We start from the raw sequence: 230686 nt of genomic DNA, 5'->3' as shown, positions 1-230686 counted from the left end.
AGCGTATCGTGCTGGATGTCAATCCAGCTTTTGAGCAGATGTACGGCTGGACGAAGGAGGAGCTGGTAGGCAGGAAGCTCCCCGTTGGCCCGGCCCATCTCTATAAGGAGTTTGCCAGGCTGTACGATCAGGTGATTGAGGGCAAGAAGGTAGCCGCAGCAGAATACCCAAAGCTGTGCAAGAACGGCAAGCATCTGCATGTGAGCATTACCTTATCCGCTGTTCGCGACAGCAGCGGCAAGACGACCGGAATCGTTGCTATTGAGCGGGATATTACGAAACGCAAGCAGACCGAGAAGGCGCTTCGGGAGACGGAGCAGCTATACAGCCACCTGACGCAAAATGTGCTAGCCGGCGTTTTTGTGAGGCAGGATCGTAAAATCGTTTATATTAACTCGTATATGTCCGCCATGCTCGGCTACACGAGAGAGGAATTTGTTACGCTGCGTACCGCCGACTACATTGATGCGATTGAGCTGTTCACCATTAAGCGGCAGGTGGCGGAAATTTTGATCAAAAAGCGTGAGCCCCGCTATACCGTTACCGTACGCGGCAAGAAGAAGGATGGCGGCTTCGTCTATTTGGAAGTCAATCTCTCGCTCATTATGTACAAAGGCAGAACGGCGATGCTAGGCTCAGCCAAGGATGTGACCTCATCGGTTGCACTTGAGCGTTCCTTGCGGGAAAGTGCCGAGATGTACCAGCGTGTCATGAAGCTGCTGCCCGAGCCGATTGTGCTTAGCGACCATGGGAAAATTATTTACGCCAACAATTCGGCAATCAAGCTCGTTCAGGCCGATGACAAAAACGAAGTAATTGGACATTCGGTATTTGAATATATTCATTCTGACCATCATGAGGATTCGCTTAGGAAGATGGATCTGATTATGTTTGATGAAGAGCCGAGCCAGTTTGAGGAGCGGCAAATTATTTGCAGGGATGGGCAGACGATAGATGTTGAAATGTCGAGCATCCGCATTAACAACTATATGGGCAAGCGGGTTATTTTAACGGTAATCCGGGATTTGACCGATCGCAAGCGATCTGAGGATATGCTGGTGCGTTCCGAGAAGCTGTCGGTTATTGGCCAGCTTGCTGCGGGCGTTGCCCATGAAATTCGCAATCCGCTAACGGCACTCAAAGGTTTCACGCAATTGCTCAAAACCAAAAACGAAGGTTATGGCTCCTATCTCGATATTATGTCCAACGAGCTGGATCGAATTAATTTAATCGTAAATGAATTTATGACTTTGGCGAAGCCGCATTTTACCAGATTCAACGATGAGAATTTGGTACATATTTTGCGCGGCGTTATTTCGGTGCTGGAAACACAGGCGATAATGACGAACGTGGATATTGAGACGCAGGTGGAAGACTGCTTAATGATCATTCATGCAGATGCCAATCAGCTCAAGCAGGTATTCATTAATGTCATCAAAAATGCGATCGAGGCAATGCCTGACGGCGGCCGCGTTACGATTGCGATTCGTTCAAACTTTCCTGATAGCGTTTGCTTGACGATTCGCGATGAGGGGATCGGAATGACCGACTCCATTATCGGGAAAATCGGGCAGCCCTTTATTACGACAAAGGAAAAAGGCACGGGCCTTGGGCTGATGATCAGCTCCAGAATTATTGAGGCCCATCATGGTACTCTACATATCGTTAGTCGACATGGCGAAGGCACGGAAGTGCAAATTACGCTGCCGCTGGCTAAGCCTGCAATGACAGAATTAAATTAATTTTGCCCTGTTCCCTCATTTACCTTCATCCCAGTAGCGTATCCATTTTAGAGTGAAAAGCCTTCAGTTTCGCGCCTACCCGCGAAGTGCTGAAGGTTTTTATCTATTTGTGTGCGAAACGGGCAAATTAGACTGATCAGACTTAAATGTTGTTAAATGTACTTAAGATAGAATGAATAAGCAGCAAAAGGAGTGTCACATAGATGAAGGCTCATTTCGCAGATCGCATTAAAATCCCGCCTGGATTTTGGGAAGGATTGCGTCAACTAGGGATCGCCGCCCACGACGCAGCTCGCAAAGCACGGCTGCCGCTCACCATTATTACTGAGCCAGCAGTCACTACCGCCCAATACTTCGCGATTTGGCAGGCTTATTCCGATCTTATAGGTGAAACCGCCATAGGGATCATCAAGCTTGCGACTGTCTTTGACACAGTGAAGTATCCACCAACTGTCTTAGCCACTTACCACGCTCGTAATTACCGTGACGCTCTGAACCGCATGGCCCGCTACAAACAGCTATGTCCCCCCGAAAGCTTACAGATTACGGAGGAGGGCGAGCACTGTACAATCGAACTAGGATGGCTGAATACCGAACAACCTGGCCCTTCGATGCTGGTTGGTATTACGCTGGCCTTTCTTCTGGAGCTTGGGCGCCGGGGCACGGGCCAGCCTTTGACGGCGAAGTTCGTCGAATTTTCACACCCAATGGGCGATTTACAAGCCCTTGAAGCTTATTTCGGATGCCCGGTACAGATAGGGGCAAAAGGCAACCGATTGATACTGCATCGAAGAGATCTGGAGCTCCCTTTTGTCACATACAACGAAGAGCTGCTGGAAATTCTGACGCCTGCTTTGGACCGATCGCTCAATGACCAGCAGCGCAGCCGTTCAATGGCCGATACGGTCAAATGGATCATAAAACGCAGCCTCACAGGAGGGCAGGTCGACATTCAGGCAGTGGCGAAGGAAATAAGCATGAGCGATCGTACGCTGCAGCGCCGGCTTACTGAAGAAAACACGAGCTTCAAGCATCTATTGACACAAGCTAGACATGAGCAGGCACGACAGTACTTGGCAAACCCCTCGCTCGATATTAAAGAAGTGGCTTTCTTGATTGGCTATGAGGACCAGAACTCGTTTTACCGCGCCTTTCGACATTGGGAAGGAGATACGCCCTCCAATTGGCGCAAGAAACAGTTAGGTGCAAACTCGCTATAAGATGGACGGCAACGATGTACTGCGTTTTATGATTTGGCGTATGAAACAAGACCTTTGGCGCAACAGGCTAGTTACTGAGCAGGCCGGACAAGGTAATATAAGTACTATTCCGAGCAATGGACTGTTGGATAAATGACTGCTAATAATCTTGCCAATACGTTAAGTAAATGAAACGGAGAAATGTATGATGGAAATGGGATTAACCAATAAAACAGCTTTAGTTACAGGATCAACGAAAGGCATAGGCAAAGCCATTGCCATGGAACTTGCCAAAGAAGGCGTTCATGTCCTTATTAATGGACGAAATCATGATGAGGTAGAACAAACAGTACGCGAAATAAAGTCGGAATTTCCTGCTACCTCTCCTCAAAATGCTGCAGCTGATATTGTGGATAGTGGGCAAAGGGAAGCTTTATTTGAAAAATATCCCGAAATTGATATTCTGGTTAATAATACGGGCATATATGAAATCATGAAATATGAGGATGTCGACGACGACGTATGGGAAAAATATTTCCGTACGAATGTTCTTGCCGCAAACGGCTTAACAAAATTTTATTTGCCTAAAATGTTGAAAAATAATGATGGCCGCATTATTTTTATTGCAAGTGAAGAAGCCATGATGCCATCTGGACTAATGCCACAGTATGGAATGACAAAGTCCATGCTGTTATCCTTGGCAAAAAGCTTATCTAAATTAACGATAGGAACAGAGGTTACAGTCAATACGATTATGCCCGGACCGACACTTTCTGAAAAAGTGCATCAAATCATCGAGGGCATGTACTCCGATGAAGACATGGCTTTTTCAGAAAAAGAGCAAAAATTTATGGCTGCAAACCTGCCTCAATCGGAAATACAGCGATTTATCAGGCCTGTTGAAATAGGAAGACTAGCCGCATTTGTATGCAGTCCTTATGCATCCGCATTTAAAGGCTCTCCCATCCGTATGGATGGAGGTATGGTGCCGACTATTTTTTAATCTTGTTTTCGTGTAAAATAAAATTATTCTTTTGAAAGTGAGCTGAAGATGGATGATGTGGTCGCCACTTTTTGAAAATGATGTACCTGTAGTTATTCTCCCTTAACGGCAGAAAACTACAACTCCGTTAAGGGCAGGAATGTTCTGGATAAACGGAGGGTACTCAATGAAAAACACTTGGTTAGGTTCTTTGTATTTAGCGCTCGCAGCTAGCATTTGGGGCGGGATGTATGTTGTAGTGAAACATGTGGTAGACATTGTGCCACCACTTGAATTAGTATGGATTCGCTATGTCATTGCTTTTTTTGCATTGCTGATTATTGGCGTTGCAACCAAACAATCATGGCATATTGAAAGACGAGACTTGCTGTTAATCTTCCTAATTGGACTTATTGGAAATACAATTTCCATCCTGACTCAAGAAGTGGGTACGATGCTTTCTACAGCCCAAATGGGTGCGATTATTACGTCAACGACACCTGCATTCATGGTACTGTTTGCGCGTATCCTCTTAAAAGAAAAAATAACGTTTAAAAAGGCAAGCTCGATTATTTTAGCATCCATCGGTGTCGGCATTATTGTCGGAAAATCCGAAATTGATCCATCTATTCAACTTGGTGGGGTATCCCTGCTTATTGCAGCGCTTACATGGGCGCTTATGTCTGTTCTTATTAAACGGGTACCCGGGCAATATTCACAAATTGTCATAACGTGCTATACAACACTAGCAGCCATAGTTTTACTTACACCTTTTACAATAAGCCGGTTGCCTGAGCTTGATTTTCAAGCCATGATGCATCCATCGATTTGGGGCGGCCTTTTGTACTTGGGGGTTATTTCGACAGCATGCGCCTTTTTATTGTGGAATCGTGGACTGCAAATGCTCAATGCTTCAAGTGGCGGATTGTTTTTCTTTTTCCAACCTATTGTCGGCACTTTTTTAGGGTGGTTATTGCTAGGCGAGCAAATTGGTTTGTCTTTTTGGATAGGTACGATATTGATTTTTATCGGTGTACTATTCGTTATTCGAGATGAATGAGCATTGAAAAAAAGTTGGTCGGCGTCATTTGCCGATCAGCTTTTTTTATACATGTCATTTGATCGCTTGACTTGGAGTTAACTCCAGAGGGTAAACTACATTCGAAGGCAATCGTACTTAACCGAAAGCGAGGAACGATCTAATGGAATATGTGAAACTTGGAAATACGGGCTTGGATGTATCTCGGCTTTGTCTTGGCTGTATGAGCTTTGGTGTAGCAGAACGTTGGGTTCATCCATGGGTGCTTGATGAAGAGCGCAGTCGTCCTATTATAAAAAAAGCGCTGGAGCTGGGAATTAATTTTTTTGATACAGCAAATGTGTATGCAGATGGAACAAGCGAGGAAATCGTTGGACGGGCTCTAAAGGATTATGCGAACCGTGATGAAATTGTGCTCGCAACCAAAGTGCATTTCCGCATGCATGAAGGGCCGAATGGTGCGGGGCTTTCCCGGAAAGCCATTATGAGCGAAATAGACAAGAGCCTTAAGCGATTGGGAACGGATTATGTAGACCTTTATCAAATTCATCGCTGGGACTATAATACGCCTATTGAAGAAACGATGGAAGCTTTGCATGATGTCGTGAAGGCTGGAAAAGCAAGATACATTGGCGCTTCCGCTATGTATGCATGGCAGTTCCAGAAGGCGCTGTATACAGCTGAGAAAAATGGATGGACCAAATTTGTGTCCATGCAAAATCATATGAATCTCATCTACCGTGAAGAGGAAAGGGAGATGCTGCCGCTTTGCAAGGAAGAAAAAATCGGTGTCATTCCTTACAGTCCGCTGGCATCAGGAAGATTGACGCGTGATTGGTCGGAAACGACGCACCGCTCCGAAACCGATCAAGTGCAGAAATCGAAATACGATGCGACTGCGGATACGGATCGATTGATTGTGGAGCGCGTTGCAGCAATCGCTGAAAAACGCGGCGTTCCTCGTGCTCAAATCGCACTTGCCTGGGTAGCGCAAAAGGAACCGGTAACAGGTCCGATTGTCGGCGCTTCGAAAATATCCCATCTCGAGGATGCGGCAGCAGCGCTCTCCATTAAGCTTACAGCTGAAGAAGTTGCGTCGCTGGAGGAGCCGTATGTTCCTCATCCGGTCATTGGCGCCGTATAATAGGAAGATAGGACAAGAACGCCCCGACCAGTCCCTGGGCGTTCTTTATTTTAAATGTGGTGGTGACACGAGCATGTTTATAGCAGAAGTAAGTGAAAAATATGATTTGTCACAGGATACGCTTCGCTACTATGAACGAATTGGGCTTATTCCACGAGTGAACCGCAATAAAAGCGGGCTCAGGGACTACACCGAAGAAGATTGCCGGTGGGTTGAATTTGTTAAGTGTATGCGAGGCGCCGGTCTTCCTGTTGAGGTATTGATTGAGTACGTTGGGCTGTTTCAACAGGGTGATGAGACACAAGAGGCCAGAAAAGAGCTCCTAATCGATCAGCGCAAGCTGCTTAGAGCACGAATGGAAGATATGAAGAAGGTGCTTGAACGCATGGATGATAAGATCGAAAGATACGAGCAGACCATCGTAAAAAAAGAAAAAACACTAAATAGAGCTCAAGATTAGAGCATATAGGCAAACGAGAGTCGGCCTGCTGCTGCTTCTTACTTAACCCTTATGCGGGGCCAATCTCTTCAGATGATTTAAGGCAGGGGGGAGCACAGCAGTCAATTGTTGCAGAGACTGCTGTAGTTGAGGCCGCTGTTGCAGAGAGCACTGTTGCAGAGAGCACTGTTGCAGAGACCGCTGTTGCAGAGACCGCTGTTGCAGAGACCGCTGTTGCAGAGACCGCTATGGCTGAGGCCACTCTGGCAGAGACTACTCTTGCTGAAGACATGTTGCTCGGACGCTCCTAAATTTTTTGAAGGACTGAGGTTCCGCTATTTTGGCTTTTTCTACAATTTCGGGCGGTAAGCGGACAGGAAATCCGTTATTACCCTCATTATCCCGTCAAAATGGCTGTTGGCAGCGCATTAGCTGCTGCTGAGTCCGCCAAGTCCATCATCGAGTCGAGTCGAATGATTAGGCCAACCAGAAATTCTTGGTTGGCCTTTTTTTCTATGTGTTCTCATTGCTTGCTATGACCACGTTAGAGCTGCTTGACGGAGCTTCTTGCGATGAGCTCCGCAGGCAGCACGACTTTCCGCCACGGGCCGGAGGCGCTGCCGTTCTGGATGCGGTCAATGAGCATTTGCATGCCGAGATAGCCGAACTGGTAGGCTTGCTGGGCGACAACGGTAATAAACGGATTAATGTCCGCATAGGGGCCAAAATCGTCAAAGCATACGATGGAAATATCGTCAGGAATGCGCAGTCCGCGCTGCTGAAGCAGGCGAATCAGCTCTATGGCGATGACGTTGTTTCCGGCAATGATGGCGGTCGGAAGCGGGTTTATGCTGTCGAGCCAAGCATTCATGGCGGACAGATCATTTTGCGGGCCGAAGCTGGTCTCGAATAAATATTCCGGCTCATAGTCCAGCCCATTGAGCTGAAGTGCCTCTCTGTAGCCTTGCAAGCGGAGGCGGGCGCTGGAGCTGGAAAGCGAGCCGTTGACCATCATAATCCGCGTATGACCCAACCCCACAAGATGATCGACGAGCTGGCGGGCGCCTTCCTTGCTGTCCCCAAGGACGATGTCGCATTCAATGCCCGGTACTTCGCGGTCAATCAGCACGAACGGAGTCTGATGATGGAGCAGCGACTCCAGATTGGACAAGGAGGGGTCGCCAGTCGGCGCCATCATCACGCCGTCAACCCGCGTCGTCAAAATCGTATGGATATAATCCGATTCCTTAGCTAAATTTTCATCGCTGTTGCCGAACAGCAGCTTGTAGCCATTTTTCGTAGCGGCATCCTCTGCCCCCCGTGACAGTGTCGTATAAAACGGATTCGTAATATCGGCAATAAGCAAAAACAGCAGGCGGGTATGCTGAAGCACCAGACTTCTCGCCATCTGGTTCGGCACATAGTGCATTTCCTCCATCACTTTCTTGACCTTTGCCCGCGTTTTGTCGCTTATTCTGCCTGTGTTATTGATAACTCGCGATACGGTCATCGCTGAAACGCCAGATCGCTGAGCGATATCGTAAATCGTAACCATGCGGCTTGCTCCTTATCTATTTCGTCCCACTCGTTTGCTATCTTACCATCTTACAAAAGTGAGCCATTGACAGCAACCCTCAAGCTTGATAAATTAGAGTTATCGGTAACTCTACACTAACTCAAACAGCTGGTTATGCACTTTATTTTAAAATATAAGAAATGATAAGTTTCACTCTTATCATTTCTTATATTTCATCGCGAAACGGAAGCTTTGCCGCCAGAGGACGGCAAAAGCCGTTTACGCTTGTATTGGAGGGATAATAGTGACACAAGAAAAGCATCGTTTTGAAAGCGGTTTCCCTAAAATAGGTATTCGTCCTACGATCGATGGACGCCGTAAAGGCGTTCGCGAATCGCTCGAAGAACAGACAATGAATATGGCAAAATCGGTAGCCGCGCTCATTGGCGAGCATTTGCGTTATCCGAACGGCGAGCCAGTTGAATGCGTCATTGCGGACAGCTGTATCGGCGGTGTAGCGGAGGCGGCAGCTTGCGCGGACAAATTTTCCCGCGAGCGCGTAGGCGTGTCCATCACCGTAACGCCATGCTGGTGTTATGGCACCGAGACGATGGATATGGACCCGTCCATTCCGAAAGCGGTATGGGGCTTTAACGGCACAGAGCGCCCAGGCGCTGTATATTTGGCGGCTGTACTGTCCGGCTATGCGCAGAAGGGTCTTCCGGCCTTCGGCATTTATGGCGAGGAAGTTCAGGACTCTGGCGACACGAGCATTCCTGAAGATGTGAAGGGCAAGCTGCTGGGCTTCGCGAAAGCAGGACTTGTTGTAGCTTACATGCGCGGCAAATCGTATTTGTCGATGGGCTCCGTATCGATGGGAATCGCGGGCTCGATCGTAAGCGATGCTTTTTTCCAGGAATATTTGGGCATGCGTACCGAGTATGTGGATATGTCGGAATTCGTCCGCCGCTTCGAAGAGGAAATTTATGATGGCGAAGAATTTGCCCGCGCGCTGGCATGGGTAAAGGAAAACTGTCCGGAGGGCGCAGACAACAACCCGGCGCAAATCCAGACCTCCAGAGAGCAGAAGGACAAGGATTGGGAAACCGTTGTGAAAATGACGATGATTGCCCGTGACCTGATGGTCGGCAACCCGCGCCTTGCCGAGCTTGGCTTCGGGGAAGAGGCGATGGGCCACAATGCGATCGTATCCGGCTTCCAGGGGCAGCGCCAATGGACGGATCATTTTCCAAACGGCGATTTCATGGAAACGCTGCTTAACTCCTCGTTCGACTGGAACGGCATCCGCGCACCTTACATGGTAGCAACGGAAAATGACAGCTTGAACGGCGTTGCCATGCTGTTCGGTAATTTGCTGACGAATACGGCGCAAATTTTCGCCGATGTGCGGACGTATTGGAGTCCAGATTCGGTGCAGCGCGTAACGGGACATAAGCTGGAAGGGCACGCAGCGGGCGGCATTTTGCACCTGATCAACTCTGGTTCGGCTACGCTTGACGGAACGGGCGAGCAGCAGCTTGCTGGCAAGCCTGCGCTTAAGCCGCATTGGGAAATTACCGAGCAGGAGGCGGCGGACTGCCTGAAGGCAACGTCGTGGCGTCCGGCATCAGTTGAATATTTCCGCGGCGGCGGTTATTCCTCCGACTATTTGACACGCGGGGGCATGCCGATGACGATGTCCCGGATCAATTTGGTGAAGGGCATTGGCCCCGTTCTACAAATTGCCGAAGGTTATTCGGTTGATCTGCCTGAAGACGTGCATGATGTGCTCGACAAGCGGACAGATCCGACTTGGCCGACGACGTGGTTCGCTCCGATTTTGACAGGCAGCGGCGCGTTCCGCAGCGTTTATGAAGTGATGGACCAATGGGGTGCGAATCACGGCTCTATCAGCTACGGGCATATTGGCGCGGATTTAATTACACTTGCGTCGATGCTGCGTATTCCAGTCAATATGCACAATGTGGCAGAAGAAAAGCTGTTCCGTCCACGTGCTTGGGGCCTGTTCGGCACGAGCAATGCGGAAAGCGCAGATTACCGGGCTTGCGACAACTTTGGGCCGTTGTATAAATAATAACCATTTGACAAGCTGCCGTTCCAATTTTTTGGGGCGGCAGCTTCATGGGTTCAATAACATAGAGGAGGAAGAGAGAAATGAGCAGCTTGGAAATTAGAGAGGAACTATGTAAATACGCAAAAAAGACGGTCGCGAACCGTTTGGTAGTTGGTCCAGGCGGCAACATTAGCGCGAAGCATGAGGGCAAAATGTATTTGTCCCCAAGCGGTTTTGCCCTTGATGAAATTGAGCCGGAGCAGTGGGTAGAGGTCGATATTGAGACGGGAGCTGTAACGGATACAGGCTTCCGTCCGTCTTCTGAGGTGCTGATGCATCTTTATGCTTACCGTGCGAATTCGAACATCGGAGCGATCGTGCATACGCACCCGCCTTATTGCATCGCCTTTACACTTGTGGAGCAGGAGCTGCCGATTATGTTCCCCGATCAGGCGGCGCTAGTAGGCAAGACAGTATATATTCCGTATGTACTGCCTACTACAGACAAGCTTGCAGATGCGCTAGTTGAAAAAGTAAATGCTGCGAGCTCAATATTGCTAGGCAATCATGGACTCGTAACGACAGGGCGCAATCTGCGCGAAGCCTATTATCGTACGGAAGTGGTAGAAGAAAGCGCAAAAATTTTCCTGATCGCCAAAGCGATCAAGGAGCCAAAAGTGCTGACGAAGGAAGAATTTGAAGAAATCGCATCGCTGGAGAGCGAGGCCTACCGCATCCAGCTGCTGCAAAAAATGCAGTAGTTTTGCGTTGAATCCGCTAGGAAGAGGAGGAATGCAGGGATGGCAAATGCAGCGAAAACGGCGGCGACGGTCCTTGCCTTTGATCTGGGCGCAAGCAGCGGCAGGGCGCTGATCGGCAAGCTTGCTGCAAGTGCAGAGGGCGGCCGCAAGCTTGAGGTGACTGAGCTTCATCGTTTTCCCAACTATGCGGTACAAGTAGGGCAGCATCTGCACTGGGATATTTTGCGACTGCTGCAGGAGATGAAGGTTGCCATTCGCAAAGCGTTCCAACAGGGCTATCAGCCGTCCACCTTTGGCGTGGATACATGGGGAGTGGACTTTGGCCTGCTGGATTCGCAAGGCGAGCTGCTGGGCAATCCCTATCATTACCGCGACCCGCAGACAGAAGGCTTGGTCGAAGAGGTGGAGCAGCTGCTGAGCCGCGAGGAGCAATACCAGCAGGGCGGGCTCCAGTTTATGCCCTTTAATACGATTTATCAGCTGTATGCGATGAGCAAGGCAGGCTCGCCGAAGCTGGCGGCCGCCGAGACGCTGCTGCTGACGCCGGATTTGCTCGTTTATTTTTTGACGGGCAAGAAGGTATGCGAATTTACGATGGCGACTACGACGCAGCTGTTTCATCCAGAGCGGCAGCAGTGGAATGAGCCGCTTATGCAGCAGCTCGGCATTCCAGCGAAGCTGTTCCTTGCGCCGATTCATCCGGGACAGCGCATTGGGCCGCTAACAGCGGAAGTATGCGAAGAGCTGGCTGTACCGCCGATTGAAGCGATTGCCGTAGGCACGCATGATACGGAATCAGCGGTTGCTGCTGTGCCAGCGGCAGGCGGGAAAGCTTTTGCCTATTTGGTGTGCGGCACTTGGTCGCTGCTTGGCACTGAGCTAGCGCGTCCGCTGCTGACGCCAGAAGCGCTTGCGCTCGATTTTTCCAATGAAGGCGGAGTCGGCGGAACCTACCAGCTGCTCAAAAACATTATGGGCCTGTGGATTTTGCAGGAATGCCACCGTGAATGGGAGGCGCAAGGGCAAGAGCTGTCATTCGCACAGCTTGCGGCCGAAGCGGAGCAGGCGGAACCTTTCCGCAGCCTGATCCATCCGGATGATCTGCGTTTTTACAGCCCTTCGGGCATGATTCGAAATGTGCAGCAGTATTGCGAGGAGACAGGGCAGCTTGTGCCGCAGTCGCGGGGCGAAATAGCGAGATGCATTCTCGAAAGTCTGGCGCTGAAATACCGTTACGCGCTGGCGCAAATGGAGCAGCTGACCGGAGAGGCTTATTCGGGCCTGCACATGGTTGGCGGCGGTATACAGAACAAGCTGCTCTGCCGCTTTACGGCGAATGCAATTGGCCGCTCGGTATGGGCAGGACCGGTCGAAGCGAGCGCCATCGGCAATATGCTCGTTCAGCTCATTGCCCAAGGGGAATGTGCGGATTTGCAGGAGGCGCGGCAGCTGTCGGCGGCATCGTTCGAGGTGGATACCTATGAGCCGGCGCAAGCGGAGCAGCAAGTATGGGAGCGGGCTTACGAGGCTTACCTGCGGTTAGTCGCTTTGCAGGCGAAGTCTTAAATTTTAATCTTACTTAAGGAAGTGTTTGAGGTGCTGCATGGCATATCCAAATTGATTTCACCGGAGCTTCTGAAAATATTAATGGAAATGGGACACAGCGACGAAATCGTGCTGGCCGACGGCAATTTCCCCGTCATGAGCCACGCGCAGCGCGTTGTTCGGGCAGACGGCCACGGCATTCCTGAGCTGCTGGAAGCGATATTGCCGCTGTTTCCCTTGGATCAATATGTGGAGCGTCCAGCGGCGCTCATGCAGGTTGTTCCTGGCGATACCGTCCAGACGCCAATCTGGGAGCAGTATCAGCTCATCATTGAGCAGCACACGCCAGTACGCGAGAAGCCTGAGGAAGTGGAACGCTTTGCTTTTTATGAGCGGGCGAAGAAGGCTTATGCGATTGTAGCTACTGGCGAGCAGGCGCTGTATGCGAACATTATTTTGAAAAAAGGCGTTATTAAATAGCCTATTCAGACGTTAATACGGCACGGGAATGGTTCGTTACATTCCCGTGCCGTTTTTTGTTGGGAAATTAGCTATAATTAATGATAAGTAGGGGCAAGTTTTTTAATTATTTTTCTTGAGTCAGCATGATTGAAGGGCAGGGGGCGAAATTTTGATTGGAGAGAAGAAGGTTAAGCGGATTGAAAGTGTTCGTGGTCTTGTTCAAGAAATGCTCTTAAATATAGGGGAGACTGGCTATAAAAATAAAACCGGGGTACATCTTTATGGGGTATCAAATTTCGCTTCGATGCTTGCTATGAGAAGAGGACAAGATCCGGAAATCGCCGGGATCGCCGGGTTGCTTCACGGTTATTATTTCTATAGAACCGGCATTAAAAACTTCCTTGGTCCAAACAGTGCAGATGCGGTAAGACCTATACTGCGCAGCACACAGCTCTTTTCTGACGAAGAGCAGCATGTCATTCTTCGAGCGATCTTTTATCAAGAAGCTATACATCGAACGCAGGACCCATACGAGGAAATAATTAAAGATGCTATATTATTGCAGATGTGCTTTCAGCATACAGGTAACTATTCATCCAAGGCGGTTATACATAGACTGCAAAATGTGTTTATAGAACTGGGGATTCCTGTTGAGTATGCAGGGGCGGAAGCTAACGTCGACACGGAAACGATAGAGACTAATGCGGAAGACAGACGACTTAGGCTGGCAGATTTTTCGGAAATTTTTGCAGGGCAAAATATTATTGGCATCCCGGAGGATGAACGCTACCGGGAAATTTGCAAGTATTGGCCGGACACGGATATCTATAAAGTGCTGGAAGGGAATTGGTGTGCTGCATTCGTTTACTACTGCTGTATGGCGGTGGGGATACGACTGCCCATTCGCTATCCGAATCGCATGTATCGATTAGCTGGAGTTGGCGCATGGTTGGATTGGGCCCAACTGCCTGAAACGGGGTTTTTCTATCGAGATAAACAAGATGGATTTAATCCAGAGCGTGGGGATATCGTTATTTATGAGAAGCTTTTAAGCGATCACTCTCACGATCATATCGGAATTGTTATAGCTTGTGAGGACGACAGAATTAGGGTTGCAGAAGGTAACCAAGACAATAAAAACGGCTCCGGTGTTTTATATAGGGATAGAGACCATTGTATTTTCGGATATATCCGTATAAACAACGGTTATTTTTTTAATTTTGATGGGGAATATAAGCCTATCCGTTAATTTAAAATGTAGGTCACATAGTTATTCAACAAATAGTTAAGTTCAATATTCTAAATAAAGAGCCATCCCGCGAAAGATGGCTCTAAAACTTGCCGTTACAGACAGTGCGGAGAACCGTATCACAAATAGTGGTAAAGCGGAACTCACCAAAGGAGCGAACAGGTAATTGTCTATTGGCTCTTTGGTTGGGAAGCTCATTCCCAAGTGAACTAGTTTGATCCATATAAGAGTTTAAAGACTTCATCGCTGCCAATAAGGCTCTCTGCCAGTTGAGCTAAACTGCACGGTATTGGTGTTAATAAAATTCATTTTGGGTGTATTAGGTGAATTTCCATATAAGTTGTACACTTCCCGCACTACTTGCCATCCTCTTTAGGTGTGACTAAGAAACGAGTCCCGTCAATCTTCTTCCGTAACCATAGATTTCACATTTGGCTTAGCATTTAAGCCAAAATACATTATTTTTACGACGATACACAAAAGGGACAATACTACAAAAAGTAAACCGCTCCAAACGACTTCTCCTACTCCCAATCGTGATATAAACCAACCACCTATAGCCGCACCCATCGTGACGCCTAGGTTTGAAAAAGACACATATAAACTGTTAGCAAATTCCGGGGCTTCTGAAGCTTCCGATGTCAGCCAAATTTGACTTACAATAAGTCCACTAGTATGAACAGCTCCCCACACAATGATAATCCCACTTATGAGAATAAGGGGTATTTCCACATAATAAAGAAGTAAATAGCATATTCCTAAAGCGACAGGATAAAGCAGCACTGTTTTCAACATACGATGGCTTAATAGCTTTCCAGCATACCAATTTCCTGCCACACCGCTAATTCCGAAAATCACAAGCATCACGCTAATAAGTTTCCCACTCATGTCAGACCTCTGTCCTAAATATTCCGCAAAATAACTATATACAGAAAACATAGCAGCAAATATGAAGCAAGCAGCACCGCTATTTAACCATAAAGCGGGTTTTCGTAATATCGCAAGCTGTCTTCCAAAAGAGGTTTTCTCCTTCCCCGACATGGTTGGAACCATTACTCCTATTCCAACACACGCAACGACATTCACAAGGGCAGAAAATAAAAATGAGGTACCAAGTGAAAATTGATTGGCAATATAGGAAGTGAGCGGGATTCCGAGCACCATGCCCATGCTTACCCCAAGAAATACCTTTGCACTAGCCTTCGCGGCTTCCTCCTTTACTGATAATTCAGTGGCTAGTACAAAAGCAATGGAGAAATAAACCGGATGAAAGAAAGCTGGAATCATTCGGAGAGCCATAAGCATATAAAAATTCGGAGCAAAAACTGACATCAAATTGGAAGCGGCAAAAATAATCAGAATGCCAATCAATGTAGTTTTACGATTTAATCTTGACAGCAACAGCGTCATCCATGGACCAAAAAGGGCAATAATAAGTGCAAACGAACTAACAAGCATTCCAGCTAGTCCTGCGGTAACGTTATACTTCTCCATGACCATTGGCAAAATTCCGACTACACCAAGTTCGGTATTTATAATGCCAAATATACCTAGTGCAATAAAAAATAGTGGACTGATTCTGTTCATGATTCTTTTCTCCTTATAACACAATCTTTTTTCTTATTTCTATATATCTATAATTATAGATATATAGAATCAAAAAATGAGCAGGTAACCCTATAATTGTGGCTACCTACATTTTATTCTTGATATAGTCGGCAAATTTACGAATGGTTTCTTCATTTCTCCGATAATAGGTCCACTGTCCAAATCGCCTTGATTCTAAAAGTTCAGCTTTCTTCATGATCATTAAATAGCTGGAAATCACCGATTGTGCCAATCCCGTTTTTTCCTGAATGCTTCCTACACAAATCCCTCCTTTAAAGTCAGCATCCGTTGGTAAATACAATTGCGGTCCAAAATTTTCATCCGGCTTTTTTAACCATTCCAAAATTTTCACACGGGTGTCATTAGACAAAGCTTTAAAGATCATCATGGTTTCCATAGCATCATTATATCTAATTATATAGATATGTCAATTTTTATATGCAATAATTTCAGTTCCGACGAATAGGTGATGAAAGGCTCGAATCGGACGCACTTCTATGGATCGTCCATTCATTTCTCGGCATTTCGTCGCCACGCAGCTTCACACGTGAGATGGCCGCCGATGGCAGGCGGCTCTAACGCTCTCGGCTTACTTCGCCAATGTCCTACATAAATATCAGTCGGAGTGGGCTGCACTTGACAGTGGCTAAGTAATTGTCCTAGTCAAGTTGTCGAAGGCTGCGAACCAGTCGGTTGTGATGATGCTTCCGATGTAACCGTCTGGCCGGATTAGAACCAACGCGTCGCCAGTAACGCCGTAGATGCTGGTCAGCTTGCCGTCGGTGTCGTTGAGGCCATTGTGATCGACTTCGCGGCTGCTATTGACGGTGTAACGGTGCAAATCGGCGCCGCCGTTTGGCCAGCTCAACTCGGGAAGTGCCTTTGCGGCGTTCACGCCGAAGGCCAGCATGGTAAAGTGTGGTCCCTGATAGACGTCGAACAGACGTCGTATCCCGCCGGGGCCGTTGCAGGGCGCGTCCGGTGCACGATCACCGACATGCAGGGTTTTGGTGGCTGGCGCGTCGGCAGGGGCGAGCGGTCCGCGATGGTATGAAAGTCCGAGCTGCCGCTCCTCGTCTCCGCGTTTGAGGGTCGAGAGACGTTGCTGGTCAAGCCGGGAGTACAACTCGCTGGACTTGCCGAGGACGCGTGCTGCAACGGGCTGACGCTCAGCCTCATAGCTGTCGAGGAGGCTGTCGGGAGCGCCGGCGATGACCTGAGCGAGTTTCCAGCCGAGATTGTAGGCATCCTGCACACCAGTGTTGAGGCCCTGCGCACCAGCTGGGGTGTGGACGTGGGCGGCATCGCCTGCGAGAAAGACGTTGCCCGCCCGGTAGTGCTCGGCGAGCCGGACGTTTGGCCGGAACACCGAGGTCCAGGTGATGCTGTGGAGCCGGAAACCGGTGAGCTTATGGAACTGGGCGGCCAGGGCGGCTTCGTCGAGGTCAGGCGTCTCGTCTGGTGTCAGCCGGATCATGACCTGGAACTGGTCGGAGTGGGGCAGCGGGCATGCTCCGACAAACTTGCCGTGCGTCCGTGGCCACATATGCCACCGGTTGCGTGACAGTCCGTCGATCATGCAGTCGATGATAAGCGTACGGTCGGAGTCGGCGGTCTCTCCGATAAACCGAATTCCAGAGGCCTTGCGGACCGTGCTCGAGCCGCCGTCGGCCCCGACCAGATACCTGCTGCGGACCTTCTCTCCCGTTGAGAGAGTCGTCGTCACACCATCGGTATCTTGTTCGAAACCCACCACTGCTGTGTCGAACTCGATGCCCAGCCCGAGGCGATCGAGCAGGCGGTGCAAGATGGCATCGGTGCGGTGCTGCTGCAGCAGCAGGATGTTCGGATACGGCACGTTGGGTGTCGGCCTGTTCCGCTGCTGCATCCGCCACGGCACAGTGATGGGTCCGAAATGAAGACCCGCGAGCGGGTAAGGGCCGCCTTCCGCGAGAGCCTCACCCAGAATGCCGAGGTCTTCGAACACCTCCAGAGTTCGCGGCTGGACCCCCTTGGCACGGGAGCCCTTGAAGGCATGTGGTGCTTTGTCGACCAGTCGGACACGAAGGCCGCGCCGCAGAAGGTCGGCCGCTAGCGTGGAGCCGGTCGGGCCGGCTCCGGCGATGAGTACGTCAACGTTCATATATATTCCTCCATTATCATTTTGGTTTCCTAGAAACAATAATAGATGCAACTCCCTCCTTTGTCAATATTGTTTCCAGGAAACTTTAATTTTGGACTATCCACTGCTATACTGGTATTAAGCTAATCATCGGAGGAGAAATGAATGATCAACCATTTGGAAGTGCAAAATAAAGATCGTCTAATCAAGGGATTGTTGGAAGTTGTGAAAGACATACAGCTTAGATACCAAGCGGAAGATGATGAAGAGAAACAGTGGCTGATCCAAAATAGCCCTAATCCTGCTGTTGCAGAGTTGGTAAAAGAAATGACAGTCATGATGCTGCATGTGTTGGATGCGATTGGAAAGCTTGAGCCTGTAAATGGCATAACGATTTCAAAGCAGTACGGCTATTCCAAAGGGAGTATTTCTAAAATTACGAGAAAACTGGTTGATAAACAAATCATCCGTTTTGAATACCTTCCGGATAACAAAAAAGAAGTTCTGTTCCGTACCACATCACTGGGCAAAGAGATTTATCGTCTGCATGAAGCCCTGCATCATCAAATTGATATCGGAGTCAATCGTTTCTTGCAACGGTATAACGAAGATGAATTAAGCTTTCTCGTCAATGCCCTTAGCGAAACGTTGCATACATCATGGGTTTATTCGGAGACAAAAGAGGAATCAATCGCACCGAGTCAGAGCGCTGCGCGCACAAAAGAAGAGATAGACAATGACAAGACCCTTCGTACTTTATCAGATACCGAGGAAATGAACGAAATCATGGTGATGCTTAATAAGTTGGATTCCCACAACCTAAAGAAAGCTAAAGCGATTCTTAACGATACTTTTTTTAATTCCTCGAAATGATCCAATTTTCTCACTCAGACTCATGAATTCACAGGATTCGTAAGTTGCCTGGTTCTTAGGAAGAGGGAATGTGCAGATTTGCAGGAGACGCGACAGCTGTCGGCGGCATCGTTTGAGGTGGATAGTCAAAACGGCACGGAATGTTTCATTACAATCTGAGCCGTTTTTTTATTTAGAAAGCCTATATACAAGTCATGGGTAGTTAAGTTGAGGAAAAGTTTTTACTTTTTATTTGCGAATACGGTGAACGTTGAATTGTGGTTTTGAGCAGCTACGCTTCGCCTCTATATGTCAAACCCACAACTGAATCAGATTTTGGGTTTAGGCTCCAATATTGGAATACTTCCAAATGAGGATGCGAAATGGTTCTGTTTCTGGCAAAATGATGGAGAGTGGACAAGTTATAATTGTGAAGAGGAGACGGTTATTTCATGGTCAAATTATCAATGATACATCAGATTTCTGTAAGGGAAAAGGCAGTGGCCTTCACATTTGATGATGGTCCGAATCCGGTATATACGAGCCAATTGCTTGATATTTTCCGCAGTGTGGGAGGACGAGCAACTTTTTTTATGATTGGCCAGGAGATGGAAGCGCACCCAGAAATGGCGGCTGCTGTGCATCAGGAGGGCCACGAGCTCGGGAACCATACTTATTCCCATCCAGACCTTACCAAACTGACGTTGGAGGAAGCTAGTGGGGAATTGCAGCGAACGGATGTCCTTATCCGGAAGGTTACGGGGCAAGAGGTACGTAGCTTCAGACCGCCATTCTTTGGTGTGAATGACAACATTCTGTCTCTGGCTGCAGAGTACGGATACCGGACAATCGGCACGGTAAATGGAGCGGCCAAGGACTGGGAAACTCCAGGCGTCGATTATATTCTGGAGCATACACGGCAGGCGGTCGCGCCCGGCAGTATCTTGCTGTTCCATGACGGGTACGGGGACCGCTCCCAGACCATAGAAGCGGTTCGGGTGCTGGTGGAAGAACTGGCTGCAGAAGGATATCGTTTTGTCACCACCAGTGAACTGCTGGACATGGCCGTTCCGGATGAGAGCGGCCTGACGATGAGCCCAGAGGAGTTGGAAGGATAGACCTGAAGCTCAGGGCCTTCCGTTGTCATCGAATCATGGTATACTCCATTGACGGACACCAGCGAGGTGTCCGTTTTTCTTGCATCCACAGAAAACTACCTAATTGTTCATGAATTTTGCACCTTGCTCTAAACTACTCTATAATAGCAGCCTGCGTTATTATGGATTTGCTAAACTATTATAAACCGGACTGTTTCCTAAATGTTTTTACAGGAGGAGGGATCAAGTGAGGAAAATTCTGGTGATCGATGATGAGGCGGCTATTAGAGACTTGGTCGAGCTTGTACTTCTACGGGAGAATTTTCAGGTGAAAACCGCAGAGAATGGCCGGATTGGCCTTCAAGAGCTGGATGCGTTCCAGCCGGATTTGGTGCTATTGGATTTGATGCTGCCGGACTATTCCGGTTATGATCTATGCAAAGAGATTACGAAGAAGCAAGTGGTTCCAGTTATTATGTTATCCGCCAAAAATGAAACCATTGATAAAGTATTGGGGCTTGAGCTTGGAGCAGAGGATTACATGACCAAGCCTTTCGATAACCGCGAACTCATTGCCCGTATTAAAGTGGTGCTAAGACGATATGAACCTAACCCTATGAACAAACCGAATGAAGAACAACCAATCAATTACGGGGAACTGGCGTTTAATCTGGAGACCCGAGTCGTGCTGAAGAATGGTGAGCCGATTTCTCTGACGGCCAAAGAATTCAAAATTCTAGAGACATTATTGAGAAGGCCCAATAAAATTTACACAAGAGATGAGCTTCTGGAAATCGTATGGGGATACGATTATTTGGGTGACAGCCGCAGCGTAGATATGACAATCATGAGGCTCAGAAGAAAGCTGGAGGACGATGCCGAAAAGCCGAAATATGTAAAGACGGTCTATGGATTCGGCTATCAGCTTGGCGGTGATTCCGCCTGAAATATGCAACCCGGCTCTTGTTGAATTATTTATTTTTCTCTATATTATCCTTTGCCGTCATCATTATATCGGTGGATAAAGCGATTGATTATTATAGCTTCGTAACCATTGAGAAGCAAATGATTGAAAAGGCTGATTTGAGCGAACTGTCATTCCGGGAAATACTCGCTAAATATGATGAAGAACCGTCAGATCAGGGGCAAACCCCAGACGTATTCAGAACGGCTCTGGAAACGTTAAAGGCTACGGGCAAGGAAGTGCGGATTTATGACAGCCAGTTGAATCTTTTGGGACACGCGGAGAATGGCATTATCGTCAACGACGGGACGCCTGTCATTTTCAAGAAAAATATAGAAAGTGCGCTGCAAGGAAATTATTCGTATTCGGTTACTGAAGATAAAAGGCTCTATTTCTCAATTCCCATTCAGGATAAATATTATCAAAATGTGTTTGTGTTCGAGTTTGTGGAAGACCTCTCTTATTTTTACGATATTATGAATCGAATCCGTTCCATCTTATTTATGGGCGCAGGCGGATTCCTAATTTTGATGACGTTCTCAAGCCTATATATTGCCCGTACAACGACCAAACCGATTAAATATCTGCTGGCGGCTACAGAACAATTCTCCAAGCAGCAATTTGAGCAAGTCCATCTGAACAGAAAAGATGAGCTGGGAATGCTTGCGGCAGGATTGAACCAGATGGGCATTCAACTGAACGATTATATTCAATATCAGAAGCAGTTTGTCTCTAACGTATCTCATGAGCTGAAAACACCGCTCGCCGCAATCCGGGGATTTTCCCAGTATTTATATGAGGGAGAGAATGAGGACAAAGATTTGCAGAAGATCTATTACCATCTTGTCAATGAATCGGAACGGCTCACCGCGCTCATCAATGAGTTGTTAATGTTGGCCAGATTCGACAAAGCTGGCCCCAAAGAGATAGGTATCGAAAAAATAAATATATCGGATCTGACGGAGCGAGTGGTTGCCGACCTGAGACCCAGAGCGGAGCAGAAACGAATGACAGTGGAAGTAAAGCTGGCTAAAGCGGCTTTTGTATATGCCAATACGATATTGCTATCACATGCCATTGCGAATATTCTCGATAACGCCATCAAGTATTCGAATACCGACACTCATATCCGGGTAGAGACCTTCATCCGGCAGCAGGAAGCGGTCGTCCAAATCACTGACCAGGGAATTGGGATTTTCATGGAGGATATAGCACGGGTTCAGGAAAGATTCTACCGGGCGGAAAATACCAATGTGGCCAAGGGTTCAGGGTTAGGACTGTCCATTTGCAAGGAAATTGCCGAAAAGTTCGGCGGATATATCGTTATTGAGAGCAAAGTGAGTGTTGGAACCACCGTGTCCATCGTTCTGCCTTCGTTGTGAAAGGTGAAGTTACAAGAATGTTACAAGACTGCTATGACAATACTAAATGGTTTTCCTATAATGACCTCATAAGACGTAGACAATAACTCTTGGAGGGATAATGATGAAAAAAATGAAGAAATCAGCAACCATAGCGTTGACAACGGTATTGGCAATGACACTACTGGCAGCATGCCAGGAGAACCAGGCGGGGACTACTGCCGTCGACCCAGCTTCTCCGGCAGCAAGTGAAGCATCCGGCTCCAATTCGAAGGTTATTAAGGAAGGCACCATTAAGAAAGAAGGCAATGTGGTTCTGAAAGAGCTGTCTTTTGTGCATAATGACCATACCATTGCCCTCTCTGACATCGTAGACGATGCTAAGCTTGAAGGCATGCTGGGCAAAGCCACAGCGATCAAGTCCCACACCTATGCCGCGGGAGATGGCACGAATATGGATAACCTGATTGGATTCACGGAGAAACAGTACACCTATCCAGGCGTTGTCATTAAAACTATTGATTCAGCGGAAGGGAAGCAGTTCAAGATTTTCAATATCAAGATAACCGATTCTAATTATACGACGGTCCGCAATATCAAAGTCGGCGACAGTATCGAGAAGCTGCAAGAAGCCTATCCCGAAGGGAACCTGCTTGGAGGAGAGGTGTCCGATGAAGAGGATGATTACCGCTATTCGCCGGCCAACTATGTGGATGTCATGAATTTCCATATCGTAAATAAGAAAGTCGAGAGCATTCAAATCTCCTCCCTACTGGACTAACGTATGGTCCCCATAGATTGGCCATTTAAAATGGTCCAGCTGTGGGGGCTTTTTTTCTGTACCTAATTTTTTCTCCTTCGCCCATTGACACCTAGGTAGATGTGGATTACCATTATCACAACATAATTCCAAGTTAACAAGTTGGTTAAGTTGTATTTTGCGAGGAGGCTCTTCCGGTGAATATCGAAAATATAGAAGCATTCGTCTATGTCATTTATTACGGCAGCTTCAATAAGGCAGCGGAAAGCCTGTTTCTTTCCCAGCCGTCCGTAACGGCGAGAATTCAGTCGCTGGAGCGGGAGCTTGATTGCAAGCTATTTGACCGGATGGGCAAGCAAATTCAATTGACCGAGGAAGGCAAGCGATTCCTTCCTTACGCTCAGCAAATTTTGCAGACGCTGGAAAAGGGGCGCAAGCAGCTGCATCAGAAGCAGGAGATGCCCGCCCAGCTGAGAATTGGCTGTACCGTGTCGACGGCGAACTATTTGGTGCCGAGGCTGCTGCCAGCGCTGAAGGAGAAGCATCCCGGCATTCGCTTCAAGACGGTGACTGCCAAGACGGATGATATTGTGGAGATGGTGCTGAACAAAGAGGTCGATATCGGCTTTGTCCGTCAAACGACTCATCCCGGCTTGCGCTCGGTTAAGCTGCTGGATGATGCGATTCGGCTGCATGTGTATGAAGGCCACCCCTTTCTGAAGGAGAAGCAAATTACGCTGAGGGCGATAGGCAACCAGCCGCTTGTGTTTTTTGAATGTGGGGCGCTTGACTGGGTAAGGCTGCAGCGGGTTTTTGAGTCGCTCAATGAACCGCCGGAAATGTCCTGCCACACAGATAATTTGGAAACCGCGAAGCGGCTCGTGCTGCAAAAGCTGGGGATCTGCTTCCTGCCAAGTCTGTCTGCCTATGACGAGGTTCAGGCAGGACAGCTTTTTCCGATTACGATTCCGGAGGTGGATGGCTTGTCGCTTGATACGAACCTGATTATGCTGAACGGCGAGAGCAGCCCTTTTTTCGATAGCTTGGTGAAGCTTGTCAAAGCGCTGCCTTTCGTCAGCCGGGCCTAAAACAAGCGAATGCAACAATAGGAACAGCTGCCCAGAGGCAGACCTATCGAATGTTTAGATAAGAGAATAGAAAAACCCTATTATCCGGGGCATTGACGGTTTGATGAGCGGATGATAAATTAGTGACAGAACAATTCTTACTTAGTAGGTAGGAATTATAGGTATTATAAAAATGATCATGACATGGGGGAACGATTTTTATGAAAAAAAGAACTTTTTTAGCTACGCTGCTTGTTTTGTCCTTTACGCTGACGGCGTGCGGAGCTGCAAATAATGGCACGAAAGAAACGGCGGACAGCGGTGCGGGAGCAAGCGCGAGCCCAGCTCAGGAAGTGAAGAAAATTATTGTCGGCACGGGCACCCAGTTTCCGAATGTATGCTTTATCGATGAGGATGGCAAGCTGACAGGCTTCGACGTTGAGCTCGTTAGAGAGCTGGATAAACGCCTGCCGGAATATGAGTTTGAATTCCAAACGCAAGAATTTTCCAGCTTGCTGCTAAGCCTGGAGACGAAAAAAATCGATTTTGTCGCTCACCAAATGGAGAAAAATCCAGAGCGTGAAGCTAAATTCCTTTTTAATAAAGAGCCGTACAGCATTTTCCTTTCGAAAATAGCGGTGTATAGAGACAACACAACGATTAATTCGATCGACGATCTGACAGGCAAAAAAATATTTACATCGCCAACGAGCAACCAGGCCTTTTTCCTAGAGCAATACAACAAGGAGCATAACAATCCTTATGAAATTGTTTACTCCAGCGGCGCAGCCAATGACCGTATTGCTTTGCTCAAAAGCGGACGCGTAGATGCAACGCTCGCTACCGATTTCTCGCTTCCTTTCTACCCTGATACGGATGGCAATCCTGCGATGAAGACGGTAGGCGACCCGCTTATTCAATCCGATGTGCTGTTCGTGCTCCGCAAAGACAGCCAGGAGCTGGCTGACAAACTGGATGCCGCAATTAAAGAGGTTAAAGCTGACGGAACGCTTTCGAAGCTGAGCATCGAGTGGCTTGGCGAAGATTATACAAAACCGCTTGATGAAGTTGTAAAAAAATAAATGGTGCTACTAACTTGCTGGTCAAGGGTGTAAGACGGAGGGAAACATATGGGCAGAAAATTTGATATTCATTACTTGCTGGATTTCTTACCCAAATTGCTGTCTTACCTGCATATTACCTTGTTTATTGTGGCTGCATCCATTTTGCTGGGGCTCGTCGTTGGTTTTATCATCGCGCTGCCCCGGCTCTACAAAATTCCCGTATTGCAGCGTGCTTCGCAGGTATATGTATCCTTTTTCCGTGGAACGCCGATATTGATTCAGCTCTTTCTCATTTATTACGGCCTCCCGGAATTGCTCAAGCTCGTTCATATTGATGTATCGCGGGCCAATGTGCTCGTTTTCGTTATTTTGGCTTATGCTCTCCACAGTGGCGCTTTTATATCCGAGGCGATTCGGGCAGCGGTCAATGGGGTGGATCGTGGTCAGGTAGAGGCGGCTTATGCGATTGGCATGAGCGGCTATCAGGCGTTTACCCGTATTGTGCTGCCGCAGGCGCTGGCGATATCGATACCGATATTAGCGAATCTCGTCATCGGCAACTTGAAGGATACATCACTGGCATTCACGCTGGGAGCGATGGAAATGACAGGCAAGTCGCAGACGCTCGCCTCGGCGACCCAGCATTTTATTGAAACCTATATCGCTTTGTCGCTCATTTATTTTGTAATCAGCACTGCTTTGGAACGGACCTTCCATTATTTGGAGCGCAGGCTGCTGCGTCATGAGAAGCAAGTGGCTGAACCGGTTGTGCGTTATGGAAAAAGAAGGCTGTGGAAGCGGACGCTCATTACGCGCTTGGAGAAAGGAGGCTGAGCTTGATGTCACTAGACCCCGGATTTATATGGACGGCCTTTCTCAGCTTGTTCAAGGCGCTGCCGAATACGCTTTATATTACGATCGTCTCCGTGCTCGTCGGTTTCATTATTGGTACTGCTGTTGCCCTCATTCGGATTTATCGGATTCCCGTCTTATATCCGCTGGCTAGCGCTTATGTGCTATTCATTCGCGGCACGCCGATGCTTATGCATTTGCTGCTGATCTATTTCGGCCTTCCGATCATCATCGATGGGTTGGCTAGCGCACTGGGACTTGGCTTTAATTCAACGGTCATTCCGTTAATCGGCTTTGCTTATATTTCTTTCTCGATTACAGCAGGCGCCTACATGTCGGAGGTTGTGCGCGCAGGCATTCTTGCTGTGAACCGCGGACAGATGGAGGCTGCCTATTCCATTGGGATGACGACGCCGCAGGCACTGCGCCGCATCGTACTACCGCAGGCGCTCGCCGTCTGCCTGCCGAATTTATCCAACAATTTGATCGGCATGCTGCACGGTTCAACGCTTGCTTTTACCGTATCTGTCGTTGAAATCAACGCCCAGGCGCAAATTGTCGCGGCGACCAATTGGAAGTTTCTTGAGGCCTACATTGCAGCTGCGGTGCTGTTCTGGGGCATGACGATCTTAATCGAGCAGGCGACAGCTTGGCTGGAGCGGAGAATTAATAAATACAATCGAGGTGGCGTAGCATGATTGAACTGAAGCAAATTTCCAAGTCGTTCGGGAAAAATCAGGTGCTTCAATCCATCGATTTGACGGTGGAAAAAGGCGAGGTCGTTGTTATTTTGGGCCCAAGCGGTTCAGGTAAAACAACCTTGCTGCGCTGCATCAATTATTTGGAGAAGCCCGATAATGGGCAAATCCGCATTGGCGAATTCGAGCTGGACTTCAAGGCAGCAGGGAAAAAAGATATTCACAACCTGCGCCAGCGCTCCGCAATGGTGTTCCAGCATTACAATTTATTCAAGCATAAGACGGCGCTGGAAAATGTAATGGAAGGGCTGCTCATTGTGCAGAAGCTGCCCAAAGATGAAGCAAGGCGGCGCAGCACGCAAATGCTCGAAAAGGTAGGGCTTGCGGCGAAGCTTGACGCCTACCCAAGCGAGCTGTCCGGCGGGCAGCAGCAGCGGGTAGGCATCGCCCGGGCGCTTGCGCTGAACCCGGAAGTGATTTTGTTCGATGAGCCGACGTCGGCGCTTGACCCGGAGCTTGTGGGCGAGGTGCTTGACGTCATTCGCAAAATCGCTGGAGAAGGCATTACGATGATCGTCGTCACGCATGAAATGGGCTTCGCCCGCGATGTCGCAAACCATGTCGTCTTTATGGATGGCGGCGTCATCGTCGAGGAAGGCAAGCCGAGTGAGCTATTTGGCAAGCCGAAGGAAGAGAGAACGAAGCAGTTTCTGAAGCGTATCGCGCCGGAACCTAGCTACAGCATATAAACGAGCGTTACGAGGCAATCGACGATGGGAGAGAATGAATATGGCGATTAAGCTTAGCATTTTAGACCAAAGCCCTGTTTTTCCAGGGAGCACCCCGGCAGAGGCTTTTCAAAATACACTTACACTGGTGAAAAAGGCGGAGCAGCTCGGCTACAACCGCTTCTGGGTATCCGAGCATCATGATTCGGCGCAAGTTGCAGGCTCCTCCCCTGAGGTGCTGATCTCGTTTTTGCTTGCTCAAACAAAAAGCATTCGCATCGGCTCAGGCGGGATAATGCTGCAGCATTATAGCCCTTATAAAGTAGCGGAAAACTTTAATTTGCTGGCGACACTTGCTCCAGGACGCGTAGATTTGGGCATTGGCCGGGCGCCAGGCGGGCTGCCCCGTTCCACGCAGGCTTTGCAGAAAGGCATTTCACAGGAGCAGTCCTTGCAGGATAAGCTGGTGGAATTAGAGCATTTTGTGCAAAATACGCTGCCTGCGGATCATGCGCTTGCTGGCCTTCAGGCTTCTCCTGTGCCTGAGCAGCCGGCCGAGATTTTCGTGCTTGGCGCCAGTGTGGCTAGTGCGAAGCTGGCAGCGGAAGCGGGTTATCCGTATGTGTTTGCCCAATTTATTAATAGCGATGCGGCTGTTGCGGAAGAGGCGCTAACTGCCTATCATGCGGAGTTCCGCTCGGATAAAGGCAAGCAGCCGCAGGCGATTTTGGCGTTGTCGCTCATTGCTGCAAATACCGATGAGGAAGCCGCGCATCTGGCCTCTGACCATAAAAACGTCAAAATTCATTTGGAAAACGGTAAGACGCTGACGGTCGGAACCGTCGAACAGGCGGAAGAATTCGGCAGGCAATCGGGCCAGACCTATACCGTTGAAGTGAAGGAAGCGGAAATTACGAAAGGCTCGAAGGAGACCGTTCGGAGGCGGCTGCTGGAATGGCAGCAGAAGCATCACGTTAATGAATTTATCGTCACGACAGCGGTGAAGGATTTTGAAGCTAGAATTCGTTCCTATGAGCTGTTATCTGAGGCATTCGCTGAGCTTGCTGTAGAAAGCTAGAAAGATGAATAGCAGGGCAGGCAGCATGAATAGGCTGGAGTAAAAGGCGAAGGGAGGTCTTTAGCATGGCAGATACACAGGCGGCTGAGAGGACGCAGCAGCTAGGCGCAAAGCTAATTGAAATACGGCGCCAGCTTCACCAGCATCCCGAATTATCAAATGAAGAGTTTGCTACGACGAAGGCCATTCAACAATGGCTCACGGAAGCGGGCATTCGCGTCGTCGATTATGGACTGAAAACGGGTGTAGTTGCCGAAGTAGGCGGCAAACGCAGCGGGCCTGTACTTGCTTTGCGGGCCGATATTGACGCGCTGCCGATTCAAGAGGAAACGGGACTGCCCTATGCATCGCAGGCCGCTGGGAAAATGCATGCTTGCGGGCATGATTATCATACCGCTTCGCTCATCGGTGCAGCCTTGCTGCTGAAGCAGCGCGAGGAGACGCTGGCGGGAACGGTGCGCCTTATTTTTCAGCCGTCGGAGGAAAAGGCGACGGGAGCGCAGGCGGTCATTGCAAGCGGCGCGCTTGAAGGTGTGGGGGCGATTTATGGGATTCATAATAAGCCGGATTTGCCCGTCGGCACGGTTGGGATTAAGCCGGGACCGATAATGGCAGCAGCCGATGGCTTTGTTGTTGAGGTGACAGGCAAGGGCAGTCATGCCGCTGTGCCAGAGGCAAGCATCGATCCGATTGTGACGGCGGCGCATATTGTGACGGCACTGCAATCGATCGTCAGCCGCAATGTCAGCCCGCTGCTCAGCGCGGTCATTAGCGTGACGCGCATTCAAAGCGGCACTGCCTGGAATGTCATAGCGGAAAAGGCCGTCTTCGACGGGACGATTCGCACCTTTGACGAGCAGGTGAGGCAGCATGTGCTGGAGCGCTTTAAGCAGGTGGCGGAAAATGTAGCGGCAGCGTTCGGCGCAACTGCGGCGGTACGCTGGATTAAAGGGCCGCCAGCGGTTCAAAATGACACTGCTTTAGTAGAAGCCGCAATCGCAGCAGCCCACGATACGAAGCTGAATGTTGTAGAGCCGCTTCCGTCTTCTGCGGGCGAGGACTTCGCTTTTTATCAGAAGCAAGTGCCGGGATTGTTTTTCTTCATGGGAACAGCGGGCCCGCAGGAATGGCATCATCCGGCCTTCGATATTGATGAGCAGGCGCTGCCGCTGACTGCTGCGTATTTTGCCAATCTCGCAAGCCGTTATTTGGAATCGTTCGGCGAAGCGAATGAACAATAAACGTACGGAATAACTCAGGAGCGAGTAGACGTCGCCTTATAGATGTAGCGGTCAAAGCTCTTTTTTAACCTATAATTCCGATAAAAATCATGCGAAAGGTGTGTATAGTGTGGCGAAAATCAAAGTTGAAGTTCGGGATGCGGTAGCGGAAGACCGCGAGGCGATTTTGCGTATCGTCGTAGCTGCTTATTCGCAGTACGAGGCTGTTATGTCACCAGATCGCTGGCTAGATTATAAGGCGTCTATTATTGAATCGGTTGATAAGGAAGGTCCTCAGGCGCGCATTATTGCGGAGGTTAATGGGGAAATCGTCGGCAGCGTGCTGCTGTTCACTTCTTCGGCTATCGCCTATGGGCGTCCAGAGCTGGAAATTGAGTCGCCGATTATCCGTTTGCTTGGGGTAGCGCCGGAGGCCCGAGGGCTTGGCGTTGCGACTGAGCTGATCAAGGAAAGCATTCGCCGCTCGCTCGCACTAGGAGCTTCCACGCTGCATTTGCACACCTCGGATTTAATGGCATCGGCGATCAAGCTTTATGAGAAGCTTGGCTTTGAACGGGCGAAGGACAAGGAAATGTACAATGGCGATGTTTTGGTGAAATGCTACAAGCTGCAGCTTCAGGAAACGGCATTATTGTCTTCATAAAAATCCGGAGGAGGAATCGGTTATGGCTAAGCGTAAAAAAATCAAATTAGGTGCGATTGTACATGGGGTTGGCGGTCACGTTGGGGCTTGGAGACATCAGGATGCGGTGACGGATGCTAGCGTTAATTTTGAATTTTACAAGCAGCAGGCACAGAAGGCGGAAGCAGGCAAGTTCGATCTTGTATTTATTGCCGATGGACTCTATATTACCGAGCATTCGCTGCCTCATTTCTTGAATCGCTTTGAGCCGCTGACGATTCTTTCCGCGCTCGCGGCGGTCACGTCGAAGATCGGCTTGGTCGGCACACTGTCGACGTCCTACAGCGAGCCGTTCACCGTAGCGCGGCAGTTTGCTTCGCTCGATCATATTAGCGGCGGGCGCGGCGGCTGGAATGTCGTAACCTCTCCGCTTGAAGGCTCGGCGAAAAACTACAGCAAAGCGGATCATCCGACGCATCCGCAGCGCTACCGCATTGCCGAGGAATATTTGGAGGTAACACGCGGCCTCTGGGATTCGTGGGAAGATGATGCTTTTGTGCGGAATAAGGAGTCGGGCGTATTTTTTGATCCGGAGAAGCTGCATCGTCTGAATCATAAAGGCGAGTTTTTCTCCGTTCAGGGGCCGCTTAATATCGCCCGCTCGAAGCAGGGCCATCCGGTTGTATTTCAAGCGGGGTCCTCGGAGGATGGACGCAATTTGGCAGCGAAAAGCGCCGATGCTGTATTTACGGGGCATGAATCGTTGGAGGAAGCAAAAGCCTTTTATCTCGATGTGAAAACTAGAGCGGCAGCGTACGGTCGGTCGGCCGATGAAATTGGCATTTTCCCTGGCATTTCTCCGATTATCGGACGCACACAGGAAGAAGCAGATCGCAAATACGAGGAGCTTGCAAGTCTCGTATCGATTGATAAGGCGCTGCAATTTTTGGGCCGGTTTTTCGAGCATTTCGACTTCTCGCAATTTCCGCTCGATGAGCCGTTCCCGGACATTGGCGATCTCGGCAGCAACAGCTTCCGCAGCGGCACAGACAAAATCAAGAGCAAAGCTCGGGAGCACGGCTTGACGCTGCGCCAAGTCGCGCTCAGCGCAGCAACGCCGCGCACCGACTTTATCGGTACGCCGGAGAAAATCGCTGATTTAATTCAGCGCTGGCATGAGGAAGAGGGCGCCGATGGCTTCATTATCCATTCCTCCGTGCCTAAAGGGCTGGATGACTTCGTTGATCTAGTCGTGCCGATTTTGCAGGAGCGGGGCATCTACCGGACGGAGTATGAGCATGATACGCTGCGTGGCAACCTAGAGCTACCGATTCCTGAAAATCGTTATGCCGCAAAGGCACTAAGCGAAGCTTAAAACCGCATTTATGAGCAGTTGACAGGACAAGAAAGAATAGTAAAAGCGTTTGTATTATACACGAGTACCCGCATGCTGGACATTTTAGAAGTGTTCACTGTACGGGGACTCGTGTATTTGCTATTTACACTCATTCCTTCAACGATCCCCGGTATGACTTCCGTTCACTAGAGGATCATTTGGTTAAGCATGTGTGGGCCTTGCCGTTCAATGCAGGCTTATGCCTGATTCATTTATTATGAGCTGAACTTGCTTAGCTGGGTTTGGAGGTCTTGGATCAATTGCTGTCTATAATCCGCACGAAGATCAATCTCCGTAGTAGAATCGCCTGACCACTCATCGGCATCCAGATCTACATCCGCATCAGCAGCTATTTGCCATGCAAAGGGAGGCAGCACACCGCTCAGCGATCTAAGCATGGGAGGCAATCCAACGCTTGCTTCCGTGATTTCACTTGCAGCTTGCTTTAATTAACTCAGACCTGTCTGGAAGCGGTGGCGGCTCTGGGCGATTGCTTTCCAATAGTTCCGTAATCGTATCAAGCAGATTCAAAATCTCCTCATCCGTAGCGCTAGATATATCCACTTCAGACACGGCATTTTTAATAGCGGTGAACAATATACCATCTGTATGATCATTGCTATTTTCGTCGTCCTCATTCTCATCGGTTAGATCGATATTCCCAAGCTGAGTTTGTAAATCCGTCAGCAAGGAGCGGATTTGCTCGGTCGTCAGCTCTTTCGCTGAAAAAGCTTCCTCAGAAGGGGCAGGCGGAGGCCCCTGTGGAGGAGCCGGCCTATTAGCATTCATGGTTTGCTTCATTTCGTCGAACAAATTCGTAATTTCCTCATCGGTAGCTGTGGACAGGTCGATGCCGGACAACGCATCATTCATCAGTCCTAATGGGCCGCCGTCTGTATCCGTCCCGAGTGTCGAACCATCATCGCCCTGTTGGAAGGCAAGAGATGCATGCAACTGCCACTGCAAATGGACCAGAATGGATTTTTTCTGTTCAGTCGTTAACTCGCTTACGCTGGAGTCTGGGCTGTATATTTCTGTTGTACGGGCATATTGCTGCTGATAACCGCTCATATAACCCAGCATTTCTTGGCTGAGCTGCAGGGAGTCGGCTGATTTCTTTTTATCATCGCTTTGAAGGTGGGATTGCTTGGCTGCTGTGCTGGATTGATCAAGCAACGATGGCTGCTGCAACGAATTTTTATAATACGTATTAATGGATACAGACATATTCCATTCTCCTTTATCATTATCACTGCCGGCAGGCCCACGATTTACGTATCGGCTAGAAAGCTGAATAGAAGCTGAAGCTCCGCTGAATGGCAGCTTAGCGTTTTAGAAAATAGCACGTTAGCTAGTCCCCTAGTTAAAGCAAGCACGCCTATTAAACGACCGTTTTTTGGAGAGGGAGACTGCTTTTTCTGTTAATGAGGCACCTTGCAAAAAACGGAAATAGTGATAAAATAGTAGCGTTTACAATAGGGGCGTTAAAGCCATATTGGGGAGGCAAAGCATGTCCAGATTATTTCAGACCAATACGATTCGAAAAGTAAGAGAGCTCGGCGGTATGTGGGATTTTGTTACGGTGCCGGATGGGGAAATTCAGCTGGAAGCATTGGAATATCGATATAAGCTAGCCGTTCCGGGCTGCTGGGAAACCCATCCGGAGCTGCTGACATACAGTGGCAGAGGCGTTTACCGCACGAAGGTGACCGTAGAAAAAAGGACGTCGCTTCGCCTTATTTTTAAAGGCGTCAGCCATACAGCTAATGTGTTTTTTGATGGGAAGCCGGTTGCCCGCCATTATAATGCATATACGGCATTCGATGCCGTCATTCGCGATGTTGAAGCGGGCACACATGAGCTTGCCGTGCTCGTGGATAATTCTTTTAGCGAAGCGTCGTCGCTCCACGTTCCAAACGATTATTATACATACGGCGGAATTATTCGTCCTGTCATGCTGGAGGAAATTCAGGAGCTGTTTGTTGAGCGCCTATCATTTACCCCATTGAAAGGGTTAACTGCAAAAACAGAAACAAAAACAAAGATAGGATCAGAAACAGGATCAGAAATGGAAATAGAATCCGAATCGGAAGCAGAGCAGCAAAGTGCTGGCAGCTGGCAGGCAGACATTCGCGCTTGCGTCCGTTATCCGGCGCTATCGAAGAAGCATACGCAGGTGCAGCTGACTGCTAAGCTGACGGCATTAATTGCAGGGCAGACGCTGGAGCTTGGCAGTGTAAGCTTGCAGCCGGGAGAGACGGTCACAGTAGGCGGCGTTTTCAGCATTGATCAGGTGCAGTCTTGGTCGCAGGAAAATCCGGCTTTGTATCTGCTGCAGGTTTTGCTGCAAATTGAAGGGCAAACGGCTCCTGTCGATGATTTGGTGGAACGCGTCGGCTTCCGTACGGTTACGACGGAGCGTGGACGCATTCAGCTGAACGGCGAGGATATCGTACTTCAAGGATTTAATCGCCATGAGGATCATCCGCTGACGGGGTCATCATTCCCGCTGCCGCTCATGGCACAGGATTTGCAGTTGATGCTGGATATGGGCGCTAATGCAGTGCGTACGAGCCATTATCCGAATGATGAGCGATTCCTCGATTTATGCGATGAGCACGGCGTGCTCGTATGGGAAGAAAATCATGCCCGCGGCTTGTCGATTGAGCAAATGCGCAATCCAAATTTTATTTGGCAGTGCGAGCAGGTTAATCGAGAGATGGTCGAGCAGCATTATAATCATCCCTCGATTGTCATTTGGGCAATTCTGAATGAATGCGCCAGCGACTTGGAGGAAGGACGCATTCACTACAAACGGCAGCTGGAGCAAATTCGGGCCATGGACAGCAGCAGGCCGCTAACGTTTGCCTCCCATCACCGCGAGAAGGAAATTTGCTTTGACCTGGCGGACATTGTGTCATGTAATTTGTATCCGGGCTGGTACGGCGATGAAGATCCAGGCGAGCTGTGCGATGCGGCGCGAGGCTGGGCCGATGCCGCAGGCGGTGCGGGCAAGCCGATGATTATGAGCGAGTTCGGCGGCGACGGCCATTATGGCTTGCGCGACCCGAACCGGGTACGCGGCACGGAGGAGCGCCAGGCGGATATTATAGAAGCGAATTTGCAGGCGTACACCTCTCGGGAGTACATGTCCGGCATGTTCATCTGGCAGTTTTGCGATTGCCGGGTAACCGAGGGCACGGGCTGGCTGCTCGCCCGCGCTGGTACGCAGAACAGCAAAGGCATTGTAGACCGCTATCGCAGGCCAAAGCTGGCGTATGAGGTTGTGAAGAAATATTTTCGCGGGAAAGCTAGCTTATAAGGCAAGAGAGACTAGTAAATGAAAGTGATTTAGCACAGGTATGGAGACATCCAGCTAAATAGGATCACCATTAAAGCGATGGAGTTAAACGGCGTGCTGCCGTTTGCTCCATCGTTTTTTTATGTGATTAGGGCGTGTATGTGAACGTAAGCGAGCCAGATGCTGATTGATTTTAGCGTCAAACGCATTCCCGCCGCAGTATCGCAACCGAATCCGGTATACTCCCTGCCCAATGATGGACTTGGCGGACACAGCAGCCGCTATTTCAACAAAATCACGGGTTATGGCACAGTCCGCGGACTCAGGAGCAGCTAATGCGCTGCCAACAGCCAATTTGACGGGATAATGAGGACGATAACGGATTTCCTGTCCGCTTACGGCCTGAAATCGGAGCAAAAGCCAGAATAGCGGAACCTCAGTCCGCCAAAAAAAGGGAGCGTTCCCGAACTGCGGGGTCTCAGCCACAGTGGTTTCAGTAATAGTAATCTCAGCAACGCACCTATCCGGCTGTCCCCAGCCTTAACTCGGTATACGAGGTTTGTCTTGAATAAGCAAGAAGTAAGCACTAAGTAAGCACTAAGTAAGCACTAAGTAAGCACTAAGTAAGCAGCAGGCCAACTCTGGTTTGCATACACATCCTAGTCAAATACTTAGTTTTAGTTAGGATGTTCAGCTTCCCTTTTTCAAGTTTTCACGCGAGTTTTAAGTGATTGTTAAGAGGGATTTATTATATTGGAGGTGTAATGGCGAAATTGTAGAGAACTTGATAACTTGAGATTTCAATTGGGCGTTTGAAGCTTTTCAGGCGGCATCTATGTTTTAGGAGTCTGTTCTCCACGCCTTTTGTCCTCACCAACTCAGGGGCAGGCGGGATTTCATCGTTGTGCAAGCTGTAATCAGCGGCGGCGGATGTTTTAAAGGATAGACAGGGCAATTCGAGAATGAGAAAATAAAGGAAGCACAGCCTTAAATAGATACGAACGCTATGAAGTTAACCTATGACCGTAAAAATAAACGATTATCGCAAGCAAGGGGGGCTGAGGTGCGCCACATCAGAACAGATCGCTTTCTACTGGGACTTGGCATCATGACGCTGCTCCTCGCGCTAGTTTTATTGCAGCAAATGATAGGCTTCCGCGAGACGCTCACGGCGAAGCAGGGCATTTTAACTTTGCCTAGCGTGGAATGGCTGGATAAGCGAGTCGTTTCCTTGGATGGGGAGTGGGCGTTTTATCCGAATCAGCTGTTGTCGCCAGAGGAAATTAGGCAAGCAAAGGCGAGGCCCGTTATCATTCATGTGCCAGGCAACTGGAACGAAGCGCAGCATAATAATGGTGATTTAATGACTGGGAAAGGCTATGGAACGTACCGGCTGCTTGTGCGAAATGTGCCGCCGAATGAGCCGCTGGCGATAGCCAAACGTTATGTTCGTTTTTCCGATGCGATGTATGTCAATGGACAGCTGCTCGGGCGATCTGGCCAGCCAGGGAGTTCTGTTGAAACCTACCAACCGCGCAATGTGCCTTATACGGTGTATTTTCACTCGGAGGGTACGGAGATTGAAATTGTGCTGCAAGTGGCTAATTTTGATTTTCATAGCGGCGGTATTAACGGTGCCATTGATCTGGGCCTTAGTCAGCGTATCGAAGCGAGAACGACCCTGCAGTCTGGGCTTGAGTTATTAACGATAGGAATTGTCCTGATTTTGGGGCTTTTGTTTTTTTATTTGTACTTTCGTCTGCATCGAGATGGGCTTCAATTGCTGTATGGGCTGTTCTTTATTGGTTTCGCACTCATTGTATTTACAAATGGGGAGCGGCTGCTGCTGCAGTTTTTTCCGGAAATGCCCTTTGAGGCTGCCTTCAAGCTGAAGTATATCGCGGTGTATAGCGTACCTGCTATTGTATTTGTTATTGTATCGCGAATTGCAGCACGGCTAATGATTCGGAGATGGCTGCAGGCTGCAAGTGCTTTATTAGCTCTATATGTGACTTTGATTGTGCTACTGCCGTTTCACATTTATTCGTATGCTCAAGACAGTATTTATTTAGTTATTCTGTTTACCTATGTAGCGGCCTCTGTCATGCTCCTGTCCCAGTATGTGCGGGGCGAATATGGGAGCATCAGCAAAGCGCAGTTTCAATTGCTTATTACATGCGTATGGATGATGCTTATCAACAGCGCACTGGCGATCGTAGTGGTATGGAACCCGATAAGCCAAATTTTGCTCAATGGAGCGACTCTGCTGCTTCTCGGTGCTTTTGCCATGCTGATCGTTTATCAATATGTCAGCGCTTATGATTCCATGCAACAGCTTGCTCATCAATTACAGCTGGCAGATAAGGCTAAGAATGAGTTTTTACTGCTAACCTCCCATGAGTTGAACTCGCCGCTGCACAGCATCCTTCATTTATCGAAATCGCTTCTGGGGTCGCCGCTGCGTCAGACGGACGAGATTGGCATACGTGAGAAGCTGCAGCTCATACGCAATACTGCCCACCGAATGTCGAATCACGTAAATGATTTGATCGACATGTCGCGCTTTAAAGATGGCAGCATGAAGGTGGCAATGGGCACGGTTGATCTCATGTCCTCCATCTCAGTCGTTGTTGAGGTGCTTGGCTTTCTAGTTAATGGAAAAGGGATCGTCCTCATGCGGAAAATCGAGCCCGAAGCCCGCTATATTATGGCCGACGAGAGCAGGCTGCAGCAGGTGCTATACAGCATCGTTTATCACATGATTGGCCGGCGGAGCCATAGGGAGCTTATATTCGAGTGTTTAAAGCAGGATGAAAACGTGCGAATCATTCTAAGGTACAAGCCTCGCTTAACGGAGCCAATAGGCGATAGGATGGAGGAGGGTTTTTCTGCAAAGGAGTCAAGCAGTGTTGCGGCAGGATTGTCTTTTGCCTCAGAGCTTATCCGCTTAATGGGTGGGACGCTTCTCATTCATGATGCGGAGGAATACATTCAAATCGAACTGAAATCTGCAAAAATAGTAGATGGGAAGGCCCTTTCAGAGGTTGCCGCTGCCCGAGCCAAACATGAATGGCATGGGGAACGCAGCCATGGTGGAGCTTCGGCAGTGATACTTATTGCTACCGCAGATCTCGCAGATATGGAGCATTTGAGTACATTGCTTTCTACAGAAGGCTTTCAGATGATGTTCGCGGGCTCCGATACGGAGGCGCAAAAGCTTCTGGAGCGGCAGCGGAAGCCAGATTTGGTTATTGTGGATGCGCTGCTTCCGCCTGCAACAGGCTATGTGCTGTGCAAACGAATTCGAAATGACTTTACCCAAGCCGAGCTTCCGGTATTATTTATTAATATGCGCGGCACACCCGCAGATGTTGAAGCATGTCTGAGAGCGGGTGGAAATGATTTTATTACGCGCCCGCTTGATGCGGGAGAAATTCTCGTACGTGTACATACGCTGCTTGGGATGAAACGGTTGGTCAAGGAAGCAGCGGGCAATGAAATGGCGTTTCTGCGATCGCAGATCAAGCCGCATTTTTTGTATAATGCCTTGGGCACGATTATGTCATTATGCTTTACAGATGGTCCGAGAGCAGGCGAGCTGCTGGGCAGCTTCAGCCGTTATTTGCGCATTCTTTTTCATCTGGATAATTCAGAGGAAACGATTCCGCTCAGCAAAGAAATGGAGCTTGTCCGGGCTTATGTAGAAATTGAACGGGAGCGATTTGGCAGCCGGCTTCAAGTGGAATTTGATGTAGATGACACGCTCCATTCCTGCAAAATTATGCCGCTTCTCATTGAGCCGCTGGTGGAAAATGCGATTCGCCATGGGGTGTCCAAAAAAATTAGCGGGGGAACCGTACGCCTGTCGATTCGAAGGCTTGAGGACATGGTGCAGGTTGTAGTCGAGGACGATGGCGTTGGCATGCCACAGCAGCAGGCACAAGCCTTATTGAATAAAAGGGCTGGAGGGCAGGGCATCGGTTTGCAAAATGTACAGCGGCGGCTGAAGCATCTGAGTGGACAAGAGCCTGCCATTACCAGTGAGCCAGGCGCAGGTACAAAGGTAACGATTATGTTTCCATTCCAGTAGTGGAAGGAGAGGAGTATCGCGGTGCTGCAGGCGTATTTGGTAGATGATGAGCTTCATGCGTTAAACATTTTGGAAATTTTTCTTGCTCGCACCGAGAAAGTGACCGTCGCGGGACGATACATCAACGGCTTTGAGGCGCTGGAAGCGCTTCGGCACAAGCGGCCGCATATTTGGTTTCTGGATATAGAAATGCCGGAAATGAGCGGCTTGGAGCTGGCCGCCTACATAAATGAGGCTGATCCCGATGCAGCTATTGTTTTTACAACCGCTTACGATCATTACGCTGTAGCGGCTTTTGAACACGAGGCGATTGATTATTTGCTAAAGCCGATTGAAATGGAGCGTTTGTCCCGAACCATTGAACGACTGACAAGGGACAAGGGCGTGAGGGTGCAATCCGCTGCACTTGATCTGGTAGCTGGCTGCAAGGAAGAACTTATCGTACATATGCTCGGTGTATTTCATGTCCAATCTGCAAACGGCATGCAGCTGACGTGGCGGACGGCCAAGGAGAAAGAACTGTTTGCTTATTTGCTGCTGCATGGTCATATGACGTCGGGCGTTCACCGTGATCGCATCATTGCAAGCCTCTGGGCTGACGAACCGTACGAGAAAGCTAAAATCTATTTGCACACCTGTGTCAGCCTGCTGCGGAAAGGCTTGCGGCAAATCGGCATTGAACAGATGGTCAGCTATAAAAACGAGCAATATCGTCTGGATATGAAAAGGATTAAGGCGGATGTATTTGCTTTTATATCCGCTTCTTTAGAGCTGCAGCCTCCTGCAGAGACATCTATTGTGCAGATGGAGCAGACGTTGCAGATGTATGGGCAAGAGCTGCTTGCCCAAGAGGATTATGATTGGGCTGTAGAATGGCATCAGCGGCTGGAGCATTTTTCAATGGAGTGGCTGCTTAAGCTTTCATCCCAATATCTCGCTCAAAAAAATGGGAAAAAGGCAGCTGAGGCTGCGGAGAGCGCAATTATTCAATCGCCGTATGAAGAAGAAGCTTATCGCTGTGCGATGCACGCCTATTTGTTCATGGGCGAGCACCATCAAGTGCATCGCGTCTATCGCAAACTAAAGGAGCAGCTGGCTGAGCTGAACATTCAACCCTCTGCGCTCTCGCGGCAATTGTATGAGCAGATCGAGGTGTGACGGTCGTAAGAGGGGCGTAGTTTTTTTAATATATGTTTGGAGGATTACGATGATATGAAAAATAAAACGTTGATTCTTTTCAGTATAACTATACTTATTATCCTGATTGCTTTTTTTGGCTTTGGCAATCGCAATGCGCCAGAGCAAGTTGCTGTTCCTGCTGATCCCGTACCAACTACAACTGCAACTGCAAAAGCAAATGCAGCCTCGACAGCAGCAAGCATTCAAATGACGGAGAGTGTGGATCAGGCGGCAAGCGCAATATCTTACAAAAAAGAACTGATTGCCCTAACTAATCAGAGTGGTCAAAGCGCCTATACGGGGTCGCTTACAACGATGCCGGCGGACGGCAAGGTTTTGAGCATTTCCGTAGAAAACAAAGGGGACTCTACGATTTATTTGAATATTAAACGGAATGAAGAAGAGACTGTGACGGCTAAGCCTATCCGCAAAGGCGAGCAAATTACGCATACCTTTGAACAATTAGAGGCTGATGGCATGAGCGGGGATTGGTCCATTTATGCCTATAGTAAAATTGGCGCGGCTATGAATGTGAGTGTAAGGGCAGGACAGCTCTAAGGCTTAAGCCTACAGCTGCTGCAAATCCTTCATCAACCACTCGTCTGATCCATCGCGAGATAAAAACCATACATGGGTAAACCGGCCTTGCGGCTTATAAATGAGCTCCTTGGCACGCAAAATGTCGGACATGCCGAAGGCGGGGGAAGCATTTCGAATAATTAACGCGATCGGATAAGCAGTCGCGTAATTGTTTATTTTCATTTCCTTCGTCTGGATACGCTTGTTCAACTCGGCGATCAGCATTTCGACAACCTCTTGATTGAGATTGCGCGATTGGGAGCGGCCCAGCAGCCTTTTCGCTTCTTCGGAGTCATAGAACAGGTGGGTAATTTCAACGCCGATCATGTGATGGTTCCGATGCTGAAGCACGGCATCCGGTCGTTCGCGCTGATAGAGGAGCCGGAGCTTGCTCTCATAATTATGGTTGTAGAGATTAATGAAAATGCGGACAGCGGTGCGTTCGAGATCTCTTTTTTCCTGGTAGCCCTGCAACGGAATTCCCCTATCTGCTACCTCTCCGAGCTGCTAAGCTTCCTTCGGATCGGTTAAATTTGTATGCTTGTTTAGCAAATATCCCCTAAAGCAAATAAGCAATGATGGCCCCAAGCCCTGCAAGCGTACATAAAACGCCGATAAAAAGCTTGAGCTCGCTCCTCCTTGAAAACGGAGTATAGTTCTATAATAACATGATCGATGAGCAGAACTGTAATTGTTTAGTGAAAAAAAGCCTGCTCCTTCCGCGTTCGGATAGGGAGCAGGCTTGATTTTTAGGTTTAGCTTCATGAAGCAGCTAGCTATTACAAATAAACGGCTTTTCCTGTGCGAGCGGACTCATAAATGGCTTCCAAAATTTGCGACACGACATAGGCTTGCTCTGGCGTTACAACCGGATCAGTGTCGTCTTCAATCGCTTTCAGCCACATTCTCATTTCCAAATCGGAGTCGCGGCCGGAATCTGCACCGTCAAAGAAAGCGACGCCTCCGGATTTCAGCTCAATGTCGGTCGTGTAAAGACGGCTGTGATTTTCGCCATTGATTCGCAGTCCGCCTTTCATGTCTGCTCCGCCTTCTGTACCGGACAGCGAGCATTTTGCTTCGTCAATATCCAGTGTGTTCAGCGCCCAGCTGGACTCAAGGGAAATCGTCGCGCCATTTTCCATGACGATCATGCCGAAAGCGGAATCTTCAACGGTAAACTTGGCAGGGTCCCAAGGGCCCCAAGCGTTGGCTGCATTTTCACGCTGCGACAGCTTGTGGTATGCCGTTCCAAGCACAACCTTCGGCTTGTAGTTGTCCATCATCCACAGCGTCAAATCCAGCGCGTGAGTACCGATATCGATTAGCGGGCCGCCGCCTTGTTTTTCTTCATCAAGGAATACGCCCCATGTTGGTACAGCGCGGCGACGGATCGCATGTGCTTTCGCGTAATACACTTCGCCCAGCTCGCCATTTTCACAAATTTTCTTCAGCTGCTGGCTGTCTGGACGGAAACGGTTATTGTAGCCGATCGTCAATTTTTTGCCAGTACGGCGAGCGGTTTCCATCATAAGCTTCGCATCTGCTGCTGTTTTCGCCATTGGCTTCTCGCACATAACATGCTTGCCAGCTTCCAGCGCAGCGATTGCGATGACGGCATGGGAATCATTTGGCGTACAGACGTGAACGATTTCAATGGTTTCGTCCTTCAACAGCTCAGTGTAGTCGGTGTATACGCGAGCGCCTTCCGCACCATACTTCGCGGCAGCCTCCTGTGCGCGATGCTCTTCAATGTCGCAGAAAGCGACGATTTGCACGCTTTTAATGGTGCTAAGGCTTGGCAAATGCTTGCCACCCGCGATACCGCCGCAGCCGATAATCGCAATACGATGAGTTTTAGACATAATAAAATCCTCCTTGAATTTTGGTTTGAATTTGAAGTACTTCAGCAATTGTTTTAAAAGTCTTCAAAAGGCGACCGGAGTGAAAGGTTTGTATTTGAGAAGCAACAGCGATCGAAAACCAAATCTTTTACGCAGCGGAGCTGCCTTTAAATAGCCTTTTACGCAAACGGGGAAGGCAAAAAGATATCGACTTCCTTTTTCGTCTGAGCAGAACGGATAATGCCATCAATAACGGCTTGATTGCGCACGATTTGGCTGCCCGGGATAGGAGCCGGTCTTCCGTCGCGCACCGCTTCGGCAAAATCCCACACCTTGGCATGGAATAAATCCGTTTGGTGCTGAATAACCGGAATCGGGCTTTCTGTATGATGTCCTTGTACATCATGGAACATCGTGATGGAGCCTACACTGCCATCGAATACGCCGCTCCAAGGGCCGGAGCCGGAAGGCGTAACCTTGAGTCCGGCATTAGTACCGAGAAAGAGGGCAGCGCCGAGCGAGTCCATATGCATCGCCCAAGAGATTTTGAAATTAAGCACAATATCGCCTTCGAAACGAATCATTGCCACGCCGAAATCCTCGACGTCAAACTTATCCGCTTCCTTATGGTACAGCGGGTTCGTGCCAAAATGGTTAGACGTAAACGCCGATACCGTCAGCGGCTTCGGATAGCCGAGCGCATTCATCGCCATGTCGAGCGAATAGCAGCCGATGTCGGCCATCGCGCCAGCTCCGGCAATATCCTTGCGGATAAAGGTTCCGCCTGGCATGCCGCGGCGGCGTCCGCCTCCCGTTTCTACATAATACACTTTGCCCAGCTCGCCGGACGAGATAAGGTCGCGAATGATCGCCATATTCGGGTCATAGCGCGGCTGGAAGCCGATGTTGAGCATATTGCCCGTTTTGAGCGCTGTCTCCGCCATCGTCACCGCTTCTTCAAGCGTGACCGACATCGGTTTTTCCAGCATAACATGCTTGCCTGCATTTAGCGCATCAACCGTCGTTTGAAAATGGGCCACATTTGGCGTGCAAATGCTGACGCCATCTAGCTCCGTGTCGAGCAGCTGACGGTAGTCCTCATAGGCCGCCGCATGGGGCAGTTCCCAGTGCTCGATAAATTGCCCGGCGCGGCCGGGAATAATATCCGCGACAGCGGCAACTTCTACGCCAAGCATTTGCTTATACGCTCTGGCATGGGCGCCTGCGATGCCGCCGCTGCCGATAATTCCGATTTTTAACGTCTTGGACATTGCGATTATCATCCTTTACTACATGATGGACAGCTGCTGCGCGCGGTATTCGGAAGGGGTCATATCAAAACGTTTGCGAAACACCGCATGCAAATAGTTGGCATTGGCAAAACCCGTTTGCTGGGCGATTTTTTCAATCGACTGCGTGCTTTCGGCAAGCGCATGGCATACCGCCTTGAGGCGCATGTTTTCGAGTGTGGCACTGAAGGACTGGCCGTCCCCGGCCTCCTTGAACACCCGCTGAATATGCCGCGAGCTTAAATTCAGCTTGTCGGCCACGTCCTCAAGCGTGACCTCGCCAGAGTAGTTAGCCTGTATATATTCCATCGCGAGACGATAGCGGTAAGCCTTCATATCCCGGGTGGGTAAGTGGGCCTGCTCCGGCTCCTTCACCGTGTCATAAGCGCGCACTGCGCGAAGCAATATTTGAATGACATTTTGTCTAATTGTCGTATAGCTGCCCGTATAATGCCGCGAGCAAGCTTCATAAGCTTCCAGAAACAGAGGCATAGCCTGATGCACATCATCGGCCGGAAACAGCGGCAGCGTGCGAAGCTTGCTGATGCAATCATCGGCCTCGGCAATTTCCCAATCATCCGCTTCCGTAACAGGGGAAGGGCCGGGCTGCAATCTGCGATCGATAATATCGACATGCAGGCACAGCTCATCCATAATGTCATCCGGGCTTGCCTCCTGATAATGCAGCACATCAGGTCCAGTCAAATAAAACATGCCTTCGTTCAGCGCATACGGCATATCGACCAGAATAACGGTCCCCTTGCCCTGCGGTATAAAATGAAACTCGAACTCGGCATGCTTGTGAAAGTTGACGATTTTGCCGGGAAGAAACTGGGTCAGGTGAAAACGCAGCACATGAATATCGTAATAGCCCCAGCGGATGCGAAGATCAAGCCTCTCAAGCGCATCCTGGCGCTCACGCATCACTTCATATGGAAAAGGTTGCAATCGCGCCAAACCTCCCTTCAAGCCGTTTTTGTTGAAAAATAATCCAGTAGTCTATTATTGCGCCAACTCATCGATACGAATCGATTTTCCTTCACGCACGGAGCGGTTCGCCGCTTCAACCAGCTTCGTTAATTCAACAGCAAGCTGTACATTTTCCTCAGCTTTTGTATTGTTCACAATATGATCGGCAAATTGGTTGAAAGCGCCTGGGCGTGAGTCTGGCAGCGTCTGCTCCTGCCACTCCTTCGCAGCGTCTTCTCCGTTCAAGTTCGTGCGCAGCAGCAGGCGGTCATCTGGTGTGCCGTACATCAATGTGCCTTGCGTGCCATGGATTTCAATGGTGAAAGGCGAAAAAGCGTTGACGAAGCCTGCTTCAACGATACCGACAGCGCCGGATGCTGTTTTTAGCAGTACAACAGCGTTGTCTTCTACTTCTTTTCCTGTTACATAGCCGTATTGGGCAGATGCTTCAACAGGCTGCTCACCGAGGAACAAGCGAGTCAAATACATCGGGTGGCAGCCCAGATCGATCAAAGCGCCGCCGCCGCATTGCTCCAAATTGTAAAAATGCTCAGGCAGCCAGTTTTTCGTAGCGCCATCATGCGACAATCTAACACGGACAAGCGTAACCTTGCCCAGCAGCCCTTGCGCCAAAATGTCCTGAATCGCCAGCGTGTAGCCAGCATTCAGCCTTGGCAGGGAAACGGTAAGCTTCACATTGTTTGCGGATACTGCTTCAATGACTTCATTCACTTCTTTAAGCGTAGGAGCGATAACCTTCTCCGTAAAAATATGCTTGCCAGCGCGAGCCGCCGCAATGATAACGTCACGGTGGATGTTGGACGGAGCGTCTACGATTACTGCATCAATGTCGCTTGCGAGCATCTCGTCCAAGTTGCTGTAGAAGGGAACGCCTAGCTTGTCAGCCGCCGCTTGGCCGCGCTCTGGAAGCTCATCCCATACCGCTGTAATTTCTGTACCCGGATGCGCCTGCGCTTCCTTCGTATAATCCCAAGCATGTACATGCCAGTAGCTAATTTTACCAATTTTAATCATCTCATCACTTCTCCCAACCTAGTATACAAAATTGAGACATCACAGTAAATTTATCATAGAGATTTCAAATTTATTAGTCTAATTAAGTGACTTTGTATGTATAAGATTGCGACGTAAATTTTTTCGTTGATAACCTGCAATAATTATGCCTAAAAATACATCCTAGAAACGGAATGTTTTTATTTTATGTAAGGATCGTTGCTTTAGAAAAATAACATTTGTATGATTAAGGAAGTTATATGAGAGGGGTATATGAGGAAATGAAAGAAGATGTTAGTGTGGTCAAAAGATTAAAAGATTATTTTGGAAAAGGAAAAACTAACCTTTCTAAACTTGGTTTCTTTATTTTGTTTAGCACATCGATATCATATGCGGTCCTCTTATGCATCCGCTTAGCGTTTAAGCCCATATTAAATACCACCCCAACAAATCACGTTATCCAGCTTGTTGTCATTATGTATGGAGCCATTTGGTTAGCCATTGTTTATTTTGAATTTAAGCAGCATGTCAGGCTATTTTTATTCAAAACTATACGTCGGAAACTGCTGCCGGCAGTGTTAATCTCAATCATCTTGGATTATGGATTTAATGATCAGAACAGACTATTTTCCGGGGGAGTTTGGTCTGATCTATATGATGTGAATGTAATAGCCATTTCTTTATATGCAATCATTTTGACGATCAAAAAGCTGCTTGCCAAAAAAGATGAGCCCGAGACTGATGCTGCAGACAAAGCACAGAAGTACCAATTTCATTCTAGTCCTTCATTAGGCATTGGTGGAACTGACAGCTTGGGTCGTGAGAAGTTTGCGAAAGATTTGGCAGCGATCCTCATAGATCGTATGGCTATTCCTACGGATCATGCTTTGACTATTGGGCTATATGGGCCATGGGGGTCAGGAAAATCCTCTATTATTGATTTGATTGAAAAGCAGCATATTAGTAAAGAGAAGATTATTCGTTTCCATCCTTGGTATATGGGGAAGGATCAAAATAATATCATTCCTGAGTTTTTAAAGCTGTTAATATCGCATCTGGAAAATCGTCAATCTAATTCCCAGCAAAAGCTTATTTATGGGTTAAAAAAGTATTTGAAATTTTTGACAACGATCAGCATAAGACCACCGGGGTTTATTGTGAATTTTAAAGATTATATGAGCAATCCTGAACTTTCCAAAGATTTTGAAGATGCTCAAGGCATGAGGGAACATATTATTGATTTGCTGAAAGCGGCTCGAATGCCTATGGTGGTTTTCATAGATGATATAGATCGTCTAGATAATAAGGAGATTCAAATCATCTTTAAATTAGTACGGCTTATAGCTGATTTTCCTAATATCACCTATGTTCTTGCTATGGATGAGAAGCACGTAGCGAAATCGTTATCCCAGCTCTATTCTAAAGACTATGAGGAAAAGGTAGGGCTTGAATATATTTCAAAGTTTATTCATGTGCCGCTTTACCTGCCAAGAGTTGATTCCTACCTGATGATTAAAGCTTTTCAAACGTCAATGATGAAAATAATAAACGATTATACAATTGAAGTTGAAAATGATTACATCGATTTTTTAGGGGGAATTGCTAATCACTTTCAGTTCACGCCAAGGAATATGGAGAGAGTTGCGAATATCGCGATGGTTCATATGCCCATGTTAAAAAAAGAAACGAACCCGAAGGATCTTCTAACCTTATTAGCGATTAAGATTGATAATCCTGAATTATTTGCGTTCATTTATAAAAACTCAAGCGTATTCCTAGGTGAGCAAAAAGATGAAGTCGTTCTCAAAGAGCAACGTGAGAAGCTATACATACAATTTCCGTCTTATATTTCCTTATTAAACAAGTTATTTCCCGCTCTCGGGAATTCAAGTGTAAATAAATTTTTGTCGAACAAAAATAAACTAATTTGCTCTTCTGTGCATTTCGATACTTATTTTCAATATGCTGTACCTTCTTTAAAGGTGTCCAACGAGCAGCTTCAGAAATTTTATACTGCGATTTTGGACAGCGATGACGAGGGGGGAACGGTATACGGGGAGCTAGTAACTGATTTGAATCGGGAAGAGTTTTTTCATCAATTGTGGCTGGATATAGCTCCAGAGCAGGTCGAGAAAAACATGAAAATATTAAAATTTGTTCTTGATCAGCATCAAGATCTCACGAAATTTAATAGGCAGATGACAATTTTTATAAATGAAATGTTTAAAGCATTGATAAAAGAAGATAGTGATAATGAAAAAGTTACGTCTATTTTATCAAACTACAAAGATGGTTTGTTGATTGCAGCACAATTAAATAATAATGGTATAAAAAAGGGTGAGTGGGCTCAAAAATATATTTTTGCTCATATGGACCTATCGGTGCTGCTCGAATATTCAGACGATGACGTTAAAAGTGCATTCAATTTGTGGGCGTTCAGTGAGGAAAATGATATTCAAAACATTCGGGCTATGGTAAGTGATTGGGTAAGTAAAAACGGGATATGGAAGATCGTTAGAATGAAAATGACCGATCCCCTTGAAGATTATAGTTTCGCATTTTACAATTATGCATCGTTACTATCCATTTTACCAGTAGAAGTAATAGAGGAAGCTGTGGAAAAAATAGGAGAAATTAGTTCGGAAGTAGAACTGAAATTGTTCTTAAGGACTGGCGATTTCAGAAAAGAACAGCTTGAATTAGCCTACATGCATAGTACATGCTATGCAAATACATTAAAACAGCTTACCCATAGTAAGGGTGAATCTTGGACTTATACATTTGTAAAAGCTGCTGAACTGCTCTGTAAATATGGGAGACCAGAGAACACTTTCAATATAAAAGAAGAGTTAAGTAAACATTATACACAGTAGAGTGATTGAATTTAAAAGAAGGCACACTAAGTAAGTCAAATAAGCATTATTTGTCATGTAAAAGTGTCCTGCAAGAAGGCCATTTATCAAGTAGCTTTCTTGCAGGACACAATCTATTATACAACTGAAATATTACATATTTATCTGTTCAAGAGGCTACAAATGCTTGCGATAATCCCGCGGTGAGAGGCGCGTTACTTTTTTGAACGTTTTGCCGAAGTGGGAGAAGTTGTCGAAGCCGGTGGCGGCGGCAATTTCCGTAATCGACTGGTCGGTTTCGCGCAGCAGGCGCTGGGCTTCTTTGATGCGGGTAATCGTCAAGTAGGTGGAGAAGGAGAAGCCGGTAATTTCCTTAAAGATGCGGCTTAAATAATAGGAGCTGATATAGAACTGCTCGGCAATGGCGCTCAGCCTAATCTCTTCGCTGAAGTGGTGATTAATGTAACGCACGATTTCGGTAATTTTTGCATGCATCGGCGTGGCATGGGAGAGCGGGACGAATTCGTGCTTTTGCAAATAACGGGCCGCATGCAGCAGCAGCTCGGTAACCGCGATTGGCGGATAAAGCTCATAGCCGGGAGGGCATTGCTGAATTTCCTCCAGCAGTCTGCGAATGAGCTGCTCCATCACCAGCTGTTCCTGACGAGGCAGCCGCAGCACATGAATATGCTGCTCGAACGGCGACAGCAGCAGCTCGCGAAGCTCAGGCGTGAAGGTATCTGGGAAATGGTGATCGAAGTGGATGATGACCCGTTCATGCGAGGCTTCGCCTGCGTACAGCGTTTTGTGAACGACTTGGCGGGAAATGAAGATCAAGTCGCCCTGCTCCACCGGATAAGAACGGTCATGGACGAAATAAATCCGTTTGCCGCTGAGCAAATAATAAATTTCATAATAGTCATGAAAATGATCATTGGGCATTGTGAAGGGCTCGGAGCGCTTCATATATTCAATATACAAATCCGCTAAATTCCCATAATCAAAGGAAGCGGGCGTTTTTTCAATCATAGCCTTTAAAGCTCCTTTCGTATAAAACGCAAAATATGCGGCATATTTCGTGAATTAAGCACTATATGAGGAGAATTATAACACTTATATGCGATAAAATGAAAGCGTATTAAACAATCAAGGTGAAACGGCTGTCGCCGTCCTTTAGCGGCGCGGCGCGTTTCAGTCCGAGAAATATAAGCCTATTTATACGTGTGAAACTTATAAATTCTTATATTTCAAAAAAATCAGACAAAGGGTGAGCCGCAATGACACAAAAGAAAAAGTACGTATTGGTAGGAACGGGAGGAAGAGCTGAGTTTTTCTACGCTGCAATTGCAACCGATTTCAGAGATACGTCGGAGCTGCTTGCATTTTGTGATACGAACCAAACGAGACTTGACCATGCCAACCATCGTTTAACCGATAAATATAATTATCATTCCGTTAACACATATAAAGCAGAGCAATTCGAGGAAATGATCGAGATTGAGAAGCCGGATTCCGTTATTGTGACCAGCGTAGACCGCACGCATCATACGTATATTATTCGGGCGCTGGAGCTTGGCTGCGACGTCATTACCGAGAAGCCGATGACCGTAGATGAGAAGAAATGCCAAGATATTATTGATGCTGTTGAGCGCACAGGGAAAAATGTTCGCGTAACGTTCAACTACCGCTATGCGCCGCATCATACGAAAGCCAGAGAGCTGATCGAGAACGGCACAATTGGCAAAGTCAATTCGGTGCATTTTGAATGGCTGCTCAATACGCAGCATGGCGCGGATTATTTCCGTCGCTGGCACCGTGACAAGCGCAACAGCGGCGGCCTGCTTGTCCACAAATCGACGCATCACTTCGACTTGGTGAACTTCTGGATCGGCTCGCAGCCGGATACCGTCTTTGCTTTCGGCGATCTGCTGTTTTATGGTAAGGAAAATGCCGAAGAGCGTGGCGAAACGAAGTTTTACGACCGTGCAACAGGCCACCCCAATGCGAAGGAAGATCCGTTTGCGCTGCATATGGACAGCAATGAAAACCTCAAGGCAATGTATTTGGATGCCGAGCATGAAGACGGCTACCGCCGCGACCAAAGCGTATTCAGCGACGGCATTAACATCGAAGATACGATGGGCGTAATGGTACGCTACAAAAATAATGCGATTCTGACTTATTCGCTTAATGCTTATCTGCCATGGGAAGGCTACCGCATTGCGTTCAACGGCACGAAGGGCCGGATTGAGATGGAAATTGTCGAGCAATCCTATGTTAATTCCGGCGGCGAAAAATCGCAAGAGGGCGCGCTGAAAGGCAAGCGCATTATCGTTTATCCAATGTTTGGCGCTCCTTACAATGTGGAAGTGGAAGAAGGAATTGGCGGCCATGGCGGCGGCGATCCTGTACTGCTCAACGATATTTTTGGCACGCCAGTAGAGGATAAGTTCAATCGCGCGGCGAATCATGTAGACGGTGCCCGTTCGATTTTGACAGGTATTGCTGCTAATAAATCGATTCAGACGGGACTCGCTGTGAAGGTGGACGAACTAGTTAAATTCAGGAGGGACTAACTTGGCTAAGTTTCTGGACGACAATTTTTTGCTAGCAAATGAAACGGCGCGGGATTTGTACCATAACTATGCAAAGGACATGCCGATTATCGATTATCATTGCCATTTGAGCCCGCAGCAAATTTACGACAACATCAGCTTCTCGAATTTGTCGGAAGCTTGGCTGTATGGCGATCATTACAAGTGGCGGGCGATGCGCTCGAACGGAATTGAAGAAAAATATGTCACGGGTGGCGAAGGCGTCAGCGATTATGACCGCTTCCTCGCTTTTGCAAGGACGGTTCCGCAGGCGATTGGCAATCCGCTTTACCATTGGTCGCATCTGGAGCTGCAGCGCTTCTTCGGCGTCGATGAAGTGATTAATGAGCGCAATGCGCCGGCGATTTGGGAAAAAGTAAATGCGAAGCTGGCGGGAGATGGCTTCAAGGCCCGCGATCTCATCGTAAACTCCAAGGTTGAGGTCGTCTGCACGACGGATGATCCTGCGGATTCGCTGGAATATCATTTGAAAATTAAGGAGCTGCCGGACTTTCCGGTAGCGGTGCTGCCTTCGTTCCGTCCAGATAAGGCGCTGGAAATTAACCGCGCTGGTTTCTTGGAATGGATCGCGAAGCTGGAGCAGGCCGCGGGCCAAAAGCTGGACAGCTATGAGGCGCTGTTAGCTGCGCTGGAAGCAAGAGTTTCCTTCTTCCACGAGGCAGGCTGCCGCGTTTCGGATCATGCCCTTGACTATGTGCCTTACGGAGAGACGACGAAGGATGAGGCAGCGGCGATTTTTGCTAGCGCTCTTGCCGGAAATCGTGTAAGCCTTGAGGATGAGAAAAAATACAAAACGTATACGCTTGTTTTCCTCGGAAAGCTGTATGCGAAGCATGACTGGGCGATGCAATTTCATATTAATGCCGCGCGCAACAATAATACGGCGATGTTTAATCGCCTTGGACCGGACACCGGCTATGATTCTATCGGTGACAGTCCGCTTGCGTATCCGCTCGTTAAGCTGCTTGATGAGCTGGCGAAGGATGAGGCGCTGCCGCGCACGATTTTGTATTCGCTTAATGCCATGGACAATGAAGTGCTTGGCTCGATTATCGGCAGCTTTCAAGGCGACGGCATCCCGGGCAAAATCCAGCTGGGCTCCGCTTGGTGGTTCAATGATACACGGGACGGCATGGTCGTACAAATGAAGGCGCTCGCGAACTTCGGTCTGCTGAGCCGTTTTGTCGGCATGCTGACCGATTCCCGCAGCTTCCTGTCTTATACCCGGCATGAGTATTTCCGCCGGATTTTGTGCAATTTGCTCGGCGAGTGGGTGGAGAACGGCGAAGTGCCGGATGACCGCGAGCTGCTGGGCGACATTGTCCGCAACATTAGCTACTACAATGCGAAAAACTATTTTAAATTTTAATCGTCAGGTTTAGCCGCATCGGCGTGCTGGAGTCTTCCATAGATTCCAGTACGCCGATTTTTTATTATAGAAGAGCATATTTCTAACAAATCGTTAACATTCATTGCGGCATGTGTGGGAGTTTTAGTCGAATTCATTCGTTTTTGCAGCTTGGCTGCTCAGATAAAGACGCTATACTAGAGGCGTTAACAGGACTTCTATACACAGGAGGAGAGCGAATGATCATTAATCCAATACTGAAGGGCTTTAATCCCGATCCGTCTATTATTAGGGTTGAGGATGATTATTATATCGCCACATCGACGTTTGAATGGTTTCCCGGGGTGCAAATTCATCATTCGAAGGATCTCATCAACTGGCGGTTGCTAACGCATCCTTTAACCCGAGTATCGCAGCTGGATCTAAGAGGCAAGCCAAGCTCAGGCGGCATATGGGCACCGAATTTAACCTATGATAACGGCACCTTTTATTTGCTTATTACCGATGTAGTTGCTCGCAAGGGGCCATTTAAGGATCTTCATAATTATTTAGTAACTGCCAGCGATATTTTAGGCCCATGGTCGGAGCCGATCTATTTGAACAGCAGCGGCTTTGATCCCGCTATGCTGCATGATGACGACGGCCGCAAATGGCTGTTTAATATGAAATGGGATTTCCGTCCAGGAAAAAGCCACTTCGCAGGAATCGTGATGCAGGAGTTTTCCCCTGAGCAGGGAAAGCTTGTTGGCGAAGTTCGCCATGTATTCAGCGGCACGGACATCGGCTTGACGGAAGGGCCTAACGTGTACAAGAAGGATGGTTATTATTATATGCTTTGCGCCGAAGGCGGCACGGGTTATAACCATGCGGGAACGCTTGCCAGATCGCGAACAGTTGAAGGGCCGTATGAAGCCGACCCCCATTATCCCCTTCTGACAACCGTTAACGATCCTGAGCATCCGCTATTGAAGGCCGGACACGGCGCGCTTGTTGAGACGCAGCATGGCGACTGGTATATTGCTCATCTATGCGCGAGGCCATTGAAAGGGAGAATGCTCAGTCCACTTGGACGGGAAACCGCGCTGCAGAAGGTGGAATGGTCCGATGAGGGCTGGCTGCGGCTTGCCGGCGGCGGACGATTGCCGCAGGTAGAGGTCGAGGCGGCTGGACTTAAGGAGCATCCTTTCGAGCCAGAAGCGGCTGTTGATCACTTCCATGCGCCGCAGCTGAATTTGCATTTCAGCACATTGAGGGTTCCGGCTGATGAGAGCTGGCTGAGCTTGAAGGAGCAGCCCGGATTTCTGCGGCTATACGGGCGGGAATCCCTTTATTCGCTGCATCAGCAAAGCTTGGTTGCCCGCAGGCTCCAGCATTATGACTGCGAGATCGAAACCTGCGTGCGGTTTGAGCCGGAACATTTTAACCAAATGGCTGGCTTGACGCTGTATTATGATGTGGACGATTATTTTTATTTGCGGATAAGCCGCGATGAGAAACTTGGCAAGCATATTGCGCTGGTGACTAGCAAGCAAGGGCATTATGAAGAGCCAGAGGGCGCAACCGTAGTGGCGGAAGGCTGGGAGAGCTGTTATTTGAAGGCGGTTATCCACGACGATGAGGTTCATTTCTATTGCTCGGAAGATGGTGAACAATGGATGGTCGTGGGCGAAAGGCTGGATTTAGGGCAGCTGTCGGATGAATATGAGGGCAAGCTTGGCTTTACGGGGACGCTGGCAGGGATGTGCGTGCAGGATTTAAACGGCACGAGGCTGCATGCAGACTTTGATTATTTCCGTTATGAGCCTTCATAAGACGATGAGAAAGAAGCCGACAGCTATTGGGCAGCTGTCGGCTTCTTCATGTCGGCTAGGCGTTGGCCGCTACTTTCTGTACAGTTTTTAGTCCCAGCTTGCTCATGGCACGCTCCAGCAGCTCGAACATTTCGTCCGTTTCTGCTTCGGTTACCGTGAGTGCGGGGGTAATCCGTACCGTGGAAGCGTTAAGCGCATTAATAATCAATCCATCCTCCATGCAGCAAGCCGCAAGCTGTGGCGCTATGCCTTCCTGCACAGTGAAGGCAAGCAGCAAGCCTTTGCCGCGAATATCGGTGATCGCATACTCGCGGGACAACTCAACCAGCTTCTCTGTCATTAAATCACCCATCAGCTTCGAATTGGTGGCCAAATCCAGACGAATAATCTCCTCTACGACTGCCTGGCCTGCTGCCATCGCAAGCGGTCCACCCGTATATGTTCCACCTTGATCGCCAGGCTCAAAAAGATCGTGCTGCTTCATCGTTAGCGTCGCGGATAACGGAAAGCCGCCGCCAATTCCTTTCGCCAGCGTCATGACGTCTGGTTTAACGCCATAATGCTCATGGGCAAACATTTTTCCTGTCCGGCCAATACCGGTCTGAACCTCGTCGAAAATAAGCAAAATGCCATAAATATCGCATGCCTTGCGCAGCGCCTGCAGATAAGGCACATCCACCGAATGGACGCCGCCCTCCCCTTGAACGAGCTCCAGCATAATGGCACAGGTGCGGTCGTTAATCTCAGCGAAGCACGCGTCAAAATCATTAATAGGCACATGCTTGAAGCCTGGAACTTTAGGGGCATAAAGGCTTTCCCAATGCGCTTTGCCCGTTGCCGACATCATGGCGAGCGTTCTACCATGAAAGCTGTTCGTCAAAGTAATAATTTCATAAGCGCCGTTTAAATTTAGGGCGCCATGCTTGCGGGCGAGTTTAATCGCGGTTTCGTTCGCTTCGGCGCCGCTGCTGGTGAAATAGGCTTTGTCAAAGCCGGACACGCTTGTCAGCAGCTCCGCGAACTCAACCATTGGTTTGTTATAGAATGCGGGGCTTGCATGCACGAGCTGTCCTGCTTGCTTGGCAATGGCCTCCTGCAAAGCTTTAGGCGAATGTCCCAAGCTGGTGACCGCCCAGCCACTGCTGAAATCGAGGTATTTTTTACCTTCCGTATCCCATAGGTACATGCCTTCCCCGCGCTCCATCACGACCTCGGGTCTGCTTGCTGTGAACAGCACTGATTTTTTGGCCGCTGCCAGCAAGGCAGCTGTATCGTTGTTTTTCAAATTAGGCATCGTCTAACCTCCGTATAAGTCTCGTTATGTATAAATATACACTTAAGTAAATAAAAATACAATACGCAGCTGCATATTTGCTGAGCGGTCCATCACAAGACGGATATCGTGGGGTTGTTCTTCAAATAGTAACCAAATCATTAATATTTATAGTAGCGCAGACACAAGGAATACTCGTCTGAAGGTATTCGCTCCGGCGACTTCATGGTATTATCAGAAAACAGCAAAATATAAACAGAGCGTCAGCAGATTATACAAACGTGGGGGAGTTCAGGCAATGAACAATGTAAAGAGCTTTATCATGAAGCGGAAGCTGCTGCTGAAAATGATCTTTTCGTATGTAGCTGTCGGATTTATTCTCATTGGGGTATTTGCTTATGTCATTATCGATAAGGTTTCGGATAATTTGACGGAGGACGTCAACCAGTCGGTCATTCGGATGACCGAGCAGTCTTATAATACGGCTGATATTTTGCTTACCTCGACCTATAACTATTTTGCCAAAAACTATGACAACCAGGTCGTTTATAACGCGATGTATGGCGGTTCCTTCACTTATATAGAGATGAAGCAAATTAATACGCTGCTGTCCGAGATGAAGGAAGCGAACCCATTAATCGATTCGATTTATATTTACAACCTGAATAATGATAGCGTTTTCTCATCGGAGAAGCCGATTACGCCAATTGCAGATTTTTATGATAAAAGGTTGACGGCGATGCTGAAGGAGAAGGATTTTTATAAAAAAGGCGTATTTATTCCGCGTAATGAAAAGTATACCGAGTTAGCAAAGTCTTATGAGAAGAACTGGATTACGATTGTCTATTCCCAATTCGCCCGCAATTCGATTATTGATGGCGCGCTTGTCGTAAATTTGGATCAACAGATGCTGCAGCAGCTGGCAACGAAGGGAAGCGGCAGCGGCAGCTCGATTCAATCGGTCATTATTAATGATAAGGGAACGGTCATTTCCCACAGCAATCCAAGCATGGTGAATAAAAATTTAAATGAGGAGCCTTATATTCGTACCATATTGGATTCTACAGCGGAAAGCGGCCAACTGAGCGATACGATTAATAATCAAAGCGTCTTCGTTTCTTATTTTAAGTCGGATCGTCTAGGCTGGAGCTTTATTGGCATTGCGGAAAATGAAAGCCTGCTGCTGAAGGTCAATCACTTAAAGCAGTTTATCGTCTGGATGACCGCTATTTTTGTCCTAATCGCCGCGGCCACGGCACTTTTTTCCATTCGCATGATTTATATGCCGCTCAATACGATTATGAAGCGGGTAGGCTCATCGCTGCAGGTTGGACTTAAAGATGGCTCCCAGCTTAATGAGTATGAGCTGCTGACGAAATCCTTTTCCTATTTGGAGGGGAAGGTAACGGATCTGCAGCTTGACGTATCGGGTTATTTGCCCGCCAAACGCAAGGAGGTGCTGCGCTCCGTTATTCAAGGAGGCTGCACGGGCCTGGCAGGCGATAAAAAACTGACCGAGCTTGGGCTGCATTTGCATGCTGCGGATTGCTTCCAAATATGCGTCATTCGCCTTGATGAATACGACAAGCGGCTGCAGCAATTTGATTTGGCGGATATTTCCTTATTCAAATACGCGATCTCCAATATAGCGGAGGAAATTATAACGTCGCCGATGCAGCGCGAGGCTATGGACGATAATGACGATACGATCGTGCTGCTTCTGAGCTGGAAGGATGGCGAGCTAGGCGGTACTGCCGAGGTTGAGCAGCGGATGGCAGATATTCAGTCCAAGGTTGCGCAGTATTTGAAGCTGTCGGTTACGATTGCGATTGGGCCAGTTGTGCAAACGCTTAAGGCGATTCCGCTTTCTTGGAATCAGGCCTACCATTCGTCGCGCTATCGTCTGATTTGCGGCTATGGCACTATTATTGCCGAGCAAGGAGAGGCCGCTATCCATGCCGCTGCGGAGCATGATTATCCTTTAGCGCTGGAGAAGCATATTACCGATCAGATGAAGCTGGGGGATAAGGCGAAATTCCAGCAGGCGGTTGAGCAGTTTTTTGCGGAAATCCGCACCTATCAATATGATGAAATTATGCTGTATGTGTATCAATTGACGGTTATGGCGGTGCGCACCAGCAAAGGGATGGTCAGCGAAGCCGAGCTGCTGCAGAGCGGGATGCTGTCGCTTCCGGAAACGATTCAGAAGCAGGAGACGCTGGAGCATATGATAACGGAGTTTGCAGCGGCATGCAGGCGAGTGATGAGCCAGCGCGACCACAGCTCGTCGCAGACGAATGTGAAGGCGGTATCGCTTATTGAGGAGCAGGTGCGCTCAGGCTATGCCGATCCGAATTTGTCGGTAGAGGGCTTGGCGGAAGCCGTGGGATTATCGACAAACTATGCGAGAAAAGTGTTTAAAGATTTTACAGGCAAAACAATTTCGCAGTATATTGCCGATTTCCGCTTCGACAAGGCGAAGGAGCTGCTGCTGTCTACCGATTTATCTGCCGGAAAGGTCGGAGAGCTGGTCGGGATGACGAATACGAATTATTTTTATGCCTCATTCAAGAAGCATACGGGCAAATCGCCCGTTCATTATCGCAAGGCGTACATGCTGGACACGATGCTGAAGGATGTTAAGGAAGATGAAACAACACTGTGAAAGGTTCTATCATGCTGAGAAAAACGGCCGCTCCGCTGTAAGGGGCGGTTTTTTTTAATTCTAAGAAATTATAAGTTTCATCCTTATATCCGCTTAGAATTCTAAGGCAAAGCTCTTCACACGTCCCAGAAGGACGACAAAGTCGTTTTTGCTTGTGCGAAAAAAGCAGCTTTTCAGTGAAAAAGTAACATTTTATAGCGTGTGCGAGCGATGAAATTGCGGATATCGGAACATCTTATTCTAGCTGGGCGCCTGCTGTTTCTGCCATGATGAGGGCACAAGAAAACGCAAGCAGCGTTAAGGAGGTCTACATGTGAGAGAAGCAGCATTACAAAAAACGGGCAGCAAAGCAGCCGGGCAGCAAAAGAAGGACTCCTTTTTTAGTGAACTTCATAAAAACGGCCTGCTTTACTTGCTTACATTGCCGGGACTGCTAGTCGTATTTATCTTCTCGTATTTGCCCATAGGCGGAATCGTCATTGCCTTCCAGGATTTTAATCCAAGGCTGGGACTGTTCAAAAGCGAATTTGTCGGCTTGAAAAATTTCAGCTTCTTCTTTGAATCCAGCGACACGATTAAGGTGATGGTGAACACGCTGTTTCTGAACACGCTGTTTATCGGAATTGGCACGCTCGCTTCCGTCGCTATCGCCATTATGCTCTCCGAGCTAGGCGGAAAATGGTTCAAGCGCATTACGCAAACGATTGTAACGCTGCCTTATTTTTTATCCTGGACCGTGATTTCGATGTTTATCGTGGCGCTGCTATCCAGTGAAAATGGCTTCATCAATAAAATATTAGGCGCATTCGGCATCGCAGAAATTTCCTTCTTTAACGAAGCCGCCTATTGGCCAGCTATTCTTGTGCTGATCAAGCTTTGGCAGGGTGCAGGCTTTGGCTCAATTGTCTATATGGCGACGATATCTGGCATTAATCCGGATATTTATGAATCCGCTTCAATTGACGGAGCAGGCCGGTGGAAAAAAATAAGATTTATTACGCTTCCCCTGCTCAAGCCAACGATTATATTAATGCTGCTGCTTGCTATGGGCGGAATTTTCTATGGCGACTTCGGCATGATCTTCGCGATTGTCGGACGCAATCCGATTCTTTACCCCACAACAGACGTCATTGATACGTACGTATACCGGGCGCTTATGGATCTGGGAGATATGAGCATGGCGGCTTCCGTAGGCGTTTTCCAATCGATGGTTGGTTTTATTCTTGTGCTGACCGCGAATCAAATCTCCAGAAAGTTCAGCCCGGATTCCGCTTTATTTTAATAACTAAACTATATAAGTTGAATGAGAGAAAGCGATGGGGCAAGGGAGAAACGGAGAGAAAGGTTGGAACTGGAGAGAGCCACAGCTTTCCGAAGGAAAGCCACTTCGTAAGCATCGGCTTAGCGTCCGCCTTTGTTTTCTTATTTCATCCTCCAAGAGGAATAGAATCAAGAAATTAGAAAACAACAGCGGCCGGAAGTCCAACCTTTTTCGTAGTGGCGACCAACGCCCCCATGCTAATCAATGGTTCAACTTAAATAGTCGATTCCCACAGGAGGTGCCTCACATGATCAAAGAAAGCGCAGCGGACCGCATAGTGAAGCTGTCCATTTATGTACTCATATCCCTATTCGCCCTCTATTGCATCGTGCCGTTTCTCATGGTTATCAGCAGCTCGATGACTACGGAGACGTCCTTGCTCCGCGATGGCTACGGTCTGTGGCCGAAGGAATTTTCGCTTAAGGCGTATGAGCTGATTTTTAAAGATGCAACGATTTATAAAGCGTATGGGGTCACGCTGTTTGTAACGATTGTCGGTACAGCGCTTGCGATGCTCGTTACGTGCGCCCTTGCTTATCCGCTGTCCATCAAGACGCTCAAATACCGCAATGGCATTAACTTCTACGTCTACTTTACGATGCTGTTCCATGGCGGGCTTGTCGCCAACTATTTGCTTATTACAAAATATTTAGGCATGGCAAACTCCATATGGGTGCTCATTATTCCAGCGCTCGTAAGTCCCTGGAATATGTTCCTTATGCGCAACTTCTTCAAATCGATAGACGAGTCGCTTGCTGAATCAGCCAAAATCGATGGCGCAAACGATCTTTATATTTTATTCCGTATCATTTTGCCGATCTCGCTGCCTGCGATTGCAACGGTTGGCCTGTTCTATGCGCTGGCGTTCTGGAACAAATGGTTTGAGGCGATGCTCTATATTTCCAAGGAGGACTTGTTCCCGCTGCAATATTTAATTATGCGGATTATGAGCAATGTGGAGTTTGCCAATGCCATATCATCCAAGGTCAATATTCCCGGCTTTGCGACACCGACTTATACGACGCGGCTTGCGACGACGGTCGTCACGATTGGCCCGATTATTTTCCTCTATCCCTTCCTGCAAAAATATTTTGTCAAAGGCTTGATGGTAGGCGCCGTCAAAGGCTAGCTTGTGACTGGCTGAACTCGCTTTCAAAAGGCGATTTAGTATATACTTTACACACATAAAAGGGAGGAAAAAACATGAAACAGGTGTTTAAATCATTTTTCCTGATGCTGACCATCGTCGCTTTGGTTTCAGCTTGCTCGAACAACAGCGGTGGCACAAACACACCGGCCGCTTCCAGTGCAGCAGAGAGCGGAGGAGCTTCGACAAACACTGCTTTGAAACCGATTACTTTAAAGGTTATGCTGTTCGGCGACAAGCCGACGGATTTAGGCAGCGTGCTGACGGAGTTCGAGAACCGAACGAAGGATACGCTGAATACGAAGCTTGAGTTCGAATTTAACACAGGTGACGACCATAAACAGAAGATGAAGCTGAAAATGTCTACTGGCGAGCAGGTCGATTTGGCCTTCGACGCGCCATGGCAGAACCTGAGCCAGCATGTCAGCCAAGGGCTGTATACGGAGCTGGATAAATATTTTAACAATGACGATTACCCTGGCCTGAAAGCTGCATTCTCGGAGGAGTTTCTCGCCAGCAATAAAATAGATGGCCATATTTATGCCATTCCGCTTACGCAATATTACACCGATATTGAAGCTGTTATGGTTCGTAAAGACTTGCGTGAAAAATATGGCATGGACCCGATTGCAAGCTACGACGATTACAAGGTTTATTTGGACAATGTCAGAAAAAATGAAGGCAGCATGATCCCTCTGGCGCTTAAAGGAGCGCGCGGCTTCTTCAAAATGTTCGAGGTCGAAACGAATTCACAGACGTTCCGCGGAGCCAACTGGGCGGTCAATGGACTCGGCATTACGGGAACAGGCGCCGACTTCAACGTCGCGTTGTCCGAGGATGGCAAAACTGTCGTTGGCGTTACGACAATCGGCGATCCTGCGTCTGAATATGCGAGCTTCCCGGAGCCATTCAACAATCCAGACAATATCTATCAGGCTTATGACAAGTACGTTGCATTCAATCCCTATGTCCAGAAGGATTCACTTAGCGAGAAGGATGCCATCGCGCTGTTCAAGGCGGGAAAAGCCGCTTCGTTTGAAGGCACGATTAACGATATTCCAAGTGTTAGACAAGAGCTGCAGAAAGCGGTTTCTGGCGCAGACGTCGAGCCGTTCGTCTACTTGTCCTGCGCAGCAGACAAAAAAGCAGGCTGTATTCCTACCGATTACAAAGCATGGAACGATCTGGTCATTCCCATTACGGCACAGGACCCAGACCGCACGATGAAATTTATCGACTGGATTTTTTCCAGCCAGGAAAATCATGACCTGTTCGAGCTTGGCATCGAGGGAACACACTGGAAAGCGGAAGGCGAGAAGCAATACAGCCTGACAGAAGGCTCAACGAATTACATTTTCCCTAAATACGAATTGACTTGGAATCCGATCCTGTCCCGCGTAGGCTCAGATAATGATGCGCTTACGCTCGACTACTTGAACTATCAAGGCAGCAATGACAGCTATTTCCGTATCCCGCTGTCGGGTTTTACCTTCAATTCCGATTCGGTCAAAACAGAAATTGCCAAAGTGCAGCCGAAGTTCGACCAAGCGGTGCAAATTTTCAGGCACGGGCTTGATCCGAACTGGAAGCAATCCGCCGAGAAATTGAACAAGGAGCTTCGCGCACTCGGACTGGATACCATCCGTGAAGAGCTCAAGAAGCAAATGCAGGCTTATCTCGACAATGGCGGTATCTAATAGAAAGCAGGACCTGCAGCCGTTGGCTGTATCACCAAGGCTAGCATAACCGTCTATTCATAAATGAAAGAGTCCCCCTCGTGATCGGCTGGCCAGCTGGCCACGAAGGGGACTTCTTGTTGTTATTAGATTGTGAGCTTCAATAGAAGGGAGGCATGTGGAGCAAGCTGATAGGAAAGCGAATCCTCGCATTGCCCTAGCTCCTCTTGCTGCCATACATCCCGTACGCTGCGCGTACCGTCAAGTCCAAGCTGGTTTAGCGATACCGATACGACAGCCGCTTCATCGCCTGCATTGAACAGAGCAACAAAGGTGTGGCCGTCGCCTTCAGCAGAGCCTGCGGTCCATACGATGCGGTCTGCGCTATCGCGGTAAACTTGGCGGGCATCGCGGCTGTTTTGGTGCAGCGAAAGCACTTCCTTGTTCGTGAGCAGCGACAGCGTCCATTCGTCGTTATCGTTCATTTCCCCGCCGAACATGAGCGGTGAGCGGAAAATAGACCATAGCGACATCATCGTTACCTGCTCGTCGCGGGTAAAGCGCGTCCAGCGGTCTGCGCCGCCGCCATCAACGGAGCGAATGCCGAGATGGCCGAGCGGCAGCATGTCGCAATCCGGCCAGTGGCCGGGGCCGACATGGGGAGCCCATTTTTCACAACGCTCGAACATTTCGTACAGCAGATGCCACAAATCCCAATAGTCGTCCGTAATCCGCCACATATTGGCGCCAGCTGTCAGCTCCTCAGCGTGCTCGACTGGAGCCGGGCCAGGGGAGAGACTGAGCACCATCGGACGTCCGCAACCATCAATCGCCTGGCGAATCATGCTGATTTCATCAGCCCGGATGCCATACAGCCTCGAAGCAGCGATATCATCGACTTTTACAAAATCTACGCCCCATGAAGCATACAGCTCAAACAGCGAGTTGTAATACTGCTGGGCGCCATCCTTGTTCGTATTGACGCCATACATGTCGGTATTCCACGGACAAATGCTGCCGTCACCGGCTTGTGAAATCGAGCGGGCAGTTGCGTCGGTGCCGAGAATTTTCGTGTCGGCATGGGCGGCTTGGCGCGGAATGCCCCGCATAATATGAATGCCGAATTTCAGTCCAAGACTGTGTACATATTCGGCAAGCGGTTTAAAGCCTTGTCCCTCCGCAGCGGATGGGAACCGGTTAACGGCGGGCAGCAAGCGGGAATATTCGTCCATTTCCAGCGGCACGAAAGGGCGGTACGAGGAGGAATAGGCTCCGGGCTCATACCACTGAATATCCACCACGACATATTCCCAGCCAAAAGGCTTCAAATGCTCCGCCATATAACGAGCATTGGCCCGTACTTCCTCTTCCTTCACACTTGCGCCATAACAATCCCAGCTATTCCAGCCCATCGGCGGCGTAACAGCCAGTTCGTGATGCTTCAACATCGATATCGTCCCCTTCGTCGCTTATATTGCGGTTCTATTCTTCCATGGTAAGCGAGAGAACGATAGGTTTCCAGCATAAAGTATTGCGTATCCATGTAAAATATTGCGGTTTCAGTCGAACATAAACCGCCACGTGGCCGGCAGCTCCTGCGCTTCGCGAAACTCGCTGGGCGGGAAGCCCGTCCAGCTGCGGAACACCTTGCTGAAATAGCTGCCGCTCGTGTAGCCGACCGCAAGCGCAACCTCATGAACAGACAGGGGCGATTGCCGAAGCAGCTGGGTAGCCTTCTCCATGCGCAGCCGCGTCATATAGGCGAGCAGCGTCATGCCGGTCGCTTCGGCAAAGGTGCGTGTCAGATGGTATTTCGACGATCCGGCGGCAGCCGCAATTTCATCGAGGCTTTCCGGCCTAGTATAATGCTGCTCCATATATGCAGCCGCCCGCTGCACCTTATCGGGCCAGCTGCTGCGCTGCCTGCGCTCGGCAGAACGGCTGCGGCTCAGCTCCATCATAAACTGATACACAAGCGAGGAAGCCTGATGAACATCTTCAATCCGGCCATGCTTGGCCTCGGCATAAATGAGCTGGAGCATGCGAATAACCGGAGAATCCAGCGGAAAAGTCGGGAGCGGGCCAAGCGAATCTAACATAGCTGACCATAGCTCGCCAAGATGCTGCTGCCGGAACAGCACAAAATAAAACTCCCATGGGGTGCCGTTCTCGTCGTCATTTCCGCCGTCACCAATGCTGCCATTTCCATTATCCCGTGCAAAATAGCGATGCTTACCCGGTATTTCCACCATAAAGGCCGTTCCTGCCGGGACGGAGAATCGCTGTTCATCCAGCTCCAGCTGGCCGCAGCCTGAAACGGTATATTGAAATAAATAAAGCGGCCCGTCCGTTCGCTTCATGCCGTCCCATTCATACAGAAGGCTGTCCATTTTCTCATAGCCAGTCGCATAGAGCTGGTAGATAGGCTGTACGGCGGGCTCCTGAAAGCGGTAGCCGAATACGCCATATTTTTCACTGGAGCTAATAATCGCGCACCTTCTTTTTTTAGTTCCATTATAAAGAAAGCAGCCAGAGGATGACAGTCCCGCATTAAAAAATGAAATGGGCTGCATCGTTGCGCCTATGCGCAGATGCAGCCCATTTCATAAATTTGTTATAATAGCAAGCGTAGACGGCTGAAGCCGTCCACTGGCGGTAAAGCTACCGTTTCGAGGGCGCAATATAAGCCCATTATGATAAGGGTGAAGCTTATAAATGCTTATATTTGCCCTAATACGTAGTAGAGAGGATAGTGGAAGGATGAATAAGCAGCAAGCAGGAGAAGCCGGAAACAACAAAGAAACAGCGAAGCGTCCGCTTATTATTGGGCATCGGGGAGCAGCGGGCGAAGCCCCGGAAAATACGCTCGCATCCTTTCAATTAGCTGCCGATCAAGGCTGTGATATGGTCGAGCTGGACATTCATCTTTCAGCTGATAATAAGCTGGTCGTCTGCCATGATGAGACGCTGGATCGGACGACGACGCAGACTGGCCTGATCCGCAGCATGAATTATGAGGCGATCAGCAAGGCGGATGCGGGCAGCAAATTTGCCGCAGCATTTAGCGGGGAACGGGCACCGCTGCTGGAGGAGGTTTATGCGCTGCTTCCAAAGCCTATTGAAATTAATGTAGAAGCGAAGGACTCCTATAACGGCGCGCTGGATGAAGCGCTGGACGCTTTTTTGCAGGAGCCTGGACGCATGGAGCGCACGATTGTTTCCTCCTTCGATCATAAACTGCTGGCACGGCTGAAAGCGCGGATGCCGGAGCTGCGGATCGGTCTGCTTTATGGGGCGGCATTAATTGCGCCAGCAGCTTATGCCGGGCTGATGGGCTGCGAAGTATTTTCGCTGCATCCGCATTACAGCAGCATTGACGCCGAGGATACGGCGGAAGCCGCAAAGGCCAATATCGCTGTCTATCCTTATACCGTGAATGAAGAGCAAGATTTTCTAGCCTTGCTAGACAAGCAGGTGGACGGCATTATTACGGATTTTCCCGGCCGCTTAAAGCAGCTGCTGGATAGGAGCTAGGGAAGATGGCGATTCCTTTTGTGGTAGAATAAGGATATCTACTAGGAGGAAGAGGTGGCGCATGATGGAGGAGAATAAGGAAAGAGAGCTGGATGAAATTAAGCTGCGGCTGGAGAAGTTAGAGCAGGAGCACGGAAAACGGCAAAGCTTGCCTGGCGGACTGAAATTCGCTATAGGTTTTGTTGTTGTTATGTTTTTGATGTTGATGTCTATTGGTGTCGTTCAATTTATTTCGGCAAAATAATAAAAGCAGGTTGAAAATGCAGCGGGAGGACCGTGCACTTATGATTTTGGAAGTTGCTATTTTACAGGTCAAGGCAGGGCTCGCAGATTCGTTCGAGGCCAGCTTCAAGGAAGCTTCGCAAATCATTTCCAGCATGAAAGGCTACGTGCATCATGAGCTGCAGCGCTGCCTGGAGGAGCAAAATAAATACCTGCTGCTCGTGAAATGGGAGACGCTGGAGGATCATACAGAGGGTTTCCGCGGTTCCGCAGAATATCAGGAGTGGAAGCGGCTGCTGCATCATTATTATGATCCGTTTCCGGTCGTGGAGCATTACACGAGCATCGAGCTGTAGGATGAGCAAGCTATTATTTATATGCAGCCGGAACAAATGGCGCAGCTTGACAGCTGAAACGGTGCTGAATGGTGTAGATGGACATGAGGTGCGTTCTGCCGGAACAGAGCCGCAGGCTAGAGTGCGAGTGACCGAAGGCCACCTCGGCTGGGCTGACGTTATTTTTGTCATGGAGAAAAAGCATTTGCGCCGTATGCAGGAGAAGTTTCCCTATGCGATAAGCGAGAAGCGGGTCATTTGCCTGCACATTCCCGATGAATACGAATATATGAATGCCGATCTTATACAACTGCTGCAAGCTGCCGTTATAGAATATATGCCTGATTAATAATGGCATAAAAGGAAAATTCATAAAAAATGAAAGGAGGAACTTCAGCATGCTGGTCAAAAGCTTGCGCGTGCTGCTCATGGTCGCGCTGCTTACTGCAATTGCTGTACAGCCGCTTGCGGCAGCTGCGAAGACGGTGACGATTAAGGTCACCTTCGTTAGTGAGGATTTGGTGTCGAACGATTCTGTGGGGAATGAGTGGGAGACGCAGGTTTTGATCAATGGAAAGGCCGTAGCCGCTGGTGACAGCATCAAGCTTACACTAAAGCCAAGCGAGCTCGTGAAGCTGGAGGCAACGGCAATCGAGCAGGACAAAATTCCGGATGTCGGCACAGCCAATAAGTCTTTCAAGGCTTCAACGGTGACGTCGGGCAAGAAGCATACGCTTGATGTAAAGGTCGTGGAAAACAGAGGCCGATACTCCGGCAACGCTGCTAAATGGAAGTTTGTTTTTCAAGTGGAGAAGGCGTAAGCAAGGAAATGCAGAGGTAGAAGGCGGGGCTATGGGGCTCCGCCTTTTTTCTTGGCTGGATAGGTAACTAGAGTTGGCATGCTGCTCCTTGCGTAACTCTTATTCGAGGCAAGTCTCATCTTATCGTTTCGAGGGTGGGAACCGCAGCATGCGATTTTGGCTGAGAGCTCCGTGGCAGAGGTCATTGTTCTGAGATCACTGTTCTGAGATCACTATTACTGATGGCGCGCAGCTCGAGAATGCTCACTGTTTTTTTGAGGACTGAGGTTCCGCTATTTTGGCTTTTTATTCGATTTCAGGCCGTAAGCGGACAGGAAATCCGTTATGGCCCTCCTTATCCCATCAAAATGGCTTTTGGCAGCACATTAGCTGCTCCTGAGTCCGCAGACAGTGCCTAAACCCGTGATTTTGTGGAAATAGCGGCTGCTGTGTCCACCAAGTCTATCTTTGTGTCTTTGTACTCGAAGCAAGCCCCTGAAACAGGGAGCACGACCCTGCCTTCCATTCACCTCTTATTTCGTAAGTGATTGCAAGCGGTGGCCCAATAATTTCTTGCGAATTTCGACATATTCGTTTAATATTTTCAACATACATAGTGCTTGAAGCATGTTAGATTTGGGTAGCGGACTAGTAAAAAAGGCTGGGTTTGATGCGGGAGGAAGAGGATCGGATGATCGGATTTTTCAGGAAACGTTTAGTGGCACGCATTGTTGCGGTAGTTACGCTAGTCATTGTTATTATCTCTGCCGGCAGCGTATTGCTGCAGCTGGCGAACATGAAGTCAGCTGCACAGGAGGCCATTTCCAGCTATAACATCCAGATTGCTCAGAGCTACGTCAACCAGCTGGATACAGCTGCTTATGCTGAGTTTGCCAAAGAACCGAAGGAAAATGATTTATTTTTGACCATACGTGATGAGCTTGATGATTTTCGCGTGCGCATCGGCGCCATGTATGTGTATTTCGTGAAAATCGATGACAAGGGCACGCCGCTTATTATGGTGGACGGCATGAAGGATGCGGATAAGGCATCACCGATTAATGAAGTGACCGATATGCCGGGCGATGCGGTTCAGAAACTGCTGCAAGGAAGCACAGCAAGCTCGCCGATTATTGACAATGAGGAGTACGGCAAATATATTTCCTCGTACGCTCCCTTATTGGACAGCAGCGGCGCATTGATTGGCGTCATTGGCATTGATACGGCTGTATCCGTTGTTAGCGATATTGAATCGGATATTATTAAGTCGAGCATTCCCTTTTATGTCCTGCTGCTGTTCATAACGGTTGCGGCCATTGCGATCGTATTGCGCTTTGTCGTAAAGGGGCTCAGACCGCTTAAAGTATTGAAGGACAGTGTCGATAAAATGGCGCATGGCGAGCTGGCGCAGGCCAATCAGATTTTGACGGCGTACCATCTCAGAAGCGAGGACGAAATCGGCAGTACGTTTAAAGCGATGATTCATATGTCCGGCAACTTGAATAAAATCATTAGCGATATGGTTGCAGGTGTTGCGGCAACGACGAATATTTTAGTTGATTCGACAGAGCAATTCAGTCGCAATGCGGAGGAGATGCTGGTCATGAGCAAGACGGTTGACCATTCCGTGCAGCATATCCGGCAGGGCGCACATACGCAGAAGCAAGGCGCAAGCGACAGCGCGAATGCGATGGAGGAAATCGCTAAAGGAATCACCAGCGTATCCGAGTCCTCGACCGCTGTTTCGGATGCGGCGACAAGCGCGCTGGCCACAGCGCAATCTGGCAAAGAAAGCATGACCCAGATGAAAAATCAGATGGAGAACATTTCCGCGGTAGCCGGAGATGTCGCTGCAATGGTCGATGTGCTTAGCGGCTACTCGCAGGAAATAGGCGGGGCGCTGCAAGCGGTACGGGATTTTGCTACCCAGACGAAGCTGCTGGCGCTGAATGCTTCGATTGAAGCAGCCCATGCAGGCGAGCATGGCAAAGGCTTCGCTGTTGTAGCCGATGAAGTGCGGAAGCTGGCGGAGGCTTCAAGCTTATCGGTGCAGATGATATCGGATTTGCTGCTTGGCATTCAGCAGGAATCCCAGCACATCGGCACGAAGATGGGCGTTACCGCCAAAGAGATTGGCCAAGGCGTAGCGATTACGGCGGAAGCGGAGCAAGCTTTTACCCATGTGGTGGACGCCTTCCGCACCGTGACGCAGCGCATTCAAGAGGTATCCGCATCGGCGGAGGAGATGACAGCAGGGTCTGAGGAGGCTGCGGCGTCCGTCCATGCGATTGCGCATATTGCATCGGGCGTTTCGGAACGCTCTGATGAGATTTACCGCTTGACCAGCGAGCAGTCGGTCATGTTCCAGAAGGTGGCGCAAACGTCGAGTCTGCTTCGGCAGCAGACGCATGAGATGAGCGAAGCCGTGAAAAAGGTTAACGTATAAGGCAATCGAATAAGAGCGGGGCGCATGCGGCGTCCCGCTTATTTTTTAATATAAGCATTTATAAGTTTCATCCTTATAATGGGCTTATATTTCTCGGACTAAAACGCGCCGCGCCGCAAAAAGGAGGGCGACAGCCGTTTAACCTTGGTTCAGCAATAGAAACAGGTATAATAGACAGGAGGAAAGAGCAGGAAATCATAGAGGAACATAAAAAGAAGAGGAGGAGCTTATGCGCAAGTTGCTCAAAAGAGTAGGGATATTCATAGCCGCTGTAGCTGCTATCATCATTTTTCTTTATTTTCAAAATAATGCTTTGACGGTGTCGTCATTTCAGCTTTCGTCAGCGAAGCTGCCGCAGGGGCTGAAGGACTTTACCATTGTGCAGTTATCCGATGTGCATGGCAAAAGATTTGGTGATAAGCAGCAGCGGCTCGTTCGCAAGGTGGAAAATCAGCAGCCGAACATCATCGTCGTTACAGGCGATTTAATTGATAGCAGGCGTGGAGGCGAGGCGGAAAGCCTTGAGCTAATGGCAGAAATCGTGAAGCTGGCCCCTGTGTATTATGTGACGGGCAATCATGAATATGCTTACGCACGTTACCCGGTACTGGAGAAAAAGCTGCTGGAGCTTGGCGTTCATGTCCTGCGGAATGAGGCGGAAAGCATCCCTGTTGGAAGTAGTAATTTAACTGGAAGTGGAGCAGGGAGCGGGGCTGAGACTGGGGCTGTGACCGCAGCTGGAGAAATCCGATTGCTAGGCATCGATGATCCGAAATTTTCATCGTTTGCTGGACATGATGCAGAGGCGGCGGAGCAAAATATTCAAACAGCTATTGAAGACTTTGCCAACATAGCCGGGAAAGAGAGTGCGGGTGCCGCAACGAAAGCGGAGGCGGGAAAGCAAGCAGAAGAAGGGCTTTACACGATACTGCTGTCCCATCGTCCTGAACTGTTTGACGTCTATGTTCGTGAAGGTATCGATCTGACCTTCTCGGGCCATGCCCATGGCGGGCAAGTCAGGCTGCCGTTTATTGGCGGACTTGTCGCTCCGGGGCAGGGTTTACTGCCCGTGTACGATGCGGGCCAATATGTAAACGGTCATACGAATATGCTGGTCAGCAGAGGGCTTGGCAACAGCGTCGTTCCCCAGCGCTTGTTCAATCGCCCGGATATTGTCGTCGTTAAGCTGTCAGCTGCAAGCTAGCGCCCGTCGATGGGGGTTATAGCTCTTCTACTACATGTAATTGAGAAATCCCGCCAATGATTAATGGAACGATTTTGCGGGCTAAGGCGGATGGGGCTTCCTGTCTGCCTTCCTGGCTCCATTAAATGGGTATAAAACGTCGCCCGATTAATCGTCGCTTTTTTTGCAATGTCCATAATGGTCATCGTATGAAAGTCCGTATGATTTAACTGCCACATGAAAGCATCTAATATTAATTGGCGTGTTCGAATGACACGCGGGTCATTGGGGTTGGACGCGCGCTGTTGGGGATCCGGAATGGGCTGTGAAAATACGCGAAGGCCGATGGAATGAGCTTCAAGCTTTCACACCGGAGGCTCTTGCAACGCTAGTATAACGTATTCGGGCTGACGATAAGGATAGCCGTATGGAATAAAACAAAGAAGCTCTCGCTCCCCGTCAATATAGGGGCGAAAGCTTCTTTGTTCTTGGCAGCCCATATTTTAGCCTACAGCACCTTGCTCAGAAAAGCTTGCGTACGCTCATGCTGGGGTGTATCGAAAATAGCAGCGGGCGGACCCTGCTCGACAATATACCCGCCATCCATGAAAATAACGCGGTCTGCAACTTCGCGGGCGAAGCCCATTTCATGCGTCACGACTACCATCGTAATCCCTTCATGAGCCAAATCCTTCATCACCTGAAGCACCTCGCCGACCATTTCTGGATCGAGTGCCGAGGTTGGCTCGTCGAACAGCATGACCCGCGGGTTCATCGCCAGCGCACGAGCGATAGCGACACGCTGCTGCTGTCCGCCGGACAAGCGGGCGGGGTATTCATCCTTTTTGGCGGCAAGACCGACTTTATCCAGCAGCGCTAATGCCTGCTTTTCATTCGTCTCCTTGCCCACCTTCTTAATATGCTTAGGCGCCAGCATAATGTTCTCCAGCACCGTCAAATGCGGAAATAGATTAAACTGCTGGAACACCATGCCGACATTTTGCCGCAGCTTGTCAATATTCGTTTTAGGAGCCGTGACGGTAACGTCGCCAATGGTTACAACGCCGGACGTCACTTCCTCCAGCAAATTAAGACAGCGCAGGAAGGTGCTTTTGCCTGAACCGGAAGGGCCAATAATACAGACGACTTCCTTCTCGGTAATAGTGGTGGATATATCCCGAAGCACCTCATTGTCGCCAAACTTTTTCTGCAAACCTTCTACAATAATCATTTCAGGCTCAGCCTCCTTTCAAGCACACGGGACAGGCGTGAAATACCATAAATAATGATGAAATACAAGACGCCAACCGTTCCCCATATTTCAAAAGCGCGGTAGTTGGTAGAAATGATAATTTCACCGCTTTGGGTCAGCTCCCTAATTCCGATTACGGATAATAGCGACGTATCCTTGATGCTGATCGTACACTGATTGACGAAAGCGGGAATCATGCGGCGGAACGCCTGCGGCAAAATGACGAGGCGCATCGTCTGCACCTGGCTGAGACCGAGGGAGCGGGCGGCTTCCCGCTGCCCTTTATCAATCGACGAAATGCCGGCGCGGAAAATTTCCGCAATATAAGCACCGGCATTGGCGCTGATTGCGATGATCCCGGCTGTCTCCGCAGGAATACGGATGTCGAGAAATGCCGGCAAGGCGAAATAAATGAAAAACACTTGGACGAGCAGCGGCGTACCGCGAATAATATCGATATAAAGCGTTGCAATAAACTTTAAAATTTTACTCGATGATGTATTCATCAATCCCGTAATTAATCCGATTACGAATGCAATCAGCAGCGAGATGACAACAATTTTGACCGTTATCCATAACCCTTGCAACAGCAAGGGCATCGCATCCACAATAACTTGCCACGAGGACATCATGAAATTCACAGCTCCTTCATTTCACAGGATGTCTTCGTCTTTATTTTGCAGACGTTCCTATATATTTGTTAATGATTTCATCGTATTTGCCGCTTTCCTTCAGCTTCTTGATGCCGTCATTGATTTTTTGCAGCAGTTCTTCGTTGTCTTTGCTCACTGCGATGCCATAATGGTCGCCAGTCAGCCTTTCGCCAACGATTTTCAAATTGGCGTTTGGATCAACAACCAGTTTATAAGAGATAACGGGGTAATCTTCAATGGTAGCATCGGCATTTTTGTTTACAACCTCTTGGAACATCGCCGGACTATCGTCAAAATAATTGAGGGTAATGTTGTATTCCTTCGCTAATTCCTCGGCTTTTTTAGAGCCGGCCGTCCCTTTTTTAATCGCAATGACTTTGCCTTTCAAATCCTCTGGCTTCGTAATCGTATCATTATCCGAACGTACGACCAGCGACAAGCCTGCTTCGAAATACGTATCGGACAGGTTCACAACCTGCTTGCGCTCATCCGTAATACTGATGCCGGCAATGGCAGCGTCGAGCTGTTTGGCAGAAATCGCCGGGATAATGCCTTTAAAGTTCATAGGCTTCAAATCAACCTTAAAGCCTTCCAGCTCCCCAATGGCATGAATGATATCGATGTCGATGCCGACATATTTGCCATCCTGCTGGTATTCGAAAGGAGGGAATGTAGCGTCAGTTCCAATGGTGTACGTCACAACCTCATTCGAAGAACCCGTGCCGTCCGAAGCGGATGGTGTTTTTTCGTTGCTGCTGCCGCATGCGCTAAGGGTAAGAGCAAGCAGGCCGGTAATTAAAAGTGATCCGATTTTCTTCATAAATGAAAACCCCATTTCCATTAATGTTAGACTTATTGACCTTCTGCCACCTATTTTAAAGATCCGACTATAAAAAATAATAAAATCCGACAGAAAATAATGTCGGAGATATTTGTAAGCGTTTTACATTTACGATTTCGCCATAAACTCTGTCAGATAAGGTTACGCAAGTGGGAGCAGCTATTCGCTAAAACAGAAAAAGACCCCAAATTTGCTCGAAGCTTAGTATAGCCAAGCGTTATTGACATATACGGAGCGTATAGTGTATATATACTATATATACATTAAACAGCTAAGCATGGTGATGGAAATGAACATTATTTTATCCAACGCTTCGAATGATCCGATCTATGTACAAATTACCCAGCAAATTCGCAATCAGATTTTAAGCGGGAAACTTGGCTCAGGACAATCGCTGCCCTCCATTAGGCAGCTAGCTAAGGATTTGCAGATCAGCGTCATTACGACGAAGCGGGCTTATGAGGAATTGGAGAAGGAAGGGCTTATTGACTCTGTCGTTGGCAAAGGCTCATTCGTAACGGGCATAAACGCCGATTTTGTTAGAGAGCAGCGAATGAAGCGGCTGGAACAGCAAATGCTGGCGGTCATTAAGGAGGGGAAGGCTCTCTGCCTGAGCCTGAGTGAAATTCAGCAGCATATGCAGCTGCTATATGAGGAAGGAGATTTGGACACATGAGCGACATCATTAAACTGACCGAAATATCCAAGCAGTATAAAATGTTCGGCATCGAGCCCCTGTCCAGCACATTCAAGCAGGGGTACATAACCGGGCTGATTGGCCCGAATGGAGCAGGCAAAACGACATTAATTAAAATGATTATGGGCATTACCCGGCCGGATAAGGGGGAAATCACGATTTTTGGACAGTCTCAAAGCTTGAAGGAGGCGGAAATAAAGCAGCGTATCGGCTTCGTATCCGATGAATGCCATTATTACGAGCATTTATCGATCCAATCGATGAAAAATATTATTGCCCCGTTTTATAAAAAATGGGACGATCACGCTTTTTCCCGGTTGCTTGAGCGCTTTGAGCTGTCGCCCAAAATGAAAATACGCAGTCTTTCCAAGGGGATGAAAATGAAGCTGTCTCTAGCCTTCGCACTATCCCATCAGGCGGATCTGCTCATTATGGATGAGCCGACAGCGGGGCTTGATCCGGTTTTTAGGCGCGAGCTGCTGGATTTATTGGCCGAAATCATGCTGGATGAGCGGAAGTCGATCTTATTTTCGACCCATATTACGACCGATCTGGACCGGGTTGCGGATTATATAGCGTTTCTACATCGCGGCAGGCTGGTCTTTAACGAGTCGAAGGAGCAAATTCAGGAGCGGTATGTGCTTGTGAAAGGACCATCAAGCTTGCTTGAAGCTCCAGGCGTCAAAGCGGCTTTTATCGGCATTCGGAAATCGCTGGTCGGATTCGAGGGGCTGACAGATAGGGGCCATGAAATAGCTGCCATGGTGGGTGGTGGTGCGCAGCTTAGCCGGCCTGCACTGGAGGATATTATGTATTTTACCGCTAAGGGGGAAAAAGGCCATGCTGCTGCTGTTACGTAAGGATTTATTTATTTTGCGCTATTACTTTTTGTTTGTGCTGCTCTATTTGTATTTATTCGGCTTCATGCTGTATAACTATGCTTCCTTCATTTTGGTAGCTGCGCTTTCTGCTATTATGCTCATGACCTTTTCCGCTACCTTGGATGCCAAAAATAAAAGCATGATCGTCATTGCCAGCCTGCCTGTCAGCAGTAAATCGATCGTGCAGGCGAAATATGCAGCTGTCCTTTTATTTGCACTCATAGGAATTGTCGCGAGCGTTTCCGTATACGCCATCAATATAACAATAGTAGGAAGGGAAATGGTGTATGCAGCTTCTTTTATTCCAATCATTTTTTTCATTATTGCTGTTTATGCTTCGCTTTATTATCCGATCTATTACTGGTTTGGTTTTAGAGCAAGTCAACTAGTCGGCATGGTAGCGGTTGCCCTGCCTGTGACTTTTCTCTTGGCTTTGGGAGGTGTGTCCAGCAGCGCGAATACGCTAAATTTTCCAGCTGTAGGGAGTGCAGTCCTTCTAGCGGTGAGCTGTTTGCTGCTATTGGTCTCTTATCGGCTTTCCCTATTCTTTTTGGATAAAAAAGGGGTAGCCTGACCGCTTACGCTTGCTTTATTTTTTCCATCGCTTCCATAAAGAACACTTGAAGAAACTTCTTGATGTTGACTTTGCCTTTATCGGGCGCAGCTTCCTCGTCCATCATTTTCATTTTGAGCCGGACATCCTTAAAGTCAAAATATAACGGGGCATAATGCTCGAACTTCGGATTGCTGTAATCCGTCAGCCCGATAGAGGCGATATTCGTTAGCGCCGTCATGACAGCGCGGCGCATTCGCTGCTCTATGGCTTTGCTTTCCTTGTCAATGTCGCTTTGGCTTTGCTTGCTGGTACGCGCCACTGCCTCATATAATCCCTTTAATGAAGGGAAAGCAGCAGGCTGCGGCTGCGCGGCCAAATGTTCGACGGCGGCAATCATATCACGGCTTCCGGCTTCACTAATAATGCCCATGTCCATTAAAATTTGGCGGGCAGCTTCGCGGATGCTGCGCTCCTGCACGGCTGGCTGGCGCTCGATAATATCGAGCTTGGCGAGCGACTGCTTCATTTCCGTTACATAACGCTCATATTTCCAGCTTTCATTCATCTTATGTAAAACAGCTTGCACTTCAACGCGATTGATGGGCTTATGGATGAAAAATTCAATGCCGCTGCGATAGGCTTTTCCAACCATATCCTTGTTATCGATTTGCGAGATCATAATAAATTTGCCGCTGTAGCGGATAGCCCGGAGCTGGTCGATCGTCGTAATGCCGTCCTGATCGGGCATGAGCAGATCGATCAGCACAACATCGGGCTTTAGCTCATCGATAAGCATTACGGCCTCGACTCCCCCTCCAGCTGTACCCAATACTTCGCCTAAGCCAGATTGCTCTATTATATTGTGCAGCATCCGTCTGCTGACGGCATCATCATCTACGATTACGAAGCTAATGGACATGGAGGGCCTCCTTCAAGTTTGGCGTTGTATCCGGATGGTTTAGCGCAGCAAGCGACAACTCGGCGATAAAAGCGGTGCCCGGCCTATCATCCAGCTGCTCTGCACGAATCGAACCCTTAAATGAACAAATAATATCTCGCACATGGGACAATCCAATGCCGGTGGCTGCAATTCCCGTTTGATCAAATTTGGTCGTAAAGCCCGGCTCGAACACAAGCTCGGACTCCTCAGGCGGTATGCCTTTGCCGGAATCGGCAACGATCATGATCAGCTTGCCGCTGTGCTGGCTGATTTCAATGTCAATGGAGCCGCTATATTCAATGGCTTCAACGGCATTTGCCACCAAGTTGTTCAGAATCGTGAGCAGCGCAATATAATGAGGCGTAATCATATCTAGCGCCACCTGCTGCTTGAAAACAATCTGTTTCCCCAGCATTTCGCTATATTCCACATTGCCTTTCCTCACATAATGCACAACCTCTTCAAGGCTCATCTGGGTAAGCGTCTCATTATGGAACAGCTTCAGCAGCCCGGCGAGAATACGTTGTGTATCTTTTTTAACCTCATGAATTTGCTGGGTGACGACGAGCGCCTGCTTGCCAAGCTCGGGCTGCTCCTGCCGCAGCTTGTCGTACAGCTCGAAGCTGCTCGCTGTAATGCCTTCTATATTATCCATCGATTTCCGCAGGTAAAATGCTTCTCCATACAAGCTGGAACCGACATTCAGCATTTGCTCCATACGTTTCTCCTGCTCGGCATGGAGCATCTTGAACTGCTGGATGGCCATGCTGTTGTAAAGCCCGATGACAAAATAGCTGCGTATGACGGCCGTAATGAGCAGCAGAGCCAGTTCATTGAAGTGATAGGGCGCCGTGCCGAGAAAAATATTTCGAAACAAAAGCTCCAGCAAATTGGAGGAAAAATCCACAAGCGTAACGAATGCGCCCAGCGCCAGCGGCTGAATTTCCTTGGACCGTCCGAGCAGCTTGCCGATACACCAGGCAAAGAAGGTATAGTAAAGGGCGGCGGGAGCATTATTTTGCAGGCTCGCCAAAATGGATGTGGAATGCGTGTAGATCAGCCACTCCACAGATTGGAAAATGACAGCGGCAATGCCGGCCAGAAAGCCTGTTTTCACAAACGAAAGATGGCGAAATTGCAGCAGAAAAAATAAAAAGATGCTGACGCCGAGGCCAATGCGGTAAAAATCCCCGCTAAATGGTGTAATTCTAAATTCGGCGCCTATAGCTGTTGCAAGCGCGATGCCGACCATTTGTATTTTTTCATTGCGAAATAAAGCATGCATGCAACTCGCTCCGCTCCTATAGGCGATCTTTGATGATATATACCCTAACATAAAAAAGGGCGTTTTTGAATAGTATGGCTGCGCCCCCGCAAATAGATATAAACGAAGAATACGGTAATTTGTATTGTTTAAGTTTGAAAAAGTGTGTTATTATTAAAACGAACATTTTCAAACCTATTCAGGTGCGCCTGACCCCATTTATTTTATTATCCTTGAGGAGGAACAATTACTATGGAAATTCGCCACACTACTAACCCAACGGATGTTAAGCAATATACGACGGAGCGTCTTCGTCAAGAATTTTTGATCGAAAGCCTGTTTGAGCAGGATCGCCTTACTTCGGTTTACACGCATTATGACCGCATGGTTGTTGGCGGCGCGTTCCCTGTGAACGAGAAGCTGGCACTGGAAGCGGGAGATACGCTGAAAACTGAATATTTTCTGGAGCGCCGCGAAATTGGCTTCCTGAACATTGGCGGCGATGCTGTTATTACGGTTGATGGCGAGTCGTACGAGCTTAGCCGTCTTGATGTTTTATATGTAGGTAAAGGCAAGCGCGATGTGCAGCTGGCAAGCAAGGACAAAGCGAATCCAGCGAAGCTGTATTTCTGTTCGGCACTGGCGCATGCGGAATATCCGACTCGCAAAATGACGATGGAAGAAGCGAATCCGACTCACCTGGGTTCCCTGGAAACATCCAACGAGCGCGTATTGTACAAGTATATCCATGGCGATGGCATTCAAAGCTGTCAATTAATGCTGGGCGTAACAAGCCTCAAAACAGGAAGCGTTTGGAACACGATGCCTTCGCACGTGCATGACCGTCGTATGGAAGCTTACCTCTACTTCGATGTGAACCAAGATGCACGCGTATTCCATATGATGGGCGAGCCTTCGGAGACGAGACATCTGGTCGTTGCCAATGAGCAGGCGATTATTTCGCCGCCATGGTCAATCCACTCGGGCGTAGGCACTAGCAACTATACGTTCTGCTGGTCGATGGCAGGCGAGAACTACACGTTCACGGATATGGATGCTGTGAAAATGGAAGAGCTTAAGTAACATGCTTGCCGCTGAACGTCATCGACAAATTATTATTCAGCTGGAGGAGAAGGGCAGCGTCAAAGTATCCGAGCTGAGCGAGCGTTTCAAGGTGACGGAAAAGACGGTACGCGAGGATTTGGAGCGGCTGGAGGAGAAGGGACTGCTCAAGCGCATGCATGGGGGAGCGGTGCTTCCTCCAGATGATGAGAGCTTATTCCCTTTGCAATATCCGAACAGCAAGCATCAGCAAGAGAAGGTGGCAATCGCCGAGCAGGCGTTAACCCATATTGCTGAAAATGATATTATCGCGCTGGATGCTGGCAGCACGACGCTTGAAATCGCGCGGCGGCTCAAAAACATGCCGCTGACTGTACTGACCAACGACTTGCTTATTATTCGCGAGCTGACGGCGAAGGAACAGATCCGCCTCGTCATTCCGGGCGGATACCGTTTTCAAAATTTGCTCATCGGTACGGACTGGCAGGAGTGGGTCAAGCGGCTGAATGTTCATAAGCTGTTTTTATCGACGACGGGTATTCATCTGGAGTATGGGCTGACGATTTTCACCGAGGAACTGGCCAAGCTCAAGCAGGTTTATATGGAATGCTCGCGCGATATTTATTGCGTAGCTGACCACAGCAAGTTCGACAAGGGTGCGCTGCTTACGTTTGCCGAATTGAAGGATGTCCATACGATCATTACCGATTCGCACATTGATCCGGCTGTCGCTGCCAAATACGAGCAGCAGGGCGTGCGAATTGAAAAGGCCTGATTTTAAAGGATAGATAAGGATGGTGTAAAGATGAGCTTTTTCGATTTAACAGGAAAAACTGCGATTGTGACAGGCGCCGGACGTGGTCTGGGCGCGGCGATTGCTATAGGCTTGGCGAGAGCGGGAGCAGATATTGCGCTGGTTACGAACAGCACGCCTCCTGCAGACGTAGAGAAGGAAATTCAGGCGCTTGGCCGCAAAACGGTATCGATTCAAGCGGACGTATCTGACCGCAGCCTGCTTCCGGGCATTATCGATCAGACGCTTGCAGGACTTGGACGCCTCGACATCTTGGTCAATAACGCGGGCATTATCCGCCGCACGCCTGCAGCTGATCACAGCTTTGAGGATTGGCAAGCGGTGCTTGACGTCAATCTGAACTCGGTCTATGTGCTCAGCCAGCTGGCTGGCCGCCATATGATTGAGCAGGGCTCAGGCAAAATCATCAACATCGCGTCGATGCTGTCCTTCCAAGGAGGCATCAATGTGCCAGGCTACACTGCGAGCAAGCATGCGGTTGCTGGTTTGACCAAGGCGCTTGGCAACGAGTGGGCTTCAAAAAATGTGCAGGTGAACGCGATTGCTCCGGGCTACATGAGCACGGACAACACCGAGGCGCTTCGCGAGGACCCGGTACGCAGTAAGCAAATTCTCGACCGTATCCCAGCCGCTCGCTGGGGCGAATCCGAAGACATGATGGGGCCGGCGATTTTCCTCGCCTCCGCTGCATCAAATTATATGAACGGCCACGTCCTCTGCGTAGATGGCGGTTGGATGAACCGCTAGCCTTTGTATTGTGGATCAAGGTGAAACGGCTCTCGCCGTCCTCTGGCGGCGCGCGGCGTTTCAGTCCGAGAAATATAGAGAAAGTATGGCAAAATCATATACTTTCCTATATTTTAAAAAAGTAACCGCCATGGCGACTCTCTTATGGAGCTGCTGTTGGCGGTTACTTATTTTTCAATAAGACGCTGTTTGTTCAATTAGCACTGACTTGTTCATTACAAACGTGAGTCACCTCTAAAATTGGCTATAAAGGGATTGTTGGGATCGTACACGTTAAACTCATAGCCCGCCTCTTGGAGGAACTCCAATCCATAGAATCCACGGTCCAATCCCACATTCGAAAACCGGATGCGGATATGTCCCCGCGAAACTCTTCATCGATCTGTGGCTCACTCCCATATGGGGCTCGAATCAGATTCGGGGCGAAACCTACAATGTCTTCCACTAACTGCTGTTCTCTTTGAAATTCCTCAATAAAATGAGTTGAACTACCACTCTTATATAATATGTTGAAGTCATGCGACATACTATGTAGTCCAGGATAGCTGCCTTCGATGACAATTCGCTGAACTTCGTTCTTGTGCCCATCCAACTGTGTTCCAATCATGAAGAAAGTTGCTCTCGCCTGATAATCTTTTAGAATATCCAGAATCTCATTTGTATATTTGCTTGGCCCATCATCAAACGTGAGGTATACCACTTTATGAGAAACAGGAACTTCATCCGGCGTTCGAGATGAATTTATACTGAGACCTTGCATGGAGTCTTGTTTCTGAGAAATCGGGTATAAATCGCCCCTAATCTCGTCGGTAGCCCGGATGAATAATAGATAGATGACTCCAAAAATCATGCTTGCGAGTATGATTAAAACGATACTAATTCTTCGGTATCGAAGTTTTCTAATTCGCGATAGTTACGACTGTATTTATTCGTCGAAAAGATTCGTTATTAACGAATACACTTCGTTCATTTATAGAAGAATTACAGCTTGTCTAAAATACCTAAATCAGACTAATGATTAACCAATTATTTGAGCGTATCGGAGATATGCTTACCGGGATGCACGCCAACGAAAGACAGAGCTACGGAAAGCCTAATCAAGTCGGAGGGCATTCATGCAGGAAGCCGCACCTTAAGCATCAACAAAGGTTCGTTTTGCAACGTTACAGCCATGTTCAAAATCAGTGCTAACAGTGAGTGACTTTTGTGATATGATAGTAGTAATGTTCAAATGAAGTTTGATATTCCTTTCTCCCCTGAGAATGTATGTTTTCTGCTCTCAGGCTGATTTTTGCTGTTGAAATCGCTTTTTTTTTCAAGTTGTTTGAGAGTAAAACTTATTGGGGATGATCGGATATCCAAAACTGACGATATAGCAACGAGGCGATAGGATTGTAACCTATTCCCTATTCTTGTGAATGAATTGTAAAGGCTTTATAATAGTAAATATCTTAACACTTTAATAATAAGGCTAACTTTGATCAGGAAATACGTGAATCAGAAAAGGTGTTTGATTAGCCCGCATAGCAGTCTAAGCAGGCAGGAAAGCCTACATTTTTTCTTCAAATATTAGTGTAAGGACGGTAGAAATGAGCAACAGACAAACCAAAACAGACGTTATCTTAATTGGTGCCGGTATTATGAGTGCGACTTTGGGGTCACTGCTGAAGGAATTAGTACCGGACTGGGAAATCACAGTAATTGAGCGGCTTGCAAGCGCAGGAGAAGAAAGCTCTAATGAATGGAATAATGCAGGAACAGGGCATTCTTCCTTGTGCGAGCTTAACTACACCGTCGAGAAAGCAGACGGCTCCGTAGACATTAGCAAAGCTATAAAAGTAAATGAAGAGTATCAGGTTTCCAAGCAGTTTTGGTCTTATCTTGTGGAAAGCAATTTAATCCGCAATCCGCGGGATTTTATTACGCCATTGCCTCATATGAGCTTAGTACAAGGGGATAAAGATGTAACGTTTTTGAAGAAGCGTTTTGAAGCGTTGTCTAACAATCCTCTGTTTGAAGGAATGGAGTATTCCGAAGATCCGGGTAAGCTGCTGGAATGGATTCCGCTTATTATGAAGGACCGGACCTTGAATGGGCCTATAGCGGCTACAAGAATTGAATCCGGTACGGATGTTAACTTTGGCGCTTTAACGCGCATGTTGTTTACCCACTTGAAGAGTAAAAATGTCGATATCAAATACAAGCATAATGTGGATGATATTAAACGTGCTGGCGACGGCTCGTGGGAATTGAAAGTACGCAATGTAGATAATGGCTCTGTTGAGCGCCGGAATGCGAAATTCGTCTTTATCGGCGGCGGGGGCGGAAGCCTGCATTTACTGCAAAAATCCGGTATTCCTGAAGGAAGAGGCATTGGAGGATTCCCGGTAAGCGGCATATTTATGGTGTGTAAAAAACCGGAAATTGTCGCGCAGCATCATGCAAAAGTTTACGGTCAAGCTCCAGTTGGCGCGCCACCGATGTCGGTTCCCCATCTGGACACTAGATTTATCGACAAGAAGGAATCGTTGTTTTTTGGACCTTTTGCCGGTTTCTCGCCAAAGTTTTTGAAAAACGGCTCGATGATGGACTTGCTAGCTTCTGTAAAAACGGATAATTTGGTCACGATGATGGCAGCAGGCGTGAAAAATATGTCATTGACCCAATATTTGATCAAGGAAGTTATGCAATCGAAAGAACAGCGTATGGAAGCTTTACGCCAATTTGTCCCGAACGCCAAAAGCGAAGATTGGGAGCTAGTAATAGCTGGCCAGCGTGTGCAAGTCATTAAAGATACAGCTGCCGGCAAAGGAACGCTGCAGTTTGGTACGGAAGTCATTAATGCCGCTGATGGCTCGATAGCTGCCTTGCTCGGCGCATCTCCGGGTGCTTCAACCGCTGTTTCCGTTATGCTTGAGCTGATGGGGAAATGCTTCCCGCAGCATATGAAAGCATGGGAACCGAAAATTAAAGAAATGATTCCTTCATATGGCGTGCAGCTGTTGAACAATCCAGAGCTTATAAGTGAAATTCATACTTCAACTGCACGGACGCTTGATCTGGGCAGTGAACGGGACCCAGTCAAGCAGGCTTCTTTCTAAAACCCGCGAGGCTAAAGGCCGTTTCGCATCACAAGCAATAGAATAAAGTAGATTATAAATGAATGGCGTCCGGAATTCCGGGCGCTTTTTATTTTCGTTGCTGGACTCCTTAAGCGGTCATGGACAGGACTATTTTTTAAAAAGATCAACACTTTGGCCCTCATTTGTTCGTTATTAAAGATTATCATACAGAACGGTTTTAATCCGTTGCTAAACGTACAAAAGCGCTTTCATTTGCCGATTGAGAACGCTCTAAATCCTCCTTATACTATAGTTGTCAGATAGAAAGGATGATCAGAATGGGTAGATTGACAGGTAAAGTAGCCATTATTACAGGGGCGGCCAGCGGCATGGGGCTTGCTGGAGCACAATTATTTGCCAAAGAAGGCGCAAAGGTTGTCGTAACGGATGTAGCCGAGGACGTGCTGCAGGCTAAAGTGAGCGAAATTGTGGAAAATGGCGGAGATGCAATCGCATTGAAGCTGGACGTATCCAGTCCAGAATCGTGGAACGCGGTTGTAGAAGCAACGATTACCAAATACGGAAAAATCGATATTCTCGTTAACAATGCAGGCATTCATATCGCCAAGGGCGTTTTGGAAGCTGAACTGGCGGATTGGGATAAAGTGATGTCCATTAACACTTCAGGCGTATGGCTTGGCATGAAAGCAGTCATTCCGCATATGCAAAAAAATGGACGAGGGTCGATTGTGAATACGTCGTCCATTGCAGCGATTATCGGCGGAATTGCTGATGCGCAGGGTGCGGCATACAGTGCATCCAAAGGTGCGGTACGCTCACTGACTAAACATACGGCACAATGGTTTGCCAAAGATAACATTCGTGTCAATTCCGTTCATCCGGGAGCGGTATTTACGGGGATGGTCGAGAAAGCTGGCATTAAATCGCAGGTTGAAATGGGCGAGCATTACAAGAACCTGGCGCCTTTGCATCCACATGCCGGCGAATCGCTGGATATTGCCTATGCGTACTTGTATTTGGCTTCGGACGAATCCAAGTTCGTAACGGGTATAGAACTGCCTGTCGATGGCGGTTGGATCAGCAACTAACAAGGTATAGAATGATAAGAGCTTCTGGCGATAGCCGGGCTCTTTTTTTTATTTTGCCGGATGTTTAGGCATCTGTTTATTGCCCCAATGCAGGCGGCCAGAGTCTAGGCTTGGCCGAGATTCGAACGGTAAACTTCATGAGAGCGGTTTAATCGCGTAAATTCTAATAACTGCTCTGCCATATAAGAGGAGCTGTATTTAAAATGGCTCTGCACCCATTCGGCAATGAGGCCAAAGACAGCATTAGCCTGATAACAGGCAAGCAGCTCTTTATCAATTTTCGGGTTTGGAGACATTTCAGTAACATCATCCAAATACAACCTTTTGAGCGTTTCGTAAACGGTGTTGCGGAAGTTCGCCAAAATGCTCGTTGTTACCAATAATGTATAAACAGTAGCATTGGCAAGCACGTGATCAAAAATTTTGATGGCTGAAGCACTTAAGCTCTGTATGTCGAAATTTTGATAATGCAAATATGGAGAACGGTAGGACTGGATAAGATCAGTCATCACATCGGCCAAAATATCATCAAGCAGCTCTTCTTTGATCGCATAATGTTTATAAAACGTGCCACGATTCAAATCGGCAGCCTTCACGATATCGGTAATGGAAATATCCTCGAACGATTTACGGAGCATGTTTTCGAGCAGCGCCTGCTTTAGAGCTGCCTTCGACTTGTGGATTCTTCGATCTATGGATGGCGATGAATGGTGCATATATATCCTCCCTCTGTAAAAGCATGTATTCTCAGTCATCCGATTGATTATCATTATACAAGAAAACAATCGATGCCAAAAGACAGAAGGGCTAACCAAGTCAAGCGTGGACGTTTAGCTTTTTTTTGAAGGAAGGTGGTGTTACACTAAATAGGGGAGGCGAATGAAAAATGAACATAACAATCGACCAACAAGACAGTTCCAAGGTTGCCGTTATAGAAAGCTCTGACGTGATCATCCGCGATGTTCAGGATGCGCTGGATTTAATGGCTTCTGTTAATTACAATCACGAATGCCATAAAATCATCCTTCAAAAAGCAAACATAACGGAGGATTTCTTCGAGCTCAAAACTAAGCTGGCTGGAGAGATTTTGCAGAAATATGTGAACTACAAGGTGAAGCTGGCCATCGTTGGAGATTTTGATACTTATGACAGCAAAAGCTTGAAGGATTTTATTTATGAATGCAATAACGGCAAGCAGGTACTATTTTTACGAGACAAACAAGAGGCTGTTAACGCTTTGCACAATATAACTTAACCATACAATCCGAGAAGCCCAGCAGTGCTTATCATTTGACAGATAAAAAATGCGCATGGTAAAATAACCCCAATCTATAGGAACGGGAGGGTTACGTGTGTTAAACTAATTTTTCGATTTTTGGCTCTGCACAACGAATGGAATAGACGTGTTACGGCTATGTTCTGTGCGAAGTAATCGAAGAATGGTTTACCTCATGGTAACCTTATTTAGTTATATGCGAGTAGTGACTGACGATTCGTCTGCCGCTGCTCCTATTCTCGATTACTGAAAGCACAGGCAGCTGGCCTGTGTTTTTTTATATTTTTAGTAATGGAGGAATGAGACGATGAGTGAACAGCTGTTAAGTATAAACGGTGTTAAAATATGTACGGAAAGCTTTGGAGATCCCGCTGATCCAGCTCTATTACTCATTATGGGAGCCCAAGCATCAATGGTATGGTGGGAAGATGAATTTTGTCAGCGTCTTGCAGCGGCTGGACGTTTTGTTATTCGTTATGATAACCGTGACGTTGGGCGTTCTACCGTTTATGAGCTTGGTCAGCCAGAGTATACGTTTGAAGATATGACGGATGATGCGGTTGGTATTCTTGATGCTTACAGCATAAAGCAAGCACATATTGTCGGGATGTCGATGGGAGGCATGCTAACGCAAATTCTCGCTCTGCGCCATCGCGAACGAGTGCTAACCGTCTCGCTTATTGCAACGTCCAATTTTGCAGAGGGTCTTCCTCCAATGGAAGAGAAGGTCGCGCAGTTTTTCGCTAATTCCGAAGAGATCGACTGGTCTAATGATGAAGCGGTGATTGCTTTTGCAGTCAGCAAGTGGAAAGTTTTAGCGGGCTCCAAGCATCCACTTGATGAGGATCGCATTTATGAATTGGCTAAACTAGAGGTAGAAAGAAGCAGCAATATGTCGAGTATAAACAATCATGGCGTGTTGACAGGTGATTTTTCCTATCTGTCCAGAACGGCTGAAATCGATGTCCCTGCGCTCATTATACATGGCACTGAGGACCCGATTATTCCATATGAACATGGAGTTTCACTTGCTGCTGTGATATCTGACTCAATCCTGTTAACTTTGGAGGGCTCGGGGCATGAAATTCATTATGGCGAATGGGATAAGGTAATTGAGGCTATAATTAACCACACATCGTAACCTTAATGACCGAGAGGAGCAGTGGTCGACGTTTCGTCAGCCGCTGCTCCTCTTTGGTGAGACGACGAGCATGAGCCAACTCGATGAACATCTTTTCCTGAGGCTATACGATAACCACTATTTTGGCTGTCATGAAGTGTTTCGATTCTAGAGGGGCTGTGCTACAATAGATTAACAAAGTATACCGCTTAACTTGTTCTAATTGCGTTGAAATGGTAACGCTTACAAAAATTATTGTCATTGTAGGGGGTTTAACATGCTTAAGCTAAACAACTGGTACTTCCGGTTGCTTGTATCATATTTTCCAATTTTGGTGCTTACGGTGTCAATGATTATTTTTTTATCGTTCATTGCACTTAATGAGATATCACGGTCCGAGACTGCCAAGGCAGACAACATCACCACCGGCTATGTGGTGGAAAGCGTCGAACGCGCTATACGTGGAGCGGAGTTTAACGCGATGAACGAAGCCGTCAAAAATAAAAGCTACACTGCGTTTTTAAACGGCTCCTCCGAAACGAGCGACAGATACGGCGTCGTTCATAGTTTGCGTTCACTTGTAGAAGAAAACGACTTTATCGAATCGGCCTATCTTTATAGGGAATCCGACGATATGGTGCTTACAGCGAGCGGGCAGACCGAGCTGCCGGATTTTGGCGATCGTGATTTTATTCAGCAAGCGAAAAAAAATCTTGATTACCAAGGATGGTCGGCAAGCCGGGAGTATCGGGAATATGACCGGCTAAAGCCCGTCAGGGTCATTACGATGCATAAGCGGACGCCGTTCCCGTTCGGAAAGGAAGGCATATTGGTCATTAATGTCGATTTGTATGCAGTTGAACAAATGATCGGCAGCATGACAAGCCATCAGGTTTCATTCATGCGAATTACCGATGGAGCTAATAAGCCTATTTATCCCGTCAACAATGGCTCAGATGAATCAGGAGGCGGCAGCATTCTGACGACAGTCACTTCGGACTCTCTTGGCTGGACTTTCGAGAGTGGGATTCAGGACGGTCATTTGCTCGGCTGGGTATCGGTCGTATCCTATGCATGGGTCGTTATGGCTATTTTGACATTCGTAGCGGCTATTATCTATATCATTTGGGTAACGCGCCGAAACTACAAGCCGATCCGGTTAATGATGAATCGTATTCAGGCGCTGCAGCTGCGGAGCGGCGACGGGGGAGCGGTTTTGACAGATGATCTGACGATGATTGACCGTGCGCTTGAAAATTTAATCGTGCAGTCGTTGGATCACGAAAAGAAGCAGCGTGAAAGTGTGATGCTTCAGCGCAGGCAGCTTTTTAATGAGCTTATTAGCGGGGAACAAAATGGGCAAACTAATGAGCGGATGCGTAAGCTGGATTTGCTGCCGAGCGCCGGACGGTATGCCGTAATGGTTGTGAAGCTCAACCGTTATGACGATTTTCAGTCTGAAAACACGCTTAACGAGCAAAATGTTCTGAAATTTGCGCTCGGCAATGTTATGCAAGAGCTGGCTCACAACGAAGGCTTGCAGGGCTGGGGAGAATGGCTGGCGCCGGATCTCATCGCCTTTGTGTTTGCGGTTTCGGATGACGAATCCCGAATGCTGGATCAGCTTCGAACTTCTGCAATCGTTGCACAGCAGTGGGTAGGCGAGCATTTGCGTTTCATGCTGTCGATTGGAATTGGTTCAATCGTTGACGAATGGAGCCGTATCGGACAATCTTACCGCGATGCCCTCTCCGGTATGGAATATCAGCTCTGCATCGGACGCGAGGCGGTTACGTTCAGCGGCGATATTCCGCAGGGCAAACAGTACGGTACGTTTCATTACATTCAAATGTGTACCGATTGTGTGCAGGAATTTAGGCAGACGAATGAGAGCTGGCGCAATACGTTTGAGCAATTATTCAAGCGGCTCAATACGGATACGCTCAAGGATGAAGATATTCATTCGCTCATGCAAATATTTATGCAAATGCTCAGCCGTGAGCTGAAGGATTTGTCGGAATCACTGAATGAATTTCTGGAAGGCGATCGCTCATCTGTATTGCTTGCCAAGCTAAAGACTGCCTCGACTTTGGCAGAAATGAAGGAGCAACTGCTAGAGTATTTGGCTGATCTATTCGATGCATATGTGGCGATGAGCGAGACGAAAAGCTACAAGACGATGATAACGGATATGAGAGCCTACATTCAGGAAAACTTTGCCGATCCAGACCTTTCGCTCAATCATTTGAGTGACCGCTTTCAAATATCGGGCAAGTATGCAAGCTATTTGTTTAAGCTGGAGTACGATATGAAGTTCGTCGATTTTCTTGTGCAGCTTCGAATACAGCAGGCTGAGCGTCTGCTGGCGAATACTGATGAGACCGTTCAAGGAATTGCTCTTCAGGTTGGCTACGCCAATTCGATCACCTTCGGACGGGTATTCAAACGGATAACCGGTGTAACGCCAGGCGAATTCCGAAAGCTCAAAATGCGGCCTTCTGTTTTGAACTAAGGTGTGCGAAGCAATAGGGTTTTAGTTCTTTCACATGTATGTTCATGCGAATTGAAAAGTTGTTTGTTGAAGCGGCAGTCCGAACAAGGAAAGATGTTCGGACTGCTGCTCTATTTGTTTAGCCGGAATATAGTTTACCTGCGGAAATGGCTTTATGACGGGCTTTTTCGGCGTTGATGGAAAACGGTTTATGTCGGGAAAATGATCTATTCTAATCGCCAAAAGCCTTGCTGGGCAAGGGTTCGGCTTAACGGTTTGCCGCGCCGAAACTGGTTTATTGCAAGCGCACTACAAGCCGTGTCATACTGAGGCCACTTCCTAATCACGGTTTGCAAGCGACGATTGAAAGCGCGTTCAAACATGCTTCATTCTTCGGTTCATAATCGAGTACAGGAAACAAATTAACGAAAAAGAAAGAGGGGTTGAATCAAATGATGAAAGTTGTGAAGGGGAAAAAGAAAACCAGCGTTTTGCTAGCACTTACGCTTGCAGGTACTATGCTTCTTGGTGCATGCGGCAGCAACAATGAAACTGGAAACAAAACGACAGGTGGCGAAGCAGCCTCCGGTAAGCCAGTAACACTTAAGGTGGAAGTATTCGATCGTGGCAATTCTCCTTCTGGTTCGACTATTACAAAAAACTATTTGACGACATATGTTCAGGATAACTTCGGGAAGCCAAATAATGTTGACGTGCAATTTGTACCGATTCCACGTTCAGAGGAAGTACAGAAGCTTAACGTTCTAATGGCGAGCGGAAGCGATGTTCCGGATATCGTATTCACTTATGATTCGGGTACGTTTTATCGTTATGCGCAGCAAGGCGGTTTGACTGACCTTGGCGAGCTGCTTGATCAATACGGCCCGAACCTCAAAAAATTTCTAGGCGATGATACGTTAGCTTATGGTAATTATCAAGGTCAGCAATTCGCACTGCCAGCGAAACGTGCGCATTTAGGGAAATATTCATCTTTCGTCCGTCAAGACTGGCTCGACAAGCTAGGCCTGCCTGTGCCGCAAACGACAGATGAGCTTTACACGACTTTGAAAGCGTTTAAAGAAAAAGATCCGGGTCAAACTGGCGGCAAAGTTATTCCGCTCGGAATGGCGCTAGCATCTGCTCAATATGAGCCGCTTCTGTGGTCCTTCATCCAGCCTGTTACTGAAGAACAGCGCTACACGCTGACACAGCAGCTCGGATCCAATGACTTCCCGATCTTGCTTCCTGGCTTTAAAGACGCTTTGCAATTCATGAACAAGCTCTACAATGAAGGGCTAATGAGCAAAGACTTCAGCCTTGATGAAGACAAGAAGAAGCTGAACGAAGACGCAGCTAAAGGCTTGGTCGGTTTCTTCAGTGAAGACGATATGAACCCGTTCTATCCAGATGGTTTGTACTCGACACTGCAAACGAACATTCCTGACGCTAAGCTTTCCTCTGTTGATGTTTACTCGAACTCCGAGGGCAAGCATCCGAAGCCGGAATATGCGCCAGTTGGTCTGTACCTTATGATCCCGAAAAGCAGCAAAAATGCAGTAGAGGCAATTAAGTACCTGGATTGGATGGCTTCGGGAGACAACCTGCTTAACATTCAAAATGGTGTAGCTGGCGAAAACTATGATCTTCAAGACGGTATCCCGGTAGCTAAAGCCGATGCTTCTGATGATATCAAAAATCGCGTATACAACTGGGGTGACATGGCCATTATCTCCAACGGCAAACAGTTGGGTGATACGGAGAAAAACGTAGAGGCTTATGTACTAGGCATGCCTGAGCAATTCCAAGAAGAGACTCGCAAAGCACTGACGATTTCCAGATCTGATACGATCAAGCCGGTCTTGTTCGACCATCCGATCGAAGCCCAAGCCAAATATGGTTCGGCGCTGCGTGACAAGTTCAATGAAATTGTCGTTAAAGCAACGATGGTGAAGCCGGATCAATTCGAAAGCACATTCGAATCGATCATGAAGGATTATATGGCAAACGGCGGTCAAGCGATTTTGGATGAACGCACAAAAGCTTATGAGGCCATGAAATAAAAATAACGCCTGCATTAAGCAGCTCGGAGACGATCGATATTTCTTAAGTCCCGTCTCCGGGCTTAATCGTAAGCAGATAGGAGTGGATAATATTGAACATGCGCGTGTATTTACGCAGATACTGGCAATTATATATGCTGCTTATTTTACCGGTTACCTATTTCTTGGTTTTCAAATACGGACCGATGTACGGCATTATTATTGCGTTTAAGGATTTTAACTTTTTCCAAGGGATTAATGGTTCTGAATGGATCGGGCTTGATGCTTTCAAGGAAGTATTCGCCATGTCGGACTTTTACAAGACACTGCGCAATACGCTCATGCTTAATTTTTTGGATTTGCTTTTTTCTTTCCCGGCTCCTTTGTTTATCGCCATTATGTTATATGAGCTCAAATCAGCTTGGTTCAAAAAGATTTCGCAAACGATTTTGTACATTCCGCATTTCATTTCGTGGGTTATTATCGGCGGGATCGTCTACCAAGTGTTTGGTACGCAATCCGGTATGGTTAACAATTTCGTAACTTCGTTAGGCTTTGAAGCGATTCCTTTTCTTACGGACAAAAGCGATTGGTTAATTACGTATTTAATCGTCGGAGTTTGGCAAAGTGCCGGCTGGGGGACGATCATTTATTTGGCGGCTCTTACAGGCATCAATAGGGAGTTGTTCGAGGCGGCTGACGTTGACGGAGCAGGCAGACTGAGAAAAATTTGGAGCATTACGCTGCCATCCTTAAAACCAACGATTGTTACGCTTCTCATTATTAACGTGGGCAATATGATCGCCATCGGATTTGAACGTCCTTATATTATCGGAAATACCGCTGTACGTGATTATTCGGACGTGCTCAGCACCTTCGTATACCGTATCGGCATTGAATCTGGACAATATACGCTTGCTACGGTCGTCGGCTTGTTCCAGGCAGTTGTCGGACTTGTGTTCGTCTTAGGCGCCAACTACTTATCCAAAAAACTGGCAGACCAAAGCATTATTTAAAATATAAACTTTTATTTTCTATGAAAATTGGAAAGGAGCGATAAGACATGAGAGATCAACAGGCCAGCCGATCATTTGATATTGTCAATACGATCGCCATTTTATTATTCGTGCTGCTATGTTTGGCTCCGTTTCTTCATATAATCGCTATCTCGCTCAGCTCAACACGTTCCATCATGTCTGGTGAGGTCAGCCTTATTCCTGTCGAAATCAACTGGGATGCCTACAAGAAGGTATTTTCAGATGCGTCGATGATCCGGTCACTCGGTTTTACCGTTATGCTGACGGTATTATTTACAATCATGTGCATGATAATGACGATTGCGGCGGCTTACCCGCTTGCTAAAACGAAATTAAAAGGCCGCAAACTGGTGATGTTCATTATTATCATTACGATGTTTTTCAGCGGCGGACTTATTCCAGAGTATATGCTCGTACGCAATTTGGGCTTGCTCGACTCGATATGGGCGCTTATGCTGCCAGGTCTCGTTAGTCCGTTTTATTTGATTATTTTGATCACGTTTTTTCAAAATATTCCCGATTCGCTGGAGGAGTCAGCAGAGATTGACGGAAGCTCGTACCTCCGCACTTTGGTTAGCATTATCGTGCCGCTGTCGCTGCCCGTTATTGCTACGCTGAGCTTGTTTTATGCAGTAGGCCGCTGGAACGGTTTTACGGATACGCTCATGTATATTACGAGTCCAGAGATGTATCCGCTGCAATTGAAGCTTTATCAGCTGGTTCAAAACAACATGGTCAGCGAGCTGCTGGTAATGGAAGGCGCAAATGGACAGGCAAAGCTGCAGCCGGAAAGCTTGAAGGCGGCGAGCGTTATTTTCGCAACTGTGCCAATTATGATTGTCTATCCGTGGCTTCAACGGTATTTCGTTAGTGGCGTTATGCTCGGTGCGGTCAAAGGTTAACCGAATCTATCTTTCAGGAGGAGCGTATGGGAAACGACAAAGGCCAATATTCGTTCTCGACATGCTGGAATATTAAACGTCACAACGTCGGCAGCAGCATGATCGATGAAATTCGGGAGCTCGGCTTTCGCTACGTTGAGCTGAACTATAACGTCACGCAGGAGCTGCTGTCGACGATTGAGCCCATGATTGAACGGGGAGAAATTGGAGTGTCGAGCGTCCACAATACGTTTCCGCATGTTGCGGACCCCGACTATGGTACCGATTCTGTGCTGCTCGGCTTTGAAGACGAGGAAAAGCGGCAGCGTGCAATCGAGCTGCTGATCCGTTCGGCGGAATATGCAAATCGCTATGGAGCGAAGGCGGTTGTCGTGCATCCGGGCGAGGTGCCGTTCGACTATAACATCGATAACGAGCTCAAAAAAATTTACCACGACCAAGGCCCGGAATCCTCTGCTTACTTAAAGCTGTGGAACGAGATGCTGGAGCGCAGGGAATCGTTGTCGGAACATTACCTGCAGCGCATAGGCGATAGTCTGGATGATATTTGCGACCAGATCGCGGCTAAGGGCTGGGACGTATCGATTGGCATTGAAACGCGTTCGCGCTGCTATCAGATGCCGACGCTGCGCGAGGCGAAATCGGTTTTTGACCGGCTGAAGGGTGCACCGGTCGGCTTGTGGTATGATTTTGGCCACGGCATGATGATGGAGCGTATGGGCTTGTACGATAATGCGCGGGATATGGAAGCCATTAAGGACCATGTAGTCGGCATTCACATTCATGAAACGGTTGGATTGTCGGATCACTGGTGTCCGTATGTACACAGCGGCGACATGAGCTATTTCGATCGTTTCCTGCCTATTATCGCAGCAGCTCCTGTGAAGGTGTATGAGCTAAAAGCGGCATGTACACCGGAGGAAATCGAACAGAGCCATGAGCTGCTGCTTGCCAAGCTGTCCGAGCGCGAGGTGTAGGATGATGGACATTAAGCATCTGGCGTCCTATGCCCCACGGCTTTTTTTTGATCAAAAAGAGCCGTTTTATCCGGTGCGGGTCGGTGTTTCCGTCCTGCGCGAAGGCGAGCAATCGCCGTCGTTTCGGCGTAAATTTGAACGGCTGGATGCTATTGTCGATTATGTGATCGAATTCGCGATTTATTGGGATTATGACATTCAGCATCTGTACGAGCTGGAGCATGTATGGATTTATGTAGGCAAGGACGGCGCCGTAGTGGATGCGGAAGCGAGCTTTCACGGCAAATACATGAAGGCGCTGCTGCCTGACCGCTCCAATCTGGAGGGGAAAACAGCAAGCCTGTACTCGCAGCCTGGAAAGCACGCCTTCTCGCCGCTGCCGATTATTTTCGAGCTGCTGCCGAACGTGCGCACTGCTACAGACCGCGATGCCGGGCTGGATGGTCTTACATTGCCGGAGTGGTACAAGGCGCTGGGGCAGTATGATGAAGAGACGAATGTGCTAGTTCGAGCCTATCAGCAGGCGTATCATCGGTTCACGCCATCGTTTGAGTTCGTTCCTTACGAGCTTGCGGAGCGTGAGCCGTTGTTCGTTCCGTGGGAAACGCTGTACGAAGAAATACCTGAGCGAATTGAGGCGGAGCTGGCTATGATTAGGCATACGCTTAGCGGATCAACGGAGAATGAGGAAGGAAGATGAACATGCATGAGAAGCTGGTTGCCGTCAACGATGGCTGGGTCAAGCAAGGAATCGATAATCAAATAATGGACAGCGGCAGCCGCTTCTACGGCGGTGTAGCCGATCCGGACAACGGGGTTGCTTGGCCGACCCACATGGGAACGCCAACGTTTATGGCGATATGGGCATGCTCACTTGTTGATGAAAGCTCCAACTTTTATCATGACGAAAAGCTGCTGCGGCGTTTGGAGCTGGCGGCGGCCTTCACGGTCCGCGAACAGCATGAGGACGGGACGATATCGCCGGGTTGGACCAATATGCATTCACCTCCCGATACCGCGTTCGCGGTCGTTGGACTTGCTCAATTGCATGAACTGCTGGTGCAGCATGAATGGGCGGAGCTTGAGCGTGTTCGAGCGGACATTAGAAAGTTTCTAGAACGGTCTGTACCTGCGCTGCTGACCGGTGGCTGCCATACGCCGAACCATCGTTGGGTGCTGACAGCGGCACTTGCCTTCTTGCATAGGCTGACGGGCAATGCCGAGCTTGTAGCTCGTGCCGACCAGTGGCTGGCTGAAGGCATGGATTGCACGGAGGATGGGGAATGGACGGAACGCAGCAACGGCATTTATAACGGCGTCAGCGACATTATGCTGTTCCATGCGGCCGAGCTGCTTGGCCGGCCTGAGCTCTTGGAGCCGGTTCGCCGCAATCTGCGAATGATGGCCTATCTGATCCATCCTGACGGAGAAGTCGTCACGGATTATTCTGGACGCCAGGACTTTGGTCAAGCATTCGATATGTCCGGCTATACACTCGCTTCCTGCCTTATGGCACAGCGCGATCAGAATGCTTTATTCGCTGCCTTGGCTGAGCTGGGAATCGCAGCGCTTAACCATCCGGGACCCATCCCAAACAATGTTTTGCTCGGATTTTTGCTTCATCCGGAGCTGAGAGAGCCACGTGTGAAAAGCGGCAGTCTGCCAGATCATTACCGGGTTGTCATCAACGGGCAATTTAATCGGCAGCATTATTTAAGTCAGATGGAGTCGGCTGGACATGGCGGGCGGATTTATCACAGCCGTCTGCATCCTGATTTCGGCGCTCCGGTTGCCCGGCAGCGGGATGGGGAAACGAGCGTTACGGTCATGACGGAGACGAATTCGTTTTTCGCGCTTCGACATGGGGCGGCACGGCTGCTTGGTGTGCAGGTCAGCAGCTCGTTTGATCCGGGGTTCATCAAGATGAACCATTTGGAGCAGCTCGAATCCGGCTATGTTCTGACGGGTACGGAATCAAAAGGCTACTACGGGCCGATCGCAACTGATCGTTTGCCTGAAATAGCAAGCCATTCCGTCAGCCCATGGTATTTGCTGCCGCATCAGCTGCGTGAGGTAACACATTTGCAGCAGCATGATGTGCGAATTGAGTTGACGGAAACGTATGATGGCTGGCAGCTGCGTGTTCAATGCGACAAGCCGGATGTGCTGCTAACCCAAATTTCCTTCGTATTCGGGAAGGAAGGGCAATTCGCTGGCGGCGAATTGGCTCCTGCCGAGACAGGTACGCAATTTTGGAAAGCAGGCACTGTAAAATTTACAGCTGGCGGCGACTGGATTGAGATGGAGGGCGGTGCGCACGAGCATTGGGCCAAATCGATCCGCGGGGCTGCATTCCCGGCAGATTGCCAGACGCTGGTCGTCAACGTGCTGACACCTTATGATCGGACGTTTCATATCCGTTTGTCTCCAAGCGATGGGAATGGGGCAAACGGGCAGTAACCGTATATATGGAGTTGCAGCTAACTGATTGACTATCGCGCTTCAGGAAGATGCTCCCCCAGAAGGGGTGATTACAATATTGTTTGTACTTAAATTGGGGGCGGCTTTGCTGCTTGGGCTGCTGATCGGTGTAGACCGCCAGCTTCGGCACAAGCCGCTTGGCATCAAGACGAGCATGGTGATCGCGGTCGCAAGCTGCTTAATTACGATGGTGTCGATCGAAGCGTCGACTGAGCTTGCCCATCCAGGCATGACTAACATGGACCCGATGCGGCTGGCGGCACAAATTGTGAGCGGCATCGGTTTTATCGGCGCAGGCGTCATCCTGAGAAGAAATAACGATGTCATCTCCGGCCTGACGACAGCTGCAATGGTCTGGTCGGCGTCGGCGCTTGGGATTGCGGCAGGAGCAGGCTTCTATAAAGAAGCGTTCACTGCCGTAGGCTTCATCATCATGGCAGTCAATCTGGTGCCGTTCGTGGTTCGGGCATTAGGACCGAGAAAGCTGCGCGAGCGCGACCTATCGGTCTGCATGACGTTTGACCGTTCGGCTGAGCTGGACGGCTTGATGACGAAAATTCGATCGGAGCACCAGATCAAGCATACGAAAATCAAAGATATTGGCGACGGCCGCAAAGAAATTCAGCTCGTGCTGTCATCGCGGGAATTGCACCCGACAACCTCTGTCTACGAGGATCTTCGGCGCTATAAAAATGTCGTCTCCGTCGAGGTCGAAAACATTAGCTCATAGGAGCATTTTTTCATGTTTGGTAAAGCGCTTAACTTAAAATCGGCTGCCTTCTATTTCACCCGCGAAACGGTAGCTTTGCCGCCAGAGGACGGTGCCAGCCGTTTACACTTGGTCTAGGCGGACTCAGCAGCAGCTATTTGCCCATTTTTAGGCGATTTTGGCGGGCAAGCGGACAGGAAAGCCGTTAATGCGGTTTTTCTCGCTATAAATGATCATAAAGGGGGTGATTAGCGGCTGCTGAGTCCGCGAACCTGCTCATTCCCCTTTATCTGCAACAAATAGCTGCTGCTGTGTCCGCCAAATTTCTATTTGCTTTTCTGTTGTTACTACAGCCTTCATCAGTGCCCGTCCGCGCTACACTCGATTCGTTTGAGCTCCTTTATTGAAAGTCAAAAAATACTTCCTCATCTTTAATAATGATCCACGCGTTTTTATCCAAATCAGCGACGTTTTGCAGCGTATATTTTATATAGAAAATATCGTCTTTCCAATATTCTTTGACATAGACGGCTCTTAAGGCCGCGTCCCCTTTAATCCGCTCTGGCAAGGAGATGTCCACACCAAAATAGTCTTCCTCCTCCTTGCCACGATAGGGGTTATTCTGCAAATATTTTAACCGAATGGAATCTGATGCATTGCGTAAGTAGGCATTTGATTGCAGTTTCTTAAAGGCGTCGAATGAGGCGCATGATTGCGTACATGATTTCGTGAGTTTCTCCGAATGAATCTTAAAATCATAATAGCTTTGCAACGTTTTAATAATAACATCCTCTTCATCGTTTAAAGCAGAAGGATCAGCGAGCTGTTTTTTTCCTGCATAGGAGGCTTGAAAATTTTCGATTTTATTAATATTATCTTTTGCTATAAAAATAGTTCGATTAGTACCTGTATGGTATCCGATATAATAATCAGCTGAAATATCCATTTTAATGAGTGTCAGCGTTTCATTATCCAATGAGACTCTGGACATTTCAATTGTACTCTTCTGAGCTTCGTATTTTGAAATATTAATATATTGCGCATGGATACCGTTGAGGTATATGGAGAAAATCAATATGATAGCTGTAACGAAAATGATGCTTATCTTTGTTGCCGGTGCATTCATTTTGAAATAGGAAGCGGTTTGATACGAAAAATAAAAATAAGAAAAAAAGCGCCATAGAAGAATATATTCTGCACGGCCAGCGGTAGATTTGAATCTTTATCCAAGGTTAAAATTTGAAAAACTATCATAGTAATAATAAAACTAAGAAATAAAAGGCCATGAATTAATAATAATAAGGGATGCATACGATTTCGTAAAACGAAATACCGAAAACGTCTAATCCTTACATTTGACCGATTAGGTGCCCTACGAGGCTTTCTCCGATCCTTGCGGGATGCAAGTACAGCTATTGTTACAACAGGAATTGCTAAAAAGAAGGAAATATAAATGCCGTTTATCCAATACAGGCTTTGAGAAACAGGATAAAATGTTAAAATATCTTTGAAAATGAACATATCACCGAAATAAGGTTGAAAAGAGCCTTGTACATACACAAGTCCGGCGGTATAGACGACGAAAGGCATAAACCATAGCTCCTGCAGCAGCTTTAACATGTTCTTCAACTTATCAGGCATTTCAGCAATCTCCCTTACAGCATCTTAGTAAAATAATCCTATCCTTTTTTATCGGAATTCGCATGCCAAAAATGTATAATACTAGTTTTTCAGCGCAAAAAAATACTCTGAGGGCTGAAGGCATTCAGCTAGCTCAGAGCATATATAATTCGATAGCCTGTATAATAAAACAGCTCGCGGAAGAAAAAGGGCAGTTTCGTGCGCATGCTGCTATATGCGGAGGTCGTAGTTGGCGAAGAGTATGCCGTCATTCCCAGCTCGCTGGCCATCATGAGTGCGCGCTTCATATGAAGCGGATCGCTGACAATGATGAAGGTTCCTAGCTCATATGGCTTCGCAACGACTAGCGAATATTCGAAATTTTCCTCTGTAATAAGAGATTGGACTTCGATCAAAATATGCTCAGGCTTCACGCCTTTTTCAATCGCATAGCTCCGTGATACTTCTGACTCTGCAAGCTCATTCGCAGACCCGCGTCCTCCGGTAAAAATAATATACTCGGCAAAGCCTTGCTCGTACAGCTTTATAGCATGATTCAGGCGTTCCCGCAGCACAGGGGATGGCTGATCGCCCCAGACCGCCGTGCCCAGCACAAGGATCGCATCAGCAGGCTTCGCTTCATCCTTCATACTAAATGACCAAATTTCATAGGAAAACCAGCACAGTACCGCTGCGGCAAATGCTAAGACGCAAAGCAACAGCGTTTTGATTTTTTTCGAAACAAGCCTCTTTTTCATGAACTGCCCTTTCCTTATAAAATGATTTTTCCTCGCCGCATGTTATCCGATCATAATTTTCCCTTCCGGATAGCGATACAGTTCCTTCTTCTCCTGAGCAGGAACGAGTGTGAACGCCAGCGTCAGCGGGCCAAGCCGCCCAGCGAACATCATAATAATAATCAGCACCTTGCCGATCACCGTCAAATGCGGCGTTAAGCCAAGCGACAATCCGGTTGTACCGAAAGCGGACGTTACTTCAAATAGCAGAACGAGGAAATCGACATCCTCGGTAGTAGATAAAATCATCGTAAATAAAATAATCGCCGCCAGCGAGGCAATCGTAATCGTCAGCGCTTTGTACACCCGGTCCTTTGCGAGCCTTCTGCGGAAAAAGACGACATCCTCGCGGCCGCGAATCATTGCAAACACCGCACCGATGAGAATCGCAAACGTCGTCACCTTAATGCCGCCGCCCGCAGAGCCCGGAGATGCGCCGATGAACATGAGCAAAATAATGAGAAACTGCGTCGCATGGCGCAGAGAAGCAATATCCAGCGTATTTGCGCCGCCCGAGCGCGGCGATATGCTTTGGAACAACGAGCTGTACAGCTTGCCGCTTATGCTAAGCGGCTCTAGTGTTTTGGTATTTGTAAACTCGAAAATAAAAATAACGGCAGCACCTGCGACAAACAAAATGCCTGTCGCATACAGCACAACCTTGGAGTGAAAAGACAGCTTGCGCGTTTTTGGGTAATCCCACATTTCCGCCAGTACGATAAAGCCGATCCCGCCGAGAAAAATGAGAGCAATAACGATCACATTAATAATGGGATCGTTGACGTGATTGACAAAGCTGCTGAACGGACCGTTCATCGGTCCCATAACATCAAATCCGGCGTTGGTGAACATCGACACGCTATGGAACATGCCGAAATACAGCGCCTTGCCGAAAGGCATTTCCGTTGACCAGCGCAGTGCCAGAACAAGGGCGCCTATTCCTTCGATGGCAAAAGCATAAATGAGCACGCGCCGTATGAAGCGGACGATCCCTTCCAGCGAAGATTGATTCATGGATTCCTGCAGCAGCAGCCGCTCGCGCAGCGATATCCGTTTGCGCAGGGCAAGGGCGAACAGCGTAGACATCGTCATAAAGCCGAGTCCGCCAACCTGCATAAGCACGAGAATGACGAGCTCGCCAAAGGTTGAATAGTGGATGCCGGTATCGACGACGACAAGCCCCGTTACGCAAACAGCGGATGTTGCAGTGAATAATGCGTCAATGAGCGGCGTTGCCTGATGGGCTGACGAAGCCAGAGGTAGAGAAAGCAATAGGGTACCCGCCGCAATAATCGCGAGAAAGCCAAGCGTAAGAATTTGCGGTGGAGTCATTTTCAGAAAAATGGTTCGTAGTTTGAGCACGCAGGTAATCTCCTTTATATGTAACGAAACAATGGTGTAGTTGAAAGTTGAGCTGTTGCTGCCGAAGCTGGCACAGCCGTTTACGCTTGAAATATAAGGATGCATAAATATTGTTATTATTATAACGCTTATATTTCTACGCGAAACGAGCAGTTGTCGCCAATACCCGACAACGCCGTTTGCTCTTGAAATATAAGATCAATAAGTTTGATTCTTATTGCAACGCTTATATTTCTACGCGAAACGAGCTTGTGCTGCCGAAGGCAGGCACAGCCGTTTACGCTTGCCACCTCATTATCTGGTATAATAGGGCAATATGCAACAGGAGGGCGCTGGGGCCCGCGATTAGGAGGACAACGATGAAATCAAGATATATAGCAGGTATTTCGCTTGCCGTTATGGGGGCAGGCTTTATTACTACGAGATGGTGGCTGCCAGACAACACGTGGACACATCTACTGGAAAGCGGCTTTGAAGCGGGGCTGGTCGGCGGAATTGCCGACTGGTTTGCGGTGACGGCGCTGTTCCGCCATCCGATGGGCATTCCCATTCCGCATACGTCCTTGCTGCTCAAAAACCGGGCGAAAATCGTGAACTCGCTCATCAGCGCTATGGAAAATGAACTGCTGAATAAAGAAAGCATTACCCGCAAGCTGTCGGGCTTTCAACTGTTCGCTGGGGCGGCATCGGCGGCGACTCGGCTGATTGGCAAGCGCAAGTTCAGGCTGGCAGCGGTTGATTTTGCCCAGTCGGCAGTGGAGCGCTTGCCTTTGGAGCGGGTTAGCAGTGTGCTGCATGGATTTTTGGCTGATTATGTGAAAAAGCAGGATTTTACGCCAATCGTGCGCAAGCTGGCGGATCGTTTCGTCCATGAGCGTTGGGATGAACGGGCGCTGGATTACGGCCTGGAGCATGTAGGCCATTGGATTCGCAAGCGTGAAACCGAGGAAATGCTCGGCAAGCTCGCCTTCAAAAAGCTGGAGGAGCTTAAGGTAGGCGGCTTCATGGGGTTTGCACTGCAAGCTTTCGTCGGCTTTATGAACGAGGAGAAGCTCGGCGGTTTGATCCAGAACATGCTGCTCTCTACGATGCAGGAGCTTTCCCATCCTGGAAGCCCGCATCGGCAGAAGCTGCTGCTTGAGGTGAGAGCCCAGGCGGAGAAGCTTGCCGATAACGAAGAGCTGATGCTCAAGCTGAAGCAGCTCATTGAACAGGGGGTGGACAGCGTTGAAACGGAGCGCTTCATCCATTTGCGTCTGGAGGAGCTGAGACAGCTCGTGCTGGACAAGCTGGAGGAGCAGCATCGCAGCGGAGGGCGCGCCATTGTGCAGGGATACCGTTTTGCAACGGATTATTTGAATGGCAAGCAGGAAATGCTCGCCAATTGGGAAGATGGCATTCGCGGCTATCTCGTTCGACTTATTGAAAATAATCACTATCGCATCGGTGCGCTCGTTCGGGATAATCTCGACCGGATGGATGACAAGGCGCTCGTCTCCATGCTGGAGGAAAAGGTCGGCAACGATTTGCAGTGGATTCGCGTCAACGGCGCATTATGCGGTTTTGTCGTAGGCGTTATTTTGTCCTTCTTCTAACAGGAAGGTAGCCATTTACATTTATAGGGGACAGCCTGAATTTTTTGTGATAAGATCAAACTACAAAATGACCAATGAATACAAGGATTTTGAAAAATGATTGACATGGAACGAGGTGCCTTTGCGCACGTCAAAGGGTAACAGGGAATCGGGTGTAAATCCCGAGCGGTCCCGCCACTGTAATCGGGGAGTTTTCCTTCACCAGCAGGAGTCACTTGGCCTAAGCTTTAGGGCAGCCAGGGAAGACGAAGGAAAATAATGATCCGCTAGCCAGGAGACCTACCTCGTTCCAGCACCACAGTGCCTTCGCGGAAAGGATAGGTGTACGAATGAAAGCGATTGCTACCAGTCTGTTTGCTGGCGCAACCGTCTATTTCTGCGTACACATGGCCGTTTTCCCAGCGAAGGGAAGGCGGTCAATTTTTGTTGTCTTCAGGCATGAACACATTGGGGAGGGTATTGAAACGAATGGTCAAGTTAAAAAGCAAGACAGCAGTTAGCACCGCTTTGCTGGTTATTGGCTTCACGCTTTTTTTACTGGTGAATGAGCCGCAATCCGCATATGCGATGCACATTATGGAAGGGTTTTTGCCTGTGGGGTGGGCGATTTTTTGGTGGGTGGCCTTTATTCCTTTTTTCATCCTGGGTGTACGCGCCATTCGGAAAATTACAAAGGAAGCACCAGAGCTTAAGCTGATGCTGGGCTTGGCGGCAGCTTTCACCTTCGTGCTGTCCGCGCTTAAGATTCCTTCCGTTACAGGCAGCAGCTCGCACCCGACGGGAACGGGGCTTGGAACGGTTATGTTCGGGCCGCTGCCCATGAGCGTATTAGGTTCTATGGTATTGCTGTTTCAAGCGGTGCTGCTTGCACATGGCGGGCTGACGACGCTTGGGGCGAATGCTTTTTCAATGGCGGTTGCAGGTCCCGCTGCTGGCTATGCCGTCTATCGGCTGCTGATGCGTTCAGGCAGCAAGCAAGGCGTGGCGATTTTTTCTGCTGCCGCTGTTGCCGATCTGGCCACTTATATCGTTACTTCGATTCAACTGGCTGTTGCTTTTCCGGCTGTTGAGGGAGGCATTCTCGCATCCTTTATGAAATTTGGCGGTATTTTTGCGATTACCCAGGTTCCGCTTGCTATTAGCGAAGGCTTGCTGACGGTATTGATCTGGAACTGGCTGCAATCTTTTAATACGGACGAGCTGTCTATTTTGAAGCGGAGAATGAAAGGGGACCGCGTGTAATGAGCCGCAGTGCCAAAAATATTTGGATTTTAGCCATTGTTGTTTTGCTTGCCGTTGCGCCTTTAATATTCATTAACGCCGAGTTTGGCGGCGCGGATGGCGCGGCGGAGGAAATGATCCAGACGATTGCGCCCCATTATGAGCCTTGGGCGTCTCCGCTCACTGAGGTGCCGGGAGAAACGGAAAGCATGCTGTTCGCGCTGCAAGCTGCGATTGGCGCTGGCGTAATCGGCTATGTGATTGGCCTTTTTAAAGGGAAGTCGGGGAAATCAAAGCAGCAATGATGAAATGGATTGATACGATTTCTTATTCCAATAAGCTGCGGGATTTACCCGCCATTTGGAAATGCGGGCTTGCAGCCCTTCTGCTGCTGCTTGCCTATATCGCTCATCCGCTCGTACAGCTTGTCATTTTCGGATGGCTTGCACTGTGGACGGTCGGCTATGCGAAAGTGCCCGCTAAGCTTTATGCGGCGCTGCTTTTCTCCTCTTGCCTGCTGTTCATTCTCAGCTTGCCCGCGCTGCTCATTGAATTCAGCAATAGCAGCAGCGAAGCGGGAAGCTTGGCGGCAGCGAAAGCAGGCTGGATGCTCGTTTCATGGGAGCCGCTTAGCCTGTATGTGCCAGAGGCATCGTTAGGGCTGGCCGGACATATTTTTACGCGTATTCTTGCTTGCCTGGCATGTATGTTTTTTATCACCTTGACGACCCCCTTCCCGGATCTGCTGCAAGTGCTGAAGCGGTTGAAAATGCCGCAAATTGTACTGGAGCTCATGATTATTATGTATCGCTTCATCTTTCTGCTGCTGGATACGGCGGGGGCTATGCTGGTCGCGCAGCGTGCACGCGGCGGTCAACACGGTTTTAAAGGCAAATTGCAGGGTACGGCGGCGATTGCTGTGCGGCTCTTCGTCAAAACGATGCATCGATACAAGGGGCTCTCGAATGGGCTTATGGCAAGAGGATTTACGAATGAAATCCGTCTTGCGCCTAGTGTAAAGCGGACGGTTCGCCTCCGATATTGGGCGGAAGCGGGGCTCGGCTTAACGATTTTGCTGGCAGCAGAGCTATGGTTTCGGTATGGAGGTGAATAAGCTGGCGGATAACGATCGGGCATCAACCATTATGGAAATGAACCAAGTGAGCTATGCTTATCCCGGAACGGACAAGACCGCTTTAAACGGGCTAGAGCTGCGTATTCCGGCGAACAAGAAGATAGCGCTGTGCGGGCATAATGGCTCGGGCAAGTCGACGCTCTTCTTGCAGCTTATTGGCATTAATCGTCCGGAATCCGGTTTTGTCAGCTGGCGCGGCGAGCCGCTTTCTTACAAGCCCAGAGAGCTTGCCAGCTTGAGACGGCGCGTCGGCCTTGTTTTTCAGGACCCGGAGCATCAGCTCATTTTGAATACCGCTTATGAGGATATTTCCTATGGGCTGCGCAATGCGGGGCTTCAAGAAGTGGAAATTGACAGACGTACGGCGCGCATCGTTCAGCAGCTGAACTTGCAGGAACTGGCGCATAAGCCGCTGCATCATCTCAGCCTTGGGCAAAAGAAGCGAGTCGCTCTTGCCGGCGTACTGGCCCTGGAGCCGGAGTTAGTGCTGCTTGATGAGCCGGCTGCTTATCTCGATCCGATATCGGAGCAGCGGCTGATGGCTGAGCTGGACCGCATTCATGCCAGCGGCATAACGCCGGTTATGGCGACGCATGACATGAATATGGCCTATGCTTGGGCGGATTGGATTTTCATCATGAATGAGGGCCGCTGTATATTGGAGGGTACGCCGGAGACGGTATTTCGCGAAGGCGAGCGTCTCAGAAGCCTTGGACTCACGCTGCCAATGGTGCTGGAAGCTTGGGAGGCACTGCCGCCTGAGCTGCGAGGAGAACAGCAGGCGCCGCGTACGCTCGCGCAATTTAAAGCGGCTGTAAAATCTTTTGTTGTATAAAAACGCGAAAATTCGTATATTTATACATGTTGCTTGAAATATAGGAAAGGATATGATTTTTCCATCCTATCTCTATATTTCTCCGTTTCACCTTGTATAAATAAAGATCGACCAACTAAATAGCGAGGAATAGGGTGCTCTTGCGTAACGTCTTGAGCTTAAAAGGGAAGTCCGGTGCAATACCGGCGCGGTCCCGCCACTGTAACAGCGGAGTTTTGCGCAATAAAGCCACTGGCATGATGCCGGGAAGGCGAGCGCAGCGATGATGATGCTGGAGCCAGGAGACCTGCCTTATTCTATACACTGCAGTACCTACGGGAGATAGGGAGGTGTTAAAGATGGCAGCCATCGTTTGTTGAAACGAGGGGCGTCTTTACCCACATTTCTGTACAGGGTAGGACGTCCCTTTTTGCAGTTTCTGGCTGGCAGCAAATTGGATGTATAGGGAAAGGCCGCCGCGAAGAAATTCGCTCACACTGCCATAAGTATATATCTGAGTTTGTTGATGAAATAACAAAGGATTATAACATCCATCCACAAGGATGAATAATGAAAAACAGGAGGCAATAACAATGAGTCAAGTAAAAAGCAGCAGTTTGGGATATCCGCGTATCGGTGAAAACAGAGAATGGAAAAAAGCTCTGGAGGCGTTCTGGAGCGGCAAGCTTGCGGAAGCGGCTTTCTTGAAGCAGCTGGAGACGATTCGTCTAAACCATCTCCAATTGCAAAAACAGGGCGGCATTGATCTCATTCCGGTAAATGATTTTTCGTATTATGACCATATCCTTGATACAGCTGCGATGTTTGGCGTTGTGCCTGAGCGCTTTGGCTATACAGGCGGCCCCGTATCGGTAATGACCTATTATGCAATGGCGCGAGGCAACAAAACCGCTTCGGCATCCGAGATGACGAAATGGTTCAATACGAACTATCACTACATCGTTCCTGAGCTGAAAGGCATTACGCCGGCGCTGACCGAGAACCGTCCGTTGATCGCTTACCGCGAAGCAAAGGAAAAGCTGGGCATCGAAGGCAAACCAGTCATTGTTGGACCTTATACATTCCTCAAGCTGTCTAAAGGCTATGCCGCTTCTGAGCTTGCTACAGTTGCTGCTCAGTATGTTCCGCTGTATGCACAGGTGCTGCGCGAGTTGGAGCAAGAAGGCGTACAATGGGTGCAAATGGATGAGCCTTCGCTTGTAACAGACGTTTCCGAAGCAGATTTGGCGCTTGTGCAAAGCATTTATGCCCAGCTTCATGAAGCGGCACCTAAGCTCAATTTGCTGCTGCAAACGTATTTTGAATCGGTTCAGCATTATGCTGCAATCGCGGCTTTGCCTGTACAGGGCTTAGGTCTGGACTTCACAGCTGGCGCTGAAAAGAACCTGCAGCAGCTGGAGTCAATCGGCTTCCCACAGGACAAAGTGCTGGGTGCAGGCGTTATTGACGGCCGCAATATTTGGCGGGCGGATCTTCAGGAGCGCAAAGCGCTGCTTGCCCGTATTGCTAAAGTCGTGCCAAACGACCGACTGATTGTAAGCTCCTCTTGCAGCCTGCTGCATGTACCTGTGTCAGCGGCTCTTGAAACGGCACTGCCGGCAGAGCTTGCAGGCGCACTGGCGTATGCCAATGAGAAGCTGGAGGAAATTGCCGTTCTGGCAACTGCGCTGAATGAAGGAGAAGCAGCGGTAAAAGAGGCGTTTGATCGCAATGCAGCAGCTTTGGCTGCACTTGCCGCATCGCCGTCCCGTGGCCGTGCGAGCGTCCATGCCGCTGTAGCGAGCATTGATGCGCAGCCATCGGAGCGCAAAGCGGTATTTGCAGAGCGCCAAGTGAGCCAGAAGGAACGCTGGCAGCTGCCATTCCTGCCGACAACGACAATCGGCAGCTTCCCGCAGACGGCGGAAGTTCGCCAAGCGAGACGGCAATGGCGTCGTGGTGATTTGGGCGAGGAGCAATACCGCGTATTCATTAAGGAGCAAATTCAGCATTGGATCAAGCTGCAGGAAGAGATCGGCCTTGATGTTCTCGTTCATGGAGAGTTTGAGCGTACGGATATGGTTGAGTTTTTCGGAGAGAAGCTGGAAGGCTTTGCTTTCACGAAAAATGGCTGGGTGCAATCCTATGGCTCGCGCTGCGTAAAACCGCCAGTCATTTACGGCGATGTGCAGTTCAGCAAGCCGATGACTGTCGAAGAAACCGTTTATGCGCAGTCGCTGACTTCTAAACCGGTGAAAGGCATGCTGACGGGCCCGATTACGATTTTGAACTGGTCGTTCGTTCGCAGCGACTTGACTCGTGAGCAGGTTGCTTACCAAATCGCGCTTGCCTTGGCAGAAGAAGTGAAGGCGCTGGAGGAAGCGGGCATTGAAATGATTCAGGTGGATGAGCCTGCCCTTCGTGAAGGCTTGCCGCTAAAACGTGAAGATTGGGAGCACTATTTGAACTGGGCTGTGCTTGCCTTCCGCTTGTCCACTTCTGACGTTAAGGATACGACGCAAATTCACACGCATATGTGCTATTGCGAGTTCCATGACATCATTGATTCCATTCGCGCGCTGGATGCCGACGTTATTTCCATCGAAACGTCCCGCAGCCATGGCGAGCTGATTCACAGCTTCGAGGAGCACACGTATGAGCTGGGTATTGGCCTTGGCGTATACGATATTCACAGCCCTCGCGTGCCGGAGGTAGAGGAAATGACATCGATGATCAAACGCGCTCTGAACGTGCTTGAGCCAGAATTGTTCTGGATTAACCCGGACTGCGGACTTAAAACACGTGGTGTAGATGAGACTGTGGCATCGCTGCGCAACATGATCCAAGCGACTGAGCAAGTACGGGAGCAGTTGGCTAAGTAATTGTAATAAGCATGGTTATTAAAAAAGCTCCGCTTGCGCTGATTGGCGCAAGCGGAGCTTTTGCTTTACTTGGAAGCGGGGAGGGTCAAAGCCGGGGAGCGGCGTGCCACAACAGGCAGGCAAAAGCATGCCATTAGGAGGGGATGTTTTTGCCTGCCTGCTTCAGCCGCCCGCTTAAATGGTCTCTGCCGCAGGATTCATCAGGCAATAGCCAATGCCCCATACCGTCTGAATCAAGGAGGCAGATTCGGGGTGGACGCGGTTCAGCTTCTCTCTGATCCGCTTCACATGCGTATCGATCGTCCGGTAATCGCCGAGCGATTGATAGCCCCAAATTCGCCGCATTAAATCCTCGCGGGAAATGGGCTGATTGATGTTGGCTGCCATAAAGCGCAGCAGCTCATATTCGCGGAACGTCAGCTTCACCTTGCTGTTTCCGGCAATGACTTGCCGCGAATCATAATCGAAGACGAGTCCTGGCAGCGTGAGATCGGGCGTCTGCTTGCGCTGCAAGGCGCGATAAGCAAACTCCGAGGTGCGGCGGATGATCGCCTTAATGCGGTACATCAACTCGCGCGGGCTGAATGGCTTAACGACATAATCGTCGGAGCCGGCTTGGAAGCCGTCGAGCCGATCATCCTCTTCGCCACAGGCGGAAAGCATAATGACGGGCGTCGATTTTTTCTTCTTAAGCTCGCGGCAAAATTCAAGCCCGTCCATTCCCGGCAAATTACGATCGAGTAAAATCATCGAATAATTGTATTGCATCGCCTTGAACAAGCCGTTGATGCCGTCCGAAGCTTCTTCGACGATCCAGCCTTCTTTTTTCAAAAATAACTTGAGCAGCTTGCGGATATGCTCCTCATCATCAACAATCAAAATGCTATATGGTTGCTGAAATGCCATGGCTCAACACCTCATCTTTATCTTTTAATTCATTACTGATAACAATTATCATTATCATTACATGCGATCCCCATTGTTGTCAATAATAAAACCACTGTTTCTTGTCACAATACCCGAAGGATAGTCGCGAAAAAGACACAATTGCCTATGAGAGCTGATACAGCGGAGCTGCTGCTCCCAACTGCTGTCAGGCTGTCCTCTTTCGAGCAGGCGGGGAGCAGAGTATAATGGTGGAATGCAGGTTACGGATGAAGGAGAGAGACAGGTGGCCCCGTTATTGACATTGAATAACGTATCAAAATATAGAAAAAATCCCGAATGGCTTTTTGAAGGGATTACAGCGCAGGTGCAGGCTGGGGAGCGTATTGCGCTGCTAGGCACATCCGGTCAGGGCAAAAGCACGCTGCTGCGCATCGTATCGCTGCTAGGTGAGCTGGATGCGGGAGAGCTTATGCTCCAAGGACGGACAAGCATCGAGTGGAGACCCGAGGAGTGGCGGCGCAGCGTGTGTTACGTGGCACAGACGCCGATTATGCTGCCGGGATCGGTCGAGCACAACTTGCGCGCGGTCAGCGAGCTGCAAGGGAAGCCCTTCGAGGAAGAGCTGGCAAAGCGCTGCATGGAGGGCGTTGGCCTTGGGCATATCGAATGGAGCAAGGAGGCGGAAAGCTTATCCGGCGGCGAGAAGCAGCGTACGGCGCTCGCGCGGGCCTTATTGCTCCGTTCGCCGCTGCTGCTGCTTGATGAGACGACGTCATCGCTTGATCCGAAAAGCAAGCGGCAGGTGGAGCTGTTTCTAAGCGAATGGTGCTCAGAGGAAGGCACGGCGTTCATCTGGATTACCCATGATCTGGAGCAGGCGCGGCAAGTAAGCGAGCGTATCTGGTTTATGGCGGAGGGCAGGCTGCTGGAGCAAAGCGCTACGGAAGCTTTTTTCACCAATCCCGGGTCGGAGCAGGCGCGCAGCTTTTTAGACAGTCAGCATGCGCCAGAGCAGGGGGATGACCAGCATGAATAATATTGCGCTCGCCTGCACGCTAGTATTCGTCGCCATAACGACATTTATCTCGATGAAGCAGAAGCTTGGCTTAGAGAAGGAAATCATTACTGGCACGATCCGCTCCGCTGTACAGCTGCTGTTTATCGGTTTTTTGCTTCATTTTATTTTTGAAACGAATCATCCGATTTTTATTGTGCTCATTATTATTTCAATGATTACGGTGGCGTCGTGGAATGCCGGCTCCCGCGCATTGCCGGTTAAGGGCATTCGGCTGCGCATTGCGCTGGCATTGGCAGGCACGGAGGCGGTAACGCTCGCACTCCTGCTCTCGCTCCGCATTATTGAGGCTGAGCCACGGTTTATTATTCCGGTCAGCGGGATGATTATCGGCAGCTCCATGATTGTATGCGGCCTCTATTTGAACCATATGAAACGCGAGCTTGAAGCGTCGCGGGGCGAGATTGAGACGCTGCTGGCGCTTGGAGCGACGACGAAGCAGGCGATTCGCCAAGCGGTGCGCCGGGCCGTGCGCTCCAGTCTCATTCCGACGCTGGACGGTATGAAGACGGTCGGCCTCGTGCAGCTGCCAGGCATGATGACAGGGATGATCGTCGCCGGGGCAGACCCGATTGAGGCGGTGCGTTATCAAATTTTAATCGTCTTTGCGATGTCGGCTTCATCGTCGCTGACGTCTATTGTGCTCAGCATGTTGACGATGCGGCTGTGGTTCGCTAAAGATAACGGCAGGCTGCTGTAGCAGCTTCGAAGGCGTTCAATTAGAGGAGGGACGATGAAGTGGAAAGACGAGGCATTTTTCAGGGGCAATTGATGCAGGCCGAGCAGTATCCGCGAGTGGTAGCCTATTATTTTAAGGAGTGGAATGGCTTCGAAATGGCATACCATCAGCATAGCGCAGTGGAAATTATGTATGTGATATCGGGCGATTGTACGGTAGAGCTGCTCAATAAATCCATCCCGATGGAAAAAGGGCATTTCATCGTCATCGACTCGATGGTCGCCCACCGTCTTCACGTCGCTCAGGGCACGGCATGCCGGATGCTCAATGTTGAATTTATTTTTAGCCATACCGGTGTGGGGCTCCCTTCCCTTAAGCGGCTGGCGGAGACAGACCGTGCGCTCGCGGAGCTGTTCGCAGTGAAGCATGATTATTTGCTGCTTTACGATCCGAGCGATGTGTATCAAATGCTGAAGGCACTCGTGCTGGAGCTGGACGGCAAGCGGCGCGCGGAGCAGCTTCTCACAGCGCTTCAGCTGACGCAGCTGCTCGTTCAGATCGGCAGGCTGGCACAGGAGACCTCCAGCCAGTCGCATGATGCGGCGGAGTTTTATGTGGGCGAGAGCATCGCCTATATTCAGCAAAATTATGACCGCGACATTCAGGTCAAGGATATTGCGGCGGCTGTAAGGCTGCATCCGGGGTATTTTCACCGCATATTTAAAGCGGGAACCGGCTGCTCGGTTATGGATTATGTGATGCGCTTTCGGATGGAGAAAGGGCGGATGCTGCTGGAGCAGACCGATATTCCGGTCAGCGATATTTGCCATTATGTCGGCGTCAACAGCAGCCAATATTTCAGTACCCTTTTCAAAAAATATACGAATGAGACGCCGCTCGCTTATCGCCGCGCTGTGCGCAAGGAAGTGGAGCGCTGAGATGGCGTACTTATCTAGTCGATCATTCATCTTATATAGTTAGGATTTTATACAAGAAAGCAAAATAGAAGTTACAATTGTGCAAACGCCTCCACGTTGCTGGTGCTACAATTAGCGTATTGTTCACTACTATATTGCAAGCCATTGGAGGCGTTAATCAATGTCATTTAAAGTTGCGTTTATTGGAGCAGGAAGTATTGGTTTTACTAGGGGATTGCTGCGTGATTTGCTGACCGTTCCAGAGTTCAACAACATCAAAGTTGCGTTTCAGGATATTAATCCGCAAAATCTCGATATGGTTACCCAGCTTTGCCAACGGGATATTCATGAAAATGGCCTTGCGATTGAAATCGAGCCTACGACCGATCGCCGGGAAGCATTGAAGGATGCACGTTACATTTTTGTAACGATTCGTGTCGGTGGCCTGGAAGCTTTTCAGACCGATGTCGACATCCCGCTCAAATACGGCATTGACCAATGCGTGGGCGATACCATTTGTGCAGGCGGCATCATGTATGGACAGCGGGGCATTGCCGAAATGATGAATATTTGCAAAGATATTCGCGAGGTGGCGGAGCCGAACTGCTTGCTGATGAACTATGCTAACCCAATGGCGATGCTTACATGGGCATGCAATAAATATGGCGGCGTACGGACGATTGGCCTGTGCCATGGCGTTCAAGGCGGACATGCGCAAATTGCCGAAGTATTGGGCCTGCCGCGTGAAGAAGTAGACATTATTTGTGCAGGAATCAACCATCAGACGTGGTATGTGCAAATTAAACATAATGGCGAGGATATGACAGGCAAGCTGCTGGAGGCATTTGAACAGCATCCGGAATTCAGCAAAACAGAGAAGGTCCGTATCGATATGCTGCGCCGCTTCGGCTATTACAGCACAGAATCAAACGGCCATTTGAGCGAATATGTGCCTTGGTACCGCAAGCGTCCGGAGGAAATTCGCGACTGGATCGACCTTGGAACGTGGATTAACGGAGAAACGGGCGGCTACTTGCGCGTATGTACGGAAGGGCGCAACTGGTTTGAGACGGACTTCCCGAACTGGATGAAGGAAGAACCGAAAGCGTACACCAAGGAGCATCGCGGCCAGGAGCATGGCTCGTATATTATCGAGGGGCTGGAGACGGGACGGGTGTACCGAGGCCACTTCAACGTCGTCAACAATGGCGTTATTTCCAATTTGCCGGATGATGCCATTATCGAAGCGCCGGGCTACGCGGATCGCAACGGCATCAGCATGCCGCATGTTGGCGATTTGCCGCTCGGCTGCGCGGCTGTTTGCAATGTCAGCATTTCCGTTCAGCGTCTGGCCGTAGAAGCGGCCATTCAGGGCGATGACAAGCTGCTGCGCCAAGCGATGATGATGGACCCGCTGGTCGGAGCGGTGTGCAATCCAAATGAGATTTGGCAAATGGTCGATGAAATGCTTGTTGCCCAGGAGCCATGGCTTCCGCAATATGGAGAGGCGATTGCTGCCGCAAAAAAACGTCTGGAAAATGGCCTTGCCATTCCGGTACGCAGCTATGAAGGTGCCGCTCGTCTGAAAACAAAATCGGTCGAAGAAATGCAGAGCAACCGCGAGGAAGCGAGCCGCAATGCGGGCGAGTCGGATAAGGCGATCGATCGCCCAGCCGCCGCAGCCACTGAATAGTAAAATATTCCAATATTTTAGCTTGTGTACAGGGAGGAGTGGATTTGTTATGATAAACAATAAATTGTTTGGTTTACAAAATACGAGTTGACTACAGCTGTTTGGACTTGGAGTGATTGGCCGTGGGGAAGCAAAAAAAGATTACGATGCAGGAAATAGCGGATCGGGTAGGCGTATCCAAATATGCGGTATCCAAAGCTTTATCGGGAAAATCGGGCATTAGCGCCGTTACGCGCAGCAAAATATTTGAAATGGCCTCGCAGCTCGGCTACATGAATCAGAAAAGCGCCAAAAAAACGGTAAGCAGCAAGCAGACGGACGAGGAAGAGCATCAAATCGTCGGCATTCTCATTCCGAATATTCGCAGCCAAAATCAGGAATCGGGCTATTGGGGCAAAGTGCTTGACGGCATTTCCAAATGCTTGGAGGCGAAGGGGCTTGGCTCCGTCCTCATTTCCGATGATTCGCCGCGAAATTTCAACCTCGTCATGAAGCCTGAAGGCTTAATGGGCATTATTGGTGTTGGTTTGATCGCCACGCCGATGCTGGTTGAGCTGCGCAACAAGGCGATTCCGTTTATTTTAGTTGACCATGAGGATGAGCTGCTGGAATGCGACAGCATCTTTATGAACAACTATGATATTATTCGCAAGCTGGTCAAGTTTTTGCTCGGCAAAGGCCACACTCGGATTCAATTTATCGGGGAGCTTGGCTATTCCCGCAGCTTTATTGACCGCTGGAGCGGCTTCCGCTCGGTTATGGACGAGAGCCGGCTTGACTATGTGCCAAGCGAGGGCTTGCTTAAAGTAAAACCGACGTTGGATGCGCATAATCTGAATTTGCTGCAAGCCAGTCTCAAAGAGCTGGAGGCGAGCCATTTTCCAACTGCATTCGTATGTGCGAATGACCAAATTGCCCTGCTCGCAATGAACGCATTGCAGCAGCTTGGCAAGCAGGTTCCCGAGCAATGCTCCTTAACGGGCTTTGACAACAATCTTGAAATATTAGGCGAAACGCCAATCATTACGACGGTAAATGCAGAGAAAGAGGCGCTTGGCATTAAGGCCGTTGAACTTCTGCAATGGCGGCTGGAAAATGGGCATATGCCCTATGCGAAAATTTTGCTGCAAAGCGATTTAATTATACGGGAGAGTGTAGGCGATCCTGTAAATAAGTAGAAATGTATTTGTTAGGTTTTTAGTTATAGCTCAGCAAAGCGAAAATAGCTTCAGTAAGACGGTTGGCGGGGAACGATTCTCGCATAACCGTCTTTTTTGTGCAATAGACTGAGTTTTTCTATTTGTTATTGTTGTAAACGCTTTAAGTAAACTTTTATTATTTATTGTAAACATAACAATAACAAAAATTTAGGTTGACAATGTTTACGCTTTCATACTACTATTGGTTTACGATATACAGGGTTCAACAAAGTTCGACCATTTATCCCGCGCTGAAAAGAGGTCTTGCCATGCTTAATAAAAAACAAAGCCGCTGGAAAATTACGGGGCACGATATTGCTGGCTACGTATTTATCTCCCCTTGGCTGATCGGCTTTCTGCTGCTGACGCTGTGGCCGATTTTACAATCGTTCTACTTGTCTTTCACCGATTATTCGCTGCTGGATTCACCAACGTGGACCGGAACGGATAATTACGAGAGCATCTTTACGAAAGATCGGCTGTTTGTAAAATCGCTAACGGTCACCTTTACCTTCGTTTTGCTTGCCGTTCCGATTAAACTGTTTTTCTCGCTAATGGTTGCGCTTTTACTTAACAAGAAGGTAAGAGGCCTCAACTGGTACCGGACGGCGATTTATTTTCCATCGCTAATCGGCGGCAGCATCGCGGTATCTGCATTGTGGAGAAACATGTTCGGCCTAGATGGCTACGTCAATCATGTGCTTAGCTGGTTCGGCATTGAAGGAATTGGCTGGATATCTAATCCAGATACGGCACTAGGTACATTGATCTTGCTGAACGCTTGGCAATTTGGATCAACGATGGTTATTTTTCTAGCCGGCCTTAAGCAAATTCCGAAAGACCTTTATGAATCGGCTTCCGTCGATGGAGCGAGCAAGCTTCGCCAGTTTTTCAAAATTACGATTCCGATGCTCTCGCCTGTTATGTTCTTCAACCTCGTGCTGGGCATTATCAATGCCTTCCAAATGTTTACCTCGGCATTCGTCATAACACAGGGCGGCCCGGCGAACGGGACCTATATGTACGTGCTGTTCCTATACGAGAAGGCATTCAAGCAGTATGAGATGGGTTATGCATCAGCACTTGCCTGGATATTGCTCGTCATTATCGCGGCCTTTACGGCAATTAACTTCCTAGTATCGAAATATTGGGTATTTTACGAATCGGATGGGGGGAAATCCAAATGAGATCAGAAAAGCTAGCTGCATTTCGCAGCCATTTGATTTTGCTCCCGTTCTCGCTGCTTATGCTTTATCCGGTGATTTGGTGGGTCGGGGCATCTTTCAAAAGCACGGCTGAGCTTGGGGAGCCGTCGCTATGGCCAACCGTTTTCATGTGGGAAAACTATACGAATGGCTGGAATTTCTCGCCACAGTTCACCTTTGCCACTTTCTTCGCCAACACCTTAATGATGGAAGTGTGGAATGTCATAGGCGGCGTTGCTACAGCTGCGCTCGTTGGCTACGGTTTTGGACGTTTGAACTTCAAGCTTCGCAACTTCTGGTTTTCGATATTGCTGCTCACGATGATGCTGCCGGCTCAGGTAACCGTCGTGCCGCAATATATATTGTTCAACAAGCTAGGGTTCACTGACAGTTACGTTCCGCTTGTCCTCCCGCATTTCTTCGGCGGCGGCGCCTTCTTCGTCTTCCTGGTCGTCCAGTTCGTGCGGGGCATTCCGCGTGAGCTTGATGAAGCGGCGCAAATTGATGGCGCATCGGTATACGGCATTTTCTTTCGCATCATCGCTCCGCTTATTAAGCCGGCGCTCGTCACCGTAGGGATTTTCACCTTCCTGTGGAGCTGGGATGACTTCTTCTCGCAGCTGCTTTACCTCAGCTCAGTCGAGAAATTTACGGTTGGCCTCGCGCTGCGGATGTTCATTGACCAATTCGAGGTCCAGTGGGGGCAATTGCTTGCGATGTCTCTATTGTCTGTCGTCCCGTCAGCGATTTTGTTCTTCGTCGCCCAAAAGCATTTCGTAGAGGGTATCGCGACTACGGGCATCAAAGGGTAAAGCGTCAAAAGGGTTTTAACTAGCGGCTTCACTATATTTATATAAAAGAGGGAGTGTTCTACGTATGAAAACACAAAGAAAATGGTTGAAATGGCTTCCCGTTACTCTGATTTCGGTTCCCCTCGTTCTTTCCGGCTGTGGCTCTAACAGCGGCGGCAGCTCAGCTACAGCAAGCACTGCGCCAGCGGCTTCGTCTGCTGGAAATGCGGATGCTGCGGCAAAGCTGAAGGTGATGTGGTGGGGCTCGCAGGCAAGGCATGATGCCACGCTTAAGGATTTGGAGCTGTATACGTCCAAGAACCCGAACGTGACGTTTGCGCCTGAGTATACAGCTTGGGACGGTTATTGGGAAAAGCTGCCGACGCTCGCGGCATCGAACACGCTGCCAGACGTGCTGCAAATGGATGCGGCTTACATTCAAGGCTATGCGAAACGCGGCCTGCTAGCTGATCTGTCCGATATCGATTTGACAGGTGTCGTTGATCCGCAGGTATTGGAAAATATTAAAATTGGCGGCAAGGTGTACGGCATTCCTCTCAGCTATAACGGACAAGGCATCGTCTACAATAAAGAGGCGCTGGAAGCGGCGGGTGTCAAGCTTCCGACGAACAATTGGTCATGGGACGACTTCTTCGCCTATGCGAAAGAAGCGCATGAGAAGCTGCCGAAGGGCCAATACGGCATTGACGACATGACGAACATTTGGGAATTTTATCAATATTACCAAACCTCCCAAGGCAAAGGGCCGATCTTCAAAGATGGTACAACGTTTAATCTCGATAAAGATACTTGGATGAAGTTCCAGCAAATTTATGCGGACTTCCGCAAAGATGGCATCGTGCCTGCGGCGGACCAGCAGCTTTCCTTTAAGGAAAATGATCCGCAGCTCGATTCGATGGCTTCAGGCAAAGTTATGCTGAGAACCGCATCTGTCGGCTCGGCAAGTGTCATTGAATCATTGCTCCCTGGCAAGCTTGGGGTGAACAGCATTCCGATCGGCGAAGCTGGTGGCGGCTGGGCGCAATCGACGATTTTCTTGTCTGTGAGCGAAGGCTCGGCTAGCAAGGAGCAGGCGAAAGCGTTCATTAAGTGGTTCGTGGCCGACAAAGAATCCGGCAAGACACTCGGCTTGACACGCGGTATTCCAATCAACGAAGAGGTGTTCAAAGAGCTCGAGCCGACGCTTGCGTCCGGAGACTTGTTTGCTAAAGAGCTGCTTGAAGCGGCAAAACCGAAAGCATTGCCTTTCTATCCAGCTCCTGCAGGTGCGGAGGACTTCGTAAAAACCTACAAATCCGAAATGGAAGCGGTTATGTTTGGCCAAGCAACATTGGAAGAGGCTTATCAAACGCTGCTCGATAAAGGGAAAGATGCAGAAGCGAAGCTGAACAAGTAAGTATAGCTTCACGAAAATATTAAAAAGTGCGGCGAAAAAGTCATAGCGCGGAGAAGGCCCGGCTGAAAAATCGCAAGCGATTGGAGGCGGGTCTTCTTCGCGCTTAACGTATTCTTTTTCAACACACATATAGAGATAAATTGGAGGAGGAGAGCCATATGAAAATAACGGAGTGGCGATTGCAGCATTTTGAAGTAGGGGAGAAGCCTCCTCTTCAGGTGGCGGCACCTGGACTTGACGACCGTTTTTGGATGACGGCGAAGGTTCCCGGAGATGTGCATTCCACACTGATTGATCGGCGGATTATTGAGCATCCCTATTTTGGGCATAACGACATCAAATGCCGCTGGATCGAGCAGAAGGAGTGGTGGTATCGTGCGCAGTTCGACTATGAGGTCCATGAGGGCCAAGGGGAGCGGCATGAGCTGATTTTTGAAGGCTTGGATACCTTTGCAACGATATTCGTCAATGGACTGGAAATAGGGACAGCGGAAAATATGCACCGCATTTATGCTTTTGATGTGACGAAGGTTGTGCGCCCGGGCAAAAACGCCATTGCCGTCCGTTTTGACCCGCTGCATCTGCATCATCAGGATAAGGAGCAGTTCCAGTGGTCCTCCTATACGAAGGAACGTCCATGGCTGCGCAAAGCGGCGATGAACTTCGGCTGGGACTGGGGGCCAAGAATGGTCACTGTCGGTATTTGGGGCAGCGTTCGTCTGGAGCGCAGGCGCGCAGCTAAGCTGGGCAGCGTATTCGTTCAAACGTTATCGGCTGGCAAGGAAGAAGCGGTTCTGAAGGTAGCAGTCGATACGGTTGCCTATCACAAGCAGGCGCAGCTGACTGCTGAAATCAGGCTGTTTACGAGAGAGGGAGAGATTGCGGCATCCGCAGCGCTTTCCGTAAAAGGAGGAAGCGAGACAGCGGCAGAGCTGGCAGTAAAGCAGCCGCAGCTGTGGTGGTCGCATGATCTTGGCGAGCCGTATTTGTATGAGCTTGAGGTGCAGCTGCTTGCGGACGGTGAGCAGGTTGACAGCTATCGCAAGCCCTGCGGCATTCGGACGATTGAGCTGCAGCTGGAGGATGAAGCTGGAAAGCCCGCTTTTGCCTTCCTGCTGAACGGCATCAAGCTGTTCGCCAAAGGCTCCAACTGGATTCCGGCAGACAGCTTTATTGGAGCGGTGAAGGATAAGCGCTACACCGATCTAATCGAGCTGGCTGTCAATTCCAATATGAATATGCTGCGCATTTGGGCTGGTGGCATCTATGAGAAGGATATTTTTTACGAGGAATGCGACCGTCTTGGTGTGCTCGTCTGGCAGGATTTTGCCTTTGCGAACGCGCTTTTTCCAGATTTCAACCGTAATTTCATGGAAAATGTGAAGCAGGAAGCAATCGATAATGTGAAGCGTTTGCGCAATCATCCGTCGCTTGCTTTATGGTGCGGCAACAACGAAATTGACTGGCTGTATGACATGAAGTCGGCTGGCGGGGATATTACTTGTCCCTTCTATGGCGAGAGCATCTACCATGAGCTGCTGCCGGAAGTGCTGGAGCAGTATGACAGCAGCAGGCCGTATTGGCCGTCGTCGCCTTATGGCGGCAATGATGCGAACGACCCTGACGTCGGCGACCGCCACAATTGGCAAGTTTGGCATGGTTCGGTGTACCCGCGCAAATTCGGCGAGGCGCCGCTGCTTGATTACAGCATTGAAGGCGTCACGTTCAAAAATTATAAAAAAGATTTCACCCTGTTCAGCAGCGAGTTTGGCATGCACGCATCTGCTAACCGCTATACGCTGGAGCGCTATATCCCGGAAGGCGAATTTTATTGGGGCAGCGTAGAGATGGCTCATCGCAACAAGGATACGAACCATCAGAAGGGCATTTTGCTCATGGAAGGCTATACGGGCATTCCGCAAAATATTGAAGAATATATGAACTTCTCCATGCTCACGCAGGCGGAAGGCTTAAAATATGGCATTGAGCATTACAGGCGCAATAAGCACCGCACGAGCGGATCGCTTGTCTGGCAGCATAATGACAGCTGGCCGGGTACGAGCTGGTCGCTGATTGACTATGAGCTGCTGCCGAAGGCTTCTTTTTATTATGCGAAAAAGTTCTATCATCCGCTCCTTCTGTCGCTCGATTATGAGCCAGGACAGCCGCTTCGCGTATGGGCGGTCAATGACCGGCTGGAAGCGTATGAGGGCAAGGTGCTGTTCCAGTGTTATGCGCTTGATGGCAGCTTGAGGTATGAGCAGAGCTTTGACGTCAGCCTGCCGCCGAACAAGGCGGTTCAAATTGGCGAGCTGACGGAGCTTGAAGTGCTAAACGGTGCTGCGCCAGAGCGAGTTATCGTGAAGCTGTCTGCCCCGCAGTGGGACGCGCCGGACAATTATTATTATTTGCGCGACCATCTGGAGCTGAGCTTGCCGCAGAGCACCCTTGCTGCAACGTTTAATAAGCAGGAGCAGACGGTTACAGTAGCCGCTTCGGGCGGAGCAGCGCGACTTGTGAAACTCGATGTGAAGCAGGGCAACGTTCGCTTCAGCGATAATTATTTTGACCTGCTGCCGGGTGAAGCGGTCACGGTCGCCATGCAGCAGGCAGACGGACAGCCGCTGCAATACGAGACTCTGGAAGTGTCAGCTCTCAACGCTGACAAGGCTGAATTACATTTTATCTAAACTTATATAACGATAGTGGAGGACGCTATGAACGAAGCGATCAGAGTTTTATCCGATTGGAGCTTTAGAGCTTGTGGCGAGAAGGAGTGGCAGCCCGCGATTGTGCCGGGAAACGTGCACATGGATCTTCTGCGGCAAGAGAAAATAGCCCCCCCTTTTTACGGTACGAACGAGCACGGCCTGCAGTGGATCGATAAGCAGGATTGGGAGTACGAGACCACGTTCGGCGTAACGCCGGAAATGCTGGCACAATCGCATCTGGAGTTGGTATTTACTGGACTTGATACGTATGCTGATGTGTACGTCAACGGCAAGCATATGCTGTCGGCGGATAATATGTTCCGCAGCTGGAAAATGAATGTGAAGCCGGTTTTGCAGCCGGAAGGCAATGTGATTACAGTCAAGTTTCGTTCGCCTGTTAACGAGGATTTGCCGAAGCTTGAGAAGCTGGGCTATCCGCTTCCGGCGGCGAATGACCAATCAGAGCTTGGTGGACTTGGCGACAAGAAAATCAGTGTTTTTGCCCGCAAAGCTCCGTATCATTATGGCTGGGACTGGGGCCCGCGATTTGTGACGAGCGGCATATGGAAGGAAGTGAGGCTCGTTGCCTGGTCAGAGGTGCGACTGACAGATCTGTATATCGAGCAGCAGGAAATCACCGCAGCCCATGCGAGCCTAAGGATTGCAGCAGAAGTGGAATGCGAGCAAGCTTGGCAAGGGGTGCTGCGGGTAAATGCCGACGGCAGGGTCTGGGAGCAGCAGGTTCAGCTGGCGGCGGGCTTGCAGACGGTGGAGCTGGCGGCGTCTATTGCGCAGCCGCGGCTTTGGTGGTGCAGAGGCCTCGGCAAGCCGGAGCTGTATCATTTTGAAGCGTTGCTTGTGCAAACAAAGGATGGGGTCGAGCAGCCCGTAAGCAGCCGCAGTGTAACGACGGGTTTGCGGGCAGTGAGGCTGGTAACCGATCAGGACGAGCAGGGCCATGCCTTTTATATCGAGCTGAATGGGGTTCCGGTGTTCGCGAAAGGAGCCAATCATATTCCGAATGACAGCTTCCTGCCTGACGTGACCTATGAGCGTTACCGTCATGAAATTGCGAGTGCTGCGTTATCCAATATGAATATGCTCCGGGTGTGGGGCGGCGGCATTTATGAGGCGGATGCCTTCTATGAGCTGTGCGATGAGTACGGATTGCTCGTTTGGCAGGACTTCATGTTCGCTTGCAGCATGTATCCCGGAGATGAGGCTTTTCTGGAAAATGTGCGTCTGGAGGCGGAGGAAAACGTTCGGCGTCTGCGCAATCACCCATGTATCGCCATATGGTGCGGCAACAATGAAATCGATACGGCCTGGTCGCATTATGATGAAAATATGGGCTGGGGCTGGAAGCGCGACTATACGCCTGAGCAGCGCGAGCAGCTGTGGGCTGATTATGAGGCGATTTTCCACCGGATATTGCCGCAGGCGGTCGCGGGGCTTGGCAATGGTATTGCGTATTGGCCTTCTTCACCGATGCGGGGGCTGACGGGAGACGGTGAGCAGCATGCTTTCAACTTGTCGAAGAGCGGCGATATTCACTATTGGGGCGTCTGGCATAACGTAGAGCCTTTTGAAAAATACAACGTCCACGTCGGCCGATTCATGAGCGAATACGGCTTCCAATCGTTTCCTGAGCTGCAAACGGTGCAGCAGTATGCGGAAGAAGCGGACATGGCCATTGAATCGGAGGTAATGCTGGCGCATCAGAAAAACGCGCGCGGCAACCAGTTGATCAAGGAATATATGGATATGTATTTGCGCCAGCCGAAGGATTTCCCGGCATTTCTTTATTTGAGCCAGGTTTTGCAGGCGGAAGCGATGAAGACAGCGATTGAAGCCCATCGGCGGAAAAAGCCATTTTGCATGGGGTCCCTGTATTGGCAAATGAACGATTGCTGGCCTGTCGCCTCATGGGCGGGAATGGACTATTACGGGCGCTGGAAGGCGCTGCAATATTATGCGGCACGCAGCTTCCGCGACATCATGCTGTCGTTTGACTGCGCGAGCAGCGGCCGCGTCGATTGTTATGTATTGTCAGATCAAAATGAACCTTTCATCGGCGAGCTTGCGCTTGAGCTGCGTTCATTCACGGGCGAGGTGCTGAAGCAGTTTGCCGTTCCGGTATCGCTTCAGCCAAACAACGGCCATATCGCCTGCTCCTTAGAGCTGGAAGCGCTGCTTTCCGAAGGCATTCAGCCAGGTGAAGTCGTTCTTGTGGCGAAGCTAAAGCAGGGTGGACTGCTCGTGGAGGAAAAGGAGCATTATTTCAGGCCGATGAATGAGCTTGAGCTTGCGGCTCCGGCCATAAAGATCAGCGAGGTTCAAGGCAGCGGCGGCACCGCTTATGTGCTGGAGACGGATACGCTGGCCAAGCAGGTTCGACTTTCTGCGTCGATCGAAGGTATTTTCAGCGACAACTATTTCGATCTGCTGCCGAACGAACCGCGTACGATTACGTTTTACGCGCGAAATCCGCAAGGAGATCAGGCTTTCAGCGCTGCGTCGCCGGGCGAGCTGAATGTCCATTCGATGACCGATTTTATTTAAAATATAGGAAAGTATATGATTTTCCCATCCTTTCTCTATATTTCTCGGACTGAAACGCGCCGCGCCGCCAGAGGACGGCGAAAGCCGTTTCACCTTGAAAGGACAAGCGGCCGATAGAAAAAAAGGAACCTTTCCTGCCAGCTGAAACATGGCGGGGAAGGTTCCTTTGCGTTATGGTGATCTAAAATAAGCTAAAAAATAGAAAGGTAGAATAAGGAGCGGCTAAGTAAAATAGGTTCCTCAGAAGCGCCGTCGTCCGGTTCAATTTCTGCGGTCCAGCTTTTGAGATGATGAATCGCATGATCGAATAGGTTGTACACACTGTGATGATCGGCTTGCTCGCTCCGAAGCGACCGTCCTGTAATAGACAAGGTGCCGATAAAGCTGCTCAGCGCGCTGCACCACAGGCCCCAATCATTAGGGCGCTCCATCTCGTCGACAAAAGTCTCGCCAAAGCCAATGCCTTTGTCCGTCGTTACCCGCAAGCAGGCACGGTTTCCGGCGTCGTCTACATTGAGTGCTGGAATGACAAACAGCTCAATGCGTTTGACCGTAAGCTTCATTGCGTGCTTCGCCTTAGGCGGAGCGTCCGGCGCATGAAGGACAATCATATTCATCTCTCCTCACGTTCGCTTACGGAGTTAGCTGTCGGATTCGGGCCAGTGAGCTGCCCTACCAGTGCGAGATGCACCGGATTCACCCCTTGCGATTCAAGCTTTCGCTTCAACCACGTTGTTGGTTCCCCCGCTTTTTCAATTGAAAAATTAAGCGATTTAATATTAGAGTGCTAGAATTCGGCTAGGGATATATATTAAACCGTTATTCCTCAATTGTAAACCTTTTAGTAGTAAATAAAATAAATAGTACTGCTGCCTTATAGGCAAACGGGCGCTGCCGTCATTTGGTGGCAGCGCCCGTTTGCCATAGAAATAGCTGCGGATTTATCAGAAAACACCTATTTGTAGACTGACCGCTCATGTATACGTTGTTGTGAGCTAGTGCATTGGGAAAATCCAGCCAACCCATAGAGCAAGAAGAGTGAGGGTAAACAGCAGCACAGGCGGAATGATGACAAGCGTTACTTTGACATAATCCATCCAACTGATTTTTACTTTGGATTTCTGCACAAGATTCATCCAAATGAGTGAGGCTAGCGTGCCTATCGGTAAAATGAGTGAGCCAATATCGCTCCCAATGACGCTGGCGAGGTAGGCGATTTTGAGGGTAAGCGGGTCGAGGTTCATTTCAGTAAGCGTGATCGTGCCGATCATGAGTGCGGGATGATTGTTGACGAGTGTAGACATGGCGGAGACGAGCCCTCCGATTAAAATGCTTGCATTCATCAGGCTGCCAGTAACGAGCGGCTCGAACACCTGAACGAGTCCTTGCGTCAGGCCAATGTTGTGCAGGCCATAAATAATGATATACATGGCGAAGGCGAATATGAGTATATGCCAGGGGATTTTACGCAAAATGTCGTTCGGTGGCATTTTCAGGTAAATCCAGCGCCAACAAAGGAGCAGCAAGGAGCCGAAAACAGCGACCCACTCAACGGGGATGTGCAAATAGGATGCAGCAAATAAGCTGAGCCGAACGGAGAAGACGAAAAGCAGAATCGATTTCATAAAGCGGCTGCTGTATTTGGGCTGTGCAGGCTTGCTTCCGGCAGGAGTGAGTAAAGGATGGTAGCCAGAGTGAATAGGGACGATTGAAATCGTATGGGGTACTTCCCGGGGAAGCTGATGGTAAAAGTAGAGGAACAGCAGCAAGGTGAGCAGCAGCAGACCTAGTGTAGCGGGGATAAACATCATGACGGTATGCATGTACAAATCCATGCCGACGATTTTCAGCGCAATCAGATTTACAATATTGCTGACTCCGATGGGAGCGCTGGAGGCGGTAGCGATTAATGCTCCTGAGAGTAGGTATGGAATTTTTTGGTGGTTTTTCAGTCCCATGTGATGCAGCATAATGAGCAAAATCGGGGTTGTGATAAGAATGCTGCCGTCATTGTTGAAAAATAGCGTCATCAGAAAACACATCAGGTTTACATACCAGAACAACCTGAGTCCTGAGCCTCGTGCTCGAATAGCAAGCCCTTCGGCTGCCCAGATGAAAAAGCCGAAGCTTTCTAGCACGATAGCCATGACGATCGTTGCCATAATAGTGATGGCAGCTCCGCTTACAGTGGCGCTAATATGCGCTAGGTCCGACAACGAGACGACTCCGCTCAATAGGACGAGAATGGCGCCAAACGTAGCAGGAATGGCTTCATTCAGCCCTCTGGGTCGCCACAAAATGAGCAAAATAGTGAAAAGGAAAGCAAACAGGGACACGATAATGGAAGGTAGCGAGATCAAATGTTAATCACCTCGAATTCTTGATTAAATTCATAGTGAAGCAGCAAAGGGTTATTCATTTGCGGCAGCGGCAGTATGCTGAGCGGTTTCTATGCTAATGCTGTCATAGCGATTATCTGTTGCCGTAGAGGATAGGGTTAGAATAGTAGGCTGTTTAATCGGTGGAGGAGGCTTAAGAATGAAATAGAGGGACAGGCCTGATGAGCAAATAATGAAGACAGTAAGCAATCGGGTTTCCTCCTTTCTAGTGATAACGCATATGAGGACAATTATCATGGGGAGATACGAATAATATATTTATATGTGGCCTACTGATAGAGGGTACTAGACGTTAATAGTAGATTGCTATAATTCCGCGAAGCGTCCCCCACTCCGAAAACACAAAACAACCCCGGCCCGATGGAGGGCCGAGGCTGCTTCGTTAACCTTTTACTTGGATATGGACATAGGCGCTACCCAATTGGATGACCATTGCTGCAATTCGCGAATGACCGGCTCCAGTGCGTGTCCCTTTTCAGTGAGCGAATATTCAATGCGAACTGGAATGTCTGGAAAGACGGCGCGGCTTACAATGCCCTCAACTTCAAGATCCTTAAGCCGCTCAGACAGCAGTCTGCCGCTAATGGGAAGGGCGCCTTGAATGCAGCTGAAGCGCTGCGGCCCGGACAGCAACTGATAAATGATCAAGCCGGTCCATCGTTTGCTTATAATGTCCATCCCTTTGTGCAGGCGCGGACAAAGCCCGGATTTCTCCATGTAGATCACCTCATTATAACTTGCTATTAAGTATAGCTTTAATAGTATTTATATACAAGCAAACTTTTTGAACGCTCATAACTTGACGTAATGGAATTTCAAATATATAATTAGTTACTAATGGTAAGCGAAAATTTGTTCCCCTATGATTGTTAATAAGGCAAGGTGCATGTATAGCAGATGAAGCTTAGCCTTTCAACCTATTATATCAAATACAGATGAAGAAGGTGCACACTAATGATTAAACCATCCATTCGTTCTATTATAAATGACAAAATAAAAACAATTGAAGGCGATTCATACGATATCCACGTTGTCGGACCGATTCAGCTCCCGGTTGAGCTTGATGGCGAGACGAAGATTTTCCAGTGGTACAGCTGGCTGAAGCGTGAGAAAAATAGCGCGCAGGACGAAGCAGATCTATACAGCGAGCTGGCAAATGGGCATTATGCGGAGCTTCAGCAATCCAGCGTGCTCGTCTATGGCGATTTTGCCGAAGGCGAAGATGCGCTGATTCGCATGCACAGCATTTGCCATACGGGCGATATTTTTGGCAGCCAACGCTGTGATTGCGGCTTTCAGCTTAAGCAGTCGATGCGAATGATTACCGAGCATGGAACGGGTGCCTTATTTTATTTGGCCAATCATGAAGGCCGTGGCATTGGCTTGTTCAGCAAGGCAATGGCTTACCTGCTTCAAGAGGAAGGACTGGATACGGTTGATGCGAACTTGGAGCTGGGCTTTGCCGAGGACGCTCGCGATTACAGCGAATCCATTGCTGTCTTGAAGCTGCTTCGCTCGCAGCCCGTATCGATTATTACGAACAACCCGCGCAAAGTGGAGGCGCTTCGTGATGCTGGCATGCACATTGCCCGCCGTGTTCCGCTTTGGGGCCAAACCTCGGTCTACAATGAGAAGTATTTGACAACAAAGGTTGTGAAGTCAGGGCATTATTCGGCCGAAGCCCTGCATGAGGATAACCAGGTCAAAGCGCTGTAAGTTCAGGAGATATTTTGAAGATAAGTTAAGGATACGGATGTGTTTTAAAAAAAGTTTGCGCGGAGGCCTGCTTCCGCGCTTTTTTGCCGTAACTTCCGCTCTGTTCATGCGTCTATTGGATATTGACGATAATGTGGCATATACTATTAGGGTGAGAGGGCCAGGTGAACATGACGATTGAGGTGAATAACGACGTGCGTAGTCGTAACTATAGATGGAATGTTTTAGTTCTTATTTTTGCATTATTCATTGCAGGCTGCAGCGGCAACAATAAAAATACAGAGGAACGACGGGATTCCCATGCTGGGGCTCAAGTTTCGCCAGTCGTTCAAGGTGTCCCCCAAGAGAAAGACAATTTGCTGGAGCAATACCGCCAGACGGTGCAAAATGCGAAGGAGCCGTTCGAAATTGTATCATTCCTGAACGAAAATATGTCGAAAGCGGGACAGGAGCGGGCGGATACGATGATACGCGAGCTGAATGCGTATTATAACAATGATCTAGAACGAACGCAGGACGCTTTTTTTGAAAATAATGTGCAGGAGGTGCTGCTCCAGCAGCAATGGCCGATTACGGCTTCCAACGCCGCCGAAATTCAGGATGCCGCTGTGAAGCAGCTTGTTATTACGAAGCTGATGGGCGGCTACAAGCTGATTATGGTAGAGGGCACCATTTATCCGATCATTGATTTTGAATTGCAAAAGGTTTACAAAAATTACGTATCACAGCAGATGAACGATTATATTTTTTTGCGGGCGGTAGAATCCAATGAGGTATCAGCGAAGGATGCCGGACTGATCATAACGTGGGACAAGCTGGCGAATCGCGCCGTTTTGTCGGAAAACTATATTAAGACGTACCCAAACTCAGCAGAGCGCCCGGAAATCGAGCAGCTTTATTTAAACAGCTACTTATCGATGTATATTTATGGCCTCAATAATACGCCCATATTCGATATGGAAACGTATCGGCTGCTCAGCGAGGTCAAGGCGAGCTATCAAAAGCTGGTGAAGGAGCACCCGGAAACGGTAACAGCTCAAATTGTGTCTCAGTTTTTGGATGTGCTGGCGACGACGGATGAGCAAGTTTACAACCGGATCAATGGACAGCAGATGGATATCCGGGCGGTCAAGCAATTTCATGAACGTTTTCAGGCGAAAGCAGAAGAGCTGCTTGGTGCTTAAAAAGGCCGATTTATGACGTCAGAAACGGGCAAATTTCTTTTGCGTTTCATAGGCATTTCAAGTATGATGGATGTTAAAGATTAGCGACGTACAGTCAGAAGGAGCCTTTACATGAATTCAAAAACAAGTCATTGTAAAATCGTCGATTGCACTATTCGCGATGGCGGATTAGTAAACAACTGGGATTTCAGCGTAGAGTTTGTCCAGCACTTGTACAAAAGCCTGAACGATGCTGGCGTTGATTATATGGAAATTGGCTATAAAAACTCGCCAAAGCTGCTCAAAGGCGCAGAAAGTGCCGGTCCTTGGCGTTTTCTGGATGACGAGTTTCTGAGAACCGTTATTCCTAACAAAGGAACTACGAAGCTGTCTGCACTCGTTGACGTAGGCCGTGTAGACGAGAACGATATTTTGCCACGCAGCGAAAGCTTGCTTGATCTTATCCGTGTCGCTTGTTATGCGAAAGATGTGGACAAGGGTCTTGAGCTGGTTAAACTATTCAGTGACCGTGGCTATGAGACGACGCTGAACATTATGGCCTTGTCGAATGTAATGGAAAACCAACTGCTGGAAGCGTTCGAATTGATCAATGACAGCGTTGTTGATGTTGTGTACATCGTCGATTCCTACGGCAGCCTGAAGCCGAATGATGTAAGCTACTTGACGGAAAAGTTCCGCAAGTATCTTCCAAACAAACGTCTGGGCGCGCATATGCACAACAATTTGCAGCTAGCATTCGCTAATACGCTTATTGCTGCTGAGGGCGGCGTCGAGCTGCTTGATTCGTCCGTATATGGCATGGGCCGCGCAGCAGGCAACTGCAACACAGAACTGCTCGTATCCCAACTGCAAAACCCAAGATACAAAACACGCCCAGTACTCGATATGATCGAGAAATACATGATTCCGCTTCGTGAGAAGGAAGAGTGGGGCTACATTATTCCTTATATGATTACTGGTATTTTGGACGAGCATCCGCGTTCGGCAATGGCGCTTCGCGATTCCGAGGACAAGGATAAAGCGGTTGATTTCTATGACCGTATGACAACGCCAGAATTATCGCATAGCAAATAATAGCTGCCTTACAGCAGCTATACAATTGAAAAGCCCTGGAAAGTCCGTCCATGTTGGAAGGCGGCTGTCCAGGGCTTTTTGTATTGGATTGACGGGCTTTAGGCCTGCTGTACAAGCTGCTTGGTCATCGTGACATGAGGCATGCCTTCCTCCAAAAAAATCTCCGAAACCGTGCGATAGCCCAGTTTGATGTAGAAGCCTTCTGCATGGGTTTGGGCATTTAGCTTGGCAGCGGTAAGTCCTTGGGCTGCGGCTGCTTGCTCCATCGCTTCGACGATGATTTTACCAATGCCAAGCTTGCGGTAGTCTGCCAAAATGCAAATGCGCTCCAGCTTGGCTGCACCGCCCACTACTCGTATTCTTCCTGCTCCTACTGGCACTTGATCGCTGAGGGCAAGCAGGTGCTGGGCCGTATCTTCAAATTCATCATATTCATTGGCAGCAGGGACGCCCTGCTCGTCAACAAATACGCTGCGCCGTACTTCAAATACGGCATTCCGGTCTTCCTGATTTTGAACCAGACGTGTAGTAATAGACATGTCAGTTAATTCCTCCTTTTTTCAATATTTCCACGATTATTGTTCGTTATTTATAAGACGCAATTCGCCTTCGCCGCGAATCGCTGCCGCATAATGCTTCTCATTGGGGTGGAAATAAGCGGTACCTTCGAATTTGCGATTGTCCAATGAGGTGACGCGCAGCTCAATTCGGATGTCCTCGCTTTGATTGAACCATTTCAATACATCGGCATCTGCAATGCCGTTCGCATCGACGTACCACAAAGCCGAGCCAAAGTCTGTCACTAAAAATAAGTCGGCATTTGTAAAAGTAAGCTGACGAGTCCCCTGCTGATAGGTCATTTCAATATTGGTTAACGCTATCGTTTCCATCCGTTTATCCTCCTAAGAAAAACGCCGCATATGGTCTGGACAAGCCAGCGCTGCAGCCTGTTAATCATTTTAATGTTGAATATGCTTTTATGCAACAATCATTGCCCCGCAATCGTCTAATGGAAAAAGATAGAAGGGGGATTTAAGATGCAAAATACAAATAAACTCATCTTAATTCGCACAATGGTCATCATTATCGCTTTCATGCTGGCAGCAGCTTGCTCTGGCAGCATGAATAACGGCTCTGATCGGAGTAATTCCACGAAACCGGGGGATACAGCAACAGGAGATAACACAACGGAAGATACTGTAACTAAAAATGCTGAAGATAGCGGAGGGGACCAAGCACCAAGCAAAGGCGAAACAACGGAGCCTGCTCCTGAAAGTGAACGCAGAGAAAGTGGAGACAGGCGTTATACTTCGCAACAGGCGGAAGTGAAGGCAGGACAGCTTACAGCTGGTGAATGGGATGATTTGGCCGCATGGCAGCGCTTCGGCAATTTGCTCAATAGCAAAGAGGGCGATGACAATGCCCGCTATTGGTCGTTTCACGCTTTTAACCGGCTTGAGGTCGTTGTGACATCAGGCGGGCGTGCAGTATCCGATGCTGTTGTAAAGCTAGGTGACAATCAGCGCGAGCAAGTATGGGAAGCGCGTACAAATACGGATGGAAAAGCTTATTTATTTGCCGGACTTTATAATAAAGAACAAAACGATAAGCAAAGCCATTATAAAGTCGAGGTGCAGGCAGGCCAGTACCAAAAGAGCATAGACCAGATTAGCCTGCCGGAGCAAGGCACGCTCAAGGTTGATTTGGGAGGCGAAGCTGAGCTCGCCAATTCAGTCGATATTATGTTTGTTGTGGATACGACAGGCTCAATGGAGGATGAGCTGCGCTATTTGGAGGCCGAGCTGAAGGATGTAATCGGCAGGGTAGGCGAGCAGCATGGCCAGCAATTGGATATACGGCTCAGTGCCAATTTTTATAAGGATAAATTTGATGATTATACGGTGAAGTCGTTTCCGTTTACGAAGGATGTCGATCAGGTGGTCCGGAAATTGGCAGCGGAAAAGGCTGATGGCGGCGGCGATTATCCCGAAGCGGTGGATGCAGCGCTGCGCGATGCCATTCATGGACATGACTGGAGCGACCAGGCGAGGACAAGGCTGTTGTTCCTCGTATTGGATGCTCCGCCGCATTATAACACTAAAGTAGTTAATGAAATTCAGGAGCTGATCCAAACGGCAGCGGCCGAGGGCATCCGTATAATTCCCGTCGCCTCCAGCGGTGTAGATGTACAAACGGAATATTTGCTGCGCTTTATGGCGGTGGCGACGGGAGGGACATACTTGTTTTTGACGGATGACAGCGGAATAGGCGGCGGCCACTTGGAGCCTGCTGCCGGGGAATACGAGGTGAAGCCGCTTAACGATCTGCTAGTTGAAATGATTAATCGGTACGTTCAGCCGTAATATCATGCTCATAGTTATAAGCAATTAGAGTAATGGCTGCTCCGGTTTGGTCGGACAGCCGTTGCTCTAATTGTTTTATTTCTGCAAGGGCATCCTCATTATGATTCAAATCAGCGATTGTGTAGCTGCTGTTAAACACCATGTAGGCATTTCCTCCTCCTGTACATAGTTGATTGTACATATATGATGCCGTTCCTTCTCTTTCATGATGCACGCTCCAAGGGTAGGTTATACAATGTTTCAGCCGTGCCTTGTGAATTGTCCTTTGCTGTCTTGTAGGGTAAAATGTTGCAAGAGGATAACTGAAGGAAGGGATTTGCAGCATGATTTTAAAATTAATTTCCCGGAGCAAACAGCTTATACAACATTCACCTGCCAGAATATCATCTTTGTATGCGGTGCTGGCTTTGCTTCTGCTTAGCGCTGTGCTGTTAGCTGGCCTCATGCCAGCCGATGCACATGCAGCGCGAATCTTAGAGCCTAAGCAGATTTCTGGTGCTTTCCCAACACTGGCGGCAAGCTTTAATCCGCATGAGCAGGTTGGACATGACCAGATGGAAAATATGGAACACGGCCATGACAGTGGACTTAGTGTCGGCACAGCCTTATTTTATACAGCAAGAATTGTGTATTACACCGCGCTGCTGCTGGCGGCCGGAATGATGCTGTGGTTCAGCGGCATTCGCTCAGGAAGCGATGAACAGCGCAAACGAATGCAGCAATGGAGCCTGCCAATGATGCGGGTGCTGCTGCTGGCTTCTCTAATGTATGTATTCGCCAGTGCGAGAAGCTTGATGGAAGGCTACGGAGGCGGAGGGGCGGAATGGGTGAGGCTGTTCACCGAAACGAATACCGGCCAAGCTTGGCTTGCGCTTCTTATCTTGTCGCTACTTGGCTTTGTCGTTATTAAAGCAAACGATACATTCAAGCTCATCTGGGCGCTGCTGCTGCTTGCTATTGAGAGCTGGAGCGGCCATGTGGCGGCGCTGCAGTCGAATATGAATTTGGGCATCGTGCTTGATTTTATCCATCTCGCTTGTGCGGCTGTATGGAGCGGGGGCTTGATGATTTTGCTGGGCTTATGGTTTGTTGATCGGAAGGAAGCAGGGCGGTTTGCAGAACGCTTCACGACAGCAGCTTGGATATCCATGGCGCTGCTTATCATTACGGGTGCGGCGATTACGCTGTTGCTGCTGCCAAGCCTGTCCTATTTATTTTATACAAGCTGGGGCATATGGCTAATTGTGAAAATCGCGCTGGTCGCGCTCGTCATCGTCACAGGCGCTTTGCTTCGGGCCCGTGTTCGGCGGGGGGAGCTGCCACACGGCTTGATGCTGAAAGTGGATGCAGGCTTAATGCTGGCGATCACGCTCATTGTCGGCGTGTTCACCTATATGAGCCCACTACCAGACAATACGCCAGTCCGATTTCATAAGATGGGGGAAACGCGACATTTTACCGTTAATATAACGCCTAATGAGCCAGGAACGAATCAATTCGAGGTGAAAATATGGCTGCCGGAGCAGCTGGGAGAGCCTTCTGAAGTAAAGCTGGTGCTGCATTCGCGTGACAGACAGCAGCTTGCGCCACTTGAGGTGCCGCTGGCGATTTTTGAGGATAAGTCGTATGAATCGTTTCCTGGTTTTGTGAGAACGTCGTACCATGCAGAGCAAATGGACATCCCATTCCCCGGGAAATGGACGGCCGAGCTGCAAGTGGTCGATAAGAGTGGGGAAAAGGTGGAAGAAAGCATCGATTTTGAAAACTATTAATGCAAGCTGGGAGCGGTAGCGAGTGTCATATCGATGGTTGAAATGGTTGATCTTGTGGATTCCAACACTTATAATTGGGCTTTGGGAATATGTCCGGCATGCGTTCCTGCTGCCATACATTTCAATGGATTTGGGCAATGTGCTTGCTCCTGTGCTCGTGTTTCTAGTTACACTGACGCTGCTGCGCGGTTTGTTCAAGCGTTTAGAGCTAATGCAGGATGCGCTGCAGCGCGAACGGCTGTCGAAATCTTCATTTGAGCAGCGCGAGAAGCTGGCGCGTGAGCTGCATGATGGCATTTCGCAGTCGTTGTTTCTGCTTTCCGTGAAGCTGGATAGCTTGGAGCACGCCCATACACCGGAGGGTGTTCGTCAGACGACTGAACAAATTCGTGGAACAGTCCGGCACGTGTATGAGGATGTTCGCCAGTCCATTGCCAACTTGAAATCGTCAACAGCTGCAAGTCCTGCTGAAGGGCCTTGGCGAGCAGCCATTCATTCCCTTGCCGAGGAGCTGCGGGAAGCTGGGGGCTATACTGCTGAAGTTAATTGGCAATTGTCTGAGCATGCGCTGTCGGACAAAGAGAAGGTCGAGCTGATGGCAATTGTGCGCGAGGCGCTGATGAATATTCGCAAGCATACACATGAGGCGCATGTGAGCATCGCCTGTTATCCGCTTGAAGGCGGAGCACTGGGCAGCTTTCATTGTATCGTAGCGGATACAGGGCGAGGGGCAGACGCCGAGCAGTTGGAGGCGAAAGGCCGCTATGGCATTCGCATGATGCGTGAACGAGCAAAGCAGATGGGCTGGACGCTTCGTGTAAAGAGCGAGCGGGACCAAGGAACTTGTGTGGAAATAGCAACGGAGCCTTTAAGCGACAGTTAGCATGAAGACAACGATTAAAAGGAAGCACAAATGATAATGTGGGGAGAGTGAGCAGGTTGAGCAGAAAACAGGTATTTACAGGTTCTCCATGGGAGCCGCTTGTCGGCTACTGCCGCGCCATTCGTGTTGGCAACCGGATTGAGGTCGCAGGAACGACGGCGATGAAAGATGGCGAAGTAGTAGGCAAAGGAGATCCATACGAGCAAGCTCGGTTTGTGCTGCAAACGATCGAGAAAGCTTTGGCTGAACTAGGGGCGAGCATGTCCGATGTTGTGCGGACAAGAATGTTCGTTACCGACATTTCAAAATGGGAAGAAATCGGCAAGGCGCATGGCGAGTTTTTCCGCACGATTCAACCAGCATCCACGATGGTAGAAGTCAAAGCACTCATTGATCCGCTATTATTGGTCGAAATAGAGGCCGAAGCCATTATTCAACAATAGGCGAGTCTAAAAACAGCTCCTTGCTCATCGTAAAGATGGACGGAGCTGTTTTTCGTTGCTTTTGTTTAGGCTTTGTTAAACCTTAATAATGTAGTAAATGTATAATGTAGATATCCCTCATGAACAAAGGAGAACTGAAAATGAGAAAACTCGTTCTATTTCTGCACGCATCGCTTGACGGTTTTGTAGAAGGGCCGAATGGTGAAATGGACATTGGCTGGGTTTCCTACGATGCTGATTTGGAGAAACACGCGAAAGAAATTCTGAATACTGCCGACACTGTCATTTGGGGGCGTGGGACTTATCAGATGATGCACAGTTACTGGCCATCTGTGCCTTCGAACCCATCAGCTTCGCAGCATGAACGGAATCATGCCGAGTGGATCGAAAAGACAGCCAAAATCGTTTTTTCCACGACGCTAGAGAAAGTCGAATGGAATAATTCCAGACTCGTGAAAGAAGATGTCGAGAAAGAGATCAATAACCTCAAACAGCAGCCAGGCAAGGATATGGTCATCCTCGGTAGCCCTAGGTTCGCACACCACCTTATGCAGCTTGATTTAATTGATGAATATAAAATTACGGTTTCTCCCGTCCTGATCGGTAAGGGATTGCCGTTATTCCAAGGTCTCAAGGAGAAGATCAATCTTAAGCTAATCGAAAACAAGACCTTTGATTCTGGAGCCATAGGTCTCGTTTACCAGACGGTAAGATGACCTTGTCACTTAAGGTGATTACGCTAAACGGGAGACGTTAGCTCAATTAACCGCCTTTTCGCAAAGGCGGTTTTCTTATGGTCATAAATCAACATTAGAATTTAACATAGCCTTTGTTTAAAAATAATATATTTTCAGAGGTGTTGTTTAAATATCAGTGCAAATAAGTTAAAGCGGTTTCAAAGCCTATATATCTGTTGTAACATGTAGGGGATCAAAATGTGAAGGGCGGGGTTTAAATGCAAGTGAAGCAAGCACCGAAAGGCGTCTGGCCCGTTATGCTTACACCGTTTACCAAGGATAATGAGGTTGATTATCCGGCTCTGGAACAGCTGATTAATTGGTACATAGACAATGGCGTGCATGGGTTGTTTGCGGTTTGCTTGTCCAGTGAAATGCTTCATCTCTCTTTGGAGGAAAGGGTAGCGGTAGCGCGCTTCGTGCAGGAAAAGACGGCGGGAAGAGTGCCTGTCGTGGCTTCAGGCCACATTTCGGAGTCCTTTCAGCAGCAGCTTGAGGAGATTAGGCAAATTTCAGCAACGGGCGTGGATGCCTTCGTACTCGTAACGAACCGTCTGGCTGCCGAGGATGAAGATGAAGAAGCTTGGAAAAAACGTGCGCAAACGATTTTGGAGACGTTCCCTGATGTGACCTTTGGGCTTTATGAATGTCCAATTCCTTATCACCGCCTATTGTCGCCAGAGCTTGTCAAATGGTGTGCAGAGACGGGCAGATTTACTTTTATGAAGGAATGCAGCAACAATCTGGAGCAAATTAAAGCGAAAATCAAGGCAGCGGAAGGCACTCCGCTTAACATATTTGTAGCGAACAATCCTCATGTACTTGAAGTAATGCAATTGGGTGGCGGCGGATACAGCGGCATGCTCGCCAGTTTCCAGCCTGATTTGTATGCTTGGCTGACGGACAACTGGGACAAGCAGCCGGATAAAGCTGAATGGCTGCAAAACTATCTCGGAGCATCCTGTCTCTATGAAGGCCGTCATTATCATATCGGCACCCGCTATTATTTGCAGCTTGAAGGGCTGGAAATTACGCTGAAAAGCCGCTCGAAAAAAGCATCGGATTTCAAAGTGACACATGAGCGCGAAATCGAGCAGTTCAGGAAATTCAATCAATTTGTCAAGCAGACTTTATTAGAATAGCGGCTGCTTGAAGCAGGCGGCGCCATCTTTCAAAGATGGCGCTTTTTTGCTAGCTAAGTAACTTTTTTAGATGCTCCACGTCTAAATAATTTACAGAGATAAGACAACCGCTACTTTTTGATGACGGAGGTTATGATGATGTTGAAAAAATTCGCGTTGGGCTTAATGGCAGCGGCACTGCTGGCTCTTCCAGCCCTTTCGGCACCTGTTTTTGCGGCTGATCGGCCTATAGAGCTTACGAATGGAAAATTGAAGGACAACCGGATGCTTATTCCGCTGCGCGATGTTGCACAAAATATGGGGGCTGCTGTAGAGTGGAGCCAGAAGCTTCAAACGATTGAAATCCAAAAAGACGATATTGAAATGCTTCTTACGATTAACTCAAAAAAGGTGCTTGTCAATCAAGCTGAAACGGAGCTCGACGTACCGGCGCAATTAATCAACAACACGACCTATGTTCCTCTGCGGTTCGTCAGCCAAATGCTGGGTGCAAGTGTAGACTGGAATTCATATGGCCAAGTCGCAACGATTACATTCGAAGGGAAGCAGCTTGTTGTATATGTGGAGCCGGTTAAGCTTTTGGCCGCTGAAAAAGCATCGGCAGCCCGCCTGAAGCAGCTGTCTGATAAATTAAACGAAGCAGCCGATGTATCATCCGTGAAGCAGATTCGCACTTATTTCAAGCCTTATTTTACCGACCGACTCATTAATGTCATTATTCAAAATAAAGGCCTAGAGTATAATTATACGTTTAAAGATCCAGTAACGTCTGGCAGCTATAGAACCAAAACAACAGGAAGCTTTCTTCAATCGCTGGACATTGGCCATGATGCTTGGGAAACGGAATTCATTATGCGAGGCACTAAAATAATCAAGGTGAATGGCATATGGAAGGCGGATAGCGTCAGCTTTACCAAAGGCAAAAATCCGATTTCGGGAGCTTAACTCGGGCAAATTGCGTGCCAGTTATTGCATCGCGCCATTCATTTGCTTATAATGTAAAAGATATTGTATCCATATGAGTTGAAATGCTGAGACGGAGAAAAGTAAGCAGTGCCTTCACACAGGGAGAAGTCGCCATGGATTGAGAGCGTCTTTCGTGAAAACAGGCTGTCTGAAGTTCACTCCTGAGCAGACTTCTGAACCCGGCGTGGCGCCAGCAGGTGCTGCATGCCCGCAAGTAGGAATGTTTCGGTTCCCGCCGTTAACGGGATTGAGGAGCAAGCTAGTGCTATCCCTGTCCGTACAGAGAGGGAATAAGCAGATTGTTCGAATTAGGGTGGTACCACGGTTCTTTCGTCCCTTGCGGGAAGAAGGGGCCTTTTTTGTTTGTTCAAAAGAATGAGGAGGCGAGCATCAGATGAAGGAACGTTTGGAGGCTTTGCGCGGCGAAGCGCTGCAGGAGCTGCAGCAGGTAGACAATCCGCAAGTGCTTAACGACCTGCGGGTAAAATATTTAGGGAAAAAAGGCGCACTAACCGAAATTTTGCGCGGCATGGGCGGACTTAGCGCCGAGGAGCGTCCGATTATCGGCCAAGTCGGCAATGACGTGCGTACGGCGATTGAAGCCGTTATTGAAGAGAAGCAGGCGGTATTCCAGCAAGCGGAGACGGAAGCGCGCTTGCGCGGCGAGACGATCGATGTGACGCTGCCGGGTAAAGCATTGCCAACTGGAGCCGTACATCCGCTAAACAAGGTAGCCCAGGAAATTGAAAATATTTTCATCGGGCTCGGCTATACGATTGCGGAAGGCCCAGAAGTAGAGACGGATTATTACAACTTCGAGGCATTGAACCTGCCGAAAAACCATCCGGCGCGCGATATGCAGGATTCGTTTTACATTACCGACGATATTTTGATGCGTACGCAAACATCCCCGGTTCAAGTGAGAACGATGCAAGCGATGAAAGGCAAGCCGATCAAAGTTATTTGTCCAGGCAAAGTATACCGCCGCGATGATGACGATGCGACGCATTCCTTCCAGTTCAATCAAATTGAAGGTCTTGTCATTGCGCCTAACATTCGCATGAGCGATCTGAAAGGCACGCTGCTGCAATTTGCCCAGCAAATGTTCGGCTCGCAAACGCAAATCCGTCTTCGTCCAAGCTTCTTCCCATTCACGGAGCCAAGCGCGGAGGTTGACGTAAGCTGTGCGCAATGCGGCGGACATGGCTGCCGGATGTGCAAGCAGACGGGCTGGCTGGAAATTCTCGGCTGCGGCATGGTGCACCCGCGCGTACTGGAGATGGGCGGCTACGATCCGAACGAAGTGAGCGGATTCGCCTTCGGCATGGGTGTAGAGCGAATTGCGCTGCTGAAATACGGCATTGACGATATTCGTCATTTCTATACGAACGATCTTCGGTTTTTACAACAATTCGCGAAAATGTAGCAGGAAAGGAAGGGGAGCAAAGCGATGAAAATTTCGTATCAATGGTTGAATGAATATGTTGATTTATCTGGCTTTACGGGCGCAGAACTTGCCGAAAAAATGACGCGCGGAGGCATTGAGATCGACGAGGTGGAATCCCGCAACAAGGGAGTGACAGGCGTCGTTGTCGGCTATGTCAAATCGCGCGAGAAGCATCCGGATGCGGATAAGCTGAACGTGTGCAAAGTAGATGTAGGCACAGGCGAAGAACTGCAAATCGTCTGCGGAGCCAAAAATGTCGATGCGGGACAGCTCGTTCCAGTCGCTACCGTTGGAGCAAAGCTGCCGGGCGATTTGCATATTAAGCGCGCAAAGCTGCGCGGCGTAGAATCGCAGGGCATGATCTGCTCGGCGAAAGAGCTTGGCATTAATGACAAGCTGCTGCCGAAGGAGCAGCAGGAAGGCATTCTCGTATTGCCGCCGCATACGGTAATCGGAACGCCAATCGCTGACGTGCTTGGGCTGAACGATGAGGTGCTGGAGCTGGATTTGACGCCGAACCGTTCGGATTGCCTCAGCGTAATCGGCACGGCGTATGAAATTGGCGCATTGACTGGACGCGAGGTGCGTATTCCTGAGCCGGAAATTGCTCATGCTTCCGAGCGTACAGACAGCCATGTACAAGTGACGATCAGCGCTCCTGAGCAGTGCTTCCACTACAGTGCGCGTTACATTAAAGGCGTGAAAATTGGCGAGTCTCCGCTGTGGCTGCAAAATCGCCTTATTGCCGCAGGTATTCGTCCAATCAACAACGTCGTTGACGTAACGAACTTTGTTCTGCTGGAGTATGGCCAGCCGCTTCACGCCTTTGACGCAGATCAAGTGAAAAGCGGACGAATCGACGTGCGTTTGGCGCATGAAGGCGAAACGATGCTTACGCTAGATGACCAAGAGCGCCGCCTTGAGCCGCAAATGCTCGTCATTACAGACGGCGAGAAGCCAATCGCGCTTGCGGGCGTTATGGGTGGAGCCAATTCGGAGGTAACGGGCGATACGGTTAATATTTTGCTGGAATCGGCCAGATTTGATGGTGGAACGGTTCGCAAAACATCGCGCCAATTCGGCCTTCGCTCAGAATCCAGCATTCGCTTCGAGAAGGAAGTGGACCCGGGCCGCGTTATTCCGGCGTTGAACCGCGCAGCTGCCTTGATTACGGAGCTTGCAGGCGGACTCGCTACGGAGGGCATCGTGGAAGTGACGACAGCTCCGGCGAAGCAGCAGGTCGTTGAAGTAGCTTTGGCTAAAATCAACCGCTACCTAGGCACCTCGCTTTCCAGCCTTGAAGTGCAAACGATTCTGAATCGTCTAAGCTTCGGCTATAGCGTTAGTGAAGATGACGTATTCCAAGTGGAAGTGCCATCGCGCCGAGGCGACATTTCGTATGATGTAGATTTGATTGAGGAGGTTGCCCGCCTTTACGGATATGACAACATTCCGACTACACCGATTTTCGGAGATGTAACGCCAGGGGCGCTGACGAAGCCGCAAGCGATTCGCCGCGAGCTGCGCAAGCGTCTGACGGATGCTGGCCTGCATGAAGTCATCAGCTATTCGTTCACAGGACCTGAACGGACACAGCTGTTCCCTGCCTTGTCGGGTGAAGCGACGAAGGCTGTGAAGCTGTCGATGCCGATGAGCGAGGAGCGCAGCGTGCTGCGGACGACGCTGATCGCGCAATTGCTGGAAACAGCAGCCTATAACCGCAATCGCAAAAATGAATCGGCTGTCATTTTTGAAATCGGCAGCGTATTCCACACAGAAGAAGAGAAGCTGACGCGTCTTCCTCAGGAGAAGCATCGCTTTGCGGCATTGCTGACTGGAAACCGTGTAGAGCCGCAGTGGAACCGCAAAGCTTCTGCTGTTGATTTTTATGATGCAAAGGGAGTTCTGGAAACTGTATTTGCTGTACTCGGCATTGCCGATAAGGTGAGTTATGCCGCGGCGCAGCCGGAGCATTTTCACCCGGGAAGAACGGCAGCTGTTCAACTGGAAACTGAGCATGGCACAGAAGTGATCGGCTACGTTGGTCAGCTTCACCCAACGCTGCAGCTCGAGAGCGACTTGGCAGATACGTATGTGCTGGAAATCGAGCTTGCACCGCTTTATCAGCTGGCTGGCGACGAAATCGTCTACAAGGCGCTGCCGCGTTATCCTGCGATGCAGCGTGATATTGCTGTCGTGCTGGATATGGAAGTGCCTGCAGGCGAACTGACTGCCCTCGCATGGCAAACGGCTGGCGAGCTGCTTGAGTCCGTACGCGTGTTCGACGTGTTCACAGGCGAGAAGCTGGGAGCAGGCAAAAAGAGCGTAGCGCTCTCTCTTGTATACCGTCATGCAGAACGCACGCTGACCGATGAAGAAGTGACCGAGCTGCATGGCAAGGTCGTTGCTGGATTAGAACAATCTTTTAAAGCAGAATTAAGAAAATAGGCAGGAAACCTTCCACGCCGTATCGAAATAGTTCCTTGTGGACTATCGATACGGCTTTTTGCTTTGTTTTTTAAGCTGGAGCAGGCTTTTGGGCGTTTTTTCCAGAGTGGAAGACCGTGTCGTTTTGTCATCAAAACTTGTTCTTTTTGTTAGTCGAAACATGGATAGAGATCTGCTTGGGAGTCAGTGCTGCATTTTGGGTTGAACTATAAAGATGGGTCAAGCTTTATGTCTGAGACAGAAGCAGTCGTTTACAGTTATTTTTGAAATATAGAGAAGGTATATGATGTGTCCATCCCTTCTCTATATTTCTCGGAATGAAACGCGCCGCGCCGCCAAAGGATAGCGACAGCCGTTTCACCTTGAAATATAGGAAAGGATATGATGTGTCCATCCTTTCTCTATATTTCTCGGAATGAAACGCGCCGCGCCGCCAAAGGATAGCGACAGCCGTTTCACCTTAAAATATAGGAAAGGATATGATGTGTCCATCCCTTCTCTATATTTCTCGGAATGAAACGCACCGCGCCGCCAAAGGATAGCGACAGCCGTTTCACCTTAAAATATAGGAAAGGATATGATGTATCCATCCTTTCTCTATATTTCTCGGAATGAAACGCGCCGCGCCGCCAAAGGATAGCGACAGCCGTTTCACCTTGATATAATGCAACTATAATATAAGACTCTATGTGATATGTTCTTCTATATATAAGGATTGGGGAAACAATCCTGCTGATTGATAAGGGAGCGAGAAACACCTATAGGAGGATAATGTTTTATGGATACTGAGCAAACTGTAGTAACCGTTGATATATATGGGCATCAATATCGTTTGAAGGGCCATTCCAACTCAGAATATATGCGGCGTATTGCCGGAATGATAGATGATAGCATGAACAAAATTGCCAAAGGTTATCCACAGCTGGACCTGCCAAGAATTGCAGTGCTTGCAGCTGTGCAGATGACCGAGGAAGTGTTCCGCCTGCGCCGCGATAATGAGTCGCTGCATGACGCTGAGGCGAAGCGGCTAGTGCTTGCCGAGCAGCTTGGAGAGCTCCAAGGGATGATGGCAAGCTTGCGCGAGGAGTATCAGGCTTTGCAGGTAAAGGCGGAAATCGATCTGCAGGAGCTGCAGGAGGTTTTTGAATCCGAGCTGGAGCAGGCGAAGAAGAAAGCTGCCGAGGAACTGATGCATGCGCTCGCAGTAGCGGAAAATCAGCTGAAGGATATGCTGGCAGAAGCGGATGAGCGGCTTGCAGCGCAGCAGCAGGAAGCATCGGAAGCGCTTGCGCGTCAGCGCGAGGAAGCATCGGAGACGCTTGCTGCCCAGAAGCTTACGCTAGAAGGCGCGCTTGCGCGTGAGCAGGCCAGTGCAGCGGAAAAGCTTGCGGAAGCCGAGGCAGCTGCCGAGGAGCAAGTGGCGCGCGAGCGCGTTGAGGCGGCTGCGAAGCTGGCGGAAGCAGCCGAAAAGCTGATCGAAGCGGAAATCGTTGCGGAAGAGCTGCTGGAGCGTGAGCGTGCAGAAGCAAGAGCGAAGCTTGACGTATTAGAGGCGAAGCTGGCGGAGACGAAGAGTGCGGCGGATGAGGCGCTTGAGCGAGAGCGTGCGGAAGCGGAAGCGAAGCTTGGCGTATTAGAAGCAAAGCTGGCGGATGTGAAAAGTGCGGCGGATGAGGCGCTTGCGCGGGAACGAGCGGAAGCAGAAGCGAAGCTGGCAGAGGCGAAGAGTGCGGCGGATGAGGCGCTTGAACTGGAGCGTGCGGAAGCAGAAGCAAAGCTGGCGGAGGCGAAGAGTGCAGCGGATGAGGCACTTGAGCGTGAGCGTGCGGAAGCAGCCGAAAAGCTGATCGAGGCGGAAATTATCGCCGAGGAGCAGTTGGAGCGCGAGCGTGCCGAAGCGGCAGAGCGGCTCGCGGAAGTGGTTGAAAAGCTGACCGAAGCGGAAGCGTCTGCACAGGAGCAGCTTGTTCGTGAGCGTGAAGCAGCGGCAGCGAGCCTCGCGGAAGCGCAGAGTGGAGCAGATGCGAAGCTTGCGCGCGAGAGAGCTGAAGCGGCGGCGAAGCTGACCGAAGCGGAAGCGAAAATTTCCGAGACTGCAGCGAAAATAGCGGAAGTAGAGGAAAAGCTGATCGAGGCGGAATTGATCGCCGAGGAGCAGCTTGCGCAGGAGCGCGAGGCAGCCGCCGTGAAGCAGGCGGAATTGCGGAGCGGAGCGGAAGCAGCGCTTGCAGAGGCGCGCGCGGAAGCGGCAGCAGGCTTAGCGGCGGCCGAAGCGGCTGCGAAGGCGGAGCTGGAACGCGAGCAGGCAGAGGCGGAAGCCAAGCTGCTGGAAGCAAAAGCGGAGCTGGAGCAGGAACGCGCGGCAGCGACGGAGCTGTTGACGGAGGCGGAAGCGTCTGCGCAGGGGCAGTTGGAGCGTGAACGTGCCGAAGCAGCCGCTAAACTGGCAGAAGCCGAAGCAAAAGCAACCGAAGCAAGAAGCATCGCGGCAAGAGAGGTTGCGCGGGAGCGCGAAGCCGCTGCTGCGAAGCTCGCAGAGGCGCAGAGCGTAGCGGAAGAGATGCTGAAGCGCGAGCGTGAGGAAGCGGCAGCCAAGCTGGCAGCAGCAGAAGCGGCAGTACATGCTGCCGAGGAGCGTGTGGTGAGCGAACGGTTAGAAGCCGAAGCGAAGCTGCTGGAAGCGAAAGCAGCAGCGGAAGAGGCGCTGGAGCAAGAGCGCGCAGCAGCGACTGAGCTGTTGACAGAGGCAGAAGCATCTGCACAAGAGCAGCTGGAGCGCGAACGTGCGGAAGCGGCGGCTAAGCTTGCTGAAGTCGAGAAAGCTTTACAGGAGCGAATGGAGCGTGAGCAGGCTGATGCAGCATTGAAGCTTGTAGAAGCGAAAAGCGCCGCAGAAGAGGGACTTGCACGCGAGCAAGCGGAAGCAGCTGCGAAGCTCGCCGAAGCCGAGGCGGCCGCGCAAGCTCTCGTCGAACGTGAACGTGCGGAAGCGGCAGCGAAGCTAGCGGAGCTGAAAGCTTCAGCTCAAGTAGAACTGCAACGCGAGCAGGCAACTGCGGCAGAGCTGCTTGAAGAAGCGGAAGCGGCATTGTCAGCGGAGCGTGCAGCTAAAGCCCAAGCGATTGAGCTTGCTGCACATCAGCTAGCTGAGCGTGTGAAGCAGCTTGAGCAGGGCTGGCAGGCGAAGCTTGAACAGCGTGAAGAGGAATGGAAGCTGGAGCTGTCTAATACGGCTGAACAGCAGCAGCAGCAGCTTGACGAGCATGAGCAGCGCTTGCTTGCAGAAGCATCGGCTAATGTCGAGAAGCTGGTTTCCGCACATATGAAAGAGTTAACGGAGCAGGAGCAAGCCTTGAAGGCTGACCTCGCTTTGCGATATAAAAATTGGGAAGAAGAGCGGGCTAAGCTGCAAACAGCTGTTGCCGAGCTTCAAGAAGCAGCTGTCAAGGAAAAAGCTGCGCTTGAACAGCGTATTTCCGTGGCAGATGACCACTTATTGCAAGCTATGGAGCAGGAAGAAGCGTTGCGCTCCTCCCTTGCAGTACTAGAGCAGGAGCGCCAGGAGCGTGACGCCGAGCTTGGCGAAATTCGCCAGCAGCTGGACGAGCTGCATGTCATTAATGAGCAGCATGCCGAAACGCGTGCGCAGCTAGGCAATAGATTGAAGGAAGCCGAAGCGCAAATCGCTGAGCAGGCTAAGTATTTGGCGAATGAAGCGGCTAAAGCGGATGAGGCTGAACTGCGTGTTATGGAGCTGCAGGAAGAGCTTAGCAAGCTTCAGCAGCTGCAGCAAGATCATCAAGCTCACTATGAGCAGGCTAGAAACGAGCAGGAGCAGCAGTATCAGGAGCGGCTTACAGCATTTGAACAACAGCTTGCGGCCCAAGTCCAGCTTCATGAAGAATGGAAAAAGAATGCGGAAGAAAAACAGCTGGAGCAAGAAATTCAGTTCGAAGAAGAGCGTGAAGCGCTGGAGCTGCAGCTTCGTGAGCAGAAGCAAGCACTGGAGGCCAAGCAGCGTGAGGGCGAAGCAGCTCGAGGAGAGCTTACGCTTAAGCTTCGTGAGCTGGAGCAAGCACTCGAAGCGAAGCAGCGGGAAAGCGAAGCTGTTCATGCGGAGCTGGCACAGGAGCATCAGCGGCAGCTTGCTATGCTGGAGCAGCAGCGGGATGATGCAGCGAACCAGCTCAAGCAGGATTTTGCCGATCAGCTGGAGCTGTTGAAGCTTGAACAAATGGAGCAGTCGGAGCAGCTGGAACGTGATTGCTCGGAGCTAAGATCGCAGCTTCATGAGAAGCAGGCTGAATATGCTAGGTTAATTGAGCAGCAGAAGCAGCAGTTCGACGAGCAATACCGTGAACGCGAGCTGAAAGTGGAACAGCAGCATAAGGATGAGCAGGCTTCATGGCAAAGCAAGCTGCAGGAGCTTCAGGAGAAAGTAGAGCGGGCAGAGTTCCACGAGCTGGAGCTGGATGAAAAGCTGGGACAGCTGGCTCGGCACGAGCAGGAGCTTACGGAGCAGCTTGAATTGATTGCGGCACGTGAGCGTATCGCGGCTCAGCAGCTCGACATTTTACTACACAAACAGCAGGAACTGGATGAGCAAATGGAGCAAGAACGCAAGCGTTCTGAGCAATTGACAGATGAATTAAACCGGATGATTGCGGAAGAGTCCGAGCGACAAGCTGGCGAGGAGCATCTGAAGGGGCAGCTGGAGGCCGCTTTGGCGCAAGCCGCTGCGGCAGCCCAGCTGAGTGAGCAAGTTGATCAACGCAGGCAGCAGCTTGAGCTGGAGTGGTCTGAAGCCGTCCAATCGACAGAGCAGCTGCGGGCAGAGCACGAGAAGCTTACGATCGAGCATGGCAAGCTGGCGCACGAATACTCCTTGCTGCAAAACGAATACAATGAATGGATTGAACTAATCGAGCAAAGCTAGCTTTACTCAAAAAATCCGTTTATCTCGCCCGGTCCCCCGGAACTGCGATGATAAACGGATTTTTTCGCATATTGCTGCGCTGAGGAGGCACAAAAAAATCCCTTGAATAAAGCAGCGAGCCAATTGCCCGTGCTTCATTCAAGGGTTTTTGATATATATCGGCTCGCCCGATTAGCCATAGCTGACCGTACTGCCTGTTGGACCGCCGCGGGGCAGGCTTGCGAGACGCAGCAAATCTGGTGTGACGACTGCCGGGTCCTTGCCCGTGGCATGCATTTCGGTGCGAAGCGTGCCAGGGTTGTACAAATTAATGAGAATGCCATATTCATGTTCTTCATCAGCAAGTGTCCGGGTTAGCGATTCAAGCCCGGCTTTGGCCGCGCTGTAAGCGCCATAACCTCCGGCACCGTTCCAGGAAAGGCCCGATGTTATATTAATAATGCGACCATAGCGTTCTGCACGCATATATGGAATGACAGCTCTTGATAAATAAAAGGGTCCTGTCAAATTAGTAGCAACCTGCGTATGCCAGTTTTCAGAAGTCAACTCAATAACATGTCCAGACTCCAGCACGGCAGCATTATTGAGCAAAATGTCAATTTTGCCCCACTTGCCGACAGCTAGTATAACCGCTTGCTTAATTTGCTGTTCATCGGTGACATCTGTAGGTATAACAAGCGCTTCCCGTCCGGTAGCCTCTTTAATCGCCTCAAAGGTTTCTTGGAGCTTGTTCAATCGCCGGCCCAGCAACACGACCTCTGCGCCTTCTTTTGCAAACGATAGAGAAGCGGCCCTTCCGAGCCCACTGCCTGCGCCGCTTACAATTGCCACACGCCCATTTAAAAGGCTCATCGTATCTCTCCCTTCGGCTTTTGCGAGAAAAACTTCGTAAGCGCTAACTTTTAGCTATAATGACCATCTTATCAAAGGGAAGCGGGAAGGGAAAGTGCGGCAGTTATCAATTTTTCTTACAGGGTAGCAAAAGAAAAATGATATTTCAGTCCATTATCGTAAAAGCCGTGAATACATCGAGATGAATTAGAAGTGCATCGAATATGATAAAGTAAAGTTAGTCCCTCAGTTAGTCCCTAAATTATAGAGCGCAAGGAGCCTTACTATGTTTCTTAAAAAACAAACGATTAGCAAAAACGGAAAAACTTACGAGTACTTTCGGATCGTTTCAACCTACCGCGACGAATTCGGACGGAGGAAGCATCGAACGGAGAAATATCTGGGAGTGCTGAGCAGCGAGGAAGTATTGAGAGTCAAGGCTGAGCTGCGGAATCGAACAGCCCTTTCCGTACAAGGGCAGCTGAGCGTCGGGAGCGTTAGCGTCGCTTCCTCGGCAACGTTTGTTTTTCAAGAAATCGTTGCCTTTACTTATGCGCCTCAATCACCTATGGAATGGAATGTTGCCAGCACGGACATGCTGCTGCTCGTTCGCGAGGGGCGCGGTGAGATACATATGGGCGGCAAAAAAATTTTTCTCAAGGCTGGAACGGCTTTCTATTGGCCAGCGGGTAGCGGCATGCATGTCAACAATCCTTATGAGGAGACGCTGCTGCTGGACCGGATAACCTTTATCGCGATTGCCCCAATTGATGATGCAGGCAGCTTAGAGAGCGAAAGTGTATACGGCCGCGCAGCTGTTGCGCATTGGATTGGCGGGGAGATGCCGCTCCTTGCCCCAGAGCGTGCTTTACAGCTAGGAGTAGAACTGCATGAAGCGACCTCCCTGAAAAGCTTGCATAACCCGCTTAGAAGCCAGCTTATATTTTATCAATTGCTGAGCTTAGTGTTTAATGAACAATCGGTTCTGAAAGATGAAGAAGATGGGAGTCGTTGGATAGATAACGCCATTCAATATATTCGTAATCATTATGAGGAGAAGCTAACGCGAGATCGGCTTGCGGCAATGATTGGCATTAGCCCTGAATATTTTTCGCGTGTGTTCAAGCAGGAAACAGGCCAAAGCTTTTTGGATTATTTGTGCCGGATGAGAATTCGAAAATCCCAACAGCTGCTGCAGCTTTCTCCTCTGAGGAGTATAGGCGAGATTGCAAAGTTGGTCGGTTTTCAAAGCGAATATTATTTTAGCCGCAAGTTTAAACAAATGACTGGGCTGGCGCCTTCATCCTACCGATCCAAGCCTAAAATATATGCAGCATTGTCGTCCTACGTGACCTCATGCATGTTGACGCTAGGTGTCATTCCTGCAATCGGCCTAATTGAACCATGGATGAAGGAAGCCCATGCCAAGGGTATGGATTTGACTGCTCTTGAGGTGGTGGGACACATGGGCAAAGAAACATTGCGCAAGCTGGCTCAGGCTGGGCCCGACCTCATTTTGGCCGGGGAGCAGACCGCATATTCAGAACGGCTAAGGGAAATTAGCTCTGTGTGCGAAATACCTGATTTGGACGACAATTGGCGCGGGCCGTTCTTCCTGCTGGCAGAGGCGGTCGGGAAGCGGAGCGAGGGAGAAGCTTGGGTAGCCCGATTCGAGCAGAAAATAGTTGAAGGGAGAAGAAAAATGACTTCTTTCATCGGACGCGACGAGACTGTAGCGATAATGAAGATCGTGTCAGACAAGCTCTACATTTATGGCCGTTCCACGAGCATGGGAGGCATTCTTCTATACGGGGAGCTAGGATTGAAGCCTCCTGCAAGCGTTAGCCGCGAGCTGATAGACAGGAATATTCCAAACAAAGCATTCACTTCAGAGGAGCTGCTGGCATTTTCCGCAGATCATATCATTTTATTCGACTACGGCTCGCAAGGGCTTCCGAATAAGCGGGCCTGGATGAATAATGGGGCGTGGGGTAAACTTGAAGCCGTCCGGAACGGCCGCATCTATACGCCGAATCGCGAGATGTTTTATGGTTATGACACGCTGTCTCTGGAATATCAGCTCGAGGAGATTGTAAGGTTATTTTCCGCACATTCGGACTAATTTTTCGTCATGTTTGTATATGGACGTTAGCTGCCGAGAATTGTTATCATTTGATCGAATGATAATCAATTTCAATTAGGAGGCTGTTTCAATGTTGGTTTTGGCAAAAAAAATTTCCCCATCTATCGGTACGCTCATCTGCGTCATGTTCATACTTAGCGCGTGTGGCGGTAATTCCATTTCGAATACCCCAAGTACATCTAATACGACGGCCTCATCAACTGCCGCCTCAGAATTGCCAAGAGACAACAGCACACAAACGGATGAAGCTGCGACAAAAACCGTCAAGACTATCAAGGGAGATGTTGAGGTCCCTCTTCATCCGAAGCGAGTTATTGCCGGTTACTATCATGGTACACTGCTTGCTCTTGGCATTCAGCCTATTGGAGGCAGCAAAGAGTGGTGGATGGGCAGTCCCTTCCTGAAGGAGCAGGAAGCCGCAATAATGGACATCGGCTCCCCAGCTTCACCAGAGAAAGTGCTTGAAATGGAGCCTGATCTCATCGTTATTAATGATACACTCGCCGATCATTACGATAAATTTTCTCAGATTGCGCCAACGCTATTTATCGAGTACGGCTCTACAAAAAATGTTCGTGAAGAAGTGAAGCAAATGGGAGAGCTGCTGAACAAAAGCAAAGAAGCGGATGCATGGCTGGAAAAATATGAGCACAACGCCGAAAAAGCAAGAAATCAGCTGAAGGACGTTGTTAAGCCAGGATCGACAGCTGTTCTGCTTGAGGTAGATGGAAAGACGCTAGCGGTTTTGGGCGATAATTATGGCCGCGGTGGAGAAGTGATTTACAATGCTCTGAAGTTCAAGGCGCCAGATTGGGTGCAGGAGAACGTCATGGACAATGGAGCACAGTACGTGGAAATATCGGAAGAAAAGCTGGCTGAGCTCGCGAATACAGATTATATTTTCTTATCGACCTACACAGAAACAACGGAGGAGCAGTTCAAGGAATTGACAGATGGACAAATTTGGAAAAGTCTTCCTGCCGTGAAAAATGGAAATCTGATTCCTGTTGATTATAAGACGTATTTTTATTTCGATCCGATTTCTATTATTGGCCAGATCGATGCTTTAAAACAGACGCTTCTCGATCATAAAACCGACAATAATTAAGTATAAATTACTAGTTTCTTACTTGACGCTGCTAGACCGAATGGTTAGAAACGTTATCGTTTAAAAAACAGCCGCATTTTATTATAATTCATCATAAACAACAAAAACCGCCAGCACTCTCATTATGATGAGCGCATGGCGGCTGGATGCAACAAGCACCAATCCAAGCAAATTTATTCAACAATAAGCTTTGCTTGCATTTTAGTATGGCCTGTACCACAAGGCACGTTGCATACGATGGTATATTCGCCAGCTTTCAGCGAGATGGTTTTGGATTTATTATTTGGAATCGTAATATCGGTTTTGGTAACTTGGATGCCATGGACGCCATCCGTTGATTCAAGCTTAAGGTTAACGGCCTCGCCCTGCTTGATCTTATATTCGGTTTGCTCAAATTCCCAGCTCTTTGCTTTGACAATGACTTCCGCTGCACTGGCATCTGTATCTATAACGCCGCCCGCTTCGCTTGCTCCTCCGCTTGTCCCGCATGCGGCAATGATTGCAACAAAGCACATCACGGCAGCAAGATAAATCCACTTTTTCATCTTGTTCGGCTCCCTTTCTGCTTACACGCTTTATGACACGGAATTATTTTCCGCATCGCTTTTATTGTAACCCAATTTCCCCAAACTGACAGCATCAGAAGGTGACAAATTGTTGAATGGCTTGATGAAAAAGCCCTTGGCCATCGCTTTAGAGAGCGACGGGCAAGGGCTGACAAGCATACGACTTCCGCTAACGACGCATCACGATTAAGGCTTTAATGGTCGCTGCTGCGGCGGTCATGATCGGAGCGTCCGGCTTCATATGGCGTGCTGACGGGAATGAACAAGTCGATAATCCCGATCACGAGCGCAGCCAGAATGGCACCGAGCCAAGTAACCGAAACGCCGCTGACGATAAATTGGGCAATCCAGATGACGACGACGCTGGCGATGAAGCCGACGATGCCCCGTCCAAATGGCGTAACCTTTTTGCCGAAAATCGCTTCGATAATCCAGCCCAGCACGGCAATGACGATAGCCAGCATTAAAGCGCTCCAAAAACCGCCCACGCTGAACTGCGGCACAATCAAGCCCACAAGCATTAACACAAGAGCTGCTACGATGAACCGAACAACATGGCCTAAAAAGCTCATGTATTCAACCTCCTCAATTGATTTGAAATCCTTCACTACGGCCTGTGAAAAATCAACGGATTTTGCATGTCGACCAGGCTGGATATTGTGATTCCTTCGTATTGTAGCCAGTTTTCGCCGGAACATGTATGGAAGGTAACGTCATGTCGTGCATCAAAGCGCCGATTCGGCTATAATATAAGGGCGAGAGGAGTGTTACGCTTGGATAGTAAAATATTAACAACACTTGAATTTCACAAAATTATACATAAATTGACACAGCACGCAGCGACTTCGCTTGGCAAGGCCGAAGCGGAGAAGCTTGCTCCAAGCTCCGATTTGGAAACGGTTAAGCTGATGCTTCAAGCGACGGACGAGGCTTATAAGGCCGACCGTCTTAAGGGCAATCCGCCATTTGGCGGCATTACCAACATCAGCAGCTCGCTTCACAGATCGCGTATCGGTGGAACGTTGAACCCGGTGGAGCTTATGGAAATTGCGTCGACGTCCAGAGGGGCTAGGCGGGTTAAGCGTCATTTGGAAAATCTGCATGATGATGATCCGATTCCTTTGCTGCATGAAACGTCTGACCAGCTCAGCGAGCACAAGGAGCTTGAGGATGCGATTTTTGATTGCATTGACGATCAAGGTGAGGTTATGGATAGCGCGAGCGTCCAGCTCGCTTCGATACGCAGGGAGCTTCGTGGAGGCGAATCGCGCATCCGCGAGAAGCTGGAGCAAATGATTCGTTCCTCCTCGGTGCAGAAAATGCTCCAGGACGCTATTATTACGCTGCGCAGCGACCGTTATGTCATTCCGGTGAAGCAGGAGTACCGCTCGCATTTTGGCGGCATAGTGCATGACCAGTCTGGCTCGGGGGCTACGCTGTTTATTGAGCCGGAAGCAACGGTTGTCATGAACAACAAGCTGCGTGAGCTGAGAGCGGCAGAGCTGCGTGAAATTGAGAAAATTTTGCAAATGCTGACCGCGAAAGCGGCCGAGCATGTTGAGGATTTATTGTATAACCAGGAGCTGCTGGGCAGGCTGGATTTTGCTTTTGCTAAGGCGCGTCTTGGGCATGAGATGAAGGCGACGCTGCCACGCATGAATGATCGAGGCTTTCTGAAAATCAAAAGAGGGCGTCACCCGCTCATTGCGGCGGACAAAATCGTGCCGATTGATGTCGAGCTTGGCAATACGTACACAGCCATTATCGTTACGGGACCGAATACAGGCGGTAAAACCGTCTCGCTCAAAACAGTAGGCTTGCTCAGCTTGATGAGCATGTCCGGCTTGTTCGTTCCGGTAGAGGACGGCAGCCAGCTTTGCGTATTTGACGCTATTTATGCTGATATCGGTGACGAGCAAAGCATTGAGCAGAGCCTTAGTACGTTTTCCAGCCATTTAGTCAATATTATTCGCATTTTGAAATCCATGACGGCGAAAAGCCTCGTTCTGCTCGATGAGCTTGGCGCAGGCACCGACCCGGCTGAAGGCTCGGCACTAGCCATTGCGATGCTGGAGCATATTCATAGCATGGGCAGCCGTATTATTGCAACGACCCACTACAGCGAGCTTAAAGCATATGCATACAACCGCAAAGGTGTCATCAACGCAAGCATGGAATTTGATATTGCTACGCTAAGCCCAACGTACCGTCTGCTTGTAGGTGTTCCAGGCCGAAGCAACGCTTTTGCGATTGCAGAGCGGCTTGGCCTAAGCAAAACGATCATCGATCATGCGCGCGGTGAAGTGAGCGAAGAGGATCAGCGTGTTGAAAATATGATCGCGTCGCTCGAAGCTGACCGATTGAATGCGGAAAGCGATCGCCAGACGGCGCAGTCGCTAAGACAGGATATGGAGAAGCAGCGTGGACGGCATGAGGCGGAGCTGCGCAAATTCGAGGAGCAGCGCGACAAAATGCTTGAGAAGGCCCAGGAGGAAGCGCGCGAGGCAGTGGCAAAAGCACGCCTAGAGGCCGAGAAAATTATTTCGGAGCTGCGCAAGCTGGCGTTGGAGGAAGGCGCTTCTGTCAAGGAGCATAAGCTCATTGAAGCCCGCCGAAAGCTGGATGAAGCGGTGCCTGAGCTGCACAAGAAGCAAAATCGTCCTTCTAATGCCGGGCAACAGAAGGCAGTTCGCAAAATCGAAGCCGGAGACGAGGTTATGGTCTACAGCTTGAATCAGAAAGGGCTTATCATCGAGGTGCATGGGGCGGATGCGACCGTTCAGCTCGGCATTATGAAGATGAAGGTAGCCATTGCCGATATGGAGCTGATCAAGCCAGCTGCTCCGCTTAAGCAGCAGCCTAAGCAGGCAGCCAGCGTGAAACGCTCCAGAGATGAAAATGTGAAGATGGAGCTTGACCTCAGAGGCTCGAATTTAGAGGAGGCACTCATGGAGGTTGATCAATTTCTCGATGAATCCTTCCTCTCCGGCATCGGTCAGGTTTATATTATTCACGGACATGGCACCGGCGTGCTGCGATCAGGCATACAGCAATATTTGCGCAAGCACAGCCATGTGAAAAAATACCGCTTGGGCAACTATGGTGAAGGCGGAGCCGGCGTTACGGTTGCTGAGCTGAACTAAATTAGCTGGCTGCGGCCTGCAAGGCGCAGCCGCTGCATCATTTTCGCAAATCGGTTAAAGGAGGGTAACGCATGAGCAATGAGGTCGATGTGCTGCTTGGCAATTCCTATTTGGCAATGCTGCTTTATATATCCATTGTGGTTCTCTCGCTTCTCGTTTTTTTATGGGTGTTCGAACTCGTTACCCGTTACAACTGCTGGAAAGAAATTAAAAACGGCAACGTTGCTGTCGCAATGGCGACAGGCGGTAAAATTTTCGGGATATGCAATATTTTTAGATTTTCAATTGAAGCGAATGACTCCATTTACCAAAGCATGATTTGGGGCGCATTCGGTTTCCTTATTTTGCTGGGCGCTTATTTCCTATTTGAGTTTTTAACGCCGGTATTTCGTATCGATGATGAAATCGAGCGGGACAACCGGGCTGTTGGCTTGATTGCTATGATTATTTCCGTTTCACTTTCGTATGTCATTGGCGGTGCCATTGTGAGCTAGAATGCAGGAGGATCGACATGAAATATTTATGGGGAACATTGCTGGCGCTCGCCGTTGTGTTTTTTAGCATCGGGGTTTATTACGTAATCAACAATTAAATGGGGGGCAATCAAGGATGGAAGAGCAAGTGGTATGTCCATGGTGTTTGACGGAAATTGTATGGGATGAAGAAATCGGTCCCGAAAAGCATTGTCCGCATTGTGAAAATGAGTTGGATGGCTATCGTACGCTGCAATTCGGCGTCGATAATGACCGCGATGAGGATGATGAAGAAGAGCCGGAGTGGGAGCAAGAAGACGGCAGCGGTCAGCAAGCGGGCAGCGATTGGGATGAGGCAGATGACGGCTTCCGCAGAACGCATCGCGACTGGATTGGGGCGCAAGGCAAAGTGCAGCAAATCATTAATGAGCAGGAAGAGGCGCCAGAATGTCCTTCCTGCCGTGAATATATGCTGGAAGCAGGCAAAATGGCGATAGCGGCAGGCTCCTTCGAGCCAACGCTGCATCCGGCACTGGGACAGCCTCTGCTGCAGCCGCCATTTGAACTCAAGCTATATGTGTGCCCATCATGCTTCCATACCGCTACTCAGCTAAGCGGCAATGACCGAGAAGGAATGCTGAAGACACTCGCTTCCGAAGATTAATATCAAGCAGCCGGACAACGCGGTTTTGACCTGATTCGTCGAGGTCACTGCACTTGCTCCGGCTTTTTTTTTGAAATATAAGCAGGTATAAGTTTCCCCCTTATAAACGGCATATATTTCACCCGCGAAACGGTAGCTTTGCCGCCAGAGGACGGCGACAGCCGTTTATGCTTGTACCTCCAGCCTATAAATGCCAGCAAAATGAGCGGCATGTACCTGACGCATGTAGGGAACCTTATATAGCACCTAAATAAATGCAGGGCAGCATGCCGGGCGAGTAAGCAAGCAAGCCTATTCAGCCGGCAGCCGGGGAAGGGGTACAAAAATGAAACAGAACAAAGGTGAATTCAGTACTGGGGCAAAAACACGCATGAAAACGTCGATGCAATTGGGGCCATTCGGCCGCCCAACCATGCTGGGAAGAGCGCCTACAGGCGGCGTATTGGATCGCCAGGCCATATTGCTTCTGGCTGTTCAAGCGTTATTCGGCATCGCGCTTGCGCTCTCGGGAACGTTCGTGCCCATCTACTTATGGAAAGCCAGTTCCTCCTATATGCTGGTCGGCTGGTTTACGATGAGCCAGTATTTAACATGCGGCATTACCTTTTGGCTGGCGGGAAAATGGGTTAAAGAATATAATAAAATGAACAGTCTCCGCACAGGCATCGTGCTGTCGGGGGCTTTTTATTTCACGGTGCTCATGCTGGGCAAGCTGGCGGCGAGCTATATTATTCCGCTGGGCCTATTGAATGGGTTAGCGCTGGGCTTATTTTGGGTCGCATTTGATGTCATTTATTTTGAAATTACCGAGCCGGACAATCGCGACCGCTTCAACGGCTGGTCTGGTCTGCTTGGCTCTGGTGCGGGGATTTTGGCGCCGTGGGTATCGGGCTTGCTCATTACCTCGATGAGCGGCGAGCGCGGCTATCAGATTATTTTTACGGCATCGCTTGTCATACTGGCCATTTCGGTTGTGCTGAGCTTCTGGTTGAAGAAACGCAAGCAGGACGGCAGGCGATACAGCTGGACGCATGGCTTTCAGCAGCTTGCCATTCCCGGCAATCCATGGCGTAGAATGCTACCAGCTGTCGTAGCTCAAGGCGTACGGGAAGGTGTGTTTCTTTTTTTAGTCGGCTTGACCGTCTATATCGCCACGCAAAATGAGGCCAAGCTGGGCAGCTTTACGCTCATAACCTCTTTCGTTGCCCTAATCAGCTTCTGGCTGGTCGGCAAGCGGCTGTCCCCGCGCAATCGCAAGCGGGCGATGCTAGTTGGGACTGTCATGAATGGCCTTGTCATATTGCCACTATTTTACGAGGTGAATTTTACGAATTTATTGTTATTCGGTATTGGGACGTCCATATTTATGCCGCTCTACATTATACCGATGACTTCAAGAGTATTTGATTTAATTGGGGAATCGCAGTCCGGCGGTGGAGAACGCGAGGAATATATCGTCTTGCGCGAAGCGGGTCTGACGCTTGGACGGGTGCTTGGGCTTAGCGGCTATTTGGTCGTGCTGACGCAAAATCATTCTCCGCTTGCGGTCGTCTGGCTGCTGTTCGTAGTCGGCTCGGTACCTGTTATTGGCTGGTGGATGATGCGTCCATTGTTGGAACAAGAGACATCATGATTCATGGGAAACAGGGGGTTTAACAGTTATGCCAAAAATCGTATCAAGCATTATTGATTTAGTAGGTGAAACGCCTGTTGTGAAGCTGAACCGTTTGGCGGAGGAAGGCTGCGGAGATGTTTTCGTAAAGCTGGAATATTTTAATCCGAGCGGCAGCGTTAAGGATCGGGCGGCAGCTTCCCTTATTCAAGCTGGAGAGCTTAGCGGCCATATTAAGCCGGGCTCCACGATTATAGAGCCAACTAGCGGAAACACGGGCATTGGACTGGCCATGGGGGCGGCGGCTAAAGGCTATAAGCTCATTTTGATTATGCCGGACAATATGTCCCAGGAGCGCATTAAGCTGCTTCGTGCCTATGGCGCGGAAGTGGTATTGACGCCTGCAGCCGAGCGAATGCCTGGTGCGATTGCCAAGGCGGAGGAGCTGGCGCAGAGTATTCCAGGCAGCTTTATTCCGAATCAGTTTGAAAATAAAGCAAACCCCGATGCCCATCGGGGTACGACAGCAATAGAGATATTGCAGCAGATGGAAGGGCGGCTCGATGCTTTTGTTGCCTGCTCAGGAACAGGCGGCACCATTACAGGAACCGGTGAGACGCTGAAAGCCGCGCTTCCGAATTTACATATTGCCGTCGTTGAGCCTATGGGTTCGCCCGTATTGTCCGGGGGAGTGCCTGGGCCGCATAAGCTGGTGGGCACAAGTCCCGGCTTTGTGCCGGCTATACTGAATGTTTCCGTCTATGATGAAATCATTCAGGCGACGGATGACGATGCAATCGCTATGATGAAGGCGCTGGCCCGTCAGGAAGGCTTGCTGCTCGGCCCTTCTTCAGGAGCTGCCGTTTGGGCGGCTTTTCAGGTGGCTCGCCGCCTTGGAGCCGGCAGCAGAGTGCTCTGTATTGCTCCCGATACAGGCGAGCGTTACTTAAGCATGGAGCTATTTTAAAAGCGGCTTTAATGAATTTTAACTTTAAGGGCGGCAACATCAACATCAGCTGTCTTCTTCGTGAGCTTCCAGCTTTTTAAAGCCTTTCTAATAAGAGCGCGTCTCTCCTTCACATAATTCAATATGAAGTCGGGCTCGCTCAAATACGTATCAAAGCTGCTTTTTCGCGTGTAATCCTCTTGAATGGCTGGCGTCAGCTTGCTGTACATCGCGCGCACCGTCCGCTCCACCTGTTCCTCCGTAAATGCTGTTTGCAGCAGCCGGAGCAGGATGGAGCGGTATTTGCGTTTATAGGCCGGAATGGCCAGCAGTTTGTCCGTCAGCGTATTATAGCCTTCCACCCGCACCAGATCACTTCCACATGGCTTGCCGTAGCAATTTCTTCCCCATGTTCCTTCATAATCCCAAGGCATCATCCGGTATTTTCCCGTTTTCCCATGTACATAAAGCGCGTAGTTCTGATCGAAGCCATCATAGTTTCCCGTAAGCACAGCTCCCGCGAGCCAGAGCAAATATTGATCGACATCTAGGCGCCTTGACGTCCAAGTGCTCCATTGCAGGCGGGATGTGTGCTTGCGGTTAATGCCGCTGACGAAGCGGATTAGGCGCAGCTCGGAGGCCGCAAGTCCGGATACGAGTTCATAGCCGTCAAAAAGAGACTCCTTCCGTCGCTCCGTAATGGGATCAATCAGGCTGAAGTTTGCGCTGTCATTGACCGCATATATAATGGCGCGGCAGCCAATGCCTCTTCTGCGAAAAAATCTGGGATCAACGGATTCAATCTCTAAATAGACGCCTTGAGGGGCGCCATTAATGACAAGCCAAATATGCCGGGTACGCGGCGATGGCACGCCAATCTGATTGAAAAACTGGAAGGACAGCGCATTGCGAATCATCGAAGGATCATCAAACTCGGCGTTCCAATGCAGCGTCAAGCCGGTTGTCGTTCTGACTTCATAGGATTTTTTAAAATAGTTCCTCGTATGACCGCCGCGATAGCCAAAAGTGGCTTCTCTAGATATTCCATTCATCTCTAGCTGAACGGGCTGGAACGTATGGCTCCAGGAATCCTCCTGCAGTTCCTGCAAATGATCAGGTTCAATCGTAATTTCACGAATCGGCAGCGTTTGGGTTGACATAGGGCTTCCACCTCCTGCGGGCAGATCAGCCTATCGTCCTCAGATAGGCTTTTGCTGATTTACCTTATTCTGCCGCGGGGTGTTTTGCTACTGCTGGAGCAGCAACTCTATGAAACTTTTCTAGTTATATGCTTATGCCTTAAATAAATAGTTATTAATCTAGTACCTCTTATATGAGGGATACATATAAATGTATTATAAATCGTCTCCCATGACAGATGAACGGCATCAAGCACTGGAGGGATGCTCGCTACTCAGGCCAAGGTGGAAACAGCAAGCAGGGACAGGGTCAATAACTTTTAAGATTGTATGTAAATCTAGCACAGCTCATTAAACATTTGGAGGGATTTTACTATGAATTATTGCAGCAACTTTGTAGGTGGAGAACAGGATCGCAACTCGGGCAACATGAACCAACACCATAAAAGCAATCAACACAAATGCAACAAACACAAAAGCAACAAACACAAAAGCTCCAAAGAAAATGGTACTAAATCATTTCTTGACGGCCTCGTTGGACAATATGTGAAAATCAACCGTGGTGGTCCAGAATCCCTCCAAGGTACGCTCGTTGCCGTGAAAAATGACTATCTAGTGCTTTGGACAAAGGAAGGCATTGTTTATGTGAGCACGAGCCATGTGAAGAGCATTACGGATTTCCCTAGCGACAAAAGCAAAGGCCGCACTCCCCAATATATTCATGCTTCCAGCTTCATCGGCGTAATCCGTGCGCTCAACCAAAAATTTGTGCAAATCAACTGGGGCGGCCCGGAGAAAATCGAAGGCTTTATCGCCGAAGTTGGCAGCACATCCTTGCTGCTGGTCGTAAACCGTGAAGTTGTTCAAATTCAATTGTTCCACATTAAAACAATTAAGCTGCTTGGACAAAACACATCCCGTGGCGACCGTTCGGGAGGAAATAATAACCGCACAGGCGGATCGAACAACGGAGGAAATAAAAACCGCACAGGTGGATCGAACAGCGGAGGAAACAAGAACCGCACAGGTGGAACGAACAACGGAGGAAATAAAAACCGTACAGGTGGATCGAACAGCGGAGGAAACAAAAACCGCAAAAACAACAATAAAAGCGGAAACAAAAACGGAAACCGCTCAGGCAAAAGAAATTAGCGTTTAGTGGGAACATCACCATGCATTAGGCGCTAGTGGAATGCCGGGTCAGGCACTTGATGCCGAAGCCCGGTATTCATTTGAAAAAGTCGGCAGAAAGGAGAGAGACACTATGAAAAATCGCCATCCGCTGCTTGACCAGCAAGTAGAGCTGGACATATCGGGAAAGGTCGCGGCTATTCGCGGCAAGCTGATTGAATTCGGGCAAGATATTTTAGTGCTGCATACGGGCTTGCAATTTATTTATGTCCCGCTCATTCATTTGCAGCAGCTGCGTCTGTCCAATCACAAGTATGACCCATTCGAGGTGCCGGAGCTGCCCTTTGAAGCCTACAATGAAACGGTATCCTACCGCAAAATTTTGATGAATGCCAAAGGGATGTTTTCCGAGCTGTACATTACCGGGAATCAATCGATCCATGGCTATGTTACGACAGTTATGAATGATTATTTCGTGTTTTATTCCCCGATTTACCACACGGTTATGGTGTCTTTGCACCATCTGAAATATTTAATTCCCTACAACCCCGATGTCACGCCATACAAGCTGACTCCCGAGCAGTTTCCATTAAGGCCATCCCCCGTCACTTTGTCGCGAACGTTCGATCAGCAGCTGCGCAAGCTGATGGGTGAATTCGTCGTGCTCGATTTGGGAGAAAACTCAAATAAAACGGGCGTTCTTAAAGCGATTGATCAAAGCATGCTTGAGCTGTCCACCGCGAGCGGCGCTTCGGTATTTTTACATTTTGACCATGTGAAAACCGTTCATTTGCCTTAAAGGTTCGTTCTGTCTTCCGTAAGCTATATGATGAAGGTGAAAGTGCCTATTGACCTTGCGAAGAGGGGATAGGCCCTTTTGCGTGATTAAACGACGTTGTGGACAAGCACGAAGATAAGCCTAGTGGACGGCGTTGTAAATTAAGGTGGTCTACCCATACATAATTAGTGGGAGACTGATCCATAATACGTAAGGGTTGACATTCGGTCAGCCGAGCGGAGCTATGAACTTCGCTCGCGAACATGTATTCAATCATAGAAAAGTTAAGGAGGAGGAAATTCGATGTTACAGCCAATGACCGCGAAAGAACTCGAGTATATAGCCGATTCGATGTCCAACGAGGATTTGCTGATTAAGCAATGCTCAGCCGTATCTGTAGGTGCAAGCACCCAGCAGCTTCGTCAGGCATGCTCGCAAATGCTCAATACGCATCAGCAGCATTATCAGACATTGATGCACATGCTTCAGCAGCATCAAAGCATGGCGCCGACCCAGCCTCAGCAATAAGCATATTTGGCAAGCAGACATAAGGAGGAAAAAGAGATGCAACAGCAATATGCGCAATCGTTTTTGCCAGAAGAGGATCTGGCCTACACGGTACTTAGCGACTTGAAACGGGTAACCCGCGAATACGCGACGGCGGCCACAGAGGCTGCCTGTCCATCCATCCGCCAAATGTTTACGAACCTGCTGAACAGCACGCTGAAAATGCAGGGCGAGCTATATCAAGTGATGCAGTCGCAAAATATGTACAACACCGCATCGCCTGTGCTCAGACAGGAGATCGACAAGCAGTTGAAGGAGTACCAGCAAACCCAGCAAAAAACATCGCAGTTTTTGCAGCAGCGTATGGGCAGCCAGTCGCATGCGATGCAAGCAGGATACGGCCATATGGTGCAACAGCAGCAACAGCACAACCAGCAAAATTCCCATCAGCCCTACTACATGTAAAGACCCTTCGGGGTCTTTTGTTTTTTTCTTTGCAGGAAGCCCGGATTCGTTGTAATATGAAGGGTAATAACTTCAGGTTTGCTGGAAGGAGTATATGATGAACGAATTGCAACTCAAAGTATTGGAGCTGCTCAAGGAAGACGCCAGACGTGACGCGGAATTAATCGCCACTTTGCTAGGTGCTCCCGCTGAGGAAGTAAAGCAGGCAATAGCCGAGCTTGAACATAATCATATTATTGTCAAATACGCGACTATTGTGAACTGGAGCAAGGTAGATGACGAGAAGGTAACGGCGCTGATTGAGGTGCAAATTACACCTGAGCGGGGACGTGGCTTCGAAGGCATAGCCGAGCGCATTTACTTATATCCGGAAGTGAAATCCGTATATTTGATGTCCGGAGCCTATGATCTGCTCGTTGAGATCGAAGGGAAAAACTTGAAGGAGGTTGCCTCCTTCGTATCGAATAAGCTGTCCCCAATCGATGCTGTATTGTCGACAAAGACGAACTTTATTTTGAAAAAATATAAACAGGATGGAATTATCTTCGAGGAGCATGAGGGTGACGATCGTTTGATGATTTCGCCGTAAGAGGTGAATGTGATGATTAAAGAAGAGGAAGAGCTGGTACGGACGAAGGTGAAGCGTCAAGCGATGACGGACTATTTGACCCCTTCTGTCCAAAATATTAAACCATCGGGTATTCGTCGTTTTTTTGATTTGGTCAATACCCGCAAAGATGTCATTACGCTTGGTGTTGGCGAGCCGGATTTTATTACGCCATGGCATGTTCGTGAAGCGGCTGTTTATTCGCTGGAAAGAGGCAAGACGCAGTATACGTCAAATGCGGGCCTGCCTGCTCTGCGCGAAGCGATCGGCCAATATTTGAATGATCAGTTCCAGACACCGTACGATCCAGCAAATGAAATTCTCGTCACCGTTGGCGGCAGTGAAGCGATTGATTTGGCGCTCCGGGCGTTAATTGTGCCAGGCGATGAAATTTTAATCCCGGAACCTTGCTATATTTCCTATTCTCCTATAACTGCGCTTGGCGGCGGTGTTCCTGTAGGTATTGAGACTTTTGCTGAAGACAAGTTCAAGCTTAAGGCTGAATCGCTGCAGGCTGCTATTACTCCGCGTTCCAAGGTGTTAATTTTATGTTATCCGAGCAATCCGACGGGCGGCATTATGACTTATGAGGATTGGCTTCCGATTGCCAAAGTGGTCGAGGATAACGATCTCATTGTCATCTCGGATGAGATTTATGCCGAGCTTACTTACGGAACGAAGCATTGCAGCTTCTCGGCGATGCCGGGTATGCGGGACCGCACCATTCTCGTCAGCGGCTTCTCGAAGGCGTTCGCGATGACGGGCTGGCGGCTTGGCTACGCTTGCGGACATCCTGATCTCATCGCCGCAATGCTGAAAATTCACCAATATACGGTCATGTGTGCTCCAGCCATGGCGCAATATGCTGGTGTAGAAGCGTTGACGCGAGGATTGGAAGAGAAAGACCGGATGGTTGATGCTTATAACCAGCGTCGCCGCCTTGTTGTGAAGGGCTTCCGCGATATCGGGCTGGAATGCCATGAGCCGGAGGGCGCGTTTTATGCGTTCCCCTCGGTTAAGGCGATGGGGCTTTCATCCGAGAAATTTGCCGAACGCCTGCTTGAGGAAGGCGGCGTAGCCGCTGTTCCGGGCGATGTGTTTGGCCTCGGCGGCGAAGGGTATTTGCGCTGCTCCTATGCAACCTCGGTTTCAAATTTGGCCGAAGCGCTGGATCGCATTGGCGGCTTTGTGCACAAGCTGAAGCAGGGCTAAGCGTGAAATTCGAAGAGCTGTGTTCTGCAGCATTTTTACACGGCTATTTTTGAGCAATGGCGGCATTCCAGTTTGAGCTGGAATGCCGCTTTTTTGTGCTGGACACGGGCAGATTCTCAGGGAATGCTTCGGCAGGAATGGCCGTTTATGGTATAGTGTATAGTAGCTTTTTAAAAGCAGACGGAAGTGTAATGAGAGGGGCAATGCTGAGCCATGAGATTATATACGCGTACGGGAGATAGTGGAGAAACGGCATTAATTGGAGGGCGTGTCCGCAAGGATGATATTCGAGTGGAAGCCTATGGCACGATTGATGAGCTGAACTGCTTCGTTGGGCAGGCGGCTGCGGAGGCTGCACAGCATGAGCAGCTTGCGGAGATGGCAGCGCTGCTGGTCGATATTCAGCAGGAGCTGTTCGACTGCGGATCTGACCTTGCTTATGCAAGGCCGGGAGCGCCGCTTAAAGTGACGCCGGAACCGGCAGAACGGCTGGAGCAGATTATTGATGTATACATTACGGAGGCGCCGGAAATTACTCGGTTTATTTTGCCAGGGGGAAGTCCGCTTTCTTCGCTGCTGCACGTATGCCGCACCGTATGCCGCCGGGCTGAGCGCCGCGTCGTGACGCTGGCTGCTGATCATCCGGCTAACCCCGAGGTGACGAAATATTTGAACCGCCTCTCGGATTTCTTTTTTGCAGCTGCACGGGTGGCGAACGCCAAGCTCGGCGTGCCGGATACAGAATATGTTAGAAGCAAGGAAGTATTCCGGAAACGGAAAAAATAATGGATGCGGGCGATTTGATGAATACCGATGGAATAATGGATATAGATGCTAATTATTATAAGCCGCTGATAGTCGTCGTGCGGGCGGAGGATGCGGGGATGTCCGTGCGCGCCCTGGTGGAGCGAAGGCTTGGCGTATCGCGCAGCCTTCTGTCGCGGGTTAAGCTGACTGAGCATGGAATTACGGTCAATGAGCAGCGTGTTTACACGACCGCGACGGTTGTTGAAGGGGATATCATCCGCATTCGGATGGAGAAAGAGACGTCGGAAGATATTTTGCCGGAGCCGATCCCGCTCCAAATTGTGTTTGAGGATGAGCATTTGCTCATTCTCAATAAGCCGCCGGGTATTGTCGTACATCCAACACATGGGCATTACACGGGAACGCTGGCCAATGGCGTGGTGTACCATTGGCGGGAACGGGGCGAGAAGGTGCGTTTCCGTCCGGTAAATCGCTTGGATGAGGATACCTCTGGACTTGTTGTCGTTGCGAAGAGTCCGTATATTCACCAGCAATTATCCGACCAGCTCCAAGCAGATGCGATTACGAAGCGTTATGCGGCTTTCGTATATGGTGTTCCGCCCGAGCGGGCAGGTACGATTAATGAGCCGATTGACCGTGATCCAGATTCGCCGCATGTCCGTATTGTGACGCCGGATGGCTATCTCTCGGTCACTCATTATGAAATTGCGGCGGAGTATGGAGATGGCGCTGCTTCGCTCGTACGGCTGCGGCTGGAGACGGGACGCACGCATCAAATTCGCGTGCATATGAAATATATCGGCTGCCCGTTGATCGGCGATGCGATGTATGGGCTGCCGCCAGAAGCAGGCGAGCTTTGCGCAGCGTGGGAGCAGGCAGCCGGCAGGCAAGCTCTGCATGCGGAGATGCTGGGCCTGACGCACCCGATGACGGGGCAATGGATGGAGTGGCGCGCTGAACTGCCAGAGCAGCTCAAGCTGTTGAAGCAATTGCTGGAGCAAAAGCAAGAAAGCGAGCCTGGAGCAACTTAATAAATAAATAAATAAAGAAACAAATAAATAAACAAATAAATAAACAAATAAGTGAAACAGGATGCGGCTAAGTTACTCTATTATATGATTGGTTTAAGCAATGGAGGAGAACGTGAATGAGTGCAAATACATGGCAAGCGGGGACGATTACCGTCTATCAATATCCCAAATGCGGAACATGCCGCAATGCGGTGAAATCGCTGCAGGCGAAAGGCCATAAGCTGGAGCTGAAGCATATTGTGGAGGAGACGCCGACAGCGGAGCAGCTTAAAGAGCTGGTCAAGCTCAGCGGATTGGAGCTGAAGAAGTTTTTTAACACCTCCGGCGACGTATATCGCGAGCTTGGACTCAAGGACAAGCTTGGTTCCATGAACGAGGACGAGCAGCTTGCCTTGCTGGCTTCGAACGGCATGCTGATCAAACGTCCGATTGCGACGGATGGCACGAAAGCGACAGTTGGTTTTAAAGAAGAGCAATATGTTCAGGAATGGAATGGGTGAGCGTAGGATGACAACAGGCAAGTGGCGTTCCAATCGGCTGGACGAGCTGGGCTCTTCTATTTTTGCCGAGGTCATTCAGTGGAAGAAGCAGGCTAGAGCTTCAGGCATGGATGTCATTGATTTAGATATCGGCAGTCCGGACAAGCCGCCTTCAGAAGCTGTTATGCAGGCACTTGGCGACGCTGCGCTTCGCCCGAATCAGTATGGCTATATGGGCACGCGGGGAAGCGACGCTTTTCGCAGCACAGCAGCAGAATGGATGGCGTTTCGCTTTGGCGTGCAAGTAGATGCCGAGTCGGAAATGCTTTCTTTAATGGGCTCGCAGGATGGGCTGGCTCATTTGGCGATGGCGGTCTGCAACTCGGGCGATGAGGTGCTGCTGCCGAACCCGGGCTATCCGATATATGCAGGGTCGCTTGCGATTGCCGGCGTAAAGCCGATTTTTTATCCGCTCACGGCAGCGGGTGGATTTTTGCCGGATGTGGAGGCTATTACGGAAGAGGAATGGCGCCGTGCTAGGTTTATTTTGCTCAATTATCCAGGGAATCCGGTATCTGCTGTAGCCGATATGGCGCTGTTTGACAAGGTGCTGGACAAAGCTCGCAAATACGATGTGCTCGTAATAAACGATGCCGCCTATTCTGAAATGGCGTTTGACGGCTTTGAGCCGCCTAGCATTCTTGCTGCCGATGGGGCGATGGAGCGCGCGATTGAAATTCACTCTTTATCAAAGAGCTTTAATATGGCAGGCTGCCGCATCGGCTTTGTGACAGGCAACCGGGAAGCGGTTGGCGCACTGCGCGAGCTGAAGGATAATATTGATTATGGCATCTTTGCTGCTGTGCAGGAAGCAGGCGTTGCGGCGCTTAAAGAAGCGATGTCCAAGGCGGCTCCTCCTAAAGTAGGACAGCTGTATGAGCGCCGCCGCGATGTTTTCATCGAAGCGCTTCGTGCAGGAGGCTGGCAGGTGGAGAAGCCTAAAGCGACGATGTTTATTTGGGCAGCGCTGCCGGCTATGGAGTGGACGCATCCGGATGGGCCTTGGACCTCGCGTCTGATTGCCCGTGAACTGCTGGAACAGACGGGTGTGGCGGTCATTCCAGGCGAAGCATTCGGCAGCGAGGGCGAAGGTTATGTGCGTCTGGCGCTTGTGGTGGATGAGGCACGGCTGCTTGAGGCAGCGGAGCGCATTGGCCGTTTCATTCGCGGTGAAGCGCGTGTGCATCAACGTTCAACAACGTAGAAGAGAAAGCCTAGAAAGTAGGCATGGAGAACTGAGAATTAGTGATTAAAGTTGATAATAGACATAAAGGATGAGCATGTAAATGAACGAAAATAAAGTTCTAATTGTTGACGGAATGGCTCTTCTTTTTAGAGCTTATTTTGCTCAATCGTATAGCGCTAGGCGTTTGGAAGATGGAACTCCCACAAATGCCATCTTTGGTTTTTTTCAGTATTTCTTTGATGCAGTAAATCAATTTCAGCCGACGCATGTCGTATGCTGTTGGGATATGGGAAGTAAAACTTTTCGATCTGACTTGTATTCAAATTATAAAGCAAACAGGCCAAGCGCACCTGAAGATTTAATTCCACAGTTCTCTTTGGTAAAGGATGTTGTTGCTGCTCTTCAAATACCAAACATTGGACTGGAGGGCTACGAAGCAGATGATTGCATCGGGACGGTATCGAAACGTTTTAGTGATCTTGGACATGTCTATGTTCTTACAGGTGATCAAGACATGCTCCAGCTGGTGGATGAGCGCATTCATGTAATAATCATGAAGAAGGGCAGATCCAACTATGCGGTTTATGATTTAGATTTCCTGAAGGTTGATAAAGGCATTCATCCTTTTCAGGTCATCGAAATGAAGGGTCTTACAGGGGATACAAGTGATAATTACCCCGGGGTGAAGGGAATAGGGGAAAAAACCGCACTTAAATTACTGAGCGAATATGAGTCAATCGACGGCATAATAAGTAATTTAAACCTTTTACCGAAAAGTATTAAAGCGAAAATTGAGTCTGATTTAGAGATGCTGCATCTTTCAAGAACTCTTGCCACAATTAACATTGAGGTTCCAATTGAATGCTCCTTCGATGAGTGTGTGTGGGAGGTCAATTTGGAATCAGCAACAATGTTATTTGAAAAATATAGGCTAACCTCTTTATTAAAAATGATTGGTTAAAGACTAATTAGCGAAGGCTATCGAGGACAACTCGATAGCCGTTTTATTTTTTATAAACCTCATTAACCATTCTCTAATTTCCTGAACTCAAAACAAATAATGATACCCATCGCTTCGGATAAAGCGTGAGTTACTTTACATTCTAAGGCCCATGCAAACGAGCATGGGCTTGTTTGATTTGTACACCCCTCTATGCATGACTACACTTGTGAACAGCGCCAATTTCATAGAGGAATAGAGCTAATATTAAAAAATGGTAAAGGTTGAAAAAAGGTGAATGCACACATTTTAATAAATGTTAATCCGTAAAATATAGATAATATCTTGGAATCGATCGAAATTGTATAGTCGTTACATGGATTGCGAAGTTTGTTGATTATTGCTAGTGCTATCGGCAATAGGGTTGATCTGAAGCTTCAAACGGAACATAAGAGAGATGACAGCTGTGGAGGCAACAAACAAAATGCCCGAGCACATGTACATGAAGGCTAATGGCAGGAACGTGCTAAGCCATCCGGAAACCATGGTCATGAGTACCATGGAGCCCATGAAGATCGGGCCAAAAGCCCCGTTAACTCTACCGACATAAGCTTCATCCGTCGTTTTCATGACAATGGAGTTAATTCCTACTTGTATGAAGGGGAGGACAAAACCGCGAATGAACTGCATCGCCAGAGATAAGGAGAGATAAGTTGAAAATCCGATGCCGATCACGGAAAAGGCGCTAAAGAGATTGCCGATGGCTAAAATTTTCTGAGAGGGTACAAGCTTCGAGATTCCTACAACGAGCAAACCTCCAGCAACGGTTGCTACAACATTGGTACTGGCAAACCACTGATAATATTCTTTATCCAATTGCAGCTGATCAACGACGATGAAAATGCCGAGCGGCTGAATGATACCGACCGCAAGGCCCCCTAAGCCGAAGGCGATGCCAAGCAAACGAAGTACCGGATTTTGAAGAACATATGTAAAGCCGCCGCGCAATTCAAACCAGAAGGACTCCCTCTTGTCCCCGGTTTTGCCCAGCTTGTCTGGTGGCAGCAAGGTTAAAGTGACGGCCGACAAAACAAATGCGATGGCTACTAATGCGAGCGAAACGTTGATGCCGTATGCGCTATAAACGAAAGTGCCAAATACCGGACCTATGACAACAAAGACGCTAGTCAACGTTTGGTACATCGCCATGCCTGTCTGAATATGCTCCTCCGGTACATGCTGCTTAAATAATTTCATCCCGGAGGGCTGTGAGAATTGCGATAGAACCGCGGATAGCAGCGTCGTGAAGAATATCGCTTTCCATGAGCCTAACAATAAGGCCGCCAAGATGGCCAGCAGTGATAGGGCACTGAGCAAATCGCAGTAAATCATCGTTTTTTTGGGTTTCCAACGATCCGCAAAGGTTCCGCCGATGACAGAGAAGATGAGAATCGGAGCAAATTCGGCGACATAGAGCATCGACACGGCAACGGTATCGTTGTTCGTCATTTCCATAACGAACAGTAGAATGGCAAAGTTCCGCATCCAGACGCCTATTTGCAGAAACAGACTGGATATTAGAATGACGCGTATAAACTTGTTACCGAAAAAATCGGACGCAGATAAAAACCGTTTTACTCTTTGCACCATGATTGATCGCTCCTAATAATCTTGATCTTTCCATCTTTGATTAAAAATACCACGAACCGCCCGCGCCTACAACAGAACCTTAAAATGTGGATACATTATGCGATTTCAGCTATTAACGATTAATAGAAAGGAGGTGAATACAATTTGGAAGACCTGAGTCGATTGGAGTGGATTATTTTGCAAATGCTCGTGACCTCAAACAGCCGTACAACGGATATGCTTGAGATTATAACGATGGGGCGGCTGCAGCCCATTGTTGCGAGTCAATCTCATGTGTCCGGAGGGAAAATATTGCGCGAGTCGTTCCTGATTACGGAGAGGGAGCAGCGTTATGTGTCGCAGAATATCGTTTTAATTGATCCGGCCTACGTTCCCCCTGTGCTGCTGGAGCGAATTATCAGTGAGAGGGAAGGAATCGGCCATGTGCTGAGAGCAAGCCATACTCGGGATATTAGAACCATGATTCAGAACGGCTGGAGGCTCACAGCCGAGGCCGTGGATTTATTTGATAAACCATATCGCCTTCAATTTCAAGAGCATCGCCGGGTTCCATTCAAAGAATATAAGATGACTTTTCCTCCCTTTCAGGATAGTGGGGTGCATCTCATCGAATATTTTAATCCGGATATAATCCGAATGAACACCAAATCGACCCAGCCATTTATGGATGAGGAAGGGGACCACGATAGGATGAACAGACAACAAATGTTCGATGAAGTCATGAATATGATCACTAGACAGATGAATATACAGATGAATCCAGACGAGGTTGATGAGACGATGCCGCTTGGGGATGAGGGGCTCGCGCTTGATTCTATTCAAATTATTGAGCTTGCTGCAAGAATAGAGGCGCAGCTCGGGTTGACTATAGCCGATAGCGAGCTCATTGAAATTAGCGGGTACACAGTCGGGCAACTGATCGGCACTTTGCATGAGCGAGCCAATGCGGTATGAACGAGAGCCCGTTAATAAGTAAGGAGGGCATCAAAAGGCTGCTGCTAGAAAATCAGCTGTTTGTCTCAAGGCCGGATGAGCTAAACGATGATTCGCTTATTATGATGGATTCATTGTGCCTCATATGGTTTCTCGACATGCTGGAGCATCGCAATCATATCCATTTGCAGCTAGAAGACGGGGACTACGAGCGCTTCGACTCCATCGATGCCATTTACCGGCTTATTCAGGAGAAGGGAGTAATGATCAAGAGGCATACGAACACGATGTGAGAAAGGAGTACGCGATGTTCAATCGGGTAGTGATAACAGGGATCGGATTAATGATTCCAAGCGGCTTCGGAGAAGAGGCTGTTAAGAGAAGCGTGCTTACGGGAGAACATCGTTTCAGGCCGGTTACACGCTTCGACAGCACGCCTTTCCGGACTGCTTTCGCAGCGGAGTCCGATTTCAAGGGAACCTTGCTCGGACTGGGGGTACGCTTGGCCGAGGAGGCCGTTGCTTCCTCCGGCCTACAAGATTTATCGGATTCTTCCATCGTACTCGGCCTGCAAGGCGATTACAATGCGCTTCAACAGTACTGGAGGTTGAAGTCCTCGGGGCAACATTCAGCTATACCGCTATCGGAATTTCTGCCATCCTACCATTTGAAGGTATTGGCTGACCTTTATCGGCTTAAGGGCAGCGGCAAAAAAATAAGTTTAAACAATGCCTGTATTGCTTCCAGCAACGCGATTGGCGTCGCTTACGAGCTTATCCGGAGGGGGCAATCGGATACTGCGCTTTGCGGCGGATATTCCCTGGTGACCGAGGAGATGTTTGCGAAGTTCAATTCGGGCCGCACCTTTGCTGCTGACGGACGAGTAAGGGCATTTTCGGCCAATCGATCAGGCATGCTGCTGGGAGACGGAGGCGCTATGCTCCTGCTCGAAAGCCTGGAGCATGCCGAGAAGCGCGGCGCTATGATTCTGGCCGAAATGCTTGGCTGGGGGCTGTCCTGCGACGCCTTCCATGTGTGCCAGCCTCATCCGGATGGAGCCGGTATGGCGCTCGCCATTGAGCGGGCATTGGCCGCTGCTTCTATTCAGAAGGAAGAAATAGATTATATTCATGCCCATGGGACAGGCACTCCTCTTAATGACCGTGCAGAAACGGCGGCGATTAAGCGGGCGTTTGGCACGAGGGCTTATGATACACCGATCTCATCGACGAAGACGATGACGGGACATATTCTGGAAGGTACGGGAGCGGTTGAGACGGCTCTCTCCATCATGGCTATGAAGCACAATACGATTCCGCCCACGATGGGTTATGAAGAGAAGGATCCCCATTGCGACTTGGACTATGTACCGAATTACCCAAGGAAGAAGCAGCTGAACAAGGTTATCAATTTAAATGCCTCTTTCGGAGGCAACAATACGGCTATTGTTCTGCAAAAATCGGTTGAGAGGGGGTAATTTATGCTGAAGGTGACAGCGACTGCATGCATCGGTCCATGGGGGCATTCCATCGAAGGTCTGGCCGATTATGCGGATATGCTTAAAGCGGCGGAAGAACAGGCCCGGTCGATTGCGATAGAACCCGTCCCCGGTTTTATCGAATCCGCCTTCAATCCTATGGTGTATCAAATTTTGAAAAACCATGTGGAGTCGGGGAAGATTCGCTCTCATCAGAAGCTGGCTATCTTGCTTGGCAGTGCATTTGGCGATACGGCCACTGCAGATCGGGCAAGCCAGAATTTGCTTCAAGGCAAAGTCCATAATCCTTTATTGTTTTATCAATCCGTTCCTAATTCCATTCTTGGCTACGCTTCTAAACAATTTGGCTTTACCGGTATGATATCAGCGGTCTCCCACTTCGGGAACGGACTTGTTTCCTTGCTCGATCTAGCAGAAATCTATATGGATCAACCTGATGTTGAGCAGGTACTCGTCATTGGTGTTGAACTGCAAAGCAGCCGTTCCGACGAACTGCTTGCGGAGCTTGTTGATTCAGAGGCGGCCATGCGATCATGCGATCATGCGATCTCGCTCTTACTGGAATGCGCCAAGGGAGATGATTTCTCAGATTCTGGCGAGGAGCTTCTTATTTATATTGAAGCAGTCGAAGGCTTGACTGAGCCCTTGAGCACCGAGCCACCTGTACGACCGTTTGCAGGCAATCAAGGGCTAGCGGATCTGGTCATTGCAGTCGATCGGTTAAAAAATAGGGAAGTAGCCGCCCCGGTTATTATCTACGATTATGAATTCGGAGGAGGCTGCCATGCTATTAAACTCAATCGATAAGCAAGCATTTTATCAGGCGTTGATTTCAAACTCAGCAGAGCCCTCTAAATTGGCAATGAAATTCTCTTCTTCCGTAACGTACGGGCAGCTTTTCGAGGAAATCGAAAGTGGGCGGCAGCAGCTAGCGGAAGCAGGCGTCAAGGAAGGGGATCTCGTTGCGCTGCAAATCAAAAGCTCCCTGACTTTTGTTTATTTGTTGTTTGCCCTATGGAAACAAGGGGCTCAGGCGATGCTGCTGGACAGCCGATTGAAACGGACGGAAACCGAGGCGTTGCTGCAGGAATATAGTCCACACTATTATATTTGCTCAACCGATCAGAGTCATCCGCTAGCAAGCTTTGCCGAAAAAGTTTCCTTCGAAATCGTGAAGCTCCAGCAAAGCAAAGGCTGCGAGCCTGAATGCGTGCTTCATTTGTTCACATCGGGCTCTACGGGCAAGCCGAAAGCAATCGGTAGAACGGCAGAAGCGATCCTTGGCGATCTGCACAAATTGACAGCTGTACCTTTATTATCACGCGATGATCGTGTTCTGGCCTTGTCTCCGCTTACGCATACATTCGGTTTGCTTAATGGACTACTGCTCACCTTATTCACGGGAGCTTGCTTATATTTTCCACGAAATCACCAGAGCCTATCTATCCTTCAGACACTCCGGGAGGAAAGGATTACGGTGATGTATGGCGTTCCGTTCCACTATCAATTATTAGGACAAGCGCCTGGGCCTGGGCCGCTCCCTGAGCTTAAGCATGCCATTTCTGCAGGGGAGGCTCTTTCTCTAGAGGTTTATCAAGCTTTTTACGAGAGATATGGCGTCACGATCGGTCAGCAGTACGGGACAAGCGAGACCGGAGTTCTGACCATGGACTGGGACGGCAAATATCCGGAGAGCGTCGGTCGTCCGCTACCGGGAGTAAGCTTGCGAATTGAGAACGATGAGGTGCTGGCAGAATTGCTGGAATCGCCTTATCTGCCTCGCACCGTGAACGAAAGATGGAGCAAGGGATGGTTCAACACATCGGATACCGGTTCCATTAACGAGGAGCAGATTTTATATTTAGCCGGGCGTTCAGACAGTATCAAGATTATCGGCGGACTTAAAGTGAATCTCCAGGAGATCGAGCTTAAGCTGAGGAACCACCCCAAAATCCGTGATGTGCTTGTCTGTTTATCAGAGGACAACAAGATTATTGAAGCTCATGTCGAGCGGCAAGAATCATTGCTGGAGTCCAGCTTGCTGGAATGGTGCCGAGAACACATGGCCGATTATAAAGTACCTAGAAGGTTTTATTGGACAAGCAAGCTTCCAAGAACATCGACGGGCAAGTTGATTCGGATGAATCCCCATTTACTGAATCGTGAGGAGGAACGGTTGCAGAAGCAGCTGTACCAGGAACCTCAAAAGGTGTCCCTGCTGCTGGAGCTCGGATCCGTATACGAAAAACAAGGCCGGCTGCTGGAAGCCAATGATCTCTATAGGAGAGCGAAACGTTGTTCAGTCTCTAGTGAATATATGTTAAAGATTGAGAAAGAGCTTGCGCGCATTCACAACCTTATGGAGCACGCTGCATTCACGAAGAAAGACTATGCGGCTTCATTAAATAAAGTGGTTAGTGTTTATTGCTACGGGAGAAGCGGCACGCATTTGATGAAAAGTCTGCTGGACGGCCATCCGAATATTATATTAACCATGTTGAACGGTGTGGAAATTTTCAAGCTGTGGCAATCAACGATCAAACCGCGTGAAGGGCGCATGGACAACCAGGAAATCGTTGATGCCATATTCAAAACGTTCCCTGGCGAGTTCAACGAAGGCTGCATATTCGAAGAACCGAGGCAAAACGGGATGTGCGCCTTAGGTGAAGATAGAGATCAGATTTTCGCGATTGACCGAGCCCAATTTAAGACGGCATTCCTGGAAATTACGGAGACGGCTGATCTGATGGACATGACTTTTTTCTATCAAGCCGTACAGCTTGCGGCATCCTACGCGTTGGGAAGAACCTATGATTTCAACTCAGAGCTTCCAGTCATTATTGAAGGGGGCATTCACTTCGGAACGAGCGTTACGGAGACTGAGCAGTTCATTGAGCTTTTTCCCTACGCTAAATTATTTCATATGATTCGAAATCCTGTTATTGCGTTTGCTTCCGCATTGAACTACCAATTGCATGCAGGCAAGGCGAGTGTCTATAACTTATGCTTTCAACTGCAAGCTCTATTCCATGGTGTCCCTGTAACGGCACGCTGGACAGACCGGACGTATTTGGTGAAATTAGAGGATTTGCATGTAAAGCCGGAGGCTACTCTTAAGCTGATATGCAAGCATCTGGGCATCGATTGGGATGAAAGTTTGCTTCACAGCACGTTTGGCGGCATGAAATGGTGGAATTCATTAACTTCCGAGGTTGTATCCGGATTTAATACACGTACCATCTCGAAATCTTATGATGAGTTATTGTCTTCTTTCGACAAATTCAGGCTCGAGAGCATGCTTCGGATTAAATACCGGGCATGGGGATATCCCGGACACGACTATTACAACTACGATAACCTGATGGAGCTCTTGGCATTCCCGTTTAAGTTTGAGAAGCAATATGGAGAGTTCGTAGAGAACCCTGCCATTATTCGTACGATGGTCCATCGTCTATGCATGAAATTACTCGCAGAAGAGCATGAGCTTGGCGACACCGACAGATTGGAATATCAAGTCCAATTATTGTCTGAGCGTCAAGCGGACAGTGCAGTGCGATAAGGGAGCTGGGTGAGAGTGGGTTGATCCTATTCGGTACAAAATCAGAAACGTTGGAGAGGCTTGAGAGACTAGTCAAGTGTGCAATCGTTCTACCCCAGCTTCAATTTACCGCCTATGAGTGGCGTTATCGCCAATCGGAAATTTTAGACAGCCTTAAGCAGCTTTCATGGTCGGGGGCGCCACTCATTGTACGAAGCAGCGCGGCTTGGGAGGATGGAATTGCCGCTTCCTATGCAGGGCGTTATGATTCCGTTCTTGACGTAAATGGAGAGAGTGAAGCCATACAGGCAGTTAACAGGGTGCTTGCATCCTATCAAGACGATGCTCCGGTCCATCATGTCTTCATACAGCCTATGCTTCCATATGTTGCGATCAGCGGCGTCGCCTTTAGCGTCAACCCTAATAATGGCGGCAATTATATCGTCATCAACTACGATGATGTCAGCGGCGCAACCGATGCTGTCACCTCAGGCACAACCAATCATCTTAAAACCTATCATTATTTCAAGGGCTCGCCACTGCCTGCAGTGAGGCCACTGAATCAAATTGTTGACTTGATGGATGAACTGGAGCACATATTTGAAACACCCAGGCTGGATATTGAGTTTGCAGTGGACAAGGCGGGCAAGCTGTATCTTTTTCAAGTTCGACCCTTGTTATTAACCTGCGATTTAGCAAGCCTTGACCATCAATCTGCGATACTAAAACGGATCTATGACAAAGTAGGACAAGGTCAAGCGAGGCAGCCGTACCTTTATGGACACAAAACGGTCTATGGTGTCATGCCAGACTGGAATCCAGCCGAAATCATCGGCATTCGGCCCCGGCCGCTCGCGCTATCGCTGTACAAAGAATTAGTGACGGACAGCATATGGGCCTATCAGAGGAGTCGATACGGATATAAGAATGTCAGGAGCTTTCCTCTGCTCATCGATCTGGGAGGGTTTCCATATATCGATGTAAGAGTCAGCTTCAATTCTTTTTTGCCAAAGGAGCTGGATGCCGAATTAAGCGAGAAGCTCCTGAATTATTATATGCAAAGCTTGATCGATAACCCCCAGAATCATGACAAGGTCGAGTTTGAGATCATATTTTCTTGTTTTACCTTTGATCTGGATACCAGGTTGGAGATTCTCTATGAGCATGGATTCACAAAGCCGGAATTGAAGCAGCTTAGTCTTTGTCTGAAGGATCTCACGAATCATATCGTATGTACGGAAAATGGCTTGTTACAAAATGATCTGAGTAAAATCAATGAGCTGGAAGCAAGGCGTTCGGAATTGCTGGACAGCTCAATCGACAAGGTTTCGAAAATTTATTGGCTGCTGGAGGATTGCAAGCGTTATGGTACGCTGCCATTCGCCGGGCTGGCAAGAGGGGGATTCGTAGCCGTACAAATGCTTAGATCCCTCGTCTCCATTGGTATTCTTTCGGAAAGCGACTACCATCGTTATATGAGCAGTCTGGAGACAGTCAGTACACAAATCAGTATAGATTACGCTCAGCTAGACATGGAGGAATTTCTAGCGAAGTATGGACATTTACGACCTGGAACCTATGAGATCTGCTCGCCTCGTTATGACGAAGCGCCGGATCAGTATTTTGAATTTTCTTCTTCGCGCGAGCTTAACCGTGTGATAGAGAAGCCATCCTTCTTTCTTTCGCTTGCTCAATATAAACGGATTCAGGCTTTGCTGACAGAGCACGGTCTATTAGACGGCAATGTGCTTGGACTATTCGACTTTTTTAAGACCGCGATTGAGGGAAGGGAATATTCCAAGTTTGTATTTACAAAAAGCTTGAGCGAGGCTATTCGGCTATTCGGCCAATTGGCGGAGGAATACGGTATTTCGAAGGAGGAGGCTTCCTTTGCCAATATTGAGGTGATCAAGCGGGCTTACGAGTCAGATTGCGATATACAGGACTTGCTGCTGAAGAGTATTAAGGCTGGCAGACAAAGATATGAGGCGACCTTGCAGCTGGAGCTGCCGCCATTGATCACCGAGCCGTCTAATGTATGGTTTTTCAGTCAACCGGAGCTTGAGCCGAATTTTATTACCATGAATCAGGTAACCAGCAAGATTGCATTTTCGCATGAAGATCATGAAAGCTTGCGGGGAAGCATTTTATTCCTTCCGAGTGCCGATCCCGGTTATGACTGGATTTTTTCCAAAGGAATCGCTGGCCTGGTAACGATGTACGGAGGCGTCAATTCACATATGGCTATTCGTGCTGGCGAGCTGTCGATTCCCGCGGTAATTGGAGTAGGAGAAAATTTGTATAACCACTACGGCAATGCCAAGGTGCTTGCCATCGATTGCGCGGGAAAAAACATGAGGATCATCCAATGATTATGATTGGCATTACGATGCGTGTCGAAGAGGTAGCAAGCCATGGTGAGCGAAGAGACGCTATTGACCAAAGCTGGATCAACCTTTTAGCCACCTGCGGCTATACGCCGATTTTGCTGCCGAATCATTTGCCAACCGTTCAGGAAATGCTGCGTAGTCTGCCGATCAGAGGCATGATTATGACGGGAGGCAACGATCTTCTAAAGTATGGCGGGAGGTCACCGGAGAGGGATGAGGTAGAGCGATTTCTCATTCAATATGCATGTGACAGCGGCAAACCGCTGCTGGGCGTATGTAGAGGCATGCAAATGCTTCAGGATTTCTGGGGCATTGAACTTGCGAGAATCGAAGGCCATGTTGCGGTGCATCATGCTGTGCACACGAACGAAGGCAGCTGGAGCAAGAACAGCTATCACCGCTACGGAGCCCGGAAGTCTGTGGAGAAGCTCGTTGTAACCGCAAGGGCTGCCGACGGGACCATTGAGGCGGTAATGCACAAGCAAGCCAGCATCAAAGGGATTATGTGGCATCCAGAACGGGAAATGCCGTTCGAGCCAAGCGATATGAGCATGATAAAACAATTATTTGGAGGAGAGAATGAGAATGAGTATGATGATGCACGGTGATTTTACTTTGCTGGCCAAACAATATGTCAACCGACCAGGTTATTCGGAAGATATTCTCCATGCGCTGATGTCGCATACGGGAGCAGCTAACGAGGGCTTTGTGGCAGCAGATGTAGGTGCGGGAACGGGGAAGCTAACCGAAATACTGGCTAAGCTAGGGATGAGGGGTGTAGCTGTCGAGCCTAACGATGCGATGCGGGAAGAAGGTATTCGTCTGGATACTTGCAATAAGCAGTTTGCTTGGCAAAAAGGTTTTGCGGAGGAAACGGGCCTAGCGAATGATTCGGTAAACTGGGTGTTTATGGCCTCTTCCTTTCATTGGACTGATCAAAAGCAAGCGTTAAGCGAGTTTCATCGTATCTTGAAAGAAGGCGGACATTTTACAGCTTTATGGAATCCGCGGGATGTTGAGCGAAATGAACTGCAACAGCAGATTGAAAGCATAATAAAACACTATGTCCCTGATTTAAAGCGTGTTTCATCAGGCTCGCAGAGCCACATGAGCGGCGTCGAGGAGGTGCTGTTATCTACGGGGCAGTTCGATCGCTTAATATTTATGGAGGCTCCACATACCGTTGTTATGACAAAAGAACGTTATTTGAACGCTTGGCGTTCGGTAAATGATATTCAGGTGCAAGCGGGGCAGATTCTGTTCGAGAAAATTATGGATGAGATCAGCCTATGCTTAAGCCATATGGATGAAATTGAGGTGCCTTACAAGACAAGAGCTTGGACAGTCCAAGCGATATAGAAAGCGGGATGCATGAGATGAAAGCTATTCTATTGGCGGCAGGACGTGGAAGCAGATTAGGCTCCCATACCCTGCATGAGCCGAAATGCCGCACCATGCTGCTAGGCAAACGATTAATTGATCGACAGCTTGAAGCGTTCCACGAGGCTTCCATCCGCGATATCGCGATCGTCCGCGGATATATGGCGGGTAGGATACAAGTGGCTGGAGCAACATACTTCGAGAATAGGGATTGGGAACGAACGAATATGCTTGCCAGTCTGTGCTGTGCTTCCGATTGGCTGGAGCGCGAGCCTTGCATCGTTAGCTATACCGATATCGTCTATACGTCTGAGGTTATTGAGCTTATGCTGGGCGCAGATGAAGATGACGATATTGTCATTCCTTACAATATCAACTGGCTTCCCTTATGGGAAGCCCGATTCCCTAATCCGTTAAGCGATGCCGAAACGTTCAGACTGGGGAGCGACAGCCGAGTGATTGAAATCGGGGACAGGCCAACAACTCTTCAGGAGGTGGAGGGGCAATTCATGGGGCTGCTCCGTATTTCGCCAAAGGGGTGGCGGATCATTCAGCAATTTCTCTCCATACAGGATCAAAGCCTAGTGGAGCGCATGGATTTGACAGCTTTGCTAGCCGGATTAATCGAACAGGGGATTGCCATTAAGGCAATTCCTTATCGCGGACTATGGTTAGAGGTTGATCACGAATCAGACCTGCTGCTCTATGAGAACGAGTATGGAGACAGGCTATAAACCGGAAGGAGGGAATTACGGTGTTCCAACTGGACTTTGTACCCTATAACAAGAACCGAATTGATTGTTACTGGAATAATGTAATCGCCATTTTAATGACGAGGGATTCGGCTTTTGAATGCTTGGTCCCTCTTATTACATCGCAATACGAAATAGAGATTCCGAGGTGTGAATTAATAACTGACGCAGCTTACAAGGAAAAACAAGAGAATGGGGAACTTGTCCCGTATATGACAAGGAATTTGCCAGACGAACTATACGATGAATATTTTCAGAAAGTAGAATTGTCACTCTATACAGATACCAATGTAGTTGAGCTCGTCAAAGGTTATTTGAATGAGGGCATGTATTGTATACTGCGATTGAATCGTTTCCATTTTCCCTTCTGCCTGGAATGCCGTAAAACGAATTTGATTCATCCCGTATTGATCTATGGGTATAGCGACGAGCTATCCACTTTCTATATGGTGGAAGACTGCATTCCACCAGGAAATATCATTAAGCATGAATTAAGCTACCAGGATTTCCAGCTTTCCTACGATTCGATTCCCGCAGATCAGTTGTTTGGATTGGGGCTACGCGTTATTAAGGAGCAGCTGGATCCGCAGTTTCCTTACAGAATCATTCAGTCGAACATCGAAAAACAGCTTTACGGCGAAACTGTCGTAACGGAGGAAAAGACGATAAAGAGAGGTCTAGGTGTATTGGAATACCTTCGCGATCAGTTTAGTGAGATTACTCTCTCTGCCAATGCCCTGAACTCCAGTGTGACTCACCGACTGACATACTCGTTATTTTATCAGGAACGCAATCTAATGCTGATTGACTATTTGCAAAAGCAAGGCATATTCGATCGTAATGACTATGATGAATTGCATAAGGGTTTCACTGATCTGTACAACAATTGGACGTTAATCCGAACCAAGGTCGTTCAATATTATGTCAAGCCGGATCGGCCAGATGCGCAAGCCTATGCATTGACTATGCGGCCTTATTTGGATGCTTGCATGAAAGAAAGCGAGCTTCTCATGCAGCTGTTAGATTGCTTGAATAGAGCCGAGGAGGGAACAAGTTGAACGAATCGGGCCGCGTATATTGGATTACGGGACTTGCGGGCTCAGGGAAAACCACAATAGGTAAACAAGTATATGCTAGGTTGAAGGCACAAAGCGATGCGGTTGTTTTTCTTGACGGCGATATGCTAAGGGAGGCTTTCGGCCATGATCTTGGCTACTCTATCGCTGACCGACACGTAAGTGCCATGCGTAATGCAAGGATGTGCAGGATGCTGGCTTTGCAAGGGTTGGATGTGGTATGCGCGACGATCTCTATGTTCCATTCCTGTCGGGCCTGGAACAAGGCGAATATTTCGCATTATTATGAAATCTACTTGCGCGTATCCAAAGATACGCTAATTGCTCGTAACCAGAAGGAGCTGTATACTGGGGCTTTGAATGGACAGGTACAGGAGGTTGTTGGTATGGATATGGATTTTGAAGAACCATCGCAGCCTGATTTAATTGTCTACAATGAGGAATCTGCTTCTTTAGAAGCAATTGTTAATCAAATCTTGAAGCTGCCTGAATAATCGGGATTTGGCGGAGAGACGGAGGAACAAGGTCATGTTGAAGATTCAATTCTATTCCTTAATATCTCAACAGTCGATTACGATAAACAGGAAGTCGCAACGTCCATTGCAGCTAATCCAAGGGGATCAAATCATGCTGCTGCTGGCGCTTAATCCAATGGAGCTAATGCAGGAGCAGCGATCCATTTCTTTAGGTAGAGAGGAGATTTTGCTTGCTACCGGGCCACTGTGCATCGCGCCACAGCATGATCTTACGATTAGCTATAAAGGGATTGTCTACAATATAGAAGGCGATCCCTCAGACGAGAAAGCGGAGTGGACGATTTCAATTACCAAACCGGCTGATCGGGAAATGGCACAGCAGCTATTGAAAAAGCCTGTTCAGACTGAACAGGATATCCATGCATTAGAGCGGTATCTTCGATTATTTATCCAGTCGAATCCGATAAGAAAAGGATGCGGAATGGAATCAGCCCGCAGGTCATATGAACAGGTCGACAAACGTATAAGTTTCGTTTATCGCTATATGCTGCTGCATTATGAGAAGCCGCTTACGCTTCACGACCTTTCGAAATTAGTAGGCTGCCATCCCGTCTATTTGAGCAGCGTGTATACGAGAGTGTATCAGGTATCCCCGATGCAGCATTTGCAGCAGATTCGTATGAGAAAGGCTAGCGTGTTTGTTCGAAGCACGACTATGAAAATGAAAGAAATCGCTCATTCGATAGGTTATGTATCCAGTTCCCAATTTGGCTCCATTTACAAACGTTATTATGGCGTTTCGCCGAATCGGGATCGCGTAGCGGCCATGATGAAGACGAATTGGATAGAACCCCATTATTGAGCCTTGCCATACGTCCCAAGTCGATGGGACGTTTTTTGTTGGAACTATACTTTACAAAGTATAAACTATAGGCACTCATCTTTTCTTTATTTTCCATATTATATATAATTGAGAAGGAGATTGGGCGATAGGTTAGACTGTCCGCAGAATGGGAGTGTTTTCTGTGAAGAAGATGAATTGGTATTACCGTATGATACTATCCTATACCTCTATTTTCTCTGTCGTCATTTCCTCCCTCCTATTTATTTTTTTTATGGTGCTGCATCACGATTCGGATAATAAATATATCGAGACTAATCAAGCCATTCTGGAACGGATGGTATATAACACGGACGCCAGCTTAAAGCTGATCGAACGAAATATGGCCAGCGAGCTCTTATCGGATAAATGGCTGCAGAAATTTTACTCAGAACGTCCAAAGACAGCCTTTGACGATTTTGAGATTCAGAAAAAATTAACGGAAATGAAAGCTTCCTTTCCATTACCTAATTCGATATATATCTATAATGAAGCTGAACAACGAATCATTTCCGATTCAGGTACATACTCCCTCCAATCATTTGGAGATATCTCCTTCATTCAGGCTAATTATGCGCAATCCACGACTGAGAAATGGACAGTCCCGCGATTAGTAGATGAATGGGGCTTCGACGAGAACTCGCAGAAGGTTGTTTCGCTCATGAAGCATTATTATCATGGGAATAAGAAGCAGGGCGCTATCGTTGTTAACGTGAAGGTTAACTCTATCTTGGATCATTTAAACAGCATAAGTGAAAGCGATTACAGTTCGTTTGGATTAATGGATAAAAGAAATTTTGATCTTGCAAATTCGAAGGAGGGGATAACTGACTCCACGAATATTGTTTATTCTGAATATACAGGCTGGGCATACTATTCGAGTAGTGCAGCTGATAAAAGTTATGCAGCGTTATCTGTTTTTTCCGGCAGATGGATGTTAATCGTGGTCATTATTATCGTATTGGCCCTTGCTGGTTTTACTCTAGTAACACATATTTACTATAAACCGATTCAAGCCATCCTCAATAAGATGGGGCAATGCTTCATGAGAAAAAGTGAAGAGGTCGGCGTGAATCATGTGAAAAACGAATTCACGTTCATTGAAATGGCATTGGATCAGCTGCTTAAGAAGTCCTCAGACTATGAAAGCTTGTATAAGGAAGATAGTCTGCTTCGCCAGCAACGTCTATTCTACGATTTGCTGGCAGGGCATCAGACCTTGACCGACAAGCAGTTCGAGACCCAAATGACTGTTCTTAACATGCCGTATCTATTCGATCGCCTCGGTGTCATCATCGTTGAAATGGATTATTATACACGTTTCACGGAAAAGTATAAACCAAGTGATCAGCAGTTACTCAAATTTATTATAGAAAACGCTTTTCACGATTTAGGACAGCAGTATAAGCTTTTTGTTTGGCATGCTTGGATGGAGCCGAATCGTATTGCGTTTGTTGTTCATCAATGCAAGTCAGAAACATCGGTTTTGAAATCTACAGCAGAGCTTGCGAGTGAATTTCAAGCCTGGATTGGGCACAATCTGGAGTTGACGGTAACGATAGGAATTGGTGCAGACTCAGATAGCATTGAGACAATCGCGGAATCGTATCGCAATGCTAAGGAGAATGTTTGTTTAAAGCCGGTTATAGGAACGAATACGGTGATTGATAATCGTGTAAGCTCAGGAAAAGTTAGTATTGACAAGTACGCCTATTTGCAAGCAATAGAGAGTATTGTACATTCGTTCCGAAAGAATGAATGCGATTGGAATGAAAAACTGATACAGCTGTTCAAGCAGCTAAGAGAGATGAGATTTGACAAACAGGAGATGTCTGCGTTCGTTCAAAGCTTTGTAATGCAAATGGAGAAAGAAATCAACGTATTGTATCCGGGAATTCAACAAATATGGAAGAATGAATTTCTGTATAAGTTCACAGAGCTTTGTAATCATCCGGAGACGTTGAACGAGCTTGAGGAAGAGCTTATGAGCACCATGTCGGCATTCGAAGCGATTGCAGCTCAAGATCGTCAAGCTAGAAGACATCATAGTATCGCTTTCCAAGCCAAAAGCTATATCGATACGCATTTTGCTGATCCTGTTCTTTCTCTTTCGGGGGTCAGCGCCTATCTTAAACTTCAGCCCAGTTCATTAAGCCAGCTTTTTAAGGAAGAGCTAGGCGAGAAATTTATTGATTACGTTCTGAGAGTCAGGCTTGAATATGCGAAACGTTTATTATCCGAGACGGATGAGCCGATTCAATCCATTGCGGAGCAGATCGGTTATCAGAACGTCATTTCATTTTACAGAGCATTCAAAAAGATTCAAGAAATTCCTCCAGGAGAATATCGAAACATACATCGAGTCCATTCGAAATGATGAAGGAAGCGATCTATTCTTCAAAAGAATTTGGAGGTCAGACGAAGCTATTTGCCTAAGGAATAGACAAAGTTGGACTAAATGGTTCACTTGTTCCCTAGTTCTGCCGATATAGGTATAAGAGCCTAATTTTGGAGTTGAATAGGGAGGACTAGAAACAGCAATGAAATCATTAAACCAGTCATCATGGAAAAAAAACATGCAGCGCACTGCCTTGGTCGGCGGAGCGGCAATTCTGCTGCTAAGCTCGGCGGGCGGCGAGACGGCCTATACCTTGGGCGGTGCGGCATATGCTGCTGAAGCACAATCGACAGTGAAAAATGTGACAATCACATACCCGGCATCCGCCGTAACGGTTGCGCTGAATGAAAGGCTTCCGCTGCTCGCGAAGCTGAAGCTGTCAGAGCCGGTGGCGCTGCGGTATGAATCAGGCAATGGCGCGGTAGCGCGCGTGAACAGCGATGGCGTTATTATCCCTGTTGCTGCAGGGAAAACTAAAATCCGCGTTCATGTGACTTCCGCTTCCTATAAGGGCAAGCTTGAGCTTCCGGTAACGATCCGCGGAGCATCAACTTCTTACAAGGCTGTAGCGGCTTCGAAGCGCGTATCCGCAGGGGGACGTTCCTTCAACGTTCAAACCGTAGCGATTCCTAAAGGAATGCCCGTAACAGCAGGCTTGTCTAGCAGAACGGTCGGGTTGACGCAGGGCTTATCTGGAATTGCTTCATTGTACAATGCAGCGGCCGCAATCAATGGCACGTATTTTGAATCCTATGGCGGCATTCCTGAGCCTTATGGCAACATTATTAGCGATGGCGTTGTCGAGCATATTGGAAATACGGGTACGAGCATTGGCTTTCAATGGGACGGGTCGGCGCTAATGGACACGCTGCAGGTGAAGATAAGCGGCAAAGTAAGCAGTGCCGGGAAATCCTCGCAAAGCTGGTACGTGTATTTCGTTAATCGGACGCCTACTCCAGGCAGAACGGCAGCCATCATGTATACGCCGAAGCGCGGAAGCAAAATCGGCATGACCACAGGCTCTGCCGTAACGGTGAGCAAAGGTGTCGTCACGAAGGTCAGCAAAAATACGAATGTCGAAATTCCGAAGGACGGATATGTCCTCTTCTTTACAGGTGAGGAGGAGCATTTGGCGAGCCGTTTCCAAAAAGGCAGTTACGTTGACTACACCGTCAGCTATAACGATGTTTCGGGCAAGGCGATTGACTGGAGCGAGGTGCATACCGCAATTGGTGCGGGCCCCCGTCTAGTGAAGGATGGCAAGCTGGCCGTTGATCCGGCGAATGAAGGTTTCGTGAGCCCGAAAATTTTGACCGATTCTGGCGCGCGAAGCGGAATTGCGATTATGAATGACGGTTCGATTTTGCTAGTTACAGTTCCGGCTGCGACGATAAAGCAATGGGGACAAATTATGGTCAGCTTAGGGGCTAAGCAGGCGATGAACTTGGACGGCGGCGCATCTTCCGGCTTGTATGCGAACGGCAAGCAAATTACGCCAGCCGGACGCGAGCTCAGCAATGCGCTTGTATTCAGCTCCTTGCCGAAATGGTAACGGCTGCTTCCAAGCTCCTTAATGGACAGCTTGACAGCACAACTATGACAGCATAGTGTGAAAAAGACTGTGGCCTGCATTGAAGCGGCAATAGCCAAAAAAGCGTTCAGCGAGACGTCGTCTCGCTGAACGCTTTTTTTCCGTTGCTAGTTGCTTTCCGGCTGTAGGTAGAACTTGTTGAACAGGCTTGAGCACATTAGCCGTCTCTAGCTTTGTTCCTCTTCTTCTGTCTCGGAGGAGAGCACAAATTCATCATCCGCTCCGGGATATTCACGTTTCAAATCGGCATGCAGCGAGCGGTTTTCATAGCTGAAACGGTTGTTAGGGCGCTGGTCTTGGCGCCAAGGCGAGCTTTTGCCCAGCGGAAGGCCTGGCCGCTCCGCTGCGTAAGGCCCTTCAGGGAATTCCTCCGGCACGAGGTCATTTCGCTGTGATTCTACGGTAGAGACATCGGTGGAGCGTTTGCGGTCTTCTTCGGTAAAACCGTCCATGTGGATCATCCTTTCCTAGTCCATCTTGCAATTACAACACCCGCGCTTTCATTGTTCCCTGTTCACAGGGCATCATGCAAAACATAAGGTTGCCGCCGTATATAAAGGCTTGTCAGATTGAAAATCATATGATAATATACTGCTAATCGAATATTTGAACGTGAGGAAGCACCTCTCTATTGCTCTGGTTGAGCTATGGGGAGGTGCTTTTTTTTTATGTCCTTTTATTCGAAAATGAAGCAGACTGGGAGAGATGAGAAGATGCAAATTTTCTTTTTGAACACATTTGAAAAATCCTCGATGGAGGAGGGCGTACAAACTGCGCAATTGTCAATTTGTGAACATGAGGGCATATGGTCGGTGCTATGGGCCGATGGCGAGCATACGGCAACTGCACCTGATGTCTGGTTTGAAGGCATCTCCTGGGAGGACATGCTGCTCGCCTTCCGCCATGGGGTGGCAGTACGAATGGGAGAGGGCTATACGCCCGTCATCGAATCTATGCTGGAAGGCCGGCGCAATACGGGAATGGGAAGCTTGCAGGCTATGGTGCAGTGTTATGGCGAGCTGAATGCGGATCAAGCCTTGTTTGAGCAATTAAGAGATTGGCGCAGAGCTAAAGCAGGAGGAGAGAAGAGGTCAGCTTACCTTGTTGCAACGAACCGGATGTTATGGATGTTCAGCACGTTTGTACCGCATACGGCCGAGGAGCTGCTGCAAATTCCCGGCTGGGGAGAGAGCAAGCAAAATCGATATGGGGCTGAAATTTTAGCGATTACAGAGAACCATGCGCGTGAAACCAGCTTTCCGCTCGACTGGGTAGAGCAGCAGCTGGACAAGGCAGATTTTACGAGGTGGCTGTACAAGCAGAAGGAAGTGAAATTCAAAAACGAGATGGACAAGCAGCTGCAGAAAAAGCGGATTATCAGCTGTTTGAACAGCGAGGAGACACTGGAGCAGCTAGGCGCAGGCCTCGAGCTGTCGCGCAGGGAAATAATGGACAGAATCGAGCAGCTTGAGGCTGAAGGCTATGATGTTGAGCCGCTTATTGCACGCGAGCTGCTGCATATGCCAGAGTCCGAGCAGCAGCTTGTCTGGGAAACGTTCGAGCAGTCGGGCGACCGTTACTTGAAGCCCGTGCTTCAGCAAGTTTACGGGGCTGAGGGCATGAAGCATGAACAGGTGGACATGCTGTATGAACGGCTGCGGCTGCTCAGAATCCGTTACCGCAAAGCTCATGCAAACCAGGCGCAAGCAATATAAATTCAGTTCGTTAAAGGATGGCGGGAGAGAGCTTCACCGGATTGGATGAATCAACGGGTGGCGTGTTATTCGTTATTTGTCCGAAGGAGTCGCGAGCCCGCCATCTGGCCAAATGGGCTGCGCATAACGCATATGCCTATTGCGATCCAGAATATGGTGCAAAGCAAAGCCGATTACATAGCTCTTTTACCTCGTTCATCTAGTACTTTATGTCCGAAAATAATAGGGGTCCATGCGTTTTGCACGAAAAAACCTCCAAATTGGATTGTAAAGCAATTGAAAATGAACATAAACTCATAGGTCTTAAGGTTCAAAAATGATAAAAATAGTATACTTGTCCTATTTATGAAAGTATAATGAGGTATATAAAAAATCGCGATCTTTGTCGAAAAGGAGCGTATTCCCGTTATGAAGGCTGAGTATATTAATCCGTTTCTTGAAGCGGCAAAAAGTGTAATTGAGCAGGTCATCCAGATAAAGCCATCGGCAGGGCAATTAGGCTTGAAAGATGTTAAATTCGTTGAAAATTACATTTGGATACAAATCGGCCTGAACGGACAAATGAACGCTGTTATCGTTTTTGGACTAAGCGAATCGGTAGCGATGAAGATGATATCGGCTATGATGGGCGGCTTCTCGATTTCTGAAATTGATGAAATGGGCAGAAGCGCCATTTCTGAGCTTGGCAACATGATTAGCGGGAATGCGAGCACGATGTTATCGAATCAAGGCGTCCATGTAGATATTACACCGCCGAAGGTTATTCAGTCTGCTGCAGCTGCTGGTTTTAAAGCACAGCAAGCATTAACCGTTCCGCTCCTTATGGAGGGAATTGGTGAATTGGATATTCAGGTGCTGGTAGCATCGTAATCGTAACGGCGAAAAACTCCTTCGGGAGTTTTTTTACATGTATAAGGTTTGATATAAGAGCTGAATTTATATTTTCATCTTTTTGCAGGCAAAGCTTTCTACGGCTGGGATAAAGTATTTAATGATTTGCCCATTTCCTGATGCAGCTCATAAAGCTCGAGTACGCTTACGGGCTTTTTGGATGCTTGCTCAATATTTTGCCCTTCGGCCGTCCATAGGTAGGGGAAGATGGAAAAGGCTTGATCGCCTTGTATCGTTTGGGAGTCCACAATCCAGCTGTCCCAGCGCATGGTCTTGTAAAATAATTGGAGATCGCCATTCAACGCCCAGCCTATGAACTCGGAATAAGTACATTCGGTATCTTCCCATTCAAGCGTATCAGGCGCCATATAAAAAACAGTTTTAAAATTGGAATGAATGGCGAAGAAGCCGCCAACTAGATCATAGGCTACGACTAAAATATTTTGAATGGGACTGTTCCATGTTGCTAAAGAGCCTGAAAGCCGCTCATTTCCTGCCCCTAATATTTTTAACCAGCCATAATCGACAAGTATTCCTCCGCATTCCAAGGCAATCGCGCCCAAATAGGAGCGATTCGTAACTTGCAGGTGCTCCAGCGTTTTTCTGCCATCATCGATCGAGCAGCTTACTATAGTAATGGGATTGACGGCTTCGGATACAAGGCTTTGAATTTCTCCCCATGCGTCCTCCGGCACCATTAATTCCTTGTAGGATTTCATTTTGTTTAACCTCCCTTTCCCTATTATTGTACTGAGGTAGAGGCCTATTGTCCAAAATCAAAAAATGGCGTGAGCCTATGCAATGTTTTGCAAAGGTTTCTTTGCTTAAAATGCCCTGATCAAGTAGAATTAGCTTTAGGTGATGACGGATGTTAAATGGCAAAGTTGTGCTTATTTCCGGCGCTTCCAGCGGGATTGGAGCGCTTGCTGCAAAGCAGCTTGCGCGGCGCGGCGCCATTGTGGTGCTGACCGGACGAAATGTGGAGAAGCTGAAAGCGCAAGTGGCAGAAATCGGCAGCAATAGCTCCTATTTTCAGATGGATGTAACGAGCATGGAAGATGTGCAGCAGGTCATTCAATCTGTCCTGCAAAAGCATGGGCGTCTCGATATTTTGATTAATAATGCTGGTTATGGACAGTTCGAATATTTTGAGACGATGCCGGTCGAGGCATTTGACCAGATGATGGATACGAATTATATGGGTATCGTTCGCTGCACGAAGGCAGTGCTGCCATATATGCTTTCCCAAGGCAGCGGTCATATCGTAAATATTGCCTCACTCGCAGGCAAGATCGGCTCAGCCAAGTCAACGGCCTACACGGCAACGAAGCATGCGGTGCTCGGCTTTACCAATTCGCTGCGGATGGAGCTGCGGGGCAAAGGGATTGTCGTATCGGCGGTTAATCCCGGACCGATTGACACGCCGTTTTTCTCGCTGGCAGATCCGTCAGGCAATTATGTGAAAAATGTCAGCTTCTTTATGATGAAGCCCGACTATGTAGTCAAAGCCATCGTGCGGCTTATTGAGCGCAGGAAGGCGGAAATTAATTTGCCGAAATCGGCGGCGTTTGGCATTAAGCTGTATCAGCTTTTTCCACGTCTAATTGACCGAGTATTCGGCGGTATGCTGGATCGAAAATAGTGTTTTGAACAAGAGAGGACTCGAACATGAGTAAGCAAAATTGGTTGGATTTAGGTTTAAATGAACAGCTGGCGGAAGCGCTAGTTGAAGAAGGTATCCAGGAGCCTACTGCGGTGCAAGCAGAGGCCATTCCCGTACTGCTCGGAGGGCAGGACGTTTCTGCGCGTTCGCAGACAGGAACAGGCAAGACGCTGGCGTATTTGCTGCCTTTGCTCCAGAAGCTGAATGCCTCGTCGAAAGAAATTCAAGGCGTCGTTATTGCTCCTACGCAGGAGCTGGCTATGCAGATCGTGCGAGTAGCTGAATTTTATGCGAAGCCGCTGGGCCTCCGTGTACAGCAGCTAATTGGCGGCGCGGCGCTCAAGCGTCAAGTAGAGAAGCTCAAGCTGCATCCGCAAATTGTCATCGGTACGCCAGGACGTATTCATGAGCTGCTTAAGCTGCGCAAAATCAAGCTGCATGCGGTCAATCAGGTCGTAATTGATGAAGTGGACCAAGTTTTCCAGCTGAGCTCGACGCGTGAAGTGGAGACGATACTTTTTGCAATGGGACAAAATCGTCAGATCGCTTTTTTCTCGGCGACTTATCCCGAGCAGATGGCCCGCTTTGAAGGCCGCTGGATGAATGAGCCGTACCGCATTCAGGTTGCGCCTGAGCATCGCGTATCCGAGACGATTACGAATTATTATTTCGTATGCGACAAACGGGACAAGCCGGATATCGCCCGTCGCATCATTCGGATGCTCAAGCCCAAATCGGCATTGCTGTTTCTGAATGAGACGGATACGATTTCAAACTGGGAAGCGAAGCTCAGCTATGAGGGGTTTACGGTAGAGGCGCTTTACGGCGATGCTGACAAGCAGCGTCGTGCTGCTACGCTTGCGCGCTTCCGCGAAGGCGCATGCCAGCTATTGCTTGCGACCGACGTTGCCGCGAGGGGACTCGATATCGAAGGCTTACCGCTCGTTATCAACCTAGAGCCTGCGCTTGATGCCGATCATTATGTGCACCGGGCGGGCCGGACGGGCCGTATGGGCCGCACGGGAACGGTTATTTCCATTGTTACGCCGCAGGAGCATTTTATTATGGACAAGTTCCGCAAGCAGCTCGGCATCGATCTTCCAGAGAAGGCGATGTTAAGAGGCAATCTGGTTACACCTGAGGAAGCGCGGAACGATAAAGCCTCATTCAAACGCTCGGATTATACGGGAGCACCGAAGAGCCGTCAGGCATCGGGCAGCGACTTCGCGCAAGGAGAGGCCGCGAGAGGCGAGAGGCCGCGTGGCGAGTTCAGACAAGGAGCCGGCGGGAAAGCACCGCAAGGCGAGAGACGCCTAGGCGATGTTCAGCCAGGCAGCCGCAGAACGGATGCAGCAGGCTCTGCAGCGCAGGCAAGAACAGCGGGAAGCGGCGCTGCCGCAGCTAACGAGCCGCAGAAAGCGGCTGTTCAGGCAAAACCGAAGGCGAAGGTGCTGTCCAAGCAGGAGCGCCAGAAGAAGAGCAAGGATAAAGGTGCGCCGAAATGGCTGAAAGCGAAGCGCGAGTCGGGCGATACGAAGGACTAAGCCTTTAAGCAAAATAAGTTTATAATGCAAGCCCCATTTCCAGCAAAATGGAAGGAAGAGGCAAGCGAGCGCCCAACCATTATTTATGGGCGCTCCGCAAGCCTTTTTAACTTCAGCCATTAGCGGAAATTGGGCTTTTTTTAATTATACGCAAAGATCCGAAACGATTCTGAAACGATACGGATGGGAAATTTTGAATTTTGCCTTGAAATTCGGTATGCTGAATAAGCGATATTAATTTTATAGTTATGAAGGTGAATGGATAATGATAGAGCCCGTATTGGAAGTTGCCGATTTGACAGGAGGATATAGTCCGCGCCGTCCTGTCCTGCATAATGTGTCGTTCCAGCTGCATCCGGGCGAAATGGTCGGCTTAATTGGCCTCAATGGCGCAGGCAAAAGCACGACGATTAAACATATTCTCGGCTTGATGAAGCCGCAGCAGGGTGAGGTTAAGGTTGGCGGCGTCAAGCTGGAGGATGATCCGGACCGCTACCGCTCTGCCTTTGCGTATGTGCCGGAAACGCCGGTGCTGTTCGACGAGCTTACGGTTGAGGAGCATTTGCGCCTGACAGGAATGGCCTACGGCGTTTCTGTTCAGGAATTTGATAAGAAGCGAATGGATTTATTGAACGAGTTCCAAATGAATGCGAAAAAAGGAGCTTTTGCCGCCCATCTGTCCAAAGGGATGAAGCAGAAGGTCATGATTATGAATGCGCTGCTGTCCGAGCCGCCATTATATATTATTGACGAGCCGTTTCTTGGGCTGGACCCGCTCGGCATTCGCTCCTTGCTGGAACGGCTTGTAGAAGTGAAGCAGAATGGCTCGGCTATTTTGATGAGCTCGCATATTTTGGCTACGGTCGAAGCTTATTGCGACAAGTTTATTGTGATGCATCATGGGCGCATCGTTGCCAGCGGAACGCTAGCCGATGTATGCGAAGCGGCGGGCATGGCGATGCGCGGCGGAACGCTGGAGGATGCGTTCTATAAGCTCGTTGCAGGAGACAAGCTATGACGGCGAAATCGCAAGCAGCTAATCCCGAGCAGCGTCAGCTGAAGGAACAGGCGATGCAGCAGTTGTGGAAAAAACGTGCGCGAAGCTTCCGCCAGGAGACGCTGCCGTATTTTCGCTATATGGGACAAAGCGGCTTCCCGCTGTTTCTCTCGTTGTTTGTCATTACCGGAGTGCTTAGCTATTTCAAGCTGATTCGGGACGTGCCTGCTGATTTTCCGACCACGCTGGTTGGCATAGTCGCACTAGTGCCCGTACTTTGCTGGAGCCCCTTCCGCACCTTTCTGCAAGCGGCAGATGTCGTCTTCCATATGCCGCAGGAATCAGCGATGCGCCGTTATTGGGGGCTTTCCTTTAAGCGAAGCATAATCGCTATGGTCGCTTTATGCGCCTTCCTGCTGCTTGCTTATTGGCCTATATACAGGCAGGGCACCGCTCCAGCGGATATGTGGCTGCTGGTATTGGCTGCGGCTGTGCTTCGTTTTGCCAATACAGCTGCTGCATGGCGCGAGCGTCAGCTGGCCTGGAGCGGCATGAGAGTGCTGTTTCGAGTAGCTCGCTGGGGAGCGACAGCGCTTGCTTGGGCGGGGATGCTCACCCGTGCGCCGCTGTATGCAGGAGGCTTTATTATTTTGCTCATCCTGCTATTTGCCCTGCTGTACAAGCTTCCGAGCCGATTCGTTATCCCTTGGGAACGGCTAGTCGAAGAAGAGTCGGCGACGAGAAGAAGGTATTACGTCTTTTTCGGTTTGTTTATTGATGTGCCTACGATGCCATCGCGAACAGCCGGCCGAAAATATCTTTCCTGGATCATGAACTTTATTCCGTATCGCCGCCGCTTTACTTACGATTATTTATATGCGGCTTCCATGCTGCGAATGGAAATGGGAGGCATTTTGCTAAGGCTGCTCGTTCTGTTCGCACTAATTGCCTATTGGATGGCGGAAGCGGTTTGGCTGTCCGGCTGGGGGGCTGCCTGTGCCTATGCGGTATTTATGCTCATTGTCGGGGCCCAGCTTGGCGGACTTCGCCATACGCATCGTTATACGGTATGGCGGCATGTTTATCCGCTTCCTGATGCCCAAAGGCTGGAAAGCCTCATCCGGCTTGACCGCTGGACGATGCTCATCATTGCCGTGCTTATGTGGCTTCCGTCATGCATTATGCTGCTGCGTGCCAACTGCCTGCTGGCTGCTGCAGCAGCGCCGATTGCAGCACTCGTCTATGTGCTTGCGATTCGCCCGCTGAGGCTGCGCCGCGCTTTTGCCGCTGATGCGGAAGAAGATTAGGGCGCTGCAACTGCCAGATGGACCTATGGCATCTGGCTGCCCATTATAGATGACAGCCCCGCTATAGCGGTGACAAAGCAAGCAAAAAACGTCCAAATCCACTGATAAAGGTGGGTTTGGACGTTTTTTACTGGTCATTTTCTGTTCGCTTAAGAGGTCAAGACGGCTGCACAAGGACAATCAGCAAAGGCAGCACGATAAAGGAGGCGAGCGTCGTCCACAAAATACAGCGGGAAACGAGCTTTGGCGATGCCTCGAATTGCTCCGCCATAATGACGGCGTTGACTGCCGTCGGCATAGAGGCGAGTATAAGCAGGACGGCGAACAGCATGCCCTTTACTTGCAGCAGCCAGAGCAGCAGCGCTGCTATGATTGGAGAAAGCAGCAGACGGATCGCGATAGCCGTCCAGAGCGGCTTGCTCATGACCGAATCTGCTGACTTTTTGCTGCTGCGCGCCCCGGCCATCTGTGCCCCTAGCAAAATCAGCACTACAGGCGCATAGGCGCTCGACAGCATTGATAGGCCTTCTGCCACAGCCGCAGGCATAATCATATCGGTGAACCGGATAATGACGGCGAGCACAACGGCGTATAAAGCGGGAAGCTTGCAAACCGATTGGACCGCTTTTTTCACCGAGAAATGGGAGCGGGCAGCGAAATAAACACCGACGGTATTGACAAGAATCATTTGCGAGATGACGTAGACGGATGCTTTGGCTAGTCCCAGCTGACCGAAGGCGAGCAGCACCAGCGGCAGTCCATAGTTGACACAGTTCGTAAATACAGACACAAGCGTGAGGCCGGCTTGATCTGCTGGAGAAAGCCGCAGCAGCCTAGAGGCGAGAACAGCCACGAGCCAGAGAGCGACCAGATTGATGATGCTGAATGCGCTCGTCTGAATAATATCTGCCATTGACAGCTTGGCGCTGATCAGCGTCTCCAAAATAAGAGCCGGGCTGAGCAAATAAAGGGCAATGGTCGATAAGGGCTTCGTCTCCAGTCCCCGCCAGCGCTTCAAGGCAGCTCCTCCAAGCACAGGCAGCGAAATCGGCAGAAACACGCCATATACGATAAGCAAAAATGAATGCAGCATACGAATCAGTCCTTTGCCAAAATCAATATGCCTTATTTTTGCATAAAGCTTCTATTAGCGTCCAAGACCCTTTTCCTATATACTCATAAGCTTTGGCTATATGCGACTTTCCTCCTCGCCTACGTCAGCTTGAGATGCATATGGCGCAAATACCGCCAGCGAATCATGAGGAAATAGGTTAGCTGGAGGAGGAAAAAGCTAATATAGATCAGGAGTGCTGCATTCAGCATCGAAATATCGAGCAGCAGCGCAATATTTATAAAAGCGACGATGCCATGCACAAGGGCAATCGCAAAGGGCAGGAAAAACATAAGGAGCAGCTGCCTTGTAACGAGCCGGTTCAGCTCCTTGCCGCTGAGGCCGATTTTGCTAATCATCTGGTATTGCTTCTCATCCCGCTCCAAATCGGCATACAGCCTAAAGTAGATAAAGCTGACGGCATAGGTGAAAAAGACGCCGCCCACAAGCACGCTAATAATGAGCAAAAGCCCGTTAAGCTGCTTGAATTCATACCATTCAATCACGAGTGACCGTATATAATAATGGCCCTGCGTGTCCTGCGGTATTTCCTTCATAACGCTCTGCGCTGCGCTGATGGTGTCGATCCAATTGGGAATGACATAATAATACGTGACCTGGTTCGTGTCGTCCTTCATGCGGATCATCGCTTGGAAATAGTCATCCGATACGACGTAAACATCATTGTAATTGTTTAATACGAAAGAAGGCAGCCTTTTTACCACAGTAAGCTTCCGCTGCTTTTCGTCCGGCGCAACGTTGCCTAAATCCACAACGGGCTCAAATGCCGTGACGTTCTGAGCACGGGAGACTTTGCCAGAGGCGATAAAGGCTTCACTGGGCGCATGAAGCGTCTCGGCGGAGAAGCCGAGTGTAGTGGCAAGCTGATTGTATTCGGACAGGCTCATGACCGACTGCCAATCTTCCGTGTATTTAATATGCGAAGCGCCTTTCGTATAAGCAAAGCCGCCCTCTGATAGTCTATGCTCCAATAGCGCCAGGTGCTGCTTCGTTTGCCTTTCATTCTGAGCTAGAGATTCACTATCGCCACCGAAGGATTCATAAATAAAGGCGTAGGGATTGTCTTTTTCCGACAGCTTCGGATCACCGATCGCCAGGCAGGTGCCCATGCCGCACAAGGCGACCGCCGTTACCGTTGCGACCATAAAAAACATATTGGCATTGTCTCTCATTCGGTAAGCGAGATCGGAGAGCGTCAGCAAATTGATTTTACGCAGCAATAAGCTTTCCCGTCCGCGCAGCGCACGAATCACATACACGCTGAGCTGTGTAAACAGAAAATAAGTCCCCAATATGACACAGCCAATGGCGGCTGCGAGCAGTGCCAGCGAGAAGGCGCGACCCAGTACAAAATAAAAGACCATTCCGTAGCCTGCAAGCAAAAGAATGGCAGCAAGCAGCGATAGCAGCACGGAAGCTTTTGGCTCCTTCTTCGGCTTCTCATCCGAACGAATCAGCTCAAGCAGCTGAGATTTCCGCCCAAGGCGCGACGCGAGTATGGACAGGAGCAGAAATACGATGAAAAAAGCGCCCGTCGTTATGATCACGCTTTGGATGGGCACGAGGAATTCGAGTCCTTTTTGCAGCACCAGCAGTCGTTCGGTTATGAGCAAAAAAAGCTTGGTGAACAAAATGCCAAAGCCGATTCCAAAAACAGTGGAGAGGAGGCCAATGATCATATTTTCCACAAAAATCAACCTGCGGTACTGCTTGTCGGACATGCCCAGCAGCATCAAAATGCCGAATTCACGTTTACGCGCCTTCAGGAAGGCGCCAGCAGAATACATCAAAAACAGAAATGAAAAAATAACGATTAAATATTGCGAAATTTTCAGCCCCATCGTCCCAAGCATAGAGGCAGTTGGACTGCTGGCGGCGATTTGCCCCTGCAAATCCGGATGATACAGCAGCACCGAATAGATGAAAAAAATCATGACCGCGAACGAGCTGCTCATAAAATGTGCAGCATACGTCCGTTTGCGGCGCAGTACATTATTAAACGCGAACTGTCGGAAATTCATTTTCAGTCCCCCCAAGCAGAGCAAGCATATTAATAATTTTCTGATAAAAAGCCGCGCGGTTGTCTCCGCAATTCACTTCACTGTAAAACTGGCCATCCTTTATAAAAATAACCCGGTGACAGTAGCTCGCCGCCATTGCGTCATGTGTAACGAGCATCATGGTGGCATTGTCCTCGCGGTTGAGCTTGCTCATCAACTCCATCACATCACGCGCTGATTTGGAATCGAGGTTGCCGGTCGGCTCGTCGGCCAGCAGCAGCTTTGGGCTGTGGATAAGTGCTCGGGCAATGGCCGTACGCTGCGCCTGGCCGCCGGATATTTCATAGGTCCGCTTGTCCGCCAGCGCGGCAATGCCGAGCTTTTCCATGATGGAGGCGGCCCGCAGCTTCATTTCCACGATGTTCGTGCCGTCGAGCGTGAGCGGCAGCATAATATTTTCGCTGACCGTTAGCGTATCAAGCAAATTAAACGATTGAAAGACGAAGCCAAGCTCCCGCCGGCGGAAAAAAGCTAGCTTTTCCCTTGACAGTTCGTACGGGTCTTGGCCCGCAATGCGCAGCTCGCCGGAAGTGGGCTTGTCGATGGTCGATACCATGTTCAGCAGCGTCGTTTTGCCGCTGCCCGATGGCCCCATAATGCCGACGAACTCGCCTTGCTGGATCGTTAAATCAATGTTGGTCAACGCTTTATAGGTTACTTTTCCTGGATAAATTTTGTTCAGATTTCGTGCAAATAGCAATTCCAATTCGATCTCCCCTTGCTTGTTTGTCAATAAACCCAGTATACCCCTCATGCGCGCCGGCTCCTATGAGCTTAGCTTTCATTTACCTTACAGCTTTGTAAGATAACGCTGCTTGCTTTTGTATCTCTAGGGGAAGCGAGATCAATTCATCTTTCTAGTTCGTATACTGAACGCATGGAAGGGAAATATGGCCTTTCCTCATCAACGAAAGGAGCTGTTGGATTTGAGTGCATATCTCGTGATTGATATTGATATTTCCAACCCGGCAAATTTCAAGGAATACGAAAATCAGATTTTTGCTGTCATTGCACATTTCGGGGGCCGCCCAATCGTTCAAGATAGCAACGTAACGACGATGGAAGGAGATTGGCAGCCGAAAAGACTCGTCATTTTGGAGTTTCCTAACAAACCGAGCATCGAAGCCTTTTACAACTCAAAAATGTACGAACCGTTGAAAAAAATCAGATGGGCAAACTCTACCGGGAAAGCAATCGTCGTGGAAGGCTTGTAATTACGAAAAACAAGCAGATTGCCATCATAAGGGCAGTCTGCTTGTACGTTTAATGCTCAACGGACTGAACAGCGGCAAAGGGGAAAATAATCCGCATTGTCGTGCCGCTGCCTTCCCCTGTTTTTGATTCAACCTCGATCTCATGATTCATTTTATCAAGCACGGTACGGACGATATAGAGGCCCATGCCCGTCGATTCCTTGAACGCCCGTCCATTTTCCCCAGTGAAAAAGGCGTTGAAAATCCGGCTCAAATCAGAGGCAGGAATGCCGACGCCGCAATCGATCACCTCAAGGATGACCGAGCGCTCGCTTCGGTAACCATTAATCGTTATTTTTGCGCCGCTGCCCGCTGAATAATTGACCGCATTGGCAATCAGCTGCTGCATAATAAAACGCAGCCATTTGCCGTCTGTCTCCACGACTAAGTTTTCCTCGATTTGCATATCCGGGTATACGAAGCTGCGAATAAACAGCCGCCTATTTTCCAAAATCACCTCGTTGGCAAGCTCCCGCAATTGCATTTTCTCCACCTGAAAATCCTGCTCGAACGTTTCCAGCCGGGCGACGTACAGCACCATATCCAGCCCTTTGCGGATGCGATCCGTTTCTTCCCGCATGCTGTCATTGCGCGCATCTGCTTCCTCCGACAGCATGAGCTCCAGCACGGAGAGTGGTGTTTTCATCTGATGCACCCACTGATTCATAAAGGTCAGATGATTTTGCTGCTTGCGCTCGCCTTCAATGATCTGTTTCTGGTAATGGCGATATTGAAGCTGCAGCAGCTCGGCAAGCGACGCAGGGAGGGGGGCGGCCCCCAGCTGCTGGATCGACTCCTCAAGGCCTGCTTGCCTGCTGCTGAGCAGCGTATAAAATCGACGATGAGACAAATAACGGTAAGCTAAAAAAGCAATAAATACGCAAAGTCCAAGCAGCAGTGCATACGAGGCGATGGTCAAGTTTCTATAGCCGTCCAGCCAGAACACGGCGGTCACTACGACGAGCTGTATGAGCATAAATAACACAAGTGCAAGCTGATCCCGTAAAAAAAGCTTCATCGGCGCTCACGCTGCTGCTCGCCATTTGCCCAGCTGTCATTCAGGCGGTAGCCCGTGCCGCGCACCGTTTCGAGTGCTCCTTCAATGCCAAGCTCTGCCAGCTTCTTGCGCACACGCGACATATTGACGCTAAGCGCATTGTCATCGACATACGTATAATCATCCCACAGCTTTTCCAAAATCGTTTCCCGGCTCACGAGCCTTTGGCAGCGCTGGAGCAGCGTCTCCACGAGCACGGTTTCTTTTTTAGTCAAAGCTACAAATTGTCCTTGCAGATGCAGCTCCATTCGCTCGGGATATAATATCAGTCCGGCATGCTCAACTATTCGCTCACCAGCAGCTTGGGCATAGTCGCCGTATACGCGCCTTAGCTGGCTGCGGATTTTCGCCATTACGACTTCATAATGGAAGGGCTTGGTCAAATAATCATCGCCGCCATTTTCGATGGCGCGTACCGTATCCATTTCGCCGCTGCGGGCGGAAATGAAAATAATCGGGCAGGTCGAAACGGTCCGAATTTGCCGGCACCAATAAAAGCCGTCAAAGCTCGGCAGATTAATATCCATCAGTACAATATGCGGCTTTACTTGTTCAAACTGCTCCATGACGCGGGCAAAATCCGTCGTCACAACTGCCGCGTTGCCATATTTCTCAATATGCGCCCGCAGCAGCTCAGCGATCTTCGCATCATCCTCGACTATCATGATCGTATATATCGTTATTCAGCTCCTCTTACAAAGCGTAGTTTCCATTTCTGCTGCCCTCATTTTATCATATAACAAAATAAACCCCTTGGCCGTAACCGTATTATACACGGCTACTTTCCAAGGGGAAAGGAATAAAATGCTGAAATAATTAAGCCAGCAGCTCGGTCACTGCTTTATAAATCGTATCGTAAAGCGACTCCAGGTCGGCTTCCTCGATGCAGGAGAAAGCGACGCGAAGATCGGTCTCGCCAAGGGCAATCGTACCGATGCCATATTCTTCAAGCAGGCGCACACGAACAGCCTCGGCCGATACGCCGCTGAGCTTGAGGCACATGAAATAGCCGGAGTTGAACGGATAATACGCTAGGGTATCCCCATAACGGCCGCTATCGAGCAGCGCTTTGACACGATTGGCGCGGCCCTTCATAATGTCGTATTTCTCCGCTTTCTGAGCGTCAAAATCAGGCGATTGCAGAGCTTTCAGCACAAACGTCTGCGAAGGGTGCGGGCCGCTGGAAATCGTCGCCCGAATAATGCCAAGCGTCTTCTGCTCAAGCGCATTCAGCACTTTGTCGGAAGAAGCAGCATACGTAATGAAACCGACGCGGAAGCCCCAGACATAATCCTCTTTCGTCGCACCGTCGATTTTGACAGCTAGGACGCGAGGGTGCAGGTCGGCAAATTTGCCGAACAGCGACTCGTGAACCGAATCCTCGAAAAATAAGCCGAAGTAAGCATCGTCGGTAACGACGACGACATTAATGCCTGCATCCGCCGCTTCCTTGACAGCGGCTACAATCTCTTCGCTTTCTTGCAGGCCTGGCGTGTAGCCAGTCGGGTTGTTCGGGAAGTTAAGCAGGACGATGGCTTTGCCTTTGTCCTTCTGAGCGAGCAGCGCTTCGCGCAGGCCGTCACTGTTAAACGTATTGCTATCGTTAAGTAAAGGGTATTCCACGATTTCTGCGCCCCGGCGGATGCCAAAGGTCAGCTCGTAGTTTTCCCAGTTTTTATTTGGAATAATAACGGTATCGCCCGCTTCTGCGAACAGATCGGCGACAATGCTGAGCCCATGCGTTAAAGCGTTCGTGACGATAGGATTGCTGAGACGTTTGCCTTCAAGTGAAGGGTTTTCTTTGAGCATTTTCTCAAGCCAAGCTGTGCGCAGCTCGGGTTTGCCCGCAGGGGGTGCATATTCATATAGATCCTTAGGATTATAAGCAGTGAGTGTATCCTGAATGACCTTAAGATGCATCGGCTGTCCGCCTTCGATCGCAATGCCGATTGTGGCATTAAACGTCTTGGCCTTCGCCTTCGCTTCTGCGGATTGGCTAAGTATGCCTTCCTTCGGGAAATAAATGGCTTTTCCTAAAGCTGACAACATGGCATGGACGTTCGGGCTTTCTGCTGCCAAAGTCTCATTCAACTGCTGAGCAAGTGGGTTCATGAACTTCATTCCATCCTTCCGAAAAATCAATTCATTTTCTGATCATACTTATCGGGAGCTATTATATCATTTTTTAACGTGTCGGAACCATTTCAATTTCAAATTTTTTTGGAAAATGTGACGACTGCCAGCTGGGGTTGCGCGAAAGTTTCGCGCTGGTGTATGATGACGGCATAAGCTTACGTTTCAGGAGGGTTTTATGCTGCATTTAACACCCGATGCCTATTTACTGCTGCCGCCTTTCGCTAAGATCGTTTGCGAGCCGAATTGGAAATGGCAGCGCCGTGAAAAGCCGATGGCTAATTTTGATTTATTTTATGTGTGGAGCGGTGAAGGGGAAGTCGAAGTGGGCGGCATTCATTACCCAGTGGGTAAAGGAAGCTGTTTCCTGTTCCGTCCAGGCGACTATACGAGCGCAACCCATAATCCGCAGAAGCCTCTAGTCCTTACTTATATACACTTTGATACGGCGGAAGAGCCGGAGCTGGTGCCGGAACGGTACCGCCAGCTGATTGATACGGTAGATTTTGAATACATGCTGTCGCGTTACGTGCGGCTGTTTTTGGTCAAAACCTACGCGGCGGAAATTGAAGCGCGCCTAGTGCTGAAGCAGCTGATGATTCATCTGCTGCGGGAGGACCGTGCGACAAAACAATCGCCAGTGGAGAAAAAAGTGAGCAATCAGCTGACCGAGGCCATTCATGAGGTCGCCAACTATGTCCGGCAAAATCCCGGCATTGCCCACCGGGTCGAGGATCTCGCGATGCGCGCCCAGCTGTCGCCGCGCTATTTTTCGATGAAGTTCAAGGAACTGATCGGCATGTCGGTCCAGACGTTTATGATCAGCACCCGGATCGACCGCGCCCAGCACCTGCTGATGCACGTGGGCATGAATGTGACGGAGGTGGCGGACGCGCTCGGCTACCGTGATATTTTTTTCTTCAGCCGCCAATTCAAGCAATACACCGGACGGAGTCCGTCGGAAATTCGTTAAGTTCATAAAAAAAAGCCGGTGCGGCCTTTATTCCCGACAACAAAGGGGGGAGAGGCGCTCGGCTTTTTTTGATAAATGAGAATGTATAAATGTCACAGATGCAAATGGATTGAGTATAGTTAGTCGCCCGGATGAGCGTTTTCGTTATGGTGCGGGCAGTATCGGCGCATAAGGTCGACCGTCTCTGCATCGAGCTCCCGTCCGCGTGCAAGCAGGCCGTTTGTAATGGCTTCACGATTGTTCTCATCGGCATTTTGGCCGAATTTGAACTTCGCGTTGATTTGCTGCGGCTCAATTTTTACGACGGCAACTCCCTTGAGCCTGCCCCTGTAAGCAGGATCATCCCCGGCAATCGGCAAATGCCCGCCTTCTGGCTGGAGCTTGGACATCAGCGCTTGCAGCGCCTCGCCCTTCTCCATCAAATCCTCGACGACCGACGCGGTGCCCTCAATAATGACCGATTTGAAAAAGGCGGAGGCCGGACAGGCCATCAGCGGATCGGTAAAATGGGAAGGAATAATCGCATATTCCTTAGCCACACAGAAGGTGACTCGTGGATCTGCCCCGAGCAGCTTCATTTTATCTCCTGCACGGCTGCCGTGAAAATAAATGTTTCCGTTCAAATAAATGTAATTCAGCGGAGTAATGGAAGGGGCGCCATCCGCTCTAGCTGTTCCTAGAAAGCCGTAGCTCATTTCCTCCAAAAAGGCGGTAATCTCTTGTTCATCTTCACTTCCAATTGCAAATTCTTTTCTGCGCATAGCGGACTGCTCCTTTCGTAACAATAGCGATAACTTGAGTAAGGGATGTGCCAAGCGTTCAGCTCGTTAATTGCAAGTGTAAACGGAATATTGACATATAAAAAGATCCACTTTACAGTAATTTTATTGAACCACTTTTGCTTGAGCGGGGGAATAGGCGGAATTAGTAGGCAACAGGATGGTCATAGGAGGTTGAATGATGGATGATCGCTGCCGTGCGGCTTATGAGCGGTATTATGAGGAGATGGGGCGCAAGGCGGATGCGCTGTTTCTGGCACTACGTGAAGCTATTGTCGCGGGGGTGCTGGAGGATGGGGAGCAGCTCGCCTCCAGCAGAAGGCTGGCCGAAAGCTATGGCATGTCGCGCGGTTCGGTGAATGCAGCGTACGATATGCTGTATGCAGAAGGTTTTGTTCGGCCGGGAAGGGGGAGCGGCACCTATGTTTCCTATAGCAAGCCGCCAGCTTCCAAAGCTGGGGTTGAGCTGGAAGGCAAGGCGAGTACACTTGCATTATCCGCTTGGGCGCAGCGGCTGCCGCAGATTAAAGGGTATACGAAGCGGCCTGTACACGAGGAGAATTGCATTGCGTTTGATGTAGGCTACGCGGATGCTGAGCTGTTTCCACAGGATGAATGGAAGACGGCCATGTTCGCGGAGGTTAGAGGAGTGCTGGAGCGCCAGTATGAGGATTACGGAGTGATAGAAGGACATTTGCCGCTGCGCGAAGCGATTGCCAGCGAGCTGCGCCGTGAGCGAAGCATGATCACGAGCGTAGAGCATTTATTTATTACGAGCGGCTCTATGTATGGCATTGCCCTGCTCGCCCAGCTATTGATCAACCCTGGTGATCAAGTCGTGGTGGAAAACCCGTGCTATCCCGGCATTAGACGGGCAATTGCTGCTGCGGGCGGCGTCATTATAGATGCGGATGTCGACGATTATGGCATTATTCCGCAGGACTGGGATGCAAAGCTGCTGTTCGTGACCCCGACGCGCCAGTATCCAACCGGAGCACAGCTTGCGCCTGAACGCAAGCTAGAGCTGCTGCAATGGGCTTCCCGGCAAGGTGCTGTCATCATTGAGGACGATTACGACAGCGAATTCCGCTGGGGCGGACGCCCGGCGGAGCCGCTCAAGACGCTCGACCACGAGGGGCGGGTCGTGTATGTCGGCACTTTCTCCAAGACGATGTACGCCGACCTGAGGCTTGGCTATGTCATTACGCCGGATGCGCTGCGGGAACCGCTGCGGCAGGCAAAGTTTTTGCTTGAGCCAAGCCCAAGCTCAATCGCGGAGCAGCGGGCGCTCGCCGTATTTATGGCGAGCGGGCAGTATGTTCGGCATTTGCGGCGGATGAGGCGCAGCTGCGGACGGCGCCTCAAGCTCTTTAAGGAACAAGCCGCGGAGCAGCTCGCGGGCTTGTTCCGGTTTACGCCGTCGGATGCAGGCTTGCATCAGTACGGCGTGTGGCTTGGGGCAGCCGCGGATTATGAGCGGCTGATTGAGCGCTGCCAGCGGGAAGGCGTCAGCTGGAACCGCGGCGAGCGGCTGTGGCGGCAGCCGGAGGAGCAGCGCGCTCCGGCAGCGCTGTTCGGCTTCGCGCATTTGGCCGAAGCCGATATTAAGGAGGGCATGCGGCGAATTGCGGCATGCTGGGAGGAGGTTCAGCAGCAGCGCGGCTGAAGATGGCAACAGCAGCTTTGCTGCAACTACTGCAACTACTGCAACTACTGCAACTGCTGCTGAAGCAGACAAAAGCTCGCTGCCTGGCGGAGATTTCTCCGCACGGGCAGCGAGCTTTTTTTAATTAGACTTTTAAGTTGTAATTACGCTCGAATGGCGAGCGAGTGGGTTAACGCGGCAGCAAGCGGCCAAGCGCCTCGCCCATTTTCACCTTCTGGCCGAGCTTTAAGTTAGGCAGCGGGGTGAAGGTTTTATTTTCAGTCAGCAGCACGACTGTAGATCCGAACTCAAAATAAGCAAGATCGCCACCCTTTACCGTATGCGGCGGCAGCGGGTCAACGTAGCGGATGCTGCTGACGTTCATGGCGCCGACTTTCACGACAGCCGTTTCACCGCCGCCATGTTTAATATACGTAATGAGCCGTTCATTGCGGCTGAGCACCCGGCGCATTTTGGTTAAGCCGAACTCGTTGACCGGATACACCTTGCCGGGAATATGCTCGCTCTCCACGATTGTGCCGTCCACAGGAGCATGAATCCGGTGGTAATCGGTCGGGCTCAAATACAGGACAAAATAATGGCCGTTAAGGTAGTTTTCCGCTCTTGGCGAACGGTTCAGCAGCTCTTCAATCGTGTAGTCCTGCCCTTTTACATTGACAATTGTTCCGTTTTCTATTGGGCCAATGCCTGTAATAAGAGCGTCAACCGGACTTACAAGGCTGTCCGCACTCATGTCTATTTGTCGCATGCCTGGTTTTAATCGACGGGTAAAAAATTCATTTAGCGTAGCGTATTCATTTAGCGGTTTCTCGGCTTCTGCCACCTTAATTCCATACATGGAAGCAAAGCGCGGAATAAAACGGCGGCTCGCTCTGGATTGCGCAAAACGCCCAGTCAACCTCGAAATCGACTTGCGTGAGCTTAATTCCGTCATGGCACGAAGTAATCCATCTAGCATGCTCGTACCGTCACGTCCTTTCTTGCTTCGAATAGTGGTGCTTGTCCCAAACAGTGTGCCACAACCCGCATCACAAAGCAATAGGTTCGATTCGCGACCTTTACAGGTTGGGAAACAGGAGGGGGCGATTCATAGCATAAGGAACCGCAGCATGCGAGTTTTGCTGAGAAACTGCTATTGTTGAAACCGCTGTTGCTGAGCCCACACGGTTCGAGATGTTCCCTCCTTTTTTGGAGGACACAGCTTCCGCTATTCTGGCATTTTCTACAATTTCAGGCCGTACGCGGACAGGAGGTCCGTTATCGCTCTAATCTTCCCTTCAAAATGGCCATTTGCAGCGCATTAACGGATTTTGAGTCCGCAGCCTGTACTAAACCCGTGATTCTGTTGAAATAGCTGCTGCTGTGTCCGCCAAACCTATCTTGGTAATGGAGGAAAATCTCTGATAAGAAGAGCATGAATCTGGCTCACTTACGTAGCGAGGGAAAGACTAATACAAGGGAATTACAATAAGAATGATATCTTGTTTCTAAACCATGAATTATTTGAATCCAACTATATGAAAAAAATATGGTGTTACGTATGAACAGGGACATGCAGAAGCTCAAAAACATTATAATGGGTTAGAAAGCATAATATAAAAATAAGGGTGGTATTTTAATGGGGAACCTGAAGAACTAGGCGATGGAGTTTTCCCAGATACAACGTCATATGCTTCTTGAGGTAACAGGCTAAGAGTTGCCTGATGATAGTTTAATCTATCTCTGGATAACGTTTTTTCGTTACCTTGAAAAGGTTGATTATGGTCAGATAGCACACCATGATTGACCTGTTTTTAGCTTTGTTTTTTTAAAACAATACTCTTAAGAATCACTACGATTATTATTTTTCTGTCACCCTTCATAGGGAGAGTGACAGAAAAACGTACCCGACTCCGTTATCATAGTTAGGGCGAACTATTTTCTCTCCCCCTCCCTTCATTCCCCCACTACTCATGCAGCCTACGCAGCTTCAACAACAGCAATAAAACAATAAACAACGCGAGCACAATCGTGACAGCGAGCGTGCTGAATACGATGGCATCATGCTCCTGCTGCTTGACGATAATGGCGATGAACGCCCAGATGAAGACAGCGACGAAAGCGGCATCGCGGTAGCTCCAGCCGATGATTAAGGCGAGCATAGCAGCGACCGCCAGCAAAATAATCGTCCATCCCGTCTCGGACAGCCCAAAGCCCTGCCAGCCTGACTTGTACAGCGCGGAGGTAATGTTGACGATGGTCGCGACGCTAATCCAGCCGAGATACAAACTAAAGGGCAGCTCTACGAAAAAGCGTTCGCCAGTCGTTGCCGTCTGCCAGCCGGGCGTCCTGGCGCGCGTGTAGATGGCGATCAGCGTGATCAACAGCGCGAGCATAATAAATACGCTGGCGTACACCTTCTCGTATTGCCAAGCAAAAATCCAAGCCGCATTAAACAGGCAGCTAACAAAAAACAGGATGCCGATCTGGGAAGGCAGCCTGCTTGCTCTGCCTGACGGCAGAAAGGAATAAATGACAAATCCGGCAAGCAGCAAATAAATCAGGCTCCATATGGAGAAGGCATAGCCAGCGGGCATGAACTGAATCGGATATTGCGCCGCAAGCTGGGCAGTCGTTTTGCCTCCAAGCGGCAGGGTGACGGCGAGTGCATTGACGACAATGACGATTAGCAGTCCAAAAGCGTTCAGCCAGCGATAGGCAGCATTCATCTTATTTTTCTCCTCTCCTCGTGCATCTATATTGTCTTATTCACCATGCCTTGCTTTTATTTCACGCCTTCCCGTTTATTTCTTGCACAAAAAGCCCAAGCTTCATGTAAGAAAACCCAAACTGAGAAGGGGTATTTGCTTAAATGACCATCACCATCTTGATCACACTTATACTTGCGGCCTGCTGTCTGGCAGCTGGATGGATCGGCTGCCGCAGCCGGAAGGCGCTGCTTGTTATGGATGCGCTGGCAGCCATTTTGCTTTTTGCAACGTTTGTTTCCATCGCTTCAGCTATAGCGAGAACGATGCTTCGCGACACGGTGTTTATGACGGAAATTCATGCGGTGCTGCTTAATCCTGTATTTATTATAGGAGGGGCTTATTTAGCTATCTATACACCTGCACGAATGGCCATAAATGTGCTCCGGCCGTCCAGCTAGCGGCAAGCTAGTGGCAATTTGCGGAAATGGCGCGTATGCTATCGCAAACTTATTGCCATTTTAATGCGCTAGGAGGCAGTTGAACGAAATGACGCTTGCCAGAGTGGCGTTTGTTACGCCAGGGTCATTTCCGATCCCATCCACAAAAAGCAGCTCGGTCGAACGGGTAGTCGAAAAATTCGTTCCACTTCTGAAAAATCGGATTCATCCCCGCATTTATGGGCGGACGACAAAAGGCCTTAAACGCAACGGGCTAGTCCATGGCGTCGCCTGCGTCAGATTCCCAGCGGTAAACAAAGCCAGCTATATCGCCGCTGTTGGCCGTTCCTTAGTTGCTTACAAACCGCATGTTATTCAGGTGGAGAACCGTCCGCACAACGTGCTTGCCCTGAAGCAGAAGCTGCCGTCCGCCCGAATTTGGCTGAGCTTGCATTCCTCTACTTTTCTAAGTCCCGGTCATATAACGCCATCCAGTCTGCACCGAAGCCTGCAAGCGGCTGATCGCATTATTGTAAACAGCGAGTTTTTGCGGCGCGTTGTTGCGACGAGGGCGCCTGAAGCGGCAGCGAAAATACGGGTCGTCTATCCCGGCGTGGAAACGGGGCTTTTTCCATCGCGATTTACCGAAGAAGGGCGAGAGAAGCGGAAGCGGGAGCGGCAGGCGAAAAAGCTGGAGGGCCGCGAGGTCGTTATTTTTCTCGGCAGGCTCATACCGCTCAAGGGCGCTCACCATCTTCTGCATATTATGCCTGAGCTGGTAAAAAAACATCCGAATATGCTGGCTGTTATCGTCGGCAGCCCCTTCTACGGCTCGCATCGCTCCACCGCTTATTCCCGCAAGCTCCAGCAGCTCGGCCGTGCTTATCCGAATCATGTGCGCTTCGTTCCTTATGTGCCGTATACCGAAGTGCCAGGCTGGTTTTTGGCCGCAGATATGGCGATCGTCCCTTCGGGACAGCGTGAAGCATTCGGTCTCGTGAACGTCGAAGCAATGGCAACGGGTCTTCCGGTAGTGGCTACACGGGCGGGCGGCATGAAGGAGATTGTACGGGATGGCGTCACCGGTTATTTGATTTCACAGCAAAATCTGGAGAAGGAGCTGAGAGCCAAGCTGCTTGCTCTACTCGCTAGCTCCGAGCTTAGGGCGAGCATGGGAAAGAAGAGCCGCGAGCGGGTGGAGCAAAGCTTCACTTGGCAGCATACGGGACGCAGCTGGATGAATGTGCTGAATGAACGGAAATTGCCCGACTTGGATTGACAACCAGTATATGGGAGCGGTATAGTCTAACAAGGAAATCCACTAGGGGCGCCTTCATGGCTGAGATAAAGCGAATGAGCTTTGGTCCCTTTGAACCTGATCTGGGTTATGCCAGCGTAGGAAAGTGGGAAAGTGAGTTCATCGCGAGCAGCTTCGTTTTGCTTTTTTTAGCATAGGGAAGCTCTATTATTCGCGTATGTTTGCACATTCTGCCGCTTCTTCGCCGGAGCGGTTTTTTTGTTGCCCTCTGGTTGAACAAGCATGCAAGCAAGCGGAGCGCCTCTTGGCGTATTTGTTTGTGAGGCGTTTATCTCGCCTAATAGAATGGGAGCAAAGGAACAGGCGCCGGGCGCTGCATTTTCCAACTGAATTTACGTCTAAAGGCCTCCTGGTGGATCTTCATAATGCCATGGGAGGTTTTTTAGCATATGACGATCTTTATGAATCCGCTGCCGGGCAGCAGCAAGGTGTACGAGTCGGGATCAAGCTTGGATATTTGGGTGCCAATGCGCGAAATTGAGCTCGAAGCGAGCACAGGCAGAAACGGAGAAAAAATACCGAATGCGCCGATTCGCGTGTATGACGCGAGTGGGCCATATACCGATACCGCTTATGAGGCGGATGTTCACAAAGGGCTGCCGCATGTAAGGGGAGAGTGGATTGAAGGTCGAGGAGATGTAGAGCGGTACGACGGACGCAGCGTAAAGCCGGAGGATAACGGTTTTAGGACGGCCGAGAAGGCGAATGAGCGCGGAGCGGAGCTTTTTCCAATAACGACGCGGCCACTGCGGGCGAGAAAAGGACATAATGTCACCCAGCTTCATTATGCGCGCCAGGGAATCATCACCCATGAAATGGAATTTATTGCGATAAGAGAAGGGATGGACCCTGAATTTGTCCGCTCGGAGATTGCCCTTGGGCGTGCGATCATACCAGCTAATATTAATCATCCCGAGATCGAGCCGATGATAATTGGGCGGAAATTTCATGTGAAAATCAATGCGAATATTGGCAATTCAGCAGTAGCTTCTTCTATTGAGGAAGAGGTAGAGAAGATGACATGGGCGACGCGCTGGGGTGCGGATACGATTATGGATTTGTCTACAGGCAAAAATATTCATACGACGCGCGAATGGATTATTCGCAATTCCCCGGTTCCGGTCGGCACCGTGCCGATTTATCAGGCGCTGGAGAAGGTAAATGGCAAAGCGGAGGATCTATGCTGGGAGGTGTTCCGCGATACGCTCATTGAGCAGGCGGAGCAGGGGGTTGATTATTTTACGATCCATGCAGGCGTATTGCTTCGCTATATTCCGCTAACAGCCAAGCGGGTGACGGGCATCGTGTCGCGTGGCGGGTCGATTATGGCGGCATGGTGCCTGGCCCACCATCAAGAGAACTTTTTATATACGCATTTTGAGGACATTTGCGAAATTATGAAGGCTTACGATGTTTCGTTCTCGCTAGGCGATGGCTTGCGTCCGGGCTCGATAGCCGATGCCAACGATGCAGCGCAGTTTGCCGAGCTGGATACGCTGGGCGAGCTGACGAAAATCGCCTGGAAGCATGATGTGCAAGTGATGATCGAAGGACCGGGACATGTGCCTATGCACTTGATTAAAGAAAATATGGACCGCCAGCTGGAGGTGTGCGATGAAGCGCCTTTCTACACGCTGGGGCCGCTGACAACGGATATTGCTCCCGGTTATGACCATATTACATCGGCTATTGGCGCAGCTATGATCGGCTGGTTCGGAACTGCGATGCTCTGTTATGTGACGCCGAAGGAGCATCTGGGGCTGCCGAATCGGGATGATGTGAAGGAAGGGGTTATTACGTATAAAATAGCGGCCCATGCCGCCGACCTGGCCAAGGGCCATCCTAGGGCTCGCCTGCGGGACGATGCGCTGTCGAAAGCGCGCTTCGAGTTCCGCTGGCGCGACCAGTTCCACTTATCGCTGGATCCTGAGCGCGCCATGGCGTACCACGATGAGACGCTGCCAGCAGAAGCGGCTAAGTCCGCGCATTTCTGCTCGATGTGCGGACCTAAATTTTGCAGCATGCGCATTACACAAGATATTAGAGAGTACGCCGAGCAAAATGGGCTGGAGACGACAGAGGCCATTGAAGCGGGAATGAAGGAAAAGTCCGAGGCGTTCAAGGAATCGGGAAGCCGCATATATGTTAGCGGGACATAGAAGATTACAGTCAAAAGGCTGCTATAAGCAAGGAGAGGCGGGCGCTGTTAGGCGAACTTTTCCCCGAGCTGCTTCACCTTGGCAAGCCAGCCTTGCCTTTTGGCGAGCGATGATTTTCTGACCTCATACAGCGATGTAAAACGGACGGATTTGACGCCGCAAAATTGCAGAATGTTAATTTTCATCATTTTGTGGCCAGCCATGCCTTGGAAAAAACGATAGTACCAGCCCGGCGAGTCCATCGTGACGATGATCCGGGCTGTTTTTCCTTTGAGCAGCTGCTTGGGAAGATCCTTGCCTTTCACATATTTATAAGCGAAGCCGGGCAGAAAGACGCGGTCAATGAAGCCTTTGAGCAAAGCGGGAGGCCCGCCCCACCAGGTTGGATATACAAAAACAAGATGATCGGCCCATTTGATATGCGCCTGCGCGTCCTGCAGATCCTTCTCTAGTGGTGCTTTGTTATTGTAGCCTCCGACCAGGACGGGATTGAAGTCGAGCTGGGACAAATGAATGGTGCGGACCTCGGCGCCAGCGGCTCCCTCAGCATAAGCGGCAGCCAGCGCCTCGCTGTAGCTTCCTTCAGCGGGATTGCTTTGAATAATTAAAATGTTTTTCATCGTTTTGGAACACTCCTTGAATTTTAGTTAATGAACACTAACCAATAGGTTAAAAAGAAAAGGTCACGAATGACCTATTAAAGCTAATAGATGCCGCTTAATTTGCTCGGCGTCCGGCGCAAGCTGTGCGGGAAGATCGCCATGCATGCTGGATACGGCTAGCTGGGTTATAATGCCGATCACCATGACAGCCGACAGGCGGGCATTTTGCTCTGGAAGCTCGCCGCGCTCGATGCCTTGCTCTATAAAGTCTATTAATGCATCAAGCGGCTGCCTGAGCTGCCCTTCCATCCTTGCTGTATAAAACAGCTCATGCTGCTGGGAAAGCAGCAGCAGTCCGTATTGGTCCTCGTCGTGCATTTGCAGCACCTCGTCGATTAATTGGCGAAACCGGCTGGCGCTGCTGCCATCCTTCTGCACATAATAATCGATTAAAGCGGTGTAGCTGGCACAATCCTGCTCAAAGATTTCCAAAGCAACGGCATCCTTGCTTTTAAAATGCTTGTAAATCGCCGCATCCGTTACGCCGGCAGCCTGCCCAATTTCTTTGACGGAAACGCCGTCAACACCCTTCGTGGCAAACAGCAGCATCGCCGCCTGCAAAATATCCTTTTTTTTACTATCGGCATGTGATTTTTTGTTCATGTTTGTATTGTAAGTGAACACTAACCAAAAATCAAGAGGCAATAAAAACAGAGATGATGGATTTTTAAGAGGATACGATTCTTTCATTGAAATCTAAGCCTATATAAGTTTTCCCCTTATAATAGGCTTAGATTTCATCGCGAAACGGTAGCTTTGCCGCCAGAGGATGGCGGTAGCCGTTTACGCTTGAATAAACAAACAAACTTTGGTATATTTGAAAACGAGAATCGTTATCATGAAGCCATTTTATTTGGTATGAAGGGAAAGGTAGCTGCATCATGTCGTTGAAACAGGAGCAAAAACAGGAATTGAAGCAGATGAGGCAGCGTTCAAGGCCCCTAGTAGCGAGCATCATTCTGATCGTTGGCACAGCTGCTGTGTTATTTGGCCTTGCTTTATCTATTTCAGTCGGAGCAGCTAAAATTAGCTTATCCACGGTTTGGACCGCCGTCTTTTATTTTAATCCAGATATTACCCAGCATCAGATTATTCAAGAGCTGAGGATGCCAAGGGCACTTGCAGCTGCACTTATAGGAGCGGCCTTCGCGGTATCAGGCTCCGTTATGCAGGGGATGACCCGAAATCCACTCGCTGACCCGAGCTTGCTCGGTCTTAATGCGGGCGCAGGTTTTGCGCTGGCGCTTTGCTTTGCTTTTTTCCGTGGCATGTCTCATTTGGAAATTATGATTATTTGTTTCTTTGGAGCGGCGCTTGCCGCAGGTATCGTTTACGGTATCGGCTCGCTCGCCAAGGGCGGCTTGACGCCTGTCCGGCTGACGCTTGCGGGCGCAGCAATTAGCGCATTGTTCATGAATCTGTCTGAAGGGATTCAAATTCACTTTCAAATTGGACAGGATATTGCTTTCTGGTATGCGGGCGGCATTGCCAATACAAAATGGTCGCAAATTGGCATTGTTGCCCCTTGGATTATCGGCGGCATTTTAGCAGCCATTGCGATTTCACGCTCCATATCCTTGCTCAGCCTAGGCGATGATGTTGCGGTGTCCCTTGGTCAGCGTACGAAGCTGACGAAGACGATCGGCATCATTGTCACGCTCATTTTGGCTGGTGCATCTGTATCCGTTGTCGGAGCGGTCGGCTTTATCGGACTCATCGTTCCCCATGTAGCTCGCTATTTGGTAGGCGTGGACTACCGCTGGATCATTCCTTGTTCCGCCGTGCTTGGTGCGCTTCTGCTCATCGTAGCTGATATTGTAGCGCGTACGATTAATAGTCCATATGAGACGCCGGTTGGCGCTCTGATTGCTATTATCGGTGTTCCGTTCTTCCTTTATCTTGCGATTAAGCAAAGGGGGAGTTTATAGTTATGAGCACCGTTACTTTAATTTCAAAAAGCGAGCAGCGCAGAACGAGACGAGCCATAATAGTCATGACCATTATGGGCGTGCTCATTATTACAGCTTTTGTCATTAGTATGAATACAGGTTTTATTAAGCTGACTCCGCTTGATGTATTTAAAACGTTATTCGGATACGGAACGGCGAAGCAGGAGCTCATTTTATTTGATTTCCGGCTGCCTCGTATCGTCATTTCCGTATTGATTGGCGCAGGATTTGCCGTTTCCGGCTGTGTGATGCAGGGTTTGTTCCGCAATCCGCTGGCCGATCCAGGCTTGCTCGGCATTAATGCTGGAGCAGGGCTGATGGTTATTTTGTATATTTCCTTTTTCCGTGACAATCAGATGGCATCGCCATTTTTTATGCCAATGCTGGCATTCGGCGGGGCTGCGCTTACTGCCTTGCTAATTTATACGCTATCTTATAAACGTTACCACGGACTGCTGCCTACACGGATGATTCTGGTCGGCGTTGCGGTGCAAGCAGGGATTAGTGCGCTTATGATTGTACTCAGCCTTGCGCTTGATCCGAATGACTATCAACTCGTTCAAGTTTGGCTTGTAGGAAATATTTATGGAACAAACTGGAAGTTTGTGCTTGCTGCTTTGCCGTGGATTTTATTATTGATTCCTTACGTTATGTACAAGTCGCGTACAATGAACGTTTTGAACCTCGGCGAACAGATGGCAACGGGACTGGGGTCGCCGGTTGAGAAGGACCGGATGAAGCTGCTTGCAGCAGCGGTAGGTCTGGCTGCAACATGTGTGGCCGTTGGCGGCGGCATTTCCTTTGTCGGGCTGATTGGTCCGCATTTGGCCCGTCGTCTTGTTGGACCGACGCATCAAATTCTCGTTCCGGCTTCCGCGCTAGCGGGAGCATTGCTCGTCATTGTGTCCGATACGCTGGCTCGCTGGGCGTTCCAGCCTTCGGAAATTCCGACAGGTATCGTAATCGCCGTCATTGGTGCTCCCTATTTCCTTTACTTGCTGTCCCGTTCCAAATAGGCGGTTGCAGCTCCATTTATAATCGTTTGTTCAGGCCTTTCGAAGCGCTATGCGTTTTCGAAAGGCCTTTTACTGTATAGAAGTGAAATGGGCGCTGCCGTGAGAGAACGGGAATGTCCTTTTGAACTTATGCGTAATGGCTGGGGGTGTCTGCTTTCATGTGAACGGCCATCTGTCATGTTTCTGCTTGGCAGTCTTAGAAAATCAAGTAACGAGCCTATAGGTTTGTGCATATATTGCCTAAGACAAATCAGGTGGAAGAAGGAGAGGGCAATGGCGAAAAGCAGAAAACCAGGTAGCTCAAGAAGAAAAAGGCCGCTTTTTTACGTTGATAATCCGAATGCTTCTGAATTGAAATGGCTCGATGAATTAAATAGCAAAAAGGCGCAAGCCCAAGCAGCCCAGAAGCAGGCTGAAACTAAGCCATCGAATGCTGGGGAGACAAAGTCGGTAAGCATCAATGCGATTGTGGTACCTGAAGCGTCATTCAGCATTGACCAGCTGCAAGATGAAGAAGGAGAGCTGCTGCCAAACGAGGCTGAGACAGAACCGCAAAGTATTCAATTGGATGGGAAACAAGAATCGTCGCAAATATTTAAGCAAGAGGCGCCACCACAGAATGTGCAGGAGGAACTGGTGCTGGACGTTGACCAGCCATTTGAGCTTGCATTTGCCAGTACCCATGAAGAGATTGCTGAACTGAGTCATGAAGAGAATGTTGGACTGAGCCATGAAGAGAAGCTGGCGTTGGTAGCGGAGAAACAAAATCCTGAGCTTGGCGGGCCGAATCCATTTATTTATACCGACGATTTAGTGGATGGTTCGGTTACGGGCGACAAAATTGCCCCAGCTTCAATTGATTCCACAAAGCTATGTGCGGGTAGCATAGATTCAGCAGCGGTGCAGGATTATGCGATTGAAGCGATTCACATTGCTAAGGGAGCTGTATCCGGCACCAAAATCGCACCAGAAGCGATAATATCGGAACATCTGGCAAACAATGCTATCGCAGGAGCAAAGCTGGCAGATGGCTCCGTAACGGGAGAGAAGCTGCAAAATAACAGCGTAACTTCCGAGAAGCTCGCAGATCGTACGATCGGTTCCGACAAATTTGCCGATGGCTCGATTGAAGCGAGGCATTTGAAACGGCTGTTAGTAACGGAAGAATTGCTTGGACAGCAGTCTGTCACCGCTAGCAAAATCAAAAGCGGAGCCGTCCGTCCTGAGCACCTTTCGAATGATGCAGTAAACAATTCCAAGCTCGCCGATGGAGCTGTAACCCGCTCCAAGCTGCGTGATGGCTCTGTGCATACGGAGAAGCTAGCCCCAGAGTCCATCGATTCCGTGCATATTAAACCTGGGGTGTTGCTCGCTGAGCATGTTGCCGTCGGAGTAATATCGGGAAAGCATTTGGCCCCAGGCGAAATAAGCGCCCAGCATCTGGAAGCCGGCGTGGTCGGAGCAAGGGAATTGCAGCCGAACGCAGTAGACGCCGAGCGTCTAGCAAGCGGAGCGGTGTCCAGCGCTCATTTGCAGGCGGGGGCCGTTCTGGGGCAGAATATCTCACCGCGCCAAATCGAAAGCGGACATCTCGTTGATCAAGCTGTAACAGCCTCCAAGCTGATGGATCAATCCGTATCGACAATCAAGCTGGTTGATCATGCCGTCACTGTTTCCAAGCTTTCGGAGCAAAGTGTAACTGCGGCAAAGCTCGCCGATGATGCTGTGCAATCCCGACATTTGAGCCGTTTCAGCATAACATCTGAGAAAGTAGCGGACGGACAAATACACAATCGTCATTTGGCGGTAAATACCGTATCTGGCGTCCAGCTGCGGGAAGAGGCGGTTGGTACGGAGCATTTGCGCAGCGGTTCCGTCACAGATGAGAAAATTGCGCCGGGAGCGATTCGGGTGCAGCATTTGACGGATGCGGCTGTTGGCACCAGACAGCTTGCGGAACAAAGCGTCACCTCGGCAAAGCTGGCTGCTGGAGCTGTATCTGCTGCGCATCTTGCAGATAATTCGGTAGATACAAAGCAATTGCGTGATGAAGCGATCACGTTTCACAAAATCGCGCCGGAAGCGCTGCGGGCGTACCATTTTGCAAATGGAGCTGTTACGGGAGAGGCCGTGTCGCCTGAAACGATAACGGCTAATCATTTACAGCCGCATATTATTCATGAGAAGCATGTAGCGAATGAGGCGATTACAACTCGAACGCTCCATGATGGCGCCGTGACGAGCGCAAAGCTTGCTTATGAAGCTGTGACAGAAAGATATATTGCGCCTGGCGTTGTATCTTCCCATCATTTGGCAGATCACAGTGTCAATTCTCTCAAGCTTTCCCCGGAAGCGGTGACGTCGGATAAGCTCGCGGATTACAGTGTAACGGGAGCAAAGCTTGCTGAAGCAAGTGTGACAGGAACTAAGCTTGCCCCAGGAACCATTCAAGGCGAGCACATCGCTCCAGCCGTTATTGATGGCATGCACATTCAGCTAGGCTCGCTTAAGAAAGAGCATCTGCAAAGCGGGATTATTGTGGCCTCCCATTTGCAGCCTGGAGCGGTTGGAAGTGAGCAGGTTGCTGACTTAGCGATTCACTCAGCGAAATTGGCGCTGGATGCTGTGAATCCGAAGCACATTGCAGGCGAAGCGATTCACAGCCGTCATTTATCCAATGGATCGGTGCTGGGCATTCATGTGCAGGAAGGCAGCATCCGCGATGTTCATTTAGCGGAAGGAGCTGTGACAGCGGCGAATCTGGCGGAAGCAAGCGTTGCAAGCGAGCATATTCAGGAGGCGGCAATCACCAGCGCAGCGCTCCAGCCGCTTATTATCAGTACGGAGCATTTGCAAAGTCAGGCGGTGACTGCTGAACAACTGGCCCCGCTTTCCGTAGGAGAAAAGCATATTCAGCCATATAGCATCAGCGAGGAGCATTTGGCTATAAACAGCGTAGCCAGTGCTAATTTGCAGGATGGCAGTGTGACTGAGGCAAAGCTTGGCAAGGATTCCGTATCTGGGGACCATTTGCAGCTGGAGACGATAGCCGGCAAGCATCTTCGTGCCGAAACGGTGCAGGGCTATCATATTCGAAAAAACTCGCTATCTATAGCGCATCTCGCAGCCGATATTATTACGGTTGACCGTGCCGAGGATGAGAGCATTTTTGGAAGCAAGCTCAAAAATGGCTCAATCCGAGCTGAGAAGCTGGCGGATGGCTGCGTCACGACGGGGAAATTAGGTGAAGCGAGTGTGACGGCGTCGAAGCTGGCCTTTGCCAGCGTAAGCAGTGAAGCGCTGGCGGAAGGAGCCGTAATCGCCGAACATCTGACAGCAGAGAGCGTAACGAGCGATAAGCTAGCAGACGGCAGTGTCACGACGGAAAAGCTGGGCGATGCAAGCATAACGCGGTCGAAGCTGGCTTTTGCGAGCGTAAGCAGTGAGGCGCTGGCAAAAGGAGCTGTGAAGGCGGAGCATCTGTCGACAGACAGCATAACGAGCGACAAAATCACGTATGGAGCTGTTGCCGCTGAGCATTTGGCGACGGATAGCGTGACGAGCGATAAGCTGGCAAATGGCAGTGTCACGACGGAAAAATTAGGTGAAGCGAGCATAACGGGTTCGAAGCTGGCCTTTGCGAGCGTGAGCAGTGAAGCGCTGGCGGAAGGAGCCGTAATCGCCGAACATCTGACAGCAGAGAGCGTAACGAGCGAAAAGCTAGCAGACGGCAGTGTCACGACGGAAAAGCTAGGCGATGCAAGCATAAAGCGGTCGAAGCTGGCTTATGCGAGCGTAAGCAGTGAAGCGCTGGCAAAAGGAGCCGTGAAAGCAGAGCATCTGTCGACGGACAGCATAACAAGCGACAAAATCACGTATGGAGCTGTTGCCGCTGAGCATTTGGCGACGAATAGCGTGACGAGCGATAAGCTGGCGAATGGCAGTGTCACGACGGAAAAGTTGGGCGAAGCGAGCATAACGGCGACGAAGCTGGCCTTGGCGAGCGTAGACAGTGAAGCGCTGGCGGAAGGAGCCGTGAAAGCAGAGCATCTGTCGACGGACAGCATAACAAGCGACAAAATCACGTATGGAGCTGTTGCCGCTGAGCATTTAGCGACGAATAGCGTGACGAGCAATAAGCTATCAAATGGCAGTGTCACGACGGAAAAGCTGGGCGAAGCGAGCATAACGGGTTCGAAGCTGGCTTATGCGAGCGTAGACAGTGAGGCGTTGGCGTATGGGGCCGTTAAGGCGGAGCATCTGTCGGCAGAGAGCGTAACGAGCGAAAAGCTAGCAGATGGTTGCTTCTCAACGGAAAAGCTGGGCGAAGCGAGCATAACGAGGTCGAAGCTGGCCTTTGCGAGCGTAGGCAGTAAGGCGCTGGCGGAAGGAGCCGTAAAAGCGGAGCATCTGTCAACAGGCAGCATAACGAGCGACAAAATCACGTATGGAGCTGTTGCCGCCGAACATTTGACGACGGATAGCGTGACGAGCGATAAGCTGGCGAATGGCAGTGTCACGACGGAAAAGCTGGGCGAAGCGAGCATAACGGGTTCGAAGCTGGCCTTTGCGAGCGTAGACAGTGAAGCGCTGGCGGAAGGAGCCGTGAAGGCAGAGCATCTGTCGACGGACAGCATAACGAGCGACAAAATCACGTATGGAGCTGTTGCCGCTGAGCATTTAGCGACGAATAGCGTGACGAGCAATAAGCTATCAAATGGCAGTGTCACGACGGAAAAGCTGGGCGAAGCGAGCATAACGGGTTCGAAGCTGGCTTATGCGAGCGTAGACAGTGAGGCGTTGGCGGAAGGAGCCGTGAAAGCAGAGCATCTGTCAACAGGCAGCATAACAAGCGACAAAATCACGTATGGAGCTGTTGCCGCTGAGCATTTGGCGACGAATAGCGTGACGAGCGATAAGCTAGCGAATGGCAGTGTCACGACGGAAAAGCTGGGCGAAGCGAGCATAACGGGTTCGAAGCTGGTCTTTGCGAGCGTAGACAGTGAGGCGTTGGCGGAAGGAGCCGTGAAGTCGGAGCATCTGTCAACAGGCAGCATAACGAGCGACAAAATCACGTATGGAGCTGTTGCCGCTGAGCATTTGGCGACGGATAGCGTGACGAGCGATAAGCTAGCGAATGGCAGTGTCACGACGGAAAAATTAGGTGAAGCGAGTGTAACGCGGTCGAAGCTGGTCTTTGCGAGCGTAGACAGTGAGGCGCTGGCGGAAGGAGCCGTGAAGGCGGAGCATCTATCGGCAGAGAGCGTAACGAGCGAAAAGCTAGCGGATGGCTGCTTCACATCGGAAAAGTTGTGCGAAGCGAGCATAACGGCATCGAAGCTGGCCTTTGCGAGCGTAGGCAGTGAAGCGCTGGCAGAAGGAGCCGTGAAGGCGGAGCATCTATCGGCAGAGAGTGTAACGAGCGAAAAGCTAGCGGATGGCTGCTTCACAACGGAAAAGCTGGGCGAAGCGAGCATAACGGCATCGAAGCTGGCCTTTGCGAGCGTAGGCAGTGAAGCGCTGGCAGAAGGAGCCGTGAAGGCGGAGCATCTATCGGCAGAGAGCGTAACGAGCGAAAAGCTAGCGCATGGCAGTGTCACGACGGAAAAATTAGGTGAAGCGAGTGTAACGAGGTCGAAGCTGGCCTTTGCGAGCGTAGGCAGGGAAGCGCTGGCAGAAGGGGCTGTGATCACCAAGCATCTATCGGCAGAGAGCGTAACGAGCGAAAAGCTAGCAGATGGCTGCGTCACAACAGAAAAGCTGGGCGAAGCGAGCATAACGGCATCGAAGCTGGCCTTTGCGAGCGTAGGCAGTGAAGCGTTGGCAGAAGGGGCTGTGATCACCAAGCATCTATCGGCAGAGAGTGTAACGAGCGAAAAGCTAGCGGAAGGCAGTGTCACAACGGAAAAGCTGGGCGAAGCGAGCATAACAGCGACGAAGCTGGCCTTTGCGAGTGTAGGCAGTGAGTCGCTGGCGGAAGGAGCCGTGAAGGCGGAGCATTTGTCGACCGACAGCGTAACGAGTGACAAAATCACGCATGGTGCTGTCACCGCCGCGCATCTAGCGCCTGCCAGCGTAACGGTATCGGCTCTTGCTTTTTCGCCAATCGTTGGTCGGAGGGGCAGCATTAGCAAGCAGCAATTTGGGTTATGCCCGTACAGCTTTCCTCCTGAGAAACAGCAGTTAGAGCAGGTTATTCTTTTTGACGAACCGTTCGCAAGCAATCAATATGTGCTTACAGCAACGACCGATCACCCGGCCTGCTATGTATGCATTCAAGCGAAGGAGCCGGGGCATGTCATCCTATCCATTAATCGCCGTTTTTTCAGTGAGGCTTTCATCGGCACCATCAACTGGATTGCAATCGGACAATAAGGTTTGCTTAAAATGCCATCAGCGATTTGCTGATAAGATGCTGTAATTTAGCACGGAAAAAAATTCCTCTCACGCAAGGCGCGAGGGGAATTTCTTTTTTTTACTGTTAACCGCCTACTGCCGTTGATATGGGTGCGGGACAGACATCATGGGAGTTGTACATTTGCCGTTGCGCAGATGATGGAGGTACATACAATGTGGTGTAATTACGTTGCAGCACCATTTTGAACTATAGGCGTATACCGAGGTGAACAAAGCGGATGAAGAAAGCGAAGGGTGCAAAGGGGAAAAAAGCCCGGAATTTCCGCGCTGTGAAAAAGCCGCATCCCGCCCAGAGCGGTGCGGCCGCAGACGAATATGCCGGAGAAGCGCAGCCGATGCAGTCTCCAGTCGTATCCGTTATTATTCCCGTTATGAATGAACGGGCTACCATTCGAAGGGTTATAAGGGAGGCGGCGGGTGTCCATCCCCGGACTGAGGTTATCGTCGTTGCAAATGGCTCGACGGATGGTTCAGCCGAAATTGCCAGGCGTGCAGGAGCACGAGTGCTCCGTTATGAAAAGGCGCTTGGCCATGATGTTGGACGAAGCGTTGGAGCGCGTGCTGCCCTAGGTGAAGTATTGCTGTTTGTGGATGGAGATATGGTCATCAGCACCGCACAATTGCGGCATTTTGTCTATGCAGTACTGCATCGCGGCGCAGATGCTGCTTTAAATGATTATACCGGTCCCGTGGACAAAACCACTGTGCACAGCGTCGTGCTTGCGAAGCACACGCTCAATATTGTGCTGGAACGCCCAGATTTGAAAGGAGCTTCCTTCACAGCAGTCCCCCATGCCATAAGCAGGCAATGCTTGTCTCTAATCGGAGCAGAGGCGCTGTGCGTCCCACCACTTGCCCATGCGAGAGCGATTCGGCTTGGTTTGAAGGTTGAAGCTGTGCATACGGTCAATGTTGGCAAAATAAACAGGCGCAGGCCGCAGCGCGAACGGCGCAGCCCGTTGGAGCATCTCATTGTGGGGGATCATTTGGAAGCGATCCACTGGCTCATTACACAATCTAATGAACGTGGCGGCTTTGAGGATTACCGTCGCTGTCGCGAGTTTGCGCTTTAGGCTATGGCTAAAGCGGCATGGAGGTTAAACCGTGAAAGCAGTCATTTTGGCAGGAGGAACAGGGACGCGGCTAAAACCGCTGACTACATTAATGAATAAGCATATGTTACCTGTAGGCAAGCATCCGATGATTTTTTATGGCATCGATAAGCTGCATCAGGCAGGCATTACAGAAATGCTGCTCGTGACAGGACGGCAGTCGATAGGTTTGTTTGCGGAGTATTTAGGAAGCGGCCGCGAGCTTGGTGTCTCGCTGACTTACCGTATTCAGGAGGAAGCGGGCGGCATCGCGGAAGCGCTGGAGCTGGCGCGCGATTTTATACGGAATGATGAGAAGTTTATCGTGCTGCTCGGCGACAATTTGTTCGAGGATAATTTGGCTCCTTATGTGCGGAAATTTGCCCAGCAGCAGGAAGGCGCAATGGTGCTGCTCAAACAGGTGCCAGACCCCCATCGCTATGGCATAGCAGTGTTTCAGGAAGCGGGACAAATTGCTTATATAGATGAAAAACCAGCTGAGCCGCTATCGGATTTATGCGTAACGGGCATTTATATGTATGATTCCAGTGTTTTTGCAGCGATTGATCGGTTGGAGCCGTCAGGCCGCGGCGAACTGGAAATTACCGATTTGAACAATATGTATGCCCGTGCGGGAACTCTCGCTTCCCATACACTTGCAGGATGGTGGACGGATGCGGGCACGTTCGAATCCTTGCATGAAGCGGCCGCGAGGCTGTTGAAGGAGACGGGAGAATGAGAAGAATAGCGGCAAGAAAGCGGCCCCGCACTACAAAACAATCTCGCGTGCGGCAGCAAGCGTCGTATGCCCAAGGTGTCGAGCAAGGCTATCAGGATGGGCGGCAAGCGGGGCTTACTAGCTACAATGAAAAGTTTCAAGGAACGAGCATCATTATACCGAGCTATAATCAGCTCCAATATTTGAAGCTGTGCATTGAAAGTATTGTAGACCATACGGACCTTGCTTATGAAATTATCGTCATTGATAATGCTTCGACCGATGGGACGGGGAGCTATTTGGCCCAGCTTGATGGCCAGGTGCGCTATCGGGTTTTAAGCGAAAACTATGGCTTCGCTGGGGCAGTCAACAGAGGCATGATGATGGCTAAAGGCACGATGATGCTTATATTAAACAATGACACACTCGTAACCGACAATTGGCTGGAAAATTTGTTGGCCTGCTTGAACAGCAATCCGCAAATTGGCATGGTCGGGCCTGTCACCAATTATATTGGCGGGGAGCAGCTGATAGAGGTTCCCTATACGAACGTGGCGGATATGCCGGACTTTGCTAGACTTAATAATGTGCCTGATGCCAAACGCTGGCAGCAGGTTGAACGGCTGACGGGCTTCTGCCTTTTGCTCCGCAGAGAACTGTGGGAGAAAATTGGCTATTTTGACGAAGGCTTTGAAATTGGCAATTTTGAAGATGATGACTATAACATTCGAGTGAAGCTGCTGGGGTATTCGCTTGTCATTGCCCGCGACTCGTTTATCCACCATTTTGGCAGCGTCAGCATCAAAGCTTTAGGTGCACAGCTTGAGGAGGTTAATAACCGCAACCTGCAGCATTATATGAATAAATGGGGCAATCCGCATGAACTGGTAAGCGTTATGAAGCATCGTGCTGCCGAGCAGCCTGCACTGCAGGTCGAGCTGGCGACGCTTGGGGAAGCGGCTTATTACCCGGATAGCATTGCGGTTACTTCATTAACTGGTAGAGTGTATTGGATTGAAGGCGGCAGCAGGCGCCCTGTTGAAGGCGAGTTTAGCGGAGAAGCCATCCGCATCGGACAAATTGACATCAGACGCTGGCCGCTGGGCTCGCCGATATCTAGCGAGGAAGTTCATGCCAAGTGGCAGCAAATGCTGGCGATGGAAGGCAGCGACCTTCATGGCAAAACCGTTAGCGGGCTAGATGGTTTTCATTATTATATGCAGCAGGGTCTGAAGCGGAAAATGATAACGGAAGCTGCTTTTGAAGGCTGGGCGCTTAAGGCAAGGCCATCCGTCCAGCTTACATTGGAGCAGCTGCATGCGATCCCAGAGGGATTGCCGATTATACCAACTGTCAAGCTTCGCCAACAACTATAAAATGGTTTTCCGGCCACTGTTTGACGCCAAGTATCACTGTGTATTGCCGTGCATATGCTGTAAATAGCTGCACCAATTCAAGTGGCGGCACAGGGCCAAGCCACAGCCAGAGGGAGGATCGTTGGCCATGCAGCATATCGCAACCGAAATTATTGAGCATTTATCTCATTCCAACAGCCAGGTGGCACGAATGCTGGAGGCAAAGCGCCATGTCACGGTACGAATGGCCGAAATTGTGAAAAGCCTCCCCGATCATCAACCGAATTTTGGCGGCGTAGACGATCTGCTCGGGGAATCGCAATCGCTGTTCGGCAGCGTTATTGCTTATTTAAACAGCATGGCTGAGCTGCAAGAGACGCTGGCATCTCAGCTGTCTTATATGATAAAAGAGCTGAACCCGGGCGAGGAAGAATGACGGAGCGAAAAGGGGAGCGCATGTCATGGACCGAGAGCAAGCCTATATGCGCATGTTGGGCGCTACAGCCAATATGCAGTGGAACGTGGCACTAATTCTGGAAGCGAAAGCGGAGGAAGCGGAGAAGGCCCGCAACTGGATATGCAATCATGTTCATACGGGCACGTTTCCAGGCGACCGTACGCAGCTTAAGCAAACGCTAGTTGTACATGACCAGATGGTCGAGACGATTGAAGGCATTACTAAAATGAGCCAAGGCATCGTATCCGTGCTCAAAGCCGTATTGCAAAAGGATGGAGGGGAAGACGATTCCTCGGGATCGGATTTCCAATTTGGCGGTGGCTTCGGAGGCGGGAATTGAGAGAAATGGTGCGCCGCGAGCGAGAGGTTAAATTGGAGGTGCTGGCTTCGATTGCGCGGAGCCAGCTCGCGCTTGCCCGCATTTTGAACAGCGTGGCTGATGTAGCGGAGCTGACTCCTCAAACAGCCAAGCGAATTGGTGAAAATGTACGCCTGCTAACCAATATGCAGGAGCAGCTAGCGGAAAGCGTGACGGGTTGGCCAGTGCGCAGCTACCGGGTAAAGAAGGGCAGCCCGCCCAAGCCATGGCTCCTTAACGAGCTGCGAGAAAAGCAGGTGCGGTGGCATCCGCAAGTGAACAGGAGGAATTGGAATTGAGTATGAAAAAACGCGTGTCCGTCCGCAAACGGGCAACGAAACGCTCTGCCAGCAAAGCTGTAGCGCGCCGCCCAAAAAGCTCGCGTAAGCGCAGGGCAACAGGAAAAAGAACAGGAAGCAGCTCATCGCTGCGCCGCCGCAGGAAAGTGGTCAGACAACGCGTGATGGAGCCGGAGACCTTTAATGAGGGCTTCAACCAGACGTATAATTCCGGCTATAATGCTGGATTTGCGAAAGGTTTTGAAGATGGACATCAGCTGGCATATGAGCAAACGCCGTAACCGGTACGCACCTCGTCATGCTTTACGGAAGTATGCGAACATTATATTTAAATTAGCTCAGCCCGTTTGATGGTTTATTCCGCCATCAGCAGGTTAGAGCTTTTTTTGGATTATTGGCCTGAGGACAAGCTGTGTTCCTATCCATATATGGCAAAAATCTTGGCGGAAAAAGCAGGTTAAACGCCAATTTTTGCGATGCAGGGATAAGTGCCGCTTAGCTGGTCTGTTTTTGACATATACATATTGGAAGCGTGTTGTGCAGCGATTGAAATCGAAGCAAGGCGGTGCAGCAAATGGTAGCCAGAAAAAATAATTCCCGCAAGCAAGTACGGCAAAGTGGGTATGAAACCGGCTTTCATACCGGCTGGCGAGACGGCGCTTGCGAAGCAATAAGCGGACTGTTGCCTCCGCCGGAGCTGACGCCCGTTCCAATGCGAATGCTCTATATTCCGCAAGGATTTGAAGCCATTGACACGGGCCTCATTGAGGCGCTGCAAGCGAGTGTAACCGAGCTTCATGTCGGAAGCGCAGAACAGCTTGCTGAGCAAGCGGCAGCTATTTCCCCCGACATCGTGCTTGTGATGAACGGCCTGCATACTTTTCCAGCCAATCATCTTCAGCAGATCGGCGAGGTCAAGCAGCGCGGCATCCGCACAGCGGTATGGTTCGTAGATGATCCATATATGACAGAGAAGACGGTTATAGCAGCGCCGCATTATGATATCGTGCTGACGCATGAGCTTGGGACACTTGAGCTGTATCGCAGCATTGGCTGCACCAACGTACATTATTTGCCTTTGGCGGTGCATTCCGGCTTGTATCGGCCGCAGCGAAAGGATTCAGCTTTTGCCAGCGATGTTTGCTTTATTGGGCAAGGATTTTGGAACCGAATCGGGCTTCTTGATGCCATTAGCGAGCGGTTGCTGGCAAAGAGGCGCAAAATCTTTTTGTCCGGGGGGCTATGGGAGCGTTTAGCGGCCTATAAGCGGCTGCAGCCGTTTATTCATACCGACTGGTTGAGTGCTGAACAGACGATCCCTTATTATAACAGCGCTAAAATCGTCATTAATATTCATCGAACGACAGAGGCAGGCTCAGACAATTTTAATGCTTTACAAAGCCCGGGGCGCTCGATCAATCCGCGAACGTATGAGATTGCCGCTTGCGGCACTTTTCAACTAACGGATATTCGTGAGGACTTGCCGTATTATTACACGCCTGAACAGGAAATTGAGACTTTTCAAGATGCTGAGGAGCTCGCAGCAAAAATCGATTTTTATTTGAAAAATGAGGAAGCCCGCAGCCGGATCGCAGTTAATGGTCTGCGCCGGACGCTGAGAGACCATACATTCAGAGCACGTGCCGTGCAGTTATTACAGCTTATTATGAGGGAGGGAGAGCCGAATGGCTAAACGATCGGCTTTGCGACAAAGGCAGATTCCGCCTACTGAAGTGGAACTAGGGAGAGCTGCAGGCTACCATGCAGGCTGGGGGGACGGTTATTGGATTGGCCAATGCGAGTCGGTTATTAGCCGTATCCCCCCCATAGTAGGAGTATGGCCTGTACATGTCATGTACGTGTCCACAGGAAAGGGATTTCCTTATTCGCCGCTGGATGAAGCGGTAGCCGCTACATTATCGGGAATGGTCGCTCAGCTAACTGTCGTGAAGACGGGGGAGCCTGTAGCAGAAATCGCCGCGCAAGCTCGTCCGGATTATGTTATTGTGCTGGATGGGCTGCAGTTTGATGTAGCGCAAATTGATGCCATGCGCGCTTTGGGCATTCGTACAGCTATTTGGTTTACAGATGACCCTTATTACGC

General features: G+C 49.3%; 201 protein-coding genes and 4 riboswitches (2 of these 205 only partly in view). Of the genes, 150 read left to right on the top strand and 51 right to left on the bottom strand.

The features are described 5' to 3' along the window. From AC50X8_RS03555 to AC50X8_RS03530, 6 genes are all read left to right on the top strand, one after another. On the top strand, positions 1-1742 hold the 3' portion of the coding sequence (locus AC50X8_RS03555; protein ID WP_494857668.1) for a PAS domain S-box protein. 91 nt of this gene lie to the left of the window's left edge; only the last 1742 of its 1833 coding nucleotides appear in the window; its start codon lies off the left edge, out of view; the stop codon is at positions 1740-1742. 203 nt (positions 1743-1945) lie between these two features. Further along, a complete protein-coding gene (locus tag AC50X8_RS03550; protein ID WP_494878623.1) occupies positions 1946-2962 on the top strand; it encodes an AraC family transcriptional regulator in 1017 nt (338 codons plus the stop codon). 187 nt (positions 2963-3149) lie between these two features. Further along, complete coding sequence (locus tag AC50X8_RS03545) at positions 3150-3944, top strand: SDR family NAD(P)-dependent oxidoreductase (protein WP_494878621.1); 795 nt, start codon at positions 3150-3152, stop codon at positions 3942-3944. Positions 3945-4110: 166 nt separating this feature from the next. Further along, entirely contained in the window at positions 4111-4983 is an 873-nt protein-coding gene (locus AC50X8_RS03540; protein WP_494878619.1) for a DMT family transporter, read from the top strand. 142 nt (positions 4984-5125) lie between these two features. Beyond that, complete coding sequence (locus AC50X8_RS03535; RefSeq protein ID WP_494857674.1) at positions 5126-6106, top strand: aldo/keto reductase; 981 nt, start codon at positions 5126-5128, stop codon at positions 6104-6106. Between the two features lie 73 nt (positions 6107-6179). Further along, positions 6180-6566, top strand: a complete 387-nt coding sequence (locus AC50X8_RS03530; protein WP_494857676.1) for a MerR family transcriptional regulator — start codon at positions 6180-6182, stop codon at positions 6564-6566. A 523-nt stretch (positions 6567-7089) separates the two neighbouring features. Here the strand turns inward: AC50X8_RS03530 and AC50X8_RS03525 are convergent. Further along, a complete protein-coding gene (locus AC50X8_RS03525; protein ID WP_056043206.1) occupies positions 7090-8100 on the bottom strand; it encodes a LacI family DNA-binding transcriptional regulator in 1011 nt (336 codons plus the stop codon). A 265-nt stretch (positions 8101-8365) separates the two neighbouring features. Here AC50X8_RS03525 and AC50X8_RS03520 point away from each other — a divergent pair, with 265 nt between their 5' ends. The 5 genes from AC50X8_RS03520 to AC50X8_RS03500 all read left to right on the top strand — a co-directional run bounded on the left by AC50X8_RS03520 (position 8366) and on the right by AC50X8_RS03500 (position 14152). Beyond that, positions 8366-10156, top strand: a complete 1791-nt coding sequence (locus tag AC50X8_RS03520) for an L-fucose isomerase (protein WP_056043209.1) — start codon at positions 8366-8368, stop codon at positions 10154-10156. 80 nt (positions 10157-10236) lie between these two features. Beyond that, entirely contained in the window at positions 10237-10896 is a 660-nt protein-coding gene (locus AC50X8_RS03515) for a class II aldolase/adducin family protein (RefSeq protein WP_056043212.1), read from the top strand. Between the two features lie 39 nt (positions 10897-10935). Next, positions 10936-12462, top strand: coding sequence for a rhamnulokinase (locus tag AC50X8_RS03510; RefSeq protein ID WP_494878616.1), 1527 nt, complete (start codon positions 10936-10938; stop codon positions 12460-12462). Positions 12463-12492: 30 nt separating this feature from the next. Next, positions 12493-12921 (top strand): L-fucose mutarotase, encoded by a 429-nt coding sequence (fucU, locus tag AC50X8_RS03505; RefSeq protein WP_056043218.1) that lies wholly within the window; start codon positions 12493-12495, stop codon positions 12919-12921. Between the two features lie 151 nt (positions 12922-13072). Beyond that, positions 13073-14152 carry a CHAP domain-containing protein gene (locus AC50X8_RS03500; protein ID WP_494878615.1) on the top strand — a complete coding sequence of 360 codons (1080 nt, stop codon included), beginning with the start codon at positions 13073-13075 and terminating at the stop codon, positions 14150-14152. A 399-nt stretch (positions 14153-14551) separates the two neighbouring features. On the opposite strand, the gene AC50X8_RS03495 is transcribed toward AC50X8_RS03500, so the two are convergent. From AC50X8_RS03495 to AC50X8_RS03485, 3 genes are all read right to left on the bottom strand, one after another. Further along, positions 14552-15739, bottom strand: a complete 1188-nt coding sequence (locus tag AC50X8_RS03495) for an MFS transporter (protein WP_056043221.1) — start codon at positions 15737-15739, stop codon at positions 14552-14554. A 106-nt stretch (positions 15740-15845) separates the two neighbouring features. Beyond that, positions 15846-16157 carry an ArsR/SmtB family transcription factor gene (locus tag AC50X8_RS03490; RefSeq protein WP_056043224.1) on the bottom strand — a complete coding sequence of 104 codons (312 nt, stop codon included), beginning with the start codon at positions 16155-16157 and terminating at the stop codon, positions 15846-15848. Positions 16158-16406: 249 nt separating this feature from the next. Further along, positions 16407-17903 (bottom strand): FAD-dependent monooxygenase, encoded by a 1497-nt coding sequence (locus AC50X8_RS03485; protein WP_494878612.1) that lies wholly within the window; start codon positions 17901-17903, stop codon positions 16407-16409. A gap of 144 nt (positions 17904-18047) precedes the next feature. Here AC50X8_RS03485 and AC50X8_RS03480 point away from each other — a divergent pair, with 144 nt between their 5' ends. From AC50X8_RS03480 to AC50X8_RS03415, 14 genes are all read left to right on the top strand, one after another. After that, positions 18048-18755 (top strand): MarR family transcriptional regulator, encoded by a 708-nt coding sequence (locus AC50X8_RS03480; RefSeq protein WP_494878610.1) that lies wholly within the window; start codon positions 18048-18050, stop codon positions 18753-18755. A 431-nt stretch (positions 18756-19186) separates the two neighbouring features. Then, entirely contained in the window at positions 19187-19852 is a 666-nt protein-coding gene (locus AC50X8_RS03475; protein WP_494878608.1) for a polysaccharide deacetylase family protein, read from the top strand. Positions 19853-20078: 226 nt separating this feature from the next. After that, a complete protein-coding gene (locus AC50X8_RS03470; RefSeq protein WP_494857699.1) occupies positions 20079-20777 on the top strand; it encodes a response regulator transcription factor in 699 nt (232 codons plus the stop codon). A gap of 20 nt (positions 20778-20797) precedes the next feature. Continuing rightward, complete coding sequence (locus AC50X8_RS03465) at positions 20798-22177, top strand: sensor histidine kinase (RefSeq protein WP_494878606.1); 1380 nt, start codon at positions 20798-20800, stop codon at positions 22175-22177. Between the two features lie 103 nt (positions 22178-22280). Beyond that, positions 22281-22937, top strand: a complete 657-nt coding sequence (locus AC50X8_RS03460; protein ID WP_494878604.1) for a hypothetical protein — start codon at positions 22281-22283, stop codon at positions 22935-22937. 176 nt (positions 22938-23113) lie between these two features. Then, positions 23114-24004, top strand: coding sequence for a LysR substrate-binding domain-containing protein (locus AC50X8_RS03455; RefSeq protein WP_494878602.1), 891 nt, complete (start codon positions 23114-23116; stop codon positions 24002-24004). Between the two features lie 200 nt (positions 24005-24204). Continuing rightward, positions 24205-25065, top strand: coding sequence for a transporter substrate-binding domain-containing protein (locus AC50X8_RS03450; protein ID WP_056043246.1), 861 nt, complete (start codon positions 24205-24207; stop codon positions 25063-25065). Between the two features lie 48 nt (positions 25066-25113). Further along, positions 25114-25881, top strand: a complete 768-nt coding sequence (locus tag AC50X8_RS03445) for an amino acid ABC transporter permease (protein ID WP_056043249.1) — start codon at positions 25114-25116, stop codon at positions 25879-25881. Between the two features lie 5 nt (positions 25882-25886). Next, a complete protein-coding gene (locus AC50X8_RS03440; protein WP_056043252.1) occupies positions 25887-26597 on the top strand; it encodes an amino acid ABC transporter permease in 711 nt (236 codons plus the stop codon). Continuing rightward, complete coding sequence (locus AC50X8_RS03435) at positions 26594-27346, top strand: amino acid ABC transporter ATP-binding protein (protein ID WP_099519254.1); 753 nt, start codon at positions 26594-26596, stop codon at positions 27344-27346. The genes AC50X8_RS03440 and AC50X8_RS03435 overlap by 4 nt, the downstream gene beginning before the upstream one ends. 40 nt (positions 27347-27386) lie before the next feature. Then, complete coding sequence (locus AC50X8_RS03430) at positions 27387-28403, top strand: LLM class flavin-dependent oxidoreductase (RefSeq protein ID WP_494857706.1); 1017 nt, start codon at positions 27387-27389, stop codon at positions 28401-28403. Between the two features lie 65 nt (positions 28404-28468). Beyond that, the gene (locus tag AC50X8_RS03425) at positions 28469-29644 is read left to right on the top strand and encodes an amidohydrolase (RefSeq protein WP_494878600.1); all 1176 of its coding nucleotides are present in this window, start codon (positions 28469-28471) and stop codon (positions 29642-29644) included. Positions 29645-29753: 109 nt separating this feature from the next. Continuing rightward, positions 29754-30287 carry a GNAT family N-acetyltransferase gene (locus AC50X8_RS03420; RefSeq protein ID WP_235533347.1) on the top strand — a complete coding sequence of 178 codons (534 nt, stop codon included), beginning with the start codon at positions 29754-29756 and terminating at the stop codon, positions 30285-30287. A gap of 22 nt (positions 30288-30309) precedes the next feature. Beyond that, positions 30310-31641, top strand: a complete 1332-nt coding sequence (locus tag AC50X8_RS03415) for an LLM class flavin-dependent oxidoreductase (protein ID WP_056043263.1) — start codon at positions 30310-30312, stop codon at positions 31639-31641. 236 nt (positions 31642-31877) lie between these two features. Here AC50X8_RS03415 and AC50X8_RS03410 read toward each other — a convergent pair whose 3' ends face one another. Then, positions 31878-32060 (bottom strand): hypothetical protein, encoded by a 183-nt coding sequence (locus AC50X8_RS03410; protein ID WP_494878598.1) that lies wholly within the window; start codon positions 32058-32060, stop codon positions 31878-31880. Between the two features lie 31 nt (positions 32061-32091). Next, positions 32092-32889 (bottom strand): hypothetical protein, encoded by a 798-nt coding sequence (locus AC50X8_RS03405; protein ID WP_494878596.1) that lies wholly within the window; start codon positions 32887-32889, stop codon positions 32092-32094. A gap of 283 nt (positions 32890-33172) precedes the next feature. Here AC50X8_RS03405 and AC50X8_RS03400 point away from each other — a divergent pair, with 283 nt between their 5' ends. The 5 genes from AC50X8_RS03400 (at position 33173) to AC50X8_RS03380 (ending at position 40790) form a co-directional block, all read left to right on the top strand. Further along, on the top strand, positions 33173-34984 hold the full coding sequence (locus AC50X8_RS03400) for a glycoside hydrolase family 2 protein (RefSeq protein ID WP_494878594.1): 1812 nt from the start codon (positions 33173-33175) through the stop codon (positions 34982-34984). 159 nt (positions 34985-35143) lie between these two features. Beyond that, the gene (locus AC50X8_RS03395) at positions 35144-35299 is read left to right on the top strand and encodes a hypothetical protein (RefSeq protein ID WP_155973636.1); all 156 of its coding nucleotides are present in this window, start codon (positions 35144-35146) and stop codon (positions 35297-35299) included. A gap of 727 nt (positions 35300-36026) precedes the next feature. Continuing rightward, the gene (locus AC50X8_RS03390) at positions 36027-39053 is read left to right on the top strand and encodes a histidine kinase (RefSeq protein ID WP_494878592.1); all 3027 of its coding nucleotides are present in this window, start codon (positions 36027-36029) and stop codon (positions 39051-39053) included. 21 nt (positions 39054-39074) lie between these two features. After that, the gene (locus AC50X8_RS03385; protein ID WP_494878590.1) at positions 39075-40211 is read left to right on the top strand and encodes a response regulator; all 1137 of its coding nucleotides are present in this window, start codon (positions 39075-39077) and stop codon (positions 40209-40211) included. A 54-nt stretch (positions 40212-40265) separates the two neighbouring features. Then, the gene (locus AC50X8_RS03380) at positions 40266-40790 is read left to right on the top strand and encodes a hypothetical protein (RefSeq protein WP_056043276.1); all 525 of its coding nucleotides are present in this window, start codon (positions 40266-40268) and stop codon (positions 40788-40790) included. 9 nt (positions 40791-40799) lie between these two features. On the opposite strand, the gene AC50X8_RS03375 is transcribed toward AC50X8_RS03380, so the two are convergent. The 5 genes from AC50X8_RS03375 to AC50X8_RS03355 form a co-directional block, all read right to left on the bottom strand. Beyond that, positions 40800-41285, bottom strand: a complete 486-nt coding sequence (locus AC50X8_RS03375; RefSeq protein WP_056043277.1) for a hypothetical protein — start codon at positions 41283-41285, stop codon at positions 40800-40802. Positions 41286-41590: 305 nt separating this feature from the next. Continuing rightward, positions 41591-42673 carry a Gfo/Idh/MocA family protein gene (locus AC50X8_RS03370; protein WP_056043280.1) on the bottom strand — a complete coding sequence of 361 codons (1083 nt, stop codon included), beginning with the start codon at positions 42671-42673 and terminating at the stop codon, positions 41591-41593. 158 nt (positions 42674-42831) lie between these two features. After that, positions 42832-43923: a Gfo/Idh/MocA family protein gene (locus AC50X8_RS03365; protein ID WP_056043283.1), complete on the bottom strand. Its 1092-nt coding sequence runs from the start codon at positions 43921-43923 to the stop codon at positions 42832-42834. Between the two features lie 18 nt (positions 43924-43941). Continuing rightward, positions 43942-44889: a helix-turn-helix domain-containing protein gene (locus tag AC50X8_RS03360; RefSeq protein ID WP_494878587.1), complete on the bottom strand. Its 948-nt coding sequence runs from the start codon at positions 44887-44889 to the stop codon at positions 43942-43944. A gap of 54 nt (positions 44890-44943) precedes the next feature. Beyond that, positions 44944-45945, bottom strand: a complete 1002-nt coding sequence (locus tag AC50X8_RS03355; RefSeq protein ID WP_056043285.1) for a Gfo/Idh/MocA family protein — start codon at positions 45943-45945, stop codon at positions 44944-44946. A 260-nt stretch (positions 45946-46205) separates the two neighbouring features. On the opposite strand from AC50X8_RS03355, the gene AC50X8_RS03350 reads away from it, so the two are divergent. After that, positions 46206-48797 (top strand): KAP family P-loop NTPase fold protein, encoded by a 2592-nt coding sequence (locus tag AC50X8_RS03350; RefSeq protein ID WP_494878585.1) that lies wholly within the window; start codon positions 46206-46208, stop codon positions 48795-48797. Positions 48798-48953: 156 nt separating this feature from the next. Here the strand turns inward: AC50X8_RS03350 and AC50X8_RS03345 are convergent, their stop codons facing one another. Beyond that, entirely contained in the window at positions 48954-49805 is an 852-nt protein-coding gene (locus tag AC50X8_RS03345; RefSeq protein ID WP_056043291.1) for an AraC family transcriptional regulator, read from the bottom strand. A 248-nt stretch (positions 49806-50053) separates the two neighbouring features. On the opposite strand from AC50X8_RS03345, the gene AC50X8_RS03340 reads away from it, so the two are divergent. From AC50X8_RS03340 to AC50X8_RS03330, 3 genes are all read left to right on the top strand, one after another. After that, entirely contained in the window at positions 50054-51352 is a 1299-nt protein-coding gene (locus AC50X8_RS03340; RefSeq protein ID WP_056043293.1) for a Gfo/Idh/MocA family oxidoreductase, read from the top strand. Position 51353: 1 nt separating this feature from the next. Continuing rightward, complete coding sequence (gene uxaC, locus AC50X8_RS03335) at positions 51354-52760, top strand: glucuronate isomerase (protein ID WP_494857732.1); 1407 nt, start codon at positions 51354-51356, stop codon at positions 52758-52760. A 218-nt stretch (positions 52761-52978) separates the two neighbouring features. Beyond that, positions 52979-54550 (top strand): glycoside hydrolase family 43 protein, encoded by a 1572-nt coding sequence (locus tag AC50X8_RS03330; RefSeq protein ID WP_494878583.1) that lies wholly within the window; start codon positions 52979-52981, stop codon positions 54548-54550. A 55-nt stretch (positions 54551-54605) separates the two neighbouring features. On the opposite strand, the gene AC50X8_RS03325 is transcribed toward AC50X8_RS03330, so the two are convergent. Then, a complete protein-coding gene (locus AC50X8_RS03325) occupies positions 54606-55844 on the bottom strand; it encodes an aspartate aminotransferase family protein (RefSeq protein WP_494878581.1) in 1239 nt (412 codons plus the stop codon). A 277-nt stretch (positions 55845-56121) separates the two neighbouring features. On the opposite strand from AC50X8_RS03325, the gene AC50X8_RS03320 reads away from it, so the two are divergent. The 4 genes from AC50X8_RS03320 to AC50X8_RS03305 all read left to right on the top strand — a co-directional run bounded on the left by AC50X8_RS03320 (position 56122) and on the right by AC50X8_RS03305 (position 62653). Continuing rightward, complete coding sequence (locus AC50X8_RS03320; protein ID WP_494878579.1) at positions 56122-58488, top strand: helix-turn-helix domain-containing protein; 2367 nt, start codon at positions 56122-56124, stop codon at positions 58486-58488. Positions 58489-58801: 313 nt separating this feature from the next. Beyond that, entirely contained in the window at positions 58802-59770 is a 969-nt protein-coding gene (locus AC50X8_RS03315; protein ID WP_494878577.1) for an ABC transporter permease, read from the top strand. Between the two features lie 286 nt (positions 59771-60056). Continuing rightward, on the top strand, positions 60057-60938 hold the full coding sequence (locus AC50X8_RS03310; RefSeq protein ID WP_494857741.1) for a carbohydrate ABC transporter permease: 882 nt from the start codon (positions 60057-60059) through the stop codon (positions 60936-60938). Between the two features lie 74 nt (positions 60939-61012). Beyond that, positions 61013-62653, top strand: a complete 1641-nt coding sequence (locus AC50X8_RS03305; protein WP_494878574.1) for an ABC transporter substrate-binding protein — start codon at positions 61013-61015, stop codon at positions 62651-62653. 125 nt (positions 62654-62778) lie between these two features. Here the strand turns inward: AC50X8_RS03305 and AC50X8_RS03300 are convergent, their stop codons facing one another. After that, positions 62779-64077, bottom strand: a complete 1299-nt coding sequence (locus tag AC50X8_RS03300) for a glycoside hydrolase family 27 protein (protein WP_494878697.1) — start codon at positions 64075-64077, stop codon at positions 62779-62781. A gap of 114 nt (positions 64078-64191) precedes the next feature. Then, the gene (locus AC50X8_RS03295; RefSeq protein WP_056043317.1) at positions 64192-65205 is read right to left on the bottom strand and encodes a helix-turn-helix domain-containing protein; all 1014 of its coding nucleotides are present in this window, start codon (positions 65203-65205) and stop codon (positions 64192-64194) included. A 187-nt stretch (positions 65206-65392) separates the two neighbouring features. Between AC50X8_RS03295 and AC50X8_RS03290 the strand changes: the two genes are divergently transcribed. From AC50X8_RS03290 to AC50X8_RS03260, 7 genes are all read left to right on the top strand, one after another. Further along, positions 65393-66166, top strand: a complete 774-nt coding sequence (locus tag AC50X8_RS03290) for a glycerophosphodiester phosphodiesterase (RefSeq protein WP_494878573.1) — start codon at positions 65393-65395, stop codon at positions 66164-66166. 61 nt (positions 66167-66227) lie between these two features. Then, on the top strand, positions 66228-66410 hold the full coding sequence (locus AC50X8_RS03285; RefSeq protein WP_056043325.1) for a hypothetical protein: 183 nt from the start codon (positions 66228-66230) through the stop codon (positions 66408-66410). A 40-nt stretch (positions 66411-66450) separates the two neighbouring features. Next, on the top strand, positions 66451-66744 hold the full coding sequence (locus tag AC50X8_RS03280; RefSeq protein WP_056043328.1) for an antibiotic biosynthesis monooxygenase family protein: 294 nt from the start codon (positions 66451-66453) through the stop codon (positions 66742-66744). A 1-nt stretch (position 66745) separates the two neighbouring features. Beyond that, positions 66746-67072: a low molecular weight protein tyrosine phosphatase family protein gene (locus AC50X8_RS03275; RefSeq protein WP_494878570.1), complete on the top strand. Its 327-nt coding sequence runs from the start codon at positions 66746-66748 to the stop codon at positions 67070-67072. A gap of 49 nt (positions 67073-67121) precedes the next feature. Then, positions 67122-67544: a hypothetical protein gene (locus AC50X8_RS03270; protein ID WP_056043334.1), complete on the top strand. Its 423-nt coding sequence runs from the start codon at positions 67122-67124 to the stop codon at positions 67542-67544. 670 nt (positions 67545-68214) lie between these two features. Then, positions 68215-69969, top strand: a complete 1755-nt coding sequence (locus AC50X8_RS03265; protein ID WP_494878568.1) for a methyl-accepting chemotaxis protein — start codon at positions 68215-68217, stop codon at positions 69967-69969. Between the two features lie 229 nt (positions 69970-70198). Then, positions 70199-71173 carry a metallophosphoesterase gene (locus AC50X8_RS03260; RefSeq protein WP_494878566.1) on the top strand — a complete coding sequence of 325 codons (975 nt, stop codon included), beginning with the start codon at positions 70199-70201 and terminating at the stop codon, positions 71171-71173. Between the two features lie 487 nt (positions 71174-71660). Here the strand turns inward: AC50X8_RS03260 and AC50X8_RS03255 are convergent, their stop codons facing one another. The 3 genes from AC50X8_RS03255 to AC50X8_RS03245 are packed head-to-tail and all read right to left on the bottom strand — an operon-like array spanning position 71661 to position 73877. Further along, complete coding sequence (locus AC50X8_RS03255) at positions 71661-72383, bottom strand: amino acid ABC transporter ATP-binding protein (protein ID WP_494878564.1); 723 nt, start codon at positions 72381-72383, stop codon at positions 71661-71663. After that, positions 72380-73036: an amino acid ABC transporter permease gene (locus AC50X8_RS03250; RefSeq protein WP_056043344.1), complete on the bottom strand. Its 657-nt coding sequence runs from the start codon at positions 73034-73036 to the stop codon at positions 72380-72382. Before AC50X8_RS03250 ends, AC50X8_RS03255 begins: the two co-directional genes overlap by 4 nt. Positions 73037-73076: 40 nt before the next feature. Next, the gene (locus AC50X8_RS03245; protein WP_494878562.1) at positions 73077-73877 is read right to left on the bottom strand and encodes a transporter substrate-binding domain-containing protein; all 801 of its coding nucleotides are present in this window, start codon (positions 73875-73877) and stop codon (positions 73077-73079) included. A gap of 310 nt (positions 73878-74187) precedes the next feature. Here AC50X8_RS03245 and AC50X8_RS03240 point away from each other — a divergent pair, with 310 nt between their 5' ends. From AC50X8_RS03240 to AC50X8_RS03230, 3 genes are read left to right on the top strand one after another with little or no spacing between them, the layout of a single operon-like run. Then, a complete protein-coding gene (locus AC50X8_RS03240; RefSeq protein WP_056044034.1) occupies positions 74188-74574 on the top strand; it encodes a GntR family transcriptional regulator in 387 nt (128 codons plus the stop codon). Continuing rightward, positions 74571-75455, top strand: coding sequence for an ABC transporter ATP-binding protein (locus tag AC50X8_RS03235; RefSeq protein WP_494878557.1), 885 nt, complete (start codon positions 74571-74573; stop codon positions 75453-75455). The genes AC50X8_RS03240 and AC50X8_RS03235 overlap by 4 nt, the downstream gene beginning before the upstream one ends. Further along, on the top strand, positions 75436-76050 hold the full coding sequence (locus AC50X8_RS03230; RefSeq protein WP_494857768.1) for an ABC-2 transporter permease: 615 nt from the start codon (positions 75436-75438) through the stop codon (positions 76048-76050). The genes AC50X8_RS03235 and AC50X8_RS03230 overlap by 20 nt, the downstream gene beginning before the upstream one ends. Before the next feature lie 4 nt (positions 76051-76054). Here AC50X8_RS03230 and AC50X8_RS03225 read toward each other — a convergent pair whose 3' ends face one another. After that, the gene (locus AC50X8_RS03225; RefSeq protein WP_494857770.1) at positions 76055-76951 is read right to left on the bottom strand and encodes a response regulator; all 897 of its coding nucleotides are present in this window, start codon (positions 76949-76951) and stop codon (positions 76055-76057) included. After that, positions 76941-78257, bottom strand: coding sequence for an ATP-binding protein (locus tag AC50X8_RS03220; RefSeq protein WP_494878552.1), 1317 nt, complete (start codon positions 78255-78257; stop codon positions 76941-76943). Before AC50X8_RS03220 ends, AC50X8_RS03225 begins: the two co-directional genes overlap by 11 nt. A gap of 231 nt (positions 78258-78488) precedes the next feature. Between AC50X8_RS03220 and kduI the strand changes: the two genes are divergently transcribed. The 3 genes from kduI to kduD are packed head-to-tail and all read left to right on the top strand — an operon-like array spanning position 78489 to position 80859. After that, positions 78489-79319 carry a 5-dehydro-4-deoxy-D-glucuronate isomerase gene (gene kduI / locus AC50X8_RS03215; RefSeq protein WP_056043359.1) on the top strand — a complete coding sequence of 277 codons (831 nt, stop codon included), beginning with the start codon at positions 78489-78491 and terminating at the stop codon, positions 79317-79319. Position 79320: 1 nt separating this feature from the next. Continuing rightward, entirely contained in the window at positions 79321-80073 is a 753-nt protein-coding gene (locus AC50X8_RS03210; protein WP_494878550.1) for a DeoR/GlpR family DNA-binding transcription regulator, read from the top strand. Positions 80074-80103: 30 nt separating this feature from the next. Further along, the gene (kduD, locus tag AC50X8_RS03205) at positions 80104-80859 is read left to right on the top strand and encodes a 2-dehydro-3-deoxy-D-gluconate 5-dehydrogenase KduD (RefSeq protein ID WP_056043364.1); all 756 of its coding nucleotides are present in this window, start codon (positions 80104-80106) and stop codon (positions 80857-80859) included. A gap of 244 nt (positions 80860-81103) precedes the next feature. Here the strand turns inward: kduD and AC50X8_RS03200 are convergent, their stop codons facing one another. Next, complete coding sequence (locus AC50X8_RS03200; RefSeq protein WP_494857775.1) at positions 81104-81709, bottom strand: polysaccharide deacetylase family protein; 606 nt, start codon at positions 81707-81709, stop codon at positions 81104-81106. 718 nt (positions 81710-82427) lie between these two features. Between AC50X8_RS03200 and AC50X8_RS03195 the strand changes: the two genes are divergently transcribed. Next, a complete protein-coding gene (locus AC50X8_RS03195; RefSeq protein ID WP_494878695.1) occupies positions 82428-83960 on the top strand; it encodes a malate:quinone oxidoreductase in 1533 nt (510 codons plus the stop codon). A 299-nt stretch (positions 83961-84259) separates the two neighbouring features. Then, on the top strand, positions 84260-85030 hold the full coding sequence (locus AC50X8_RS03190; RefSeq protein WP_056043375.1) for an SDR family NAD(P)-dependent oxidoreductase: 771 nt from the start codon (positions 84260-84262) through the stop codon (positions 85028-85030). Positions 85031-85134: 104 nt separating this feature from the next. On the opposite strand, the gene AC50X8_RS03185 is transcribed toward AC50X8_RS03190, so the two are convergent. Beyond that, entirely contained in the window at positions 85135-85746 is a 612-nt protein-coding gene (locus tag AC50X8_RS03185; protein WP_056043378.1) for a TetR/AcrR family transcriptional regulator, read from the bottom strand. Positions 85747-85916: 170 nt separating this feature from the next. On the opposite strand from AC50X8_RS03185, the gene AC50X8_RS03180 reads away from it, so the two are divergent. From AC50X8_RS03180 to AC50X8_RS03135, 10 genes are all read left to right on the top strand, one after another. Further along, on the top strand, positions 85917-86285 hold the full coding sequence (locus AC50X8_RS03180; RefSeq protein WP_056043380.1) for a DUF4180 domain-containing protein: 369 nt from the start codon (positions 85917-85919) through the stop codon (positions 86283-86285). 328 nt (positions 86286-86613) lie between these two features. After that, entirely contained in the window at positions 86614-87447 is an 834-nt protein-coding gene (gene mle, locus AC50X8_RS03175; RefSeq protein WP_494878548.1) for an alpha/beta fold macrolide esterase, read from the top strand. Between the two features lie 256 nt (positions 87448-87703). Continuing rightward, positions 87704-89938 carry a helix-turn-helix domain-containing protein gene (locus AC50X8_RS03170; protein WP_056043386.1) on the top strand — a complete coding sequence of 745 codons (2235 nt, stop codon included), beginning with the start codon at positions 87704-87706 and terminating at the stop codon, positions 89936-89938. Positions 89939-90372: 434 nt separating this feature from the next. Next, positions 90373-91977: an extracellular solute-binding protein gene (locus AC50X8_RS03165; RefSeq protein ID WP_442952570.1), complete on the top strand. Its 1605-nt coding sequence runs from the start codon at positions 90373-90375 to the stop codon at positions 91975-91977. A gap of 98 nt (positions 91978-92075) precedes the next feature. Then, positions 92076-92972, top strand: coding sequence for an ABC transporter permease (locus AC50X8_RS03160; RefSeq protein WP_056044036.1), 897 nt, complete (start codon positions 92076-92078; stop codon positions 92970-92972). A 47-nt stretch (positions 92973-93019) separates the two neighbouring features. After that, on the top strand, positions 93020-93895 hold the full coding sequence (locus tag AC50X8_RS03155; RefSeq protein WP_056043392.1) for a carbohydrate ABC transporter permease: 876 nt from the start codon (positions 93020-93022) through the stop codon (positions 93893-93895). 26 nt (positions 93896-93921) lie between these two features. After that, a complete protein-coding gene (locus AC50X8_RS03150) occupies positions 93922-94872 on the top strand; it encodes a sugar phosphate isomerase/epimerase family protein (RefSeq protein ID WP_056043395.1) in 951 nt (316 codons plus the stop codon). Positions 94873-94876: 4 nt separating this feature from the next. Beyond that, complete coding sequence (locus tag AC50X8_RS03145; RefSeq protein WP_494878546.1) at positions 94877-95572, top strand: hypothetical protein; 696 nt, start codon at positions 94877-94879, stop codon at positions 95570-95572. Then, positions 95569-97332 carry a hypothetical protein gene (locus tag AC50X8_RS03140; RefSeq protein ID WP_494878544.1) on the top strand — a complete coding sequence of 588 codons (1764 nt, stop codon included), beginning with the start codon at positions 95569-95571 and terminating at the stop codon, positions 97330-97332. The genes AC50X8_RS03145 and AC50X8_RS03140 overlap by 4 nt, the downstream gene beginning before the upstream one ends. Before the next feature lie 70 nt (positions 97333-97402). Further along, entirely contained in the window at positions 97403-98083 is a 681-nt protein-coding gene (locus AC50X8_RS03135; RefSeq protein ID WP_494858750.1) for an MgtC/SapB family protein, read from the top strand. Between the two features lie 379 nt (positions 98084-98462). Here AC50X8_RS03135 and AC50X8_RS03130 read toward each other — a convergent pair whose 3' ends face one another. The 4 genes from AC50X8_RS03130 to AC50X8_RS03115 all read right to left on the bottom strand — a co-directional run bounded on the left by AC50X8_RS03130 (position 98463) and on the right by AC50X8_RS03115 (position 101811). Continuing rightward, positions 98463-99188 (bottom strand): hypothetical protein, encoded by a 726-nt coding sequence (locus AC50X8_RS03130; protein ID WP_494878542.1) that lies wholly within the window; start codon positions 99186-99188, stop codon positions 98463-98465. Next, positions 99185-99703 carry a hypothetical protein gene (locus AC50X8_RS03125; RefSeq protein ID WP_494878540.1) on the bottom strand — a complete coding sequence of 173 codons (519 nt, stop codon included), beginning with the start codon at positions 99701-99703 and terminating at the stop codon, positions 99185-99187. The genes AC50X8_RS03130 and AC50X8_RS03125 overlap by 4 nt, the downstream gene beginning before the upstream one ends. A gap of 128 nt (positions 99704-99831) precedes the next feature. Further along, positions 99832-100440 (bottom strand): YdcF family protein, encoded by a 609-nt coding sequence (locus AC50X8_RS03120; RefSeq protein ID WP_494857787.1) that lies wholly within the window; start codon positions 100438-100440, stop codon positions 99832-99834. Between the two features lie 42 nt (positions 100441-100482). Next, positions 100483-101811, bottom strand: a complete 1329-nt coding sequence (locus AC50X8_RS03115) for a TrkH family potassium uptake protein (protein ID WP_056044047.1) — start codon at positions 101809-101811, stop codon at positions 100483-100485. Positions 101812-102200: 389 nt separating this feature from the next. Here AC50X8_RS03115 and AC50X8_RS03110 point away from each other — a divergent pair, with 389 nt between their 5' ends. From AC50X8_RS03110 to AC50X8_RS03080, 7 genes are all read left to right on the top strand, one after another. Further along, positions 102201-103436: a DUF445 domain-containing protein gene (locus AC50X8_RS03110; protein ID WP_494878538.1), complete on the top strand. Its 1236-nt coding sequence runs from the start codon at positions 102201-102203 to the stop codon at positions 103434-103436. Positions 103437-103532: 96 nt separating this feature from the next. After that, positions 103533-103737: riboswitch (cobalamin riboswitch) on the top strand. Positions 103738-103904: 167 nt separating this feature from the next. Further along, positions 103905-104678: an energy-coupling factor ABC transporter permease gene (locus tag AC50X8_RS03105; protein WP_056043408.1), complete on the top strand. Its 774-nt coding sequence runs from the start codon at positions 103905-103907 to the stop codon at positions 104676-104678. Further along, positions 104678-104962 carry an energy-coupling factor ABC transporter substrate-binding protein gene (locus AC50X8_RS03100; protein WP_056043411.1) on the top strand — a complete coding sequence of 95 codons (285 nt, stop codon included), beginning with the start codon at positions 104678-104680 and terminating at the stop codon, positions 104960-104962. The genes AC50X8_RS03105 and AC50X8_RS03100 overlap by 1 nt, the downstream gene beginning before the upstream one ends. Beyond that, positions 104959-105771, top strand: a complete 813-nt coding sequence (gene cbiQ / locus AC50X8_RS03095; RefSeq protein WP_494878536.1) for a cobalt ECF transporter T component CbiQ — start codon at positions 104959-104961, stop codon at positions 105769-105771. Before AC50X8_RS03100 ends, cbiQ begins: the two co-directional genes overlap by 4 nt. Then, positions 105758-106627, top strand: coding sequence for an energy-coupling factor ABC transporter ATP-binding protein (locus tag AC50X8_RS03090; protein ID WP_081419169.1), 870 nt, complete (start codon positions 105758-105760; stop codon positions 106625-106627). Before cbiQ ends, AC50X8_RS03090 begins: the two co-directional genes overlap by 14 nt. 115 nt (positions 106628-106742) lie before the next feature. After that, a riboswitch (cobalamin riboswitch) is annotated at positions 106743-106935 on the top strand. Between the two features lie 264 nt (positions 106936-107199). Continuing rightward, positions 107200-109488 carry a 5-methyltetrahydropteroyltriglutamate--homocysteine S-methyltransferase gene (metE, locus tag AC50X8_RS03085; RefSeq protein ID WP_494878534.1) on the top strand — a complete coding sequence of 763 codons (2289 nt, stop codon included), beginning with the start codon at positions 107200-107202 and terminating at the stop codon, positions 109486-109488. Positions 109489-109499: 11 nt separating this feature from the next. Continuing rightward, entirely contained in the window at positions 109500-109625 is a 126-nt protein-coding gene (locus AC50X8_RS03080; RefSeq protein ID WP_494878532.1) for a hypothetical protein, read from the top strand. 37 nt (positions 109626-109662) lie between these two features. Here the strand turns inward: AC50X8_RS03080 and AC50X8_RS03075 are convergent, their stop codons facing one another. Further along, positions 109663-110394 carry a response regulator transcription factor gene (locus AC50X8_RS03075; RefSeq protein ID WP_099519319.1) on the bottom strand — a complete coding sequence of 244 codons (732 nt, stop codon included), beginning with the start codon at positions 110392-110394 and terminating at the stop codon, positions 109663-109665. Between the two features lie 277 nt (positions 110395-110671). Here AC50X8_RS03075 and AC50X8_RS03070 point away from each other — a divergent pair, with 277 nt between their 5' ends. From AC50X8_RS03070 to AC50X8_RS03025, 10 genes are all read left to right on the top strand, one after another. After that, the gene (locus AC50X8_RS03070; protein ID WP_494878530.1) at positions 110672-111412 is read left to right on the top strand and encodes an ABC transporter ATP-binding protein; all 741 of its coding nucleotides are present in this window, start codon (positions 110672-110674) and stop codon (positions 111410-111412) included. Then, positions 111405-112151, top strand: coding sequence for an ABC transporter permease (locus tag AC50X8_RS03065; RefSeq protein ID WP_494878528.1), 747 nt, complete (start codon positions 111405-111407; stop codon positions 112149-112151). Before AC50X8_RS03070 ends, AC50X8_RS03065 begins: the two co-directional genes overlap by 8 nt. A 38-nt stretch (positions 112152-112189) precedes the next feature. Beyond that, entirely contained in the window at positions 112190-113068 is an 879-nt protein-coding gene (locus AC50X8_RS03060) for an AraC family transcriptional regulator (RefSeq protein ID WP_494878526.1), read from the top strand. Positions 113069-113228: 160 nt separating this feature from the next. After that, positions 113229-114740: an alpha-glucosidase/alpha-galactosidase gene (locus AC50X8_RS03055; protein WP_494857801.1), complete on the top strand. Its 1512-nt coding sequence runs from the start codon at positions 113229-113231 to the stop codon at positions 114738-114740. A gap of 122 nt (positions 114741-114862) precedes the next feature. Then, positions 114863-115918, top strand: coding sequence for a substrate-binding domain-containing protein (locus tag AC50X8_RS03050; RefSeq protein WP_081419170.1), 1056 nt, complete (start codon positions 114863-114865; stop codon positions 115916-115918). Between the two features lie 290 nt (positions 115919-116208). Continuing rightward, positions 116209-117126 carry a carbohydrate ABC transporter permease gene (locus AC50X8_RS03045; protein WP_056043430.1) on the top strand — a complete coding sequence of 306 codons (918 nt, stop codon included), beginning with the start codon at positions 116209-116211 and terminating at the stop codon, positions 117124-117126. Continuing rightward, positions 117123-117956 (top strand): carbohydrate ABC transporter permease, encoded by an 834-nt coding sequence (locus AC50X8_RS03040; RefSeq protein ID WP_056043433.1) that lies wholly within the window; start codon positions 117123-117125, stop codon positions 117954-117956. Before AC50X8_RS03045 ends, AC50X8_RS03040 begins: the two co-directional genes overlap by 4 nt. Before the next feature lie 64 nt (positions 117957-118020). Further along, the gene (locus AC50X8_RS03035) at positions 118021-119352 is read left to right on the top strand and encodes an ABC transporter substrate-binding protein (RefSeq protein WP_056043437.1); all 1332 of its coding nucleotides are present in this window, start codon (positions 118021-118023) and stop codon (positions 119350-119352) included. 158 nt (positions 119353-119510) lie between these two features. Continuing rightward, positions 119511-122042, top strand: a complete 2532-nt coding sequence (locus tag AC50X8_RS03030; RefSeq protein ID WP_494878524.1) for a beta-mannosidase — start codon at positions 119511-119513, stop codon at positions 122040-122042. Positions 122043-122069: 27 nt separating this feature from the next. Next, positions 122070-124625: a beta-mannosidase gene (locus AC50X8_RS03025; RefSeq protein WP_494878522.1), complete on the top strand. Its 2556-nt coding sequence runs from the start codon at positions 122070-122072 to the stop codon at positions 124623-124625. 191 nt (positions 124626-124816) lie between these two features. Here the strand turns inward: AC50X8_RS03025 and AC50X8_RS03020 are convergent, their stop codons facing one another. The 3 genes from AC50X8_RS03020 to AC50X8_RS03010 form a co-directional block, all read right to left on the bottom strand. After that, a complete protein-coding gene (locus AC50X8_RS03020) occupies positions 124817-125236 on the bottom strand; it encodes a hypothetical protein (protein ID WP_056034324.1) in 420 nt (139 codons plus the stop codon). Positions 125237-125240: 4 nt separating this feature from the next. After that, positions 125241-125406: riboswitch (cyclic di-AMP (ydaO/yuaA leader) on the bottom strand. A gap of 214 nt (positions 125407-125620) precedes the next feature. Further along, positions 125621-126985 (bottom strand): arsenic transporter, encoded by a 1365-nt coding sequence (locus tag AC50X8_RS03015; protein WP_056034327.1) that lies wholly within the window; start codon positions 126983-126985, stop codon positions 125621-125623. Positions 126986-127414: 429 nt separating this feature from the next. Next, complete coding sequence (locus tag AC50X8_RS03010; protein WP_494857811.1) at positions 127415-127741, bottom strand: winged helix-turn-helix transcriptional regulator; 327 nt, start codon at positions 127739-127741, stop codon at positions 127415-127417. A gap of 237 nt (positions 127742-127978) precedes the next feature. Here AC50X8_RS03010 and AC50X8_RS03005 point away from each other — a divergent pair, with 237 nt between their 5' ends. The 3 genes from AC50X8_RS03005 (at position 127979) to AC50X8_RS02995 (ending at position 130998) form a co-directional block, all read left to right on the top strand. Beyond that, entirely contained in the window at positions 127979-128740 is a 762-nt protein-coding gene (locus AC50X8_RS03005) for a GTP cyclohydrolase II (RefSeq protein ID WP_494878520.1), read from the top strand. Between the two features lie 164 nt (positions 128741-128904). Further along, positions 128905-129924, top strand: a complete 1020-nt coding sequence (locus AC50X8_RS03000) for a hypothetical protein (protein WP_155973097.1) — start codon at positions 128905-128907, stop codon at positions 129922-129924. Positions 129925-130035: 111 nt separating this feature from the next. Next, the gene (locus AC50X8_RS02995) at positions 130036-130998 is read left to right on the top strand and encodes an aldolase catalytic domain-containing protein (RefSeq protein WP_046233068.1); all 963 of its coding nucleotides are present in this window, start codon (positions 130036-130038) and stop codon (positions 130996-130998) included. A 98-nt stretch (positions 130999-131096) separates the two neighbouring features. Here AC50X8_RS02995 and AC50X8_RS02990 read toward each other — a convergent pair whose 3' ends face one another. Further along, on the bottom strand, positions 131097-131531 hold the full coding sequence (locus AC50X8_RS02990; protein WP_494878692.1) for a GNAT family N-acetyltransferase: 435 nt from the start codon (positions 131529-131531) through the stop codon (positions 131097-131099). A gap of 42 nt (positions 131532-131573) precedes the next feature. Continuing rightward, complete coding sequence (locus tag AC50X8_RS02985; protein ID WP_056034340.1) at positions 131574-131888, bottom strand: hypothetical protein; 315 nt, start codon at positions 131886-131888, stop codon at positions 131574-131576. 147 nt (positions 131889-132035) lie between these two features. Here AC50X8_RS02985 and AC50X8_RS02980 point away from each other — a divergent pair, with 147 nt between their 5' ends. Next, complete coding sequence (locus AC50X8_RS02980) at positions 132036-133361, top strand: VWA domain-containing protein (protein ID WP_494878518.1); 1326 nt, start codon at positions 132036-132038, stop codon at positions 133359-133361. Here the strand turns inward: AC50X8_RS02980 and AC50X8_RS02975 are convergent. Continuing rightward, on the bottom strand, positions 133339-133542 hold the full coding sequence (locus AC50X8_RS02975; RefSeq protein WP_494878516.1) for a hypothetical protein: 204 nt from the start codon (positions 133540-133542) through the stop codon (positions 133339-133341). The two genes, AC50X8_RS02980 and AC50X8_RS02975, sit on opposite strands and share 23 nt — an antisense overlap. 217 nt (positions 133543-133759) lie before the next feature. Between AC50X8_RS02975 and AC50X8_RS02970 the strand changes: the two genes are divergently transcribed. The 9 genes from AC50X8_RS02970 (at position 133760) to AC50X8_RS02930 (ending at position 148135) form a co-directional block, all read left to right on the top strand. Next, positions 133760-135133 (top strand): copper resistance D family protein, encoded by a 1374-nt coding sequence (locus AC50X8_RS02970; protein ID WP_494878514.1) that lies wholly within the window; start codon positions 133760-133762, stop codon positions 135131-135133. Positions 135134-135155: 22 nt separating this feature from the next. Then, positions 135156-136016, top strand: a complete 861-nt coding sequence (locus AC50X8_RS02965; protein ID WP_056034349.1) for a sensor histidine kinase — start codon at positions 135156-135158, stop codon at positions 136014-136016. Between the two features lie 56 nt (positions 136017-136072). Next, positions 136073-136459 (top strand): RidA family protein, encoded by a 387-nt coding sequence (locus AC50X8_RS02960; protein ID WP_056034351.1) that lies wholly within the window; start codon positions 136073-136075, stop codon positions 136457-136459. Positions 136460-136599: 140 nt separating this feature from the next. Continuing rightward, a complete protein-coding gene (locus AC50X8_RS02955; protein WP_494878512.1) occupies positions 136600-137175 on the top strand; it encodes a dihydrofolate reductase family protein in 576 nt (191 codons plus the stop codon). A 239-nt stretch (positions 137176-137414) separates the two neighbouring features. Then, positions 137415-138338: a dihydrodipicolinate synthase family protein gene (locus AC50X8_RS02950; protein ID WP_056034357.1), complete on the top strand. Its 924-nt coding sequence runs from the start codon at positions 137415-137417 to the stop codon at positions 138336-138338. 138 nt (positions 138339-138476) lie between these two features. After that, on the top strand, positions 138477-139283 hold the full coding sequence (locus tag AC50X8_RS02945) for a copper amine oxidase N-terminal domain-containing protein (RefSeq protein WP_494878510.1): 807 nt from the start codon (positions 138477-138479) through the stop codon (positions 139281-139283). A 415-nt stretch (positions 139284-139698) separates the two neighbouring features. Then, entirely contained in the window at positions 139699-140730 is a 1032-nt protein-coding gene (pheS, locus tag AC50X8_RS02940; protein ID WP_494857828.1) for a phenylalanine--tRNA ligase subunit alpha, read from the top strand. Positions 140731-140754: 24 nt separating this feature from the next. After that, positions 140755-143199 (top strand): phenylalanine--tRNA ligase subunit beta, encoded by a 2445-nt coding sequence (gene pheT, locus AC50X8_RS02935; protein WP_494878508.1) that lies wholly within the window; start codon positions 140755-140757, stop codon positions 143197-143199. A 778-nt stretch (positions 143200-143977) separates the two neighbouring features. Then, a complete protein-coding gene (locus tag AC50X8_RS02930; protein ID WP_494878507.1) occupies positions 143978-148135 on the top strand; it encodes a hypothetical protein in 4158 nt (1385 codons plus the stop codon). A 171-nt stretch (positions 148136-148306) separates the two neighbouring features. Here the strand turns inward: AC50X8_RS02930 and AC50X8_RS02925 are convergent, their stop codons facing one another. Continuing rightward, positions 148307-148987, bottom strand: a complete 681-nt coding sequence (locus AC50X8_RS02925; RefSeq protein ID WP_056034370.1) for an SDR family NAD(P)-dependent oxidoreductase — start codon at positions 148985-148987, stop codon at positions 148307-148309. 265 nt (positions 148988-149252) lie between these two features. On the opposite strand from AC50X8_RS02925, the gene AC50X8_RS02920 reads away from it, so the two are divergent. Together AC50X8_RS02920 and AC50X8_RS02915 are read left to right on the top strand one after the other, a co-directional pair. Beyond that, a complete protein-coding gene (locus AC50X8_RS02920) occupies positions 149253-151088 on the top strand; it encodes a helix-turn-helix domain-containing protein (protein WP_056034373.1) in 1836 nt (611 codons plus the stop codon). Between the two features lie 91 nt (positions 151089-151179). Further along, positions 151180-152217 carry an ABC transporter substrate-binding protein gene (locus AC50X8_RS02915; RefSeq protein ID WP_056034375.1) on the top strand — a complete coding sequence of 346 codons (1038 nt, stop codon included), beginning with the start codon at positions 151180-151182 and terminating at the stop codon, positions 152215-152217. A 173-nt stretch (positions 152218-152390) separates the two neighbouring features. Here the strand turns inward: AC50X8_RS02915 and AC50X8_RS02910 are convergent, their stop codons facing one another. Next, positions 152391-152762 (bottom strand): cupredoxin domain-containing protein, encoded by a 372-nt coding sequence (locus AC50X8_RS02910; protein WP_056034378.1) that lies wholly within the window; start codon positions 152760-152762, stop codon positions 152391-152393. Positions 152763-152977: 215 nt separating this feature from the next. Then, a complete protein-coding gene (locus AC50X8_RS02905; protein WP_056034380.1) occupies positions 152978-153355 on the bottom strand; it encodes a phage holin family protein in 378 nt (125 codons plus the stop codon). A gap of 201 nt (positions 153356-153556) precedes the next feature. Between AC50X8_RS02905 and AC50X8_RS02900 the strand changes: the two genes are divergently transcribed. The 5 genes from AC50X8_RS02900 to cysK all read left to right on the top strand — a co-directional run bounded on the left by AC50X8_RS02900 (position 153557) and on the right by cysK (position 159642). Beyond that, positions 153557-155926 carry an endonuclease MutS2 gene (locus tag AC50X8_RS02900; RefSeq protein WP_494878501.1) on the top strand — a complete coding sequence of 790 codons (2370 nt, stop codon included), beginning with the start codon at positions 153557-153559 and terminating at the stop codon, positions 155924-155926. Positions 155927-155997: 71 nt separating this feature from the next. Further along, positions 155998-156420: a DUF350 domain-containing protein gene (locus tag AC50X8_RS02895; RefSeq protein ID WP_056034386.1), complete on the top strand. Its 423-nt coding sequence runs from the start codon at positions 155998-156000 to the stop codon at positions 156418-156420. Between the two features lie 115 nt (positions 156421-156535). Then, positions 156536-157063 carry a hypothetical protein gene (locus AC50X8_RS02890; RefSeq protein WP_494878499.1) on the top strand — a complete coding sequence of 176 codons (528 nt, stop codon included), beginning with the start codon at positions 156536-156538 and terminating at the stop codon, positions 157061-157063. 325 nt (positions 157064-157388) lie between these two features. Continuing rightward, positions 157389-158696 (top strand): MFS transporter, encoded by a 1308-nt coding sequence (locus AC50X8_RS02885; RefSeq protein ID WP_494878496.1) that lies wholly within the window; start codon positions 157389-157391, stop codon positions 158694-158696. Between the two features lie 28 nt (positions 158697-158724). Then, complete coding sequence (gene cysK / locus AC50X8_RS02880) at positions 158725-159642, top strand: cysteine synthase A (protein ID WP_494857846.1); 918 nt, start codon at positions 158725-158727, stop codon at positions 159640-159642. A gap of 8 nt (positions 159643-159650) precedes the next feature. Here the strand turns inward: cysK and AC50X8_RS02875 are convergent, their stop codons facing one another. Further along, positions 159651-160781: a CotH kinase family protein gene (locus tag AC50X8_RS02875; RefSeq protein ID WP_494878494.1), complete on the bottom strand. Its 1131-nt coding sequence runs from the start codon at positions 160779-160781 to the stop codon at positions 159651-159653. 354 nt (positions 160782-161135) lie between these two features. Here AC50X8_RS02875 and AC50X8_RS02870 point away from each other — a divergent pair, with 354 nt between their 5' ends. The 11 genes from AC50X8_RS02870 to AC50X8_RS02820 all read left to right on the top strand — a co-directional run bounded on the left by AC50X8_RS02870 (position 161136) and on the right by AC50X8_RS02820 (position 169945). Further along, positions 161136-161912 carry a DUF6897 domain-containing protein gene (locus AC50X8_RS02870; protein WP_494857848.1) on the top strand — a complete coding sequence of 259 codons (777 nt, stop codon included), beginning with the start codon at positions 161136-161138 and terminating at the stop codon, positions 161910-161912. A 112-nt stretch (positions 161913-162024) separates the two neighbouring features. Then, positions 162025-162690 carry a hypothetical protein gene (locus tag AC50X8_RS02865; RefSeq protein WP_056034405.1) on the top strand — a complete coding sequence of 222 codons (666 nt, stop codon included), beginning with the start codon at positions 162025-162027 and terminating at the stop codon, positions 162688-162690. Between the two features lie 282 nt (positions 162691-162972). Next, positions 162973-163197, top strand: coding sequence for a hypothetical protein (locus tag AC50X8_RS02860; protein WP_056034407.1), 225 nt, complete (start codon positions 162973-162975; stop codon positions 163195-163197). 36 nt (positions 163198-163233) lie between these two features. Beyond that, on the top strand, positions 163234-163641 hold the full coding sequence (locus AC50X8_RS02855) for a spore coat protein (RefSeq protein ID WP_056034411.1): 408 nt from the start codon (positions 163234-163236) through the stop codon (positions 163639-163641). 97 nt (positions 163642-163738) lie between these two features. Continuing rightward, positions 163739-164230, top strand: a complete 492-nt coding sequence (locus AC50X8_RS02850) for an Lrp/AsnC family transcriptional regulator (RefSeq protein WP_056034414.1) — start codon at positions 163739-163741, stop codon at positions 164228-164230. Between the two features lie 12 nt (positions 164231-164242). Further along, positions 164243-165460 (top strand): aminotransferase class I/II-fold pyridoxal phosphate-dependent enzyme, encoded by a 1218-nt coding sequence (locus AC50X8_RS02845; RefSeq protein ID WP_056034417.1) that lies wholly within the window; start codon positions 164243-164245, stop codon positions 165458-165460. Positions 165461-165673: 213 nt separating this feature from the next. Next, positions 165674-166246: a cob(I)yrinic acid a,c-diamide adenosyltransferase gene (locus AC50X8_RS02840; protein WP_056034420.1), complete on the top strand. Its 573-nt coding sequence runs from the start codon at positions 165674-165676 to the stop codon at positions 166244-166246. Between the two features lie 35 nt (positions 166247-166281). Then, complete coding sequence (locus AC50X8_RS02835) at positions 166282-167259, top strand: RluA family pseudouridine synthase (protein ID WP_494878491.1); 978 nt, start codon at positions 166282-166284, stop codon at positions 167257-167259. A gap of 116 nt (positions 167260-167375) precedes the next feature. Further along, entirely contained in the window at positions 167376-167759 is a 384-nt protein-coding gene (locus AC50X8_RS02830) for an arsenate reductase family protein (RefSeq protein WP_056034422.1), read from the top strand. A 7-nt stretch (positions 167760-167766) separates the two neighbouring features. Next, positions 167767-169002, top strand: a complete 1236-nt coding sequence (locus tag AC50X8_RS02825; RefSeq protein WP_494878487.1) for an aminotransferase class I/II-fold pyridoxal phosphate-dependent enzyme — start codon at positions 167767-167769, stop codon at positions 169000-169002. An 82-nt stretch (positions 169003-169084) separates the two neighbouring features. Then, positions 169085-169945 carry a 5'-3' exonuclease gene (locus tag AC50X8_RS02820; protein WP_494878485.1) on the top strand — a complete coding sequence of 287 codons (861 nt, stop codon included), beginning with the start codon at positions 169085-169087 and terminating at the stop codon, positions 169943-169945. Positions 169946-170296: 351 nt separating this feature from the next. Here AC50X8_RS02820 and AC50X8_RS02815 read toward each other — a convergent pair whose 3' ends face one another. Continuing rightward, the gene (locus tag AC50X8_RS02815; RefSeq protein WP_494857862.1) at positions 170297-171574 is read right to left on the bottom strand and encodes an MFS transporter; all 1278 of its coding nucleotides are present in this window, start codon (positions 171572-171574) and stop codon (positions 170297-170299) included. Positions 171575-171718: 144 nt separating this feature from the next. Here AC50X8_RS02815 and AC50X8_RS02810 point away from each other — a divergent pair, with 144 nt between their 5' ends. The 14 genes from AC50X8_RS02810 (at position 171719) to AC50X8_RS02745 (ending at position 188447) form a co-directional block, all read left to right on the top strand. Next, positions 171719-172528, top strand: a complete 810-nt coding sequence (locus AC50X8_RS02810) for an acyl carrier protein (protein WP_494857864.1) — start codon at positions 171719-171721, stop codon at positions 172526-172528. Next, a complete protein-coding gene (locus tag AC50X8_RS02805; RefSeq protein ID WP_494857866.1) occupies positions 172525-172800 on the top strand; it encodes a hypothetical protein in 276 nt (91 codons plus the stop codon). The genes AC50X8_RS02810 and AC50X8_RS02805 overlap by 4 nt, the downstream gene beginning before the upstream one ends. A gap of 14 nt (positions 172801-172814) precedes the next feature. Then, entirely contained in the window at positions 172815-173984 is a 1170-nt protein-coding gene (locus tag AC50X8_RS02800; protein ID WP_494878483.1) for a beta-ketoacyl-[acyl-carrier-protein] synthase family protein, read from the top strand. 3 nt (positions 173985-173987) lie between these two features. Further along, positions 173988-174812, top strand: a complete 825-nt coding sequence (locus AC50X8_RS02795; protein ID WP_494857870.1) for a hypothetical protein — start codon at positions 173988-173990, stop codon at positions 174810-174812. Next, positions 174769-177564 carry an AMP-binding protein gene (locus AC50X8_RS02790; RefSeq protein ID WP_494878481.1) on the top strand — a complete coding sequence of 932 codons (2796 nt, stop codon included), beginning with the start codon at positions 174769-174771 and terminating at the stop codon, positions 177562-177564. The genes AC50X8_RS02795 and AC50X8_RS02790 overlap by 44 nt, the downstream gene beginning before the upstream one ends. A 20-nt stretch (positions 177565-177584) precedes the next feature. Continuing rightward, positions 177585-179915, top strand: a complete 2331-nt coding sequence (locus tag AC50X8_RS02785; protein WP_494878479.1) for a PEP/pyruvate-binding domain-containing protein — start codon at positions 177585-177587, stop codon at positions 179913-179915. Further along, a complete protein-coding gene (locus AC50X8_RS02780; RefSeq protein WP_056030398.1) occupies positions 179912-180541 on the top strand; it encodes a gamma-glutamyl-gamma-aminobutyrate hydrolase family protein in 630 nt (209 codons plus the stop codon). Before AC50X8_RS02785 ends, AC50X8_RS02780 begins: the two co-directional genes overlap by 4 nt. Further along, a complete protein-coding gene (locus tag AC50X8_RS02775; protein ID WP_494878477.1) occupies positions 180519-181292 on the top strand; it encodes a class I SAM-dependent methyltransferase in 774 nt (257 codons plus the stop codon). The genes AC50X8_RS02780 and AC50X8_RS02775 overlap by 23 nt, the downstream gene beginning before the upstream one ends. Positions 181293-181309: 17 nt before the next feature. After that, positions 181310-182047, top strand: a complete 738-nt coding sequence (locus AC50X8_RS02770) for a phosphocholine cytidylyltransferase family protein (protein ID WP_494878475.1) — start codon at positions 181310-181312, stop codon at positions 182045-182047. Between the two features lie 230 nt (positions 182048-182277). Beyond that, positions 182278-183123 carry a hypothetical protein gene (locus AC50X8_RS02765; protein WP_494878473.1) on the top strand — a complete coding sequence of 282 codons (846 nt, stop codon included), beginning with the start codon at positions 182278-182280 and terminating at the stop codon, positions 183121-183123. Then, positions 183120-183635, top strand: coding sequence for an adenylyl-sulfate kinase (locus AC50X8_RS02760; protein ID WP_494878471.1), 516 nt, complete (start codon positions 183120-183122; stop codon positions 183633-183635). Before AC50X8_RS02765 ends, AC50X8_RS02760 begins: the two co-directional genes overlap by 4 nt. Positions 183636-183669: 34 nt before the next feature. Further along, a complete protein-coding gene (locus AC50X8_RS02755) occupies positions 183670-184479 on the top strand; it encodes a helix-turn-helix transcriptional regulator (protein ID WP_494857885.1) in 810 nt (269 codons plus the stop codon). A 172-nt stretch (positions 184480-184651) separates the two neighbouring features. After that, positions 184652-186874: a helix-turn-helix domain-containing protein gene (locus AC50X8_RS02750; protein ID WP_494858757.1), complete on the top strand. Its 2223-nt coding sequence runs from the start codon at positions 184652-184654 to the stop codon at positions 186872-186874. Positions 186875-187037: 163 nt separating this feature from the next. Continuing rightward, positions 187038-188447, top strand: a complete 1410-nt coding sequence (locus AC50X8_RS02745) for a phosphodiester glycosidase family protein (RefSeq protein ID WP_494857887.1) — start codon at positions 187038-187040, stop codon at positions 188445-188447. A gap of 206 nt (positions 188448-188653) precedes the next feature. Here the strand turns inward: AC50X8_RS02745 and AC50X8_RS02740 are convergent, their stop codons facing one another. Then, the gene (locus AC50X8_RS02740; protein ID WP_494857888.1) at positions 188654-188938 is read right to left on the bottom strand and encodes a hypothetical protein; all 285 of its coding nucleotides are present in this window, start codon (positions 188936-188938) and stop codon (positions 188654-188656) included. A 234-nt stretch (positions 188939-189172) separates the two neighbouring features. Between AC50X8_RS02740 and AC50X8_RS02735 the strand changes: the two genes are divergently transcribed. Next, positions 189173-190201 carry an HRDC domain-containing protein gene (locus tag AC50X8_RS02735; RefSeq protein ID WP_494878469.1) on the top strand — a complete coding sequence of 343 codons (1029 nt, stop codon included), beginning with the start codon at positions 189173-189175 and terminating at the stop codon, positions 190199-190201. A 408-nt stretch (positions 190202-190609) separates the two neighbouring features. Further along, positions 190610-191071: a chemotaxis protein CheX gene (locus AC50X8_RS02730; RefSeq protein ID WP_056030374.1), complete on the top strand. Its 462-nt coding sequence runs from the start codon at positions 190610-190612 to the stop codon at positions 191069-191071. A gap of 98 nt (positions 191072-191169) precedes the next feature. On the opposite strand, the gene AC50X8_RS02725 is transcribed toward AC50X8_RS02730, so the two are convergent. Beyond that, a complete protein-coding gene (locus tag AC50X8_RS02725) occupies positions 191170-191811 on the bottom strand; it encodes a DUF2625 family protein (protein ID WP_056030371.1) in 642 nt (213 codons plus the stop codon). Between the two features lie 149 nt (positions 191812-191960). Between AC50X8_RS02725 and AC50X8_RS02720 the strand changes: the two genes are divergently transcribed. The 4 genes from AC50X8_RS02720 to AC50X8_RS02705 all read left to right on the top strand — a co-directional run bounded on the left by AC50X8_RS02720 (position 191961) and on the right by AC50X8_RS02705 (position 196603). Beyond that, positions 191961-192734: an SDR family NAD(P)-dependent oxidoreductase gene (locus AC50X8_RS02720; RefSeq protein WP_056030368.1), complete on the top strand. Its 774-nt coding sequence runs from the start codon at positions 191961-191963 to the stop codon at positions 192732-192734. A gap of 26 nt (positions 192735-192760) precedes the next feature. Then, the gene (locus tag AC50X8_RS02715) at positions 192761-194299 is read left to right on the top strand and encodes a DEAD/DEAH box helicase (protein WP_494878467.1); all 1539 of its coding nucleotides are present in this window, start codon (positions 192761-192763) and stop codon (positions 194297-194299) included. A 265-nt stretch (positions 194300-194564) separates the two neighbouring features. Further along, positions 194565-195317, top strand: coding sequence for an ABC transporter ATP-binding protein (locus AC50X8_RS02710; protein WP_056030364.1), 753 nt, complete (start codon positions 194565-194567; stop codon positions 195315-195317). After that, the gene (locus tag AC50X8_RS02705) at positions 195314-196603 is read left to right on the top strand and encodes an ABC transporter permease (protein ID WP_494857896.1); all 1290 of its coding nucleotides are present in this window, start codon (positions 195314-195316) and stop codon (positions 196601-196603) included. Before AC50X8_RS02710 ends, AC50X8_RS02705 begins: the two co-directional genes overlap by 4 nt. A gap of 157 nt (positions 196604-196760) precedes the next feature. On the opposite strand, the gene AC50X8_RS02700 is transcribed toward AC50X8_RS02705, so the two are convergent. The 3 genes from AC50X8_RS02700 to AC50X8_RS02690 form a co-directional block, all read right to left on the bottom strand. After that, on the bottom strand, positions 196761-197696 hold the full coding sequence (locus AC50X8_RS02700; RefSeq protein WP_056030358.1) for an AEC family transporter: 936 nt from the start codon (positions 197694-197696) through the stop codon (positions 196761-196763). Positions 197697-197815: 119 nt separating this feature from the next. Beyond that, positions 197816-199756 carry an ABC transporter permease gene (locus tag AC50X8_RS02695; protein WP_494878465.1) on the bottom strand — a complete coding sequence of 647 codons (1941 nt, stop codon included), beginning with the start codon at positions 199754-199756 and terminating at the stop codon, positions 197816-197818. After that, positions 199731-200501, bottom strand: a complete 771-nt coding sequence (locus AC50X8_RS02690) for an ABC transporter ATP-binding protein (RefSeq protein WP_056032841.1) — start codon at positions 200499-200501, stop codon at positions 199731-199733. Before AC50X8_RS02690 ends, AC50X8_RS02695 begins: the two co-directional genes overlap by 26 nt. Positions 200502-200721: 220 nt before the next feature. Here AC50X8_RS02690 and AC50X8_RS02685 point away from each other — a divergent pair, with 220 nt between their 5' ends. Further along, entirely contained in the window at positions 200722-201009 is a 288-nt protein-coding gene (locus tag AC50X8_RS02685; RefSeq protein WP_063892510.1) for a DUF1330 domain-containing protein, read from the top strand. Between the two features lie 49 nt (positions 201010-201058). Here AC50X8_RS02685 and AC50X8_RS02680 read toward each other — a convergent pair whose 3' ends face one another. The 3 genes from AC50X8_RS02680 to AC50X8_RS02670 all read right to left on the bottom strand — a co-directional run bounded on the left by AC50X8_RS02680 (position 201059) and on the right by AC50X8_RS02670 (position 204217). Continuing rightward, positions 201059-202066 carry a sensor histidine kinase gene (locus AC50X8_RS02680; protein ID WP_494878463.1) on the bottom strand — a complete coding sequence of 336 codons (1008 nt, stop codon included), beginning with the start codon at positions 202064-202066 and terminating at the stop codon, positions 201059-201061. Beyond that, entirely contained in the window at positions 202063-202782 is a 720-nt protein-coding gene (locus AC50X8_RS02675; RefSeq protein WP_155972788.1) for a response regulator transcription factor, read from the bottom strand. Before AC50X8_RS02675 ends, AC50X8_RS02680 begins: the two co-directional genes overlap by 4 nt. Before the next feature lie 139 nt (positions 202783-202921). After that, complete coding sequence (locus tag AC50X8_RS02670) at positions 202922-204217, bottom strand: aminotransferase class I/II-fold pyridoxal phosphate-dependent enzyme (protein ID WP_056032837.1); 1296 nt, start codon at positions 204215-204217, stop codon at positions 202922-202924. 199 nt (positions 204218-204416) lie between these two features. Between AC50X8_RS02670 and AC50X8_RS02665 the strand changes: the two genes are divergently transcribed. Further along, positions 204417-205211, top strand: a complete 795-nt coding sequence (locus AC50X8_RS02665; RefSeq protein ID WP_056030343.1) for a helix-turn-helix domain-containing protein — start codon at positions 204417-204419, stop codon at positions 205209-205211. A 119-nt stretch (positions 205212-205330) separates the two neighbouring features. On the opposite strand, the gene AC50X8_RS02660 is transcribed toward AC50X8_RS02665, so the two are convergent. Then, positions 205331-205972, bottom strand: coding sequence for a pyridoxamine 5'-phosphate oxidase family protein (locus tag AC50X8_RS02660; protein ID WP_056030340.1), 642 nt, complete (start codon positions 205970-205972; stop codon positions 205331-205333). A gap of 199 nt (positions 205973-206171) precedes the next feature. Between AC50X8_RS02660 and pdxR the strand changes: the two genes are divergently transcribed. Both pdxR and AC50X8_RS02650 read left to right on the top strand, forming a co-directional pair. Beyond that, positions 206172-207656 carry a MocR-like pyridoxine biosynthesis transcription factor PdxR gene (gene pdxR, locus AC50X8_RS02655; RefSeq protein WP_056030337.1) on the top strand — a complete coding sequence of 495 codons (1485 nt, stop codon included), beginning with the start codon at positions 206172-206174 and terminating at the stop codon, positions 207654-207656. Next, positions 207616-207780, top strand: coding sequence for a hypothetical protein (locus AC50X8_RS02650; RefSeq protein WP_494878460.1), 165 nt, complete (start codon positions 207616-207618; stop codon positions 207778-207780). Before pdxR ends, AC50X8_RS02650 begins: the two co-directional genes overlap by 41 nt. A 45-nt stretch (positions 207781-207825) precedes the next feature. Here AC50X8_RS02650 and asd read toward each other — a convergent pair whose 3' ends face one another. Beyond that, a complete protein-coding gene (gene asd, locus AC50X8_RS02645; protein ID WP_056030334.1) occupies positions 207826-208614 on the bottom strand; it encodes an archaetidylserine decarboxylase in 789 nt (262 codons plus the stop codon). Positions 208615-209602: 988 nt separating this feature from the next. Further along, positions 209603-210364: a TspO-related membrane protein gene (locus tag AC50X8_RS02640; RefSeq protein ID WP_056030329.1), complete on the bottom strand. Its 762-nt coding sequence runs from the start codon at positions 210362-210364 to the stop codon at positions 209603-209605. Positions 210365-210507: 143 nt separating this feature from the next. Between AC50X8_RS02640 and AC50X8_RS02635 the strand changes: the two genes are divergently transcribed. The 3 genes from AC50X8_RS02635 to thiC all read left to right on the top strand — a co-directional run bounded on the left by AC50X8_RS02635 (position 210508) and on the right by thiC (position 214260). Continuing rightward, positions 210508-210804, top strand: coding sequence for a hypothetical protein (locus AC50X8_RS02635; protein WP_056030326.1), 297 nt, complete (start codon positions 210508-210510; stop codon positions 210802-210804). 88 nt (positions 210805-210892) lie between these two features. Continuing rightward, a complete protein-coding gene (locus AC50X8_RS02630) occupies positions 210893-212062 on the top strand; it encodes a glycosyltransferase family 4 protein (protein WP_494878457.1) in 1170 nt (389 codons plus the stop codon). A gap of 34 nt (positions 212063-212096) precedes the next feature. Next, a riboswitch (TPP riboswitch) is annotated at positions 212097-212202 on the top strand. A gap of 288 nt (positions 212203-212490) precedes the next feature. Beyond that, positions 212491-214260, top strand: coding sequence for a phosphomethylpyrimidine synthase ThiC (gene thiC / locus AC50X8_RS02625; protein ID WP_056030320.1), 1770 nt, complete (start codon positions 212491-212493; stop codon positions 214258-214260). 47 nt (positions 214261-214307) lie between these two features. Here thiC and AC50X8_RS02620 read toward each other — a convergent pair whose 3' ends face one another. Together AC50X8_RS02620 and AC50X8_RS02615 are read right to left on the bottom strand one after the other, a co-directional pair. Next, positions 214308-214880, bottom strand: coding sequence for an NAD(P)H-dependent oxidoreductase (locus AC50X8_RS02620; RefSeq protein WP_056030317.1), 573 nt, complete (start codon positions 214878-214880; stop codon positions 214308-214310). A gap of 63 nt (positions 214881-214943) precedes the next feature. Then, entirely contained in the window at positions 214944-215525 is a 582-nt protein-coding gene (locus AC50X8_RS02615) for a TetR/AcrR family transcriptional regulator (RefSeq protein ID WP_056032835.1), read from the bottom strand. A gap of 278 nt (positions 215526-215803) precedes the next feature. Here AC50X8_RS02615 and AC50X8_RS02610 point away from each other — a divergent pair, with 278 nt between their 5' ends. The 12 genes from AC50X8_RS02610 to AC50X8_RS02555 all read left to right on the top strand — a co-directional run. Next, positions 215804-216850, top strand: a complete 1047-nt coding sequence (locus tag AC50X8_RS02610; RefSeq protein ID WP_056030314.1) for a FecCD family ABC transporter permease — start codon at positions 215804-215806, stop codon at positions 216848-216850. 2 nt (positions 216851-216852) lie between these two features. Continuing rightward, positions 216853-217887 (top strand): FecCD family ABC transporter permease, encoded by a 1035-nt coding sequence (locus tag AC50X8_RS02605; RefSeq protein ID WP_056030310.1) that lies wholly within the window; start codon positions 216853-216855, stop codon positions 217885-217887. A 273-nt stretch (positions 217888-218160) separates the two neighbouring features. Further along, positions 218161-224262, top strand: coding sequence for a WIAG-tail domain (locus tag AC50X8_RS02600; protein WP_494878455.1), 6102 nt, complete (start codon positions 218161-218163; stop codon positions 224260-224262). Positions 224263-224639: 377 nt separating this feature from the next. After that, entirely contained in the window at positions 224640-225377 is a 738-nt protein-coding gene (locus AC50X8_RS02595; protein ID WP_056032832.1) for a glycosyltransferase family 2 protein, read from the top strand. A gap of 31 nt (positions 225378-225408) precedes the next feature. Further along, positions 225409-226134: a sugar phosphate nucleotidyltransferase gene (locus AC50X8_RS02590; protein WP_056030303.1), complete on the top strand. Its 726-nt coding sequence runs from the start codon at positions 225409-225411 to the stop codon at positions 226132-226134. Further along, positions 226131-227489, top strand: a complete 1359-nt coding sequence (locus AC50X8_RS02585; RefSeq protein ID WP_056030300.1) for a glycosyltransferase family 2 protein — start codon at positions 226131-226133, stop codon at positions 227487-227489. The genes AC50X8_RS02590 and AC50X8_RS02585 overlap by 4 nt, the downstream gene beginning before the upstream one ends. A gap of 127 nt (positions 227490-227616) precedes the next feature. After that, entirely contained in the window at positions 227617-227904 is a 288-nt protein-coding gene (locus AC50X8_RS02580) for a hypothetical protein (protein WP_056030297.1), read from the top strand. Positions 227905-227929: 25 nt separating this feature from the next. Continuing rightward, positions 227930-228265 carry an alpha-helical endospore appendage domain-containing protein gene (locus AC50X8_RS02575; protein ID WP_056030294.1) on the top strand — a complete coding sequence of 112 codons (336 nt, stop codon included), beginning with the start codon at positions 227930-227932 and terminating at the stop codon, positions 228263-228265. Beyond that, positions 228262-228582 carry a hypothetical protein gene (locus AC50X8_RS02570; RefSeq protein ID WP_056030292.1) on the top strand — a complete coding sequence of 107 codons (321 nt, stop codon included), beginning with the start codon at positions 228262-228264 and terminating at the stop codon, positions 228580-228582. Before AC50X8_RS02575 ends, AC50X8_RS02570 begins: the two co-directional genes overlap by 4 nt. After that, positions 228579-228863, top strand: coding sequence for a hypothetical protein (locus AC50X8_RS02565; protein WP_155972781.1), 285 nt, complete (start codon positions 228579-228581; stop codon positions 228861-228863). The genes AC50X8_RS02570 and AC50X8_RS02565 overlap by 4 nt, the downstream gene beginning before the upstream one ends. A 293-nt stretch (positions 228864-229156) precedes the next feature. Then, positions 229157-230275, top strand: a complete 1119-nt coding sequence (locus AC50X8_RS02560) for a CgeB family protein (RefSeq protein ID WP_056030286.1) — start codon at positions 229157-229159, stop codon at positions 230273-230275. Continuing rightward, positions 230268-230686 carry the beginning of a CgeB family protein gene (locus tag AC50X8_RS02555; protein WP_056030283.1) on the top strand. The gene runs 703 nt beyond the window's last position, so the window shows 419 of its 1122 coding nt (coding positions 1-419); it begins with the start codon at positions 230268-230270; its stop codon lies off the right edge, out of view. Before AC50X8_RS02560 ends, AC50X8_RS02555 begins: the two co-directional genes overlap by 8 nt.

This window comes from Paenibacillus sp. JT22N15, assembly GCF_059383755.1.
Note: the sequence above shows the minus strand (reverse complement) of the source record. Positions and strands in the feature narration are given on the sequence as shown.

Bases quoted from the DNA above. Each gene is read 5' to 3' on its own strand.
- AC50X8_RS03075 (WP_099519319.1), bottom strand. From the start codon at position 110,394: ATGGCATTTCAGCAACCATATAGCATTTTGATTGTTGATGATGAGGAG.
- AC50X8_RS02885 (WP_494878496.1), top strand. From the start codon at position 157,389: ATGAAACAGAACAAAGGTGAATTCAGTACTGGGGCAAAAACACGCATG.
- AC50X8_RS02845 (WP_056034417.1), top strand. From the start codon at position 164,243: ATGATTAAAGAAGAGGAAGAGCTGGTACGGACGAAGGTGAAGCGTCAA.
- AC50X8_RS03210 (WP_494878550.1), top strand. From the start codon at position 79,321: ATGCTTGCCGCTGAACGTCATCGACAAATTATTATTCAGCTGGAGGAG.
- AC50X8_RS03290 (WP_494878573.1), top strand. From the start codon at position 65,393: ATGAATAAGCAGCAAGCAGGAGAAGCCGGAAACAACAAAGAAACAGCG.
- AC50X8_RS02670 (WP_056032837.1), bottom strand. From the start codon at position 204,217: ATGAACCCACTTGCTCAGCAGTTGAATGAGACTTTGGCAGCAGAAAGC.
- AC50X8_RS02585 (WP_056030300.1), top strand. From the start codon at position 226,131: ATGAGAAGAATAGCGGCAAGAAAGCGGCCCCGCACTACAAAACAATCT.
- AC50X8_RS02815 (WP_494857862.1), bottom strand. From the start codon at position 171,574: ATGGTGCAAAGAGTAAAACGGTTTTTATCTGCGTCCGATTTTTTCGGT.
- AC50X8_RS02735 (WP_494878469.1), top strand. From the start codon at position 189,173: ATGAAGCAGACTGGGAGAGATGAGAAGATGCAAATTTTCTTTTTGAAC.
- AC50X8_RS02605 (WP_056030310.1), top strand. From the start codon at position 216,853: ATGAGCACCGTTACTTTAATTTCAAAAAGCGAGCAGCGCAGAACGAGA.
- asd (WP_056030334.1), bottom strand. From the start codon at position 208,614: ATGCTAGATGGATTACTTCGTGCCATGACGGAATTAAGCTCACGCAAG.
- AC50X8_RS03525 (WP_056043206.1), bottom strand. From the start codon at position 8,100: ATGGTTACGATTTACGATATCGCTCAGCGATCTGGCGTTTCAGCGATG.
- AC50X8_RS03370 (WP_056043280.1), bottom strand. From the start codon at position 42,673: ATGTCTAAAACTCATCGTATTGCGATTATCGGCTGCGGCGGTATCGCG.
- AC50X8_RS03260 (WP_494878566.1), top strand. From the start codon at position 70,199: ATGCGCAAGTTGCTCAAAAGAGTAGGGATATTCATAGCCGCTGTAGCT.
- AC50X8_RS02870 (WP_494857848.1), top strand. From the start codon at position 161,136: ATGAATTATTGCAGCAACTTTGTAGGTGGAGAACAGGATCGCAACTCG.
- AC50X8_RS03480 (WP_494878610.1), top strand. From the start codon at position 18,048: ATGATCAACCATTTGGAAGTGCAAAATAAAGATCGTCTAATCAAGGGA.
- AC50X8_RS03120 (WP_494857787.1), bottom strand. From the start codon at position 100,440: ATGAAAAAGAGGCTTGTTTCGAAAAAAATCAAAACGCTGTTGCTTTGC.
- AC50X8_RS03250 (WP_056043344.1), bottom strand. From the start codon at position 73,036: ATGATGTCCTCGTGGCAAGTTATTGTGGATGCGATGCCCTTGCTGTTG.
- AC50X8_RS03395 (WP_155973636.1), top strand. From the start codon at position 35,144: ATGCTGATTGATTTTAGCGTCAAACGCATTCCCGCCGCAGTATCGCAA.
- AC50X8_RS03130 (WP_494878542.1), bottom strand. From the start codon at position 99,188: ATGAATGCACCGGCAACAAAGATAAGCATCATTTTCGTTACAGCTATC.
- AC50X8_RS03155 (WP_056043392.1), top strand. From the start codon at position 93,020: ATGAGAGATCAACAGGCCAGCCGATCATTTGATATTGTCAATACGATC.
- AC50X8_RS03160 (WP_056044036.1), top strand. From the start codon at position 92,076: ATGCGCGTGTATTTACGCAGATACTGGCAATTATATATGCTGCTTATT.
- AC50X8_RS02710 (WP_056030364.1), top strand. From the start codon at position 194,565: ATGATAGAGCCCGTATTGGAAGTTGCCGATTTGACAGGAGGATATAGT.
- AC50X8_RS03435 (WP_099519254.1), top strand. From the start codon at position 26,594: ATGATTGAACTGAAGCAAATTTCCAAGTCGTTCGGGAAAAATCAGGTG.
- AC50X8_RS02955 (WP_494878512.1), top strand. From the start codon at position 136,600: ATGAGAAAACTCGTTCTATTTCTGCACGCATCGCTTGACGGTTTTGTA.
- AC50X8_RS03055 (WP_494857801.1), top strand. From the start codon at position 113,229: ATGTCATTTAAAGTTGCGTTTATTGGAGCAGGAAGTATTGGTTTTACT.
- AC50X8_RS02615 (WP_056032835.1), bottom strand. From the start codon at position 215,525: ATGAACAAAAAATCACATGCCGATAGTAAAAAAAAGGATATTTTGCAG.
- AC50X8_RS02795 (WP_494857870.1), top strand. From the start codon at position 173,988: ATGCTGAAGGTGACAGCGACTGCATGCATCGGTCCATGGGGGCATTCC.
- AC50X8_RS02745 (WP_494857887.1), top strand. From the start codon at position 187,038: ATGAAATCATTAAACCAGTCATCATGGAAAAAAAACATGCAGCGCACT.
- AC50X8_RS03110 (WP_494878538.1), top strand. From the start codon at position 102,201: ATGAAATCAAGATATATAGCAGGTATTTCGCTTGCCGTTATGGGGGCA.
- AC50X8_RS03325 (WP_494878581.1), bottom strand. From the start codon at position 55,844: ATGCCTAATTTGAAAAACAACGATACAGCTGCCTTGCTGGCAGCGGCC.
- AC50X8_RS02895 (WP_056034386.1), top strand. From the start codon at position 155,998: ATGAGCAATGAGGTCGATGTGCTGCTTGGCAATTCCTATTTGGCAATG.
- AC50X8_RS03255 (WP_494878564.1), bottom strand. From the start codon at position 72,383: ATGATTATTGTAGAAGGTTTGCAGAAAAAGTTTGGCGACAATGAGGTG.
- AC50X8_RS02680 (WP_494878463.1), bottom strand. From the start codon at position 202,066: ATGAAGCTTTTTTTACGGGATCAGCTTGCACTTGTGTTATTTATGCTC.
- AC50X8_RS03535 (WP_494857674.1), top strand. From the start codon at position 5,126: ATGGAATATGTGAAACTTGGAAATACGGGCTTGGATGTATCTCGGCTT.
- AC50X8_RS02890 (WP_494878499.1), top strand. From the start codon at position 156,536: ATGGAAGAGCAAGTGGTATGTCCATGGTGTTTGACGGAAATTGTATGG.
- AC50X8_RS03100 (WP_056043411.1), top strand. From the start codon at position 104,678: ATGAGCCGCAGTGCCAAAAATATTTGGATTTTAGCCATTGTTGTTTTG.
- AC50X8_RS03270 (WP_056043334.1), top strand. From the start codon at position 67,122: ATGCTGGTCAAAAGCTTGCGCGTGCTGCTCATGGTCGCGCTGCTTACT.
- AC50X8_RS02950 (WP_056034357.1), top strand. From the start codon at position 137,415: ATGCAAGTGAAGCAAGCACCGAAAGGCGTCTGGCCCGTTATGCTTACA.
- pheT (WP_494878508.1), top strand. From the start codon at position 140,755: ATGAAAATTTCGTATCAATGGTTGAATGAATATGTTGATTTATCTGGC.
- AC50X8_RS02780 (WP_056030398.1), top strand. From the start codon at position 179,912: ATGATTATGATTGGCATTACGATGCGTGTCGAAGAGGTAGCAAGCCAT.
- AC50X8_RS02770 (WP_494878475.1), top strand. From the start codon at position 181,310: ATGAAAGCTATTCTATTGGCGGCAGGACGTGGAAGCAGATTAGGCTCC.
- AC50X8_RS02805 (WP_494857866.1), top strand. From the start codon at position 172,525: ATGAACGAGAGCCCGTTAATAAGTAAGGAGGGCATCAAAAGGCTGCTG.
- AC50X8_RS03045 (WP_056043430.1), top strand. From the start codon at position 116,209: ATGCTTAATAAAAAACAAAGCCGCTGGAAAATTACGGGGCACGATATT.
- AC50X8_RS02665 (WP_056030343.1), top strand. From the start codon at position 204,417: ATGCTGCATTTAACACCCGATGCCTATTTACTGCTGCCGCCTTTCGCT.
- AC50X8_RS03410 (WP_494878598.1), bottom strand. From the start codon at position 32,060: ATGCTTAGATCGCTGAGCGGTGTGCTGCCTCCCTTTGCATGGCAAATA.
- AC50X8_RS03230 (WP_494857768.1), top strand. From the start codon at position 75,436: ATGCTGCTGCTGTTACGTAAGGATTTATTTATTTTGCGCTATTACTTT.
- AC50X8_RS02865 (WP_056034405.1), top strand. From the start codon at position 162,025: ATGAAAAATCGCCATCCGCTGCTTGACCAGCAAGTAGAGCTGGACATA.
- AC50X8_RS02840 (WP_056034420.1), top strand. From the start codon at position 165,674: ATGAGATTATATACGCGTACGGGAGATAGTGGAGAAACGGCATTAATT.
- AC50X8_RS03440 (WP_056043252.1), top strand. From the start codon at position 25,887: ATGTCACTAGACCCCGGATTTATATGGACGGCCTTTCTCAGCTTGTTC.
- AC50X8_RS02580 (WP_056030297.1), top strand. From the start codon at position 227,617: ATGCAGCATATCGCAACCGAAATTATTGAGCATTTATCTCATTCCAAC.
- AC50X8_RS03415 (WP_056043263.1), top strand. From the start codon at position 30,310: ATGGCTAAGCGTAAAAAAATCAAATTAGGTGCGATTGTACATGGGGTT.
- AC50X8_RS03510 (WP_494878616.1), top strand. From the start codon at position 10,936: ATGGCAAATGCAGCGAAAACGGCGGCGACGGTCCTTGCCTTTGATCTG.
- AC50X8_RS02660 (WP_056030340.1), bottom strand. From the start codon at position 205,972: ATGCGCAGAAAAGAATTTGCAATTGGAAGTGAAGATGAACAAGAGATT.
- AC50X8_RS03540 (WP_494878619.1), top strand. From the start codon at position 4,111: ATGAAAAACACTTGGTTAGGTTCTTTGTATTTAGCGCTCGCAGCTAGC.
- AC50X8_RS02995 (WP_046233068.1), top strand. From the start codon at position 130,036: ATGAATTCAAAAACAAGTCATTGTAAAATCGTCGATTGCACTATTCGC.
- AC50X8_RS03035 (WP_056043437.1), top strand. From the start codon at position 118,021: ATGAAAACACAAAGAAAATGGTTGAAATGGCTTCCCGTTACTCTGATT.
- AC50X8_RS03550 (WP_494878623.1), top strand. From the start codon at position 1,946: ATGAAGGCTCATTTCGCAGATCGCATTAAAATCCCGCCTGGATTTTGG.
- AC50X8_RS03405 (WP_494878596.1), bottom strand. From the start codon at position 32,889: ATGTCTGTATCCATTAATACGTATTATAAAAATTCGTTGCAGCAGCCA.
- AC50X8_RS02975 (WP_494878516.1), bottom strand. From the start codon at position 133,542: ATGTACAATCAACTATGTACAGGAGGAGGAAATGCCTACATGGTGTTT.
- AC50X8_RS02825 (WP_494878487.1), top strand. From the start codon at position 167,767: ATGACAACAGGCAAGTGGCGTTCCAATCGGCTGGACGAGCTGGGCTCT.
- AC50X8_RS02755 (WP_494857885.1), top strand. From the start codon at position 183,670: ATGTTGAAGATTCAATTCTATTCCTTAATATCTCAACAGTCGATTACG.
- AC50X8_RS02715 (WP_494878467.1), top strand. From the start codon at position 192,761: ATGAGTAAGCAAAATTGGTTGGATTTAGGTTTAAATGAACAGCTGGCG.
- AC50X8_RS02820 (WP_494878485.1), top strand. From the start codon at position 169,085: ATGAACGAAAATAAAGTTCTAATTGTTGACGGAATGGCTCTTCTTTTT.
- AC50X8_RS03320 (WP_494878579.1), top strand. From the start codon at position 56,122: ATGAACAATGTAAAGAGCTTTATCATGAAGCGGAAGCTGCTGCTGAAA.
- AC50X8_RS02695 (WP_494878465.1), bottom strand. From the start codon at position 199,756: ATGAATTTCCGACAGTTCGCGTTTAATAATGTACTGCGCCGCAAACGG.
- AC50X8_RS03305 (WP_494878574.1), top strand. From the start codon at position 61,013: ATGAAACAGGTGTTTAAATCATTTTTCCTGATGCTGACCATCGTCGCT.
- AC50X8_RS03115 (WP_056044047.1), bottom strand. From the start codon at position 101,811: ATGACTCCACCGCAAATTCTTACGCTTGGCTTTCTCGCGATTATTGCG.
- kduD (WP_056043364.1), top strand. From the start codon at position 80,104: ATGAGCTTTTTCGATTTAACAGGAAAAACTGCGATTGTGACAGGCGCC.
- AC50X8_RS03355 (WP_056043285.1), bottom strand. From the start codon at position 45,945: ATGATTAAAATTGGTAAAATTAGCTACTGGCATGTACATGCTTGGGAT.
- pdxR (WP_056030337.1), top strand. From the start codon at position 206,172: ATGGATGATCGCTGCCGTGCGGCTTATGAGCGGTATTATGAGGAGATG.
- cysK (WP_494857846.1), top strand. From the start codon at position 158,725: ATGCCAAAAATCGTATCAAGCATTATTGATTTAGTAGGTGAAACGCCT.
- AC50X8_RS02860 (WP_056034407.1), top strand. From the start codon at position 162,973: ATGTTACAGCCAATGACCGCGAAAGAACTCGAGTATATAGCCGATTCG.
- AC50X8_RS03445 (WP_056043249.1), top strand. From the start codon at position 25,114: ATGGGCAGAAAATTTGATATTCATTACTTGCTGGATTTCTTACCCAAA.
- AC50X8_RS03340 (WP_056043293.1), top strand. From the start codon at position 50,054: ATGACACAAAAGAAAAAGTACGTATTGGTAGGAACGGGAGGAAGAGCT.
- pheS (WP_494857828.1), top strand. From the start codon at position 139,699: ATGAAGGAACGTTTGGAGGCTTTGCGCGGCGAAGCGCTGCAGGAGCTG.
- AC50X8_RS03240 (WP_056044034.1), top strand. From the start codon at position 74,188: ATGAACATTATTTTATCCAACGCTTCGAATGATCCGATCTATGTACAA.
- AC50X8_RS03330 (WP_494878583.1), top strand. From the start codon at position 52,979: ATGATCATTAATCCAATACTGAAGGGCTTTAATCCCGATCCGTCTATT.
- AC50X8_RS02875 (WP_494878494.1), bottom strand. From the start codon at position 160,781: ATGTCAACCCAAACGCTGCCGATTCGTGAAATTACGATTGAACCTGAT.
- AC50X8_RS02830 (WP_056034422.1), top strand. From the start codon at position 167,376: ATGAGTGCAAATACATGGCAAGCGGGGACGATTACCGTCTATCAATAT.
- AC50X8_RS03475 (WP_494878608.1), top strand. From the start codon at position 19,187: ATGGTCAAATTATCAATGATACATCAGATTTCTGTAAGGGAAAAGGCA.
- metE (WP_494878534.1), top strand. From the start codon at position 107,200: ATGAGTCAAGTAAAAAGCAGCAGTTTGGGATATCCGCGTATCGGTGAA.
- AC50X8_RS02930 (WP_494878507.1), top strand. From the start codon at position 143,978: ATGGATACTGAGCAAACTGTAGTAACCGTTGATATATATGGGCATCAA.
- AC50X8_RS03425 (WP_494878600.1), top strand. From the start codon at position 28,469: ATGGCAGATACACAGGCGGCTGAGAGGACGCAGCAGCTAGGCGCAAAG.
- AC50X8_RS03460 (WP_494878604.1), top strand. From the start codon at position 22,281: ATGAAAAAAATGAAGAAATCAGCAACCATAGCGTTGACAACGGTATTG.
- AC50X8_RS02725 (WP_056030371.1), bottom strand. From the start codon at position 191,811: ATGAAATCCTACAAGGAATTAATGGTGCCGGAGGACGCATGGGGAGAA.
- AC50X8_RS03245 (WP_494878562.1), bottom strand. From the start codon at position 73,877: ATGAAGAAAATCGGATCACTTTTAATTACCGGCCTGCTTGCTCTTACC.
- AC50X8_RS02730 (WP_056030374.1), top strand. From the start codon at position 190,610: ATGAAGGCTGAGTATATTAATCCGTTTCTTGAAGCGGCAAAAAGTGTA.
- AC50X8_RS03220 (WP_494878552.1), bottom strand. From the start codon at position 78,257: ATGCATGCTTTATTTCGCAATGAAAAAATACAAATGGTCGGCATCGCG.
- AC50X8_RS02980 (WP_494878518.1), top strand. From the start codon at position 132,036: ATGCAAAATACAAATAAACTCATCTTAATTCGCACAATGGTCATCATT.
- AC50X8_RS02765 (WP_494878473.1), top strand. From the start codon at position 182,278: ATGACAAGGAATTTGCCAGACGAACTATACGATGAATATTTTCAGAAA.
- AC50X8_RS03150 (WP_056043395.1), top strand. From the start codon at position 93,922: ATGGGAAACGACAAAGGCCAATATTCGTTCTCGACATGCTGGAATATT.
- AC50X8_RS03530 (WP_494857676.1), top strand. From the start codon at position 6,180: ATGTTTATAGCAGAAGTAAGTGAAAAATATGATTTGTCACAGGATACG.
- AC50X8_RS02595 (WP_056032832.1), top strand. From the start codon at position 224,640: ATGCAGTCTCCAGTCGTATCCGTTATTATTCCCGTTATGAATGAACGG.
- AC50X8_RS03310 (WP_494857741.1), top strand. From the start codon at position 60,057: ATGATCAAAGAAAGCGCAGCGGACCGCATAGTGAAGCTGTCCATTTAT.
- AC50X8_RS03005 (WP_494878520.1), top strand. From the start codon at position 127,979: ATGATTAAACCATCCATTCGTTCTATTATAAATGACAAAATAAAAACA.
- AC50X8_RS03105 (WP_056043408.1), top strand. From the start codon at position 103,905: ATGGTCAAGTTAAAAAGCAAGACAGCAGTTAGCACCGCTTTGCTGGTT.
- AC50X8_RS03485 (WP_494878612.1), bottom strand. From the start codon at position 17,903: ATGAACGTTGACGTACTCATCGCCGGAGCCGGCCCGACCGGCTCCACG.
- AC50X8_RS02600 (WP_494878455.1), top strand. From the start codon at position 218,161: ATGGCGAAAAGCAGAAAACCAGGTAGCTCAAGAAGAAAAAGGCCGCTT.
- AC50X8_RS02640 (WP_056030329.1), bottom strand. From the start codon at position 210,364: ATGAATGCTGCCTATCGCTGGCTGAACGCTTTTGGACTGCTAATCGTC.
- AC50X8_RS03295 (WP_056043317.1), bottom strand. From the start codon at position 65,205: ATGCAGCCCATTTCATTTTTTAATGCGGGACTGTCATCCTCTGGCTGC.
- AC50X8_RS02720 (WP_056030368.1), top strand. From the start codon at position 191,961: ATGTTAAATGGCAAAGTTGTGCTTATTTCCGGCGCTTCCAGCGGGATT.
- AC50X8_RS03010 (WP_494857811.1), bottom strand. From the start codon at position 127,741: ATGGAGAAATCCGGGCTTTGTCCGCGCCTGCACAAAGGGATGGACATT.
- mle (WP_494878548.1), top strand. From the start codon at position 86,614: ATGAGTGAACAGCTGTTAAGTATAAACGGTGTTAAAATATGTACGGAA.
- AC50X8_RS03025 (WP_494878522.1), top strand. From the start codon at position 122,070: ATGAACGAAGCGATCAGAGTTTTATCCGATTGGAGCTTTAGAGCTTGT.
- AC50X8_RS02800 (WP_494878483.1), top strand. From the start codon at position 172,815: ATGTTCAATCGGGTAGTGATAACAGGGATCGGATTAATGATTCCAAGC.
- AC50X8_RS03275 (WP_494878570.1), top strand. From the start codon at position 66,746: ATGAGCAAGCTATTATTTATATGCAGCCGGAACAAATGGCGCAGCTTG.
- AC50X8_RS02855 (WP_056034411.1), top strand. From the start codon at position 163,234: ATGCAACAGCAATATGCGCAATCGTTTTTGCCAGAAGAGGATCTGGCC.
- AC50X8_RS02630 (WP_494878457.1), top strand. From the start codon at position 210,893: ATGACGCTTGCCAGAGTGGCGTTTGTTACGCCAGGGTCATTTCCGATC.
- AC50X8_RS02945 (WP_494878510.1), top strand. From the start codon at position 138,477: ATGTTGAAAAAATTCGCGTTGGGCTTAATGGCAGCGGCACTGCTGGCT.
- AC50X8_RS03265 (WP_494878568.1), top strand. From the start codon at position 68,215: ATGATCGGATTTTTCAGGAAACGTTTAGTGGCACGCATTGTTGCGGTA.
- AC50X8_RS03285 (WP_056043325.1), top strand. From the start codon at position 66,228: ATGATGGAGGAGAATAAGGAAAGAGAGCTGGATGAAATTAAGCTGCGG.
- AC50X8_RS03125 (WP_494878540.1), bottom strand. From the start codon at position 99,703: ATGCCTGATAAGTTGAAGAACATGTTAAAGCTGCTGCAGGAGCTATGG.
- AC50X8_RS02985 (WP_056034340.1), bottom strand. From the start codon at position 131,888: ATGGAAACGATAGCGTTAACCAATATTGAAATGACCTATCAGCAGGGG.
- AC50X8_RS03065 (WP_494878528.1), top strand. From the start codon at position 111,405: ATGAATAATATTGCGCTCGCCTGCACGCTAGTATTCGTCGCCATAACG.
- AC50X8_RS02610 (WP_056030314.1), top strand. From the start codon at position 215,804: ATGTCGTTGAAACAGGAGCAAAAACAGGAATTGAAGCAGATGAGGCAG.
- AC50X8_RS02705 (WP_494857896.1), top strand. From the start codon at position 195,314: ATGACGGCGAAATCGCAAGCAGCTAATCCCGAGCAGCGTCAGCTGAAG.
- AC50X8_RS03170 (WP_056043386.1), top strand. From the start codon at position 87,704: ATGCTTAAGCTAAACAACTGGTACTTCCGGTTGCTTGTATCATATTTT.
- AC50X8_RS03495 (WP_056043221.1), bottom strand. From the start codon at position 15,739: ATGAACAGAATCAGTCCACTATTTTTTATTGCACTAGGTATATTTGGC.
- AC50X8_RS03090 (WP_081419169.1), top strand. From the start codon at position 105,758: ATGGAGGTGAATAAGCTGGCGGATAACGATCGGGCATCAACCATTATG.
- AC50X8_RS02750 (WP_494858757.1), top strand. From the start codon at position 184,652: ATGAATTGGTATTACCGTATGATACTATCCTATACCTCTATTTTCTCT.
- AC50X8_RS02910 (WP_056034378.1), bottom strand. From the start codon at position 152,762: ATGAAAAAGTGGATTTATCTTGCTGCCGTGATGTGCTTTGTTGCAATC.
- AC50X8_RS02905 (WP_056034380.1), bottom strand. From the start codon at position 153,355: ATGAGCTTTTTAGGCCATGTTGTTCGGTTCATCGTAGCAGCTCTTGTG.
- AC50X8_RS03400 (WP_494878594.1), top strand. From the start codon at position 33,173: ATGTCCAGATTATTTCAGACCAATACGATTCGAAAAGTAAGAGAGCTC.
- kduI (WP_056043359.1), top strand. From the start codon at position 78,489: ATGGAAATTCGCCACACTACTAACCCAACGGATGTTAAGCAATATACG.
- AC50X8_RS03545 (WP_494878621.1), top strand. From the start codon at position 3,150: ATGGAAATGGGATTAACCAATAAAACAGCTTTAGTTACAGGATCAACG.
- AC50X8_RS02635 (WP_056030326.1), top strand. From the start codon at position 210,508: ATGACCATCACCATCTTGATCACACTTATACTTGCGGCCTGCTGTCTG.
- AC50X8_RS03350 (WP_494878585.1), top strand. From the start codon at position 46,206: ATGAAAGAAGATGTTAGTGTGGTCAAAAGATTAAAAGATTATTTTGGA.
- AC50X8_RS02850 (WP_056034414.1), top strand. From the start codon at position 163,739: ATGAACGAATTGCAACTCAAAGTATTGGAGCTGCTCAAGGAAGACGCC.
- AC50X8_RS03280 (WP_056043328.1), top strand. From the start codon at position 66,451: ATGATTTTGGAAGTTGCTATTTTACAGGTCAAGGCAGGGCTCGCAGAT.
- AC50X8_RS02835 (WP_494878491.1), top strand. From the start codon at position 166,282: ATGGATATAGATGCTAATTATTATAAGCCGCTGATAGTCGTCGTGCGG.
- AC50X8_RS02915 (WP_056034375.1), top strand. From the start codon at position 151,180: ATGTTGGTTTTGGCAAAAAAAATTTCCCCATCTATCGGTACGCTCATC.
- AC50X8_RS02925 (WP_056034370.1), bottom strand. From the start codon at position 148,987: ATGAGCCTTTTAAATGGGCGTGTGGCAATTGTAAGCGGCGCAGGCAGT.
- AC50X8_RS02790 (WP_494878481.1), top strand. From the start codon at position 174,769: ATGAATTCGGAGGAGGCTGCCATGCTATTAAACTCAATCGATAAGCAA.
- AC50X8_RS03365 (WP_056043283.1), bottom strand. From the start codon at position 43,923: ATGTCCAAGACGTTAAAAATCGGAATTATCGGCAGCGGCGGCATCGCA.
- AC50X8_RS03515 (WP_056043212.1), top strand. From the start codon at position 10,237: ATGAGCAGCTTGGAAATTAGAGAGGAACTATGTAAATACGCAAAAAAG.
- AC50X8_RS02700 (WP_056030358.1), bottom strand. From the start codon at position 197,696: ATGCTGCATTCATTTTTGCTTATCGTATATGGCGTGTTTCTGCCGATT.
- AC50X8_RS03225 (WP_494857770.1), bottom strand. From the start codon at position 76,951: ATGTCCATTAGCTTCGTAATCGTAGATGATGATGCCGTCAGCAGACGG.
- AC50X8_RS03165 (WP_442952570.1), top strand. From the start codon at position 90,373: ATGAAAGTTGTGAAGGGGAAAAAGAAAACCAGCGTTTTGCTAGCACTT.
- AC50X8_RS03190 (WP_056043375.1), top strand. From the start codon at position 84,260: ATGGGTAGATTGACAGGTAAAGTAGCCATTATTACAGGGGCGGCCAGC.
- AC50X8_RS03430 (WP_494857706.1), top strand. From the start codon at position 27,387: ATGGCGATTAAGCTTAGCATTTTAGACCAAAGCCCTGTTTTTCCAGGG.
- AC50X8_RS03345 (WP_056043291.1), bottom strand. From the start codon at position 49,805: ATGATTGAAAAAACGCCCGCTTCCTTTGATTATGGGAATTTAGCGGAT.
- thiC (WP_056030320.1), top strand. From the start codon at position 212,491: ATGACGATCTTTATGAATCCGCTGCCGGGCAGCAGCAAGGTGTACGAG.
- cbiQ (WP_494878536.1), top strand. From the start codon at position 104,959: ATGATGAAATGGATTGATACGATTTCTTATTCCAATAAGCTGCGGGAT.
- AC50X8_RS03140 (WP_494878544.1), top strand. From the start codon at position 95,569: ATGAACATGCATGAGAAGCTGGTTGCCGTCAACGATGGCTGGGTCAAG.
- AC50X8_RS03235 (WP_494878557.1), top strand. From the start codon at position 74,571: ATGAGCGACATCATTAAACTGACCGAAATATCCAAGCAGTATAAAATG.
- AC50X8_RS03145 (WP_494878546.1), top strand. From the start codon at position 94,877: ATGGACATTAAGCATCTGGCGTCCTATGCCCCACGGCTTTTTTTTGAT.
- AC50X8_RS03040 (WP_056043433.1), top strand. From the start codon at position 117,123: ATGAGATCAGAAAAGCTAGCTGCATTTCGCAGCCATTTGATTTTGCTC.
- AC50X8_RS03030 (WP_494878524.1), top strand. From the start codon at position 119,511: ATGAAAATAACGGAGTGGCGATTGCAGCATTTTGAAGTAGGGGAGAAG.
- AC50X8_RS03380 (WP_056043276.1), top strand. From the start codon at position 40,266: ATGAAAAATAAAACGTTGATTCTTTTCAGTATAACTATACTTATTATC.
- AC50X8_RS03200 (WP_494857775.1), bottom strand. From the start codon at position 81,709: ATGATTTTTGGAGTCATCTATCTATTATTCATCCGGGCTACCGACGAG.
- AC50X8_RS03020 (WP_056034324.1), bottom strand. From the start codon at position 125,236: ATGATTGTCCTTCATGCGCCGGACGCTCCGCCTAAGGCGAAGCACGCA.
- AC50X8_RS02920 (WP_056034373.1), top strand. From the start codon at position 149,253: ATGTTTCTTAAAAAACAAACGATTAGCAAAAACGGAAAAACTTACGAG.
- AC50X8_RS03450 (WP_056043246.1), top strand. From the start codon at position 24,205: ATGAAAAAAAGAACTTTTTTAGCTACGCTGCTTGTTTTGTCCTTTACG.
- AC50X8_RS02620 (WP_056030317.1), bottom strand. From the start codon at position 214,880: ATGAAAAACATTTTAATTATTCAAAGCAATCCCGCTGAAGGAAGCTAC.
- AC50X8_RS02575 (WP_056030294.1), top strand. From the start codon at position 227,930: ATGGACCGAGAGCAAGCCTATATGCGCATGTTGGGCGCTACAGCCAAT.
- AC50X8_RS02560 (WP_056030286.1), top strand. From the start codon at position 229,157: ATGGTAGCCAGAAAAAATAATTCCCGCAAGCAAGTACGGCAAAGTGGG.
- AC50X8_RS03490 (WP_056043224.1), bottom strand. From the start codon at position 16,157: ATGGAAACCATGATGATCTTTAAAGCTTTGTCTAATGACACCCGTGTG.
- AC50X8_RS02775 (WP_494878477.1), top strand. From the start codon at position 180,519: ATGAGTATGATGATGCACGGTGATTTTACTTTGCTGGCCAAACAATAT.
- AC50X8_RS02740 (WP_494857888.1), bottom strand. From the start codon at position 188,938: ATGGACGGTTTTACCGAAGAAGACCGCAAACGCTCCACCGATGTCTCT.
- AC50X8_RS03180 (WP_056043380.1), top strand. From the start codon at position 85,917: ATGAACATAACAATCGACCAACAAGACAGTTCCAAGGTTGCCGTTATA.
- AC50X8_RS03080 (WP_494878532.1), top strand. From the start codon at position 109,500: ATGGTTATTAAAAAAGCTCCGCTTGCGCTGATTGGCGCAAGCGGAGCT.
- AC50X8_RS03185 (WP_056043378.1), bottom strand. From the start codon at position 85,746: ATGCACCATTCATCGCCATCCATAGATCGAAGAATCCACAAGTCGAAG.